The 223205-nt window shown below is 58.7% G+C and carries 225 protein-coding genes, 4 tRNA genes and 1 other RNA gene; 107 read left to right on the top strand and 123 right to left on the bottom strand.

The features are described from left to right. Positions 1-53 precede the first annotated feature (53 nt). The 5 genes from ACP15U_RS03385 to ACP15U_RS03405 form a co-directional block, all read right to left on the bottom strand. Positions 54-986, bottom strand: coding sequence for an IS5 family transposase (locus ACP15U_RS03385; RefSeq protein ID WP_425043710.1), 933 nt, complete (start codon positions 984-986; stop codon positions 54-56). A gap of 278 nt (positions 987-1264) precedes the next feature. Next, a complete protein-coding gene (locus ACP15U_RS03390; protein WP_425043736.1) occupies positions 1265-2224 on the bottom strand; it encodes a DUF2927 domain-containing protein in 960 nt (319 codons plus the stop codon). Between the two features lie 5 nt (positions 2225-2229). After that, positions 2230-3420, bottom strand: coding sequence for a toxic anion resistance protein (locus ACP15U_RS03395; protein ID WP_425043737.1), 1191 nt, complete (start codon positions 3418-3420; stop codon positions 2230-2232). 30 nt (positions 3421-3450) lie between these two features. Beyond that, positions 3451-4371 carry a 5-bromo-4-chloroindolyl phosphate hydrolysis family protein gene (locus tag ACP15U_RS03400; RefSeq protein ID WP_425043738.1) on the bottom strand — a complete coding sequence of 307 codons (921 nt, stop codon included), beginning with the start codon at positions 4369-4371 and terminating at the stop codon, positions 3451-3453. A 174-nt stretch (positions 4372-4545) separates the two neighbouring features. After that, a complete protein-coding gene (locus tag ACP15U_RS03405; protein WP_425043739.1) occupies positions 4546-5481 on the bottom strand; it encodes a pseudouridine synthase in 936 nt (311 codons plus the stop codon). Between the two features lie 62 nt (positions 5482-5543). Between ACP15U_RS03405 and ACP15U_RS03410 the strand changes: the two genes are divergently transcribed. Together ACP15U_RS03410 and ACP15U_RS03415 are read left to right on the top strand one after the other, a co-directional pair. Further along, the gene (locus ACP15U_RS03410; protein ID WP_425043740.1) at positions 5544-5993 is read left to right on the top strand and encodes a nucleoside deaminase; all 450 of its coding nucleotides are present in this window, start codon (positions 5544-5546) and stop codon (positions 5991-5993) included. A gap of 140 nt (positions 5994-6133) precedes the next feature. Next, the gene (locus tag ACP15U_RS03415; RefSeq protein ID WP_425043741.1) at positions 6134-6274 is read left to right on the top strand and encodes a hypothetical protein; all 141 of its coding nucleotides are present in this window, start codon (positions 6134-6136) and stop codon (positions 6272-6274) included. A gap of 160 nt (positions 6275-6434) precedes the next feature. Here ACP15U_RS03415 and ACP15U_RS03420 read toward each other — a convergent pair whose 3' ends face one another. The 3 genes from ACP15U_RS03420 to ACP15U_RS03430 are packed head-to-tail and all read right to left on the bottom strand — an operon-like array spanning position 6435 to position 8857. Then, positions 6435-7196 (bottom strand): nuclear transport factor 2 family protein, encoded by a 762-nt coding sequence (locus tag ACP15U_RS03420; protein ID WP_425043742.1) that lies wholly within the window; start codon positions 7194-7196, stop codon positions 6435-6437. Beyond that, the gene (locus ACP15U_RS03425; RefSeq protein WP_425043743.1) at positions 7193-8161 is read right to left on the bottom strand and encodes an adenylate/guanylate cyclase domain-containing protein; all 969 of its coding nucleotides are present in this window, start codon (positions 8159-8161) and stop codon (positions 7193-7195) included. The genes ACP15U_RS03420 and ACP15U_RS03425 overlap by 4 nt, the downstream gene beginning before the upstream one ends. Before the next feature lie 3 nt (positions 8162-8164). Further along, positions 8165-8857 carry a metal-dependent hydrolase gene (locus tag ACP15U_RS03430; protein ID WP_425043744.1) on the bottom strand — a complete coding sequence of 231 codons (693 nt, stop codon included), beginning with the start codon at positions 8855-8857 and terminating at the stop codon, positions 8165-8167. 57 nt (positions 8858-8914) lie between these two features. On the opposite strand from ACP15U_RS03430, the gene ACP15U_RS03435 reads away from it, so the two are divergent. Continuing rightward, on the top strand, positions 8915-9583 hold the full coding sequence (locus tag ACP15U_RS03435; RefSeq protein WP_425043745.1) for a ceramidase domain-containing protein: 669 nt from the start codon (positions 8915-8917) through the stop codon (positions 9581-9583). 22 nt (positions 9584-9605) lie between these two features. Here ACP15U_RS03435 and ACP15U_RS03440 read toward each other — a convergent pair whose 3' ends face one another. Next, on the bottom strand, positions 9606-10013 hold the full coding sequence (locus ACP15U_RS03440) for a VOC family protein (protein ID WP_425043746.1): 408 nt from the start codon (positions 10011-10013) through the stop codon (positions 9606-9608). Between the two features lie 37 nt (positions 10014-10050). After that, positions 10051-10497: a phosphate-starvation-inducible PsiE family protein gene (locus ACP15U_RS03445; protein WP_425043747.1), complete on the bottom strand. Its 447-nt coding sequence runs from the start codon at positions 10495-10497 to the stop codon at positions 10051-10053. 191 nt (positions 10498-10688) lie between these two features. Here ACP15U_RS03445 and gatC point away from each other — a divergent pair, with 191 nt between their 5' ends. The 5 genes from gatC to rnpB all read left to right on the top strand — a co-directional run bounded on the left by gatC (position 10689) and on the right by rnpB (position 14421). Then, on the top strand, positions 10689-10976 hold the full coding sequence (gene gatC / locus ACP15U_RS03450; protein WP_425043748.1) for an Asp-tRNA(Asn)/Glu-tRNA(Gln) amidotransferase subunit GatC: 288 nt from the start codon (positions 10689-10691) through the stop codon (positions 10974-10976). Then, on the top strand, positions 10976-12463 hold the full coding sequence (gene gatA, locus ACP15U_RS03455) for an Asp-tRNA(Asn)/Glu-tRNA(Gln) amidotransferase subunit GatA (RefSeq protein WP_425043749.1): 1488 nt from the start codon (positions 10976-10978) through the stop codon (positions 12461-12463). Before gatC ends, gatA begins: the two co-directional genes overlap by 1 nt. 42 nt (positions 12464-12505) lie before the next feature. Beyond that, complete coding sequence (locus ACP15U_RS03460; protein WP_425043750.1) at positions 12506-13321, top strand: hypothetical protein; 816 nt, start codon at positions 12506-12508, stop codon at positions 13319-13321. Between the two features lie 59 nt (positions 13322-13380). Then, positions 13381-13989 (top strand): N-acetylmuramoyl-L-alanine amidase, encoded by a 609-nt coding sequence (locus ACP15U_RS03465; RefSeq protein WP_425043751.1) that lies wholly within the window; start codon positions 13381-13383, stop codon positions 13987-13989. A gap of 12 nt (positions 13990-14001) precedes the next feature. Beyond that, positions 14002-14421: RNase P RNA component class A (rnpB, locus tag ACP15U_RS03470), an RNA gene on the top strand. 14 nt (positions 14422-14435) lie between these two features. On the opposite strand, the gene ACP15U_RS03475 is transcribed toward rnpB, so the two are convergent. Both ACP15U_RS03475 and ACP15U_RS03480 read right to left on the bottom strand, forming a co-directional pair. Next, a complete protein-coding gene (locus ACP15U_RS03475) occupies positions 14436-14807 on the bottom strand; it encodes a hypothetical protein (RefSeq protein ID WP_425043752.1) in 372 nt (123 codons plus the stop codon). 176 nt (positions 14808-14983) lie between these two features. Beyond that, positions 14984-15316, bottom strand: coding sequence for a GYD domain-containing protein (locus ACP15U_RS03480; RefSeq protein WP_425043753.1), 333 nt, complete (start codon positions 15314-15316; stop codon positions 14984-14986). Positions 15317-15761: 445 nt separating this feature from the next. Here ACP15U_RS03480 and rpmG point away from each other — a divergent pair, with 445 nt between their 5' ends. Both rpmG and ACP15U_RS03490 read left to right on the top strand, forming a co-directional pair. Next, a complete protein-coding gene (gene rpmG / locus ACP15U_RS03485) occupies positions 15762-15929 on the top strand; it encodes a 50S ribosomal protein L33 (protein ID WP_039682682.1) in 168 nt (55 codons plus the stop codon). A gap of 292 nt (positions 15930-16221) precedes the next feature. Then, positions 16222-16725, top strand: a complete 504-nt coding sequence (locus ACP15U_RS03490) for a hypothetical protein (RefSeq protein ID WP_425043754.1) — start codon at positions 16222-16224, stop codon at positions 16723-16725. Positions 16726-16812: 87 nt separating this feature from the next. Here the strand turns inward: ACP15U_RS03490 and ACP15U_RS03495 are convergent, their stop codons facing one another. After that, entirely contained in the window at positions 16813-17535 is a 723-nt protein-coding gene (locus tag ACP15U_RS03495) for a sirohydrochlorin chelatase (RefSeq protein ID WP_425043755.1), read from the bottom strand. 145 nt (positions 17536-17680) lie between these two features. On the opposite strand from ACP15U_RS03495, the gene ACP15U_RS03500 reads away from it, so the two are divergent. Continuing rightward, positions 17681-18523 (top strand): peptidyl-prolyl cis-trans isomerase, encoded by an 843-nt coding sequence (locus ACP15U_RS03500; protein WP_425043756.1) that lies wholly within the window; start codon positions 17681-17683, stop codon positions 18521-18523. Then, a complete protein-coding gene (locus tag ACP15U_RS03505; protein WP_425043757.1) occupies positions 18520-19539 on the top strand; it encodes a HupE/UreJ family protein in 1020 nt (339 codons plus the stop codon). The genes ACP15U_RS03500 and ACP15U_RS03505 overlap by 4 nt, the downstream gene beginning before the upstream one ends. Positions 19540-19590: 51 nt before the next feature. On the opposite strand, the gene ACP15U_RS03510 is transcribed toward ACP15U_RS03505, so the two are convergent. The 19 genes from ACP15U_RS03510 to pyrC all read right to left on the bottom strand — a co-directional run bounded on the left by ACP15U_RS03510 (position 19591) and on the right by pyrC (position 36333). Beyond that, the gene (locus ACP15U_RS03510) at positions 19591-20790 is read right to left on the bottom strand and encodes a peptidoglycan DD-metalloendopeptidase family protein (RefSeq protein WP_425043758.1); all 1200 of its coding nucleotides are present in this window, start codon (positions 20788-20790) and stop codon (positions 19591-19593) included. Between the two features lie 91 nt (positions 20791-20881). Beyond that, the gene (locus ACP15U_RS03515) at positions 20882-21529 is read right to left on the bottom strand and encodes a protein-L-isoaspartate(D-aspartate) O-methyltransferase (protein WP_425043759.1); all 648 of its coding nucleotides are present in this window, start codon (positions 21527-21529) and stop codon (positions 20882-20884) included. Continuing rightward, the gene (surE, locus tag ACP15U_RS03520) at positions 21526-22308 is read right to left on the bottom strand and encodes a 5'/3'-nucleotidase SurE (protein ID WP_425043760.1); all 783 of its coding nucleotides are present in this window, start codon (positions 22306-22308) and stop codon (positions 21526-21528) included. Before surE ends, ACP15U_RS03515 begins: the two co-directional genes overlap by 4 nt. Before the next feature lie 158 nt (positions 22309-22466). Further along, positions 22467-23135 (bottom strand): SDR family NAD(P)-dependent oxidoreductase, encoded by a 669-nt coding sequence (locus ACP15U_RS03525; protein ID WP_425043761.1) that lies wholly within the window; start codon positions 23133-23135, stop codon positions 22467-22469. Between the two features lie 43 nt (positions 23136-23178). Then, complete coding sequence (locus tag ACP15U_RS03530) at positions 23179-23451, bottom strand: hypothetical protein (protein WP_425043762.1); 273 nt, start codon at positions 23449-23451, stop codon at positions 23179-23181. A gap of 194 nt (positions 23452-23645) precedes the next feature. Further along, complete coding sequence (locus ACP15U_RS03535; RefSeq protein ID WP_425043763.1) at positions 23646-24206, bottom strand: DUF2199 domain-containing protein; 561 nt, start codon at positions 24204-24206, stop codon at positions 23646-23648. 104 nt (positions 24207-24310) lie between these two features. Further along, positions 24311-25768 carry an amidophosphoribosyltransferase gene (gene purF, locus ACP15U_RS03540; protein ID WP_425043764.1) on the bottom strand — a complete coding sequence of 486 codons (1458 nt, stop codon included), beginning with the start codon at positions 25766-25768 and terminating at the stop codon, positions 24311-24313. 149 nt (positions 25769-25917) lie between these two features. Continuing rightward, on the bottom strand, positions 25918-26472 hold the full coding sequence (locus ACP15U_RS03545) for a CvpA family protein (RefSeq protein WP_425043765.1): 555 nt from the start codon (positions 26470-26472) through the stop codon (positions 25918-25920). 75 nt (positions 26473-26547) lie between these two features. Beyond that, complete coding sequence (gene radA / locus ACP15U_RS03550) at positions 26548-27912, bottom strand: DNA repair protein RadA (RefSeq protein ID WP_425043766.1); 1365 nt, start codon at positions 27910-27912, stop codon at positions 26548-26550. A 77-nt stretch (positions 27913-27989) separates the two neighbouring features. Beyond that, positions 27990-28439 (bottom strand): paraquat-inducible protein A, encoded by a 450-nt coding sequence (locus ACP15U_RS03555; protein ID WP_425043767.1) that lies wholly within the window; start codon positions 28437-28439, stop codon positions 27990-27992. Positions 28440-28545: 106 nt separating this feature from the next. Continuing rightward, positions 28546-28854, bottom strand: a complete 309-nt coding sequence (locus tag ACP15U_RS03560; RefSeq protein WP_425043768.1) for a hypothetical protein — start codon at positions 28852-28854, stop codon at positions 28546-28548. Next, entirely contained in the window at positions 28851-29669 is an 819-nt protein-coding gene (locus ACP15U_RS03565) for a VOC family protein (protein WP_425043769.1), read from the bottom strand. The genes ACP15U_RS03560 and ACP15U_RS03565 overlap by 4 nt, the downstream gene beginning before the upstream one ends. A gap of 97 nt (positions 29670-29766) precedes the next feature. Beyond that, positions 29767-30513, bottom strand: coding sequence for an ABC transporter ATP-binding protein (locus ACP15U_RS03570; protein ID WP_425043770.1), 747 nt, complete (start codon positions 30511-30513; stop codon positions 29767-29769). Continuing rightward, positions 30510-31292: an MlaE family ABC transporter permease gene (locus tag ACP15U_RS03575; protein ID WP_425043771.1), complete on the bottom strand. Its 783-nt coding sequence runs from the start codon at positions 31290-31292 to the stop codon at positions 30510-30512. Before ACP15U_RS03575 ends, ACP15U_RS03570 begins: the two co-directional genes overlap by 4 nt. After that, positions 31289-32323 (bottom strand): alanine racemase, encoded by a 1035-nt coding sequence (alr, locus tag ACP15U_RS03580; protein WP_425043772.1) that lies wholly within the window; start codon positions 32321-32323, stop codon positions 31289-31291. Before alr ends, ACP15U_RS03575 begins: the two co-directional genes overlap by 4 nt. A 58-nt stretch (positions 32324-32381) precedes the next feature. Continuing rightward, complete coding sequence (locus tag ACP15U_RS03585) at positions 32382-32813, bottom strand: YybH family protein (protein WP_425043773.1); 432 nt, start codon at positions 32811-32813, stop codon at positions 32382-32384. Positions 32814-32836: 23 nt separating this feature from the next. Next, on the bottom strand, positions 32837-34324 hold the full coding sequence (locus ACP15U_RS03590) for a replicative DNA helicase (protein WP_425043774.1): 1488 nt from the start codon (positions 34322-34324) through the stop codon (positions 32837-32839). Positions 34325-34542: 218 nt separating this feature from the next. Beyond that, positions 34543-35223 (bottom strand): orotate phosphoribosyltransferase, encoded by a 681-nt coding sequence (locus ACP15U_RS03595; protein ID WP_425043775.1) that lies wholly within the window; start codon positions 35221-35223, stop codon positions 34543-34545. Positions 35224-35292: 69 nt separating this feature from the next. Continuing rightward, positions 35293-36333, bottom strand: coding sequence for a dihydroorotase (gene pyrC, locus ACP15U_RS03600; protein WP_425043776.1), 1041 nt, complete (start codon positions 36331-36333; stop codon positions 35293-35295). A gap of 113 nt (positions 36334-36446) precedes the next feature. On the opposite strand from pyrC, the gene ACP15U_RS03605 reads away from it, so the two are divergent. Beyond that, positions 36447-36908, top strand: coding sequence for an SRPBCC family protein (locus ACP15U_RS03605; RefSeq protein ID WP_425043777.1), 462 nt, complete (start codon positions 36447-36449; stop codon positions 36906-36908). Positions 36909-36922: 14 nt separating this feature from the next. On the opposite strand, the gene ACP15U_RS03610 is transcribed toward ACP15U_RS03605, so the two are convergent. The 5 genes from ACP15U_RS03610 to ACP15U_RS03630 all read right to left on the bottom strand — a co-directional run bounded on the left by ACP15U_RS03610 (position 36923) and on the right by ACP15U_RS03630 (position 43130). After that, the gene (locus tag ACP15U_RS03610; RefSeq protein ID WP_425043778.1) at positions 36923-37882 is read right to left on the bottom strand and encodes a phosphoadenosine phosphosulfate reductase; all 960 of its coding nucleotides are present in this window, start codon (positions 37880-37882) and stop codon (positions 36923-36925) included. A 114-nt stretch (positions 37883-37996) separates the two neighbouring features. After that, entirely contained in the window at positions 37997-39061 is a 1065-nt protein-coding gene (locus ACP15U_RS03615) for a glycosyltransferase family 2 protein (RefSeq protein ID WP_425043779.1), read from the bottom strand. Between the two features lie 24 nt (positions 39062-39085). Then, positions 39086-41467: a glycosyltransferase family 2 protein gene (locus tag ACP15U_RS03620; RefSeq protein WP_425043780.1), complete on the bottom strand. Its 2382-nt coding sequence runs from the start codon at positions 41465-41467 to the stop codon at positions 39086-39088. Positions 41468-41469: 2 nt separating this feature from the next. Further along, complete coding sequence (locus ACP15U_RS03625; RefSeq protein ID WP_425043781.1) at positions 41470-42102, bottom strand: hypothetical protein; 633 nt, start codon at positions 42100-42102, stop codon at positions 41470-41472. Next, positions 42099-43130, bottom strand: coding sequence for a glycosyltransferase family 2 protein (locus ACP15U_RS03630; protein ID WP_425043782.1), 1032 nt, complete (start codon positions 43128-43130; stop codon positions 42099-42101). Before ACP15U_RS03630 ends, ACP15U_RS03625 begins: the two co-directional genes overlap by 4 nt. Positions 43131-43401: 271 nt before the next feature. Between ACP15U_RS03630 and ACP15U_RS03635 the strand changes: the two genes are divergently transcribed. The 3 genes from ACP15U_RS03635 (at position 43402) to ACP15U_RS03645 (ending at position 46338) form a co-directional block, all read left to right on the top strand. Further along, the gene (locus ACP15U_RS03635) at positions 43402-44310 is read left to right on the top strand and encodes an AAA family ATPase (protein WP_425043783.1); all 909 of its coding nucleotides are present in this window, start codon (positions 43402-43404) and stop codon (positions 44308-44310) included. Between the two features lie 59 nt (positions 44311-44369). Further along, a complete protein-coding gene (locus ACP15U_RS03640) occupies positions 44370-45626 on the top strand; it encodes a vWA domain-containing protein (protein ID WP_425043784.1) in 1257 nt (418 codons plus the stop codon). Positions 45627-45810: 184 nt separating this feature from the next. Further along, positions 45811-46338, top strand: coding sequence for a GNAT family N-acetyltransferase (locus ACP15U_RS03645; RefSeq protein WP_425043785.1), 528 nt, complete (start codon positions 45811-45813; stop codon positions 46336-46338). A 119-nt stretch (positions 46339-46457) separates the two neighbouring features. On the opposite strand, the gene ACP15U_RS03650 is transcribed toward ACP15U_RS03645, so the two are convergent. After that, positions 46458-46961 carry a hypothetical protein gene (locus ACP15U_RS03650; protein ID WP_425043786.1) on the bottom strand — a complete coding sequence of 168 codons (504 nt, stop codon included), beginning with the start codon at positions 46959-46961 and terminating at the stop codon, positions 46458-46460. 194 nt (positions 46962-47155) lie between these two features. Between ACP15U_RS03650 and ACP15U_RS03655 the strand changes: the two genes are divergently transcribed. The 5 genes from ACP15U_RS03655 to ACP15U_RS03675 all read left to right on the top strand — a co-directional run bounded on the left by ACP15U_RS03655 (position 47156) and on the right by ACP15U_RS03675 (position 50905). Continuing rightward, entirely contained in the window at positions 47156-47707 is a 552-nt protein-coding gene (locus tag ACP15U_RS03655; protein ID WP_425043787.1) for a YeeE/YedE thiosulfate transporter family protein, read from the top strand. A gap of 3 nt (positions 47708-47710) precedes the next feature. After that, positions 47711-48301 carry a YeeE/YedE thiosulfate transporter family protein gene (locus ACP15U_RS03660; RefSeq protein WP_425043788.1) on the top strand — a complete coding sequence of 197 codons (591 nt, stop codon included), beginning with the start codon at positions 47711-47713 and terminating at the stop codon, positions 48299-48301. A 201-nt stretch (positions 48302-48502) separates the two neighbouring features. Then, entirely contained in the window at positions 48503-49471 is a 969-nt protein-coding gene (locus tag ACP15U_RS03665) for an XdhC family protein (protein WP_425043789.1), read from the top strand. After that, positions 49468-50460: a molybdopterin-binding protein gene (locus tag ACP15U_RS03670; RefSeq protein ID WP_425043790.1), complete on the top strand. Its 993-nt coding sequence runs from the start codon at positions 49468-49470 to the stop codon at positions 50458-50460. Before ACP15U_RS03665 ends, ACP15U_RS03670 begins: the two co-directional genes overlap by 4 nt. Before the next feature lie 106 nt (positions 50461-50566). Then, positions 50567-50905, top strand: coding sequence for a phasin family protein (locus ACP15U_RS03675; protein WP_425043791.1), 339 nt, complete (start codon positions 50567-50569; stop codon positions 50903-50905). An 85-nt stretch (positions 50906-50990) separates the two neighbouring features. On the opposite strand, the gene infC is transcribed toward ACP15U_RS03675, so the two are convergent. Continuing rightward, on the bottom strand, positions 50991-51539 hold the full coding sequence (gene infC, locus ACP15U_RS03680) for a translation initiation factor IF-3 (protein WP_425044269.1): 549 nt from the start codon (positions 51537-51539) through the stop codon (positions 50991-50993). 274 nt (positions 51540-51813) lie between these two features. On the opposite strand from infC, the gene ACP15U_RS03685 reads away from it, so the two are divergent. Beyond that, the gene (locus ACP15U_RS03685; RefSeq protein WP_425043792.1) at positions 51814-52419 is read left to right on the top strand and encodes a hypothetical protein; all 606 of its coding nucleotides are present in this window, start codon (positions 51814-51816) and stop codon (positions 52417-52419) included. A 72-nt stretch (positions 52420-52491) separates the two neighbouring features. Here the strand turns inward: ACP15U_RS03685 and ACP15U_RS03690 are convergent, their stop codons facing one another. The 6 genes from ACP15U_RS03690 to cobA all read right to left on the bottom strand — a co-directional run bounded on the left by ACP15U_RS03690 (position 52492) and on the right by cobA (position 57367). After that, positions 52492-53325, bottom strand: coding sequence for a ferredoxin--NADP reductase (locus ACP15U_RS03690; RefSeq protein ID WP_425043793.1), 834 nt, complete (start codon positions 53323-53325; stop codon positions 52492-52494). A gap of 102 nt (positions 53326-53427) precedes the next feature. Beyond that, positions 53428-53835, bottom strand: a complete 408-nt coding sequence (locus ACP15U_RS03695) for a DUF934 domain-containing protein (protein WP_425043794.1) — start codon at positions 53833-53835, stop codon at positions 53428-53430. Next, complete coding sequence (locus tag ACP15U_RS03700) at positions 53832-54593, bottom strand: phosphoadenylyl-sulfate reductase (protein WP_425043795.1); 762 nt, start codon at positions 54591-54593, stop codon at positions 53832-53834. The genes ACP15U_RS03695 and ACP15U_RS03700 overlap by 4 nt, the downstream gene beginning before the upstream one ends. Continuing rightward, positions 54583-56247 carry a nitrite/sulfite reductase gene (locus ACP15U_RS03705; RefSeq protein WP_425043796.1) on the bottom strand — a complete coding sequence of 555 codons (1665 nt, stop codon included), beginning with the start codon at positions 56245-56247 and terminating at the stop codon, positions 54583-54585. Before ACP15U_RS03705 ends, ACP15U_RS03700 begins: the two co-directional genes overlap by 11 nt. 26 nt (positions 56248-56273) lie before the next feature. Further along, a complete protein-coding gene (locus ACP15U_RS03710) occupies positions 56274-56582 on the bottom strand; it encodes a DUF2849 domain-containing protein (protein WP_425043797.1) in 309 nt (102 codons plus the stop codon). Then, positions 56582-57367 carry a uroporphyrinogen-III C-methyltransferase gene (cobA, locus tag ACP15U_RS03715; protein ID WP_425043798.1) on the bottom strand — a complete coding sequence of 262 codons (786 nt, stop codon included), beginning with the start codon at positions 57365-57367 and terminating at the stop codon, positions 56582-56584. Before cobA ends, ACP15U_RS03710 begins: the two co-directional genes overlap by 1 nt. A 147-nt stretch (positions 57368-57514) precedes the next feature. Here cobA and ACP15U_RS03720 point away from each other — a divergent pair, with 147 nt between their 5' ends. The 6 genes from ACP15U_RS03720 (at position 57515) to ACP15U_RS03745 (ending at position 64681) form a co-directional block, all read left to right on the top strand. Further along, positions 57515-57991 (top strand): Lrp/AsnC family transcriptional regulator, encoded by a 477-nt coding sequence (locus tag ACP15U_RS03720; protein WP_425043799.1) that lies wholly within the window; start codon positions 57515-57517, stop codon positions 57989-57991. A gap of 164 nt (positions 57992-58155) precedes the next feature. Further along, positions 58156-59889: a sensor histidine kinase gene (locus ACP15U_RS03725; protein WP_425043800.1), complete on the top strand. Its 1734-nt coding sequence runs from the start codon at positions 58156-58158 to the stop codon at positions 59887-59889. Further along, entirely contained in the window at positions 59886-61118 is a 1233-nt protein-coding gene (locus ACP15U_RS03730) for a sigma-54-dependent transcriptional regulator (RefSeq protein WP_425043801.1), read from the top strand. Before ACP15U_RS03725 ends, ACP15U_RS03730 begins: the two co-directional genes overlap by 4 nt. A 392-nt stretch (positions 61119-61510) precedes the next feature. Next, positions 61511-62512 carry a DctP family TRAP transporter solute-binding subunit gene (locus ACP15U_RS03735; protein ID WP_425043802.1) on the top strand — a complete coding sequence of 334 codons (1002 nt, stop codon included), beginning with the start codon at positions 61511-61513 and terminating at the stop codon, positions 62510-62512. Positions 62513-62627: 115 nt separating this feature from the next. Further along, positions 62628-63305, top strand: a complete 678-nt coding sequence (locus tag ACP15U_RS03740) for a TRAP transporter small permease (protein ID WP_425043803.1) — start codon at positions 62628-62630, stop codon at positions 63303-63305. After that, positions 63305-64681, top strand: coding sequence for a TRAP transporter large permease (locus ACP15U_RS03745; protein WP_425043804.1), 1377 nt, complete (start codon positions 63305-63307; stop codon positions 64679-64681). The genes ACP15U_RS03740 and ACP15U_RS03745 overlap by 1 nt, the downstream gene beginning before the upstream one ends. 135 nt (positions 64682-64816) lie before the next feature. Here the strand turns inward: ACP15U_RS03745 and ACP15U_RS03750 are convergent, their stop codons facing one another. Continuing rightward, positions 64817-65743 (bottom strand): LysR substrate-binding domain-containing protein, encoded by a 927-nt coding sequence (locus ACP15U_RS03750; protein ID WP_425043805.1) that lies wholly within the window; start codon positions 65741-65743, stop codon positions 64817-64819. A gap of 94 nt (positions 65744-65837) precedes the next feature. Between ACP15U_RS03750 and ACP15U_RS03755 the strand changes: the two genes are divergently transcribed. Together ACP15U_RS03755 and ACP15U_RS03760 are read left to right on the top strand one after the other, a co-directional pair. Further along, the gene (locus ACP15U_RS03755; protein WP_425043806.1) at positions 65838-67358 is read left to right on the top strand and encodes a trimethylamine methyltransferase family protein; all 1521 of its coding nucleotides are present in this window, start codon (positions 65838-65840) and stop codon (positions 67356-67358) included. A gap of 110 nt (positions 67359-67468) precedes the next feature. Then, on the top strand, positions 67469-69919 hold the full coding sequence (locus ACP15U_RS03760; protein WP_425043807.1) for a GcvT family protein: 2451 nt from the start codon (positions 67469-67471) through the stop codon (positions 69917-69919). A gap of 39 nt (positions 69920-69958) precedes the next feature. Here the strand turns inward: ACP15U_RS03760 and tpiA are convergent, their stop codons facing one another. The 5 genes from tpiA to ACP15U_RS03785 all read right to left on the bottom strand — a co-directional run bounded on the left by tpiA (position 69959) and on the right by ACP15U_RS03785 (position 72995). Further along, the gene (gene tpiA / locus ACP15U_RS03765; RefSeq protein ID WP_425043808.1) at positions 69959-70708 is read right to left on the bottom strand and encodes a triose-phosphate isomerase; all 750 of its coding nucleotides are present in this window, start codon (positions 70706-70708) and stop codon (positions 69959-69961) included. Positions 70709-70885: 177 nt separating this feature from the next. Further along, complete coding sequence (locus tag ACP15U_RS03770) at positions 70886-71263, bottom strand: HesB/IscA family protein (protein WP_425043809.1); 378 nt, start codon at positions 71261-71263, stop codon at positions 70886-70888. A gap of 91 nt (positions 71264-71354) precedes the next feature. Then, positions 71355-71717 (bottom strand): SUF system Fe-S cluster assembly protein, encoded by a 363-nt coding sequence (locus ACP15U_RS03775; protein ID WP_425043810.1) that lies wholly within the window; start codon positions 71715-71717, stop codon positions 71355-71357. A gap of 83 nt (positions 71718-71800) precedes the next feature. Further along, entirely contained in the window at positions 71801-72106 is a 306-nt protein-coding gene (locus ACP15U_RS03780; protein ID WP_425043811.1) for an NfeD family protein, read from the bottom strand. Position 72107: 1 nt separating this feature from the next. Continuing rightward, entirely contained in the window at positions 72108-72995 is an 888-nt protein-coding gene (locus tag ACP15U_RS03785; protein ID WP_425043812.1) for an SPFH domain-containing protein, read from the bottom strand. Positions 72996-73183: 188 nt separating this feature from the next. On the opposite strand from ACP15U_RS03785, the gene tgt reads away from it, so the two are divergent. The 10 genes from tgt (at position 73184) to ACP15U_RS03835 (ending at position 82693) form a co-directional block, all read left to right on the top strand. Continuing rightward, on the top strand, positions 73184-74314 hold the full coding sequence (gene tgt, locus ACP15U_RS03790) for a tRNA guanosine(34) transglycosylase Tgt (RefSeq protein ID WP_425043813.1): 1131 nt from the start codon (positions 73184-73186) through the stop codon (positions 74312-74314). Positions 74315-74618: 304 nt separating this feature from the next. Further along, on the top strand, positions 74619-77030 hold the full coding sequence (lon, locus tag ACP15U_RS03795; protein WP_425043814.1) for an endopeptidase La: 2412 nt from the start codon (positions 74619-74621) through the stop codon (positions 77028-77030). A gap of 207 nt (positions 77031-77237) precedes the next feature. Further along, the gene (locus ACP15U_RS03800) at positions 77238-77681 is read left to right on the top strand and encodes an HU family DNA-binding protein (RefSeq protein ID WP_425043815.1); all 444 of its coding nucleotides are present in this window, start codon (positions 77238-77240) and stop codon (positions 77679-77681) included. Positions 77682-77700: 19 nt separating this feature from the next. Continuing rightward, a tRNA-Val gene (locus tag ACP15U_RS03805) sits at positions 77701-77775 on the top strand. Between the two features lie 130 nt (positions 77776-77905). Beyond that, complete coding sequence (locus ACP15U_RS03810; protein WP_425043816.1) at positions 77906-78952, top strand: integrase; 1047 nt, start codon at positions 77906-77908, stop codon at positions 78950-78952. A 200-nt stretch (positions 78953-79152) separates the two neighbouring features. Further along, positions 79153-79362: a helix-turn-helix transcriptional regulator gene (locus ACP15U_RS03815; protein WP_425043817.1), complete on the top strand. Its 210-nt coding sequence runs from the start codon at positions 79153-79155 to the stop codon at positions 79360-79362. Beyond that, a complete protein-coding gene (locus tag ACP15U_RS03820) occupies positions 79359-79895 on the top strand; it encodes a hypothetical protein (protein ID WP_425043818.1) in 537 nt (178 codons plus the stop codon). The genes ACP15U_RS03815 and ACP15U_RS03820 overlap by 4 nt, the downstream gene beginning before the upstream one ends. 233 nt (positions 79896-80128) lie before the next feature. Beyond that, positions 80129-81136, top strand: a complete 1008-nt coding sequence (locus ACP15U_RS03825; RefSeq protein ID WP_425043819.1) for a hypothetical protein — start codon at positions 80129-80131, stop codon at positions 81134-81136. Continuing rightward, a complete protein-coding gene (locus ACP15U_RS03830) occupies positions 81133-81600 on the top strand; it encodes a hypothetical protein (RefSeq protein ID WP_425043820.1) in 468 nt (155 codons plus the stop codon). The genes ACP15U_RS03825 and ACP15U_RS03830 overlap by 4 nt, the downstream gene beginning before the upstream one ends. A gap of 289 nt (positions 81601-81889) precedes the next feature. After that, complete coding sequence (locus ACP15U_RS03835) at positions 81890-82693, top strand: hypothetical protein (RefSeq protein ID WP_425043821.1); 804 nt, start codon at positions 81890-81892, stop codon at positions 82691-82693. Between the two features lie 174 nt (positions 82694-82867). On the opposite strand, the gene ACP15U_RS03840 is transcribed toward ACP15U_RS03835, so the two are convergent. From ACP15U_RS03840 to ACP15U_RS03865, 6 genes are all read right to left on the bottom strand, one after another. Continuing rightward, entirely contained in the window at positions 82868-83965 is a 1098-nt protein-coding gene (locus ACP15U_RS03840) for a hypothetical protein (RefSeq protein WP_425043822.1), read from the bottom strand. 677 nt (positions 83966-84642) lie between these two features. Next, on the bottom strand, positions 84643-85776 hold the full coding sequence (locus tag ACP15U_RS03845) for a response regulator (protein WP_425043823.1): 1134 nt from the start codon (positions 85774-85776) through the stop codon (positions 84643-84645). Between the two features lie 277 nt (positions 85777-86053). Continuing rightward, positions 86054-86803: an acyl-homoserine-lactone synthase gene (locus ACP15U_RS03850; RefSeq protein ID WP_425043824.1), complete on the bottom strand. Its 750-nt coding sequence runs from the start codon at positions 86801-86803 to the stop codon at positions 86054-86056. A 277-nt stretch (positions 86804-87080) separates the two neighbouring features. Then, positions 87081-88463, bottom strand: a complete 1383-nt coding sequence (locus tag ACP15U_RS03855) for a sensor histidine kinase (protein ID WP_425043825.1) — start codon at positions 88461-88463, stop codon at positions 87081-87083. 112 nt (positions 88464-88575) lie between these two features. Next, positions 88576-89286 carry a hypothetical protein gene (locus ACP15U_RS03860; RefSeq protein WP_425043826.1) on the bottom strand — a complete coding sequence of 237 codons (711 nt, stop codon included), beginning with the start codon at positions 89284-89286 and terminating at the stop codon, positions 88576-88578. Between the two features lie 153 nt (positions 89287-89439). Then, complete coding sequence (locus ACP15U_RS03865; RefSeq protein WP_425043827.1) at positions 89440-90156, bottom strand: outer membrane beta-barrel protein; 717 nt, start codon at positions 90154-90156, stop codon at positions 89440-89442. Positions 90157-90632: 476 nt separating this feature from the next. Between ACP15U_RS03865 and ACP15U_RS03870 the strand changes: the two genes are divergently transcribed. After that, positions 90633-91664, top strand: coding sequence for an NAD-dependent epimerase/dehydratase family protein (locus tag ACP15U_RS03870; RefSeq protein WP_425043828.1), 1032 nt, complete (start codon positions 90633-90635; stop codon positions 91662-91664). A gap of 88 nt (positions 91665-91752) precedes the next feature. Here the strand turns inward: ACP15U_RS03870 and ACP15U_RS03875 are convergent, their stop codons facing one another. The 9 genes from ACP15U_RS03875 to ACP15U_RS03915 all read right to left on the bottom strand — a co-directional run bounded on the left by ACP15U_RS03875 (position 91753) and on the right by ACP15U_RS03915 (position 101684). Then, positions 91753-92898: an iron-containing alcohol dehydrogenase gene (locus ACP15U_RS03875; protein WP_425044270.1), complete on the bottom strand. Its 1146-nt coding sequence runs from the start codon at positions 92896-92898 to the stop codon at positions 91753-91755. Positions 92899-92913: 15 nt separating this feature from the next. Then, positions 92914-94290 carry an aldehyde dehydrogenase family protein gene (locus ACP15U_RS03880; RefSeq protein ID WP_425043829.1) on the bottom strand — a complete coding sequence of 459 codons (1377 nt, stop codon included), beginning with the start codon at positions 94288-94290 and terminating at the stop codon, positions 92914-92916. A gap of 13 nt (positions 94291-94303) precedes the next feature. Continuing rightward, on the bottom strand, positions 94304-94699 hold the full coding sequence (locus tag ACP15U_RS03885) for a YybH family protein (RefSeq protein ID WP_425043830.1): 396 nt from the start codon (positions 94697-94699) through the stop codon (positions 94304-94306). A gap of 3 nt (positions 94700-94702) precedes the next feature. Continuing rightward, a complete protein-coding gene (locus ACP15U_RS03890; protein WP_425043831.1) occupies positions 94703-96067 on the bottom strand; it encodes a glutamine synthetase family protein in 1365 nt (454 codons plus the stop codon). A gap of 32 nt (positions 96068-96099) precedes the next feature. Then, positions 96100-97821 (bottom strand): Na/Pi cotransporter family protein, encoded by a 1722-nt coding sequence (locus ACP15U_RS03895; protein WP_425043832.1) that lies wholly within the window; start codon positions 97819-97821, stop codon positions 96100-96102. A 133-nt stretch (positions 97822-97954) separates the two neighbouring features. After that, on the bottom strand, positions 97955-98986 hold the full coding sequence (locus ACP15U_RS03900; RefSeq protein WP_425043833.1) for a TRAP transporter substrate-binding protein: 1032 nt from the start codon (positions 98984-98986) through the stop codon (positions 97955-97957). 70 nt (positions 98987-99056) lie between these two features. Then, complete coding sequence (locus ACP15U_RS03905) at positions 99057-100382, bottom strand: TRAP transporter large permease (RefSeq protein WP_425043834.1); 1326 nt, start codon at positions 100380-100382, stop codon at positions 99057-99059. Continuing rightward, a complete protein-coding gene (locus ACP15U_RS03910; RefSeq protein ID WP_425043835.1) occupies positions 100382-100900 on the bottom strand; it encodes a TRAP transporter small permease subunit in 519 nt (172 codons plus the stop codon). The genes ACP15U_RS03905 and ACP15U_RS03910 overlap by 1 nt, the downstream gene beginning before the upstream one ends. 16 nt (positions 100901-100916) lie before the next feature. After that, positions 100917-101684 (bottom strand): N-formylglutamate amidohydrolase, encoded by a 768-nt coding sequence (locus ACP15U_RS03915; RefSeq protein ID WP_425043836.1) that lies wholly within the window; start codon positions 101682-101684, stop codon positions 100917-100919. A gap of 134 nt (positions 101685-101818) precedes the next feature. Here ACP15U_RS03915 and ACP15U_RS03920 point away from each other — a divergent pair, with 134 nt between their 5' ends. From ACP15U_RS03920 to ACP15U_RS03945, 6 genes are all read left to right on the top strand, one after another. Next, entirely contained in the window at positions 101819-102691 is an 873-nt protein-coding gene (locus ACP15U_RS03920) for a MurR/RpiR family transcriptional regulator (protein ID WP_425043837.1), read from the top strand. Positions 102692-102906: 215 nt separating this feature from the next. Then, positions 102907-103404, top strand: coding sequence for a hypothetical protein (locus tag ACP15U_RS03925; protein ID WP_425043838.1), 498 nt, complete (start codon positions 102907-102909; stop codon positions 103402-103404). Between the two features lie 168 nt (positions 103405-103572). Beyond that, complete coding sequence (locus tag ACP15U_RS03930; protein ID WP_425043839.1) at positions 103573-104511, top strand: pirin family protein; 939 nt, start codon at positions 103573-103575, stop codon at positions 104509-104511. Positions 104512-105114: 603 nt separating this feature from the next. After that, positions 105115-105191, top strand: a tRNA-Asp gene (locus ACP15U_RS03935). Between the two features lie 87 nt (positions 105192-105278). Continuing rightward, positions 105279-105355, top strand: a tRNA-Asp gene (locus tag ACP15U_RS03940). Positions 105356-105507: 152 nt separating this feature from the next. Further along, positions 105508-106380 (top strand): glycosyltransferase family 2 protein, encoded by an 873-nt coding sequence (locus tag ACP15U_RS03945; RefSeq protein ID WP_425043840.1) that lies wholly within the window; start codon positions 105508-105510, stop codon positions 106378-106380. A 56-nt stretch (positions 106381-106436) separates the two neighbouring features. Here the strand turns inward: ACP15U_RS03945 and ACP15U_RS03950 are convergent, their stop codons facing one another. After that, the gene (locus tag ACP15U_RS03950; RefSeq protein WP_425043841.1) at positions 106437-107831 is read right to left on the bottom strand and encodes a M20/M25/M40 family metallo-hydrolase; all 1395 of its coding nucleotides are present in this window, start codon (positions 107829-107831) and stop codon (positions 106437-106439) included. A 250-nt stretch (positions 107832-108081) separates the two neighbouring features. On the opposite strand from ACP15U_RS03950, the gene hemA reads away from it, so the two are divergent. From hemA to ispG, 3 genes are all read left to right on the top strand, one after another. Next, positions 108082-109305: a 5-aminolevulinate synthase gene (hemA, locus tag ACP15U_RS03955; RefSeq protein ID WP_425043842.1), complete on the top strand. Its 1224-nt coding sequence runs from the start codon at positions 108082-108084 to the stop codon at positions 109303-109305. 124 nt (positions 109306-109429) lie between these two features. After that, a complete protein-coding gene (locus tag ACP15U_RS03960) occupies positions 109430-110641 on the top strand; it encodes a helix-turn-helix domain-containing protein (protein ID WP_425043843.1) in 1212 nt (403 codons plus the stop codon). Positions 110642-110759: 118 nt separating this feature from the next. Further along, positions 110760-111896 (top strand): flavodoxin-dependent (E)-4-hydroxy-3-methylbut-2-enyl-diphosphate synthase, encoded by a 1137-nt coding sequence (ispG, locus tag ACP15U_RS03965; protein ID WP_425043844.1) that lies wholly within the window; start codon positions 110760-110762, stop codon positions 111894-111896. 28 nt (positions 111897-111924) lie between these two features. Here ispG and ACP15U_RS03970 read toward each other — a convergent pair whose 3' ends face one another. Continuing rightward, positions 111925-112677 (bottom strand): DsbA family protein, encoded by a 753-nt coding sequence (locus ACP15U_RS03970; protein WP_425043845.1) that lies wholly within the window; start codon positions 112675-112677, stop codon positions 111925-111927. Then, on the bottom strand, positions 112674-114050 hold the full coding sequence (locus tag ACP15U_RS03975; RefSeq protein ID WP_425043846.1) for a M48 family metalloprotease: 1377 nt from the start codon (positions 114048-114050) through the stop codon (positions 112674-112676). The genes ACP15U_RS03970 and ACP15U_RS03975 overlap by 4 nt, the downstream gene beginning before the upstream one ends. Between ACP15U_RS03975 and ACP15U_RS03980 the strand changes: the two genes are divergently transcribed. The 3 genes from ACP15U_RS03980 (at position 114049) to ACP15U_RS03990 (ending at position 119205) form a co-directional block, all read left to right on the top strand. Then, entirely contained in the window at positions 114049-115194 is a 1146-nt protein-coding gene (locus ACP15U_RS03980; RefSeq protein WP_425043847.1) for a pyridoxal phosphate-dependent aminotransferase, read from the top strand. The two genes, ACP15U_RS03975 and ACP15U_RS03980, sit on opposite strands and share 2 nt — an antisense overlap. Positions 115195-115306: 112 nt before the next feature. Next, positions 115307-116527: an N-acetylmuramoyl-L-alanine amidase gene (locus ACP15U_RS03985; protein WP_425044271.1), complete on the top strand. Its 1221-nt coding sequence runs from the start codon at positions 115307-115309 to the stop codon at positions 116525-116527. Between the two features lie 185 nt (positions 116528-116712). After that, positions 116713-119205: a penicillin-binding protein 1A gene (locus ACP15U_RS03990; RefSeq protein WP_425043848.1), complete on the top strand. Its 2493-nt coding sequence runs from the start codon at positions 116713-116715 to the stop codon at positions 119203-119205. Here ACP15U_RS03990 and ACP15U_RS03995 read toward each other — a convergent pair. Then, complete coding sequence (locus ACP15U_RS03995) at positions 119199-120029, bottom strand: aminoglycoside phosphotransferase family protein (RefSeq protein WP_425043849.1); 831 nt, start codon at positions 120027-120029, stop codon at positions 119199-119201. The genes ACP15U_RS03990 and ACP15U_RS03995 overlap by 7 nt on opposite strands. 77 nt (positions 120030-120106) lie before the next feature. On the opposite strand from ACP15U_RS03995, the gene prfB reads away from it, so the two are divergent. Beyond that, on the top strand, positions 120107-121231 hold the full coding sequence (gene prfB / locus ACP15U_RS04000; RefSeq protein WP_425043850.1) for a peptide chain release factor 2: 1125 nt from the start codon (positions 120107-120109) through the stop codon (positions 121229-121231). 28 nt (positions 121232-121259) lie between these two features. On the opposite strand, the gene ACP15U_RS04005 is transcribed toward prfB, so the two are convergent. Further along, a complete protein-coding gene (locus tag ACP15U_RS04005; RefSeq protein WP_425043851.1) occupies positions 121260-123371 on the bottom strand; it encodes a calcium-binding protein in 2112 nt (703 codons plus the stop codon). A gap of 353 nt (positions 123372-123724) precedes the next feature. On the opposite strand from ACP15U_RS04005, the gene ACP15U_RS04010 reads away from it, so the two are divergent. After that, a complete protein-coding gene (locus tag ACP15U_RS04010; RefSeq protein ID WP_425043852.1) occupies positions 123725-125119 on the top strand; it encodes an amidase in 1395 nt (464 codons plus the stop codon). Positions 125120-125152: 33 nt separating this feature from the next. Beyond that, positions 125153-125929: a DUF2189 domain-containing protein gene (locus ACP15U_RS04015; protein ID WP_425043853.1), complete on the top strand. Its 777-nt coding sequence runs from the start codon at positions 125153-125155 to the stop codon at positions 125927-125929. Positions 125930-125949: 20 nt separating this feature from the next. Here the strand turns inward: ACP15U_RS04015 and ACP15U_RS04020 are convergent, their stop codons facing one another. The 5 genes from ACP15U_RS04020 to ACP15U_RS04040 all read right to left on the bottom strand — a co-directional run bounded on the left by ACP15U_RS04020 (position 125950) and on the right by ACP15U_RS04040 (position 132108). After that, complete coding sequence (locus tag ACP15U_RS04020) at positions 125950-126747, bottom strand: helix-turn-helix domain-containing protein (protein WP_425043854.1); 798 nt, start codon at positions 126745-126747, stop codon at positions 125950-125952. A gap of 344 nt (positions 126748-127091) precedes the next feature. Next, positions 127092-127652, bottom strand: coding sequence for an acetolactate synthase small subunit (ilvN, locus tag ACP15U_RS04025; RefSeq protein WP_425043855.1), 561 nt, complete (start codon positions 127650-127652; stop codon positions 127092-127094). 68 nt (positions 127653-127720) lie between these two features. Then, positions 127721-129472, bottom strand: a complete 1752-nt coding sequence (locus ACP15U_RS04030; protein ID WP_425043856.1) for an acetolactate synthase 3 large subunit — start codon at positions 129470-129472, stop codon at positions 127721-127723. A 549-nt stretch (positions 129473-130021) separates the two neighbouring features. Continuing rightward, a complete protein-coding gene (locus ACP15U_RS04035) occupies positions 130022-130678 on the bottom strand; it encodes a response regulator transcription factor (RefSeq protein WP_425043857.1) in 657 nt (218 codons plus the stop codon). Further along, positions 130675-132108 (bottom strand): cache domain-containing protein, encoded by a 1434-nt coding sequence (locus ACP15U_RS04040; protein WP_425043858.1) that lies wholly within the window; start codon positions 132106-132108, stop codon positions 130675-130677. Before ACP15U_RS04040 ends, ACP15U_RS04035 begins: the two co-directional genes overlap by 4 nt. A 252-nt stretch (positions 132109-132360) precedes the next feature. On the opposite strand from ACP15U_RS04040, the gene ACP15U_RS04045 reads away from it, so the two are divergent. The 3 genes from ACP15U_RS04045 (at position 132361) to ACP15U_RS04055 (ending at position 136858) form a co-directional block, all read left to right on the top strand. Beyond that, positions 132361-133446, top strand: a complete 1086-nt coding sequence (locus ACP15U_RS04045; RefSeq protein ID WP_425043859.1) for a TRAP transporter substrate-binding protein — start codon at positions 132361-132363, stop codon at positions 133444-133446. A gap of 105 nt (positions 133447-133551) precedes the next feature. After that, entirely contained in the window at positions 133552-134487 is a 936-nt protein-coding gene (locus ACP15U_RS04050) for a TRAP transporter small permease subunit (RefSeq protein ID WP_425043860.1), read from the top strand. A 16-nt stretch (positions 134488-134503) separates the two neighbouring features. Continuing rightward, complete coding sequence (locus tag ACP15U_RS04055) at positions 134504-136858, top strand: TRAP transporter large permease (protein WP_425043861.1); 2355 nt, start codon at positions 134504-134506, stop codon at positions 136856-136858. A 177-nt stretch (positions 136859-137035) separates the two neighbouring features. Here the strand turns inward: ACP15U_RS04055 and ACP15U_RS04060 are convergent, their stop codons facing one another. The 4 genes from ACP15U_RS04060 to ACP15U_RS04075 form a co-directional block, all read right to left on the bottom strand. Further along, on the bottom strand, positions 137036-137857 hold the full coding sequence (locus ACP15U_RS04060; RefSeq protein ID WP_425043862.1) for an arginyltransferase: 822 nt from the start codon (positions 137855-137857) through the stop codon (positions 137036-137038). 77 nt (positions 137858-137934) lie between these two features. Then, on the bottom strand, positions 137935-138366 hold the full coding sequence (locus ACP15U_RS04065) for an RDD family protein (RefSeq protein ID WP_425043863.1): 432 nt from the start codon (positions 138364-138366) through the stop codon (positions 137935-137937). Between the two features lie 76 nt (positions 138367-138442). Then, on the bottom strand, positions 138443-138868 hold the full coding sequence (locus ACP15U_RS04070; protein ID WP_425043864.1) for a DUF2852 domain-containing protein: 426 nt from the start codon (positions 138866-138868) through the stop codon (positions 138443-138445). 420 nt (positions 138869-139288) lie between these two features. Then, positions 139289-139756, bottom strand: coding sequence for a YbaK/EbsC family protein (locus ACP15U_RS04075; protein WP_425043865.1), 468 nt, complete (start codon positions 139754-139756; stop codon positions 139289-139291). Positions 139757-139814: 58 nt separating this feature from the next. Between ACP15U_RS04075 and ACP15U_RS04080 the strand changes: the two genes are divergently transcribed. The 6 genes from ACP15U_RS04080 (at position 139815) to ACP15U_RS04105 (ending at position 146208) form a co-directional block, all read left to right on the top strand. Further along, positions 139815-140195 carry a DUF4440 domain-containing protein gene (locus ACP15U_RS04080; protein ID WP_425043866.1) on the top strand — a complete coding sequence of 127 codons (381 nt, stop codon included), beginning with the start codon at positions 139815-139817 and terminating at the stop codon, positions 140193-140195. Between the two features lie 68 nt (positions 140196-140263). After that, positions 140264-143071, top strand: coding sequence for a glutamine-synthetase adenylyltransferase (locus ACP15U_RS04085; protein ID WP_425043867.1), 2808 nt, complete (start codon positions 140264-140266; stop codon positions 143069-143071). Then, the gene (locus tag ACP15U_RS04090) at positions 143046-143321 is read left to right on the top strand and encodes a hypothetical protein (protein WP_425043868.1); all 276 of its coding nucleotides are present in this window, start codon (positions 143046-143048) and stop codon (positions 143319-143321) included. Before ACP15U_RS04085 ends, ACP15U_RS04090 begins: the two co-directional genes overlap by 26 nt. 133 nt (positions 143322-143454) lie before the next feature. Further along, positions 143455-144231 carry a DUF6778 family protein gene (locus ACP15U_RS04095; RefSeq protein ID WP_425043869.1) on the top strand — a complete coding sequence of 259 codons (777 nt, stop codon included), beginning with the start codon at positions 143455-143457 and terminating at the stop codon, positions 144229-144231. A gap of 203 nt (positions 144232-144434) precedes the next feature. Continuing rightward, positions 144435-145658 carry an RSP_2647 family RNA methyltransferase gene (locus ACP15U_RS04100; RefSeq protein WP_425043870.1) on the top strand — a complete coding sequence of 408 codons (1224 nt, stop codon included), beginning with the start codon at positions 144435-144437 and terminating at the stop codon, positions 145656-145658. A 7-nt stretch (positions 145659-145665) separates the two neighbouring features. After that, positions 145666-146208 (top strand): RSP_2648 family PIN domain-containing protein, encoded by a 543-nt coding sequence (locus ACP15U_RS04105; RefSeq protein ID WP_425043871.1) that lies wholly within the window; start codon positions 145666-145668, stop codon positions 146206-146208. An 81-nt stretch (positions 146209-146289) separates the two neighbouring features. Here the strand turns inward: ACP15U_RS04105 and ACP15U_RS04110 are convergent, their stop codons facing one another. Then, positions 146290-146976 (bottom strand): M48 family metallopeptidase, encoded by a 687-nt coding sequence (locus tag ACP15U_RS04110; RefSeq protein WP_425043872.1) that lies wholly within the window; start codon positions 146974-146976, stop codon positions 146290-146292. A 185-nt stretch (positions 146977-147161) separates the two neighbouring features. On the opposite strand from ACP15U_RS04110, the gene ACP15U_RS04115 reads away from it, so the two are divergent. Beyond that, positions 147162-147344 (top strand): hypothetical protein, encoded by a 183-nt coding sequence (locus tag ACP15U_RS04115; RefSeq protein WP_425043873.1) that lies wholly within the window; start codon positions 147162-147164, stop codon positions 147342-147344. Between the two features lie 64 nt (positions 147345-147408). Here the strand turns inward: ACP15U_RS04115 and ACP15U_RS04120 are convergent, their stop codons facing one another. From ACP15U_RS04120 to ACP15U_RS04135, 4 genes are all read right to left on the bottom strand, one after another. Beyond that, complete coding sequence (locus ACP15U_RS04120; protein WP_425043874.1) at positions 147409-148593, bottom strand: vWA domain-containing protein; 1185 nt, start codon at positions 148591-148593, stop codon at positions 147409-147411. Between the two features lie 4 nt (positions 148594-148597). Further along, positions 148598-148765 (bottom strand): apolipoprotein acyltransferase, encoded by a 168-nt coding sequence (locus ACP15U_RS04125; protein ID WP_425043875.1) that lies wholly within the window; start codon positions 148763-148765, stop codon positions 148598-148600. Positions 148766-148768: 3 nt separating this feature from the next. Next, entirely contained in the window at positions 148769-150145 is a 1377-nt protein-coding gene (locus tag ACP15U_RS04130; protein ID WP_425043876.1) for a DUF2927 domain-containing protein, read from the bottom strand. Between the two features lie 322 nt (positions 150146-150467). Then, on the bottom strand, positions 150468-151313 hold the full coding sequence (locus ACP15U_RS04135; protein WP_425043877.1) for an AAA family ATPase: 846 nt from the start codon (positions 151311-151313) through the stop codon (positions 150468-150470). Positions 151314-151748: 435 nt separating this feature from the next. On the opposite strand from ACP15U_RS04135, the gene dksA reads away from it, so the two are divergent. Further along, entirely contained in the window at positions 151749-152171 is a 423-nt protein-coding gene (gene dksA / locus ACP15U_RS04140; RefSeq protein WP_425044272.1) for an RNA polymerase-binding protein DksA, read from the top strand. Positions 152172-152243: 72 nt separating this feature from the next. Continuing rightward, positions 152244-153419 carry an FAD-dependent monooxygenase gene (locus ACP15U_RS04145; RefSeq protein WP_425043878.1) on the top strand — a complete coding sequence of 392 codons (1176 nt, stop codon included), beginning with the start codon at positions 152244-152246 and terminating at the stop codon, positions 153417-153419. Positions 153420-153423: 4 nt separating this feature from the next. On the opposite strand, the gene xth is transcribed toward ACP15U_RS04145, so the two are convergent. Then, positions 153424-154203 (bottom strand): exodeoxyribonuclease III, encoded by a 780-nt coding sequence (xth, locus tag ACP15U_RS04150; protein ID WP_425043879.1) that lies wholly within the window; start codon positions 154201-154203, stop codon positions 153424-153426. Between the two features lie 115 nt (positions 154204-154318). After that, the gene (locus ACP15U_RS04155; RefSeq protein WP_425043880.1) at positions 154319-154642 is read right to left on the bottom strand and encodes a HesB/IscA family protein; all 324 of its coding nucleotides are present in this window, start codon (positions 154640-154642) and stop codon (positions 154319-154321) included. Positions 154643-154722: 80 nt separating this feature from the next. Between ACP15U_RS04155 and ACP15U_RS04160 the strand changes: the two genes are divergently transcribed. From ACP15U_RS04160 to ACP15U_RS04190, 7 genes are all read left to right on the top strand, one after another. Beyond that, positions 154723-155877 carry a deoxyguanosinetriphosphate triphosphohydrolase gene (locus ACP15U_RS04160; RefSeq protein ID WP_425043881.1) on the top strand — a complete coding sequence of 385 codons (1155 nt, stop codon included), beginning with the start codon at positions 154723-154725 and terminating at the stop codon, positions 155875-155877. Between the two features lie 83 nt (positions 155878-155960). Beyond that, positions 155961-157706: an arginine--tRNA ligase gene (gene argS, locus ACP15U_RS04165; protein WP_425043882.1), complete on the top strand. Its 1746-nt coding sequence runs from the start codon at positions 155961-155963 to the stop codon at positions 157704-157706. 126 nt (positions 157707-157832) lie between these two features. After that, on the top strand, positions 157833-158945 hold the full coding sequence (locus tag ACP15U_RS04170) for an SPOR domain-containing protein (RefSeq protein ID WP_425043883.1): 1113 nt from the start codon (positions 157833-157835) through the stop codon (positions 158943-158945). 7 nt (positions 158946-158952) lie between these two features. Next, entirely contained in the window at positions 158953-159963 is a 1011-nt protein-coding gene (gene nagZ / locus ACP15U_RS04175; protein ID WP_425043884.1) for a beta-N-acetylhexosaminidase, read from the top strand. After that, positions 159950-160744, top strand: a complete 795-nt coding sequence (locus ACP15U_RS04180; protein ID WP_425043885.1) for a segregation and condensation protein A — start codon at positions 159950-159952, stop codon at positions 160742-160744. The genes nagZ and ACP15U_RS04180 overlap by 14 nt, the downstream gene beginning before the upstream one ends. Position 160745: 1 nt before the next feature. Then, complete coding sequence (scpB, locus tag ACP15U_RS04185; protein WP_425043886.1) at positions 160746-161408, top strand: SMC-Scp complex subunit ScpB; 663 nt, start codon at positions 160746-160748, stop codon at positions 161406-161408. A gap of 119 nt (positions 161409-161527) precedes the next feature. Beyond that, entirely contained in the window at positions 161528-161758 is a 231-nt protein-coding gene (locus ACP15U_RS04190) for a hypothetical protein (protein ID WP_425043887.1), read from the top strand. Between the two features lie 12 nt (positions 161759-161770). On the opposite strand, the gene ACP15U_RS04195 is transcribed toward ACP15U_RS04190, so the two are convergent. From ACP15U_RS04195 to ACP15U_RS04230, 8 genes are all read right to left on the bottom strand, one after another. Further along, positions 161771-162850 (bottom strand): 2'-deoxycytidine 5'-triphosphate deaminase, encoded by a 1080-nt coding sequence (locus ACP15U_RS04195; protein ID WP_425043888.1) that lies wholly within the window; start codon positions 162848-162850, stop codon positions 161771-161773. A gap of 57 nt (positions 162851-162907) precedes the next feature. Further along, a tRNA-Pro gene (locus ACP15U_RS04200) sits at positions 162908-162984 on the bottom strand. Between the two features lie 58 nt (positions 162985-163042). After that, complete coding sequence (locus ACP15U_RS04205; RefSeq protein WP_425043889.1) at positions 163043-163861, bottom strand: MerR family transcriptional regulator; 819 nt, start codon at positions 163859-163861, stop codon at positions 163043-163045. 15 nt (positions 163862-163876) lie between these two features. Further along, positions 163877-164179, bottom strand: a complete 303-nt coding sequence (gene ihfA / locus ACP15U_RS04210; RefSeq protein WP_425043890.1) for an integration host factor subunit alpha — start codon at positions 164177-164179, stop codon at positions 163877-163879. Between the two features lie 122 nt (positions 164180-164301). After that, on the bottom strand, positions 164302-165273 hold the full coding sequence (locus ACP15U_RS04215; protein WP_425043891.1) for a beta-ketoacyl-ACP synthase III: 972 nt from the start codon (positions 165271-165273) through the stop codon (positions 164302-164304). Positions 165274-165276: 3 nt separating this feature from the next. Next, complete coding sequence (gene plsX, locus ACP15U_RS04220) at positions 165277-166395, bottom strand: phosphate acyltransferase PlsX (RefSeq protein WP_425043892.1); 1119 nt, start codon at positions 166393-166395, stop codon at positions 165277-165279. A gap of 22 nt (positions 166396-166417) precedes the next feature. Further along, positions 166418-166624, bottom strand: a complete 207-nt coding sequence (gene rpmF / locus ACP15U_RS04225) for a 50S ribosomal protein L32 (RefSeq protein ID WP_425043893.1) — start codon at positions 166622-166624, stop codon at positions 166418-166420. Positions 166625-166851: 227 nt separating this feature from the next. Beyond that, complete coding sequence (locus tag ACP15U_RS04230) at positions 166852-167400, bottom strand: YceD family protein (RefSeq protein WP_425043894.1); 549 nt, start codon at positions 167398-167400, stop codon at positions 166852-166854. An 86-nt stretch (positions 167401-167486) separates the two neighbouring features. Here ACP15U_RS04230 and ACP15U_RS04235 point away from each other — a divergent pair, with 86 nt between their 5' ends. The 3 genes from ACP15U_RS04235 (at position 167487) to ACP15U_RS04245 (ending at position 170702) form a co-directional block, all read left to right on the top strand. After that, positions 167487-167969, top strand: coding sequence for an outer membrane protein assembly factor BamE (locus tag ACP15U_RS04235; RefSeq protein ID WP_425043895.1), 483 nt, complete (start codon positions 167487-167489; stop codon positions 167967-167969). 118 nt (positions 167970-168087) lie between these two features. After that, a complete protein-coding gene (locus ACP15U_RS04240) occupies positions 168088-168825 on the top strand; it encodes a GNAT family N-acetyltransferase (protein WP_425043896.1) in 738 nt (245 codons plus the stop codon). A gap of 68 nt (positions 168826-168893) precedes the next feature. Continuing rightward, the gene (locus tag ACP15U_RS04245; RefSeq protein WP_425043897.1) at positions 168894-170702 is read left to right on the top strand and encodes an ABC-F family ATP-binding cassette domain-containing protein; all 1809 of its coding nucleotides are present in this window, start codon (positions 168894-168896) and stop codon (positions 170700-170702) included. Between the two features lie 19 nt (positions 170703-170721). Here the strand turns inward: ACP15U_RS04245 and ACP15U_RS04250 are convergent, their stop codons facing one another. Then, positions 170722-171477, bottom strand: a complete 756-nt coding sequence (locus ACP15U_RS04250; RefSeq protein WP_425043898.1) for a 3-hydroxyacyl-CoA dehydrogenase — start codon at positions 171475-171477, stop codon at positions 170722-170724. Between the two features lie 201 nt (positions 171478-171678). After that, entirely contained in the window at positions 171679-172932 is a 1254-nt protein-coding gene (gene tyrS, locus ACP15U_RS04255; RefSeq protein ID WP_425043899.1) for a tyrosine--tRNA ligase, read from the bottom strand. Between the two features lie 158 nt (positions 172933-173090). On the opposite strand from tyrS, the gene ACP15U_RS04260 reads away from it, so the two are divergent. Then, positions 173091-174203 (top strand): anhydro-N-acetylmuramic acid kinase, encoded by a 1113-nt coding sequence (locus ACP15U_RS04260; protein WP_425043900.1) that lies wholly within the window; start codon positions 173091-173093, stop codon positions 174201-174203. A gap of 74 nt (positions 174204-174277) precedes the next feature. On the opposite strand, the gene ACP15U_RS04265 is transcribed toward ACP15U_RS04260, so the two are convergent. Continuing rightward, positions 174278-174694 (bottom strand): cupin domain-containing protein, encoded by a 417-nt coding sequence (locus tag ACP15U_RS04265; protein ID WP_425044273.1) that lies wholly within the window; start codon positions 174692-174694, stop codon positions 174278-174280. A 116-nt stretch (positions 174695-174810) separates the two neighbouring features. On the opposite strand from ACP15U_RS04265, the gene ACP15U_RS04270 reads away from it, so the two are divergent. Together ACP15U_RS04270 and ACP15U_RS04275 are read left to right on the top strand one after the other, a co-directional pair. Further along, positions 174811-176277, top strand: coding sequence for a protein adenylyltransferase SelO (locus ACP15U_RS04270; protein WP_425043901.1), 1467 nt, complete (start codon positions 174811-174813; stop codon positions 176275-176277). A gap of 179 nt (positions 176278-176456) precedes the next feature. Further along, positions 176457-177170: an endonuclease/exonuclease/phosphatase family protein gene (locus ACP15U_RS04275; RefSeq protein ID WP_425043902.1), complete on the top strand. Its 714-nt coding sequence runs from the start codon at positions 176457-176459 to the stop codon at positions 177168-177170. Between the two features lie 38 nt (positions 177171-177208). Here the strand turns inward: ACP15U_RS04275 and ACP15U_RS04280 are convergent, their stop codons facing one another. Then, complete coding sequence (locus ACP15U_RS04280) at positions 177209-178981, bottom strand: Hint domain-containing protein (RefSeq protein WP_425043903.1); 1773 nt, start codon at positions 178979-178981, stop codon at positions 177209-177211. Positions 178982-179159: 178 nt separating this feature from the next. Between ACP15U_RS04280 and ACP15U_RS04285 the strand changes: the two genes are divergently transcribed. Next, complete coding sequence (locus tag ACP15U_RS04285; protein ID WP_425043904.1) at positions 179160-179579, top strand: Fur family transcriptional regulator; 420 nt, start codon at positions 179160-179162, stop codon at positions 179577-179579. On the opposite strand, the gene ACP15U_RS04290 is transcribed toward ACP15U_RS04285, so the two are convergent. Next, positions 179569-179979 (bottom strand): hypothetical protein, encoded by a 411-nt coding sequence (locus ACP15U_RS04290; protein ID WP_425043905.1) that lies wholly within the window; start codon positions 179977-179979, stop codon positions 179569-179571. The two genes, ACP15U_RS04285 and ACP15U_RS04290, sit on opposite strands and share 11 nt — an antisense overlap. Before the next feature lie 140 nt (positions 179980-180119). On the opposite strand from ACP15U_RS04290, the gene ACP15U_RS04295 reads away from it, so the two are divergent. From ACP15U_RS04295 to ACP15U_RS04305, 3 genes are all read left to right on the top strand, one after another. After that, a complete protein-coding gene (locus tag ACP15U_RS04295) occupies positions 180120-180989 on the top strand; it encodes a DMT family transporter (RefSeq protein WP_425044274.1) in 870 nt (289 codons plus the stop codon). Between the two features lie 67 nt (positions 180990-181056). Beyond that, positions 181057-182334, top strand: a complete 1278-nt coding sequence (gene eno, locus ACP15U_RS04300) for a phosphopyruvate hydratase (RefSeq protein WP_425043906.1) — start codon at positions 181057-181059, stop codon at positions 182332-182334. 42 nt (positions 182335-182376) lie between these two features. Continuing rightward, a complete protein-coding gene (locus ACP15U_RS04305; protein WP_425043907.1) occupies positions 182377-182883 on the top strand; it encodes a GNAT family N-acetyltransferase in 507 nt (168 codons plus the stop codon). 12 nt (positions 182884-182895) lie between these two features. Here the strand turns inward: ACP15U_RS04305 and ACP15U_RS04310 are convergent, their stop codons facing one another. After that, positions 182896-183183, bottom strand: a complete 288-nt coding sequence (locus ACP15U_RS04310; protein WP_425043908.1) for a DUF1330 domain-containing protein — start codon at positions 183181-183183, stop codon at positions 182896-182898. 89 nt (positions 183184-183272) lie between these two features. On the opposite strand from ACP15U_RS04310, the gene ACP15U_RS04315 reads away from it, so the two are divergent. Then, positions 183273-183950 (top strand): haloacid dehalogenase type II, encoded by a 678-nt coding sequence (locus ACP15U_RS04315; protein WP_425043909.1) that lies wholly within the window; start codon positions 183273-183275, stop codon positions 183948-183950. 47 nt (positions 183951-183997) lie between these two features. Here ACP15U_RS04315 and ACP15U_RS04320 read toward each other — a convergent pair whose 3' ends face one another. Beyond that, positions 183998-184450: a GNAT family N-acetyltransferase gene (locus ACP15U_RS04320; RefSeq protein WP_425043910.1), complete on the bottom strand. Its 453-nt coding sequence runs from the start codon at positions 184448-184450 to the stop codon at positions 183998-184000. Then, the gene (locus ACP15U_RS04325) at positions 184447-185388 is read right to left on the bottom strand and encodes a nucleoside hydrolase (protein ID WP_425043911.1); all 942 of its coding nucleotides are present in this window, start codon (positions 185386-185388) and stop codon (positions 184447-184449) included. The genes ACP15U_RS04320 and ACP15U_RS04325 overlap by 4 nt, the downstream gene beginning before the upstream one ends. Before the next feature lie 96 nt (positions 185389-185484). On the opposite strand from ACP15U_RS04325, the gene ACP15U_RS04330 reads away from it, so the two are divergent. Next, complete coding sequence (locus ACP15U_RS04330) at positions 185485-186363, top strand: hypothetical protein (protein ID WP_425043912.1); 879 nt, start codon at positions 185485-185487, stop codon at positions 186361-186363. A 12-nt stretch (positions 186364-186375) separates the two neighbouring features. Here the strand turns inward: ACP15U_RS04330 and mazG are convergent, their stop codons facing one another. Then, positions 186376-187197, bottom strand: coding sequence for a nucleoside triphosphate pyrophosphohydrolase (mazG, locus tag ACP15U_RS04335; RefSeq protein ID WP_425043913.1), 822 nt, complete (start codon positions 187195-187197; stop codon positions 186376-186378). 66 nt (positions 187198-187263) lie between these two features. On the opposite strand from mazG, the gene ACP15U_RS04340 reads away from it, so the two are divergent. From ACP15U_RS04340 to ACP15U_RS04355, 4 genes are all read left to right on the top strand, one after another. Then, complete coding sequence (locus ACP15U_RS04340; RefSeq protein WP_425043914.1) at positions 187264-188427, top strand: M20 aminoacylase family protein; 1164 nt, start codon at positions 187264-187266, stop codon at positions 188425-188427. A gap of 56 nt (positions 188428-188483) precedes the next feature. After that, entirely contained in the window at positions 188484-189455 is a 972-nt protein-coding gene (speB, locus tag ACP15U_RS04345) for an agmatinase (protein WP_425043915.1), read from the top strand. Next, positions 189452-190399, top strand: a complete 948-nt coding sequence (speB, locus tag ACP15U_RS04350; RefSeq protein WP_425043916.1) for an agmatinase — start codon at positions 189452-189454, stop codon at positions 190397-190399. Before speB (ACP15U_RS04345) ends, speB (ACP15U_RS04350) begins: the two co-directional genes overlap by 4 nt. A 68-nt stretch (positions 190400-190467) precedes the next feature. Then, positions 190468-190887 (top strand): DUF1499 domain-containing protein, encoded by a 420-nt coding sequence (locus ACP15U_RS04355; protein WP_425043917.1) that lies wholly within the window; start codon positions 190468-190470, stop codon positions 190885-190887. Here ACP15U_RS04355 and ACP15U_RS04360 read toward each other — a convergent pair. Continuing rightward, positions 190810-191118, bottom strand: a complete 309-nt coding sequence (locus ACP15U_RS04360) for a hypothetical protein (protein ID WP_425043918.1) — start codon at positions 191116-191118, stop codon at positions 190810-190812. The genes ACP15U_RS04355 and ACP15U_RS04360 overlap by 78 nt on opposite strands. A 62-nt stretch (positions 191119-191180) precedes the next feature. On the opposite strand from ACP15U_RS04360, the gene prfA reads away from it, so the two are divergent. The 3 genes from prfA (at position 191181) to ACP15U_RS04375 (ending at position 193952) form a co-directional block, all read left to right on the top strand. Beyond that, positions 191181-192251 carry a peptide chain release factor 1 gene (prfA, locus tag ACP15U_RS04365; protein ID WP_425044275.1) on the top strand — a complete coding sequence of 357 codons (1071 nt, stop codon included), beginning with the start codon at positions 191181-191183 and terminating at the stop codon, positions 192249-192251. Continuing rightward, positions 192248-193105, top strand: a complete 858-nt coding sequence (gene prmC / locus ACP15U_RS04370; RefSeq protein WP_425043919.1) for a peptide chain release factor N(5)-glutamine methyltransferase — start codon at positions 192248-192250, stop codon at positions 193103-193105. The genes prfA and prmC overlap by 4 nt, the downstream gene beginning before the upstream one ends. A 241-nt stretch (positions 193106-193346) precedes the next feature. After that, entirely contained in the window at positions 193347-193952 is a 606-nt protein-coding gene (locus ACP15U_RS04375) for a DUF4167 domain-containing protein (RefSeq protein ID WP_425044276.1), read from the top strand. Between the two features lie 193 nt (positions 193953-194145). Here the strand turns inward: ACP15U_RS04375 and rsmA are convergent, their stop codons facing one another. Genes rsmA through lptF form a run of 6 tightly spaced genes read right to left on the bottom strand, consistent with a single transcriptional unit; the run spans position 194146 to position 201622 of the window. After that, a complete protein-coding gene (gene rsmA, locus ACP15U_RS04380) occupies positions 194146-194988 on the bottom strand; it encodes a 16S rRNA (adenine(1518)-N(6)/adenine(1519)-N(6))-dimethyltransferase RsmA (RefSeq protein WP_425043920.1) in 843 nt (280 codons plus the stop codon). After that, positions 194985-195962 carry a 4-hydroxythreonine-4-phosphate dehydrogenase PdxA gene (pdxA, locus tag ACP15U_RS04385; RefSeq protein ID WP_425043921.1) on the bottom strand — a complete coding sequence of 326 codons (978 nt, stop codon included), beginning with the start codon at positions 195960-195962 and terminating at the stop codon, positions 194985-194987. The genes rsmA and pdxA overlap by 4 nt, the downstream gene beginning before the upstream one ends. Beyond that, the gene (locus tag ACP15U_RS04390) at positions 195959-197182 is read right to left on the bottom strand and encodes a peptidylprolyl isomerase (protein ID WP_425043922.1); all 1224 of its coding nucleotides are present in this window, start codon (positions 197180-197182) and stop codon (positions 195959-195961) included. Before ACP15U_RS04390 ends, pdxA begins: the two co-directional genes overlap by 4 nt. A gap of 5 nt (positions 197183-197187) precedes the next feature. Further along, positions 197188-199380, bottom strand: coding sequence for an LPS-assembly protein LptD (locus ACP15U_RS04395; protein ID WP_425043923.1), 2193 nt, complete (start codon positions 199378-199380; stop codon positions 197188-197190). Further along, positions 199380-200483 (bottom strand): LPS export ABC transporter permease LptG, encoded by a 1104-nt coding sequence (gene lptG, locus ACP15U_RS04400; RefSeq protein WP_425043924.1) that lies wholly within the window; start codon positions 200481-200483, stop codon positions 199380-199382. The genes ACP15U_RS04395 and lptG overlap by 1 nt, the downstream gene beginning before the upstream one ends. Further along, positions 200480-201622 (bottom strand): LPS export ABC transporter permease LptF, encoded by a 1143-nt coding sequence (gene lptF / locus ACP15U_RS04405; RefSeq protein ID WP_425043925.1) that lies wholly within the window; start codon positions 201620-201622, stop codon positions 200480-200482. The genes lptG and lptF overlap by 4 nt, the downstream gene beginning before the upstream one ends. A gap of 134 nt (positions 201623-201756) precedes the next feature. Here lptF and ACP15U_RS04410 point away from each other — a divergent pair, with 134 nt between their 5' ends. After that, positions 201757-203238 carry a leucyl aminopeptidase gene (locus tag ACP15U_RS04410; protein ID WP_425043926.1) on the top strand — a complete coding sequence of 494 codons (1482 nt, stop codon included), beginning with the start codon at positions 201757-201759 and terminating at the stop codon, positions 203236-203238. Positions 203239-203252: 14 nt separating this feature from the next. Then, positions 203253-203717 carry a DNA polymerase III subunit chi gene (locus ACP15U_RS04415; protein ID WP_425043927.1) on the top strand — a complete coding sequence of 155 codons (465 nt, stop codon included), beginning with the start codon at positions 203253-203255 and terminating at the stop codon, positions 203715-203717. 11 nt (positions 203718-203728) lie between these two features. Here ACP15U_RS04415 and ACP15U_RS04420 read toward each other — a convergent pair whose 3' ends face one another. The 4 genes from ACP15U_RS04420 to ACP15U_RS04435 are packed head-to-tail and all read right to left on the bottom strand — an operon-like array spanning position 203729 to position 207232. Beyond that, positions 203729-204310 carry a retropepsin-like aspartic protease family protein gene (locus ACP15U_RS04420; protein ID WP_425043928.1) on the bottom strand — a complete coding sequence of 194 codons (582 nt, stop codon included), beginning with the start codon at positions 204308-204310 and terminating at the stop codon, positions 203729-203731. 54 nt (positions 204311-204364) lie between these two features. Next, positions 204365-204988 (bottom strand): MarC family protein, encoded by a 624-nt coding sequence (locus tag ACP15U_RS04425; protein ID WP_425043929.1) that lies wholly within the window; start codon positions 204986-204988, stop codon positions 204365-204367. Next, entirely contained in the window at positions 204981-205376 is a 396-nt protein-coding gene (locus ACP15U_RS04430; protein WP_425043930.1) for an ACT domain-containing protein, read from the bottom strand. The genes ACP15U_RS04425 and ACP15U_RS04430 overlap by 8 nt, the downstream gene beginning before the upstream one ends. Further along, positions 205373-207232 (bottom strand): ABC-F family ATP-binding cassette domain-containing protein, encoded by a 1860-nt coding sequence (locus ACP15U_RS04435; protein ID WP_425044277.1) that lies wholly within the window; start codon positions 207230-207232, stop codon positions 205373-205375. The genes ACP15U_RS04430 and ACP15U_RS04435 overlap by 4 nt, the downstream gene beginning before the upstream one ends. 121 nt (positions 207233-207353) lie before the next feature. Here ACP15U_RS04435 and ACP15U_RS04440 point away from each other — a divergent pair, with 121 nt between their 5' ends. The 5 genes from ACP15U_RS04440 to ACP15U_RS04460 are packed head-to-tail and all read left to right on the top strand — an operon-like array spanning position 207354 to position 210641. Beyond that, positions 207354-207950 carry a VOC family protein gene (locus tag ACP15U_RS04440; protein WP_425043931.1) on the top strand — a complete coding sequence of 199 codons (597 nt, stop codon included), beginning with the start codon at positions 207354-207356 and terminating at the stop codon, positions 207948-207950. Then, positions 207947-208465, top strand: a complete 519-nt coding sequence (locus ACP15U_RS04445) for an N-acetyltransferase family protein (RefSeq protein WP_425043932.1) — start codon at positions 207947-207949, stop codon at positions 208463-208465. Before ACP15U_RS04440 ends, ACP15U_RS04445 begins: the two co-directional genes overlap by 4 nt. A 9-nt stretch (positions 208466-208474) precedes the next feature. Further along, positions 208475-209155, top strand: a complete 681-nt coding sequence (locus ACP15U_RS04450; RefSeq protein WP_425043933.1) for a TerB family tellurite resistance protein — start codon at positions 208475-208477, stop codon at positions 209153-209155. Position 209156: 1 nt separating this feature from the next. Further along, a complete protein-coding gene (locus ACP15U_RS04455; protein WP_425043934.1) occupies positions 209157-210170 on the top strand; it encodes an endonuclease/exonuclease/phosphatase family protein in 1014 nt (337 codons plus the stop codon). Positions 210171-210209: 39 nt separating this feature from the next. After that, positions 210210-210641, top strand: a complete 432-nt coding sequence (locus ACP15U_RS04460) for a hypothetical protein (RefSeq protein ID WP_425043935.1) — start codon at positions 210210-210212, stop codon at positions 210639-210641. 27 nt (positions 210642-210668) lie between these two features. Here ACP15U_RS04460 and ACP15U_RS04465 read toward each other — a convergent pair whose 3' ends face one another. The 4 genes from ACP15U_RS04465 to ACP15U_RS04480 all read right to left on the bottom strand — a co-directional run bounded on the left by ACP15U_RS04465 (position 210669) and on the right by ACP15U_RS04480 (position 215161). Then, complete coding sequence (locus ACP15U_RS04465; RefSeq protein WP_425043936.1) at positions 210669-212261, bottom strand: Ppx/GppA family phosphatase; 1593 nt, start codon at positions 212259-212261, stop codon at positions 210669-210671. Positions 212262-212312: 51 nt separating this feature from the next. Then, entirely contained in the window at positions 212313-213011 is a 699-nt protein-coding gene (locus ACP15U_RS04470; protein ID WP_425043937.1) for an HdaA/DnaA family protein, read from the bottom strand. A 1-nt stretch (position 213012) separates the two neighbouring features. Beyond that, positions 213013-214095: an AI-2E family transporter gene (locus ACP15U_RS04475; RefSeq protein WP_425043938.1), complete on the bottom strand. Its 1083-nt coding sequence runs from the start codon at positions 214093-214095 to the stop codon at positions 213013-213015. A 91-nt stretch (positions 214096-214186) separates the two neighbouring features. Continuing rightward, positions 214187-215161: an isopenicillin N synthase family dioxygenase gene (locus ACP15U_RS04480; RefSeq protein ID WP_425043939.1), complete on the bottom strand. Its 975-nt coding sequence runs from the start codon at positions 215159-215161 to the stop codon at positions 214187-214189. Between the two features lie 233 nt (positions 215162-215394). Between ACP15U_RS04480 and proS the strand changes: the two genes are divergently transcribed. Further along, complete coding sequence (proS, locus tag ACP15U_RS04485; RefSeq protein WP_425043940.1) at positions 215395-216789, top strand: proline--tRNA ligase; 1395 nt, start codon at positions 215395-215397, stop codon at positions 216787-216789. A gap of 55 nt (positions 216790-216844) precedes the next feature. Here the strand turns inward: proS and ACP15U_RS04490 are convergent, their stop codons facing one another. After that, positions 216845-217189, bottom strand: a complete 345-nt coding sequence (locus ACP15U_RS04490) for a hypothetical protein (RefSeq protein WP_425043941.1) — start codon at positions 217187-217189, stop codon at positions 216845-216847. Positions 217190-217899: 710 nt separating this feature from the next. Between ACP15U_RS04490 and ACP15U_RS04495 the strand changes: the two genes are divergently transcribed. Together ACP15U_RS04495 and ACP15U_RS04500 are read left to right on the top strand one after the other, a co-directional pair. Next, complete coding sequence (locus tag ACP15U_RS04495) at positions 217900-219231, top strand: lipoprotein-releasing ABC transporter permease subunit (protein ID WP_425043942.1); 1332 nt, start codon at positions 217900-217902, stop codon at positions 219229-219231. After that, positions 219224-219910, top strand: coding sequence for an ABC transporter ATP-binding protein (locus ACP15U_RS04500; RefSeq protein WP_425043943.1), 687 nt, complete (start codon positions 219224-219226; stop codon positions 219908-219910). The genes ACP15U_RS04495 and ACP15U_RS04500 overlap by 8 nt, the downstream gene beginning before the upstream one ends. Here the strand turns inward: ACP15U_RS04500 and ACP15U_RS04505 are convergent. Next, positions 219894-220331, bottom strand: coding sequence for a DMT family transporter (locus ACP15U_RS04505; protein WP_425043944.1), 438 nt, complete (start codon positions 220329-220331; stop codon positions 219894-219896). The genes ACP15U_RS04500 and ACP15U_RS04505 overlap by 17 nt on opposite strands. 113 nt (positions 220332-220444) lie before the next feature. On the opposite strand from ACP15U_RS04505, the gene ACP15U_RS04510 reads away from it, so the two are divergent. Genes ACP15U_RS04510 through ACP15U_RS04520 form a run of 3 tightly spaced genes read left to right on the top strand, consistent with a single transcriptional unit; the run spans position 220445 to position 221706 of the window. Next, the gene (locus tag ACP15U_RS04510; RefSeq protein WP_425043945.1) at positions 220445-220849 is read left to right on the top strand and encodes a c-type cytochrome; all 405 of its coding nucleotides are present in this window, start codon (positions 220445-220447) and stop codon (positions 220847-220849) included. Between the two features lie 52 nt (positions 220850-220901). Further along, positions 220902-221306, top strand: coding sequence for a c-type cytochrome (locus ACP15U_RS04515; protein WP_425043946.1), 405 nt, complete (start codon positions 220902-220904; stop codon positions 221304-221306). Between the two features lie 4 nt (positions 221307-221310). Then, on the top strand, positions 221311-221706 hold the full coding sequence (locus ACP15U_RS04520; RefSeq protein ID WP_425043947.1) for a c-type cytochrome: 396 nt from the start codon (positions 221311-221313) through the stop codon (positions 221704-221706). Positions 221707-221760: 54 nt separating this feature from the next. Here ACP15U_RS04520 and ACP15U_RS04525 read toward each other — a convergent pair whose 3' ends face one another. Both ACP15U_RS04525 and ACP15U_RS04530 read right to left on the bottom strand, forming a co-directional pair. Next, positions 221761-222441 (bottom strand): hypothetical protein, encoded by a 681-nt coding sequence (locus ACP15U_RS04525; RefSeq protein WP_425043948.1) that lies wholly within the window; start codon positions 222439-222441, stop codon positions 221761-221763. Positions 222442-222523: 82 nt separating this feature from the next. Beyond that, positions 222524-223186, bottom strand: coding sequence for a DNA-3-methyladenine glycosylase I (locus ACP15U_RS04530; protein ID WP_425043949.1), 663 nt, complete (start codon positions 223184-223186; stop codon positions 222524-222526). Between the last annotated feature and the right edge of the window lie 19 nt (positions 223187-223205).

Here is a 223205-nt window from a genome sequence, read left to right on the forward strand (position 1 = left end):
GCTTTGTTGCACAAATCCTGTGAGGATGGGACTTCCCCTTTCCCCGGACGGATTTAGCCTACGGCTTCTGTGACGGGAATGCCAAGAGCGGTATAGCGGTTGAGGACTGCGACACGGATTTGGATCTCTGCGACCTGCCGATCAAAGTCTCTCGCCATGAGACTTTGCCCCATCAGCTTCACACAGTGCATCTTGGTCTCGACACGGCTTCTTCGGTGGTATCCGCTCCATTGTCGCCAAATGGCGCGGCCCAAGTATCGTGAGGCGTTAACCGCTTCGTTCCGGGCGATGGCTCCGGCGCTGCTGGGTTTCCACGGCTTGGCGTTCTTACGCGGCGGAATGACAGCGTGGGCATTCCGGGCGGCAATCGCGTCATGGCATTTGCGCGTATCATAGGCCCCGTCGCCGGTTACTGATCCGATGTCCTGGTCGTTGGGGATCTGGTTCAGCAACTCAGGCAACATGGGCGCGTCACCGATGTTGCTGCTGGTAACCTCGACCGCTCGAACCTCCAACGTTTCCTCGTCGATCCCTATGTGTATCTTGCGCCAAATGCGTCGTTTGGGACCGCCATGCTTGCGTGCGTTCCATTCGCCTTCACCTTCAGCTTTGATGCCTGTGCTATCAACCAGAAGGTTCAGCGGGCCGGTACTGCCACGATACGACAGGTCCACGTTCAGCGTCCTCTGGCGGCGGCACAGCGTGCTGAAATCGGGAACTGCCCAGTCCAGCCCGACCAACTGCAACAAGCTTTCCACAAAGCCTGTCGTCTGTCGGAGCGGAAGGCCAAACAGCACCTTGATCGTCAGGCAGGTTTGGATCGCAGCATCACTAAAGCTGTGTCGCCGACCGCGCTTGCCGCTCGGTGGCGGAACCCAGACCATATCAGGGTCAAACCAAATCGACAGCGACCCGCGCCGTCTCAACGCCTCATTGTAAGATGACCAATTCCTGGTCTTGTATTTCGTGGGGGCCCAACTGCTCATGACGCACAGCTATCACGCTGGATTCACACAGTGAATCCCTCAACCGATTTGTGCAACAAAGCCGTTTTGAGGATCAAAATATGGATCGCGAAACGAAACGGGGATGGATGCCTCGAAACGAGGATGGGAGCCTGCTACATCCAGACTATCCTGAATACTCGCCGATATTTGTTCTGAAGAATCCCGAATCCTGAGAATTTAGATGCGCGAACTGAGCTGCCGAACGGTGAACGCGCGACATAAGGCCGTTTAGGTCTGCGGTAACTTATTGAGGTAACTCATAGCGACTGCCCCATCAGTTCCCGGGCAATGATCCGGGTTATCGGCTTGGCTTCTTCGGCGCTCATTCCGGTCTTGAGGCGCGGATCGTAAAGCATCGCCAGCAGTTTTTCGTCATGGCTGGTCAACAGCGCGAATTCGTCGTCGTCGTTGAAGATGGACGGGCGCGCATAGGGGCTGTCATTGGGCAAACCGAGCCCTTGCGCAATCTCTTCATGCACACAGGACAACCGAACCAGATCCGGATGTTCCGCACGGATCAGCGCCACCGCCCTCGTGTATGTTTGTGGATTCCGCGGAGAGGAAACAGCGATCACAAGGCAATAGATCGATCTGGGCAAGTCTGCGAACACGTTCAGTTCCGCCGGGCTGATCGAGGGGATCAGGGTCTTGACCCGATCCAGCAGGTAAGTCCTGTCATCCTCTCCGGCGACCAGAACATGGAAATTCGGGTTGCTGCGTCCGGTTGAGATGCTGTGTCCAGTCAGCCCGCTGAGCCGGGAGACATAGGCATCGACCGCCGCCTTGTCCGATGTTCGCTGCTCAGGAGAAACCGACGCCCCGAATTCAACGCCGACCCGAACCGGGCTGCTCCAGCGGCTGAGGGCGCCGCTCTGGCGTTGTCCGCTGGGAGACGCGCTGAGCGCATTTCGGCTATATTCGTCGAAGAAAGCGATATTCTCGAAATTGCGCACCAGATCGTCGGCATCGTAAGGCGTGTCCGGACCGCCGCCGTCGGTTCGCAGCAAGCCACGGGTCAACAGGTCGTTCTGAACGGCGAGATAATACCGCTCCAGATCCCGGCTGGCGGCGGATCGTTCCTTTTGCACATCCGGACCCAGACCGGCGGGCCGGGCTTGCGGCGTCGGAGAACTGCTGAGCGTGGTGCCTTCGCAGCCCGACAAAACCGCAGCCGCCAAAAGGAGCGGCAGTGTGGATTTCCAACCCGGCAGGCGCACCCGGCTCAGTCCGGAACCGAAGTACTTGCGGTGTCGCCGAGACCATCCTTGCGCGCTTTGGCTGAGGCCAACGTGTCGCGCAGGTCCGCTTCCATTTTCTTGAGGTCTTCTTCGGCAGCCGCGCGCTTGGCCTTGCCTTCGTCAGCGATTTTCAAGCTGTCCTGAATGGTGCCGATCAGCTCGGCATTTGCCTGTTTCACGGCCTCGATATCGAAGACCCCGCGCTCCATTTCTTCGCGGATCATCTTGTTGGACTGGCGGAGATTCGTGGCATTGGCCGTCAGCAGTTCGTTGGTCAGATCATTGGCGTCACGCACAGCCGCTGCAGCTTCTGCGCTGCGCTGGATGGTGACGGACTGTGCCAGCTGGGTTTCCCAGAGCGGAACCGTATTGACCAGAGTCGAATTGATCTTGGTCACCAGAGACTTGTCATTTTCCTGCACCAGCCTGATGGATGGCAGTGACTGCATGGTGACCTGACGGGTGAGCTTCAGATCATGCACACGACGTTCGAGGTCATCACGCGCGGCGCGCAGATCACGCAACTCCTGCGCCTTCATCACCTGTTCGCCTTCGGGCGCGGCCTGAACTTCGGCCTCCTTTTCAGGGATATTGTGGCTGTCCAGTTCGGTCAGCTTTTCCTCGCCAGCGGCGATGTAGAGCGCGAGTTCGTCGTAGAAATTCAAAGTTTTGCCATAGAGAAGATCCAGCGACTTGATGTCTTTTAGCAGCTTGTGTTCATGCCCCAGAAGATCGTCTGTGATCCTGTCAATCTGGCCTTGCACCTCTTCGTAGCGAGCAGTGAACTGGGCAAAGGGGGCGGCCTTGCCCAACAGTTTCTCCCACCAGCTGCGTTCGCGCCGAACGTCCAGTTCGCTGACCGTGAAGCCCCGTATCGTCGTGACGATATTGCGAAGGGAATCTCCCGCGGGTCCGACGTCCTTGTTGCGGACATCCGAGAGCATGGCCTGACTGATTTCCTGCAACTCGGCCTGCGCACCGGATCCAAAGGCCACGATCGAGTTGGTGTCGCTCATGTCGATCTCGCCCATGCGTTTGCGGATCTCGGAACTGATCTCGGCGTCGGCCTCCTCCAGCGGGATGACGTCCGCTACGGGTTCGGGCAGGATTACCGCGTTCAGCTCTTCGACTTGTGCAAGGGTTTCCTGGGCTTGCTGGCGGGTCGTATCAGTCATGAATGTGGTTCCTTCTGAAATGAGGGTCGGTCAGTCCAACCGAACACCTTCGCGCTGCAGGCGATCTCGCAGCACGTCGATCTCGATGGACAGGTCGCTGCGGTCGTCTAGCAGCATCTTACGGGTCCGCGCCGCAAAATTCTGCTCGAGATCGTCAAGCAGCGCGGAATAGTCGGCCAGAGCCTGAGGATCGCGGCTACGGCTGTAGATTTCGGCGAATTTAACCGTCGCGTCGCGCGCACCCTGCAGATAGACGGTCAGATACTTGCGGGCGCTAGTCAGGTCACGGGGGTCGTCCTCGACGGTGCGAAACAGGTCGCGGGCCGTGGCCTCGAATTGTTCGACACGGGCTTCGATCCGCCGGTCACCAGCGCGCTTGATCGCGGTGGTCATATCCGACAGATAAGTTTCGCCTTCGTTCACCGCCCGTGCAACGCGGGTGTGTTGGAAACTGTCAGTTCCGTCCATGCCTTTGTCTTTCATCGGGTCGACCCCGAAGGCAACAAGGTGCAGCGTGGTGGCGACCATGCCATACAGGGCAGGGGCAAGCACCCCCGGGTTCAGTCCATCAGCCATGTCGCCGCGATAGACAGCCAGTGCCACGCCCAGTCCCGACAGTGCGGCGGCAAAGCTTTTGCGTGGTATGGCCGGGCGTTTGGAAACTCGACGAACGTTGTAGGCGGCTTCGGCCCTCAACCCCTCGCGCAGGAGCCATGCTGCGAGAAGCAGGATACCCGCCGCGGCAAGTCCCGTTGCCATGCCGATCGCGCCATCATTGAGTGACATGAACACCAGCGGGATAGGCGGAACAAAAAGTGCGTTTGAACGCGCTCCGGCTGGATCCACGTGTCGGCCCTTGAATGCATTTCCCCGCTGGGCGGTATCGGCCTCTTGGTCCTGCGCGTTATCGGACTCGCCGGGACTGTATTTTCCACCGTAACGCTGGGCCATGACTACAGCCCTCCAAGCCAACCGGTGCAAGCTCCGAAGAGCACCACCAGCAGGGCCGCGTAGGCCAGTTTCTGCAATCCGGTCTGAGACATGACGCCCCCCGTTTGACCCATCTATCAGAAAATTTAGGCGATAGAACGCGGGGTTGCTAGGGGGAAGAGCCCTGCAAACAGGTCAGTTTCCCGGTTTTCCACGCGGTTTCGGGCCTCGCGCCGGCTTCTGTCCGGTTCCGCCCTTGGTTGTCGGTTTCCGGTTGCGCGCGTGTTCGCGAGACGGGGATGTCTTTTTGCGGGGATCGGAACCCGGTTTGGAGCCGGCCTTTCCACGATTCCTTTGGGGAGTTGGACGATGTTCAGGCTCGGCGCCTGTCATGTCGTCGCGCGTTAAACCCAACTGGTCCCGGACAAGCTTTGCCCGCAGCTCCTCGATCTCTCCGGACTTTAGCTGACCCAACTGAAAAGGTCCGTAGGACACGCGGATCAATCGGTTCACGGCAAAACCGATATCTTCCATGGCGCGGCGGATCTCACGATTCTTTCCTTCGCGAAGGCCGACGGTCAGCCAAGCGTTCGCGCCTTGCTGCCGGTCCAGCGTGACTGTCATCGGCTGAAAGGCTTCCGCACCGATCACCAGACCTTTGCGCAGGGGGTCAAACGCACTGTCGTCGGGCCGCCCATTGATGCGGACCCGGTAGCGGCGCAGCCAGCCGGTTGATGGCAATTCCAGCTTGCGCTTGATCCCGCCGTCATTGGTCAGGATCAGAAGACCTTCGGAGTTGAGATCCAGTCGGCCAACGCTCATGACCCGCGGCATGTCTTCGGGCAGGGCGTCAAAGATCGTTTTGCGACCCTGTTCGTCCTTGTGTGTCGTCACCAGCCCCGGAGGTTTGTGATACAGCCACATGCGCGGTGGTTCCGGTGGATCCACAAGTTTGCCGTCGACGGCGATCCGGTCCTGTTCTGTGACATTCAGGGCCGGGCTGTCGATCGCCCGTCCGTTCACGGTGACGCGACCCGCTTCGATCATGCGTTCTGCCTCGCGGCGCGAGGCGATCCCGGCGCGGGCCAGAACCTTGGCGATCCGGTCGCCGGGAGGGGTAGGTTTGCTCATGCATCGCCTTTACCGCATCGCCCACGGTTGCGAAAGGCGCAGTTGTGGGGCAGTCAGGGACGATGGTGTTTCGATCTCATATGGATGCTGCGCTCGCCGAAGCGCGCGAGGCTGCAAGCCGGGGCGAAGTGCCGGTTGGCGCAGTGATCGTATCCCCAAGCGGTGAAGTGGTCGCGTCGGCGGGCAACAGAACCCGAGAACTCAAAGACCCAACCGCACATGCCGAGATCCTCGCGTTGCGGTCTGCCTGTGCCGCCGCAGCTTCGGAACGCTTGCCTGATCACGATCTCTACGTAACGCTGGAGCCCTGCGCCATGTGTGCCACTGCTCTGGCTGCGGCACGCATCCGGCGGATCTACTATGGGGCAGCTGACCCCAAATCCGGAGGGGTGGCGCACGGGGCGCGGATCTTTACACATCCGCAAGCTCATCATGTTCCGGAGGTATACGATGGCATCGCGGCTCAAGAAGCTTCTAAGCTGCTAAGGGACTTTTTCGCTGAGCGCAGGTGATACCGATGGTTGCTGTCCAGCCGGCTGAATAACAAGCCCGCGCGGCGCTTTCGCACGCGGTTCCCCTCCGAGCACAGGCTCATCGTGCTCTGGCCCGGTTGGGCCTTTTGACGGCACGTAGCGAATTTACGAGGACAGTCGTGCAGCATGACACCGATCACCTGGGCCGTCTGTGCGGCGCCGCTGCGTATCTGGATCACGGCCCGAGGCACATAGAAACTCCCCCGATCATACCCTGTGGCCATGCCATGTCGGATGGATTGGCCACGATCAAGGGGTGAATTTCCCAATCGGACATCGCGGCCCGGTTCGGGCGATGCGATCGTCAAATTCGATCTGGTTAAAGGCTCTTGCAGACTTGGATTGACCTGTTTTCAATCCTTTGCGGCCAGCTGGTGAATCAGATGTTCACCTTCGAACCCGCGCAATTTCAGGGCAGTTTTATTGACAAATCGAATCCCCGGCGCGTTGCCAACCAATCGCTGGGCCGTCGGATTGGGCATTGTCCGCGTCGATTGCCAGCGCGGCCTGCAGCGCGCTGATGGGCGAGGCGAAGCTCGACATCGTGCCGTCGCCGAGCGATTTAACGAATTGTCCGCCGGCCCTTTCGATGATTGTCCGCAGCGCCAAAAAATGCCGGGCGATTTCAGACGACCACAGGCGATCTCCCATCACCGAAGCGATACGCGATGAGTTCACAATGTCGGTGAACATGACCGAGGCGAAGCCCTCTCGTTGATCGAGCGCGAAACCCTGTTTTGCCGCGGTGACAAGATCGGCGATTGCGTTCTGATCAGTTCCCGTCATTTCCATGTTCGGGATCGGGACCGAGCCGTGCCGATGGACAATCTTCCAAGCTCCGTCTTCAAGCGTGAAGATAAGCGTAGTTCGGACGTTGAACAGCCGGTCGGGCTGATTGGCAAAGATCAGGGCATGGTTGAAGCAGGCCCAGCCAGTTCCGTTGTTTTCATAGGCTTCGGCAAAGGTTTCTTCGTGTCGGAGAATGGGTGGGATGACGCCAAAAAACTCTCCCACGCCCTCGCGCACGGCGCGGCCGGTCCAAAGCTCGTCGTCGGCGGTGCCAACGAATTGCATGTGGTCACTCTTGGTCATCAGATTGCGAAGCTCTTTGTCCCTCCGGTTCGGGATGGCGTCGATCCAGCGGCGCCCCACGGCCAGCAGCTCTGCTGACGGACGGATCAATCCCGCCACTCCAGCCGATAAATCAGGTGTTCTCCATCCAGTCCCTTGAGAGGCACCATCGCCGGATCCACGAAGATTAAATCCTTTTGGCTGCCGACCATGACCCGGGTGGCTTCGGACACGCGTATGTCATCCGGCGCGGCGGCAGCTGCGACACGTGCGGCCTTGTTGACAACGGTGCCGAGAAAATCATCGTCGGTTTGCACAACATCACCTGTGTGGATACCGACCCTCAGCCGCAATCGTGGCTCATTCGGGTTTCGGTCATTGTCGCGCTGAATGGCAATCGCTGCCTGCAAGGCTGCCCCGGCGGACGGGAATGCCGACAAGGTGCCATCGCCTAGGGATTTCACCAGATTGCCGCCCGCTGCATCGATCAGTTCGCCAAGACGTGTCACGTGCGGGGTGACGATCTTGCTCCATGTGGCGTCACCCAGCGTCTCGGCCAAGGCGGAACTGTCTGCAATGTCGGTAAACATGACCGATGCGATACCGGTTTGGCCAAGATCGATCTGTTCGCCCGCCGTATCCAGCAGCGCCTGTAGCGCGGTGTGTTCAATGCCCAACATCTCGATGTTTTTCGTGGCCCAAGAGTTGTGGGCATGCAGGATTTTCCAGATGCCTTGCTCAAGCCCAAAGATCAGGGTTATCCGGGCCAGATTGTTCGAGTCGTTTTCCGAGAACCGTATTCTGCCAACCCAAAGTGCCCATCCGGTTTCACCACAGTCAAAGGCGTCGAGACGTTCTTCGTCCAGTGTCCCGAGCGGGATTTCGTCGATATGCGCGGCGAAAGAGCCACGCAGCAATTCACCCTCCCAGATCTCGTCCGGCGCCGAGCCGCAGAACAGCAGCGGGTCTGATGCGGATAACAGGTTACGCATCGTTTCCCCACCCTTGGACACAAGAGCGTTCATCCAGCGTCGTGTGATTGCCGCCAGTTCCGGTGATGGCTGGAAGCTGGGCATCTTCTAGACTTTGATCGCCGACATCAACTTTGGCTCGATCACGTCAACACCTGGCAAGCCGTCAATGAGGTCCTGAGCGGATTGTTCGAGGATCGGGAAGGTACCGTAGTGGCAGGGGATCACAGTCTTGAAGTTGAAATACCTTTTTGAGGCATAAGCCGCGCCCTTCATGTCCATCGTAAAATGGCCACCTGCCGACAGGATCCCGACATCCGGTTTGTAGTAGTCTCCCATCCAGTCCATGTCGGCCATTATATCCGTATCGCCGGACACATAGAGGGTCTTGCCGTCGGCGGAGATCATAAAGCCGACTTCGCTGCCGCCGGTTCGCAAACCGTCCTTTGTCGTGAAGGTGGAACTGTGCGAGGCCGGCACCATGGATACTTTGACCCCGTTCAGATCAACCGTGCCGCCCTTGTTGAAGCCCACTGTTTCGATCCCTTCGGTCTCACCCCAGAACCCCATAAGATCATACTGGCCGACAACCGGAACACCCAGTTTTTTGGCAAGCGGAAGCACGTCAACGACATGGTCGAAATGGGTGTGGGTCAGCAGGATATGTGTCGCCCCGGCGATGGCGGCATCGTGTTGATCTTCGGGCAGAACCGGATTTCCGGTCAACCACGGGTCGATCAGCAGCACCTGACCCAAGGTTTCAATTCGGAAGCTGCCGTGGCCGAGCCAGATGATGTCCATAAAAAATCTCCCTTTCAAACTATTGGACGCAGCCTAACACCGGCTATGTAAAAATCCATGGAGTGGATGCGGGAAATCGACGGATATTGTGAAAGGCTGGATGCCTCCTATTGGGCTGAACCGCTCAATGCGGTGACCAATGCGGCCTTTCTGATCGCCGCATTTGTGATGTGGTGGCTGGTGCGACGCCAATGGCAGGCCCAAGTGCGGGGGGCAGGGCGGGCCATGCTGCTGGTCCTGATCCTTGCCATGATCGGGATCGGCAGTTTCCTGTTTCACACCCACGCGACGGTGTGGGCGGCGCTCGCGGATACAGCGCCGATCCTGCTGTTCATCCTTGTCTACATTTTTGCGATCAACCGTGATGTGTGGGGGCTCGGGTTTTGGCCCGCGTTGGGTTTGACCGCCATGTTCTTTCCTTACGCCGCCGTGACCGTTCCGCTGTTCAAGATGGTTCCGGGGTTGGGGGACTCAGCCGGATACGCACCGGTGCCGCTGCTGATTCTGGTCTATGCGTTTTTGTTGCGCCATCGCACCCCGCAAACCGCACGAGGGATGGCTGCGGGTGCGGTCATTCTGATCGTGTCGATCACCTTTCGGTCGCTGGATGAGCCAATGTGCGCGATCTGGCCCATCGGCACCCATTTCATGTGGCACATCGTGAACGCAGTGATGCTCGGCTGGATGATCGAGGTGTATCGTCGGTTTCTGAAAAAGGCGATATGAGGGGGTTCAGCCGCTTGCCCCACTATTCATCTACCTGATGCACTTCGATGACATTCCCATCCGGATCGTAGAAGGATATCTGGTGCCAGCCCGCGACGGCCTGGTTTCCCCAATCGGCATAGGGAATGCCGCGCTCTTCGAGATGCCTTTTGAACCCGGAAAGATCATCGGTCCGATAGGCGATATGCCCACGTGAAACCGGGTTGACCATCTGGCCGGAGTTAAAGCCTGCCAGAACATCCTTTTGCGCAAGATGCATCTGGATCGATCCGTCTGTCACAAAGGATACGTCCCCTGCATAACCCTGCTTCTTCTCGAGCACCGGCAGCCCGTCCTTTTCGCCGTCGAGGCCGAGCACATCGCGATAGAAGCTGTCCATGCGCTCCACGTTTTCCGTAGCTAGGTTAATGTGATGCAGTTTCAGCTTCATGTCACAACTCCAAACCGGGGTCATTCTTTGCGAGCGATCAGCCAACAGGCGATGCCAAAGGCGAGACCCAGCGCCGCGTCGCCGAGGAATAAGTGGCCTCAAGGCTCTTGTCATCCAGTGTGATCACCTTTCGCGCCACCGCCCTAAGCGCAGTTGCCACCACCAGTTTCACGTGGATGACATTGGCGGTCAGATAGAGCGTCACGTCGGTGAAAATCTCGATTGCGATCAAAACGACAAGCGCGGCGCTGAACACCGCCAGCAGATCGCTGACCTCCAGAACCATGACCGGGGGGGTGATCAGCCTCACGTAAAACGTATAGGCGGTATCCACGATTGAAAACAGGATCACCACAACCATGAGCGCCGACATGAAGCGCACGCCCTGCCAGATCAGGCGATTGCTTGCTCGGACGACCTTGTCCTCGTGGTCGGGATCAAGCTCCACATGGGCGGCTAGGTCATTTGGCTGGTGCTCGGTCATCCAATTCCCTTGCGCGTCAAAATCTGATGGAAAAACCCATTGTTACAAAATTGCATAGCCTGTTGCCAATCCGGTTGTCGGTCTTGCTGCCGGTGCCACCGAAGGCACCTGACAGTCAACTAATCCCGCCACACCCTTGCCCCCCGCAGCGGGCAGCGGTAAACGCCTTTCTGACGTATATGAGGGTTGCCATGTCGATTGACCAAAGCACAGCCGCAAAGGTGGCCAAACTGGCCCGGATCAAGGTCGAGGATGAGGCGCTGCCGGCGCTGGCCTCGGAGTTCAACACGATCCTTGGCTTTATCGAACAGCTCAACGAAGTGGATGTCGAAGGGGTGGAGCCAATGGTTTCGGTCACACCGATGCGGCTGAAGCGCAGAGAAGATGTTGTCACTGATGGCGACCAGCAGGAAAAAGTACTGTCCAATGCTCCTGATGCCCGCGAGGGCTTCTTTGCGGTTCCGAAGGTGGTGGAATAATGACCGAACTGAACAAACTTGGCCTTGCCGAGGCCCGTGACGCGCTGCGCAAGGGCGATGTCACCAGTGTCGAGCTTACCGAAGCCTGCCTGAGCGCGATTGATGCTGCCGGAGCGCTGAACGCCTTTGTTCACAAAACACCCGAGATTGCATTGGAGCGCGCGAAAGCTGCCGACGGGCGGATCGCTGACGGGGACGCTCCGTCCATGTGCGGCCTTCCAATCGGGATCAAGGATCTGTTCTGCACCAAGGGCGTTGCTTCGCAGGCCGCGTCGGGCATCCTTGAAGGGTTCAAACCGGAATACGAATCTACCGTCAGCCAGCAGTTGCAGGATTCAGGTGCGGTTATGTTGGGCAAGCTCAATATGGACGAGTTTGCCATGGGGTCGTCGAACGAGACTTCGGTCTATGGAAACGCCGTCAGCCCTTGGCGGCGCGGCAATGATGACACCGAATTGACACCGGGCGGTTCATCAGGCGGTTCGGCCTCGGCCGTTGCTGCTGATCTGTGCCTTGCTGCGACCGGTACTGATACCGGCGGATCGATCCGTCAGCCTGCCGCTTTCACCGGTATAACCGGGATCAAGCCAACCTACGGCCGTTGCTCGCGCTGGGGTATTGTGGCCTTTGCCTCGTCGCTGGATCAGGCCGGGCCCATGACAAAGAATGTCCGCGACGCGGCAATCATGCTTGAGGCGATGTGCGGCCACGACCCGAAGGATAGCACCAGCGCCGAACTGGCCGTGCCGAATTTCGAAGCAATGCTGACCGGGGATATCAAGGGTAAGAAAATCGGTATCCCAAAGGAATACCGCATGGAAGGGATGCCCGGTGAGATCGAGAAGCTCTGGTCCGACGGGGCCGAGATGCTCAGGGCCGCCGGTGCCGAGATCGTCGACATTTCCCTGCCGCACACGAAATACGCCCTGCCGGCCTATTACGTGATTGCCCCGGCCGAAGCCTCTTCGAACCTCGCGCGTTATGATGGTGTCCGTTATGGCCACCGCGCGCAGCTCGCACAGGGCGACGGCATCACCGAGATGTATGAAAAGACCCGGGCCGAAGGATTTGGTCACGAGGTCCAGCGTCGTGTCATGGTGGGGACCTACGTTCTGTCCGCAGGTTTCTATGATGCCTACTACAATCGGGCCCGCAAGGTGCGGAACCTGATCAAGAAGGACTTTGAGGATGTATTCGCGCAGGGTGTCGACGCGATCCTGACGCCGGCCACCCCATCAGCCGCGTTCGGCCTTGGTGAGATGACGGATGCGGATCCGGTTCAGATGTATCTCAACGACGTGTTCACCGTGACGGTCAATCTGGCCGGGCTGCCGGGGATTAGCGTGCCTGCGGGGCTTGACGCACAGGGTCTTCCGCTTGGATTGCAGTTGATTGGTCGTCCGTGGGAGGAAGGCGATCTGCTGAACACCGCTTATGCGCTGGAACAAGCTGCAGGATTTGTGGCCAAACCGGCAAAATGGTGGTAATCCTTCTGCCCAAGTAAGAGCAAGAACGGCAGGACAGCAGCTATGCGCCCCATCTTATTGATCCCCGGTCTGGGGATTTTGAGTGGTTTTCTGGCCGCATGTGAACCGGCAATCCCGGATTCAGCGGCCGGAGTCGGTTTCAACACCCCGGAGTATCGGGCCGAGAGGGAACGGGCGCTGACCGGTGAAACCGTCAACGGCGATCCCCTGATCCCTGCTGCAGTTGTGTCTGCGGAAGCCCTCCCGCCGGCTGATCCAGCCACCGTTGGCGCCCCGACACAGACAGCACAGTCGACATCTCAACCGTTGCAGGCGGCCGGGGCGGTCTATGTGCCCGAGGCCGGTGACACCGCAGCGGATATTGCCAACGAAACGGCCGCCGCGCTGGCCGCCGCCAGCCAGAACTCAGGTGTGGCCCCGGTGCAGGCCAATCCGTCCAATCCCGCGCCGGCTCTGGTTTCTAACCCGGGTATCTCGGACGAGAATGATTTTGCCGCCGTATCGGCGCGCCAATCCATCGAGAGCGACGCCGAGCGGATTTCGCGCAACCGGGCGCAATACGAAGTTGTTGCGCCGACAACCGTTCCCGATCGCCCCGGGGATGCCGGCCCGAATGTGGTGAACTATGCGCTCAGCACCAAGCACCCAAAAGGCACGCAGTTGTACAAGCGGGTAGGGTTCAACCTGCAGGCCAAGGCACAGCGAAAATGCGCGACCTACGCCTCTGCGGATCAAGCTCAGGTCGCGTTCTTGCAAAAGGGCGGACCGGAAAAAGACCGCGTCGGCCTTGATCCCGATGGCGACGGATACGCCTGTGGCTGGGATCCGTCTCCATTTCGAAATGCGGTAGGCAACTGACCCCGATCCACCATCCCTCGCCAAATTGCGGGCCGCGCCGAAACGGGCTGCGGCCCAAGTTGGTTGTCTTGCACTACACAGCGATGCAGAGCGCTGGTGCCGCACGCGATCGGCTGTGCGATCCAACGGCCGAAGTCTCTGCGCATTACCTGATCGGGTGTGACGGAACGGTCTGGCGCCTTGTCAACGAGGACATGCGCGCCTGGCATGCGGGGGCAGGCAGTTGGCAGGGAAAGACCGACATCAACTCCCGCTCAATCGGAATTGAGCTCGACAACCGAGGCGACCATCCGTTCTCCGAACCGCTGATGGCTGCGCTCGAAACGCTTCTGGGGGGGATCTTGCACCGCTGGAATATCGGCCCCGAGGGCGTGATCGGTCATTCCGATATGGCGCCGGATCGCAAGCAGGACCCCGGGCGCCGGTTTGACTGGCAACGGCTTGCACGCGAGGGCTTGTCGGTTTGGCCTGAACCCGGAATTGAGGGCGATTTCTGGTTAGATGCCCGCCGCTTGGGTTACCCGGACGCTGAACAATCCATACTTCTTGACGCATTCCGGCAGCGGTTTCGCCCCGAGGCACATGGTGCGCTTGATGCGACGGACCGTCAAATGATGCACAGCCTTGCGGAACGCTTTGGCGTTGACCCGGGCGCTGCCAGCGCATAACTGCAACCCTGCGCGGAGGGCCGGATGGCCGCGGCAGCAATGTCGAGGAAAGTCCGGACTCCATGAAGCAACGGTGCCGGGTAACACCCGGGCGGGGCAACTCGACGGAAAGCGCCACAGAAATCAAACTACCTTGCAGGTTTCAAAGGTCCGCCTTTGGCAACGGCAGGGAAAAGGTGAAACGGTGGGGTAAGAGCCCACCGCACCCCGGGCAACCGGGGTGGCACGGCAAGCCCCACCGGGAGCAATGCCAAATAGGACCCCCGCGCGGGCCGGTCCCGGAAACGGGAGACCGCCGCTAGGCTTGCTTCAGCCGAGAGGGGTCGGGTTGGCAGCATGAACCGCTCAGCAATGTGCGGTCGAGATGAATGGTCGTCGAACGGCGGGGGAACCCGCCGGGAACAGAATCCGGCTTACAGGCCCTCCGCGCTCTTCTCGGTCTGTCCTTAATTGGCGACGTAGGTAAAGGTCTTTCCATTGCCGCGATCCCGCGTGACCTTGTGCTGGTTGCCGCTCACCGTCCACAACTGGCAGTCGGTATTCTTGCTGTGTGTTGTCAGAGTTCGGCACCAGTACCCGTCGCGCCATGCCCAGTTTCCCTTGAGCGTCTTGCCACCAAATTTGCCCTTCAAAGTCCCGTTTTTCTTAACGGTCACATAGTTCTCGTCCAAAGTGAGTTTCTTGCCCACCACAAGACTGTTGAACTCGCTTTCGGATGTTATTCGAGCAAAGTCGCCGGCGACGGCCTGCGAAGCCGCGAAGGTCAGAATGCCGGCGCAGGTCATGAGTAAACAAGTCGGTTTGATGGTTGGTGCCATTGATAATTTCCTTTTCCAAAAATTGCGCGTTTCAGAGCCGCAGCGCTCTGGCGTGGATCTGCAACTGAGGTTGCATCACCCCATCTGAAAATCTGTAAGGATGCCACGGCAAAACACATACCAGAGCCGGAACGCGAATGGTTTCCGGCTCCGATAGACGTGTCATTGCGGTTTGTTCACGAACCGGGTGGAGAGTATGCACCCGTCAGGCTTCCGGCCTTTTGAGCGATTGCCGCGAATTCATCACCGGTCCAGGCCCGCACGGTTTCAATTTTTGCAATCGATCCCGAGGCGGCCACAGCCATCCCAACAGCTACTGTGTCTGATCCATCTGGCGCTTCGCTGACGAGCACGATGTCATTTGATCCGGTGGTCATGTAAAGCGCGACGACGCGACCGCCGACCTTGTCCAGCAATGCCTGAATTGCTCCGGCCCTGTTCTCGGGTTTCGCCATGAGGCCCTGTACGCCGGATTGTGAATAGGATGCGTAGGTAATGAAAAGTGGCATGATCGTTCTCCTGAACAAAACAAGTTCGACAAATGCGCGCCTTAGGACGCACCATGGTGCCGCGTTCGATGTGTTCATTTGCGTCAGGAAGAACGAACTCAGCCGCCGGTCATGCCGCTTTCACAGCGTTTACAACCGGGTGCGCAATTCATGTTCCGATTTTCCCTCCCAACGTCAGCAGAAACGCGGACTGCGCCCGCGGGATCTTGCCCATCGCCATCAAATCACCGGTATGTTCCGGCTTGGGTATTGGGTAATGGCGGCAGCCTATCACGAATCGGTGAGCAGACCAATCACACAGGTTTTTCGCCCGACAGAGTGGAATTGGGCAATTTGCCCGGTGTCTTGCGGAATGTGGTTGACTCGGGGCCATAGCCGGGTAAAAGCGCACGCTCATAGGAATTCAACCGAAAGGCCCCTGCCTTTTCGGACGCAGGAGATAACCATGGCGAAGCCGACGACCATCAAGATCCGTCTGAACTCGACCGCGGGCACGGGCCACTTCTACGTGACCAAGAAAAACGCTCGCACCATGACCGAAAAAATGGTCGTGCGTAAGTACGACCCGGTTGCACGCAAGCATGTCGAATACAAAGAAGGCAAGATCAAGTAAGCCTTCCAGACGATATTCTATTAAAAAGCCGCGCCCTCGAGCGCGGCTTTTTCTTTTTCGGGTTTGCAGTCTGGGACTGTATCGGCTCGCGCTCTGGTTTGCCGCAATTTGGCCGTGATCCTGTGATATGTTCGGTTTCGGACGGGCATCGGGACGTTGCCCAATCCCCTCAGTTTTTTCTGCTGTCCGAGCGCCGGGCAGAGGAGGCTTGTCAGATGTCCCCGGCTGCCGCTACGCTCACGCCGACCGCTTCAAGTCTTCGCCACGAAACCCAAATGCCCGGTAGATTGCCATGAGAAACCTAGTTCTACTTCCCGTCCTTGCTGCCGCGACCCTTGTTTCCGCCTGTGACGGATGGCGATATCGCGAAGGGGTGGGGTTCACCGGTATCGACGGCGAGCCAAAGACCTTTGAGCAGGCCAATGTTCAACTGGTTTCCCGTGGGGCCAGTGTTTCGGCAGAACTGGCCGGTGTTGCACCCATTGCTCTGCAGGCCAAAGGAAGCAGTCAGGAAGATCTTGCCAAGGTGGCGCTGGCAAACGGTGGCAGGAGGCCGCCGCAGGCCGTCGAGGTTGGAATGGGTGACCGGATGATGATGCTGAGCAACGTGTCAGTGAACGGGACACTTTTTGCGGTTCTTCGCGCGCCGGAAGGTGAACGGGTTCGCCTGAGTGAAAATGCCGGCACGGCCTTCGTTTCCGCTGTGCCGCGTCTTACTGGTTGCTTGCCCAAGGGAAATGCCTATTCGCAAGGCCGTCGGCCAAGCGCACTGGCCGTTGCGGTGGATTGCCGCTGACCGGTATCCGGTGAGACACAGCAATTTAGGTATGGCGCCGCCGCTTAGCCGGCGGCGTTGGTGTATCCGGGACCCGGAAACGCCGACCTAGCGAACCAATGATCCATCAGCTTTTTCGCCGATCCCGGCCGCTTCCAGCGAACGGGCTATCAGCATCGGCGCGCCCGGCAATTCACCAAGCACCGGGAGAAGACAACCTTTGAACTGTGCGGCAGTCAGCTCTTGCGGCACGTCTTCCTGCGCGTGACCACCAGATCTGGCAAAAAACGGAAGACACAGTGATTTCACTCCGACCCCAGTTGCGGCGGATTTGATCGAAGGCGGCTCTTCGACGAATCCCGGGTGCACGGGACATTTTAGTCGCGCAGACAGGGCGGTCGCATAATCCGCCGCAATTCGGGCTGGTTCCCGGCTGCGCCCGGATCCATGCGCGGCCAGAACGACTTCGACATCCGGCAAGTCCCAACCCTGTTCCGATGCGGCACGGCGCAAAGCAACTTCACCCAAATCAATCAGCCTGGGATCCAGGCCGAACGGGTCAAGAACCTGTGCCGGTCGCTGGCTCATCCGCTTCGGCAGAACCGAAGTGACAAACCAGCCTTTGGCCATGAACATTGGGTAGACAAGGATATTCTCGGGAAGTGAAGCTAGCGCGGCCTCCAACGATCCCGGCGCGGCCAATGTTGCCGATTGCACTGTCCACCCGGACAACAGATCGCGCACTGCCGCCGCCAATTTCGCCAACCTTTGTTCGGCTGGGTCCGGTTCGGAGGGTTGTCCGTGGGCAACAATAAGGGCAGAACGGGTCATAGTCGGTTTCCAACAGGTAACGTTGCCCCAAAGATGAAGCAGGGTAAGAAAAAGTCCAAGATCGTCGCGATATAGCGCTTCAGGCTGTTGTTTTCCAACACGGAATTCCTAAGACTTAGCATGTCATTTCATTTAGGGCGGGCCTATGCGCAGGTTTCTCAAAGAACCGGTTTTTCACTTTGCAATCATGGGGCTTGCCCTGTTTGCCTACTTCAAGCTGGCGGATGAAGAAGCACAGAAACCAGGTGATACTGAAATACAGATCACCGAAGAGGATGCCGAGCGGCTGATCCGGCAGTATGGCGACACCTGGGGGCGGTTTCCCCGTCCCGAGGAGTTGTCGGCGCTGATTGACAGCATGGTGCGCGAAGAGATTCTGGTCCGCGAGGCATTGTCTCTCGGGCTGGATCGTGGCGATGCTACGATCCGAAACCGCTTGCAGCAGAAGATGCAGTTCCTGACCGAATCCGCGGCCCACGCCCTGGAACCTGATGATCTGACTCTTCAAGAGCATCTTGAGGAGAATGCCGACCGGTTCCGTAAACCGCCCAGCGTCGCGTTTATACAAGTGTATTTGGGGGAGAAGCCCACAATCCAGCAAGTGACCGAAATACGTTCGGCTCTTGATGCCGGCGAGGATCCCGCGACGCTTGGGCAACCCACGATGTTGCCCGTGCAGGTGCCTCCGGCGCGGCAGGCACAGGTGGATGGAAGTTTCGGAAATGGCGTTTTCGCTGCAATCGTCGCTCAGCCGGTGGGCGAGTGGTCAGAGCCGTTGCAATCCGGTTTTGGTTGGCACCTTGTGAAATTGACCGATCTGGACGAAGGGTCCCTCCCTCTGCTTGAAGAGTTACGCGACAAGGTTTTGTTCGATTGGCGGCGGGTTCAGGCGGACACTCTTGCCGAGTTGCAGTACCAAGCTCTCAGTAAATCCTATCAGGTATCTGTGCCCGACGATCAGGCCTTGCAGCAGCTGGTAGCGCAATGAAGGCGCTGTTCCGCAGCCTGATCTTGTTGCTGAGCCTGATGGCTGGGCAGGCAGCCGCACATGCGCTGGATCCCGGTTATCTTCAGATCCAGTCGTTGGACGCGGCGAATGGCGGTGAGACCTATCAGATCTTCTGGCGTAAACCTGACGTAAAGGGCAAGCCGATGCCGATTGAGGCCCGGTTGCCGGAAAACTGCGCTCCGGCGATGGCCCCGGTGGATCCAAGGTTTGACGGACGTGCATGGGTGCAGGGGTGGGTTGCCAGCTGCCCCGGTGGCTTTGGCGGCCGGGATCTCGTGATCGAGGGGCTTGAGAGCACGCGGACGGATGTTCTGATCCGACTCGATAGCGGCGAAGCCTCGGTGACCACACGGGTTACGGCTGCACGCCCCTCAATGGTGGCTCCGGCAGTGATGTCCGGTCGGCAGGTATTCACCAGCTATCTCGGTCTGGGGTTTGAACACATCCTCGAAGGGCTGGATCACCTGTTGTTCGTTTTTGCATTGCTGGTGCTGATCCGCGACCCATGGCGGTTGGCCGGGGCGATTACCGCGTTCACGGTTGCCCATTCCATTACACTGGCGCTTGCGACGCTAGGGGTTTTGCAGGTGCCGTCGCCTCCGGTCGAGGCCATCATTGCGCTGTCGATCGTTCTGCTCGCTGTCGAGATCCTGCGCCGCCGCAAGGGGGCCGAACAGCTAACCGAGCAATATCCTTGGATCATTTCCTTCAGTTTCGGCTTGCTGCACGGGCTTGGATTTGCAGGGGCTCTATCCGAGATTGGCCTTCCTGAGGGCGATATCCCATTGGCCCTTCTGGCCTTCAATCTTGGGGTCGAGGCGGGTCAACTCACTTTTGTGGCCGTAGTGCTTCTGGCCTTTGCGGTCCTGAGGGCTGTTCTGCCGCGATTTGCCAATGCGCTGCACGCGCCCGAAGCTGTTGGCAGCCTCGTCATGGGATACGCTATTGGCGGGATATCGGTCTATTGGCTGGCTGAGCGGGTGGCCGGGTTCTGAAAACGGTACGACCCGGGGCCACGTTTTGCACAGCTTGTCAGATCTAAGGTCTCACTGCAGATACGGCATCGGGTCTACACTGTCGAAGCCGTCCCGAACTTCGAAATGAACATAGGCATTATCGCCCGACCGCAGCTCGGCAAGCTTTTGGCCGCGCTTGACCCGATCGCCTTTCTTGACTGCGATATTGTCGACATTTGCATAGACCGTCAGCAAGTTGTTCTGGTGGCGGACCACGATTATCGGAACCTTGTCCGCGTCCTCGGTAATGGCCGCGACAGTCCCGGAGTCAGCAGCAGCCACGGCGCTGCCTGCGGCAGCCGCAATGTCGATTCCTTCGTTCCGACCCTTGGAGTAGGTGCGGATGATCTTGCCCTGAACGGGCAGCGCCATCCGGGCCGCGCTGGCTTGGGTGGGCTCATCGATCTTGACCGTTTCCGGTTCCTTGGCCTTGGCGACCGGTTCCACTTTCTCGTCAGGCAACGGCGTAGTCGCGCTTGGCGGGGTGGGGGTTGGCGATCCGGATCCGGGCTGGGTAACCGCAGCTGCGGTGCCCGCGGCTGCCAGAGGCGCTCCTGCGCTGCCCGAGGGGGCGGCCTGATCCTTTACCGGGATCAAAAGATACTGGCCTTCTCTGATTGCGAAATCAGATCCAAGCCCGTTCCACTCTGCCAGTGCCTTGACGGGAACCTGATACAGCCGCGAGATCGTATAGGCCGTTTCGCCGCGCGCAACCTTGTGGCGGACCGGTTCGGGGCCGACGGGCGGTTTCGGTTTGGGGGCGCTCTGTTGCGCCGGTTGCAGCGTTGTCGTTTCAACCGGGGTTGTGTCAGGTGCGCTGTCAATGGCGCTGGAGGCAAGGCTCTCGATATCCACTCCTCCCGGGCTGGTTCCGGAGTCGGGCACACGGCGGGGCAGAGCAAGGACTTCGCCCTCGCGCAACTGCACGTCCGGCTGAAGCCCGTTGAAGCGGGCGACTTCGCCGGCCGGCAGTCCAGCCCGTGTTGCCACATCGGTCACGGTATCTCCGCGCCGGGCCACTGCCACCTGATAGTTCGGATATGATATCACCCCGCGACTATCCGGCTTCGGGCGGGATGCGGTCGAGGCGGATTGGGCAGCCGGAGCGGTGCTGAACCCGCCGACATTGCCGCGAAGGTCGAAATCCAGCGGTTCGGTGCAGCCCGCGACCAGCAGGGCCGTTGCGCCGGCCGCACATACATGGCGGGAAAATCCGAAGGGAAAAGTCATCTCGGTGTCCTCAAAAGCGGTCCCCCTTTTGCGGCGGGGGTTTGCGTCTACTCGTCCTGTTGCTCGGTTCTGTGCTCATCTTGCCCAGACTTCAGCCTTCTTTGCCCAGTCCCTCGAGCAGGGGGACAAAACGAACGGGCCGGAGTTCGTCATATTCATAACCGGTCTCCGTCCTGCGTACGCGGATCAGTGTCTGAACCGTGTCCGACTGGCCGACCGGCACCACCATGATACCGCCAATTCGCAATTGCGCCAAGAGCGGCCCGGGTGGGTCTTCGGCGGCGGCGGTCACGATGATACGATCGAACGGCGCCTGCTCGGGCAGCCCATGTGATCCGTCTGCGGTGATGGCAGTGATATTCGGCAGGTGCAGGCTTTCGAAAATCTCGCGTGCCTCGCGCACTAGACGGGCATGGCGGTCGACCGTGTATACCCTGCGGGCCAGCTTGCTGAGGATCGCAGCCTGATAGCCCGAACCGGTCCCGACTTCGAGTACCTTGTCGCGCGGGTTGACCTGCAGCGCCTGCGTCATGATCCCGACGACAGAAGGCTGACTGATCGTCTGACCGCAGGCGATCGGCAGCGGCATGTCCTCATAGGCGCGCTGCGCAAAGATCCCTCGGGTGAACGGGCCGCGATCTATGCTTTCGATCACGCTGAGCACTCGCGCGTCGGTCACGCCCTTGGAGCGCAGAGCAAACAGGAACTGCATTTTGGTTTCGGGATCGAGGCCGCTCATTCGATTGCCTTCAGGGCCTCCAGCGTCGCGTGACAGGTCAGATCAGCGCGCATTGGCGTGACCGAGATGTAGCCCTCCAGATTGACGGCGGCGTCCGAGCCCGGTTCCGTATCGACATGCTGATTGCCGCCCTTGATCCACATGAAACGCTTTCCTGAAGGGGAAAAGTGCGGTTCAGCCGAAAAACAGCTCCCGCGTCGGAAACCTTGTGGTGCAACCCGGGCACCCCGAACGTCATGCGGCAGAACGGGCGGAAAATTCACATTGTAGAACAGGCGGTAGTCTGCATCATCCCGGGGTGTTGCCGACAGGATTTTCCGGATCAGGTCCGGACCGTGCAGCACTGCGGTGTCGAACGGAGCGTCAGCCTTGTAATTGGCCGGTCCGAAATACTGCGACAACGCGATCGAAGGGATGCCCTGAAGCGCACCTTCCATGGCTCCGCCGAGCGTGCCCGAATACAAGGCGTTCTCGGCCGAGTTGTTGCCCCGGTTCACACCGGACAAGATCAGGTCGGGCGGTGCGTCCTTGAGAACTTCGTGTAGCCCAACCAGAACACAATCGGCCGGTGATCCCTCGGCGGCAAATCGGCGATGACCCAGTTCCGAGAACAGCATCGGGTGCGTGTAGCTGATGCAATGGCCAACACCGGATTGTTCGAAAGCTGGGGCGACGGTCCAGACCTCGCCCTGCGTTCCGGCAAGGTCTGATGCAATCCGGTGCAACGCTTCCAGCCCCGGCGCGTTGATGCCGTCGTCATTGGTGATCAGAATTCGCATGATCCGCCCTATTGCTCGACCCGTTTCCACCACCCGTGTTTCCACGCGGCCGCCCATCTTGGTTCTGCATAGGATGCAAGGTCTGCCGGGGCAAGAGTATCTGCGTTTTGTAGACCTGTCTTTGGTGGGAAGGTCACAGTTTAAAAGCGACGCCGGACTCAGTCTGCGAGGATTTCGGGCAGCAGGCGGGCGGCTTCCTCTCCGGGGCGCATCAGCTTTTCCCGATCTTCGCCGGGGAAGAACCGGGCGCGCATGGCGGTCGCGATCGGTCGGGGCGACAAGATCCTAACTTTCGGACCAGTGCGTTCGGTTTCGGCCTGCCACGACCGTGCCAGCGCGATCTGGCCCGACTTTGTCGCGCCGTAGGATGAAAAGAACTTTTCCCCGCCTCGGGCATCGTCGAAGAACACAGCGGTTCCGGTTTCACCCAGCAACGGGGAAACATAAGGGATCAGCACCGACGTCGCGTTGAGGTTAATCGAAACTGATTTCCCCCAATCCTTCGGGTCGATGAAATTGGCGGGGGTCAGAGGCGCGCTGTGGACCGCAGTATGAATCCACAAGTCTAGTTTACCCCAACGGTCATGGATTCCGCGGCACAGCGTGGCCATCGCCTCGGGAACGGCAATATCCATCGGCGCCAACGTGGTGCTGCCGCCCTTTGATTTGATACGGTCGTCCAACTCTTCCAGCGCGCCCGTGGTGCGGGCAACGGCGACGATATGGTGAGTGGGGGCAAGAGCCTCGGCCAACGCCGCGCCCAATCCTCGCGATGCGCCAGTGATCAGCGCAACCCGCGCGTCATTATCGGATGTGTTCTCGGTCATGCGCGCGGTTTGGCGGCTTGCGCGGGCCGGGTCAAGAGGCCATTCAGTCGCCGGGGATCTGGATCCGCTTCGTGCTCCCGGTCCGATGCACCATTACGCCATCCTTGTCGATCGCCACGATCCGGCCCGATTCGAGCCGGGATCCGTTCTGCACGGTCTTGATACGACCACCGGGAAGGCGCACCATCGCTTTCATCTTGCCTGCCGGTCCGAACACCCCGAGAAGGCTCATCGCGTTCGTGTCCAGAGCACCGGCCTGTGTGGCCGACGCTGCTACGCGCGCCGGGACTTTGCCGGCGCCAATCAGTTTTGCCATGTCTTCCTTGTGGGCGACGCGAGCATCGCCCGTTCCGTTGATGAGTGGTTGAGCAGGCCCATACAGAGATTCAGCGCGAGAGAATAGAGATGCTGCGTCGCAGCAGCAGAAAACCGCGCGGGGCAGGGCAAGCGCTGGGCAGAGGGTTGCCTGTGCCGCAACGTCAACCTGCAGCGGTTCCCGGACGGACCGTGTCAGGCATCGAAAATGAGTGATCCCACGTCGTGACCAAAGGCGTGTAGCCATTCGAACACGGAATCAATCGGCATTTCATCCTGTTGCAGATCTGTAAGCGGGTGATCGGCTTCGGTGATCTGGAATTCCGGCCGTTCGGCACCGGGCGCAAGGTGGGCCAAGCACGCCACGGGTCCTTCGTCATTGACCGGCAACGGATTCGCCAGCCACCCCTCCATGGCTTCAAGCGCCTCCTCTCCGCCCATAAGAGAGGCCGTAACGTGATGTTCGAACGCATCGGGTGACAACTGAACCCAGATGCCCAGAACCAACTCGGCCCCGGCGCTCCTGATCGGCAGCACCAACTGCCCTCGGATAAACCGGGATTCGTCCAGACGGCAGAAATCCTGTGTGAGAACATCGCCAAACTCGCCCAGCAGTGCGCTGTTGTCGAGCACGGGCAGGTCAAGCGGGCAAATGCCGGGGCGGTCAAAGTCGAGATTCAGAAGCTCTCGGAAACTCGCCCCGCAGCAGCGGCAGGTCCGCACACCCGTCAGCAGTCGTGAAATATGGGCGTCCAAAGACGGATCCTTTCCTGCGCCACCCCAAAAAGGAATTCGGGCGCGATGAGTAGCTAGGAGCATGCCTGCATTCGGCAAGCATGTCGCTGTTTGGAATTTTCAGATTACTCCGCCGCGGGTTTGACCTTGAAACCTTGCTCGATCATGTCCGAAGGCTCGACCGGATACTGCCCCGAGAAGCAGGCATCGCAGTATTGCGGGCAGGCCGCATCCCGGCCTTGAGCTTCGCCCACGGCACGGTAGAGGCCATCGAGCGAAATGAACTTGAGGCTGTCAACGGCCAGATGCCGCACCATTTCTTCTTCCGACATGGTCGCCGCCAGCAGCTTTTCCCGCTCGGGCGTGTCGACGCCATAAAAACAGGGCCAGGCGGTCGGCGGTGATGCAATCCGGAAATGCACCTCCTTGGCGCCGGCATCCAAGATCATCTCTTTGATCTTGCGGCTGGTGGTGCCGCGCACAACGGAATCGTCGACAAGGATAACTCTTTTGCCCTCGATCAGCGCGCGATTGACGTTGAGCTTGAGGCGCACGCCCATATTTCGAATTTGTTCGGTGGGCTCGATGAAGGTGCGGCCCATGTACTGATTGCGGATAATCCCCATCGCATAGGGAATACCGCTTTCCAGCGAGTAGCCGATGGCAGCTGGTGTTCCGCTGTCTGGAACCGGGCAGACGATGTCGGCGTCGACCGGGGCTTCCTTGGCCAGTTCGCGACCGATGCTTTCGCGTGTCTCATAGACAGAACGCCCCCCGAGAATGGAATCGGGGCGAGAAAAATAGACATGCTCGAAGATGCAGAACTTAGATGGCTGAGGCCGGAACGGGCGCTGGCTTTCGATGCCGGCAGCAGTAATGACAACCATTTCTCCGGGATCGATTTCGCGGATGAATTCCGCGCCGATGATGTCGAGGGCGCAAGTTTCCGATGATAGGCACCAGCCTTCTCCGATCTTTCCGAGAACCAGCGGCCGCACACCCATAGGATCGCGCACTCCGATCAGCTTGGTGCGGGTCATCGCGACGACCGAGAACGCACCCTCGACCCGTCGCAGCGCATCCTCCATCCGTTCGGGGATATTGCGTTGCAGGGACCGGGCCATCAGGTGAATGATGCATTCGCTGTCTGAGGAAGACTGAAAGATCGACCCGCGTTCGATCAGTTCTTTGCGAAGGGAAACAGCATTGGTGATGTTGCCGTTATGGGCAATCGCCGCGCCGCCCATCGAAAACTCGCCAAAAAATGGCTGCACGTCGCGGATCGCAGTCTGTCCTTTGCTGCCGGCGGTCGAATACCGGACATGGCCGATCGCAATCGGACCCGGTAAGGTCTGCATGATATTTTGTGACGTGAAATTGTCGCGGACATACCCAAAACGACGCGCATTGTTGAAGCCTTGTTCAGGGTCGTGGCTGACAATGCCTCCGGCTTCCTGCCCCCTGTGTTGCAGGGCATGCAGGCCGAGGGCGACAAAGTTGGCGGCGTCTTTCACGCCGACGACGCCGAAAACGCCGCATTCCTCGCGTAGCTTGTCGTCATCAAAGGGATGGGCGGGGGGCATCTGCGGGCTTTGCAAGGCAGGCAGCTCCGAATCCTAGATCGCTGGTCGCTCTCCACATAATGACTCAGCTGGCCGGAGTCACCAAAGGATCACGAAGTTTCTGCCCCTAGTGCAGTTTCGACGCAGGCTGAACTGCAATTGCCAGCCTCTTACTGGCTACAGGCGCCAACCAGACCTTCGTATTGCTGAGTAATCCAGCCAAGTGCCTGTTCGGGATTCTGTTCTTCGATCTTGCCAGTCATGCGCTCGAACACAGCGGCCGAGCGGCTTTCGTCCACCAGCGTGAAGTTCTGGCCGGTCATCACCGAGTCATAGACAAAGAAGGCAATTGCAACCAACAGGATGCCGCGCGCAACGCCAAAGAGGAAACCCAGCCCCTGATCTAATCCACCAAGAGCAGATCGCTGAACCAGAGATGAGAACAACGGCGTGAAAAAACTGACAACGATCAGGGCCACCGCGAATACGGCTGCAAAAGCGGTAATCACGCTCAACTCACAGCTATCGCGCAAGAATTCGCCGATTACGGGAACCTCGCGGATCAATGGCTCGACCTGAGGGGCGAAAATGAAGGCCAGAACCGCGGCAGCGACCCAGCCTGCGATGGCCATTGCTTCGCGCACGAGACCGCGGGAATAGGCCAGCAGTGCCGAGACTACGATCACAAGGGCGACAACCCCGTCGATGATGGTGAAACCTTCCATGGCTCTCGCCGTCTCCTGTCCTGCGCTCTACATGCCGTCGCGTATGCGGCTTGGCTTTACGATCCGATCAAACCTTTACCCGGCCCCGAATACCTCCCCGACAAATCCTGTCAGGTCGGTGGCGCGAATGAGGTTCAGACCGCCCCCCGAACCGGTTTTTCCGCCAGCCGGGGCAATGGCCGAGGTGAAACCAAGTTTTTGCGCTTCTTTCAACCTGTTTTCGGTCTGCGGTGCCGGGCGAAGGGCCCCAGAGAGAGATATTTCGCCGAAAACCACCGTATCCGAGGGCAGGGAGGCGTCTTCTCGGGCACTCAGGAGGGCGGCGGCAACTGCCAGATCTGCGGCGGGCTCGGAAACCCGCATACCCCCGGCCACGTTGAGATAAACGTCAAGTCCGGCGAAAGGAATTCCGCACCGCGCCTCCAGTACCGCGAGGATCATGGCGAGCCTGCCGCCGTCCCAACCGACAACAGTTCGGCGAGGTTGCGAATGTGGCGATGGAGCAACAAGAGCCTGCAGTTCGACAAGCACCGGTCGCGTGCCCTCAATTCCAGCAAACACCGCCGAGCCCGGGCTGGGTTCGCCGCGTTCGGACAGGAACAGGGCGGACGGGTTGGAGACTTCGGCCAGACCCGCGCCGGTCATTTCAAACACGCCGATTTCATCGGCCGGGCCAAAGCGATTCTTGACCGCACGCAGGATCCGGAACTGGTGACCGCGTTCGCCTTCAAAATAGAGAACGGTATCGACCATATGCTCTACCACCCTCGGACCGGCGATCTGGCCGTCCTTGGTGACGTGGCCGACCATGATGATCGACACGCCGTGGCGTTTGGCGAATGACGTTAGTTCATGTGCGGCGGCGCGGACCTGACTGACCGAGCCCGGCGCGCTCTCGACATTGTCTGCCCACATGGTCTGGATCGAATCGATTATCGCAAGTTGCGGGCGCTCAGCCTCCAACGTGGTCAGGATATCGCGCAGATTCGTTTCGGCAGCCAACTGGACAGGTGCCTTGTCCAGCCCGAGGCGCCGTGCCCGCATCCGAACCTGTGCCGAAGCTTCTTCGCCCGAGACGTAAAGAGTTTTCAGACCAGAGGTGGCGAATTTAGCGGCGGCCTGCAGCAGGAGCGTGGATTTGCCAATTCCGGGGTCGCCGCCAACAAGGATTGCCGACGCCGGAACAAGCCCGCCACCAAGAACCCGGTCAAGTTCATCCAACCCGCTCAGCGTGCGTGGCGGTGGGGTCTCTTCGGTCGAAAGGTCGGTCAGTTCAATCGCTTTCCCACGTTTTCCGCCCAGAGATTTCGAGGCAGGACCGGCGGAAAGCGGGCGATCCTCGGCGATGGTGTTCCACGCGCCACATCCTTCGCAACGCCCGGACCATTTCGAGAACGAGGAACCGCAGGAAGAGCAGGAAAAGGACTTTGTCTTGGCCATGATGGTGTTGTGCCTCAGCCGGGCAAGCGGCTCAACCGGTGATTTCAGGTGCTGCTCAAGTGTCTGGTTTGGGTGGATCAATCAACAGCGGGTTCGCGGTTTTGCCTTTCGGTCAGGACACCCAAAGCGATAGAGCCAAGGATGCAGGCCGTAAAGAGATAGAGCCCCCATGCCGTTTCGATTGTTGCGTAGGAAATGCCCTTGGCCAGCGTGATGTAGAGGGCGATGAGAAAGACATCGGCCATAGCCAGTTTGCCCAGAACATGCAGAGCGGGCAAGGCACGTGGATCAAGCAGGTTCCATTGAACAAGCGCCAACCCTATCGTCTTGAGATAGGGCGCAAAGATCGCAAAGGCCGTGACGATCAGAGCAAGGATCACGTCGCTGTCCCAAAGCGACTGCAGGCCGGTTATTACGCTGATTTCGCTGAGGCCGAAGATCGGCAGCAGACCGGCCCGCATAAGTGGTGCAAACCAGGCGATGGGATAAAGGATCAGTAGCGAAAGCGTGGCAATGCGGAGGGGCATACAGATCCGGTAGTGTTGTTAAGTGGTTCCTACCAACTAGTCATCCGGCCGTCTGATTGAAAGGCCGGATGCGGCATTTGTCTCGACGGATCTTTCGTGGCTGGCGTCAGAAAAGATCTGCGCCGCCAAAGTCCCCGCCGCCAATATCACCGCCGAAACCGCCGCCAATGTCAGGTTCCGGGAAGCTCGGCAGGGGCACTGCGATTGGCGGTTCCGGTGCAATCGGCAGTTCGACCTCCGGAAAATCAGGATCCGGCGGAATGACGATCGGCGGTCGGTCATAATAGCGCCAGTAGGGGCTGTAGCCGATACCGGCATGAACGCGTGCCGAGCCCGTGCTTTTCATGCAACCCGATAAGCTTGTGGCCACAAGAGCAAGTGCTGCGGTCAAAAGGAAAGTGCGCGATCTGGTCATTGAGCCAATCCCTTCCGCGTTACGATGCCAATGGCCGCCCCCGTCGGATCCAGAAGGATTGCGGCCTCGCCCTCCCGTGTCAGCAGACCACCACCCAGCGATCTGGCGCTGGCAATCGTGGCCTCGAGATCGGCTACCAGAACATATGGCAGCCAGTTCGGCTCAACCTGTGAACGGGGAACACGAACAAGACCTGCGCGGGTCCTGCCGGCCTTGGTAAAGATGGTGAACTTACCGGATTTCCGGGTCTCGAACCCTACGAGTTCGCGATAGAAATGCCTGGCCCGCGAGGTGTTGTCTGTCAGCAAATCGACCCAAACCCAGCTGTTTAGCGTCAGCCCGTCGCTTCGCGGAACCCCGGCAGACCCGTCGTAAAGCGTTAGTGTTGCGCCCGAATTGTCGGAAATTGCAGCAAAAACCCCACGCCCCTCGGTGTCCAGGCGCTGGGATAGTTTCCCGCCAAGTGACTCTGTGGTGTGTATCGCTGCCAAAGTGTCAGACACGCTCAGAACCGGCTCCCATTTGGATTCAGCCCGTTGCTCGCCACCGATCACGCTCACCAGTCCGCCGATGAAGGCGCCATTCGAGGATATGAGCTCGGTATCCTCCCCGAGCGGTTTGGAGAATCTCCAGCCAAACAAATCTGAATAGAAGCCCCGCGCCACATCCGGCGTTTCGGTAACAAGATCGAACCAGGCGAAACTGCCCGGATCGTTGGTTTGACGCATAGTCGGTGTGCATGCGGTCAGCAAAAGGCAGAGGCCGGTCAGCACCAGCCATCGCGAAGTTTGGAAACTTCCAATCCGGTTCGGCATTTATTCCCCCGAAATCAAGCAGCATGATCCCGATGACCATAGGCGCAAGCGGTGTCATGCGGCAACCGCTGCGATCTGAAACTGTTGCGACGCCCGACTATCGGACCGCTTCGATCGGCCCTTCGGCGCGTCCGTGAATGAACTGGTCGAGGTAGGGATCTCCGCTGGCGTCCATCTCCGCCACGGGGCCGGTCCACTGAATTAGACCGTCATGCAGCATCGCCACGTTGTCGGCGATGGCGCGGACGCTGGACATGTCGTGGGTGATGGTCATGGCCGTCGCCCCCATTTCGACCACGATTTCGCGGATCAGATCGTTGATCACGCCAGACATGATCGGATCGAGACCGGTGGTGGGTTCGTCGAAGAAGATGATTTCAGGCTCGGCAGCAATCGCGCGCGCCAGCCCCACGCGTTTCTGCATGCCCCCGGACAGCTCAGAGGGGAACAGATCAGCGACATTGGAGCGCAGGCCAACACGCCGGAGTTTCTCTATGGCAATGTCGCGCGCCTCCTCCGCCGGGCGTTTGAGTGAGCCGCGCAACAGGCGAAAGGCAACATTCTGCCAGACCGGCAGCGAGTCAAAGAGCGCTCCACCTTGAAACAGCATCCCGAAACGGGCAAGAAACGCATCCCGATCGCCGCTGTCTGCATCTTTGCCATCCACTAGGATCCGCCCGGAATCGGGTTTGATCAGGCCAAGGATGCACTTGAGCGCCACCGATTTCCCGGTGCCCGAGCCGCCAATGATAACCATCGAAGTTGCCTTGGGAATCTCCAGATCCATGCCGCGCAGGACATGGTTGTCGCCAAAAGCCTTTTGAACATTCTCCATCTTGATCATAGCGAGAAGAAAACCCCTGTGAGCATGAAGTTCGCCGCCAGAATCAAGACCGCTGCGGCTTCGACCGAAGATTTCGTGGCCCGGCCCACGCCCTGCGCGCCTCGGCCAGAGTTCATCCCATAAAAACAGCCCATAATTGCAGCAAGGCCACCGAACACCATGCCCTTGACCAGTGACGAGATCACGTCGAGCGGCTCAAGGAAATCGACTGTGTTCTGAAGATACGCGGCAGCGTTGAACCCAAGGCTCTGCGTAGCAACCACATAACCGCCTGCGATGCCGATGATGTCGCCAACACCGACCAGCAACGGGACGGTTATCAGGGCGGCCAGCACACGCGGAGCCACAAGGTATTTCATCGGGTGCGTTGACAGCGTGACAAGGGCGTCGATCTGTTCGGTCACCTTCATCGTGGCGATTTCGGCGGCGATGCTCGACGTGACACGGGCCGCGATCATCAGCCCGACCAGAACCGGGCCAAGTTCCCGCACCATGCCGATTGCCACGATCTGCGGCACGACCGCCTCGGCGTTGAAACGCGCTCCGCCAGCATAGATCTGCAACGCCAGCGCACCTCCGGTGAAAATCGCCGTCAGGCCAACAACCGGCAACGACAGCCAGCCAACCGTCAGCAAGGAATTGACGATTTCACGCGGATAGAAAGGTGGTCGAAAAATGTGCGACAATGCATTGATCGCAAACAAGGTTTCTCGGCCGGCCATCGCCAGTGCATCAAGAACCATGCGCCCGATCCGGGCCAGGAGGTCCAGGGGGTTCATTCCGTGTAGTGCCTCCGATAACGACCGCCAATCGAGGTCAGGATCTCATAGCCGATTGTTCCTGCCGCATCAGCAAGGTCGTCGACGGTTTGCTGCGATCCAAGAATGGAAAGCGTTTCAGGCTCATGGTCAAGATCGGTCACATCGATGCCGATCAAATCCATGGATACCCGCCCCACGATGGTGCAGGCGTGCGCACCAGAATATACGCGTGCCTTGCCGCTCATGGTGCGATGCAGACCGTCGGCGTAACCCGCCGCGACAGTAGCGATGCGCGAAGGCCGGGCGGCTGTCCATGTGTTGGAATATCCCACTGTCTCACCCGGCGTGAGGTTCCGGATCTGAATCACGGGAAGATCAATGGATACCACCGGTTCGGCATCCGCGAAGGGCAGGCCACCGTAGAGGCCAACGCCGGGCCGGGTCAGGTCAAAGTGGTATTCTGGTCCAAGCAGAATCCCACCCGTTGCCGCCAGCGAACGTGGCACGTCAAGCCCGTCGGTCATCTGATGAAAGGCTTTGAGCTGACTGGTGTTCATTGCGTGCGGCGGATCATCGGCACAAGCGAGATGGGACATGATCAAACGAGGCTTCTGCCGCATGGCGATATCGCGCAGCGCCGCCCATTCCTCGGGTTCGATCCCAAGCCGGTTCATTCCTGTGTCGAGCTGAAGGCCGAATGCGTGACCGGGCAGGGCCTCGACATGTCGCAGCATCTGATCGACGGAATTGAGCATTGGTGTCAGGTCATGGGCGCGGATCAGGTCTGCGTCGTCTGCCAAATGTCCGGAAAACACTGAAATATCTGGCCCCGGGCCGATGGCTTCCCGAACGGCGGCGCCTTCTTCGGCAACCGCGACAAAAAACTTGCGGGCGCCCGCTTGGGCAAGAGTGCGGGCAACGACACCGGCGCCCAATCCGTAGCCGTCGGCCTTGACCACAGCCGCGGTCTCGCAGCCGGTCCTGGCGTCCAGCGCTTTCCAGTTGCGGGAGATTGCCCCAAGGTCGATACTCAGAAGTGCTGTGCTCATGGGCTGTTCATGCCACGGGCAGATCGGGCGTCAAGGGGTAATAGGGCGCGGCAGCCGGTCAGGTGGTCGGTTGCGGCATGGAATGCCACCAGATACGCACGTCCTGTGCCAGTCCATCCCGGTCAAACTGGGCGCTCAGCATACCGTCCAGTTCCATGCGGGGCAGCGGATCTCCCGGTTTTCGATCCGGCAATCCGGTTCCTGTGGATCTCGCCCAAATCCTGAACAGCTCTTCGCTGGCCACCTGATAGGTGACGTTCCAGTGCGCGACGCCACCCGATGCCGTTTCCGCAAGTATTTCGTATTGCAGGAAAATGTCGTCCTGCAATTTGATCCTGTCCCAATATGCGGCAAGGGATTCGGGGCCGGTCTGGGCTTGAAAGGGCGTGTTGTGATAGACACCGTCAGGACGAAAGAGGGCAGCAAACCCTTTCGAATCCTGCGATTCCCAAACCCGCTTGTATGCGGCCATGAAGTCCCGGATGCTCATGTCCTTGCCCTTTCAGATCCGGTTCAGAAATCGCCGTTCTCGTCCTGCTGCCACGGTTTTGCAAGGTTGCCGAAACGGGTAAAGCGGCCTTCGAAGGACAGCTCCACAGTGCCGATCGGTCCGTGGCGCTGTTTGCCGATGACCACCTCGGCCTTGCCATGCAAGCGATCCATGCGCTCCTGCCAGGCGGCCATTTCGTCCAGACGATCATCAGACGGTTTTTCGCGTTCTACATAGTATTCTTCGCGGAACACGAACATGACCACGTCGGCGTCCTGCTCGATGGACCCGGATTCCCGCAAATCCGACAATTGCGGGCGTTTGTCATCCCGGCTTTCCACGGTACGCGACAGCTGTGACAAGGCGATCACCGGGATGTTCAGTTCCTTGGCGATGGCTTTCATGCCCATAGAGATCTCACCGATCTCCTGCACCCGGTTCTCGGCCGTGCCCCGGCAAAGTTGCAGATAGTCGATGATGAGCAGGTCGAGCCCGTGCGTCCGTTTCAGCCGCCGCGCCCGCGCCGCCAGCTGCGCGATGGGCAGGGCCGGCGTGTCGTCGATGTAGAGCGGGCAGGCTTCGAGTGATTTTGCCGCGTCTACGAAGCGGCGAAACTCCGCTTCGGTCATGTCGCCGCGCCGGATCTGTTCGGATGGCACTTCGGATGCTTCTGACAGAATCCGGGCGGCGAGCTGCTCGGCACTCATCTCCAATGAATAAAAGCCTACGACACCGCCTTCGACCGTGCCCTCGGACCCGTCGGGTTTGATCCCGCGCTTGTAGGCCTTGGCGACATTGAAGGCGATGTTGGTGGCAAGTGACGTCTTTCCCATCGAGGGGCGCCCGGCGAGAATGATCAGGTCCGACGGGTGCAGCCCCCCGAGTTTCTTGTCGATGTCGATCAGCCCGGTCGAAACACCGGCCAGCCCGCCATCCCGCTGATAGGCTGCGTTGGCAGTATTGACGGCCTCGGTCACGGCCTTGAGGAACGAAACAAATCCGCTTTCGGTCTGGCCCTGTTCCGACAGCTTGTAGAGTTGCTGTTCTGCCTCGACGATCTGTTCCTTGGGCTCCGACGAAACCTCGACCTTGCCGGCCTTGTCGGAAATGTCACGGCCAAGCCGGATCAGTTGTCGGCGGATCGCCAGATCATAGATCATCTGGGCGTAGTCGCGTACTGCAAAAGCGCTGATCGAAGATCCGGCGAGCTTCACCAGATAGGCAGCCCCGCCAAGCTCCTTGAGCCCGTCGTCATCTTCCATGAACGCCTTGAGCGTTACCGGAGAGGCCAGCGCATTCTTGGCGATGCGTGCGGCAGCAATCTCGTAGATCCGGGCGTGAACCGGGTCATAGAAATGCTGCGGCCCGATGATGCTGGCCACCCGATCATAGATATCGTTGTTGGTCAGGATCGCGCCCAGCAACTGCTGTTCGGCTTCGACCGAATTCGGCATGGTATCGGGGGACTGTATGTCCGCCGGTGCCTGTTCGAGTTTGGTGATCTCGTTCATTGTCTGTCCCTGCCGCCTCGGGGGATGTCATACGCTGTCTTGGGGCGTCCCGGCTATCGGGAAATAGCTGGAGATAAGTCGGGGATAACCCAAGGCCAGTTTGCATGTTCGCGGGTGTGGGCGCAACATCTGGTGGCCGGGCAGTAGCCCGGCACCAGATGAAACGGTGTCTCGCGCGATTCGGGCGGAAGTTATCCCCAAACTCTGCACAGGCTGGGCTAAGTCTTTTTGTGCGCTTCCTGCCATCCGCGGGGATCTTCAAGGAAGGCTTCAACCTCGCGCAGCGTATCTGAATCGAACGCACCGGATGCTCTCGCCTCGGCCAGAACGTCCCACCATGTGCAGAGGTGATGGAGGTGAACCCCGTGATCTCCCAGCGTCTTTTCTGTTTCGGGGAAGATGCCATAGTAGAAAATCACCGCGGTGTGCCCACACGAGGCACCTGTGTCGCGAATGGCGTCAACGAAGGACAGTTTCGAGCCGCCATCGGTGGTCAGATCTTCGACCAGCAAAACCCGCTCGCCTTCGGACATAGCGCCCTCGATCCGGGCGTTGCGGCCATAGCCTTTGGGTTTCTTGCGCACATAGGTCATCGGCAGACCCATTCGCTCAGCCACAAGTGCCGCGAAAGGAATTCCGGCCGTTTCCCCGCCGGCGATGTTGTCGAAGGCCTCGAAACCGGCGTCGCGCATCACCGTGACGGTCAGAAAGTCCATCAGAGTCGCCCGAATGCGCGGGTAGGATATCAGTTTGCGACAGTCGATATATGTCGGGCTGGGCAGGCCTGATGCGAGGGTAAAGGGTTCGGACGCGTTGAAATGGACTGCCTTGATTTCCAGCAGCATTCGAGCGGTCAGGCGAGCGATCTCTTCTCTTGGGGGGTAGGAGGTTGGGATCATTTTTGAGACCTCGGGTCTGGGCCGGGAGTGCGGGAGCCTCCGGCGGGAGTACTTGTCAAAAAGATGAAGTCATGTGACGGTCCAAAAGACCGGGAAGCCTGGATCGAACACGGTGACGGGGCCATCATTGCTGTCGATTTTTTGTGGAAAGACAGTGGGTTCTGCGGTTTTTGTCAGGGTGATCGTGTCTTTGTTCACCGGAAGGCCATAAAAACGGGGACCATTGCGGGAGGCAAAATCTTCGAGCCTGTCAAGCGCGCCGTCTTCCTCGAAGACATGAGCCAGAAGCGCCATCGTGTTAGTTGCCGTGAAGCAACCGGCACATCCGCAGGCGGTTTCCTTGTTTGCGTCGGTATGCGGAGCACTGTCTGTGCCGAGGATGAACCGCGCGTCCCCGGATGTTGCGGCTGCGCGCAGGGCAAGCCGGTGGGTTTCGCGTTTTGCGACCGGCAGGCAATAGTAATGCGGTTTGATGCCACCGACCAATATATGGTTGCGGTTGATGATCAGGTGATGCGTGGTGATCGTGGCGCCGAGATCGCTGTCCTGAGATTTCACGTAGTCTACGCCATCGGCGGTTGTGATGTGTTCCATGACGACCCGCAGGCCCGGCGTTGCGCGTCGGATCGGGTCGAGAACGCGTTCGATGAACACTGCTTCACGGTCGAAGATGTCGATATCTGCATCCGTAACTTCGCCATGGACGCAGAGCGGTAGTCCGATCTCGGCCATTTTTTCGAGCACGCCGCGAACTTTGTCGAAATCGCGTACACCGCTTGCCGAGTTGGTGGTGGCTCCTGCGGGATAGAGCTTGACCGCTTTCACAAGGCCGCTGGCAGCGGCTGCGGCAAGGTCTTGCGGATCCGTGTTTTCGGTGAGGTAGAGCGTCATCAGCGGCTCGAACGACATGCCATCGGGCAGTGCCGAGAGAATCCGATCGCGGTAGGCGGCTGCGTGGTCACCGGTAACGACTGGCGGCACGAGATTAGGCATGATGATGGCACGAGCAAAATGGCGTGCGGTTTCTGGCAGAACGGCCTGCAGCATGGCGCCGTCGCGCAGGTGCAAATGCCAATCGTCGGGGCGGCGTATCGTGATGCTCTGGGTCATGGCGCCTCCGCTAGCACAGCCGGGCGGGCGCGAAAAGACCCTGTCGGGCGAGGCAATTTGCGCGCTTCAAACGATCTTCGTCCCGGGGCAGGTTGAAGGCACCGGAGAAAATCGTGACCAGAACCCTGATATTGGAACATACGTACCCCGCTGATCCGGATCGATTGTTCGATCTGGTCACGGATCTGGATACGCTTGATGCGGTGACCCGTCCTTGGTTGTTGTTCGAGCACCTGCCTTCGGGGCAGGTTCACACCGGACAGGTGTTTGACGTCGGTATTTCGCTTTTCGGGATTCTGCCCGAGCGCCCGTATCGCATGGAAGTCACCCTCTGCGATACCGAGGCGCGCTGCATGGTTTCGGAGGAGAACGGGTTTTCTGTCCGTAAGCTTGTGCACCGGCTCGAGGTGCAGCCTGACCCCGCAGGGGCATTGCTGACAGACCGTATCGAGATTGATGCAGGTTGGTTCACCCACGCCGTCGCGGGCTGGATCCGGCTCACCCATGTCTGGCGTCACAGGATCAGACTCAAATTGCTCCGCCAACAGCGGCCGCGCGAAAACTCACCGAGCTAAGTTCTGCCGCTTCTTCAGGCGGAACTGGGTGGAAAGGTGAAGAGCCCCTGTTCGGCGTCCTTTTTCAGCGCGTCGAGGCGACGGCGGAATTTCGGCCCTTTCATTCGCGAAACGACATTGCGGCAAAGAACTGCGGTCAGATACGGGCGGTCTTCGGCGTCAAGAACTGCCATCAGGGCGCGCAGATAAGCAGAGTTCTTGCGACGCGCGCGGTAGAGCTGTGCAAAGCTGGTCCGGTTGAGCTCGCCATTGCCGGCCAGCAGTAACAGCCTGTAGAGCATGCCCATGTTAATCATTTGGGTCTGAAGGGCGCTGCCCATGTTGCGCATGCGCAGTCGTTCGACATTGCTGCGTTCGAACAGGGCAGAATGCATCGCGTCCAGATCCTGATGGGGATCATACAGAACGAACGCCTGCTGTGCTGCGTCGATCATATCGGGGGCATAACCGAAACGGTCAGTGAAACTTGTGCGACGCATTTCGATGAACCGGTCGTCCCATTCGGCCATCCGCGGGTCAAGTGTGGCCTGCGGCTGGACGGCGATCACGGTGGCACCAGGCGCCGCGACCGAAAAGGCGGCTGCCGCGTATCCGCAGGGGCCGGCTCCGTAAAAGATGACTTGATCGAAGTCTTCAAAGAACCCGTCATCAATCAACTGGTCAAAGAATCCGTAGATGCGCTGATCGCGGAACCACGTATCCCCGTCCGAAATCAGGCAAAGGTGCGACCAGCCCTGTGATTTCACCAGATCAAAACCCAGCGGCTGTTCGGTTTCCGAAAGTGCCTGAATACCCTGAATGGTTTCAAACGTGACGAGAAGCGTGCTCTTGAGGTCGATGAAAGTTGCAAAGTGTTTTTCGCCCAGATCCTGCGACATGCCGTTTTCGTCGGCCAGCGCCATAAGACGCGTCTTCCATTCCGGCTTTTCCAGCCCGGCAAGGGAAACGTCGATGGAATTCACTACGTCCTGCATCGCTCTGATCCTCAAGGTCCGGCCATCTGGCGGGCCGGTCATTGGCTTGAGAACTACAGACAGAATGCGGCCAAAATCGGAAAAAACCGGGCCGGTTTCGCGGAGAAGCGGCGGCTACTTCTTGCCCGCTTGCGCCCGCCCGACATTGGCAAAGCCGGTCAGGGTCTGGGCCGAGGCATGGCTGATGGTGCGCGATGGCGGGGTCATCATCAGGCGGGCGAAGAGCGCGCGGAACGGCTCCTGCGTCATCAGTTTCTGGAACCGAGACTGCCGCCAGCTGACGGCCTTGCGGTGCAGCCGGCCAAGCTCCGGATCATCGTGCAAAGCCTTGCGGAGCGGCGCGCGTGCGGGCTCCAGCCGGGTTATGGTCGTGTCGGTTTCCTGGTTGAAATTGCGCTCGACCCAGTAATCGACATCGAGCATGTGATCGGAATGCACCGCCCGTCCGCGATCGGCCTTGAGCACATAGCTTTCCATCGCGCCAAGCGGGTAGTGGTTCAGTTGCGCATGCAGGAAATTCGACCGGCCATAGTTGGAGAAGAGCCGCTTGGTCTTGAAGTGTTCGTTCAGCTCCCGGCCATTGCAGTCGAACCAGCGGAATTTGTCCAGGATCTCCTCGTCCGGGGAGCGGGGGCGGTGAACCCCGAGTTTCCTGTAGGTTCCGTCATTGCGGTAGAGCGTCTTGAACATCGCGGCCCGCCAAGGCCAGTAGATCACTTCGGGCGCGCAGCGGGTGAAGGTCTCGGTGATCAGGCCGTCGGAATAGCGCACGGTGTCGGCATTGCCGAAGAGCCGCCAGGTCAGGGTGATGGCATCCGCTTCGGGCAGGGCGGCAAGCAGGTCGGGCAGGGTGCCGCCGCCCGCGTGGATGTTCACGAACTCGTCGACATCCAGCGCAAGGATCCAGTCGGCCTTGCGCACCTGCTTGGTCTTGTCCGCCGCCTTCAGAGCCGTGAACTGGATGCCGCCCTTGTCGTAGGGGCCGTCATTGCGGATATGGGTCAGGTGGCCCAATTCCTGCAACCGGTCCAGCATAGTGTCGGTGCCGTCCTGACAGTCGTTGGAGAAGACCAGGAAATCGGTAAAGCCAACCGCCTGATGATGCGCCAGCCATTCCAGCAGGAACGCAGCCTCGTTGCGGACCGTGAGGACGGCAAGAAATCTGGGTGAGGTCGCCATTCAACTCCCGCGCGGCCGAAGCCGTCAGCTCTCCATGTCCAGCGCCAGCGCATAGGCCACGCGTTCGGTTTCGGTCAGCTTCACCCGGAGCGCCTGATTGTAGAGATCCTCGAACTCCGGCATTTTGTGCAGTTCTTCGGCCTTGGCCCGGTGCCAGTCGAGCCCCTTTTCGTGCCAGCCGCGCAGCACGTCGTCTTGCATCAGTCGATCATATTCCGCCCGGAGCCGGGGAATGTTGCGCTTGATGGTGATATCGCGAAAATCGGACCAGTCCATGCGGATCCAGTAATTCAGCCCGATCGACCGGTCGACATGTAGTGCCCGGCCACGCTGGCGCTTGATCAAGAAGCTTTCGGCACTGCGCAGAGCGTAATGGTTGAGTTGAAGTAGGTCATACCCAATTGACTTTTTCGAACTTCTCCAGCCGTTCTCTGCCACCTCTTTGGTCATATTCTTGCCGGATCCATTCACCCAGTGGATTTTCGACTTAAACTCTGAGACCAACTTGTTCGGTCTGTGGCAACTGATCTTTTCATAGGCCCCGATGTTCTTGAACATGGTCTTAAAACCCCAGACCGTGTGGGGTTTGGGGCAGAATTTTGGTGCGCAGGTGTCGAACTGGTCGATCACGAATTCGTCGGAAAGCCGGGTCACGCCATTGTGGCCGAACAGCCGCCAAGTCATCGCAACATTGGTGGCGTCGGGAACCCGATCAAAGAAATCCTGCAAGGTACCATTGCCGCAGCGAATATTCATGAACTCGTCCACGTCGATATGGATGATCCATTCGGCATTGCGGATAACCGGCTCCTTGAGGCTTTGGTTTAGCGCATATTGCTGTGGTGAGTTACCTTTCCACATGTCATTATTGCGATGTTGCAAAACGCCGAGTTCCTGCAGTCGATCCAGTATCTCGCTGGTCCCGTCGGTGCAGTCATTTGTGTAGATCAGAAAATTGTCGACGCCGATGGCGCGATGATAGGCGACCCATTCAATAATGTAGGGCGCTTCGTTCTTCATGCAGCCGACGATTACATTGCCGCTGTTTCCGTCAGGCAGATCGCGCAATGGGATTTCCGGGTGCGCGGCTGCGAGTTCTTCTTCGTTGACGCTGCCCAACCGATTGTGAGGCGCGAAGGAGGAGGTTTTCAGCTTCTCGAAATTCTGCACAGCAAGGGGCGGCATCAATGCGCGGGCGGTTTCGGTCAAACCATCCTCCGGAGAGGCGGCGGCCTTGGGTTTTGAGGGGGCCGCTGGCGTTGAACCGTTGATACGGGCAAGGTCTGCCGCCTTGGCCTTGCGCTGCTCCCTTGTGGCCTTTTCGATCCGAAACATAAAGGTCAGCAAATACTGCGACGCCCGGAAACCCATTTCGGTATCGGCTTCCGTCCAACCCATGCCCTTGTCCGGGCGGTCGAACTGGCTATGATCCAGACCGGCGTGAGAACCTGCCAGCTCCGCGTTGGCCGCTGCAAACCGGTCCGAGATCACCGAGGCCGATCCCGGCGGAATCGGCAAACCGCCAATTTCGATTTCGTTGATAAAGCTACGCCACAATTGCCGTGGAAGGATTTTATTGCGGCTTTCTAGAACCTTCAGGATCAGGTCGTTCAGTTGCCGCCCACGCGCCAGCCAAGCGGCGGACGGAGCGGCGGGAACGGCGCTCGTCGGCGCTTTGCCCAAAGTTGACCGGATCTCAAAAGCGTCGCGCACCTCTTCCGTCGCTTCCGGGCTGGAAAAGCGGTCTGGGTCGTAGCCTCGCAGATGCACAGATCCGGTTCCGAAGACGTCCTCCCAGAATCCAACGAGAGCCGAATAGTCGAGCCAGAAGGGGGGGGCCTGGTTTTCCAGAAACTGACCGGCCTGAGGGTCGATTGCCGGAGCGGCCTTAAGGCAGGCCTGCCACCAGTCATCGGCGCCGCATAGATCCAGATCGCGCGACAGCGGCGCAGCCCGCCCTTCCAGAACCTGTTGCGCATAGTGATTAACCAGCAATCGGGCGGGTTCGTCCACATGGGCCACCACGCGGATATCGTTTGAGAGCGGCGCAAGAAGATCACGCAGGCGCTGCAGTTCGGATTGGCGGCAAAGCGAAGCACCGAGCTGTGATGCCGAGAGGATCAGGTGATCGGGCTTGTGCTGCGCCACATCCCGGGAAAGATCCTGGGTTAGCGCATCCCTCAACACCTTTTGTTTCTCTCCCGTGATGTATCCACGATTGAACCGTAACGGGTCGATATGGTCGGGATCCGTCACCGCCATGAACAGGCGGGTGTGGTTCTTGGCGCCGGGGCTGCGGGGAAAGAGGACACCCTTGCCCAACATCTGTTCCCGTTTGGTTGCCATGACCTGCTGCAGCCGGGATGCGCCGACATGTTCCAGTCCGATATGCAAGTGGATACGCATTCTCAGGCCCTTTCCCGGTCCATGTCGGGATTAGCATTCAACTGGCCCCACCACGGCAGGTCGCGTCCCAGATGGGCGCCGATCTTCTCGGGCGCCGTCGGGTCGGCGATGTCGAAGAGCAAGAAGTCAGGATCGTCCCGGAACCAATGGGACAAGGTCGCATAGTGACCTTCGATCCATTGCACCCGTTCCCGGGTGGTTTCTCCATATCCGGATGGCAGGCCGGGAATTGCACTCGCAGGCAGGCGTTCGATCCCCATCGTGTTCCAGCCCAGCATGGATTGAGACAGCGTGAACGGATCGCGCCATGAGGCAAGGAATTTCACACCGGGATGATGCGTGCGGATGGCCGAAATCAGCGCAAAATCACATTGCGGCCAAAGCGACCGTTCGGAATTGAGCATCGACATTTCTGAAATCGCACCGATCCCGGGAATTTCTGCCAGGGGATCACCAGTAGCAAAGTAGCCACGATAGAGAACATCGGCCACGAACTGCTTTTTCAACACCGGGTCGTCGACCTGACGCCCTCTCAAGCGGTGGTCTGCAACAGACAGGCCGGACAGGCGCAGCGCCTTGGCAAGCGTGGTGGTTCCGGTCTTGGGAAGTCCCAGATTGACGGCCTGAAGGCTCATGCGATCACCCCCAGACTTTTCAGCATATCTTCTTCCTGAGGTGGCAGCTTAGAGGCCGTTCGGAGCTGCTTCTGCATCGCCTGATACTCTGGCTGTTCCAGCAATTCGTCCCGCCGCTTTTCATGCGCGACAACACTGGCCGCGTGCAGCTTTCCGATTTCTTCGTCCGATTTCAATTCGGACAAGGCCTCGTTCAAAGCGGGCAAATAGCGCTGTATCGACAGATCCTGCCAAGCAGGGTCGTTGCGTTCGCGCCAATACGTATCGTCAAAGGCGCGGTTTTCGCGGTTTACATCGCCCCGGTCATTCTTGACGAGGTAACTATCAAGCGATCTCAGCGCATAGTGGTTCAGCGTGGCAAATGCGCGGGCGCCTTTGGCGGGAAATTTGCGGATTCTTCGCGGGTTTGCTGCAACATGGAACTTGTGCGGCACCGGGCGGCCCGCCCCATCTGTCCATGCCGGCCGCTTTCGCGGAGCAAGATTGCCTTTGAAAAAGGGTCTGTGCGCGCCGTAGTACTGCAGAGGAAAGTCGTTTCTAACCAGCGACTTGACCTCGATTGCGGCATCGCCGCACCATAGGTCGGGATTGTGGCTGCGCGTAAATTGTTCAATGACCGGGCGGTCCACAAAGCGGTCCACGTCATCATTGGCAAAAAATTGGAAGTTGACGGAAATTGCCTGCGGATCACCACAAGCATCAATCAGTGCCGGAATTGTATGATTTCCAGCATGAATGTTCAGGAACTCGTCCACATCGGCGACCCAAATCCAGTCTGCCTCCAGGACCAAATCCTGTTTTCGCGCGTCCTTGAGTGCCTCCATCTGATAGTTGCGCCCCTTCGCGGGGTTCGGCAGATGGTGCACATGACCGCGTGCCTCCAGTGCATCCAGCAGATGATCGGTTCCGTCAGTGCAATCATTGGAATAAAAAAGAAAATCGGTCACACCGATCAGTCGATTGAAAGCAATCCATTCCAGCAGGAACGGTCCTTCGTTCTTGACGCAGGTAACGGCCGTTATCCGCATGCTACCTGTCCCAGCACCTGCCGAAGAGTTTCCACATCCGTGGATCCGCGTGAACTGCCACTCATCACTCTGGTTCCGCCTCTGCCGCCCATTGCCTGTCAGGCGACCTGTATTTCTTTCTCAATTGATTGCATTTATGGCCGAATCCGTCAACACAGACAGCATCTTGCCTCAGGTCAACGGGACCAAAGGCCGATGCGACAAATCCCTTAGCTCTCTTGACGCTGGGCGCATGGCGTGACCTGTTTGGCGCGGGATCGGGAGACAACACATGCAGCAGCCGCAATCAATCGATGAAGTGCAGCAAACGCTGGGCGAACAGGGCTATATCTGCGGCCGGCCGTTGGCGACGGTGGTGTTTTTGTCCCTCAAACTGGGCAGACCGGTCTTTCTCGAGGGCGAGGCCGGGGTTGGCAAGACAGAAATCGCCAAAGCCATTGCCGCCGCTCTTGGCCGCCGCCTTATCCGTTTGCAGTGTTACGAGGGGCTGGATGCCGGATCTGCTGTTTACGAGTGGAATTTTCCAGCACAGATGGTTGCGATCCGTACGGCCGAAGCATCGGGAGGAGCGGATCGCGACAGCTTGCAACAAGAGTTGTTCGGGCCGGATTATCTTGTAGAGCGCCCGCTGTTGCAGGCCATGCGTCCTGATGAAAACGGGGCTCCGGTCTTGCTCATTGACGAACTGGACCGCACTGACGAACCGTTCGAGGCGTTTCTGCTTGAGGCTCTTTCGGACTTTCAGGTCACGATCCCGGAACTGGGCACCATCAAGGCTCCTGAACCACCGATTGTTATTCTGACCTCCAATCGAACCCGAGAGGTTCACGACGCATTGAAGCGCCGCTGTCTCTATCATTGGGTCGATTATCCTGATTTCGACCGCGAAGTCGAGATCCTGAGGTCGCGCGCGCCGGAAGTGGCCGAAGACCTCAGCCGTCAGGTGGTTGCCTTTGTTCAGGCCCTTCGCGGCGAAGACCTGTTCAAAAAACCCGGAGTGGCGGAAACGATCGACTGGGCGAAATGCCTGCTTGCTCTCGATGTGATCGATCTCAGCCCCGAAGTGATCGCGGACACGCTTGGTGCAATCCTGAAATACCAGGATGATATCCAGAAGCTTCAGGGCTCCGAGGCCAAAAAGATCCTTGATCAGGCCAAGGCCGCGCTCGAGCCCGCATGATGTTTCGCGTTTTCTGCAACCACTGCAAAGGGTGGGGGGCAAGCCCCCACGGTGGCTGAATGCCGGCACATACCCCACTGGACATACCCGACGACCCGAAGCTGGCGCAGAATATCATTCACTTCGCACGCGCCTTGCGCAGCGCCGGGCTGCCGGTTGGGCCGGGCCGGGTCATTGATGCGATCCGCGCGGTCGAGGCGGCAGGCTTTACCGAACGCCGCGATTTCTACTGGACGCTGCACGCCTGCTTTGTGAACCGACCCGAGCATCGCATTGTCTTTGCGCAGATCTTCCGCCTGTACTGGCGCGACCCGCGCTTTCTTGAGCACATGATGTCGATGCTTTTGCCGGCAATCCGCGGGGTTCAGGAAGAGCAAAAAGCGAACGCCGCGGAAAAACGCGCCGCCGAGGCGCTTTTGCAGGGGGTTGAACAAGGCCTGCCCGATCCGGTGCCAGAGGAAACCGGGTCCGAAATCGAGATTGACGCCTCGCTGACCATGTCGGCCGAGGAGAGGTTACGCACTCTGGATTTTGAGCAGATGAGCACCGAAGAGGTTGCGCGGGCAAAACGGATGCTGGCGCGGCTGGAACTCCCGGTCAAACCGCTCAAATCCCGCAGGACCCGCATTGATCTGCAAGGTCACCGCGTTGCGTGGCGCCGCACGATGCGCAACTCGATGCGGCAAGGGGGGGAGATCTACGACATAGCCCTAAAGAAACGGCAGCAGCGGTGGCCGAACCTGGTCGTTCTTTGCGATATTTCCGGATCAATGAGCCAATACAGTCGGGTAATCCTGCATTTTTTGCACGCCGTTTCTAATGCAAAGGGTGCAGATTGGGCCAAGGTTCACGCTTTTACTTTTGGAACCCGCCTGACCAACATCACCCGCCATCTGCGGCATCGGGATGTCGACGCCGCTCTGGCGGCTGCCGGGGCGGAAGCGCAGGATTGGGAGGGCGGGACGCGGATCGGATCCTGTCTGCACACCTTCAACCGCGACTGGTCGCGCAGGGTAATGGGGCAGGGGGCTGTGGTGCTTTTGATCACTGACGGCCTGGACCGCGATGACCCTGTCGCTTTGGAAAAGGAAATCGAACGCCTTCACCTTTCAGCCCGTCGCCTGATCTGGCTCAATCCGCTCCTGCGCTGGGACGGGTTTGCCCCAAAGGCGCAGGGCATTCGGACAATGCTGCCGCATGTCGACAGTTTCCGGGCGGGGCATTCGATCGCTTCGCTGGAGGATCTGGCCGACGTCATATCAAGGCCCGAAGATGTCGGCGAGAAAGCGCGCTTGCTGCAATTGATTGCCGAGTAGATTGGATACCGGGCGCGGAACAACGGGTACGTTTGTTGTGTTCTTTGGTTCGGTTCAGGCTTGAGACACGAGTTGCCGCGAGAAACTGTCGATTAACGCTCGGAAAGGATCAATCGCCCCCCCCGCGCGTGATTGCGAAACTCACCGGGAAAGGCGATGATGCCTGCACTTTTTGAGGTGTTTCATGGACAAAGTGGAAATCGAACTCTGCGACTGCCTGCCGCCAAAGGACGAGCTCAATCATATTCTGTCGCAATATTATGAGCTTATCGTCCAAAGAATGCGGGCTATGGGTCTTGGTATTGATCCGGCCGCACCACAAAGCGCACTTGCAGAATTCTGGGCCAATTCGGATGACTACTTGCCGCCAAAGGGATGCCTTGTGGTCGCTCGGAACAGTTCGGGAGAGATTGTCGGGTGCGGAATGCTGAAATGCCTCGATCAGGACACGGGTGAATTGAAACGCGTCTTTGTGACCGAAAGCGCAAGAGGAACTGGCACTGGGCGCGCCTTGATCGAAGCCCGTGAAAACGCCGCGCGAAACATGGGTCTGAAACGGCTGGTGGCAGATACGCTGACGCCCAATGTGGAAATGCGAGACCTGTATCCCAAGCTGGGCTTTGTTGAGCTCGACACACCGATCGAAACGACAACTTACAAGGATCAGCCGATGTTACGCCCTCATTTGCATTACTTTGCGAAGGATCTCTGAGGGCCAAGGCGGTGACAAACCGACGTCGCGGAGGCGGATCGTTGCGACAGCGCGGGAGGCCTGCCCGTCACGGTCGACGAAACGCGGCGCAGGCACGTACCCGCGCCGCCTGCCTTACGTCACTGCATTTGCTTTGCGTTGCATTCCCGCGCCATTTCCAGCGCCTTGTAGGTGCCGGCCAGATCCACCGAGAAACCATAGGTGGTTTCCGGGAATACCGTCATCACATGCTGCTTGGCGATATCCTCTACAAATCGCGGATCGTCGGTGAGAATGTAGCCACCCGAATAACCCTTGGTGATGTTGCCACGCATGCCGGTTGCCTCGCCAACATAGAGGTTTTCGCCAATCATCACTGCGACCGCTTCCTTCTGGCCTTTCTTGATGTCGGTTTCTCCTTTGGCAAACACGCCAAGATAGGCGACTGAACGATCTTCGGTCAGGCCCATCTGCACTACATTATCGAGATCATCCTTGGTTTCGATCAAGCAGGTCCTTTTTTCAACGTCGACAAAGACGTTCCAGCCTTCAGCCTCACCATATTTCTGGAATGTATCGGCATATGCGCCGGTGGCGGCTGCGGCACAGACTGCGCCTGCTGCAAGAAGGGTGTTAATTTTCAATGTTTTGCTCCGTGTCTCAATATGGTTCTGCGGGGTGGCATGTGCCGGTGTCACTTGCCGGTACGTTAGGTGCCAGCCGAGAGCGCGACAAGACCATTTGACCCGGCCAGGCGGTGAATTTGATCTAAATCATGCAGAAAGCGGAATGTGTAATATATTCTGCAGTCGGAATGTAAACTGCGAAAGGAAATCCCATGCCTTTGAATTGGAAACTGGGCGGGTTGCTTCTGGGGCTGGTGTTCTTTGCCGCCGTGCTGTTGGTCAAGCCCATTGGTGTTTCAACACAGTTCGTGATCCTCAATGGTATCATTGCCGACGTGGCAAACCCCGAACTGGTGACGCAAACGGATGATGGCTATACCTCGACCAACGCATATCTCGCAAAATCCGGTGGGAAATACGCAAAATCCGTAGCCAACCCCCTCAATTATTCCTTTGTCTTCGTCATCGCGATGATGATCGGGGGCTTTTTGTCCGCCATGGCTCGCGGCGGGATCCCGGCCAGTGAACGCGCGATCCCCGCGCTCTGGCGTGCCAACTTTGGCGATGCCGCGTGGAAGCGCTATGTCGCCGCTTTTGCAGGTGGGTTCGTCGTGCTCTACGGTGCCCGACTGGCCGGAGGCTGCACGTCCGGTCACATGATGTCGGGCATGATGCAGACCGCCCTGAGCGGTTACATCTTTGCGGCCGGCGCCTTTGCAGCCGCGATTCCCGTCTCTCTTATGCTCTTCAAACAGGAGGCCTGAACCATGACCTCGATCATTCTTGCCTTGGTGATCGGAGCCGCCTTCGGAGCGGTTCTGGATCGGGTCGGCGCTTCGAGCCCGAATTTCATCGGGTCGATGCTCAACCTGACCAACCTGAATCTTGCAAAATCAATCCTGTTGGCGATCGGCGTCGGGTCTGTCCTGATGTTCGGTGGCCAGATGCTGGGGTTCGTTGATGTCGGGCATATGTCGGTGAAAACCGCCTATGTCGGTGTGTTTCTCGGCGGGTTGCTGCTTGGGGCCGGGTGGGCACTGTCGGGTTATTGCCCGGGCACAGGTGTTGTTGCGGCCGCATCGGGGCGCAAGGACGCGCTGTTCTTTATCGCCGGCGGGCTGTTTGGGGCTGCCGCATATATGGTCACTTACCCTGCTTGGAAATCCTCGGGTCTTCTTGACAAGATTGCCGGCGGGAAGGTGACGCTGGGGGCGGTGCCGGGGGCCAAGTATGACGGGCTGACAGCCTTGCCTGGGGATGTTCTTGGGATTGTTCTGGGGCTTGCCTTCATCGCTGTAGCCTTTGCCTTGCCCGAGCGTCTGATGGGGCAGCCGGTTGCGCCACAACCAGCGGAATGATCCGCCTGTAATGCGAGAATACGGGAGAGCCCATCTCCCGTTGCGTGACCAGCTTGCTATCATCCGGTCACGCTCTGCGGCCCGGTGACTTGTGTTCCCACCGGGCCGCTTTCAACTACGACTTTCCTCCATGTTTTCAGCGTGGTGATTTGGGCAGACATTGCCCTGCGACTGATCCATACTGTGCCGCAGGAGGACGAGATGGACCGATTTGACACAAGTCCCGAAACTGCTCTGCACTGGCATCAGCAAGGAACAGGTGCCGCGTTGGCAACTGTGGTTGAAACATGGGGCAGCGCCCCGCGCAGGGTAGGCGCGCAACTGGTCATCGGGGGCGACGGGCGGATCGAGGGATCGGTTTCGGGGGGGTGTGTCGAAGGCGCCGTGATTGTCGAAGCGTTAGAGGCGATCGACGCGGGTGAGGCACGGCTGTTGGAGTTTGGTGTCAGCGACGAAGATGCCTTCGCGGTCGGTCTGGCCTGTGGCGGAACGATCCGCGTGCTGGTCGAACCTGTGGGCAAAGTGCTGTCCGAGGCGATGCTGAGCGAATTGGTTGCGGCCCGGTCTGCGCGCGAGGCGCTGGCTTATGTGGTCAATCTTGAAACCGGACACCGCGAATTGCGACGCGGCCAGCACCCAGAGCGGATGCGGATGGACCGGTCGGGTTTCGAGGAAGATGGCCAGACCTTCGTGGCGATCCACAACCCGCCGCTGCGGTTGATCCTTATTGGTGCGGTTCACATTGCACAGGCTTTGGTTCCCATGGCGCGTATCGCCGGCTACGACCCGGTGATTGTCGACCCGCGCGAGGCCTTTGCGTCCGATACCCGGTTTCCCGGTGAAACGATTGTCACCGAATGGCCCGATGAGGCTGTGGCCCGGCTGGGGCTCGATCCGCGCACAGCGGTGGTCTTGCTCACACATGATCCCAAGCTGGATGACCCGGCGCTGAAGGCTGCGCTTGAGGCGGACGTGTTCTATATCGGGGCGCTGGGTTCGAAGCGGACCCATGCCAAACGGGTAGAGCGTATGCAGGATGCTGGGTTCACACCGGAGCAGATTTATACCATTCACGGGCCTATCGGGCTCGATATCGGGGCCGCCGGGCCTGCCGAAATTGCTGTATCTATCCTTGCGGAAATGACGGCTGTTTTGCGGGGCAAGGCATGAAATTTGGGCCGGTCCCGGTGGCCGAGGCCGAAGGCGCGATACTGGCACACTCTATCCGGGCCGGATCGCGAAAGCTGCGCAAGGGCCTGACCCTGTCCGCACAGGATCTTGCGGATTTGCGCGATGCAGCGGTTTCCGAGGTGATCGTTGCCCGGTTGGAACCGGATGACCTGCATGAAAACACGGCAGCGGCTGAACTCGCCGCCGCCCTTGTCCCGGACCCTGCCGGAGTAAATCTGCGCCTGACCGAACCCTTCACGGGCCGCGTCAACCTCCTGGCCCGCGGGCCTGGTGTTGTTGTTCTGGATGTTGCGGGGTTGGAGCAGTTCAACCAGGTCCATCCGATGATCACAGTGGCCACGGTGCCTCAGCACCAGCAGTTGGCCAAGGATGGAATGGTCGCGACGATCAAGGTGATATCATACGCAGTTCCGGAAGGTGCCGTGGCCGAGGCCGCCGGGGCCGGTTCAAACGCGGTGCAGCTCGCGGCGCCTGTTTATCGGACAGTGGGGCTCGTGATTTCTGAAATTCCGGGTGGTCCATCCAACGACAAGGGGGTTGCTGCAATCCGTGGCAGGGTCAAAACGCTAGGAATGGATCTGGCCGAGATCGCGACCGTGCCTCATCGGACAGATGATCTGGCCGAGGCTATCAAAGAGATCGATTCTGACATGATCCTGATCCTGACAGGGTCGGCGACATCCGATCCTGACGATGTTGCGCCCGCAGCCGTGCGGGCGGCGGGCGGAGTGGTTGAGCGGTTCGGTATGCCGGTCGACCCCGGAAATCTGCTTTTCCTCGGCAATCTGGGGGACCGCCCGGTTATCGGTCTGCCGGGATGCGCCCGATCGCCCGCGCTGAACGGTGCTGACTGGATTCTGAGTCGGATCGCCTGCGGTATCCCAACCACCGGTTCGGACATCGCTGCGATGGGCGTCGGTGGTCTGCTCAAGGAAATACCGACGCGACCCCAACCGAGATCCGGATAGGGTCTTTTGCAACCGTGACGGAAATTCAGGTCGCCGGTTGATGGGTATCAATGCACAGTTCTCGCGCGCGTGGGATACTGCCGACAGGCAGCGAAGGAGGAATGATATGCCCAAACCCGACAAGACCGCCGATGCGGCCCAAGCTATCAGCGAAGCCATGGCCCAATTTCAGAAACTCGGTATGAGTTCGATGAACCGGATGGGTGCCGAGTGGATGGAGCAAATGAGCGACATGGGCAGCGAAGTTCTCAGCTTTGTTGCCGACCGGGTTCGCAAGGACGTCGAGCTTCAGCACAAAATCATGCATTGCACCGACCCGGCAGAGTTGCACAGAATTCAAGCCGAGTTCTGGCAGGAGGCGATCGAGCAATACTCCGCCGAAACCGGTAAGCTTGTGGAAATGGGCACCAAACCGTTCAGCGCCAAAAGCGACAGCCAGGGCTGAATTATCGAGGTTCCGAAGGCGCCACAGAACCACAAAGGCCGCCCGGTGATCGGACGGCCTGAACTGATGTGCACGCAGGAGCGGATTACTTCTGCGGCAATGGGCCGATCATCATGATCATCTGACGGCCTTCCATTTTCGGCATGTTCTCGATCTTACCGATCTCCTTGACGTCCTCTGCGACGCGCTCCAGGAGTTCACGCCCAAGATTCTGGTGCGCCATCTCGCGGCCGCGGAACCGAAGGGTCACTTTGACCTTGTCGCCGTTCTCGAGGAACTTGAAAACGTTACGCATCTTGACGTCATAGTCGTGGGTGTCGGTGTTGGGTCGGAATTTGACCTCTTTCACCTCGATGATCTTCTGCTTCTTGCGCGCTTCGCTTTCGCGCTTCTGCTGTTCATATTTGAACTTGCCGAAGTCCATGATCTTGCAGACCGGAGGATTGGCATTGGGCGAGATCTCGACCAGATCCAGACCGACATCACTAGCCATCTGCATGGCCTTGGCGGGGTGAACAACCCCCACGTTTTCGCCTTCGGCGCCGATCAGCCGGATTTCGGAAGCACGGATCTTTTCGTTGACGCGCGGGCCGGTGTCGCGTTGCGGCGGCGCGTTGTGAGGTCTGCGGGCTATGACGTTTATCCTTCTGTCATTGCGGAAAAAGTGCCCGGAAAGTATCGCTCCCGAGCGGCTGTTTCAAGCTGTTTGGGCGGTATGCCGGGGCTGAGTGTGGTTTTCAAGACCGCGATTGCACAGGCCAACGAAAAACGGGCGGGCGGATTATGGCTTGCGGGCGTGTCGCGCGGGTTTTTCCCCCTTGCCACTGCCCCTCTGCAGAGCCATTTGAAGCGCAGGACAAACTGTTGGTTTGATCCGGCAGACAGGACAAAAACAGGGGAAAAGTGCAATGAAATCAGTATTGATCGTATTGGTCCTGATCGCAGCAGCAGCCGGTGGCTACTATCTCTACAGCAATCAGGGTGGTGAACTCGCTCCCGAAATGAGCGAAGCCGAGAAGGCGATGGATGCCGCGAAAGAAAAGGCTGACGATGCTGTCGCGGCGGTGAAGGAAGCTGCCGAAGCCGCTGGCGAAGCGGCAGATGCAGCGGCAAAGGATCTGGCAGATTCGGCATCTGAGGCGGCACAGGACGCGATGGACTCGGCCAAGGAGACCGCCGAGGAGGCAGCCGCAGCCGCGAGCGAAGCGGCCCAATCAGCGGCCGAAACCGCATCACAAGCCGCGTCCGATGCGGCTGAAAGCGCGGCCAACGTTGCAAGTGAAGCCGCCGGGGCGGCTTCTTCGATGACCAGTGACCTGATGGCCAAGGCATCGGAATTCCTGACAGAGGACGGCTTCGACTATGACAAGGTCATGGAGTTGATCGATACGTCGTCGCTGGAAGACAGTGTCAAGGAAACGCTGAAATCGGCAGTCACAACAGCCAAGGACAGCCCCGAACTTCTGGCGCAGGCGCTGGAACAGGTAAAAACGGCGCTTGGATTGAAAAGCTGAATTTCACATCAGCTATGAATCGCAAAAGGGCGCCTGTTCAAGGCGCCCTTTTTCATTCGGGGTAATCGGTATTTAGCCTACGAAAGCTTTTTCAATCACGAACTCCTTGGGTTCGGAATTGGCGCCCTCGCGCAGCCCGAACTCTTCGAGGATATCCTTGATGTCATGGTTGAAGGCAAGGCTGCCACAGACCATTGCACGATCTGTTTCCGGCTTGATCCCACCTTCGATGTTCAGGTCGGCAAACACTGTGCCATCCTTGAGCAGGTCGGTAATCCGGCCCATCTTAGGGCTCTGCTCGCGGGTGGTGGTCGGGTAGTAGCGGATCTTGTCGGCAAAGCCTTCGCCCATCAGTTCCGCCAGCAATTCGTCGTTTCGAACGTCTTCGATTAGCTGACGGCCATATTCCAGCTCGGCAACGTCGCGGCAGGTATGGGTGATGATGACCTCGTCGTAATCCTCGTAGGTCTGCGGTTCGCGCAGCAGCGAGGCAAAGGGGGCAAAGCCGGTTCCAGTGGCAAAGAACCAGATCCGCTTTCCCGGCAGAAGGGCGTCATGCACCAGCGTCCCCACCGGTTTCGGCCGCAGAATAATCTGATCGCCGGGCTGTATGTGCTGCAATTTCGAGGTCAGCGGACCGTCCTGCACTTTGATCGAATAAAATTCGAGCTCTTCGTCCCAGCTGGGCGACGCAATCGAGTAAGCACGCAGGAGCGGTTTGCCGTTATCTCCCAGCAGCCCAATCATCACAAACTCACCCGAGCGGAACCGCAGGCTTTGCGGACGGGTCACCCGGAATGAAAAAAGTCTGTCGGTCCAGTGCTTTACGTCCAGAACGGTCTGGGCATCGGGCAGAACGGGGGCCTTGACGGCTGTGGCTTCGGTCACGGATTTCATCTCTGTCATCGTTTCACTGCCGGTGAATTAAACCGACATCTCCGTTTAATCATTGATCCATGTCAGGAAAAGGGGCGGATCGCCCCTTTGTTGCGACGTTCCCACAATGGGTTAACCGCGCAGCCTTGCCTGATAGTTGTTGTCTTTCCAGTCGGCGCGGGACAGCCACTGATCTTCTGGCTGGCGAGCGGCCAGCGCATCATCAATCTCGACTTCGTCGAAACCTGCGCGGCGAGCCATTGCATATTGGTCGGCTATCACGTGGCCTTTGGCGCGCAATCGACCCGTAAAACCCTTCAGGCGCAAAACTCGGGCAATGGTGAAGCCGCGACCATCGGCAAAGGACGGGAAATCCACCCGAACCATGCGCGCGTTGCCCAGCCGGTCGAACAGCTCATCGGGATTGGTGTCCGAGGTCACATCCAGCGCCACCACGTCATTCGCCGCCTCATCGGCAGCGATAAACCCATCGGTCCAGTCTTCGGGCTGAAAACCCGTGTCAGTCACGATCACAGTCATGTCTTTGCTCCTATACGCACCATTTTGCCATCGACGAAATGGATGCCGCATTCTTCCTTGTTCTGGTCGCGCCAGCGTCCGGCGCGGGGATCTTCACCCTCTTTGACCGGCGAGGTGCAGGGCGCACATCCGATCGACGGGTAACCTTTGGCCACCAACGGATGTCGGGGCAGGCGGTTTTCTTCCATGTAGGCACGCACATCCTCGGGCGCCCAGTGGGCAAGAGGGTTGACCTTGATCCGGCCGGTGCCGTCTTCGACTTCGAAAAAGTCCATTGCCGCGCGGGTGCCGGACTGGAACCGTTTGCGGCCAGTAATCCAGCCGTCATAACCCGCCAGCGCCCGTTGCAACGGGATCGTTTTGCGCAAGGTACAGCAAGCATCAGTATCGCCTAGCCGCAAAGCACCATATGGATCCTCGCGTTCGATATCTTCCTGATTCGCGCGGATCACCGAGACATTCCGCAACCCGAGCCGTTCTGCAACTTCGGCCTGATAGACCAGGGTTTCAGCAAACAGCAACTGGGTGTCCACGAACAAAACAGGCGTGTCCCGATCGCTCACCGCAGCCATGTGCAGCAGCACCACCGATTCCGCGCCAAAGCTGGAGACCAGAGCGATCTCTCCGGCCTCCTGCAAGGCACCGTGCATCACATCATGCGCACTGTGATGGCGAAACCGGGCGTTCAGAGCGTTAACCTTTTCGGTCAGTTCGCTCCGATCCCTGCCCAGTTCCGTCTGGATTTCATCAAGCGGCATTGGCACGCGTCTCGGAGTAGAGGGCCGCCTTGAACGGCGCCATGCCGACACGGCGATAGGTTTCGAGGAAGGTTTCCTCGGAACTGTCGCGCAGATCGAGATAGGCATATACCAACCGCTCGATCGCAGGAACGATCTGGTCATAGGCAAAGCCCGGACCGGTGCGTTCACCGATGGTCGCGTTCTCGGTGCCATCACCGCCCAGCGTGATTTGGTAGTTTTCCACGCCTGCCCGGTCGAGGCCGAGAATACCGATGTGGCCAACATGGTGATGCCCGCAGGCATTGATGCAGCCCGAGATCTTGATCTTCAGCTCACCAATGTCGTTCTCCAGCTTCAGCTCTTCGAACCGGGTTGCGATCTGCTGCGCGACCGGGATTGAACGGGCCGTTGCCAGAGCGCAGTAATCCATGCCGGGGCAGGCGATGATATCCGAGATCAGCCCGATATTGGCGGTGGCCAGATCATGTTCCTTAAGCTTCGCGTGAATTGCTGGCAGGTCCGATTTGTGGACATGCGGCAGGATCACGTTCTGCTCGTGGCTGATGCGCAGTTCGTCATAGCCAAACTGCTCGGCCAGATCCGCCATGACCCGCATCTGCTCGGCGGTCGCATCACCGGGAGTGGCGCCGTGTTTCTTGATCGAGATGGTCACAATCGCATGATCCGCCTTTTTGTGCGGCACGATGTTCGTGTCGACCCAGCTGCGGAACACGGGATCATTGGAGTACGCGCCTTCAAAGGCGGCAACAGATCCTTGGCGGAATGCAGGGGCCGCGAAGTGCGATTTAATCTCTTCCAACAGCTCCATGTCGGCGCCCTTGAACTTTGGGCGAACCCGCTCGAACCGATCTTCGACGCGGGCGCGGATATCGTCGATACCGTGCTCGTGCACAGTGATCTTGATACGTGCCTTGTACTTGTTGTCGCGCCGCCCGATCTGGTTCCAGACCGATACAGTTGCTTCAAGATAGGCCAGCAGGTCGTCGAAGGCGACAAAGGGGCTGAGTTCCTTGCCGATCATCGGGGTGCGGCCCAAGCCGCCGCCCACGATCACACGGGCACCCAGAGCGCCATCACGCTCAACCAGTTGAAGACCGATGTCGTGCGCCTTGATCACGGCACGGTCGTTTTCTGAGCCGGTGATGGCAATCTTGAATTTGCGCGGCATGAACTGGAACTCGGGGTGATCCGTCGACCACTGGCGCAGCAGTTCCGCATAGGGGCGCGGATCGGCGATTTCGTCCGCGGCGGCTCCGGCGAAATGGTCGGCGGTCACGTTGCGGATAGTATTGCCGCTGGTTTGGATCGCGTGCAGGCCAACTTCGGCCAAAGCGTCCAGCATATCCGGCACATCGCGCAGCTTCGGCCAATTGTACTGAATATTCTGGCGGGTCGTGAAGTGGCCGTAACCACGGTCCCATTTCTCGGCCAGCAGAGCGAGCTGGCGCATCTGCGCGCTCGACAGGGTGCCATAGGGGATCGCAACCCGCAGCATGTAGGCATGCAGCTGCAGATACAGGCCATTCATCAGGCGCAGAGGCTTGAACTCATCCTCGGTCAACGACCCGTCGATGCGACGCTCGACCTGGGCACGGAACTGTGCGTTCCGGGTCGCGAGAAAGGCATGATCGAATTCGGAATAGCGATACATATTGGCTGTCCTTTCCTGCAAGCCGCTCAGGATGCGGCTGCGGTTTCCTGTTTTCCGTGGAAGTAGTTCGAGGGGCCGGTGCGCCGGAATTCTTCACGGAAATGAGTGGGTTCGGGGCCGTTCTTGCCAGCGGTCGCATCTGCAAGATAGGCGCCGACGATCACGTCTGCCTGTTTTTCGGCTTCGAGCAATCGCAGCTGGCCATGGGCTTCATCGGTGATCAGTTCTGCGTCTGCGAGGTCGCGGCTCCAGCGGTCGTCCTTGGTGAGGTAGACGACGTCGCCTTCGAGCAGGTCATTCGCGGTTACGACTTTCGGGGTAAATGCACGGGCCATCAGGCAAGCTCCTGTTGCAAATCGGTGGCAGCCCGCACCGCATCGCGGGGTGCAAGGCCGAAAAGGGTAAGAACGGGGCCGGTCAATCCTGCGTCAGCAAGAATGGCGGGCAGGTTATCGAGGGTTGCTGCCAGCACGCGTTGATCGGGGCGGGAGGCGTTTTCGACCAAGGTCACCGGCGTGGAGCGGTCAGCCCCGTGCATGATCAACCGGCCTTGCACGAAACGTGCGGATTTTTTGCCCATGTAGATCGCGGCCACTTCGCCGGGACGGGCAAGGGCGGCCCAGTCGTGATCGGCAAACCCCTTCATGTCATGGCCGGTTACCAGCCTAACCGAGGAATTCCGCCCGCGACGTGTCAGGCTTTGACCGATACCTGCCACCGCAGCTGAGGCAGACGTGATGCCTGGAACAATGCGCCATGAAATTCCAGCGGCCTCTACGGCTTCGATTTCCTCATCGAGACGGCCAAAGACGGTCGGGTCGCCTGACTTCAGCCGGACCACCCGCTTGCCTTCGGCGGCAAGCCGAACCAGCAATGCGTCGATATCTTCTTGTTTCCACGATGGCCCGAACCCCGCCTTTCCCACGTCGAGCAATTCGGCAGATGCTGACGCGAGCACCAGAATTTCGTCCGAGATCAACCGGTCGTGCAGAACCACGTCCGCAGCGTCGAACGCACGCAAAGCCTTCAACGTCAGCAACTCCGGGTCACCCGGTCCGGCGCCGACGAAATCGACGTGACCGGACCGGGAGCCGGGGGGGTGAGGAGTAGAAACGGACATTCTGGCGCACTCTGGTTCAAACATTGACTTGAGGTGGAATATAGGAAATGTTCCCGGCATCGCGCTATATATCGGCGCAAATAAGGAATAATGTTCCGGTTTCGACGCGAAATGGAACGTCGGTCTTGAATTAGAGGAAAAACGCGAATGACGGTGCGCATAGATGCCACGGATCGAAAAATCCTTGCGGAGCTACAGCGGGACGCAAGCCAGTCATTGGACGAAATTGCAACCCAAGTCGGTTCTTCCAAGACCCCGGTTTGGAATCGAATCCGCAAATTGAAAGCCGCGGGCGTGATTGGTCAGCAGACCGTGGTGCTGGATGCTGACGCCTTGGGTTTTGAGGCGTGCTTTTTCGTGTTGATCCGAACATCGGAGCACGAAGCGGAATGGCAGAAGAAATTTCTCAAGGCGCTTCAGGATCGACCCGAAGTGCAAGAGGCGCATCGCCTCGCTGGCGATATCGACTACATTTTGAAAGTGCGGGTCAGAAATGCGCGTGCTTATGATGCCTTCTATCAAGCGCTGATATCTGAAGTTAAGGTCCACAACGTGACGGCCCTGCTATCGATGGAAGAGATCAAGTCCACGACCGCGTTGCCTCTGGATCAGGTTGACGCCTGAGGCCGTACTGTCGCCGCAACCGTGTTTCCTTTGCCAAGCGGCATGGAAGTTTCGCGAACGCCCGGAGTAGGGGGCGCTTGGTCAACCGGCTCGGTTTCCCTGCTGCTCTTGCCACTGCGTGCCAGCGATGCCAGACCTGTTGCGGAGGTTACGGGATAGGCGTCATGCGGCGGTGGTGGATCATATCTGGATTTTTGGCGGCTGTGGCCGGCCTTTCCGCAGCGGTCTGGTTATCGGGCTACCGTCAGGCCCTCGGACAGCTTGCATTGCAGGCCGATGCGGATCTGGAGCTGGCCAGTGACCGATTGAGTTCGCAATTGCAGGTTTATCAGGAACTTGCGGTTTTAATCTCGGATCATCCTGCTCTTCGAAACCTTGGCTCGCCCGGTCGGCGGCCTGAGGCGCGGCGACTGCTTCGCGAGGTGGCAGACAAGACTGCTGCGCTTGATGTGATTTACGCCGGTGCGAACGGGATTGTGCTGGCCGCCGCGCAGGCGGTCGAAGGGCGGAACGTCTCGTCCAGCCCCGCCTTTCAACGGGCCATGCACGGAGCCTTGGGCAGCGAGCATGGGGTTCTGCCAGGCACAGGGGGGCGCGCATATACATATGCGGCGCCGGCATTCGATGCGGAAGGCAAGGTGCGCGGCGCGGTCATCGTGGTGGCCGATGTCGAGGATGTCGAACAGACATGGCGGGGCAGCACGCCAGCGGTCTTTTTCACCGATCAAGGTGGCGAGGTCTTTATCTCGAACCGGTCGGAACTGCTGTTTTGGACACGGCCTGAGCAGTCGCCGGGGCTGGTTCCTGTCGAGGGACCGGAATTGCCGTTTGCTGCACGGACAGTCGGCGGGCACGAAATCTGGACGATGGGATGGGGGCCATATCTTCCGATCCGCGGTCTGCACATGACCCGCGACCTTCCTGTCATCGGGATGCGGGCCGAAGTGTTGCGTGACGTGGCCCCTGCACGAAGGCTTGCCGCATTGCAGGCCGCTGCAGTGGCCGCGATCTGCTTGGCCTTCGGAGCAATGCTCTTCCTAGCGACCGAACGGCGACGCGCGCTTGCAGAGGCAAATCAGGTTCTCGAAAGTCAGGTGACCAAGCGAACCCGGGCGTTGTCGACCACCAACGTACGATTGCGGCAGGAAATCACTGAGCGCGAAGAGGCTGAAGCCGCTCTCAAGCAGGCACAGGCCGAGCTGGTGCAGGCCGGTAAACTAAGCGCATTGGGCCAGATGTCAGCGGGCATCAGCCACGAGCTGAACCAACCGCTGATGGCAATCGGGCAATTTGCCGAAAACGGTGAAGCTTTTTTGAAACGCGGGCGCGTTGACAAGGCAGGTGAAAACCTCGGAAGGATATCCGAGATGGCCGCCCGGATGGCGCGGATCATCCGAAATCTTCGCGCCTTTGCCCGCAACGAAAGCGAGCCAATGGGAAAGGTGGACGTGGCGCAGGTGATCGACGCAGCAGTAGAGCTCACCGAGGCTCGGTTGCGGGCTGAGGGCGTGGAGCTTGATTGGAACCGGCCCGGGCATCCGGTCTATGCGTGGGGAGGGGAAGTGCGCCTCAGTCAGGTTTTCGTCAACCTTATCAACAATGCCGCCGACGCAATGGATGGACAGGCTGAAAAGCGAATTGGTATATCCTTGACGGCGGGTCCGCGGCTTCAAGTGGCTGTGCGGGATATCGGGCCCGGCATCGCCGATCCGGAAAAAATCTTTGAACCATTTTATTCCACAAAGGCCGTAGGAAGCGCTGATGGCATGGGTCTTGGGCTGTCGATCTCCTATGGGCTGGTGCAGAGCTTTGGCGGCAATATTCGCGGAGCAAACGCGGCTCCGGGGGCCGTTTTCACGGTCGAATTGGAGCCATTCAGAGAGGACGAAGCCGCATGACCCGCAAGGTTCTTCTGGTTGATGACGATGCCGCGGTTCGCGAGGCGCTGGGCCAGACGCTGGAACTTGCCGATCTCGAAGCGATTTCTGCGGGATCCTTCGTGGCCGCAAAGGATCACATCGGGCCAGCGTTCGAGGGCGTCATCCTGTCCGATATCCGGATGCCCGGTCGGGATGGGTTTCACCTGCTGTCCTACGCCCGCGAAATGGATCCGGAACTGCCGGTGGTCCTGCTGACCGGAGAGGGTGACATACCAATGGCAGTCGAGGCCATGGAGCAAGGTGCATTCGGCTTTTTGGAAAAACCCTGCGCGGCGGCCGATCTGCTCGAGGTTCTGGAACGTGCGCTCGCAGAACGGGTCCGCGTAATGGAGAACAGGGCACTCAAGCGGCAGGTCGAAAGCGGGGACCCGGCGGCGCGGATGATCTTTGGCGTGTCTACACTGGCCGAAGCCCTGCGAGAACGGGTGCGCAGCGCGGCCCCGACCGGTGCCGAGGTTCTGGTGACCGGCCCCACCGGCAGTGGAATTTCCAAGGTGGCTGACGTGATCCACCTCATGTCACCTTCGGCGCAGGGGCCTTTTGTCAAGCGGCCGTCCTCAGGACTGAGCGCGGGTCTGTTCGCAGAACTGTGTTCGGAAGCAGCCGGCGGATCGTTGTTTCTGGACGAGGTTTCAGCAATGCCGGAACCTACGCAATATGCAGTGTTGGAGCGGATGGAGCAGGGGCTCGAAACTCGGATTCTTGCGGGAACGACTGCTGATCTGGCTGACTTGTCTGCACGGGGAAAATTCAATGCGGATCTGTACTATCGTCTGGATGTGATGCGGGTACGGATACCGGCTTTGTCCGAGCGTCGCGATGATATCCCGGTGATCTTTCGGCATTATGTGGCACAGGCGGCAGAACAGGCAGGCATAGCGCCACCCGAAATCGCTCCGGATCATCTGGCGTCGCTGATGGGGCAAGACTGGCCCGGAAACACCCGGTCATTGATGTCCGAGGCCATGCGCTTTGTGCTTGGGATGACCGAAGAGGTGGGAGATGCCGAAGGCCTCGGGCTGGCCGAACAAATGGCACAGGTCGAACGGTCGTTGTTGATTGCCGCGCTTGGGAGGTGTGAAGGCCGGGCCTCGGAAGCTGCGAAGGCTTTGAAGCTGCCGCGAAAAACCTTCTACGACAAGTTGGCAAAATACGGCATCAAGCCTGAAACATTTCGCGGATCGTGAGACTATTCTGCGCCACCGGCCCCAGGTTTATCCCGCCGAAACCCGGCTTTGGCGCCTGAAACAGCTCTGCAATCTGGGCAGGAAAAGTCGTCGGGCTGAGGAACCTGCACGATTCGTTTCCCTTTTCGGAACTGTGCGGTTTTTCGGACAAGTTGAATTGCAGCCGTGTGAAATCTCGCACAGCTGGTTCTCAATGATGCTGAGAGTCACCTCGGAAATCAGATCTATGCTGCTGATTAGTAAAAATAAATTCTACTATCAGTGACGAGTTTCGACCGGCTGTTGAGCGGTGAGATTCGATTCGCTTCACTCCCCTCAGCGCGCCGGATGCCCAAGATGAAACGGTTTCCGGCCCCGCTGGTTTCAAGGATGACCCGGGAGGAGAAGAGACCATGAAATTCCTGACCACCGCAGCCACAGCACTGGCACTTTCCGTCACCGCAACAGCAGGTTTCGCGGCCTGTGACGATGGCGAGATTGTTGTGAAATTCGCGCATGTGACCAACACCGACAAGCACCCCAAAGGGATCGCCGCATCGCTTCTGGAAAGCCGTGTGAACGAAGAAATGAACGGCAAGATGTGCATGGAGGTCTATCCCAACTCCACGCTCTATAACGACAACAAAGTGCTTGAGGCGATGTTGCAGGGCGATGTCCAACTGGCTGCACCTTCGCTGTCGAAGTTTGAGAAATTCACCAAACAGTTCCGTCTGTTCGACCTGCCTTTCATGTTCAAGAACATCGAAGCTGTGGACGCGTTTCAGGCCTCGGCCGAAGGGCAGGCCATGCTGGACAGCATGCAGCGTCGCGGTCTCCAGGGGCTGGCCTTCTGGCATAACGGCATGAAGCAAATGTCGGCCAACAAGCCGTTGGTTGATCCGACCGACGCAAATGGGCTGAAATTCCGTGTTCAGAGCTCGGACGTGCTTGTTGCCCAGATGGAAGCCATTGGTGGTTCGCCGCAAAAGATGGCCTTTTCCGAGGTTTACGGCGCACTTCAGCAGGGCGTTGTGGACGGGCAGGAGAACACCTGGTCGAACATCTACGGCAAGAAGTTCTTTGAGGTTCAGGACGGCGTGACCGAAACCAACCACGGCATCATCGACTACCTTGTTGTGACAAGTGTTGACTGGCTCGACAGCCTGCCTGAGGACGTGCGTGACCAGTTCACCACCATCCTTTCCGAGGTCACCGAGGCCCGCAATAAAGAGTCGTTTGCGGTGAACGAGGCTGCCAAGCAGTCGATCCTCGATGCCGGTGGCGAGATCCGGTCCCTGACACCTGAACAGCGCCAGGCTTGGGTCGATACGATGAAGCCGGTTTGGGACAAGTTTGCCGGCGATGTCGGTCAGGAAAAGATCGACGCCGCACAGGCAATCAACGCAGGGCTCTGAGCCCGGCCAACAGCGGCCGCGTCTGAGGACTGGGGAGTGTCAGGCGCGGCAGCCCGGCGGGTCGGCAAACGGCCCGCCAGCTTCCAATCAACCAAAAATGGATGGGGACAGTGTCATGTCTGGATCGAGTTCCGGCCCGCCCGGAGTAGTCGACCAGATCGAGGAGACCGTGATCGCGTTGCTCCTGGGTCTGATGACTGTGGTGACTTTTGCCAATGTGATCGCGCGTTTCGTTTTCAACTCGAACATTCTCTGGGCGCTTGAGCTGACCGTGTTCATGTTCGCTTGGCTTGTGCTGCTGGGCTCGTCCTATGCGGTCAAGAAACATGCACATCTCGGGGTCGATGCGATCCTGAACATGCTGGCTCCGGCGCCGCGCAGGATTCTGGCCCTGTTTGCCGTTGGCTGTTGTGTGGCTTTCTCGCTCCTGATGCTGAAAGGCGCATACGACTACTGGGCGGTTTTTGCCGATCTGCCACCCACTTCGGGGCGTTGGTTCCCCACGGGTTTTGATATGAAGGCCAGGTCACAGAGCTTCTATGAAGTGCAGGACGTCCCCATGGTGGCGTGGTTGCGCTGGCTCGAGGACGCGATCAATTATGGTGAAGCATACGAGAAACTGCCCAAGGTGGTGCCGTACATCGTTCTGCCCGTTTCGATGCTGCTTTTGGTGATCCGGTTTGTCCAGGTTGCGCTGCAGATCCTGCGCGGCGAGGCCGATCGCCTTGTTGCCAGCCACGAAGTCGAAGACGAACTGGAAGACATGCGCCAAAACCAGGGAGGGCAGAACTGATGGAAGTTGTTCTTCTCTTTGGTATGGTCATCGGCCTGCTGCTGATCGGTGTGCCGATCGCGGTATCGCTGGGGCTGAGCTCCACCATTTTCCTGCTGATCTACTCCGACAGTTCGCTCGCATCGGTCGCAGGCACCCTGTTCGAAGCATTCGAAGGGCATTTCACTCTGCTGGCGATCCCCTTCTTCATTCTGGCATCAAGCTTTATGACCACCGGCGGTGTGGCGCGGCGGATCATCCGCTTTTCCATCGCTTGCGTTGGGCATCTGCCGGGCGGCTTGGCCATTGCCGGCGTGTTTGCGTGTATGCTGTTTGCGGCCCTTTCGGGGTCATCGCCCGCCACCGTCGTCGCAATCGGTTCGATTGTGATCGCGGGCATGCGACAGGTCGGTTATTCCAAGGACTTTGCCGCCGGTGTGATCTGTAACGCGGGGACCTTGGGTATCCTGATCCCGCCGTCGATCGTGATGGTGGTCTATGCCGCTGCCGTCGAGGTTTCGGTCGGCCGAATGTTCCTTGCCGGTGTAATCCCCGGGCTTCTCGCCGGTCTGATGCTGATGGTGACAATTTACGTGATCGCCAAGGTCCGCAACTTGCCGAAAGGTGAATGGCTGGGTTGGGGCGAGATCTTTACGTCTGCCCGCGAAGCAGGGTGGGGTCTGTTCCTGATCGTGATCATTTTGGGCGGGATCTATGGGGGGATCTTCACCCCGACCGAAGCCGCGGCCGTTGCCGCCGTCTACGCCTTTTTCATTGCCAGCTTTGTCTACAAGGATATGGGGCCGCTCAGCACCGAGGGTGACCAATCCAATCTGTCTTTGCTGAACAAGCCCAAAGCTCTGATAACGGCATTTTTTCACCCTGATACCAAGCACACCCTGTTCGAGGCCGGCAAGCTGACTGTGACGCTTCTCTTCGTGATCGCGAACGCGCTGATCCTCAAGCACGTGCTGACAGACGAACAGGTGCCGCAGCATATCGCCAGCGCCATGCTGTCGGCAGGGTTCGGCCCGGTGATGTTCCTTGTCGTGGTGAACGTGATTCTGCTGATCGGCGGTCAGTTCATGGAGCCCTCGGGTCTTCTGGTGATCGTCGCGCCGCTGGTGTTTCCGATTGCGATTGAGCTGGGCATCGACCCGATCCATCTGGGCATCATAATGGTGGTGAACATGGAAATCGGAATGATTACCCCGCCTGTCGGCCTGAACCTTTTTGTGACCTCGGGCGTTGCGGGTATGCCGATGATGCGGGTGGTGCGGGCGGCGCTGCCGTTCCTTGCGGTGCTCTTCGTCTTCCTCATCATGGTCACATACATCCCCTGGCTTTCGACATACCTGCCCAATACCTTCATGGGGCCGGAGATCGTGACCAAGTAGGATTATCCTGCCAGAACAAGTGGACCGGCGCCTGCAAATGGCGCCGGTTTGCGTTTTGAAGCCGAAGCAAATTGACTGATGCCTTGGTCATCGGCTTTGGCGCTGGTCCAAGTAATGGCGCTAACTGAACAGCTTTCAGCGGACAGCCGGATCACCGTCGAGTGCCGCCACCGAGATGATCCAATCCCGCGTGCGCTGGGCCTGAGGGATAAGGGGCGTGTTGCGCGACCAGACGAGATAGAACCCCGCGCCGGTTTCCCAGCTCCATTCCTGTCTCGCGACAAGCAAACCCTGCGCAATCAACCCCTGCGTGACATGTTTCCAGCCAAAAGCGAAACCTTCTCCGGCCATCGTCGCCTGCAACACGAGTGCATAGTCATTTAGCCGCAAACCTGCGGTCGGGGGGCGGTCCTTGATACCGTAGTGGCGGAAAAACTGCCCCCATGTCGGTCTTTCCCGCACCGGTTCCTCGAGATGGATCAGCCTCTGCGACAGCAGATCCTGTGGCTGCTGCATTTCCCGCGCAGCCGACATGACCGGGGGGGCGGCGATGGGATAGATCACTTCGGGAGCGATCAGGTGGGCATGAACACCGGGCCAGGTTCCATTGCCTCTTCTTATGGCTAGGCTGATCCCTTCGGCGTCAATGTCAGGCTCTCTGTCAGATGTTTGGAGACGCAGATCGATATCAGGATGCTGATCATGTAACTGTGACAGACAGGGCACCATCCAGTAGTAGGCAAAAGCAGTCGATACGGACAGGGTTACGTGATCGTTCCGGCCCCGTTGGTGCACCGCCCTTGCGGATGTAAGAATGCGCTCCAATGCCGTTGAAATATCAGAGTAAAGCCGCTCTCCGGCGGGTGTCAGGGCGACTCTTCGATGGCTGCGCTCGAACAAGGCCACCCCCAATGATGTTTCCATCTGCTTGATCGCCGCGCTGACGGCAGGTTGCTGCACATTCAACTCTCTGGCTGCCTGTGTGAATGACCGATGCCGGGCGGCGGCCTCAAAAACAATAAGGTGTCGTGGCGAGGACAGGAGTTTCCAGAGCTCTTGCATAACTGACAGTTATCCAAGCCATTGATTTTTTCAAGCGTCACAAAACCGGTTCCGCGACCTAACTTGCTTTTGGAAACGCCTTGGAGAGCCCGGCATGGCCCGTCGCGCCCGCGCCTCGCGCAACAGACAACTCCTACCTCCCGGTGCCCCCGCATCGCCCTTTGTCCGGCGTATGCTGCCGTTTTTCGATATGCTCGACGAAGACCAGATTGAACGATTGGAGTCTCAGGTCGACTGGATACTCGAGGATGTTGGGATAGCATTTCGTGACGACCCCGAGGCGCTGCGTATCTGGAAAGATGCAGGTGCCCGGATCGATACCGATATCGTGCGGGCCGATGCAGAATGGATCCGGTCGTTATGCGCCAAGGCTCCGCAAGAGTTTACCCAGATTGCCCGAAACCCTGAACGTTCGGTGAAGATTGGCGGATCAAATCAAGTGTTTGCTCCGATTTATGGCGCGCCTTTTGTGCGAGATCTGGAAGGCGGGCACAGATACGGCGACATGGACAGCTTTCGAAAGCTGGTTCAACTCGCCTACATGCATCCGAACCTGCATCATACGGGGCTGGTGATCTGCGAACCCTGCGATGTCCCTGTCAGCAAACGCCATCTGGACATGGTCTTTGCGCATATGACCCTCAGCGACAAACCGCATCTCGGCGCCATCACCGAGATGAGCCGCGCACAGGACAGTATCGACATGGCCGAGATCGTGCATGGGCGCGATGTCATGGAAAACAACTGCGTTATCATGGGTAACGTGAACACCAATTCGCCACTTCTGGTGGACAAGGTGGTGACCGAAGCCATCCGGGCATATTGCGGCCGCGGGCAGGGGATCGTCGTGGTACCGTTTATCCTGTCAGGGGCTATGGGGCCGGTGTCGACCGCGGCTTCGGTCGCGCAGGCCATGGCCGAGGCCATGATGTGCTGCGCCTTTGCCCAACTTGTGAGGCCGGGCGCCTCATTTGTTCTCGGCAATTTCCTGAGTTCGATGTCGCTGAAATCCGGAGCACCCACCTTTGGAATGCCGGAGCCGGTACTGTCGAACTATGTGATCGGGCAACTTGCCCGCCGTGTCGGTTTGCCCCTGCGCTGCGGAGGGTCGTTGACGGCCTCGAAACTGGAAGACGCCCAAGCCGCCTATGAAAGCGCCGATTCGATGCACTCAACGATGATGGCAGGCGCCAATTTCGTGCTTCACGCCGCTGGTTGGCTGGAAGGGGGATTATGTACCGGCTTCGAAAAGCTGATCATGGATGCGGATCGGCTGGGATCGTATCAAAAGCTGCTGGGACAAGGGCTTGATACCGGTGATGAGGCCTTTGCCCGCGACGCCTATGGCGAGGTGGCACCCGGCGGGCATTTCCTTGGTTCAGCGCATACGATGCGCAACTACAAAACGGCCTTTTATGAGCCAAAGCTGAGCGACAGCGAGAATATCGAAAGCTGGGAAGAGGGCGGGGCCAAGGACATGAGGCACCGCGCCTATACCTGCTGGAACCAGATGCTCGACCACTACGAAAAGCCGGCGATTGACCCTGCCAAGGAAGAAGAACTGATCGCGTTCGTTGAGCGCCGCAAAAGGGAGCTTCCTGATGCGTGGTATTGAGACTGGCGGCGTCGCCAATCATCCCGAGCCGGTTCAGCAAGGACAGTTCATCCCACAATGGTGCCAGTTTGTAGCTGTCACACCACGAAGCAACTGACCCGAGACAAATCATGCCCGAGATTCAATCCCCAGACGCCTCCAACACCAAGAAACTCCCTTCTCATGCCAAGGTTGTCGTAATCGGAGGCGGGGTTGTTGGCTGCTCGATCCTGTTCCATCTGGCCAAGTTTGGCTGGAAAGATGTTGTTCTGCTGGAGCGGGACGAATTGACCAGCGGCTCCAGCTGGCATGCGGCCGGGCAGATTCATACGATCAGTTCTGACCCCAACATCAGTCGCCTGCAAAGCTATACAATCGACCTCTACAAAGAGATCGAAGAGACATCGGGGCATTCCGTCGGGCTGCATATCACAGGGGGTTTCTATCTGGCGTCGAACAAGACGTGGTATGACTACCTGAAACGCGAGCGGTCCAAGGCCCGCTATATGGGGCTGCATCAGGAGTTCATCTCTCCAAAAGAGGTAGCGCAACGGCATCCCCTGATCGATCCGAAACACTATCACGCAGCTCTCTGGGACGATCAGGACGGTGATCTCGATCCATCCGGAGCGACCTATGCCTTTGCCAAATCCGCAAAGGTGCACGGTGCGCAGTATTTTACGCATACGCCGGTCACAGCTACATCTCAGCGTCCGGATGGCAGTTGGGATGTGACCACACCCAAAGGGGTGATCAAGGCGGAACATATTGTCAATTGTGGAGGTCTGTGGGCGCGAGAGGTTGGCCACATGCAAGGAGTGAACCTGCCTGTGCAGCCGATGGAACACCATTACCTGATCACCGAAACGATCCCTGAGATCGCGGCGCGATCCCAACGTTTGCCGGCGGGGATAGACTATGAGGCGAATATCTATTTCCGGCAGGAACGGCAGGGCATGTTGCTGGGAACCTACGAACCCAAGGGCACGCCTTGGAAGGTCGAAGGGACACCCTGGAATTTTGGCCATGAGCTGTTGCAACCCGATCTCGACCGGATCGCGGATCGGTTGGAGATGTCCTTTGAACGCATTCCTGCGATTGGCAACGCCGGTATCAAGGACATGATCAACGGGCCGTTCACTTTTGGGCCGGACGGCAACCCCATGATCGGCCCGGTTCCGGGGATGAAGAATTATTGGGTTGCGGTGGGTGTCATGGCCGGGTTCTGTCAGGGTGGCGGAGTCGGGCTGACCATGGCCGAATGGATGATCGACGGTGAACCTTCGATCGATGTCTGGGCGATGGATGTGGCGCGTTTCGGCGAGTTTGCCACGCCTGAATGGGGCACGGTGAAGTCGACGGAAAACTACGAGCGCCGGTTCGTGATGACTTTCCCGAACGAGACTCTGCCCAAGGGCCGGATGCAGAAATCTACCGCTCTGTATGACCGCCTCGTGCAGAGCGGTGCGCGGATGGGGCAGGGGTTCGGTCTGGAAAACGCCCTGTGGTTCGCGGATTCTCCCGACGATGCCCATGAAGAGCCGACATTCGAACGAAACCGGAGCCACGACTATGTTGCGCGCGAGGTCGAAGCCGTACGCAATGCAGTGGGTGGGATCGAGATCGCCAATTTCTCCAAGCATGAATTTCGAGGCCCCGGCGCGCGCAGCTATCTGGACCGAACCCTTGCGGGGTATGTGCCCAAGCCGGGACGGTTGACGCTGACGCCGATGCTCACGCCCAAGGGAAAGATGTACGGTGATCTCACCGTTGCCTGTCTGACCGAAGATCACTTCTTTCTGTTCGGATCAGGGGCCATGCAGGAGGCCCATCGCCGTTGGTTCGAGAAGGATCTGCCAGCGGATGTCAGCTATGCCAATGTATCCGACGACTGGCACGGCATAGCGCTGTCGGGTCCAAACTCGCGCACCCTGTTGCAGCGGATCACGCGCGACGATGTCCGTGCGGAAGCGTTCCGTTTCCGCGACACGCGACGGACCTTTGTGGCCGGTGTGCCGGTTATCCTGAACAGGATCTCCTTCAGCGGAGAGCTTGGCTACGAGATCTACTGCAAGCCTCAGTATCTGTTGCGGCTCGCTGAGGAAATCGAGGCGGCAGGCGCCGACCTGGGATATCGTTGGTATGGTGCGCGAGCGTTGATGTCGATGCGGCTGGAAAAGAGCTGGGGGGTCTGGACGCTGGACTTCCGGCCCGACTTCGACGCGATGGAAAGCGGCATGGATGCTTTCATCAACTGGAACAAGGACTTTGTCGGCAAAGACGCAACGATCAAGGCCCGCCTGAATGGTCCGGCGCGCAAACTGGTTGCCATGACGATTGACGTCGAGGGCATAGATGTCAGCAATGACGAGGCGATCCTCAAGGATGGTGCTGCAGTTGGCTATGTTTCTTCAGGAGGTTATGCCCATCATGTCCAACGGTCGATGGCCATGGGATATGTCACGACAGAACATGCCGCACCGGGCACCAGCCTTCAGGTCGAGATCCTCGGCAGCCTTTACGATGCGGAAGTGCTTGGCGGGGCCATCTATGATTCAAATGGCGCCAACATGAGAAGCTGATTGGGATTGCTTCAGGAACGTTGCGGTCCGTCTAAAAGCTCAGGCCGCTTCGAGGGCGGAAATGATCGGTGAGAAGTCAGCAGCTTTCAGGCTGGCTCCGCCAACCAGTGCACCGTCGACATTGGGAACGGCAAAGATCTCTGATGCGTTGTCCGGCTTAACGGAGCCGCCATACAAGAGGCGAACAGAGCGTCCGACACCAGCGCCGAACCTCCGCTCCAGTCGGGCTCGGATGAAATCATGCACCTCGCCGATCTGTGCAAGTGTCGGCACCTTGCCCGTGCCGATCGCCCAGATCGGTTCATAGGCAATCACGAGGTTTTCGCCGGTCACCAGATCGGGAACAGACCCGGACAACTGCCCGCCGATGATATCGAGCGTGTTGGCCGCCTCGCGCTGGGCAAGGCTCTCTCCGAGGCAGATGATCGCAATCAGTCCGTTTTCAATTGCCGCGCGAGCCTTGGCGCGCACGTCCTCGTTGCGCTCATCGTGGCCTACACGTCGCTCTGAGTGGCCCACGATCACCGCTGTCGCCCCGGCATCTTTCAACATGGCGGCGCTCACATCCCCGGTATGGGCTCCTGCCGATTGTGCGTGACAGTCCTGACCGCCGATGGCCACAGAGCTTCCCGATATCGCCTGTGCGGCCCGGTGGATCAGTGGGGCAGGCGGGCAGATCAGGATATCGACACTGGGTGCGGGATGATGCCCGGCCAGTTCAGAAAGCTCGGCAAGCGCCTCGCTGCTGCCGTTCATCTTCCAATTGCCCGCCGCCAGTTTCCGCCGCATCACTTGCCCCTCTGTGTGATTTCTTTCTTATCTCCAGCACCGGATAGCATTGCGGATGCGGAGGGGCAATTGCCCAGCCGGAGTCGGATTGGTCAGGGCGACGCGCGCCGGCAACGAGCCGGCGTTGTCATAACTCGCCAAAAACGGATGTGCGCTGGTCAGGTTGCCGCCGCCAAGCTACCCGGCAGCGGGGGATGGTTTGTCGAAATCGGCGTCGAACTTGATCGACTCGCCGCAGCCACAGGCATCAACGACATTGGGGTTCTTGAATTTGAAACCGGCTTCAAGCAGTGAGACTTCATAGTCGATCTCGGTGCCGAACAGGAACATTTGTGCCATCGGCGCAATCAGGATCCGGGCGCCGTCCTGTTCCACGACTTCGTCGTTGGGCTCGGCCGCCTCGACATATTCCATCGTGTATTCCATGCCCGCACAGCCGCCTTTTTTCACGCCGATGCGCAGGCCGGAATGCCCGCCCTTTTGCATCAGCTTTGCAATCTGCGCAGCAGCCTTCGGGGTCATGGTCACGGCTTGTTTGCCGGGAATGCCAAACATTGTCGCGTCTCCTTATGACCCCAATCTAGGTCTGGTTTGGGCGAGGCTCAAGGTTTCACGGAGTTGAAGATTTCACCGCGAAAGCCATTCGTTACATGAAGCCGAGTTCCAGCCGCGCCTCATCCGACATCATTTCCATGCCCCAGGGCGGTTCCCAAGTCAGTTCGACATCGACCTGTTTGACACCGGCAAGAGGCTCGATGGCCTCGGCAATCCATCCCGGCATGTCACCGGCGACCGGGCAGCCCGGTGCAGTCAGAGTCATGATGACCTTCACTTCGTTGGCATCGCTGATGTCGACGGTATAGATCAGGCCGAGGTCATAGATATTAACCGGAATTTCGGGGTCAAAAACCGTACGGCAGGCGTCAACCACCGGCTCATAAAGCGGGTGATTTACAGTGGAGGGCGCAATCAATGGCGCGCCTTCGAGCGGTTCCGTCGAATGGGTCATCCGTGCCTCGGCTGAGTTAACCTGAGTGTTTTATATAGGATAGCTGGCCGGGCGCGTCCAGTGCACGGATGAGCCCGATTGTCTCAGTCATTGATGTCGTTGTGAAACCGTTTCACCTGACCCTTTGGCAGCGAGAAAACTCTCCTCAAAACCAGCCATGAAATCAGGGACAAAGCGGCAAAGACCAGCAGCAAGACAGGCAGCCCAAGCATATGCAGTTCTCCCAGAAAGGTCAGACCTTGGGAGGAGCCTAGAATCAAGGCGGCCATTGCTGCTGCGCCGATAGCAAACCCCAGAAAAACGAAGCCTGGAACTACAACTTCGAGAATTGCCAGAACGAGGGCCACGCATAGCCAGACCCACCAGATAGCCCAGAGCGGTTCTGTCATCTTAGCTTCCCTTCAACATCTTGAACGCGTCACCAAAGGCCTCGAGCGCGTTGGCAGGAAGGACAATCGTTTGCTTGCCGTCGCCGTTTCCGAGGGCGTTCAAAGCTTCGACCTGTTTGAGCGCGACCTGATATTGGGCGGCTTCGATGCCGTTATCCTGTATTGCCGTAGCGACAACACCGGTGGCATAGGCTTCTGCCTCGGCCTGAATGCGGCGGGCCTTGGCCGTTTGTTCGGCTGCGTAGAGCTCGGCATCGGCCTGCAACTCGACTGCGCGCTTCTTGCCTTCGGCTTCGGTGACCTGTGCACGGCGGGCACGCTCCGCGTTGAGCTGCTGAAGCATCGCATCGCGGGTGGCTTGGTCCAAATTCACATCAAGGATTTCTGCGCGAGTCACCTCGATGCCCCAGTCGTCCACGGCTGTTTCAACACTTTCCTGAATGCGCGAGATGAGTTGAGCCCGGTTCGATTGCACGTCGTCAAGATCCATCTTGCCGATTTCGGCCCGAACAATTCCGGCAACGGTGGTGGCGATGGCACCGTCAACGTCGCGGATCCGGTAAACGGTCTTTTCCGGCTCCAGAATTCGGTAAAAGACCGAAGTGTCGATCTGCACCAGCACGTTGTCTTTCGTGATTGCGTCTTGGGTCGCATTCGGAAGCTGCCGCTCGAGAATGGATATCTTGTGGCGGGCAACATCAAGAAAGGGAACGATAAAATTGATGCCCGGGCCGAGCACAGAATGCAGGCGGCCGAACCGTTCCACCACGAATTTTTCGGATTGCGGGACGATTTTGATGCCTTTGAGAACTACGAGGATGAGAAAGACCGCGCCCAGAAGGTACAGCAGGTTCTGTGAAATCAGCCCGAGGATCTGGTCTTCGGTCATGCGCTACTCCTCAAGAATTGGTGTGCAATGGTATACATTTGGTGTTTGCTTCGGTTGTTTGCAAGACAGGTAATTGGGGGGCGAGCATGGATGCAAGTGTGATCTGGGCACGGCATCCCATGAGACCGGCTTGCAATGCTTGAGCCGATGGGGCAAAGCCTGCCCGGTTGAGCGATCCGGGGAAAAACATGACCAAGCGATTTACTTATGAGCTGAAGGCAACCGATGGAAAAGCCCGGACCGGCGTGATCTCTACACCGCGCGGCGACATTCGCACACCGGCTTTCATGCCGGTTGGGACTGCTGCAACGGTCAAAGCAATGCTGCCGGAAAGCGTGCGGGCAACCGGCGCTGACATTCTGCTGGGCAACACCTATCACTTGATGCTGCGACCTACTGCCGAACGTATCGACCGATTGGGCGGGCTCCACAAATTCATGAACTGGCAACGTCCCATCCTGACCGATTCAGGCGGGTTTCAGGTCATGTCTCTTGCCGGTTTGCGCAAGCTGACCGAGAAGGGGGTGACGTTCAAATCCCATATTGACGGCTCGAAACACGAACTCACGCCAGAACGTTCGATGGAGATTCAGCGGCTTCTGGGTTCGGACATCGTCATGTGTTTCGACGAATGCCCAGCATTGCCCGCTGACCGGGACCGCATCGCGGAAAGTATGCGACTTTCAATGCGTTGGGCCGCCCGATCCCGCGGCGCGTTCGGAGATCGCCCGGGCCATGCTCTGTTCGGAATCCAGCAGGGGGGGCTGGAGCGCGACTTCCGGGAGGAATCCGCAGAGGCTCTGAAAGAAATCGGGTTCGATGGCTATGCAGTGGGCGGACTTGCTGTCGGCGAAGGGCAGGAGGCGATGTTCGACTGTCTCGACTTCGCACCAGACATGCTGCCGGTGGACAAGCCGCGCTATCTGATGGGTGTGGGCAAACCGGATGATATCGTAGGGGCAGTCGCACGCGGTATCGATATGATGGACTGTGTCTTGCCGTCGCGCTCGGGCCGAACGGGTCAGGTGTTTACGCGCAACGGCGTGGTGAATATCAAGAACGCCCGGCATGCAGATGATCCGCGTCCGCTGGATGAGAACTGTACCTGTCCTGCCTGCTCAAACTATTCCCGCGCTTATCTGCACCACGTTTTCCGCGCTAACGAGATGATTTCGGGCATGCTCCTGACCTGGCACAACCTGCACTATTTCCAGGAAATCATGCAGGGTATGCGGGACGCGATCGCGGCCGGAACCTTCGAAGCCTGGCAGGGAGCGTTCCACGCGCAGAGGGCGCAGGGCGATATTGAGCCGCTCTGACAGACCGATTCCGGGTGTTCTGCGCAGAATGACGCCTAACTATTTTCACACGCACAATGTGCAGGATCCGGTTTCGAGAATGAAGTTTCAACGATAACTACCACCGCTGGCAGAACAATCGTCTGAATGCCGGTTTTCTCGGCTTGCGGCCCGGCGCGCCTGCAGCCATTGTCGCAATCAACAAAACTCTAATGCGGTTGAAATGCAGGGCCTCTTGCCCCACGTTATGAACCCATAACCGGAGATAGCCGGGGGTTGCCTGAAACAGGGACCAGAGCTGTCTTGCCAATGATAAGGAATGAGCATGCAAGAGCCTCTCAACGCTTCCTACCCAGTCCTGCCGCTGCGCGACATCGTGGTTTTTCCCCACATGATCGTGCCGCTGTTTGTCGGACGCGAGAAATCCGTCCGCGCACTGGAAGAGGTGATGCAGGATGACAAGCAGATCCTGCTGTCGAGCCAGATCGACCCGGCCGAGGACGATCCTGAGGTCGAAGGTATCTACAAGGCCGGTGTTCTGGCCAACGTGTTGCAGTTGCTGAAGCTGCCCGACGGCACGGTCAAAGTGTTGGTCGAAGGTCAGGCACGGGTGCGGATCACCGAGTTTCTTGAGAATGACAACTTCTTCGAGGCGCGGGCAGAGTATCTGACCGAGATGCCCGGCGATGTGACCACAACCGAAGCGCTGTTGCGTACGGTTGCCGACGAATTCGAGCGTTACGCCAAAGTGCGCAAGAATATCCCCGAAGAAGCGCTGGCTGCTGTTGGTGAAACGGCCGAACCCGCAAAGCTTGCGGATCTGGTTGCCGGCCATCTTGGCATCGAGGTCGACCAGAAACAGGATCTTTTGGAAACGTTGTCCATCAGCGAACGGCTGGAGAAGGTTTATGGCCTGATGCAGGGCGAAATGTCTGTTCTGCAGGTCGAGAAGAAGATCAAGACGCGGGTTAAGTCCCAGATGGAGAAGACCCAGCGGGAATACTACCTGAATGAGCAGATGAAGGCCATTCAGCGCGAGCTGGGTGATGGTGAAGATGGCTCGAACGAGGTGGCCGAGCTTGAGGCGAAGATTGCTGAGACCAAACTCAGCAAAGAGGCTCGCGAAAAGGCAGACGCCGAGCTGAAAAAGCTCAAGAACATGTCGCCTATGTCCGCCGAAGCGACAGTCGTGCGTAACTATCTCGACTGGATCCTGTCGATTCCGTGGGGCACCAAGTCTCGCGTGAAAAAGGATCTGGGCAAGGCGCAGGAGATCCTCGACGCCGACCACTATGGCCTCGAGAAGGTCAAGGAGCGCATCGTTGAGTATCTTGCGGTGCAGCAGCGTTCAAAAAAGCTGAAAGGCCCGATCCTGTGTCTGGTCGGCCCTCCGGGTGTTGGTAAAACCTCGCTGGGCAAGTCGGTTGCACGGGCCACCGGCCGGGAATTTATCCGCATTTCGCTGGGCGGCGTGCGCGATGAATCCGAGATCCGCGGCCATCGCCGGACTTATATTGGTTCGATGCCCGGCAAGATCATTCAGGCTCTGAAAAAGGCCAAGACCACGAACCCGCTCATTCTGCTCGACGAGATCGACAAGATGGGGCAGGATTTTCGCGGTGACCCTGCTTCGGCCATGTTGGAGGTGCTGGATCCGGAACAGAACAACACCTTCATCGACCACTATCTTGAGGTAGAATACGATCTGTCCAACGTAATGTTCCTGACCACGTCGAACAGCTACAACATGCCCGGGCCATTGCTGGACCGGATGGAGATCATTCCGCTGGCTGGCTACACCGAGGACGAAAAGCGGGAAATCGCCAAGCAGCACTTGATCACCAAGCAGGTGAAGAACCACGGCCTGAAGGCCAAGGAGTTCGAACTCACCGACGAGGCTCTGACCGAGATTATCCGTACTTACACGCGCGAGGCCGGTGTGCGGAACCTTGAACGTGAGATTGCCAAGGTAGCGCGCAAATCGCTGACCAAGATCATCAAGAAAGAGGCGGACAACATCACTGTCACACCTGACAACATTGATGATTTCCTCGGCGTTGCGAAATACCGGTATGGTCTGGCCGAAAAAGAAGATCAGGTCGGTGTTGTGACTGGTTTGGCCTACACGTCGGTCGGCGGCGAGCTTCTGAGCATCGAAGCGCTGCGTCTGCCGGGCAAAGGCCGGATGAAAACCACCGGCAAGCTGGGTGACGTGATGAAGGAGTCCATCGAAGCGGCTTCGTCTTATGTGCGTTCGGTCAGTCCGCAACTGGGCATCAAGCCGCCCAAGTTCGACAAGTGGGACATCCACGTGCACGTCCCCGAAGGCGCGACACCCAAGGATGGCCCGTCTGCCGGTCTGGCAATGGTGACCTCGATCGTCTCGGTGCTGACCGGCATCCCGGTGCGCAAGGATATCGCCATGACCGGTGAAGTAACCCTGCGCGGCAACGCTCTGGCCATCGGCGGGCTCAAGGAGAAATTGCTGGCGGCGCTGCGAGGCGGCATCAAAACTGTGCTGATCCCTCAGGAGAACGAAAAGGATCTCCCCGAGATCCCGGACAACGTTAAGGTAGGACTCAAGATCATTCCCGTCAGCCACGTTTCCGAAGTTCTGGAACACGCGCTGGTCGGAAAACCCGAACCCGTGGAGTGGGATGAGGCGGCTGAAGAAGAAGCTGCTGCGGCCGCTGCTGGTATCGCAAAAGGCGACAGCGCGTCAGCTACTGCACACTGACAGGGCCATTCATGTGGATGAGTTGGGGCAGGGCCTTTCGGTCCTACCCTTTTCTTTTGTGCGTAACGATATGTGGGCGCCTTCGCTACCCGTCACCGCAAATCTGGTATGGGCGGTGGAAATCTCGGACGTATCAGGCTATGCTTGAAAAAAAGCCGATCCGTACAGGGTCGGAAGAACAAAAACAGGCAGCCGAGAGAGGGCAACATGGCGACGAGCAGAGCCAAGACCACAAGTACAGCAACCAAAACCACACGCAGCACGCGGAGCAGCAGCCGTAGCAAAACGACGGTCGCAAAGAAGCCGCCGGTTTCAGCTGCGCCCAAGGCTGCAACACCACTGCCCAAGGTGGTGACACTGGCAGAACCGGTTCTGACTGCGCCCGAAATGCGCAAGAAGGAGCTGATCGAGATGGTCGTCGAACGCTCGGGCGTTAAGAAGCGCGATGCGAAGCCAACCGTTGAGGCGCTGCTGGCCATTCTGGGAGAGGCGCTTGCAAACGGACGTGAACTGAACCTTCCCCCCATGGGCAAGCTGAAGGTTCGGCGTAACGAGCAGAAATCCGGTGGGCGCGTCCTGACATGTCGTGTCCGGCAGAATGAAAAACCCGCTGAGCCCGCGAAAGAGCCTCTTGCGGAAGCAACGGAGTAACTATAGAACGCGGCCTCACGGGTGATTAGCTCAGTGGTAGAGCGCTTCGTTCACATCGAAGATGTCAGGAGTTCAAATCTCTTATCACCCACCATTATTCTGCATGTAACATCAAGCGCTTGCGCGCAACTCGTGGTCAACGTGTGGCCGCACGCATTGATGTCCGCTGCGCCTCCGCTGCACACAACTCGCTGAGATGTCCATCAACTGATGGAGATACGGCAATGGCAACAGTGGTGAAGCGGCCAAGTGGCAAGTGGCAAGCGACCGTTAGACGTGATGGACGGTCACGTAGCCAGACATTTACATTGAGAAAAGACGCCGTGAAATGGGCGCGTGCTGCAGAACTGCAGGCGGAACGCGGCGATGTGGTCGATGAGCGGCAATTGCGCATTTACACATTTGGCAGTGTACTATGCCGATACAAGGATGAAGTTGCTAAGGGCAAACTGGCTGGCGGCAACGAGGCGCTAATGATTGCCAGTATTTTGCGTGACAGGAAGCTGGCAGAGACACGGCTAAATCGGCTGACTGCGAGCAAGGTGGCCTTTTGGCGTGACCAGTGTTTGCAGAATATGCAACCCGCTACCGTTTGCCGGTATCTCGGCATCATGCAGCACGCATTGGACATTGCGGTGACCGACTGGCAGATGCCGCTGGCACACAATGTGATCAAAGATGTACGCAGGCCACGCGTTAATAATCGTAGAGAACGCCGATTGCGCGGCAATGAGCAGGCCGTATTGATTGAGGCATGTGAACAGTACAGTAATCCGCAGATGGCTCCACTCGTTCGGCTGGCATTGGCAACAGCTATGCGACGCGGTGAGTTGTTGGCTATGCATTGGCGTGATGTGGATTTGCTCCGATGCGTGGTGCATTTGCCGACCAGCAAGAACGGACATGCCAGAACGGTGCCGCTAAGTGTGGAAGCCATTGATGTTTTGAAACAGTTACAAAGTGAAGTCGACACAGGCATAGAGGCGGCAAGGGATGAGGGGAAATTAGGTGGCTGCGCAGCGGCCGCGAACATATTCAGCATGAAACCGAACGCGGTGCTGCTGGCATGGCGGCGCATCTGCAAACGTGCCGGCATTGATGATCTGAATTTTCATGATTTGCGCCATGAATGTATCTCTCGCCTGTTCGAGCGTGGCCTAAGTTTGCCGCAAGTGGCAATGGTCAGCGGTCACAGGGATGTGCGCATGCTAATGCGCTATACGCACCTTCAGGTAGATGACATTGTGGCCAAGTTGCATGAGGTTTTGTGAAGCAGGTTGCTTGAGAATTAGTGTGGTGCGCTGCTGCACGTGAAGCAACATGTAGTATTTTACGGCCCTGTAATGTCCCACATGCACTATATATAGCGCGCCCTGCTTGACTTAATAATGCCTAACTGGTACTGTGAGAGTACTGATGACACCCACCTGGCGATGTCACGAGCACCTGCAACTTTTGGAGTTCGTAACACGTGTTGTCAGATAGCCCACATTTTCTATCCACCCGCCAAGCCGCTGATCGCATCGGCATCAGCCCACGCACTCTCACCCGCATGCTCAGACGTGGTAACAGTACGCCGCCAGTGATCCGCATCAACGCCCGCACATTCCGTTGGCGCTCCGATGATGTTGATCAATGGGTGCGGCAACAAACTCTGGCATCAAATGGGGTAAGCCCATGACTGATGAGGAGTGGTGGCAATCCGCTCGCAATCGCGCGTTGGAAATTGTTGAAACGGAGGGCATCTATTGCGGTGAAGTTGGGTGCGTTGTGCTGAACCGTGCTCATCGTGGCGGTCGGCCTGTGTTTGGCATCCATGGTGCAAGTATTCTGATCAGCGAGGCTGTCGCGCTGCCCAATGTCGGCCAAGTCACGCGTCATCTTTGCGGTAATGAAGCCTGTGTGAACCCGAACCATTTGAAAGCTGGAACACATGCAGAGAACGCCGGCGATGCGGTGCGGCACGGAAGGTTGGTCAGAGGTATCAGGCACCCCAAGGCCATCAAGATAAACAAGGAAGATGAAGACGCCATCCGAGCCGATACGAGAACGCAGCGGGAGATCGCCGCCCAGTATGGAATTGCTCAGTCCACCGTTGGGCAGATCAAGCGCGGCGAGGGGCGATGGACAAACAGCGGTAGTGGTGGCTGGAACGGGAAAGACGACACGCCACTTAGGCCGAGAGTTGGAGGACTGGAAGATGGCGGTTGGTAGATGATTGGACAGGCATACAAATCGAAGCCACCGCATAAGTATCTGACTGTCGAGGCCGTCAAGCGGGATGCCTGGGCTACTTTGGCGGTTCTGCTGGCCAAGGCGGCGTGATGGGGGATAGAGCAAACGCAAATCGAGGGACTGAGCCAGAAGAAGCGCCGTTCGGGTCGACCGACGAAAGGGTGGCTACTTCACGTAGATCTATTTCTCCTACGTCAAGTGACCACCCCTTGATGCTGATGGGAGAACCCGGCTGGCTGGACGATCTGGCAAGGCTGAAATCTCGCATTGGCGTGCTGACTTTCGAACCATCCATCAGCTTCGACAGCAAGGACAACCCGCGCATCACCGAGGATCACGGCGCACCGCGCTTCCACCCTGTGATGATGTCCGAGTTCGCAGTCAACGTGATGCTGATGCAGGCCACCGACGCACCATCAGCCGTGTTGCTTGCGATGATGAAGCTGTTGTCGTTCGCTGGCCGACGAGATCGCGTGCACGGTGTCACAGTCGAAGGTAGGCAGAAGGTGGTCGATCCGGCGCACGTTCGCACGGATCTGGACCACGGACGCAGCCACGTGACCCTTGTGCCGACGCGTTGCATCGCACCGCCTGACTTCACACTCGACAGGCTGGTGGATGCGATGAACCCCGACAGACCGATGATGGAACACTTGATGCGACACGGTGCGTTGAACGGCTGGCCTGATGATGCGCAACGGCTGTTCGACTTGATCTGCGACCGCCCAGAGTGGACACTTGAGCAGGCGGCGACTGGCTTGGCGCAGTTGAAGCAGCTTGGCCTAGTCGTGATGCCCGAAGCTGACGTGCCAGTGGTTCACCCCGCACACTTCGCACAGATGCCAGCCGGGATGGTCAGCAGTGCCGCACAGACGATGGACACGCACAGGGACAAGAAAGACCTATTGAACGATGACGGCACCATCGACGGCACGAAGATCGCCAACGCACCAGAACCCGGCACAACGCAAGGCAGCAAACGGAAAAAGGCACGCAGATTGTCGAAGAACCAACGGCTGCAACGGCGTGTCGAGGACCGCAACGAGCAGATCGCAGAGATGGAGATTTCTCACTCTCTCGAGTTGGCGGCGAAGGACGAACGCATCGCAGAGTTGGAAGCTGAATTGTCTATACATGCTGGCATCTCAGCTGCAACGTTCGACGTTCCAGATGGCGTGAGCATCGACGGCAGCAAGCAGGGCAAGAGATCAAGACGATGACAAAGCGCAAACACACTGTCAGTGCGAAGGAGCGTGCAGCGTTCAACCGGCTGGAAAAGATGAAGCAGGCAGCACTGGCGGGCGCGACGCTGCCACTCAGCAACAACGCCGCCGCGCGTGCATTGTCCACAGTCTCACCCGAGGCACGGCGTCTGTTGCTTGGGATGATCGCGGTGAACGCGGATAAGGGCGGCGGCAGTTGCAACTTCGAGGACGCAATGCGTGCGCTAGGTGGCAAAACGCTGACGTGGCAGGTTCTGGACGAACTGCACACCGTTGGCTTGATGCGCTTCAACAACAAGGGAAACCACGAGATGCATCCGTTGTTTGGTAGCATCGCACATCGCTTGTTTGAGTTTGGTCACGACGCAGATGGCGGAGGCAAGGGCGTTGACGTAGGCACCAACACTGCGTTGTATGAAAAACGGGGTCACTTGGTCCTAGTGAGCAGTTCAATCGGCTAAGCTTGGCAACAAGCCCTGCAACCCATCCTGCCGAAGGCGACCGATGGGACGTGTACACCGTCTCAATAGGATGAACGACAAGCTCTCCATCTTCGAGCGAAAGAGTGTCGCAGCAGTCACAGCTGAAGCGTGTGCCCACTGAGCTAACGCTAGAAGGCCATGCACACACATCGGTAAGTGCGATGAGAGGCTATTTTGGCGATTGAAAGCGTAGTCCATTGTAAAACGCGGATGTGGCAAACAAAATACGCCAATGAAACGGTGTACGAACAATAACAGGCAATAAGCAATGGCTGACCGCAACAGCAATAATGACGCGAGCAAACTAGATGTAGATCCAATTCAGCGAGCAAAGGGATACACTGATCAATTAGTCAATCTGGTAATCGCTGCAGCGGCAGCAAATGAGAACACTCGCCACGTAGTTTACTCTCGGCATTTGGCCGAACAGATACCACGCTCCTATGCCGCTAACGCATTCCGGGAACTACAGGATTCTTTGCTTTACTATTCAGTTGTGCGAGCATGTGCACTGTTTGACCGTGCAGGGAATGACAAGGTTAGCTTACATACCGTCATCAATGCGTTCCCAAACAAGCGAGCGGTCAAGAAGGTCGCGCGCGAACGGAAGTTCAGCCACATCAATCAGGGTGAACCGCGCAGCTGGACTCCGGAAGAAGACCCAGAGCTACAGGAATTGCTGCGGCAGCATTGGCGGCAAGAATTCGAACGGCGTGGCAATCGCGCTGAGCAAGTGACCTACAAGCAACTACGTGTGGCCAAGAAGATCATTGATCGCGCAGAGCGCCTTTTTATCGCTAACCACCTGCGACCTTTCCGAGACAACTTCATCGCGCACAATATCTCCGAGGAAGCTCGTGCCGGGGGAAAAGTCAGTTTCGTGCTGGGTATGGAGGACAAAGCCGTTCAATATGCCAAGTGCGCAGTAGACCTGCTGCACCAAGCATTGAATGGCACGGGGTTCGATTGGGACGGCTTGGAAAAAATGCAAAAAAGGAACGCAGAAGAGCTGTGGAATAACCTGTCGTTCAAACTTCCCGACCGGGGCGCTGTCAGATCACATCGAAACTAATTCAGTTGAACAAACACTACCCTTGCGGCGCAATGTAGGCGCGAATGACTGTCAAGCAGCGGGTCTCGCACTTCCTCGTCCTGCATTAGGATGTCTTTCTTCTTCGCGGCACGCCAAAAGGTCATTTTCGCACTAAAAGTTGTTTAGCGGATGGGCACAACGTGTGCATTCGTGTCACACTTTGCTGAAAGCATCCCTGCACTCTTCAACCGCACGTTTCGCTTTCCAAGTGTCACCGTATCCGGTGGGCAAGTCAGTTCGCTGAATGACGGTCTTACCATTCATCAGCCAAATTATTCCATTTTGATTTATTTTGTTGATGATTGCTTTGGCATTGTGGGTACTGAAAACCCCCGACGCACTCTTGCGATATGTATTTGTTTCATCTGCTTGGTAGTGGGTGCCATCAACGGTTACAAACATGGTGCCGCCTTGGAATGATCCCGCATCAAGAGCGTTTAGGACAACGCGCGCTCCGCCACTCATGTAAAAGGATACATCAACGACAGTAGCGTTGTTTCTTTGTAAGCGAAGTTCGCATGTAGTTTCGCCGCTATTGTATCGCCGCCAAGCCGTGTGCCATTGACCGAATTGGTTGTTGTTGATTTCTTCGTACTTAAAGCGATCCGGTCGATCGATAGAGAAGGACATGTTTCTGGCGTACCGTGCTCCGACGGAACCCAGTACGAACAGTGCAACGACCGCAATTGTGCCAACTATGCCAAGTATCGACCAGATCAGGTTTCTTTCCTCGCTCTTGGGACCTCGGTCACGCTTATGGGCAGTGCGACCATGCTCTAGCTCGCTCGAAAGGGCGCCGCCGCCTATGCCAGGAACATTTTTGTATATGTCTGGGACATACTTGTTGGCAGGCTCCTTTGCAGCCTCTTCTGTGACAGCGGTTTTCATTCTTGGCGTAGTTTTTGCCAAGTCCTCAACCGTCGTTTCGACTAAGCTGCCGTATCGGTTTCGGTCTTGTCGCATTCGAAGAGAAACACCGAGTTTCGCCAAACCGAAAGAAGCAAAACCTACGACCGCAACCCCAATGACTGTCCCAATTAAAACATCATCTGCTGGTGCCATCCCTTGCCCAGTAATTTTGGACAGAGATGACATGGCCAGCTGATTGACAATACTCGACGCCAACTTCAAACCCGCGAACACCCATCCAATCCATTTCGGATTGACCTTGGGAAATGCGAAGCCAATCAGAAAAGGGATAGCAAGGTATACACCTAATACTAAACCAAAAAACATCATTTCAATTTCCACTTGTATTTGCCCCCTGGCTGAGAGATTCACAAAATTTTTGACTTATGGAATGACATGAGCCGCTATCAAGCGTGCTCAGCGCGCTAATGTATTTGGACAAAAATGTAATGCCGCCGTTCACAAAGTAATTGCGATTGCATGCCATTAATTTGTGAAGTTACGCCACATTGAGGATCACTGCCTTGCAAATGACGTGTTGGAGTGCACGACTGACCTCACCTCCTCAGCAGCGCACTTCAAACACCCCGGTTTGGAAAGTTGGCGGGGGATATGTGAAACTTGCGTGGGGTACGTGCACTCGGGCACTCTGCTGCAGCGCTGCGCCTCCGCTGCAGTTGTACTGCCATTTAGCATGTTTTGGTCACACAACCGGAGTGTTGTTGCGAGCGCAGCGCTACGCTGAATTGTTGCGTTCCTCACCTGCGCGTGCGACACTCAAGGCACTGACAACACATGACATCAGAAGTGTATGGGTGCACGTGATGACAGTGGGCTACGGTGCGACGCTGAGCACGCAGAATGGGATGGAGCGCTTCGTTCACATCGAAGATGTCAGGAGTTCAAATCTCTTATCACCCACCATTTCCTCTTTGAATGATTGGTTGATCAGAACGAAAAACCGCCCGTCAGAGCGCTGACAGGCGGTTGCAGAATATATCTGCAAAAGGACGGGGAAATCACTTTTGGTGAAGATAGGTTTCTTCGCCAAACAGCTCTCGCAAAACCCGTTCGTAGACCCGGCGGCGGGAGTGGGGGGAGCCTCCGACAACGGCACGCCGTCCGGTCTCGCATTCCAACTCCAGTTCGGCCTGCAATTCCGCCTCGCGCACACCGACGCTGTCCACGGCTTTGTTCAGCGCGCTCAACGCCCCTGAGCGGGACAGGGACCGCAATGGCACCTTTTGACCGACCAGAACGTGGACCCAGGCGTTGGAGCGTCGTGATCCAAGCAAGGTGCCGACGATGTGGTTGAGGGTTTCCTCATTCGGGTAGTCGGTCGGGCTGAGGCGCCCGTGGGTCACGGAAAGGAAAACCCCGTTGCCGCGATAGGTCAGGATGCTTCCGATATCCCTTGTGGTCTTGGCGATGCCGGTTGCCACGTCCTGAAGCACTCTGCGGAAATCTCCGCAGTTGGTCATATCATAGAAGAATTCGGCATCTTGCAGTTTGAACGCGATCGCGTTCGAGCTGAACAGACGCCCATGCGACAGTTGCATGATGTAGTTATCGAACTCGACATAACGCAGGAACCGGTCGACGCCTTCGATGGTGATCGGATCGTCGATGTTGAATTGCTGGTTGTGCTCCAACTCTTCTTTCAACTGTATCGCTTCGTCAGCGCTCCTGCGGGTTTTCTGCCGTTCCTGCACCAAACGGGTGGCCGTTGTCATCCTGCTGCGCAGTTCCAGCAGCTCGAAAGGCTTGGTGACATAATCGCTTGCGCCGGCCAGAAAGGCCTCGTCGACATATTTACGATCGGCCATCGCCGTCAGCATGATAACAGGGGTATCAGCATAGTCGGGGTGCTTTCGCACTTCCTCGAGCAGCTGGATTCCGTCGACGTCCGGCATCTGAATGTCGAACAACAAGCAATCAAAGGGCTTTTTCTGCCGCTTGATTGTCTTCAGGGCGCTGGCAGCGGAATTGGCGATGGAGACGTCATAGTTCTCCAAGGCAACCAGGGCGGTCTTCAGCAGCTCAAGAATGCTGGGCTCGTCATCAACGACCAGCACACTGAGCTTGGTATGCTTCTGCGCGCGTTGCTCCAGTTTTCTCTGAAACCTGTCATTTCCGTTCAATTCAGCATTCATGGTTCAAAACCAAATAATTTTCCCATCTCCCTAATTCCTAGTTTACAACTCGGACGAGAACGGGGCTGAACTCAGGCGGAATTGGGGCTGTAGCCCCCGGATTGTGGTGTTTTGATGGCTTGAATGGGGGATTTCGGCGTCAATCCCCTGCCGGAGGCGGGATCATCCACGAATTGGAAACGAAAAGGGTTAAAACACTTTTGAGTTGATTCGAATTCCAATTGCTGCAGGTTCATGCGCTGCGAATCCTGTATCGTCAAGACCGCGTATCGGTCTTTCAGTTCACAAACCTGGTGGTGTTAAACAAAACAGATTGGCTGACTGTCCCATCGATCGAGAACTTTGCACCAATCGGAGTTGCACCGACATCCAGCCGCCGGGCCCAGCGGGACCAGATCGCCGGAACGATCCCCAGAATATGCGTCGCACCGCCGCTTTGTGCCGCGCGGCGCATCTGTTCGAACAAGGTGTTCTGAACCTGCAACCTGCGCGAAGCGGGAACCTTGTCGGTGATGAAAAACCGCGAAGCTTCCCAGATATGTTCCTCGACCGGCGCGCGGAAAAACAGAACGTCGGTGGGGATGTCCACCAGAATACCACTCTGGGCATCTCTCAGCATGTAGCTGTACATGCCTACCTGGGCGGTTGTCGGCAGCAGCCGCACACCTCCGAGGATTTCTCCGAATTCATGCAGGATGACCCATCGACAGAAAGGGGTGTCGTATTGATCGAACTCCATTCCTTCCGATTCCGGCACATGCCAGTTCAGGCGGTCAACAAAGATCGCGCGCCGGGCTTCCAGGTACTTCACCAGCAGATCGCCATGCTCATGCATGTTGCGAAAGGACATGACCGTGGTCTTGAGCTGGCCTGTCTGGCTGACCGGTTCGCGCTTTGCAGGCGCCGAAACCTTGCGCGCAGGCACCGGAGGGGGGCGATGCCCCACCTTGTCAACAGTCACCGGCTCCAACTCTGGGAAAGCCAGAGAAGCCGGCGCCGTCTGAAAGCGCCCCCGGATTTCGTTCATGGTCTGCCTTGAATTAGCCCCAATCTGCCTCGTTTATGACACGATTTCAGGTTGTGGCGAGACAGCGTAGACGCTTTATGCGGGATTCCGCGCAATTTCAGAAAAGCGACGCAATTTTGCAACGGATCTGGCCCGGATGTGTGGATCCGGTGACGTAGTCGCCTGTGGGTAACTCAATTTTAACCTTTAGTTGTCGCTGCGTTACCCTAAAGTATCGACTTTTTTCGGAAACAGCCCAAAGGGGTATAACGAGAACGTGATGGGTCCTTTAAGATGTTCACATCGTTGATTCGCGATGTTCGAATGCGGTGAACTCGACAAAGAACTTGGTTCCCTGACCCAGTTCGCTCTCGTAGTCGATGGTGCCGTTCAGGTGTTCCACGATTTCCTTGGAAATGGACATGCCCAGACCTGTTCCGCCCACCTGTCGGCGGTCTGAGGAATCAAGCTGCGTGAACCGATCGAACACCTTGTCGCGCGCACCTTCCGGTATGCCGACGCCATGGTCACGGATGGTGATCCTGACCTTGTCCCCAGCGCGTTGACAACCGACCTCAACAATCCCGCCTTCGTTGGAAAACTTGATGCCGTTTGAGATAATGTTGGACATGACCTGCATCAGGCGCGCTTCGTCGCCCTCGATAAAGAGAGGATCCTCGTCCTCGATGCAATTCGTGACCGACACACCGTGAGTCTCGGCATAACCGCCGGAACAGGAAACAGCCTCGTCGATCAGGGTCTGCACATTCAACACTTCGATGCGATATGTCATTTCGCCGGACTCGATTTTCTGCAGGTCCAGAACGTCGTCGATCAGTTCTGACAAACGGGAGCTGTTCCTGCCAGCGAGCTGCACCAGGCTTTGCATCTGCTCGGGAATTTCACCCATGGCCCCGGAGTTGAGAAGGTCCAGAGAGCCCTTGATCGATGTCAGCGGCGTGCGGAGTTCGTGGGAAACCGTCGATACGAATTGGGATTTGGCTAAGTAGGCGGCCTTGGTGCGTTCATGTTCGTTTCGAAGGGTTTCAAGTTGAAGCAGGTTCTTGCGATAGAGATTCAGAAACACGATCGAACAGTCGATCAGAAAATACATGACGAAGACTACGGTAAAGAAATGCAGCCACAGGTCCGATGACAGGGGCGGGTTTTCGGCCCAAATGTCTTCCAGCACGATGATCATGAACGAGACGCCATACATCACCAGCCGCAACACGAGGGCCATGACGATCTGGTGATTGTTCATGGCCGCAAACAGAGCAGCGGCGAACAGGAAAAACAGCGGGGTAAAATGGCCGCCTGCCTCCTGCTGAAGTGCGACGGTCACCGCATACATGCAAATTGCTGTCGCACTGACAAGCGTATTGACGAGGATACAGGTGAAGTAGAACAGGATCGCCCGGTGTTCGTCGTCGCGAAGTTCCGCCACACGTCGGGCCAGAAGCAGGTCCCAGAATTCGCAAAGCATGATGCAGCCGTAGAACAGCGAAGCCTTGAACGGGTCAAAGTAGAACGCGGTCAGAAGGGTGGCGGCCAGAAAGATCAGCTGGCGCTGCCACAACAGGCTCACGCTCATCAGCGTGTAGTCTTTCAGGTTCTGCAGCAGCCGGGCATTATTGACGAATGCAGTTTGACCCGGCTGTGACACCTCGGATAACGCCATGACCTGACCTGTTTCATTGCGGAACGGTTGCTAAGTGGCATGCCATTGGGGTGCCATTGGGTCCGCAATCTGGTCATTCTGGGGCAGGGTGGCTGGCTGCCCCTCAGCAACGCTACATGCCCGGGAGGATGTCTATTATTGCGCGGCGGCCGAATGTCGTTCCTGGGCGCTCTCCCAGATCAAAGCTCAGTCCGAGCCCAAAAAACGCGTCATTGGCCTTGTTGTTGGATATCCGAGCATTGCCGGTGCCAAGCTCTCCGTAGAGGTTCACCCCGCTGCCAAGCGCAAAATCGGCTCCAATTGCAAGCCGTGTCAGATCTGAACCGGTCTTGTTGTCGAGGTAATCCACCTTGGCGTTGAGGCTCAGGCGGTTGTTTACATCGCTGCTGAGTTTGCCGCCGAGACCGGTCGCATAGGCCCCCTGTACGCGTCCACGGGACAGGTAGCCCTCCAGCGTTATGCCAGTGAAATCGTAAACACCTTCGATACCGAAGAAATTTCGGTCGATGGTGTTTTCGTCCTCGGTGCCCCAGAAGGCGCCGACCGCTCCGCCATAGTCGAAATGATAGATACCGTGCAGCGTGCCAGCGCGACCACTGGTGCCGCTTTGCCCGAACTTGTAGGTGCCTACATCAAGCTGGGCGGAAAACTCGGGGCCAATGCCAAGCTCGAAAGATCCGCGCAAAGCCTGCCGCGTTCCCTTTGAACTGCTGGTGAACTGATAGTGGGAAACATCCACATTGGCGCCGCTCAATTCGTTGGAACTGCCAGCCTGAGGCATGAAACCAATGGCGAACACCGCCGCTACCGCACGGAAGTTCATTTCTACTGCTCCTTTGGGTTTGGCGCATTGCTGCACCGGCGCTTTGCGCGCTCTGGTGTTCCGACGTCTAGCGGACGCGGTGAATCAGGTAAAGAGTGTGAATCCAAAGGGGTTTCCCCGGCGCAGATGCGCCGGAGAGGATAGGGTTCCGGATCAGAGGCCGGGGATCTTGTCCAACAAGCCGCGGCGGCCAAAGGTGGTGCCACGCGCTGCGCCGAGATCATAGCGGAAGCCCAGAGCAATAAACGGCTCGTTTCCACTTACGCCGAATGCGCTGGCGCGGGCGCTGCCGATTTCGCCATAAAGTTTGGCGCCTTCTCCAAAGTTGTAGTCGGCACCGACACTCGCCCGCGAGAAATTGACGCCGGCCGGGGCGTCCACATAGTCGATCTGGGCGTTCAGGTTAAACTGATCCGACACCGCGCCTTCAACTTTGGCGCCGAGAAGTGTGCTGTTGGATCCAGCCTGCCCATCGTCCCGTGCGACATATGCCTCAAGACCGGCCTGCGGACCGATCTCGAAACCACCTTCGATGCCATAAAACGTGGCGTCCGCTGAGTTGAGGCTGTCACGACCGAGAAACAGACCAACTGACGCCGAGTTGCTGACATGAAATACGCCATGTAGGGTCGCCGTGGTTCCTGTTTCGCTGATCTGGCCGAAATTGTAGGCTGCAAGATCAAGTTGCAGGCCGAATACCCGGGAAAAGCCAAGCTCTCCGGAACCGGCCAGTTTCCAGCTCGATACGCTGGTGTCGTCGGTGAAGGCCGAGTATCCGATGTCTACATAGCCACCGGTAATCTCGGCGGCCTGAGCACTGGTTACGGCCAGACCAGCGGCGCATGCCGCGGCAAGCGTTACACGTTTCAAATTGCTGCTCCTTTTGCCTGTTGCGCGTCATTTTGTGGCGCGCTGGTGCTGATGCACTCTAGCGTCATGGATAGGCGTGAAATCCGATTGGGAAAAGGGTGGTTGCTCGGGATGCGCACGATGTCGCTTGTGTGTTGCATGCGATACACAACTCAGGTTTGTGGTGGGGCGGTGCCTGCCGGCACGTCTCTTCTTTCAACACGCACCTGATTTGGTCCGGGCATCTCACAGTTGATGGTGGTCGGCATGCGAAACACTGTGCAGCCTTTGGAGGCAATCCGGTTTCTTGCGGAGATTTGTTTCCCATACCGGCGGAAAATTGTTGAAATGCCGTCACGATCTGCCGGTAAGCAAAATAGGTTGCGCATTCGAAAACGAAATCTTGATATGGTATTTTACTTGCCCCATACCGCTTTGGGTGAATGGTAGGGCAAGTGCTCATTTTGTGTCTTAAAGCAGTTTAGAAGTGTTTTCATATGAACAGCAGTGATCGAACCAAATTGCCCCGCAACGAAGCCAAGCAGGTTGTTACCGGCGGGTTTGGGATGCTGGGGTCGAACCTCGTCAGTAAGATGGCCGGGGACGGGTATCAGGTTGTCGTCATCGACAATGATTTCAGAGGCATGAAAAAACATGCTTTGGCATTGTGGGACGAACACGGCGTGACGGACCGTATCCGTCTGATCGAGGCCGATATTCGCGAAGTGGCGATGACCCCGGATCAGCATCCGGATCTCGACGGGGCGGGATGCTTGATCCACCTGGCGGATGTGGTGGCAGGTATCGGCTACGTTTTTGGTAACCAATACAAGATCCTGCACGAGAACATCGAAATCGATAGGGCTGCGTTCGAACTAGCTTCGGCTTTACAGGTCTCAAAGCTGATCTATGCTTCGACGGCCTGCGCCTTTAACCAGACCAAGCAGCGGTCGCTGGACTCGCGTATTTCGATCAAGTCGGATCTCTATCCGGCCTATCCCGAAAGCACCTATGGCTGGGCCAAGACGGTTGGGGACATTTCGCTGGAAAACCTCGCTCCGGATCTGGGTATCGCCAAGACGACCATCTTTTTTCACAACCTTATCGGCACGCCATGTGATTTCTGGTCTGAGAAGTCGCAGTTTCTGCCGGCGATTTCAAAGCGCGCAGTTGATGTATTGCAAGAGGAGAGCCCCTCGCTCACCGTTTGGGGGTCGGGAAAGCAGGGCCGGGCCTTGGTGCCGGTTCCATTGGCCGTTGCCGCAATCGAACACGCTGTCAGGAATCCGTCCCGTTATTACCACGTGGGGCCGGAATTCTGCACCTCTGTTCTGGAGGTTGCCCAGTTGGTGACGCGCAACCTTGGCCGGGACTACTTGATCGAATTCGATACGACAAAGCCCGAAGGCGATATCGGACGCTCAGTTGATCCGGACGAAGAATGCAAGGTGCCGGGGATGGAAATCTCGCAACAGGATGTAGAAGCGGCCATCGGAGAAACCGTGAAATGGATCTCCGACCGGAGCTGATCGATTTTCTGGCGCACGCGCCCCAATCGGAATTATCCAAGCAAAGGTGACGGTGTTGCGGCGGGCGATCTGTGCCCGCCCCGTTTTCCTACAGCAACTTCTCGAACAGGGCGCGTGTGTTTTCGGTAGTCATCTCCACCGGATTTCCCCCCGTCGAAGGGTCGTTCAGAGCATCGCGGACCAGTATGTCTAGGTCAGGATCTGTTACGCCAAGTTCGGAAAGAGTTCTGGGAATGCCAAGCGCTGCATTCAGTTCGTCCACGTAAGCAGCAAACCCGTCGAATCCACCCTGAATGCCAAGATAGTCGGCGGCCTGAGACAAAACCTTTTCTGCTTTTGGTCGGTTGAACTGCAAAACGGCGGGCATGCACACGGCGTTTGTGGTTCCGTGGTGGGTATGATGATGGGCTCCAATCGGATGAGACAGGGCGTGAATTGCACCGAGCCCCTTCTGAAACGCTGTCGCCCCCATTGCTGCCGCGCTCATCATGTGCGCCCGGGCCTCGAGATCTGCACCATCGGCATAGGCGCGCGGCAGGTTGTCCTTGACCAGACGCATTCCCTCCAGAGCCATCCCTTGGCTCATCGGGTGATAGTGCGGCGAGCAGAATGCTTCGACACAATGGGCGAACGCATCAAGACCGGTGCCTGCAGTGATGAATTTCGGCATGCCCACGGTCAGTTCCGGATCGCAAATGACCTGAACAGGCAGCATCTTTGGGTGAAAGATGATTTTTTTCTCGTGGGTTTCCGAATTCGTAATGACACCCGCGCGTCCGACTTCGGAACCGGTTCCAGCGGTGGTGGGCACTGCGACGATCGGATGAATGCCTTCGGGGTCGGCACGGGTCCACCAATCGCCGATATCCTCGAAATCCCACAGCGGGCGTGACTGGCCAGCCATGAAAGCAAGCGTCTTGCCAAGATCCAGGCCCGAGCCGCCGCCAAAGGCCACAACGCCGTCATAGCCGCCTTCGCGATACTGCTTCAGCCCGGCATCGACATTCTGGTCGGTTGGGTTTGGGTCCACATCCGAGAACATTGCCCGGCCAAGACCTCCTTGCTCAAGAAGATCGAGCGTTCGGCGGGTGATGTCCATATCTGCAAGCCCCTTGTCGGTGACCAGCAGCGGCCGCGTGATGCCTGCGGCTGTGCAGGCTTCGGCGATTTCAGAGATCCGGCCGGCACCAAAACGGATGGCGGTAGGATACGACCAGTTTCCGGTCAGGTTCAGTGCAGTCATCGGGACTTATGCCTTCTTCAGATGATAGGATTTGGGTCGGGTGAGCGCGTGGAAACCCAGCACGGAAAGTCCGGCGCCTCGCCCGGTATCCTTGCAGCCGGTCCAGCACAGCGCGGGATCCAGATAGTCGCATCGGTTCATGAAAACCGTGCCGGTTTCGAGCCGGCGTCCGATTTCGTTTGCCGCGTCCGTGTCCTGTGTCCAGATTGAAGCGGTCAGGCCGAACTGGCAGTCATTCATCAACGCGATCGCCTCTTCGTCGTCCCGGACCGGCATGATGCCGACAACCGGACCAAAACTCTCCTCCCGCATGACATCCATATCATGGGTCACGTTGGTCAGGATCTGGGGGGTCAGGTAAGCCTCGCCGTCATCCTGCGCACACCGTTCAATATGGGCCGTCGCGCCCTTGGCCACAGCATCCTCGATGTGATCGCGCACGGTTCGCGCAAACCGAACGTGGGCCATTGGCCCCAGCGTGGTTTCCGGGTCGAGGGGATTACCCAGCTTGTATCCCCTGACCAAAGCAACGGCTTTCTCCACGAATTCGTTAAACAGGCTGCCGTGCACATAGATCCGTTCGATGCCGCAGCAGCATTGGCCTGAATTGAACATTGCCCCGTCGATCAGCGTTTCAACGGCTGCATCCAGTTCGGCATCTTCGCGCACATATCCCGGGTCCTTTCCGCCAAGCTCGGTGGAAACAGGAATGAAGGTGCCGGCCGCAGCACGCTCAAGGGCCTGTCCGCCTCTGACCGAACCGGTGAAATTCACGAAATCCACATGGCGTCCTGAGATCAGAGCAGATGTGGTGTCGTGGTCCAGAACGATGTTCTGAAATACCTCGACCGGAACACCAACGGTATGAAAGGCTTCGGCCATTCGCTCGCCGACCTGAAGCGTCTGAGCGGCATGTTTGAGAAGAACGGTGTTGCCCGCGATCAGGGCAGGGGCCACGGTGTTGATCGCTGTCATATAGGGGTAATTCCACGGCGCGACCGCCAACACCAGCCCATGTGGTTCACGCTCGATTTTTCGAAGGAAAGCATCGCTGTCTTCGATCACGATGGGTGCCAGCGCAGTTTCGGCTATTCCGGCCATGTAGGTGGCTCGTTCTTCCAACCCTCCGAATTCGCCGCCGTAGCGAACCGGCCGCCCCATCTGGTGGGCAAGCTCGATTGCCATCCTCTCTGTTGTCTTGCCGATCTCAGCAACCCCTGCCTGCACCAGAGCGATACGCTCCTCTAGCGGCCGCGCTGCCCAGTGTTTTTGCGCCGCCCGACCATTTTTTGCCGCCGCGATTGCGGCATCTGGCGGTGCAACCGGGCGTTCAAGGTAAATCGATCCATCGATCGGAGAGATGCATTTGACCGTCTGTATCATGGCATTTTCCATATCAGCCGCCTTGTTCTTCGAAATCCGGGTTGAGACTGCTGTGCAGGATCTCCCAACCGTCTGCTGTCCGGACCAGTACGCTCAGGTTTGTGCCGGCTTCCTGTCTCGGTGGTATACCGTTTCCGGCGGGGAGATCGGCCGAGTAGCGCAGCAGCGCGTATCCAAGACGCCCTTCTGCAGCAGCCGAGAGCACGTCCATCGTCTTGTTTTCTTCTCCCTCCAGAAACCACTCCACATGCGCGTCCCGGATCGCGTTCCGGCCGCGCACCGGGGGGCCGAACGGGGAATCGATCCGGCCGTCTGGGTGATACACCGCGGCGCACCCATCGGCATCACCGGCGGCATAGCTGGAGAGATACCGTTCTAGCAGCGATTGCAGTTCCGTTTGAAAGGACATGGATCAAGCCTTTTCAAAACCGCGGGCAATTTCCCAGTCGGTGACCACCCGATCAAACTCTTCCTGCTCCCATTCGGCACAGCGGGTGTAGTGATCGACGACCCAGTCACCCATTGCATCGCGCAGCATGGCAGACCCTCTTAGCGTCTCTACGGCATCCCGGAGCGTCCTTGGGATCTCTCCCGCGTCGGCATTTTCATAAAGATCCCCTGCGGTTGGAGGTGTCAGTTGAAGTTTGTCTTCGACCCCTTTCATGCCCGCGGCGATCAGTGCGGCCTGGGCCAGATAGGGGTTGATGTCCGAACCGCCGATCCGGCATTCCATCCGCACCGCCTTGGTGCCTTCGCCGCAAAGACGGAACCCGGCAGTGCGGTTATCCACCGACCAGACGGTTTTGGTGGGCGCAAAGGTGCCTTTCATGAACCGTTTGTAGCTGTTGACGTAGGGCGCAAGGAAGAACGTGTAATCCGGCGCATACTTGATCATACCGGCGCAGAACTGGCGACCAAGTTCGCTGAGCCCATGCGCCGCGTCTCCGTCAAAGAATGCCGCCTCCTCGCCGCGCCAGAGCGACAGGTGCACATGGCTGGCCGAGCCGACCCGATCGTGATGCCATTTCGGCAGAAAGGATGCCGCGTGGCCTTGCTGATGCGCGATCTCTTTGGTGGCATGTTTGGCGATGGTGTGGTGATCGGCACAGGCCAGTGCGTCGGAGTATCGAATGTTGAGCTCTTCCTGCCCGGCTTCGGCCTCGCCCTTGGTGTTCTCGACCGGGATCCCGGCGGCAAAGAGGTGATTGCGCAGGGGGCGCATCACGTGCTCTTCCTTCGTGGTCTGCAGGATATGGTAATCCTCGTTGTAACCACTGATCGGGGTCAGATCGCGAAACCCACCTGTGCGGATCTGGTCAAAGCTCTGTTCAAAGAGGAAGAACTCCAGTTCGGTCGCCATCATCGGGGTCAGACCCAGCGCCTCGGCGCGGGCGATCTGCGCCTTCAGAACCTCGCGCGGGGAATGCGGCACCGGCGCGTGGGTGTGGTGATCGAGGATGTCGCAGAGCACCATCACCGTGCCTTCGAGCCACGGCATCGGGCGCAGCGTGCTCAGGTCGGGTTTCATCACGTAATCGCCATAGCCCGCTTCCCACGAGGTCGCCCGATAGCCATCCGGTGTCGCCATCTCCAGATCGGTGGCCAGCAGGTAGTTGCAGCAATGGGTTTCCTCATGCGCGCTGTCGAGGAAGTTCTGCGCGTGGAACCGTTTGCCCATGAGGCGGCCCTGCATGTCCACCAGGCACACCAGAACCGTGTCGATTTCGCCGCTAGAGACCTTGCTGCGCAGTTCTTCCAGCGGGGGATTGTCACTCATTGCCATACTTCTGTCTTCCTGTACGCGCAGGTTCAGTCATCGACCTGCTCTTTCTTGATTTCCGTGACCAGCCGTGTCTCGAGGATCTGGCCTTTGCTGTAGAGGATCGGGTAGGCGACCGAGGCAATATGGCCGTGCAGGTCGCGAAAGGCTCGCAGAGTTTCCAGATGCAGATCGCTTGACTGAAAGCTTTCAGCAGTCCCGCGTTCCAGCCGTTTCAGATGTGCCTTGCGGCTGGCGCGCTCCATGCGCTTCACTTCGGCCTTGTCCAAAACCAGCCGACGGGCGCATTCCAGATCGTCGACGAGAACGATATGGCGGGCCAGCGAAAAGCTCTCCGAGACCGCTTTGTGCAGGTCCGTCAGCTCTTTCCAGCCAGCCGCCGAGAAACGTGCAATTTCTGTGTGTTTTACCTGTGCGCAGCGTGTAATTCGTTTTGACAGGATATCGCCTGCGGCTTCGACCCGGATCGCATATTCGACCAATGCGCGCGCCGTCTTGATTTCGGCCTTGCGCATGTTCTGGCGCGGCATCCGGGCGACAAAACGGCGAATTTCGGCAAGCTGTGCGTTGACCCTTTCGTCCTCTTGCCAGATTGCGGCAATCGCGTCGGTGTCATCGGTTTCATACAATTCCAGAATGGGCCGCATCATGCGTTCGACCCGAGTGACCATCTGCAACAGCTCCTGCCTGACCGACGACATGGCCACGGCCGCGCGGGGGTCGTGTGACGTTTCCAGCGGGCTGTATGGCGCGAACATCTGTGAAATGTCACGGCGGCTTTCCTCTTTCTCGGGCAGCAGCAGTTCCATCGGCTTTTCCAACGCGTTCACGAAGCCGATCGACGTCAGGGCCAGCAAAAGGTTGAAGCCGATATGTGCAAGCACAAGAGACTGCCCCGGTTCGGCAATCATCAGGATCTCGGACAGATCAAGCATGTTGACGGCCAGCAGCAAAAGGAATGCGGCACTGCCTCGGAGCAGAAAATTTGCCAGTGGAATACGGCGCGGGGCCGGGGCCATGTCACGGGTCAGCCAGATCGGGATCAGCGCGCCCCCAAGATTGGCGCCGAAGACCAGTGACAAGCCAGCAGCAAAGGGCAGAGCCTCGACCTGAACCAGAGCGACACACATCAAGATGGCGGCGACACTGGAGTGCATCACGAAAGCCAGCGCGGCTCCGGCCAGAAAGGCTGCCACATAATCGTTGCTAAGATAGCCGGCAACTGCAGGCAAAAATTCGCTCTGCCTGATGGGATCCACTGCGCTCCGCAGGAGTTGCAGTGATATCAGGATGAAGGCGATGCCCAGAATAATCCGCCCGGTCAGCCGCATCTGACTGCTGTCGGATTTCAGGTACAGCCAGCCTCCTCCCGCCAGCAGGAAAGGCTGCAACCAGCGCAGGTCGTAGGACAGGATCTGCACCACAATCGCCGATCCCAGATCGGCGCCGAGCACCCCGGCAAGTGCCAATCCAAAACTGACCATACCCGCAGCGGCAAAACCGGTGAGAAGCAGGGCCACGGCCGCCGAACTTTGGATGACCGCAGCCAGAACCATCCCGGACAGCCCGGCGAGAAACGGATTGGAATGTCCGGTCAGGACTCGTTCGAACATGGCACCGAAACGCCGCTCGATCCCGGTTCGGACAAACCGCACGGCAAAGAGCAGCAGCATGGTCGCCGCAAAGATCTCGATTATGAACCCAGCAATCGCCAATGGATCACCTTTGTAACGGCGCAGGCAAAGCTGCATCCGTCCCCGCCCGCATGGTGTTGGGTTTCAGGATAAGGGGAAGGTTGCGGGTTTGTATCAAAGGAGCGACCATTTTGATCCTGATTGTCACCCGGCGCGCGCACTGTCGCGCCGGGTGGTGTTGTCTTGCGGATTAACCGTACCGGTATGGGCGGCCGGCCTTCTGCATGTCCGCATTGTACTTCTTGAAGATCTCGACGACCTTGGCCTTGGTTTCGGATTCTGCGGCCACTTCATCCCAGAACGTCACGGCTGCGGCTTCGACCTGCGCCCACTCTTCGTCAGGTATCGAAGTCAGCTCCATCTTGGTGCCGTTGACACGCAGTGCAGCTTCGCCGCCCCAGTACCACCACTGGCGATAATAGTGGGACTGGTCGCAGCATACCCGGAACAGGGTTTGCAGGTCTTCGGGCAGTTCGTTCCAACGGTCCATGTTAGCAAAGAACGATCCGGCCCATGCCCCGGAAATGTTGTTGGTCAGGAAGTAGTTGGTCACATCGGCCCAGCCGACGGTGTAGTCTTCGGTGATGCCTGACCACGCGACTCCGTCCAGCTCGCCTGTCTGCACCGCGACTTCGATGTCTTCCCACGGCAAGGTCACCGGAACCACACCGAACTGGGCCAGGAAACGCCCTGCGGTCGGGAAGGTGAAGACGCGCTTACCCTTAAGGTCGGCAAGGCTGTTGATGGGGTCCTTGGTGGCAAAGTGGCAGGGATCCCATGCACCGGCGCTGATGTGTTTGACACCAACCTTGGAGTATTCCGCATCCCAGATCTCGTTCAGCCCGTATTGGTTGAACAGCACCGGCACATCGAGCGAGTAGCGCGAGGCAAATGGGAAGTAACCGCCGAACACTGTGACTTCGGTGGGCGAGGCCATTGAATCATCATCCGACTGCACCGCATCGATCGTGCCGCGCTGCATTGCTCGGAACAGCTCGCCGGTCGGAACCAACTGATCTGCATAGAACAGTTCGATTTGCATCCGGTCGCCTGCAATCTTGTTGAACATTTCGACCGCTGGGTCGATCACATGCGCGGCAAGGGCAGGGCCGGCATAGGTTTGCATCCGCCATTTGATGGTGGACTGTGCCAGTGCCGGCGTCGCCAGCGCGGCCGCCGGTGCGACGGCGGCGCCTTTCAGAAATGAACGTCTGTTTGTCATTTTGTATCCTCCTGTTGGTCTCTTTCGGTTTGGTCTGGTGCCCCGGTGACTCCGGGGTCATTTTGGGTGGTCACTTGTTGTAAACGAGTTCGGGCAGCCACAGCGCGATCTGTGGGAAAACCATGATGATCGTCAGCGCCAGCGTCATCACCAGAACGAAGGGCAGGATCGAGCCGTAGATATCGCGCAGGCTGATCTCGGGCGGCGCCATGGCCCGCATCAGGAACAGGTTGTAGCCGAACGGTGGTGTCATATAGGCGATCTGCGTGGTGATCGTGTAAAGCACGCCATACCAGATCAGGTCGAATCCGAGCGCCTTGACCAGCGGGACATAGAGCGGCGCAACGATGACCAGCATTGCCGTATCATCAAGGAAGGTGCCCATCAGGATAAAGCTCAGCTGCATCAGGATGAGGATCATCCACGGATCGAGGCCCAGCCGGTCGGTGAACAGGTTCTCGATAGCCCGAACAGCGCCGAGCCCGTCGAAAACCGCGCCAAAGGCTAGAGCGGCAAGAATGATCCACATGAACATGCAGGAGATACCGAGGGTCGAGCGCACTGAGGTTTCAAAAACCTCCCGCGTCATCCGGCCCTTCAGAACGGCCGCGACAAAGGCTGTCAATGCCCCGATGGCAGAGCTTTCCACCAGAGAGGTCCAACCATTCACGAAAGGGACCATCATGGCGGCAAAAATCGCGAACGGCAGCAGCCCGGCACGCAGCAGCGCCAGTTTTTCCGGCAGCGGCACGTTCCGTTCTTCAGGGGGAAGGGCTCGGCCAAGGTCAGGGTTAATCCGGCAGCGGATCGCGATGTAGAGAATGAACATCGTGGCCATCATCAGACCCGGGACCACGCCTGCCAGCCAAAGCTGCCCGACTGGTTGCCGGGCGATCATGGCATAGAGCACCAACACGACCGAGGGCGGCACTAGAATACCCAGAGAGGACCCGGCCTGGATCACCCCGGTTACCATTCTCTTGTCATAGCCCCGCTTCAGCAGTTCAGGCAGGGCAATGGTCGCTCCGATGGCCATGCCGGCAACACTCAGCCCGTTCATGGCAGAGATCAGAACCATCAGTCCGATCGTGCCGATGGCCAGGCCACCGTTCAGCCCGCCCATCCAAACATGGAACATCTTGTAGAGGTCATCGGCGATCTTTGATTCCGACAGCACGTAGCCCATGAAGATGAACATCGGTAGGGTCAGCAGCGGATACCATTTCATGAGCTTCATTGCTGCGGCAAAGCCGAGGTCATAGCCTCCCCGGTCGCCCCAGAGCAGCAGCGCGGCGACAACGGCAACGAAACCGATAGCGCCGAACACGCGCTGGCCGGTGAGCAGCATCAGCATCATTGTCGAAAACATCAGAATGGCGATCAATTCATAGGACATCAGACCACCTCCCTCGGGATGTCTTCGCCCCGTATGCGAAGGATGTCCTTGGCCAGCTCCGACAAGGCCTGCAGCAACATCAGAACCAGCCCGGTCAGCATGATCAACTTGATCGGCCAGAGGTAGGGGCGCCATGCGGTCGGGCTGCGTTCCCCGTATTGCAGGGAGTAGCTGAGCGAATCCCAGCCGCCATAAACCAGAACGCAGAGGTAGAAGATCAGGAACAGCACCGTCAGGGCGTCTGTCCATGCCTTCCGACGACTGGACCACTCACCATAAAGCAAATCCATCCGCACATTCGATCCCATCTGGATCGAGTAAGGGCCGCCGAGCATGTAGTAGGCGACCATCGCGAACTGCGCCATTTCCAGCGTCCAGAGTGAGGGCAGAAAGAAGGTCTTGGACACAGACGACCACAACAGAATGGCCATCATGGCAAAGATGCCATACATCACCACCCGACCGATCCAGCGGTTTATCCCGTCAATGAACGAGATATATTTCCGCAATAAATTCATACCTGTATCCCTGTCGTCATGTCTGAACCTCTTGTGGGACCAGTTCACTTATTGTCGCTTGCAGCATGGGTGCGAGCAGCCCCGTCATCCGGGTGATGCCGCCGGGGCTGTCTAGCAGGTCATTGCGGATCTCAATCATCACGTTGGGCAATCCCCTTTTCAGGCCATGCTCCCGCAATGTGTGGGTCACGCCATCGGCGGCGGAATAGGGTTGATTGAGCGCGGTTTTCAGGCCGGAGCCCGAGGCGGCCTTGAGCAGAATGCGCGCCGCACGGTCATCCGCGTCGTGCAGAATGCCAAGCTCCACGTCCCGGCGCCGTCCGTGATAGACAGGCGTAAAACTGTGGATCGTTATCAGTACCGGCGGCGTGGGGCGGGCATCCAATGTAGCGGACAGAAGCCTTTGAAACGGGTTGTAAATTTCCTGCACCCGGCGGTTTCTCTCTTCGGTCGTCAGCTCAGAGTTGCCGGGAACTTCGAAGGCTTCGCTTCGGCTGGGAATTGCACCCTTTGCATCCGGTGGCCGGTTGCAGTCGTAAACCAGCCGGCTGACCCGCGACAGGACAAGCGGAGCATCCAGTGCGCCCATCAGCTCGATCGCAAGGTCTCGGGCTCCAATGTCCCACGCGGCATGGGACAGGGCGGCGGTTGCCGTCAATCCAAGCTCATCAAGGGCAGCAGGTATAAAGCGGCTTGCGTGCTCGCAAACCAGCAGCGCGGGTGCTTTCCCGTTCGTATTCAATGCCCGCGCAGCAGGAGACTCGATCGGATCGAGGAGCGGCATGGAGGAAGCAGACTCGGGGTTCGCAGGCATGTGAAGCATTGGTTACACTTGCCTGCCGCCTGTCAAGAAAATTTCTGTAGACATGATTACAGAAGTCAATAATCTGTAGAGAAAGCTAAATCCGAGGCGCCGACGTGACCCCGACTTCCAAGCTTGTCAAACAGCTGATCCAGGATGAAATGGAGGAACTGACCCGTTCCGAAAGGCAGCTGGCCTCGGTGCTGATGCAAGATTACCCGATGGGCGGGCTACAATCGATTACCAAGCTGGCCGCTGCGGCCGGGGTTTCGACGCCCACAGTCATCCGCATGGCGCGCAAGCTTGGCTTTGACGGTTTTCCCGATCTTCAGGATGCGCTGCGCGAGGAAGTGGCGGCCCAAATCAAAAAGCCGATTTCAAAACGTGACGCTTGGGTTGTGGACGAAAGCGCTGAACACCCGTTGATGCGGTTTGCGCAGGTCGTATGGACAAATATGCGCCACACGCTGGAGCGTATCGATATCGACATGTTCGACGCGGTGGCGCAGGTTCTGGCCGACACCAGCCGCCCTTTATATGTCGTGGGTGGGCGGATCACCCGGTCGAACGCCGACTACCTGTATAATCACATGCAGATCATTCGGCCCAATGTGACGATGCTTGGCAATTCGGCCAATGTCTGGCCGCAATATCTGCTCGACATGGGGCAGGGGGCCGTGCTGGTGATCTTTGATATCCGCCGCTACGAGGCCCATCTGGAAAAGCTTGCCCAGATTGCAAGTGATCGCGGTGTCACTGTCATCCTGTTCACGGACCAATGGGGCTCTCCAATCGCAAGGTGTTCCGATTATACATTCAACGGCTTGGTCGAAGCTCCGTCGAGCTGGGATTCGACCATCGCATTACAGCTGATTGCAGAGGCTCTCATCGCCGAAGTGCAGGAAACCCGTTGGGAGCAAAGCAAGGAACGCATCGAGGAGTTGGAGGCGATGTTTTCTTCAACGCGTCTGTTCCGAAATCAGGGCTGAAACCGGACTGAATGGCTTGTGTCGAGCCCGTCAACACTCCGTCAAAAAGGGCGATTTGGGGCAAATATCGACTCTCGAGCCCATGATGCCAGCCGAAAGCTGCCTAAGCGGCGGAAATCGGGAGAAAAATTCAATAGCAGAGTCGACCTGCCCAAAGTCTTGCGCTATGTTCGCTCTGTCGCCCGGAAACGACATAGCTTACAGGATGAAAATCTATGATTGACTTCAAAACGATCGCTGCCAGCGCGCTCATTGCAACCGTGGCTGCTGCTGGTGCCAGCGCGCAGACTTTCACGGAATACGGCTCCGCCGGTGGCTGGAATGTATTTACCAAAACTGATGATAAGACCTGCGTTATCGAAACCCGCCGCGAAGGCCTGATCGTTCAGATGGGCATTCTGGCCAACCAGGATCTTGGCTACATCGGTGCCTTTACTCAGGAAACCGCCGAGGGTCTGGAGCAAGGGAATGAGTTCATCATCGATATCGATGGCGATCTGTTCACCGCCAAAGAATCCGTGATGGAAGGCAATTCGCAGGGATATTCCGGCGCGTTCATCAAGGCGAACAACCCGGCGTTCATCTCTGACATCGCCAACAAGCAGACCATGAAGGTCATTGATGCAGACCGCGTGTTCACGCTTGACCTGTCCGGCACCAAGGCCGCGATGGACATGGGCCGTGAGTGCATCATGAAAGCCAACTCCAACTAAGTTTGGCAACTTCTACAATTTGGGCCTGATCCTGCCGTTGCAGGGTCAGGCCCTTTTCATTGGAACATCCGCATGTGCATTGCCGCACGTCCAATGTCTGAATTGTGGGAATGGGATTTTTCGCGGGTTCTCATATCTTGGGTGCATCAGCAGATCTGGAGGAACACGATGAGCTGGAGCCCCATTCTCGACCCGGACATACCGATCGGTGACGCCGTCGATTCAATCGAGACTGTGATCGTTCCACGGGCCCGAGATCTCGGCGGTTTCGAAGTGCGGCGGGCCCTGCCGGCGCCAAGGCGTCAGATGGTTGGCCCGTTCATTTTCTTCGATCAGTTCGGCCCGGTGGAATTGCTGACCGGGCAGGGGATTGATGTTCGACCTCACCCCCATATCGGGCTGGCGACAGTGACGTATTTGTATTCTGGCCGTCTGCATCACCGCGACTCGCTCGGTACAGATCAGTGGATCGAACCGGGCGAAGTGAACTGGATGGTTGCCGGCCATGGGATCACCCATTCCGAGCGCACGGACGATGCGACTAGAACGGACCCATTGTCCATGTTCGGGATACAGACTTGGGTGGCCTTGCCGGACGAGCAAGAGGACCGCCCGGCGGCTTTTGAACATGCTGCACGAAAAGATCTGCCTTTTCTCGACGCCGAGGGGAAACAGGTTCGGTTGATCCTCGGAACGGCCTATGGCGAAGCTGCGCCGGTCTCTACAAGCTCCGAGATGTTTTATCTCGACGTACGACTAGACCCGGGCAGTTCCATACCATTACCTGACAACCACGAGGACCGCGGTGCCTATGTACTGGACGGATCGGTCGAGGTTGCGAGGCAGGTCTTCGAACCGGGTCGGATGATGGTGTTTCGGCCGGGGGATCGGATCAGTCTGAAAGCAGGTGATACCGGCGCCCGGCTGATGCTGTTGGGGGGCGAGACAATGGGCGGCCCGCGCCATATCTGGTGGAACTTTGTTGCGTCGTCAAAAGAGAAGATCGAGGCCGCGAAAGAAGCGTGGAGGGCAGGGGATTGGACCCACGGCCGGTTCCGGTTGCCGCCCGGAGATGATCGTGAATTCATTCCGCTGCCTGATCCTTAATCGTCTGAAATAATTTGGTTTTACTTCTGAATGTTACGTGCTCTTCTTCAGCTCAAACCGATCTCTGGAACCAAGGCAGGCGTGTTTCGCCCAGACTCCTGAACCAAAAGAATGTTGCCCTAAACCTGTTGGCTCGGTGACTTTGGCCCGCGTTTGCAGATCCGAATGCAAGACATCCCGCTGAAGCCGTTCCGGCCAAAACATGCCCGCGATCTGCGAGGATTGTTTTGCGGGATCGGTCCCTCTCGTTTGATCTTGGGCCGCGCCGTTTCCTGGCTTGTGAAGGCACCGTGAGAGTAGCAAGGACTACCGCGGCGGCACCCTTGGGCAGCTCTCAATCGGCGGGCTACGAGCGGGTCTGATCTGGTGCATCCGGGATGACTTTGACCTTATCGCAGCGCCTGAGTTTTTTCCGATGAATTCGGCTGTGCCGCAAATACCAACACCTGTGTTCGATCTGCAGGTGACAGGTCAGGTCGACCCTTGGAACACGACTTCGAAAAAACCCGATGCGGAAGTGGAAAAATCTGAAAAGCCTGCTTGACGGGGCCGGGGAGGGGTCATAATACAGCCGAACGTTCAGCATCGCTGATCGGGCAGTGAGCGGTTGTAGCTCAGTTGGTTAGAGTACCGGCCTGTCACGCCGGGGGTCGCGGGTTCGAGTCCCGTCAACCGCGCCACCGCTGCCATCCCCTCGGTTCCGGGGCGCCTTTCGGGGTAGGAGCCAACGCCGAAAGGCAAAAAAAGACCCTGTCGAAAGACAATGCGCGGTTGTAGCTCAGTTGGTTAGAGTACCGGCCTGTCACGCCGGGGGTCGCGGGTTCGAGTCCCGTCAACCGCGCCACTTTTCCCCCAAAACGCCATAAGTTTCCCTTTTGTGAAGCCCTGGACCAGATGCTGGTTTTCTCTGGTCAGGCAAATTGCGTTCTTTGGGGATTCTCAGGAATCTCCGGCTGCGCTATGAAAGGGCAAGAGCAAGAAGGCGAGGCGCAGGACATGCAGACAGTTGCAGCACTGACCATGGTGCGGGATGACGCGTTTTTTCTGAAAGCGTGGCTGCGCCACTACGGAGAGATGTTCGGGCGCGAGAACTGCTATGTGGTCAATCATGGCTACGGTCAGGAAGTGGCGGATCTGGCAGCCGGCTGCAACGTCATCGGAATACCGGGCGATCCTCACAAGAACTTTGACATGAAGCGTTGGCGAATGCTGAACAATTTCGTCATGGGATTGCGCTGCTACTACAACCACGTGATCGTCGGGGACGTTGATGAACTGGTGGTGCTGGACCCCCAGGCCGGGATGAGTCTGCCGGACTGGCTGGACGCTCAGCCGGCGAAACGGGTGCTGACACCGTTGGGTCTTGAAGTCATACACCGGATCGACGTGGAACAGGAGCCGATCACAGACCGAATTCTAGGCCCGCGCCGCCACGTGCGGCCAGCCCCACATTACTCCAAACCGTGTGTCATCTCGACCGGCACCAAGATCGCGCGCGGAGGCCATTTCACCCAATACGAAAAGCTCCATACACCGGATGACCTGTATCTTCTGCATCTCAAGTTCTGTGATTTTCCCGCCTATTCCGAGGCCATGGACCGACGAAACGAAGTAACGGCGGCCACTGGCGTCACGGTAAAAGAGGCCTCGATCGGGCGGCATTGGTTTGCCGAAGCGCGGGGCGAGGACAGAGCCGTATTCGAAGCCTTTGCAGATCTGGAGATGCAGGATGGCTTCGACATGCGTCTGCTGCGCCGGAAAATGCAGAGGACATTCAAGCCGCGTGGTGAGACCGGGTTTTATCAGTTTGACCGCCCGGAATACCGAACCCAGTACCTGTTGCCAGATCGGTTCTCCGGGCTTCTGTAGACGCGCAGATTGTTATGGCCGTCCAGTCTCTCACGCGCCAGACCTAAGGCCTGATTTCAGCCCTTGGTCAATGCATCCAGAATCCGGGCCCAGCTGCGGATACCTTTGTGGAAACTCTCGACGTCATATTTCTCGTTCGGCGAGTGGATTGCATCATCTTCATTGGCGAAGCCGACAAGCATGGATTCCATGCCCAGGATAGATTTGAAGAACCCGGCAATCGGGATCGAACCGCCCATTCCTGTAAATACCGCTTCGCGTCCCCATTCATTAGACAATGCTGTGCGTGCCGAGGAAAACTCGGGGCGGGTAATATCCATGACCGAGGCAGGCGATCCTTCGGAATCATTGTCCCATTCAATGCTAAGATCCGGCCCGAGGCGGGCTTCGACATGTGCCCGGATCCTGTCACGCAACGCATCCGGGTCCATGTGACCCACCAGCCGGCACGTGATCTTGCAATGTGCCTTGGACGGGATCACAGTCTTTGAACCGGCACCATTGTAGCCGCCCCACAGACCGTTGATTTCCAGCGTTGGTCGGGCCCATTGTTGTTCAAGCGTGGAATAGGCCTGTTCGCCATGAGCCTGAGTGTATCCGGCGTTGGACAGGTAATCCTGCTCGTCAAACCCGCAGCCCTGCCACTGACGCAACTGATCCGCGGGGACTTCCGCGACACCTTCGTAGAACCCTTCGACAGCCACCCGACCGGTTTCGGCATCATAGAAACTGTCGATGATCCGGGCCATCTCGCGCAGCGGGTTCAGGCCCGGACCGCCATAGTGACCGGAATGCAGGTCGATACGCGGGCCAGTCAGTGTGAATTCGTCCTTGAGCATGCCGCGCAGCTGAGACGCGATGGAGGGAACGCCCCGGGATACCATCGACGTGTCACAGATCAGCGCGATATCAGCCTTCAGCTCGGTAACGTGATCTTTCATGAAAGGAACCAAAGAGGGCGAGCCTGATTCTTCTTCGCCTTCGAAGAAATAAGTGATGCGGCACGGCAGTGACCCGTTCACCGCCTTCCACGCACGACAGGCTTCCACAAAGGTCATGAGCTGCCCTTTGTCATCAGATGAGCCGCGTCCGCGGATCACTTTGCCATTGGGCGTGTCTTCCAGCCGAGGCTCGAACGGAGGTGTGTTCCACAACTCCAGTGGGTCCACGGGCTGAACGTCATAGTGGCCATAAAACAGCAAATGGGGTACACTGTCTCCCAAGTCCTGCCCTATATGCCCGACGACCATCGGGTGGCCGGGGGTCGGGCGTTTTTCTGCCTCAACGCCAATGGCTTGCAGGTCGCGTACCAACCAGTCGGCGGCCTGGTCGCACGACTCTTTAAAGGCTGGGTCCGTCGAAATCGACTGGATTCGCAAGAGCTCCATAAGTCGGTCCATTGCGACGGGAAGATCAGCATCGATACGGGTGAGGACTGAGGCGAGGGACATGGTGTTCTCCCGGTTGGATCTGGTGGTTTTGGCGCTGAATGTGGGGCACTGACCGGGGACTGTCCAGAGCGCGTTGATCTGGATCAAGGCTGCGACATGAAGCGCAACGGTAATGAGTTGATCGGGAGAGGGGAGAACTGTATCCATTCCTGAACGTGAATACGGCCTTGGCGTGCCTGCTTGGCGACGCATTGCACCGGTTGCCTAAGGCAGCGGGCGCCTGAAGAGGCAGAACTCAAGGAGAAGTCCTTTGGACTACGCCGCAAAGCTAGACGACGCAATTGCACGCCTTCACGACGAAGGCCGGTATCGCACATTTATCGACATCGAGCGTCGCAGCGGACATTTCCCCCACGCTATCTGGACCAAACCGGACGGTTCGGAGCAACCGATCAGCGTGTGGTGCGGAAACGATTACCTCGGGATGGGGCAAAACCCAGTGGTGCTGGAGGCGATCCATGAGGCAACGGATTCCGCTGGTGCCGGTTCCGGCGGGACACGAAATATTTCGGGCACCACCGTGTATCACAAGCGACTTGAGGCCGAGCTGGCGGATTTGCATGGCAAAGAAAGCGCCCTGCTGTTCACTTCGGCCTATATTGCCAACGACGCGACGCTTTCGACCCTGCCCAAGCTGTTTCCCGGCCTGATTATCTATTCGGATGAATTGAATCATGCCTCGATGATCGAAGGTGTGCGCCGCAACGGCGGAGCGAAGCGGATATTCCGGCACAACGATCTGGCACATCTGCGTGAACTTCTCGAGGCGGATGACCCTGCAGCCCCGAAACTCATCGCATTTGAATCGATCTATTCGATGGACGGGGATTTCGGCCCCATCGAGGCAATCTGCGATCTTGCCGACGAATTTGGTGCGCTGACCTATGTGGACGAAGTCCATGCGGTCGGCATGTACGGCCCGCGCGGCGGCGGTGTTGCTGAACGCGACCGGCTGATGCACCGGCTGGATATCATTAACGGCACGCTGGCCAAGGCGTATGGGGTCATGGGGGGCTATATTGCGGCATCCCACAAGATGTGTGACGCGATCCGCTCCTATGCTCCGGGCTTCATTTTCACGACGTCCCTGCCGCCGGCGGTAGCAGCCGGGGCCGCTGCCTCGGTCGCATGGCTCAAGCGGCACCCCGAGCTTCGGGAAAAGCACCAGGAACAGGCCCGGGTCCTCAAGTTGCGCCTCAAGGGTATGGGGCTGCCGATTATTGATCACGGATCGCATATCGTCCCGGTGATTGTGGGTGACCCTGTCCACACCAAGAAGCTGTCGGACATGTTGTTGGAAAATTACGGAATTTACGTGCAGCCGATCAACTTTCCGACTGTTCCGCGCGGCACCGAGCGCCTGAGGTTTACACCATCGCCCGTGCATGGGCCGGAGGAGATGAACAAGCTGATTCGGGCCCTGGACGAACTTTGGTCACATTGTGCGCTGAATCGTGCCGAACTTGCAGGATAAGCTGCGACCTGTGTGCAAACCACTTGTCCTGTGTTACGCTTGAAGTAACAACAAGCGTGTTCGAATCGTAGGGGCGATTTCAGACGCTGGCGTATCGCGCGGCAGGCAAAATGGGGCGGCAGGAATGATAGGGCGCAGATCTCAGCGCAAACCGGAAGAAGTGGAAGTTGTCGAGGGGCCAAAGAGCTTCGACGACTTTGAGCTTCGTCTTGGTGACACGATGCGCGGAGAGCGGGCCACGATGGGCAAATCTCTGCTCGATGTGCAGCGCGAACTGCGGATCAAGGCGAGCTACATCGCCGCAATCGAAAACTCCGACCCAACTGCTTTTGACACGCCCGGTTTCATTGCCGGCTACGTACGGTCCTATGCCCGGTATCTGGGCATGGATCCGGATGAAACATTCGACACCTTCTGCCAGGAAAGTGGGTTCACGGTTGCCCATGGCATGTCCGCCGAAGCTTCGGGCAAGAAACATGACGGGATGGCCCCACTGGCGTCGGACAACCGCGGCGCCGAGGCTTTTGCAATTCCCGGCAGCGGATTTCACCACGACGGCGGCAGTCTGTTCCAGCATATCGAAGCTCGCGCTATCGGATCGACACTTGTGCTGCTGGCGTTGATCGGCGGCATTGGATACGGCGGGTGGTCAGTTCTCAAAGAGGTGCAGCAAGTGCAGTTCGCCCCGGTAGAGCAGGCACCGGTTGTTCTGTCAGATCTTGATCCACTGAGCGGGGCAGCGACGGCTGAGGCCGAAGACGGTGCGACACCCGGGCTGCCCAGTGCCGAGGCGCTGGATCGTCTCTATCGCCCGCAGGCGTTGGATGTTCCGGTTCTGGTATCTCGGGATGCTCCGATTTCCACGCTGGATCCGCGCAATGTCGGCACGTTCCCGGCGCCAGAATTGCCCGAGGTGCAGATTGCATCGGCGCAGATGGCCCTTCCAGAAGCCGTGCCTCAGGTTCTTGAAGAGGCCCCCCAACAGCTCAAGGTGCTGGCCGTGCGCACCGCCTGGATGCGGATCAAGGCCCCGGACGGAACCGTGATCTTTGAGGAAACCCTGCCGGCAGGCAGCACCTATGAGGTGCCAAGCTTTGAAGAGCCGCCGATCCTGAGGGCCGGTGCCAGCGGTGCGGTCTATTTCGAAATCGGTGACAAGCATTATGGGCCGGTTGGCGATCCCGGAACCGTAACCGACAATGTCACGCTTGCCATTGATGCGGTAACCGAATCCTATTCGATTGCCGATCTGACAAGCGACGATGATTTGCGTCGGTATGCCGAGGCGCAGACACAACCCGTTGAGCAAGACCTCACGCCTGCGCCCGAGCAGTAAGTTCACCTTCTGCCCAACAACCCCTGCTAGCAGAGATCCCGACCCGTGCGGGATTGCGACTGCGGCGATACCGGACTATCTAACGCGCAGGATCTCTCAACATCAGCGGAGTCGGCTCATGTCGCTCAACCATGTGCGCCCGTGGCGCAACATCTATCGCCGTAAGTCTCGCCAGATCATGGTTGGAAATGTGCCAATCGGTGGTGACGCCCCGATCGCTGTTCAAACCATGACCAACACGCTGACCACTGACGCCGCCGCGACGATCGCTCAGGTCCAGGCCGCAGCCGAAGCAGGCGCCGATATCGTTCGGGTCTCTGTTCCCGACGAGGCCTCGTCCAAAGCCTTGAAAGAGATCGTGGCGGAAAGCCCGGTTCCGATCATTGCCGACATTCACTTCCACTACAAACGCGGGATCGAGGCTGCCGAAGCCGGCGCGGCTTGTCTGCGCATCAACCCGGGCAACATCGGTGATGAGACGCGGGTGAAAGAGGTCATTCAGGCGGCCCGGGATCACAATTGTTCCATCCGTATCGGTGTCAACGCTGGAAGCCTCGAACGGCATCTGCTTGAAAAATATGGTGAACCCTGTCCCGAGGCGATGGTGGAAAGCGGGTTGGAACATATCCGCATCCTACAGGACAACGACTTTCACGATTTCAAGATATCGGTCAAAGCCTCGGACGTGTTTCTGTCAGCTGCGGCATATCAGGGTATCGCCGAAGCGACTGATGCGCCTATTCATCTGGGCATCACCGAGGCCGGCGGGCTGGTCTCGGGCACCATCAAATCGGCAATCGGTCTTGGTAATCTGCTCTGGATGGGGATTGGCGACACGATCCGTGTCAGCCTGTCGGCAGATCCTGTCGAAGAGGTAAAGGTTGGATACGAGATCCTGAAATCGCTGGGCCTGCGCCATCGCGGGGTCAACATCATCTCGTGCCCATCCTGCGCGCGGCAAGGGTTTGACGTAATCAAGACGGTCGAAGAACTGGAGCTGCGGCTGGCCCATATCCACACACCCATGAGCCTATCGATCATCGGTTGTGTCGTGAACGGGCCGGGTGAGGCATTGATGACTGATGTGGGTTTCACCGGCGGCGGGGCCGGGTCGGGCATGGTTTACCTAGCGGGTAAGCAGAGCCACAAGTTGAGCAACGAGGCAATGATCGACCATATCGTCGAACAAGTGGAAAAGAAGGCGGCAGAGATTGAGGCCGCTACCGACGCTGAAGGTTCCGAAGCGGCGGAGTGACCCCCCGCCGCTTGTTTCGCCTTGGGCATCAACCTTTGTCGCGTTTGTCGTCGACCATGATCAGCATCTGTTCGGCCGGCAGGTAGCCGCGCAGCAATTCGTCATCCAGCACGAATGTCGGTGTGCCGGATATGTTCATCCGCTGCGCCAGCTGCGCTGTGCGGGTCAGATCCTCGGTCACTTCTGCGGATGGCATTGTTTCGAAGATCTTATCGGTTTCGAGCCCCAAGCCTTCGCTGATCCGGCGCAAACTTACTTCGTTCACCTCGCCTGAATATTCCAGCAGAGCGTCATGCACCTGCTTGTAGGCGTCATTGCCAGCCACTTTCAGCGTAGCAACCGCGAACCGCGCCGACAGGACAGAGGCCTCGCCCAGAATCGGGTATTCCTTGATGATGAGGCGGATATTGCCGTCTTCTTTCAGAACCTTGGCCACCTCCGGCACCGCTTTGCGGCAATAGCCGCAGCGATAATCCATAAACTCGACCAGAGTGATGTCGCCGTCGGGGTTGCCGCCGACCCATGAGTATCCATCGTTGAACAACTCGTCAGCATTATGCGCGACCAGCGCATAGTCTGCCTGTGCTTCGGCCTCGGCGCGTTGCTGTTCGAGTATATCGATCGCTTCGATGATCACCTCGGGATTCTCGAGCAGGTAAGACCGGATCTCGGCTCGGAACGCCGAGCGCTCGTCTTCGTTCATGTTGCTCAGGTCCAGAGCCTGTGCCGGTGCGGCAAGCAGAGCCATGGCGGTGAGGGCCGGGGCAGCAAATCGGATCATTTCTTTTTCCTTTTGTTCAGTCTTTCAGCGGCGATAAGCACGTCCTGTGCCCGTTGCCACGCGGCAGAGCCGCGGGGCAGTTGTGCCACCGCTCTTTTTGCGTGCAGTTCAGCGTCAGGAAGCCGTCCCTGCAAAGCATAACGTTCCGCGGTTACCATCGAGGCCATACCGTTTTCTCCCAGATTGGCATAGGCCACAGCCAGATCCCGCATCATGCGCCCGTCACGGAAATCCCGCTGCCGAGCTTTTTCCAGATATTCCAGTGCCTCCCGCGAGCGGCCCGTTGCCAACAGTGCGCGGCCGTAACCCGCAAGGATCAGGGGTTCGCGCGGGGCTAGGTCGACCGCCTTGCGATAGGAGGCCAGCGCCGGGTCCCATTCCCTGTTCTCCATCATGATCTGGCCACGCAATTCGTAGTAATATGGGTCATCAGGTCGGATCTCCAATGCGCCATCTATGGCAGCGCGGGCGCGGGGCAGGTTTCGTTGGCGATGATACGCCACGGCCTCGCGCATCAGACGGATATCCGACGCAGCCTCGCTTGGGGCTCGTCGCATGGTCCATTTCGGAGCGCGGAGAAACGCCGAAAGTTTGCCCCGAACCCGGGCGAACCAGTAATCAGCGTGTGGATTTGGCAATGCGCTGCCGCCGTAGGTCGCAAGAAAGGTCTCGGCTGCGCGAATCCGGTCCCGCGTCAACGGATGAGATTGCATATAGGGATCCTGCTGTCCGACGGTGAGCAACTCCTGTCCGCGAAAGGCATGGTGCAGATCGACCATGCCCTGCAGGTTAATCCCGGCATTGCGCAGAAACCCCGCAGCGGACCGGTCCGCCGAGGATTCCTCCGCACGCGTGTGCTTTAGAAAAGACCGAAAAGCCGAGCTTTGAGTGCCGGCTGCAATACCAACGGCCGCCTCGGAGGCCCCTGCGACGGCTGCGATCAACGCCAGTGCCGCACCCAGATTGGCGACCCCCCGGGCGTGCTGCATGTTACCCATCCGACGGGCGAGGTGCCCATTGGTGATATGCGCCGCTTCGTGGGCGATGACCGCCTGCAGCATGTCGGCCCGGTTGACCTTCATGATCAGGCCGTAGTGCAAAAATATCGTCTGGCTGTCGATCACGAAAGCGTTGAAGCTGTCATCGTTGACGACCAGAACGCGCACCCGTTTCGGGCTGAGGCCGGCGGCGACCAGAACCGGGCCTGCAATCTGTTGCAGCCCGTGTTCGATATCCGGGTCGCGTAGAAGTGTTATCGCTGCCGAGGGCAGGGCGCTGCAAAGATAGAGAAGCACCGCCAGCATGACAGCCGGGATTGACCTCGACCCGGATAAGCGATCAATAACCATGCGCGCACCATGGGAGTATGTCATGAGAAACTCAACCCGATCCGAGGTCGATCCTTTCATTGTGATGGATGTCATGGAGGCGGCCCGAAAAGCCGAAGAAAGCGGCCGTCACATCATTCACATGGAAGTCGGCCAACCAAGCACTGGCGCGCCGAAAGGGGCGGTTGAGGAACTGGCCAAATCCCTGACTTCGGACGCGCTTGGTTATACGGTGGCATTGGGTTTGCCGCCCCTTCGGCAGAGGATCGCCCGGCTATATGGCGAATGGTATGGGGTAGATCTGAACCCTGAACGCGTTTTGATCACTCCGGGATCTTCCGGCGCGTTCCTGCTGGCCTTCACCGCGCTTTTTGACAGCGGCGACAGGGTGGGGATCGGCGCGCCGGGGTATCCTTCCTACCGGCAGATCCTGTATGCGCTGGGCATGATGCCTGTCGATATCTCCAGCGCCCCGGAAAACCGCTACCAGCCGGTTCCGACAGATTTGCAGGGGCTGGATCTGGCCGGGTTGATGGTGGCCTCGCCGGCCAATCCGACGGGAACGATGCTGGATCGTTCGGCCATGGGCGCGTTGATCGAGGCCTGTCACGCGCAGGAAACAGCCTTCATCAGCGACGAGATCTACCACGGGATCGAATACGAGGCCAAGGCGGTAACGGCGCTGGAACTGACCGACGAATGCTACGTGATCAACTCGTTCTCGAAATACTTCTCGATGACCGGCTGGCGGGTCGGGTGGATGGTGGTTCCTGACGATCATGTGCGAACCGTCGAACGAATTGCCCAGAACATGTTTATATGCGCGCCTCATGCCAGTCAGGTTGCTGCTCTGGCTGCGATGGAGTGTGGCGACGAGTTACAAGAAAATCTTGATGTCTACAAAGCCAACCGCGCCCTGATGATGGAGGGTCTGCCCACGGCGGGCTTCGCGAAAATCGCGCCGCCAGACGGAGCGTTCTATGTTTATGCCGACGTGTCGGATCTGACGGATGACAGCAGGGCATTTGCCGCCGAGATTCTGGACAACGCGGGTGTCGCGGTCACGCCGGGATTGGATTTCGATCCAGAGCGGGGGCACCACACCCTGCGCTTTTCATATGCGCGGTCGACTGCCGATATCGAGGAAGGGTTGGCGCGTCTTGCGGATTTCATGGCGAGGCGCGGCTAGGCGCGGCGACTCGGCTAAGTTATGCTGCGTCCGAAATGGCCCGCCGCAAGAGCGGGCAGCGAGGAACATAGGTAAAGAAATGAGCAGGAACCGGGCACGTTTTGCAGCAAGCATGCTGTTGGTTGTCGCCTCATTCATTCTTGGGGTGCCGGCCACGAGTTCGACGGCGCTGGCACAGGGGTTCAGCGGGCTTGCCCGTGTGGATGCCGAAAACAGCCGGGTAACGGAGCAGACTGACGGGATCGAAGTTGAACTGAATTTGAGTCAGGGGGTTCCGTATCGACTGTTCACGCTGGACGGGCCTCCGCGGCTGGTCCTCGACTTTCAGGAAGTTGATTGGACAGGTTTGACCATGGACCAGATGTCCGTGCCCGATGCGGTGTTGCGTGCGCAGTTCGGAGCATATCTGCCGGGCTGGTCTCGGCTGGTGCTGGATCTGAATGGTCCGCTGGCTGTGTCCAAGGCTGGCTTGGACGTCGATCAGGATACCGGCGGGGCGCATCTTGTCGTGCGGTTGGAGCGGGTCCCGGCAGAAGATTTCGCCAAGTTGTCCGGGGCTCCGCGTGATCCGCGTTGGGATCTACCGGAGCCTGCCGATCTGCCAAAGTCGGATCAAAAGGGGCCGGACGCGCCGTTGCGGATCGTGCTCGACCCCGGACACGGTGGCATCGACCCCGGAGCAGAAGTCGGCGACATCATCGAAAAGCACATGATGCTGACATTTGCCCGGGAACTGAGCGATATCCTTTTTCGGACAGGCGGGTTCGAAGTTGTCCTCACTCGGGAGGCTGACCATTTCGTTTCGCTGGAACGTCGGGTTGCGCTGGCTCACCGTGCAGGGGCAGACGTTTTCATCTCGCTTCATGCGGATTCGCTGGCCGAAGGGCTGGCGCATGGGGCCACCGTGCATGTGCTGGCAGAGGAGGCTTCGGACGTTGCCTCGGCCAAGCTGGCCGAGCGCCATGACCGTGGAGACCTCCTGTCTGGCGTGGACCTGAGCCGAACTGACGATCAGGTCACGGATGTCCTTCTGGATCTGGCGCGGCAGGAAACCCAACCACGCACCGGCGCGTTGGCGCAGTCGCTTGTGGATGGGATGGCGCAGACAGGTGGGCCGATGAATCGCAGGCCATTGCGGGCGGCGGCGTTTTCTGTCCTGAAGGCAGCCGATATACCTTCGGTCCTGATCGAAATCGGATTTTTGTCGAGCCCGCGCGACCTTGAGAACCTTCAGAATGCAGATTGGCGCAAGAAAATGGCAGAAGGGATTCGAAACGGGCTTGTCGAATGGCGCAAGGCCGATCTGGAGCGACGCGCGCTGGTGAGGCAATGACCGCTGTGTTGTGAAGGGTTTTGTCGTTCCGTCATTTTGTGATGCTGTTTACAGCTGGTAAGCGCGACGTTAGATGAGAGCAAGTTCGCGGCCGGACGCTGAATTTTGCCGGGGTGTTTTGACCCGGACGATGGCGCACCCTATATAGAACGCATCGCGATACCAACCTAGCAACGGGCAGCACTGTGATCCGCTTCATCCTCTCCTTCTTCGGGGCGATTTTCAGCCTTGTGACACTAGGTGTTTTCATGGTCGCTCTGACCATCGGGGGCGTGTTCTGGATGTATGGCCGCGATTTGCCCAGCCATGAATCACTGGCCCAGTACAAGCCGCCTACGATCAGCCGCATCTATTCCGGCGAAGGTCAGTTGATTGACGAATTTGCCAAGGAACGACGCCTGTTCGCGCCATCCGAAGATATTCCCGATCTGGTGAAACAGGCCTTCATCTCGGCGGAAGATAAGAATTTCTACACCCATCAGGGCTATGACATTCGCGGTATTGCTGCCGCGGGCTTTGAGGCGGTCAAGTCCAAGGGTCAGAATGTGCGCGGCGCGTCTACCATCACCCAGCAGGTGATGAAGAACTTCCTGTTGTCGGGGGACCGGCGGGCCGAGCGTAAGATCAAAGAGATCATTCTGGCCGTCCGCCTTGAGCAGACACTCGACAAAGAACAGATCCTCGAACTCTACATGAACGAGATCTTCCTTGGTCAGAACTCCTATGGGGTGGCCGCAGCGGCGCAGACCTATTTCAACAAAACACTGGCCGAACTGGAGCCGCACGAGGCGGCTTTTCTGGCCTCTCTGCCAAAGGCACCTTCGGACTATCACCCGGTTCGGCGCAAGGAACGGTTGTTGGCACGGCGGAACTTCGTGCTCGAGGAGATGTACGAAAACGGCTACATCGACCTGGCGACGTACGAAACCGAAGTCGCCATGCCACTGCGCTCGGTTCAAAATGGCGATTTCGATAGTTTCCGCACCGCCTTGCCGCCGCGCGACTATTTCACCGACGAGATTCGCCGCCAGCTGAGCGAGGATTTCGGCGAAGGTGAGTTCTTTACCGGCGGGTTTACAGTGCGCGCCTCGATCGATGAGGAAATGCAGGTCGAGGCGGCCCGATCGCTGCGAGAAGCCCTTGAGAAATACGACCGGTCGCGCGGCTTGTGGCGCGGAACCGGGGAAACCGTCCCGGCTGAAACCCTCGGCGATGAAACCGCATGGCGCACGGCGCTATCTGATCTGAGCGTTCCGCGAGACGTGACGCTGGGGGGCAAATGGTATCCGGCAGTGGTTCTGGAAGTTGGTGAGCAGCAGCTCCGTGTCGGCGTCGAAGGCAATGAAGATTCCGGTCTGGTGCAACGGTCCGATATCAAATGGATGAAGGGCTCGTTCCGAGACAACTTCACACCCGGCGATGTGGTTCTTGTGCGCGCGACCGAGGCAGCAGGTGAGTGGTCTTTGCGGCAGGTGCCGGAAGTGCAAGGCGGCTTTGTCGCCATGGACGTGAATTCCGGTCGTGTTCTGGCAATGCAGGGCGGATTCTCATATCAGGATTCGGTATTCAACCGCGCAACGCAGGCTCAGCGACAGCCGGGATCGTCTTTCAAACCTTTCGTATACGCGGCCGCGCTGGACAGTGGATACAGCCCGGCCACCATTGTTGTTGATGCGCCGATCGAAGTGAACACCCCGCAGGGGCTCTGGCGTCCCAAGAACGCCTCCAACAAGTTTTATGGACCGACCCCGCTGCGCACCGGGATCGAGCGATCGCGGAACCTTATGACCATTCGATTGGCGCAGGAAGTCTCGATGCCAGTCGTGGCAGGCTATGCTGAGCGGTTCGGTGTTTACGACCACATGGGGCCGTATCTCGCCAACGCGCTGGGCTCTGAGGAAACCACCCTTTACAAGATGGTCTCGGCCTATGCGATGTTCGCCAATGGCGGGGAACGGGTTGAGCCGACGCTGGTCGACCGGATTCAGGACCGCTATGGCGCGACCATCTATCGTCACGACGAACGGGACTGCGTGGACTGCAACTCGGCGTCGATTCCCCCTGACGCTGCGCCGGAAATCGTTACCAATCGCGAACAGGTGATGGACGCGATCACCGCCTATCAGTTGGCTTCCATGATGAAAGGCGTTGTGGATCGCGGCACCGCCAGCCGAACTGTGAATCTGCCTGTGCCGACTGCCGGGAAAACTGGCACTACCAACGAGGCCAAAGATGTCTGGTTCATCGGCTTCACTTCGAACATCGTTGCCGGGTGCTACATCGGTTATGACCGACCGCGCCCGTTGGGCCGGGGGGCCTCGGGCGGCGGTATGTGCGGGCCGGTTTTCCAATCCTTCATGGAGAAGGCCACCGCCAAATACGGTGGTGGTCCGTTCGAAGTCCCACCGGGTGGCCACTTTATCAAGATCGATCGCTTTACCGGCGCGCGACTGCCCGATGAAGCCAGCGGGGAATATGTCGTTGCCGAATACTTCCGTGACGGGGCCGAACCGATTTTTGGCCTGACTTATGATGGCGGTTTTGCCGTCGGGTCCGATCTACCGCTCTTCGAAGAGGTGCAGCAATCGGGTCAGCAGGTGACCACGTCCACGGGAGAGACAACCACTGTCGGCCCCAAGGCGACCTTTGGGACGGTCAGCTCCGGCGGGCTCTACTGAGCCGCTTCGTCCAGCAGCAGCGAAAGAAGGTCTGATTCGGTGTCCCGACCCAATTGGCCACTGGCACGCACGGCGATGGAGTGCGCGCATTTGACGGCGCCCCATTGCGCCAGTCTTTGCCGGGAAACCTGAAGCGCATGTGCAAATCGGCTGGTGCAGGCCCGGACGCGGCCTAAATTTCTAACGGTTTGGGCTGCCCCTTTCGGGCTGCGTAGCGCGTTCGCCAATTCGAATGCGACATCCCCACAATATCCTTTGGCATCAATAATTTGCAGTCCATTGTTAGTGCAGATTATGTTGTCGTGATGGAGATCCCCATGCAGCGGGACCGGTTCGGGTTGCGTCGCCAAAAGTTGTTTCGCCAGCGTTTGCGCTTGGCTGAGATTGCGCCACAGGTCGGGCGGGCAATCGGTGCCTGGAGTACACGTGAAGAGGATGTCCAGCGCCCTGTCCAAAGGCATCAATTCGCGCACGGTCAGAACGGGCTGCGCATGCAAACGGGCTGCGGATCGGGCCAGCAGCTGCATCGCCTCGACATCCCGGCCGGCCCGGCTGAGATCGCCAAGGGAAGGGCCTTCCAGAAAGGCCATCAACACCGCATCCGGGGTCACGGCCATCACTTTGACGGCGCCACGGTCTGAATGTGCGCGCAGATATGCGGCTCCGGCCGCTTCATTGCCCTTACCGCTTGAGCCATAGAGCTTCAGAACCGCCGTCTGCCCATTCCTGGTCCGCACCGTCCAAAGGCGGGCAATACCGGTTCGGGTCAGGGCCACCGGGTCGGTGACTCCAAGCCGTGTCAGGATATGATCGGGTGGCAGCATTAACCGGTGCCTCGTCTTGTGATGCGCTTCTCGTCTTGGTATCAGGCAGGTCTGACTGATCAAGCCGGGACGGACCCATGCGCGCCGAAACACAGAACATCGTGACCGAGATCGAAAAATCGCTGGAGCTGCTGGCTCAGCGTATGGATCGGGAAACCGCGCCTCATCGGCTGGAGGAATTCAATGCCCGGGTCGAGGACCCGAACTTGTGGGACGACCCGGAGGCGGCACAAAAACTGATGCGTGACAGGCAGTTGCTGGTTGATGCCATGGCTACGTATGACGCGATCAGCACGGATCTCAACGACAATGTCGAACTGATCGAACTCGGCGAAATGGAGGAGGACGAAGAAGTTGTCCGGGATGCCGAAGACTCGCTGAAGGTCCTAAAGGACAAAGCCGCCAAGAAAGAGCTTGAGGCGCTTCTGGATGGCGAAGCCGACGGCAACGACACTTTCCTCGAAATCAATGCTGGCGCCGGGGGAACTGAAAGCTGTGACTGGGCGTCGATGCTGGCGCGGATGTATGTGCGTTGGGCCGAAAAGAAGGGCTATAAGGTTGAGCTGCAGTCGGAATCCGCCGGTGACGAAGCCGGTATCAAGTCCGCAGCCTACAAAATCTCCGGCCATAACGCCTATGGGTGGCTGAAATCGGAAAGCGGGGTGCACAGATTGGTGCGGATCTCGCCGTATGACTCGGCGGCCAAGCGGCATACCTCATTCTCGTCAGTCTGGGTCTATCCGGTGGTTGATGACAACATCGAGATCGAAGTGAACCCGGCCGAAATCCGTATCGACACGTACCGGTCGTCCGGGGCAGGTGGCCAGCACGTCAATACCACGGATTCGGCGGTGCGGATCACGCACATGCCTACCGGCATCGTCGTGACCAGTTCGGAAAAGTCGCAGCATCAAAACCGCGACATTGCCATGAAAGCACTGAAGTCGCGCCTGTATCAGATGGAACTGGACAAGCGGAATGCCGAGATCAACGCGGCACATGAGGCCAAGGGCGATGCCGGCTGGGGCAACCAGATCCGCTCTTACGTTCTGCAGCCCTATCAAATGGTTAAGGATTTGCGCACCAACCACGAGACGTCTGACACCAAGGGCGTGCTGGATGGTGATCTCGATGGCTTCATGGCGGCGACGCTCGCATTAAACGTTGCCGGAAAGAGCCGCTCGGAGGCGCAAGGGGACTAACGCCCAGCAAGATCTGCAATTCGAATAATCAAATTAGATCATTAAGTTGCTGCGCGCCTAACCAATAATTCAGGTCTCCACCGTCGAGTGCCAAATTCTGCCGTTCATCCAGATACATGTCGGCGATTTCCTGTTGCGTCGTATTGAACAATGTTGTGCCGATCTGAGTGTCATCCAGCGGAATTTCTCCGGTCAAAGGGTGGGCAGTGGGCCTGTCGATGACAATGTGTTCGATTGGGTCAACGGAAATCTCGAAACTCTCGACCGATCTGTCCCGGAACGTGATGAGCGGACCGCCTGAGAGCGTCGGTGATGTCAAAAAATCCATCAGCCCATCCGGATTGTAGTAGGGATCATCAGGATCGAGATAGTCAAAGCTATTCAGTGCATTAAGGACCTTTACCTTGCTTCCGTCATTTGATGTCAAAAGCAAATCGCGATCCGATATGTCCGCGCTCAACTTGCCACGATGCTCTGTGTGGAACACCAGAACGTCGCTGTTGGTCAGGCTGAAATCGACCACCAGGTTTTCCCCAAAGTGAGTGACGTCGACACCGTCCTGCACATGGCCGAATACAAAATCATCGCCGCCGGATCCGCCCCGCAACACGTTTTGCCCGGCGTCCGCGAACAGGAGGTCACTTCCGGAGCCGCCATCCAGATAGTCATCGCCTTTGCCGCCGACCAATACGTCTCGGCCACCTCCGCCAAACAGGCCGCCAAACTGCTGATAGTTATCGGAAAAATGATCGGGCGGCCATGCCGGATCGCCTATGCCGGCCAGCGTTCCCCGTGCCCAGGTGCCGGCAATCATGTCGAAACCGACAAGGCCGTCATTTCCGTTCCCACCAATCAAAATATCCCTGCCGTAACCGCCGCGAAGCTCGTCCACCCCGATGTTCCCTTTCAGCGTATCATGGCCGTCACCTCCGAGGATCAGATCGGACCCAATGCCGCCGCTGATCAGGTCCGTGCCAGAGCCGCCGTCAAGGATGTCAGATCCGATGCCACCAAGGATCACATCGGAGCCTGCGTCCCCCTTTATCCAATCCATGCCGCGTCCGCCGCGGATTTGATCGTTGTCTGCACCGCCGGAAATCGTGTCATTGCCGATCCCACCGTGGATCTGATCTTGCCCGGCGTCGCCGTTCAATCGGTCGTGTCCAAAAGAGCCAAAGATCTGATCGCTGCCCATTCCTCCAAACACGAGATCGTCGCCACGACCGGCGCCGATGCGATCGGCACCGTTTCCATCGTGATCCGAATTGTCCCCCCAGATCGTGTCGGCACCCTTTCCACCAAGGAGAACATCGTCATTGTCATTGCCGGCAAGCCAATCATCGCCTGCATTCCCGATCAGAGTGTCTTCGCGGCCGCCACCCAAAATCCGGTCCTGACCGTCCCCACCGTGTAGCCGATCGGCCCCACGTTCGCCGAAAATGAAGTCGTCCCCAATGCCACCAAAGATGAGGTCTGCGTCATTGCCGCCTCGGACCATGTCGTTGCCGGAGTTGCCGCGGATCGTATCGGCCCCTGTTCCGCCGTGGAGCGTGTCGTCTCCGGAGTTTCCGAAAATCAGGTCAAAATCGTCTCCGCCGGTGATGAAATCGGCTCCGGCACCGCCAGACAGGGTATCTTGGCCCTCTCGACCGATGAGCACGTCATTATCCGTCTGCCCGAAAAGGAAGTCGTGCCCCTCGCCGCCGTCCAACGTGTCTCTGCCGCTGCCCCCAAATACAAAATCATCAGCATACAACCCGCTCAGGTAGTCGTGGCCGTCGTTACCGAACAAAAAGTCAGAGCCATCTTCACCGTAAAGGAGGTCTGAACCGGCCCCGCCTGCCAGAATATCGTTCCCGCCACCCGCGAACAGACTGTCATTCCCATCGCCGCCAATCAGCGCATCCTGCCCGTCGCCGCCATCGAGCCCGTCATCGCCGCCGCGACCGCGCAGAAGGTCGTTGCCGCCACCGCCGAGCATGGCATCCTGGTCTTCGGTTCCATAAAGGTGATCGTTGCCCTCAAGAGCCTTTGCACGATTGGTGCCGGTTCCGGGAAGGAAGATATTATCATTGGCGGGCGTGCCGATGGTAATCGGGCCCGGGACAACGGCATAGACTATCTGGATTCCGATCCCCATGGAGAACTCGCCAGCAACCTGCGGATCCGTCGCCCCCGTCGAACCCTAATCAACCGGCCACATCACGTGACAGGCCTGTGGATAAATCTAGCAGACGTGCCGTGATTCCGCCGTAAATGGCCGAATTTTGGTCAAAATTCCTAAAATTCAGCGCATAACTGGAAACAACTTCCATACATATGGATGTGTTGTTTCCTCCGGGGAAATTGAAAGAGAGCCGCCAGCGAGCGGAGTTTGTTCCGCCGCAGAAAAACTGTGACGAGCTTAGCTAAAAGATACATTCATTGCCCGGCTTTATGTGAGAGCAATCGGCGGCTAGGTTGACGTAAAGCTACACTGGGAAGGGCACTACATTGATACGGTCATCCGCACACGAATTGACAAAGTCCCTGTCCCAGAGGCAAGTCTCCGCAGTTGACCTCATGCAGCAGACCTTGGAACAGATCGCTGAGGTGAACCCGGGCGTCAACGCCATTGTAGCACTGCGGGATGTTGCCGACCTGATGGCCGAAGCTCAAGCTGCGGACCAAGGGCCTGTGCGCGGTCCGCTTCATGGATTACCCATTGCGGTCAAGGATTTGGTCAATGTGGCCGGGATCCCATCAACACAAGGTTCGCCGGCCCTTAAGGACGCAGTGCCGACATCTGATGACCTGATTGCCGCACGAATGCGGGCGGCAGGAGCGATCTTGATCGGCAAGACCAACGTGCCTGAGCATGGCTTGGGATCCCATACGTTCAATCCGGTCTATGGGGCCACCAGCAACCCATATGACCGCAACCTGACATGCGGCGGATCTTCCGGCGGTGCCGCAGTTGCTCTGGCGACGGGCATGGTGGCGCTGGCCGACGGCTCGGATATGATGGGCAGCCTGCGCAACCCGGCCGGCTGGAACAACGTCTACGGGTTCCGGCCCAGTTGGGGGCTTGTGCCATCCGAGCCGCAGGGAGAAATGTTCCTGCACCAATTGTCGACACTCGGCCCGATGGCGCGCAGCCCACAGGATATTTCCTTGTTCCTCGATGTGATATCCGGGCCGGATCACCGGTCACCGTTTGGACAGGCAACCGCTCCGACATTTCCAATAAAAGATCGTTCTATCAGAGGTTTGAAGATCGGCTGGTTGGGTGATTGGCAGCGCTGTTTCCCGATGGAGGGTGGAATTCTGGAGCTTTCACAGGAGGCTCTGTCCGTGTTCGAAAGCCTCGGGGCAAGTGTGGAGCATATCGCTGCCCCGTTCGAAGCGGATCTGATCTGGGACAGTTGGATTACGCTGCGATCATGGAGTATCGCCGGAAGCCTCGCCCCGATGATGGAACGGGGAGAGCCGCTCAAAGACAGTGCGATATGGGAAATCGAGCGGGGCCTGTCGATGAGTGCGATGGAGGTGCACCGTGCCAGCGAGATCCGGTCAGACTGGTTCCGTCGGGCGGCGCAGCTTTTCGAAACCTACGACGCATTGGTTCTGCCAACTGCGCAGGTTTGGCCGTTTGACGTCAATCTTCCCTGGCCGACCGAGATCGCGGGGCAGGGGATGGATACCTATCATCGCTGGATGCAGGTCGTCACTCCGGTGAGTTTGATCGGACTGCCGTGCCTGGCTGTTCCGGCAGGGTTTGGGGCGATAAACGGGTTGCCGGGGGGCGTGCAGATATTTGGCCCTCGCGGCAGCGATGCGGCCATTCTGGCCCTTGGAAAAGCGTATCATGCCGCGACAGAATGGCCGCAAAAGAGGCCGCCAGTTTAGAACGACTGCCGAAACGGGAGGAACAAGAGACTTATGGAAAAGGAATTTGGGGTGCCGGAGCTGAAGCCCGCCACCTTTGCAATGCTGAGAGAGGCGCTTGGTCGCGGGTGCCGCGATTTTCGCAAAGCACCGCTGTTCGGAATGCTTTTTGCGGGGTTTTACGTGTTGGGCGGCTGGGCGATGGCGTGGCTGACCGCAGAGACAGGAACAACCTTCTGGCTCGTATTGGCCGCAATCGGCTTTCCCCTCATCGGTCCGTTTGCTGCGGTCGGGCTCTACGAAGTATCTCACCGTTTGGAGCTTGGAGAACCTCTTGATTACAAATCCATTTTCGGCGTCGTTCTAATGCAGAGCCGGAGGCAGTTGCCGTCTATCTGTGCGATCATCATTGTGGTGTTTCTGTTTTGGTTCTTTATCGGGCACATGATCTTTGCCTTGTTCCTTGGCCTGTCGACAATGACCAACATTTCAACCTCGTTTGAGGTATTCCTGACGCTAAATGGAATCCTCATGTTGTTGGTTGGCAGCATCGCGGGGGCGCTGTTTGCGCTGCTTCTTTACATGATCACGGTGCTGTCTCTGCCGCTGCTACTGGACCGCGAGGTGGATTTTGTCACGGCAATGATCACTTCATTTCAGTACGTTATGAACAACCCGATCCCTATGCTTGGCTGGGCCTTTATGGTCGCTGTGTTGACTTTTCTGGCGCTGCTGCCGTTTTTTCTCGGTCTTTTTGTCGTCCTGCCGTTGCTTGGGCATGCGACGTGGCACCTTTACAGGCTTGCCTCGGGTACTGGCACCGCCGGGTAGGGCAGAACCTGCGGGCCGGATCACCGGAAAGGCTGATCCGGCTGCAACAGCTTGCGGTGATAAGCGGGAAGTTCCTCTTCGGTGCAGAACCCGGACCGACGGGCAGCGGGCAAGACTTTGGACGGATCGCGTCCAAGATGCTCATAGACCAACCGGGCGGCCCGGTTGCCACTGTTATACTCCGGCAGCGAGCGCGTGACATAGCCCGCCCAGAAATTGTTCTCGAAGGATTCTGCACGAGACAGGTAGTTGAACGAGCAAGTCATTGAATTTCTGCGCGAAACAACAAAGGCGATCCCATTTTCCTGGCGCGTGACATATCCGCGGAATTCCCGCGTATTTGCGTCCAGCGGCATGTTGAGCTGGCTCAACGCTTCCCGCGCCTCGTAACCGCGTAAATATGTAAAGTTATCTTCCCGAAAAATGTAGATGAGGCCCATCAGGAAACGGCTTTCATCGACAAAGCTGCGGCGGGAGAACTGGTAGAAGCCCGAGGGGAAACTCGCCTCAGAAACTTCGGTCAGTCCGGTCCCAAGAAACTCAGCGAGGAATGGGCCGTTGAGGACCTGCCCGTCCAGATTCAAGGAAGATACCGGTTCCAGAATTATGCGGGCGTCGACTTTGAAGAAGCTGCAGATCCGGTCAAGCACATCAGGGCGCGGAAAGCTCTCTCCGGACAGGTAACGGTTGAACTGTGTGCGGTTGATGCCCAACTGTCGCGACAGATCAGAAATCGAAGGGTAGGGTTTCGACAGGATGCGCAGGTTTTCACCAAACATGCTGCGCAATTCATCGGGTGATCTTGCCGCTCTGGCCATGTTCATTTCCCGGTTTTCGGATCCGCTTGGCCATGAACCCAAGCGGATGGACGTGAGTGGTGGCTGCCGAAATGACGCCGGAAACTAAGTGTGATACCAGAGAGCATCAAGTATGACGCTATGGAGTGACTGTACGCTAAGGCGCTACGCAAAAAATGCAAGCCATCTGTGCAAGTTTTGAGATCGGATGACGGGTATTGAACTAGTCGCTCCTGTGGTTGGCAGATTTGCCGTCCCATAGATGCTGGAGGTAGTGACCGGCGCAGAAAAAGACCCGGCCCAAATTCGGGCCGGGCGATCTTCAGGTTTGCGAACTGTGAGTCGTCGGTTGGGTAGCGCGCTGGTCAGTCGCCGCGAAGCAGGGCCGCAACGCCTGTCCGGGCTATTTCGGCAAGGCCAAGCGGACGCATGAGGTCGGCAAAGGCATCAATCTTGTCTGGGGCCCCGGTTATCTCGAAAATGAAAGAATTCAGGGTGGAGTCGACAACATTGGCGCGAAAAATGTCGGCTAAACGCAAGGCTTCAACGCGCTTGTCACCGCTGGAAACCACCTTGAGCATGGCCAGTTCCCGCTCGACCGAGGATCCTTCGACCGTCAGATCGTGGACATCGTGGACGGTAACGATACGGCCAAGCTGAGCCTTGATCTGTTCGATGACCTGTGGGGTTCCGGTTGTCACAATAGTGATACGTGACAGGTGCCCGGTATGGTCCACTTCGGCCACCGTAAGGCTTTCGATGTTGTAACCACGGCCCGAGAACAGGCCGATGACCCGGGCCAGCACGCCCGGTTCATTTTCAACCAGGACTGCCAGTGTGTGACGCTCTTGGACGTCAGAGAATGTCGGGCGCAGGTTGTAGGCCGAGTGACGGGTCGAGCCTTTCTTGATGCTTAGGGCGGACATTTTTTCCCTTTCTTTCATCTCATGAGGCCAGGGCGTCGGTTCCGCCCCGGAAGATCAGTTTGAACCGGTTAAACCAGAACCGCGCCGCCGGACTGGATGACGCCCTGCGTCTCGGCTTCACCAAGCAGCATCTCGTTGTGCGCCTTGCCTGATGGGATCATCGGGAAGCAGTTTTCGTGCTTTTCGACCAGACAATCGAAGATGACCGGGCCGTCATACTCGATCATCTCCATGATCGCGTCATCCAGATCAGCGGGATCGGATACAAGAATTCCCTTGGCGCCAAAGGCTTCGGCCAGCTTGACGAAATCGGGCAGGGCCTCGGACCAGCTGTGGGAATATCGTTCGCCATGCAGCAACTCCTGCCACTGGCGCACCATACCAAGCCGTTCATTGTTGAGGATGAACTGCTTTACGGGCAGACGATACTGCGCCGCTGTTCCCATTTCCTGCATGTTCATCAACCACGACGCTTCGCCGGCAACATTGATTACCAATGCGTCCGGATGTGCCATCTGAACGCCGATCGAAGCCGGGAAGCCATAGCCCATCGTGCCCAACCCACCCGAAGTCATCCATCGGTTCGGATCTTCAAAGTTAAGATACTGCGCGGCCCACATCTGGTGCTGCCCCACTTCGGTACAGACATACCTGTCGTGGCCCTTGGTCAGTTCCTCAAGACGCTGCAACGCATATTGCGGCTTGATGGTCTTCTCGCTGTTGGTGAAGGCGAGGCAATTGACGTTGCGCCATTCATCGATTTTGGCGTGCCATGCCTGAACATTGGCTGCATCGGTTTTGCGCCCACGGGATTTCCAGACTTTCAGAATATCTTCCAGAACATGGGCGACATCGCCGACAATCGGGATATCGGTCTTGATCACCTTGTTGATCGAAGAGGGGTCAATATCGATATGCGCCTTGATCGAGTTCGGGCTGAACGCGTCGACCCGGCCGGTGATCCGGTCATCAAAACGGGCGCCGACGTTGATCATAAGATCGCAGTCGTGCATCGCCATGTTGGCCTCAAAAAGGCCGTGCATCCCCAGCATTCCGAGCCAATTCTTTCCAGAGGCCGGATAGGCACCCAGCCCCATCAGGGTTGAGGTGATGGGAAACCCGGTTGCCTCGACCAGTTCCCGCAGCAGCTGGCTGGCGGCGTCGCCAGAATTGATCACACCGCCGCCAGTGTAAAACACTGGTTTCTTAGCGGTTTCCATCGCAGCGACCAGTTCCGTGATCTCTTCCATGTCGCCCTTGACCATCGGCTGATAATGCGAAGTCGAGGGCTTTGGCGGGGCATAGTCGCCGGTCGCGAACTGCACGTCTTTTGGAATGTCGACCAGAACCGGGCCAGGGCGGCCGGCCGTTGCCACATGGAAGGCTTCGTGGATCGTGTCCGCCAACTTGTCGGTGTCCTTCACCAACCAGTTATGCTTGGTGCAGGGCCGGGTTATGCCAACGGTATCGGCCTCTTGAAACGCATCCGAGCCGATCATGAAGGTCGGAACCTGACCGGTCAGAACGATGATCGGAATGGAATCCATCAGGGCATCAGTCAGACCAGTCACGGCGTTAGTGGCGCCGGGGCCCGAGGTCACCAGTGCCACGCCCGGCTTACCGGTTGAACGGGCATATCCCTCGGCGGCATGGACGGCGCCCTGTTCGTGACGCACCAGAACATGGCGGATATCGTTTTGCAGAAAGATCTCATCATAAATCGGTAGCACAGCGCCACCTGGATAGCCAAATACCGTGTCCACACCCTGATCCTTGAGGGCCTGAACCACCATCTTTGCGCCAGTCATTTCACGTGTCATCTGCTTAGCTCCATTGGCGACATCGTCTTCTGCGTCTCTTCTATTCATCAGCATAAAAAAAGCCCCCGAAACTTCGGAGGCGCATGGGGTCGAAAATGGTTTACCGTTACCGGCCCATGCGCGTGGTTCCTACGATTACGACTAGAGTGGTCATTACCACCGGCTCCTTTAGTGCTTCCGCGCGACATTATGTGGGGCAGAACAGGGCGTCAACAGGCAATCGGGAGAAATTTCTGACCCTGAGGCGCCAAAATGGGTCATTTTCTTGCGTCAAGCATGGGGTGCGACGAAATATCCGCGAATCCGAATGCGGTCTCGAGCCTGATGGGCGGAGTGTATGCTGTCGAAACGTTGCTGCCTGCTTCCTCGACGTGGAGAAAGGTCCAATTTGGGGGTATTGCGGCCAAATCCGTGTTCGATCTCGGTGGGAATGCGTTTGCGATTGTGGTGTATCCAAAGGGCAGTTCGCCAGTTGACGGGCATCCTGTGGACGACGGCAGAACACCACGACTGACATCGGCATCAGTCAAGGATACGATCGCGGCGGGCTCAGAGCCCCACACCGGTTCCCTGCAGAACGCCGTGTTCCATCGCATAACGGGTCAGGCCCGCAGTCGATGAAATACCCAGCTTTCGCTTGATGTTCTTGCGGTGGGTTTCGACAGTTCTAACTGATATATCAAGAGCTTGAGCAACTTCCTTATTGCTCTTTCCCTGGGCCAGCTGCAATAGGATCGTCTGCTCGCGCCCGGTCAATGCCTCACGCATTTCGCCGTCCTTGGGCTTGAGCGATCCCTTGGCGCCGGTGCAAAGGTAACGTGCGCCTTTCATTACGGTATCTATTGCTGTCTTGATCTCGTCGGTGGGCACGTCCTTGAGCACGTAACCCATCGCCCCGTGACCCAGAGCGGTCGAGATGTATTCGGGACTGTCATGCATGGAGAGGATCAGGATTCTGGTATCAGGCGCGCGTTCCAGCAGGATCTCGGTGGCGCTGAGCCCGCCCAGCCCGGGCATGTTCAGATCCATCAGGATCACGTCGGGTTTCAACTCTCCGGCCCGATCGACTGCGTCCTGGCCGTTGCCCAGAGTGCCGACAACCTCGACGTCGTCATAGCTTTCAAGGATCGACTGGATGCCCTCGGCCACCATTGGATGATCATCCACGATCAGAACACGGATCTGTCTGTCGGTTTGCTCAGTCATGTCGCGGCCTCCCGTTTCGGTACCGCCTCCTCCTCGGGCGGCAACAGATGGCTGAGTGGTATCCGTGCTTCGATCACGGTTCCGCTTTGTGCGCTGCGTGATGACAGAATCCGCAGGTCTCCGTCAAGCTGCTCGATACGTTCCTGCATGTTGCGAAGGCCAAGGCCGGACCCTCCGGCCCCGTGAGAGCGGGGCAGGCCACGCCCATTGTCGGAAATCCGCATGGTGGCTCCGCGCTTGTGCCCGCGCAGATCGATTGTAACCCGTGTTGCTTCGGAATGTCGTTCGATATTCGTCAGCGCCTCCTGCGCGATCCGATACAGCGCGATCTTGGCATCTTGGTCGAGCCGGTTGCGAAACACCACGGTGGCAAATTCAGTTTCGATACCGGTGCGTTCCCTGAAATCATCGGTCAAAGCCTTGAGAGCGGGCCCCAGACCCAGATCATCAAGCACGCCCGGTCTCAGGTCGCGGCTGATCCGGCGCACTTCGGTGATTGCGGAGGCGAGGTTCTCGATCCCTTTGTCGAGCGGTGCTTCGGCCCCCGAATTGTCGCCGCGGGACAGCCGCCGGCGAGCATTGTCGAGTGCAAATCGTACACCGACGAGAATCTGGCTGATCCCGTCATGCAATTCACGCGCAACGCGGCCGCGTTCTTCTTCCTGGGCGTCGAATACGCGCTGGGTCAGTTCCTTTAGTTTCACATCGGCAAGGCGTCTTTCGCGGATATTGATGAGCATTCCCGAGATGAACACCACCAGAAGCGCAGCCAGTGTAATGGCCCCGATATAGATGAAAGTGCGTCGCACGCGTGCTTCGACCTCGGCCCGTGCCGCGGCGACAGACCCCAGCACGTCATCGATAAAGACACCTGTTCCAACCGCCCAACGCCAGCTGGGGAACGAGGTGACGTAGGTGATCATGCGAGCCTCTTCTCCGGTTAATGGCTTGGGCCAGAGATGTTCGACATAGCCCGCGCCCGATCGCGCGGTCCTCAGAAACTCGGCCACCACCGGTGTTCCTTCACTGTCTTCATAGGCAAGCCACTGACCATTGATCATTTCGGTTTGACGCGGGCTGACAAGGTTGGTGCCCTCGTAATCATAGACAAAGAAGAACCCTTCCTCGCCGTAGATCATGGCTGACAGGATCTGCATTACCTGCTGTTTTGCCTCTTCGTCGTCGGGGGCGGCCGACCCATAGACAAAGTAGAAGCCGTTGCGCGCTTGGGTAACATAGTTGCGCAACTCGGCTTTCTTTGCTTCGATCAGCTGGTTTTCCAACTGCGCGATCTCGCGTTCGGCCAGAGTTCGCGATTGGTGCGCCACCAGAACCGCGATCGCCGCAACGGCCGCCATCAAAGGCAGCGTTGCCAGAAGCGACAGCTTCTGCGCGTAGTTGGGCCGAAATATCGAGCGGAACCAGTGCATCCCCGAATCGATAGGCAAGAATCGCAAAAAAGGCAAAGTTCTGATGCATTTTTTAGCAGGGGAGTGGCGTCACCCAAATGCGGGATGGCCCAGATTGGAAACGCCTGATTACTCCAATTTCTGCCCGAAATGACGATTTCTACGCAGTAGTAGGTATTCCCTTATGTAACCGCATCGCTAGGCTTGCCGTCACCGAAACGATCCGCCCGGAGCACTTGCCCGGGCATCTAAACCACGTGGGAGGAATATAATATGGATCGTCGCTCATTTCTGAAGGCCTCGACCGCAGGCGGTGCAGCCGCTGCCGCAACCGCTCTGGCGGCACCGGCTTATGCGCAGGGCAAACGGACCCTGACCATGGTCACATCGTGGCCGCGCGGCTTTGCAGTTCTGGATGATGCTGCCAGCTATCTGGAGCAGATGGTCGGCGCGATGTCCGATGGCCAGCTCACCATCGAAAAGAAAGCTCCGGGCGAACTCGTGGGCGCTCTGGAAGTCTTTGACGCCGTGTCGTCGGGCCAGGCGGACATGTATCACTCGGCTGATTACTACTATATCGGTCAGCATCCGGGTTATGCCTATTTCACCGCTGTGCCCTTTGGCGGCACCGCTCAGGAACTAACCAACTGGTACTATCACGGCGGCGGCGAAGAGCTGCACGACGAGCTGGGCACCATCTTCAACCTCAAGGGCCTTCTGGCTGGTAACTCCGGCTCGCAATCTGGTGGCTGGTTCCGCAACGAGATCAACTCGGCTGCAGACTTCAACGGCCTCAAGTTCCGTATGCCCGGTTTGGGCGGCAAGGTTCTCGGCAAGCTCGGCGCCTCGGTTCAGAACATTCCGGGCGGCGAACTGTATCAGGCGCTGTCCTCGGGTGCGCTGGACGGTCTGGAGTGGGTTGGCCCGATGGCCGACGAACGCGCCGGTTTCCAGGAAGTGGCCAAGGTCTATTACACTGCGGGCTTCCACGAGCCGGGCTCGGGCCTTGCCGCATCTGTGAACCTGGATGTCTGGAACGACCTGACACCGCAGCATCAGGCAATCCTGCGCAATGCTTCGATGGCCGTGACCCACTACCAGCTGGCCGAAACTCTGGCCAACAACGGTGCCGCACTGTCGCGTCTGCAGGCTCAGGGTGTCAAAACCTTGCAGTTTACCGACGACGTCTGGGATGCGTTCGGCAAAGCTTCGGCCGAGGTCATGGACGAGAACATGGGCGACGAACTGTTCGCCAAAATCCGCAAGTCCTTCGAAGAGTCGCTCGCGACTTCGGCAGGCTGGATCAACAAGTCGGACGGCTACTACGTTCAGCAGCGTATCCGCGTTCTGGGCGGCTAAGCCAGCGAAACCGAAACAGGGGAGGTCCGGCCATCGCCGGGCTTCCCATTCGGCGTTTCGACGTCGAGGGAGTGAGACCCTGAACGGGGCCAGATGGGGGACACCATGCAGGAAGAGAGCTCTGCCAGTTTCGGCTCGGCACTTGGTACGCTTTGGAATGGCGTGCTTTGGGTGCTGCAACACATAGCCGAAGCTTTTTACAATATCGGATACGCCTTGACGCATCCGTCGCTCTGGCTGGATTGGTCGGACAAAGAGGCAGTAATGCGCTTTGTCTATTATGGCGGATCGGTCGAGTTTTTCTTTGCCGTCACAACCATCGTTCTGGTCTTTACCGTCGTCGGGATGCTGCACCGGCCGTTCATGTGGGGATGTGTGCGCGTTCTGGAAGGTTTCGCCAATACGGTCGGGCGTTTCTTTGCCTGGGCGGGGCTTCTGATGGTGCTGCAACAAATCATCATCGTGTTCATGCAGCGGATCTTTACACGGCCCGATATCGTGATCGGATTTGGTATCCCGCTCCAGTTCGACATCAGCTGGTATGCTGAAGAGCTCAAACTTTACAACGCTTTGGTGGTATCGCTCTGTGCGACATACACATTCGTCCAAGGCGGGCATGTCCGCGTTGACCTGATCTATTCGGCAGTTAGTTTCCGCACCAAGAAGGTGATCGACATGTTCGGGTCCATCTTCTTCATGATCCCGATGGCAACGCTGACATGGATGTATGGCTGGTACTTCATGTGGCGCCACCTGATCGTCCCGAAGCCGTCGGCCAGCGACACTCTGGACCGATTGGTTCTCAAGGCCCGCGCGATGCGCTGGAACGTGGAGACGATCGGGTTCAGCCCCAACGGGTTCACCGCCTACTTCCTGTTCAAGATCCTGCTCGTGGCGTTTGCCGGCATGGTCTTCCTGCAGGCGATTGCCTTCTTCTACCGCTCTTGGCTGGAATTCCGCGAAGGCGTCGAAAGTGAAAACAAGTACCTCGACAAGGATACCCTTGGAGAGGGCGAAGAAGCCTACGAAGGCGCTCATTAAGCAAAGGACTTGAACAATGCTTTTCGGTCTTGATGGCGTCGAAATCGGCCTCATTATCGTGTTCTTCTGCCTGTTCGGAGCAATCCTGTCCGGTTTTCCGGTGGCATTCGCCATCGCCGGTGCCGGCATCATCTCCTTCGGCATCATCGCCGCGCTGGACAGTGCGGGACTTCTGATCCACCAGGCCATCGACAGTTCGACACAGCTGTATCGTGATCTGGTCAATTCCGGAGTGCATCCGGATACAATCTCGGTATTCCGATACCCCGATCTGCCCCGGATTGCCGAACCGGTCTTTGTGAAAGGCTGGGAAACCGCGCTGGATCGTAACGTTTCTTTCATCGTGAACCGGATGAACGAGCGGGTGCTGGCCGGTCAGTCGATCGAAACCCTGCTTGCGGTGCTGATGTTCGTTCTGATGGGGATCACTCTGGAACGGTCCAAGATCGCCAACGATCTCCTGACAACCATGGCGCGGGTCTTTGGCCCTCTGCCGGGCGGTCTTGCCGTGTCGATCGTGGTCGTGGGCGCGTTTCTTGCAGCCTCTACCGGTATCGTCGGCGCCACCGTGGTGACCATGGGGCTGCTGGCGCTGCCGACCATGTTGCGCAACAACTATTCGCCGGAACTCGCAACCGGGGTGATTGCCGCCTCGGGAACGCTGGGGCAGATCATCCCGCCATCGATCGTAATCGTTCTGCTTGGAACGCTGGCCGGGGATCTCTATTCGGCTGCGCAGGAAAGCCGCGCCGTGGCGGCAGGTTGCACCGACGCGCTGACCTATCTGGGCGAGCCTGCGGTTGTTTCGGTCGGAACGCTGTTCCAGGCGGCGCTGCTTCCGGGCATTATGCTTGCGCTGCTATATGCGCTCTACGCCTTCGGCTACGCTCTGATGAACCCGGACAAGGCTCCGGCGGTCGAGATGGGCGCATCCAACCATGAACCGATTACCCGCAGCGAAGGTCTGACTTGGTTCATTGCTGTTCCCGCAGCCCTGATTGGCGGTGTCCTGCTGCTTGGCAGTGCCGGGATCATCGGCTCGCAGGACATCACCGTTTCTTCGTTCTCCGATATCGGAGAAGGGGCAAGTCTGCGCACCAACGTGTCCGAACAGTGTCAGGGATCGATGATCGAACTGCACGGTCAGGAAGCATGGGACGCTGCAGTCGCCGAACAGGAAGCGATTGATGCTTCCGGGGGCGTAACCGAAAGCCAGCGCCTGACCGAGGAACAGATTGCCGAAGCCCGGCAGGCCCGAGTCGATGCTGCTGCACCCATCGGGACCGGTGTTGCCGTTCTTGCGCTGCTGCTGGGTCTGACGCTGGTTTTGGGTCGGGGCATTGCACCTTCGAAGGACGCAAAACCGCTGATCGTGGGCGCCATCGGTTTGCTGTTGGTGCTGCTGGTTGACGTGATCCTTGTGGCTCCGACAACCTCTTCGGGCGCGACGTTCGTTCTGATGGCGATCCCGTTCGCGCTGACCATATATGGCTGTCGCGAAGCCGCAATCCGGGCCACCAAAAACGAACTCATCCGGGTTGTGTTCCCACCGCTTGTTCTGATCATCGCTGTGTTGGGTTCGATCCTTGGCGGAATTACCAACCCGACCCCGGCAGCGGCGCTGGGCGCGGGTGGGGCGATCATGCTGGCGGCCTATCGAAAGCTGCAGGATGAAGGCCGCTCCGGCATGGTGATCATCTGGTCAACCTTTGCGATCCTGATCAGTATTCTGGTTGGGGTGAACTTTGACCTTCGTATCAACCAGGATCAGGTCAGCGTCGAAAGCTGGATTGCATTCATCTTTGCCTATTGCGCCTATCTCTATGCGCTGTTCGGGCTGCTGTTCGGATGTTGGGTGCTGTATGCAGGCGGAGTGTTGACACCGGTCGTGAGGGAAACCGCCAAGGTAACCTCGATGGTGTTCACCATCCTGATCGGCTCGCAGTTGCTGAATCTTGTGGTGATCTCCTTTGGTGGCGAACATTACATTCAGCAGTTCCTCAAGAGCTTTGACAACGAATTCACGGTGTTTCTCATCGTGATGTTGGTGTTGTTTATCCTTGGTTTCGTTCTGGATTTCCTCGAGATCATCTACATCGTGATCCCAATCGTGGGGCCGGTCATCTATGGCGGTTCGTTCGATCCGAAATGGGTGACGATCATGGTGGCGGTGAACCTGCAAACGTCGTTCCTGACACCTCCTTTCGGGTTTGCGCTGTTCTATCTGCGCGGGGTGGCTCCCAAGGAAGTCACGACGGCGCATATCTATCGCGGGATCCTGCCGTTCGTGATCATTCAGGTGGTCGGGTTGGCGATCCTGTGGTTGTTCCCGGGCATCGTGACGATCATACCCGATCTGATCCCGAACTGATCAGCGCCGGTCAATCTGCAAATAAAGAGAGCCCTCGGGCTCTCTTTTTCGTTTGACCAAGCGGCGCTGTCTCGGTGAGGCACTTATGCACACATCTCGAACCCGGCGGAGCCTTCAAGAGCGAAGGGTCGCGGGAGGCATTTGTCGAAACAGGGTGTGGATCTACGAAGCAGGCAGTCAGAGCCCCTTGGCTCTGCGGTCCGGCAGCTGAATATTGGCGACCTGTTCGGCAATCGGATCGGTCGAAAGTGGGTGGCTGGCCGTTGCATAGGTGTCGGGATCCAGCATCGGTTTCCATTCACCGTTCTGGTAGACCTCAAGCCCGGAAAACCGGGCCTTGTAGCCCATCTTGGGGCTGCCGGGAACCCAGTAGCCCAGATAGACGTAAGGCAGACCTGCCTCGCGCGCGATGTCGATATGATCGAGGATCATGTAGGTGCCAAGCGAGTTCTGGGGGCATTCGGGCGTATAGAACGAATAGACCATCGACACGCCGTCCTCGAGCACATCGGTCAGGCCTACCGCAATCAACTGGTTGGTCTCGGCGTCCGTGTATTCGATGACCCGGCTGCGGATCGGGGTTTCCTCGATCATGGCCGCGAACTCAAACACGTCCATATCAGCCATTCCACCGTCAGCATGGCGGGAATCGAGATACTCTCGGAAGAGTTCGTATTGTTCTTCGGTGGCCCAGGGCGATGTTGCCCGGCGGTTCACCCTTTCATTGCGTCGGATCGTGCGCCGCTGCCCCTTGTTGGGTTCGAATTTCGACACGTCGATCCGGGCGGACATGCAGGCGGAACAATCCGCGCAGCTGGGCCGGTAAAGGACATTCTGCGACCGGCGAAACCCTTGCTGTGACAGGCTGTTGTTGAGCGTATCCGCGCCGTCCCCTTGGAGGGCCGTGAACAGCTTGCGTTCCATTCGCCCATCCAGATAGGGGCACGGCTGTGGAGCTGTGACATAGAACTGCGGTGCTATCGGCAGTGTGTGACGCATAATGGGCTCTTGAAGGCTCGCGGTTTCCTCGGGCGATGATAGCAACCGGAAGCAACCACGCAAGAGTTGATCGCTGTTCAGGCCCGGCGGTTTAGAGCCACTGTGCCCAGGATCGCATCTGTCAAACCCTGCCCCCGGGCCGAGGTCAGCATCATGACGATCGACACCAGCTGGATCAGCGGCAATGCCATGCTGACCGTGTAGCCGGCAGTATGAGCGAGAGCGAGCCCGCCATCCAGCCGCGCTCCATATGCATCCCGCAGTTCGATCCCGGCAAATTGCATTCCCCATGTGGCAGAACCGGACGCGATAGTGGCGGTTCGGTAGACAAAGCCGATAACCAGATAGAGGGCACCCCAGACAAATGCGCCGACAAAGGCGGTCATCAGCACGGCAAGGAAGCTCAGCATGAGGATGACGAAGGTGTCAAAGATCCATGCAACAAGACGACGCGTAGCGACGGATGAATAGAATTGCGGTTGGATGTCGGGGTCGGGCAGGGCGGTCATGGTAGGTCTCAATCAGTATGGAATGGCAATGCCCCGGCAATCAGGCCGGGGCACGGCGGAGAGTTCTCTGCAAAGATCAGGCGTCGTCTTCGACCTTGTGATCGTTCCGGGCGGAACGGGCGCGTTCATCCATGAACTGATCGAATTCGGCCTTATCCTTGGCTTCCCGGAGCCGTTCGAGGAAGGTTTCGAAATCGCGCTGTTCCTGTTCCAGACGACGCAGGGTGTCGGCTTTGTAGCTGTCAAAAGCACTGTTTCCGGTATTGCCCATGGGCATCATCGAGGGCGACCAGCCCGAACGGCGGCAGGATTTTCCAAACATACGTTTGCTCCAGATCATGTAAAACAGAAAGGCGAGGCCAACGGGCCAGAAAAAGACAAAGCCCAGAACCATAGCGGCAATCCAGGCGCCTTTGCCTTTGCTGTCGAGCCAAGCCTCGGCACGGCTGAACCAGCCCATCTGTGGGGCTTGGGTGGGGACGGGGTCAGACAAGGTTGTCATGGTCGGTCTCTTTCTCTCCTGGTTTCAGTGTTGAGAGGCAATGTAAATGCCCTTCACATGATGTGATATTGGAGCGCGTGAATGGTGTTGCAAGGGGTGATGTAAAAAAGATTTACATTCTGCAAGTGCGAAAAACCGGGGAAATCCGCCGATACGACCAAAGTAAAACAATCTATGGTTGCGGGGCAAAGATTGGTTCTACATACTGATTTTAACTCACCCATCCCGGATGTGAGGGAGAACCCGCCATGGCAGAACGGCCTGATAGGGAATTTGAAAGAGGCAGAGACAGCGAGTCGGATTTGTGCCGCGCAAAGTCCGGCTGGTGGATTCTGCCCTTCGCTGCGGCCGGTTCCGTCGGTTGGGCCGTGATTCTCCAGAACCTGTTTTTTTGATTGATATCGGTTCGGGTTCAGTAGCCTAGCTTGTGAATTTGGCCGATGCGGCGCCTGTAATCCGAACAAGATCGTCGGGCGCGATGGAAAACACATGACGCGGTGTGCCAGCGGCGGCCCAGACCCTGTCGAAATCTGACAGGCGCGGGTCAAGAAAACTGCGGATCGGGGTTAGTTGGCCGATTGGGGATACCCCTCCGATGGCGAATCCGGTGTGGGAACGGATCAGTGCGGCATCGGCTTTCCCAAGCGCCTCGCCGGTACATTCCGCTGCAAGATCAGCATCCACACGGTTTCCGCCCGCAGTGAGAAAAAGGATGGCCTTGCCGCTATCCTCCCCGCAAAACACGATTGACTTGACGATCTGGTCCACGTGGCAGCCCACTGCCGCCGCCGCGTCTTCGGCAGTGCGCGAACCTTCGGTCTCGCGGATGTCTGGCGGCACGCCAGCGGCCTCCAGAGCGGCGCGCACTCGTTTTAGGCTTTTGCTCATTGCGAAATTCCTCGCATCTCCGGTTGACCTTGCATGCGTTCCGGGAAAGTTTTGACCTATGGAACGCAAAATCAAGCCCCTGCCGGATCTGTCGTTTTTTCGGGAATTGGAAACCCGTGTCTGGCAAGCGCTGGTGGCTGGCGACCCACAGGCCGACGGATCCATGCTGACCAGTGATTTTCTGGGCGTTTACCCAAGTGGGTTTTCCGACCGCGCCGGACATATGGCGGCACTGGAAAATGGGCCGGCGATGCAAAGCTATGCGCTGGATCGGGAACGGTTGGTTCCGTTGAGCAACGACCACGTCATTCTGTGCTATCGGGCAAGATACGTTCCCGCAGGCGAAGAAGCTGAGAAGATTATGTATATCTCCTCGCTTTGGGTGCGTGCCGAGGGCGGTTGGCTCAACAGTTTCTCGCAGGATACCCCTGCGGCATAAGTTCCGTTCGATGCCATCACGGCGCCGGAAGAATTGACCGCAACGGCAGACCACCGCATGTTCCGGCCATGTCCGATATCTTGCAGATTACCCGACTTCCCCGCCCATTTGACCCTGAACTTGGCGCCGCGGCACGCGCGGTCTTACCCGAACTCCAAGGCGATCTGGCTGCGTTGGTGGAAGGTGCGGCAGGATCCAGTCCCTACCTGAAAGGGTTGATCGATCGCGAGTCCGAGTGGATTTCGCAGGCCTTGCTGGCCCCCGACGTGGCACTGGCGTCGGTGTTTGAAGAAGCCGCCGCGCTGCCGCCCGATCAACTGAAACCCGGCCTCAGGCGCGGCAAGCGGAGGATGGCTCTGCTCACGGCACTGGCGGACTTGTCCGGTGCCTGGCCTTTGGAACGGGTGACAGCGGTTCTTACGGATTTTGGGGGTCTGGCCGCAGACGTGGCGGCCAAGGCCGAAATCGCCAACCTTATCCGGCGCAAGAAATTGCCGGGGATGAACGCCGATGATGTGGCCGATGCAGCGGGGATGGTGATTCTCGCTATGGGCAAGATGGGAGCGCACGAACTGAACTACAGTTCAGACATTGATCTGATCGTGTTGTTTGACGAGACCCGCTTTGATCCCGATGACTTCTTCGAAGCCCGGCAGGGGATGGTGCGTGCGACGCGCAACTTCTGTTCCACTCTGAGCGAGAAGACCTCGGACGGATATGTCTTCCGGACCGATCTCCGGCTGCGCCCCGACCCGGCCGTTACACCGGTCTGTCTCGCGATGGAGGCGGCAGAACGTTATTATGAAAGCCTCGGTCGGACATGGGAACGCGCAGCTTATATCAAGGCACGCGCCTGCGCTGGCGATCTTGTTGCCGGGCAGCGCTTTCTGGATACGTTGCGCCCGTTCGTGTGGCGGCGGCATCTGGATTTTGCAGCCATTCAGGATGCTCATGACATGCGATTGCGGATCCGTGAGAACAAGGGAACTGGGGGCAAGCTGGAAATTCCGGGACATGACATGAAGCTCGGCCGGGGCGGGATCCGCGAGATCGAGTTCTTTACCCAGACCCGGCAGTTGATCGCGGGCGGCCGCGATCACGACTTGCGTATGCGGGGGACCGTCGAAGGACTGGCCGGGCTGGCAGGCAAAGACTGGATTCCCGACGAGGTGGCGGAGCGCCTGACCGATCACTACCGCGCTCATCGCGAGGTCGAACATCGGATCCAGATGGTGCATGACGCGCAGACGCACCGGGTGCCGCAGTCCGAAGATGGATTCGCGCGGATTGCCTGCCTTATGGGAATGACCGTTTCGGATCTGACCGAGGATCTGGAGCGCCGGTTGACCGAAGTGCATGAACTGACCGAAGGCTTCTTTGCCCCCGACGCTGCGCCTCCGCCCAAGGCAGCTCTGCCGGCCGTAGAATTCGATGCCTCGATCCTCGCGCGGTGGACCACGTATCCGGCTTTGCGGTCGACGCGTGGAGCCCAGATTTTCGAGCGCCTCAAGCCGGAAATCCTGTCTCGTCTGGCCAAAACTGCAAAGCCCGAAGAAGCCTTGGTCGCGTTGGACGGGTTTCTTGCCGGGCTTCCCGCAGGCGTGCAGCTGTTTTCATTGTTCGAAGCCAACCCGCACCTGATCGACCTACTTGTCGATATTGTGGGTACGTCACATGCGCTCGCGTCCCACTTGTCGCGCAATGCCTCAGTTTTCGACGCTGTGATTGGCGGGGACTTCTTCGCGGACTGGCCGGGGCAGGACGCGTTGCAGTTCGATCTTCGACGGGTTCTGGAGGCCGAAGCCGACTATGAGGGTCAGCTCGACACTGCAAGACGCTGGAACAAGGAATGGAATTTCCGTATCGGCGTTCATCATCTGCGCGGCCTGATCGATGCAGGAACCGCCGGAAAACAATATGCCGAACTTGCCAACGCCGTGATCGACGCCGTGACCCCCATTGTCTACGAGCAGTTCTCCCAAAAACACGGACCGGCGCCCGGCCGCGGGGCAGCGGTCGTTGGAATGGGCTCTCTTGGCGCGGGACGGTTGAATGCACGGTCCGATCTGGACCTTATCGTGATTTACGATCCGCTCGATGCGGACATGTCTGATGGGCCGCGCCCGCTGGCGACACGGCCTTATTATGCACGGCTGACACAGGCTCTGATTACCGCGCTGACCGCACCGATGTCACAGGGCCGTCTGTATGAGGTGGACATGCGCCTGCGCCCGTCAGGAACTCAGGGACCTGTGGCGACAAGCTGGGCCAGCTTCACCCATTATCAGCAAAACGAGGCCTGGGTCTGGGAACATCTGGCGCTGACGCGGGCGCGTGTCGTGGCAGGCGACCTTTCGCTTGGCGAAGACATAGAAAGCTTCCGCCAAACCCTGTTGGCCGAGCCGCGTGACAAAGGGCAGGTCCTCAAGGAAGTGGCGGAAATGCGGGCCCGTCTGCTCGCCGCGAAATCGCCTGCGGGCGTATGGGATGCCAAGACCGGTCCGGGGCGCATGATGGAAATCGAACTGATCAGTCAGGCCGGAGCGCTCACCTCGGGTAGCGCGGCAAGGGATGTTCCGGCGGGCCTTGACGGGGCCGTCGCAAGCGCGTGGCTGGATGTCGCGGATGCAGATGTTCTTCGGCAGGGGTACCGTTTAATGTGGTCGGTGCAGACTGCTGCGCGATTGTTGTCAGACGCCGTCGTCGAAGCCGAGCAACTGGGAGAAGGGGGCGCGGCCTTCCTTTGCCGCAGCGCGGGCTATGACAGTCTTGGCGCATTGCAGGAAGCACTTGAAGAGGTTTATGCGCAAGCAGATCAGATCATTTCCGCTGCATTGGAGCGAGAGGCCGATGGCACAGAGCAATCATCCGAATGACCCCAAGGGTCTGATCCGCGAAGCCTACCGGATCGACGGAATCTCGCAGGCGGAGTGCCGCAGCATTTTTCTGGATTGGGCGCTGAGCCTGCCGGGCGGGACCGACAATGTCGCTGCCGTTTCCTCGATATTGCAGGAATACGAAAAAGACGCGCCGGATCATCCCATGACGCTGATCCTGACAGATGGATTGACCAGCATTTCTGCCCCACGGCGGCGCGGGGGATGGCGTTCACGCCCGCGCAACTGATCCGTTCCAATACGGAAACAATCTCGAAAAGGCACGCAATTTGTCTAAAAGTTGCCCCATTTGACGGCGACAAAGATCTCCTGAGCAGTCATCTAAAATGGTCCAGAATCGGGCCGGTTCTAGGAGAGAGACTATGAAAACCCTGCGAATGATCCTGCTGACGGGACTTGGCCTGAGCGTTTCGGCCTGTGCGGCGGTCGACGTCCCAACCCGGAATGCCCCTTATGAAAATCTGCCGGACAACTCAGTGGCCGTAACCGCTCCGGCGGGCTACGAACTGACCAAGCCGGCACCAACCGTGACCCGCGCTGCTGTGTCCGGTCAGCTTGCAATCCCCGGATCGGAACCGGGCAAACCGGCTCAGTCCGGAAAACGGTTGCAACTGACACCGGGCGAGGCCCCGGTTACTGTCAAGAACGTGAGCGTCACCGTTCCGCGTTCTCTGAAAGTGTCGGAACGCAACAGCTATATCCCTCGCGGCGATATCGTTTGGCGCGAAGACCCGATCGGGGATCGTCACGCCCAAGTGCAGAAAATCGTTTTGGATGCGATGAAGCGCGGCGTTGCGCCGATGCATGGACCGGTTCCGGTCAACCTTGAAATTCAGGTGGTCAAGTTCCACGCTCTGACCGAAAAGGCGCGCTATACCACGGGCGGCGTTCATGCCCTGACTTTCGACCTTGTTTTGAAAGATCCCAAATCCGGACAGTTGGTTGTTCCGGCACGCCGGGTTCGCGCAGATCTTGATGCCTTTGGCGGTCAGCAGGCGCTGGAAGCTGAGGCGCGCGGTCTGACCCAGAAGGTGCGTATCACAAACCACCTTGCCGAGGTTATCCGCCAGGAACTCACCAGTCCGGAAGGGTATGAAAACGCCAGCCTCGGTATCATCCAGATGATGAACCAGATGTAATTCAGTCTCTCCGAGGCAGCTCTGCCTCGGGTAGTCCCGGAAAAGGGTGCTCGGTCGGGCACCCTTTTTTCATGATTACAAGACTGCGGCGTATCGCAACCTCTTCAACTGTGCCGGATCAGCAGATAAAGACGGTCGGAACCGATCCGTCCGTATGCCGAGCAATGTATCCGGTTGGATCCTCTGCGAAAGCCGAACCAAAGATGAGCAACGAGACCCCTCAGTCAGACCAGTCTGCCACGTATCCAGTCGTGCGCATGAAGCCAAAGAGCAATGCTCGGGCTATCCGTCACGGATTTCCGTGGGCTTATGTCAATGAAATCGTGACCGATCGCCGGACCAGGAAACTGGCACCCGGAACCCTTGCGATACTCGAAGATGAGGCGCGGGTACCGTTGGGTCTGGTAGCTGTCAATCCGACATCCAAGATCATGTGCCGGATGCTGGACCGCGATACGCAGGCCCAGTTGGATCATGGCTGGTTCGCCAGACGAATTGGCCGAGCTCTGGAACTTCGGGAACAGCTGTTCAAAGACCCGTTCTATCGTCTGGTTCACGCCGAAGCGGACGGGTTGCCGGGTATCGTGATCGATCGGTTTGGCGAGGTTTGTGTTGTTCAGCCCAATGCTGCATGGGCGGAGGCCTATCTTGATGTTCTTTCTACCGCTCTCGCAGAGGTCACCGGGGTCAAGACCATCATCAAGAATGCTTCGGGCCGAACTCGTGGACTTGAGGGGCTGGATGACGTGAACGCGGTACTGTCGGGTGAAACACCGGCAGCGCCCGTGCCAGTCACCATGAACGGCGCAACTTACATGGCCGATTTGACAGGTGGTCAAAAGACCGGCCTGTTCTATGACCAGCGTCCCAACCATGCCTTTTCCGCCGGTCTGGTCAAACCCGGTGCCCGCGTGCTCGACGTCTTTTCACATGTGGGCGGGTTTGCTCTGGCGATGCTGGCTGGCGGAGCCGGGCAGGCGCTTTCGGTCGATGCTTCCGCGGCGGCGCTCGAACTGGCGCGGCAAGGGGCCGAGGCTTCGGGCCACGGTGAAAAACTCGAGACGCGACAAGGCGATGCATTTGATGTTTTGACGGCACTGGGCGGCGAGGGGGCGCAATATGATGTGGTTATTTGCGACCCTCCGGCATTTGCGCCATCGAAACAGGCGCTGGACGCCGGTTTGAGGGCTTATGAACGTATTGCTCGACTGGCCGCACCATTGGTGGCGCCGGGCGGGTATCTTGGTCTTTGCTCCTGCTCCCATGCGGCTGATTTGTCCCGGTTCAGAGCTGCCTCGGCACGTGGCATTGGTCGAGCAGGACGGAGCGCGCAACTGCTGCACACCGGGTTTGCCGGCCCGGATCATCCGCAGCTGCCCCAACTTGCGGAAAGCGGATACCTCAAATCCGTATTCTTCCGCCTGTGATGCTAAGATGAAGGCCGTTCTGGATACTTGCGTGATCTATCCGACGGTGATGCGCGCGGTGCTTTTGGGTGCTGCTCGAATCGGCCATTTCACACCGATCTGGTCCGAACGCATTCTTGAGGAGTGGGCACGCGCGGCCAAAAAACTCGGCCCCGATGGCGAAGTTCAGGCCCGTGCCGAAATTGCGTTGGTGCGTGCCGACTGGCCAGAAGCCGAATGGCCCCCCGCGCCAGGAACCGAATCCCGGCTCTGGTTGCCGGATCCGGCAGACACGCATGTGCTGGCCACTGCTATTGCCAGTTCCGCAGACCTGATCATTACCCTCAATACCCGCGATTTCCCCCGCAGCACGCTGGCCGAGGAGGGGGTGGATCGCATAGACCCGGACGGTTTCCTGCACCGGTTCTGGCAACAGGATCCCGACGGCATGGGCCAAGTTGCAAATGCCGTACTGGAGGAGGCGAACAGGTTATCGGGTGATCAATGGACAATGCGGCCCTTGCTCAAGAAAGCACGCTTGCCTAGACTGGCGAAAGCGCTGACTTCCTGACCAAAGCGATACTGTAGTAACGGGATTTTTGCAGAAACAATCGGCAAATTCGCTGTTTGATTTGCAACTTTTGGTGCTCAATCAAACCTTCGACCAGCGGCGCTCCAGATTTTCGATTGCCTTGATGCGGTCTTCGGTCCCCGGATGCGACATAAGCCATGCCGGAGCGACGCCGGCCCGCGCTTCGGTCAATGCATTAAGCTTGCGAAACAGGGACTTCTGCGGTTCCACACCAATACCGGCCTTGACCAGCAAAGCAGCGGCGTATTCGTCGGCTTCGTACTCATCTGCTCGGGACAGGCGCGCGGCCAACAGCGCGGTCAGCGAATTGGCAATCCAGACACCGATAAGTGGAATGAAACGCCCGAGCAAAATCACCAGCGCTGTACGCAGCGCGTTCTGGCCGGAAAAATCGATCATTCGCTTTCGTGCATGGCCGAGGGCCACATGGCCCAGTTCATGCGCGATAACCGAGGTCATTTCCTCTCCGCTGACCTCGCCATTGCGGTACTTCCTGTAGAACCCACGGGTAATGAAGATCCGTCCATCAGGTGCCGCAAGGCCGTTGACCGGGTCAATCTCGTAGATGTGCACCGGAATGCGCCGTAGTTCGAGCGCAGCAGCCAGCCTGTCGGTTAGGGCCTTCAGAGTCGGATCGGCCAGTTCAGTCGATCGGGCGTCCAACTCCCGATGTGTTCGCCAGACCGAGATTCGGTACATGGCCAGCCCGTAAAGAAGGGCCAGCAAGAGCGGGGTGAACTTCAACATGCAACTGATATGGGCGGGCTGGCGTCAGAAGGCAAGCCGCCGAAGGTCCGAGATGCATTGGCCCTTTCCCGCCCATGACCTAAGCAAAGCAGGCCCCGCATTGCCGGGTTCACGGGCACGGCGTAACCTGAGCTTGCCCGGGAATTTTGGGGTCTTGGTCTGGTCACTGGAAAAGGATGATTACGATGAAACTGAAACTTGCTGTCTTGAGTTCTTGCGCCCTTGCCCTTGCGGCCTGTTCCCAGCCCGAACCCGCACCGGTTTATATCCAGCCGAGCTATGACAAGGTAGGAAATGCCAGCTGCCCGGCCGGTTACCAGCTTGCGACCACCGAAGCCGGTGCGACCGTCTGCTCGCCGACAAGCTGAGCCAAGCCGTAACCGGGGCGACACCTGCGTCGGCTGACGCGGGTTTCGCCGGATTGATACGAATTCAGCGTGTCAGGTCACGCATGCCCTGTTCCAGCCCGGACAGCGTCATTGGGACCATGCGATCCTCAAAGATCTCCCGGATCATCCCGATGGAATGAGTGTAGTCCCAGTATTTCTCGGGCACCGGATTGATCCAGAGGTTCGAGTTCCATTGTTCGCGCGCGCGCGCCAGCCAGACTTGCCCGGCCTCCTGGTTCCAATGTTCATTGGCACCGCCGGGATAGGCAATCTCGTAGGGTGACATCGAGGCGTCGCCCACAAAAATACACTTATAATCAGGACCATAAGTGCGGAGCACTTCATGTGTCGGGATCTGGGCGTTCCAGCGCCTGCGATTGTCCCTCCAGACACCTTCATAAAGACAGTTGTGGAAGTAATAGTATTCAAGGTGCTTAAACTCGGCGCGGGCGGCCGAAAACAGTTCTTCTACCACCTTGATATGCGGGTCCATCGAACCGCCGACATCCAGAAACAGGACGACCTTGACCGCGTTGTGACGCTCGGGGCGCTCCTTGACATCGAGATAGCCATGCTCGGCGGTTGCCCGGATGGTTCCATCCAAGTCCAGCTCCATCGCGGCACCTTCCCGCGCCCAGCGGCGCAGGCGTTTGAGTGCGACCTTGATGTTGCGGGTCCCCAGTTCAACGGTGTCGTCGAGGTTCTTGAACTCGCGCTTGTCCCAGACCTTGACTGCGCGCTGGTGGCGGCTTTCCTTCTGGCCGATGCGCACGCCTTCGGGGTTGTATCCATAGGCGCCGAAAGGGGAGGTGCCTGCAGTTCCGATCCACTTGTTACCGCCCTGATGCCGGCCCTGCTGTTCATTCAACCGCTCGCGCAGCGTTTCCATCAGTTTGTCGAAACCGCCCAAGGCCTCAATCTCGGCCTTTTCTTCGGCGCTGAGGTGTTTTTCAGCCATTTTCTCCAGCCAGTCGCCGGGAATATCGATGGCTTCCATGACCTGGCCAAAGCTGATTTCTTCCAGACCCTCGAAACTTGCGGCAAAGGCACGGTCGAACTTGTCGATGTTGCGTTCGTCCTTCACCATCGAGACGCGGGCAAGGTAATAGAACGCCTCGACGTCATATGTCGCCAGACCCTGCTTCATGCCTTCGAGAAAGGTCAGGTACTCCCGCAGGGAAACGGGAATGCCACTTTTCCTCAGATTCTCGAAGAAGGGCAGAAACATCGGGTCAGATCGCCATACGGTGCACCAGAGTCGTAGCTAACAGCCCAACGATGGCAAAAGCAATTGCATACCCGGCGGCATATTGCGCTATGTCTGCCGGTTTGCCGTTACGTTTCCGCGCGGTCACTGCCCCGATGACGGCCCCGAGAAGAGCCAAAAAGAATACGATCATGTATTATCCGCCGAACCTTTGCACAGGGCTCAGGGTCGCGATGTTCTGCATCTTGGCCCGTACCGCCCAATCAGAGCCGGATCCGTAACGTGCCCAACCGACGCTGTCCAGCCTCACCGATGCGGCGCGGTCATGTTGCCCCGCCAGATCATATCCTTCGGCTTCAAGCAGCATCAGAGTCGACAGCAACTCGGCGTTTTCGGCCCGGGCCGCGGTTTCGATCTGCCCGCGAACCTGACGCAAAGCCGTTGCCCCGTCGCCCTGAGTCAGCGCATAGGCGGCAGTCTGCGCAGTGATGTAGGCCTTGTGGACCTCGGTTCCGGGGGTTTGGGCCAGGTAATGCAGCGCGGTACCGAAATACTGCTGGGACAGACGCAGATCCCGCGATTGTGTCATCAAGCCCAACAAATACAGGCTGAAGGCGCGCCGATGATCGGTCCAGCCCATGCGCTCGGCGGTCTGGGCTGCGCGGGTGGCCGCAGCAATGCGCTCTTCGGGTTTTACACGCGGGCCATAGGCTGTCTGAACGTCTTCGATCCAGCTGCGTGGCGTCTTTACAACCGGTGTCGATGCAATGGCGTTGCCGCGCGGATTGAGACGGCTCAGTAGTTCGGGCAGCACGGCGGCAACTTCGCCGCGTGACATGCCGCTGCGCAGTTCGGGTGAGTAGGTGGCTCGCAGAACCAGCATGTCGAACCCGGTCAGCACGCGGTGCACGTTGTCGTCGTTGAACACAGAATCCGGCAGGCGATACAGGTCGTTCAGCGGTCCGATTGCCTGGGCCAGTTCTTCGTGCAGGCAGTCGCGGACCTCCTGCGGGCTGGAGTCGTTGGGCAGGAAGATCGCAAGACGTTCGCGGGTTTGCAGGTTCGACCAGTTGGTCTTGCTCTTGCGGCGGTCGCGGCGATACTCGTCAAAGCTCGAGACATTGGGAACGACGAAACAGGCGGCGTGCGGCAGGGCCTTGCGGATTTCTGCACGGCTGACCGGTTGAATCGTGACGCTCGCGTTTTCATGAGTGACCTGCTGGATGTCGATGCCCGCTTCGCGGCGCAGACGCGCCAGCAGGCGACCGAGATCGGAATTCAGGCTTGGCGGAATGGCGCTGCCGGTGACGCGCACCGTGATCGGAGTTTCGAACCGCGTAAGAATGGGCAGCTCGCGCCCGCTTTCCAGTTCGAAATGAAGCGACAGGAAATCTGCTGCAATGTTTCCGTTCGACCGCGCCGGAGCATAAGGACGTGCAGTCGTGAATCCCTTCATCGGCGGCAGGGTGCTTTCTGCAATCTGTGCGCGTGTTGGGGTGTCTTCGAGCGGAGCGGAGGCGCAGCCGGACAGGGCCAGGGCCAGACCGAAGAAAATGGCAGCGGATCGGATCATGAGCAGGGACCTCGATGAGAAATGGAGTTCGCTATCGAAAAAATGTCAGGAAAATCAGTATGAAAAAGCGGGCCGGTGCGCAGAGCACATGCCTTTTGCAGCTGCGCAAACCGGCCCATCACTGGAAAAAACACGGGGCAAATGAGTAAAAAATGTGTCACTGACATGACCCGACGGTGTCAGAGGGGGTATAGCCCGACAAGGCAAAACTTAATTTTGCCACCATTTCTATGGGTTTCCGGCCCATTTGGGGTTTCCGGTCGGCGGACAGTCGCGCCGACCAGAAGCTATCGTTTCCGGAAAAGCCCGATTCTGCCCAGAGTTAGCGCTGTCCGCGCGCCATGAAGGCGAGTCGCTCGAACAGATGGACGTCTTGTTCGTTCTTCAGCAGGGCCCCGTGCAGTTTCGGCAAGGCATTGGTTCCGCCAGCCTTCAGGTCTTCGGGTGTGAGGTCTTCAGCCAGCAACAGTTTGAGCCAATCCAGAACCTCGGAGGTCGAGGGCTTCTTTTTGAGCCCCTGCATATCGCGGATTTCATAGAACTGGGTCAGGGCCGTGGTCAGCAGGGCCTCTTTGATGCCCGGGTGATGGACCTGGACAATCTTTCGCATCGTGGTTTCATCGGGGAACCGGATATAGTGAAAGAAGCACCGGCGCAGGAATGCGTCGGGCAATTCCTTTTCATTGTTCGAGGTAATGATAACGATGGGGCGCGTTTTCGCCCGAATTGTTTCACCGGTCTCGTAAACATGAAACTCCATCTTATCGAGTTCCTGCAGAAGGTCGTTTGGGAACTCGATGTCGGCTTTGTCGATTTCGTCGATCAGCAGAACGATCTTTTCGCCGGATTCAAATGCCTGCCAGAGCTTTCCCTTCTTGATGTAGTTGCGCACGTCGTGAACGCGCTCTTCGCCCAGTTGGCTGTCGCGCAGTCGGCTGACCGCATCATATTCGTACAACCCCTGCTGGGCGCGGGTGGTCGATTTGATGTTCCATTCCAACATCTCGAGCCCCAGCGCGCCGGCCACCTGCTTGGCCAACTCGGTCTTGCCGGTTCCGGGCTCACCCTTGACCAGCAACGGGCGTTCCAGCGTCACGGCGGCATTGACTGCAATCTTGAGGTCGTCCGTTGCCACGTATTCGGCTGTGCCTTCGAATCGTGCGGTCATTCGTTTGCTCCCTTTCAATCGGACCCATCCGGTCCTGGCTCACACTGGCTCAGGTCTGCACCCGGCGACTGCCAGAGGACCTAGCATTTCGGGTAATTGGGTCTAAGCAATTTGACAAGACGGCCGCAGCGTCCCTGCAGCCGAGAGATTCACTTGGACAGAGGGTGATGTTTCGGCGAAATCCCGTTTCCTGTCCGTCACCAATCCGAGGGCCATTCCGAAACTGTCGGCAAATATTGCATCAAACTTCCCTATTTTTAGGCGTTTACAGCCAATTCCTTTGTCAGATGCGCAGTTGCGGCAAATAGTGAAAGAGAGGAGATTTGTGTAGTGACAATCCCAGATACCTCGGATAAACGCAGCGGCAGAAGGGGGAGCCAAATGTCTGGTACAGGTTCTATGACAGACGTTGTTGGCCATACCGAGGGAGCCAATATGAAGCAGGAACTGTTTCTGCCGGAAGACTACCGTCCGGCCGAAGATGAACCGTTCATGAACGACAAGCAGCTAGAGTATTTCCGCCGCAAGCTGCTGGCCTGGAAACAGGATCTTCTGGCGGATAGCCGTGACACGATCGAAGGTTTGCAGGACGGAACGCGTAACATCCCTGATGTCGCCGACCGTGCCAGCGAAGAAACCGACCGGGCGCTGGAATTGCGCACCCGGGATCGCCAGCGCAAGCTGGTGGCCAAGATCGATTCGGCGCTGCGTCGGATCGACGAGGGCGAGTACGGCTATTGCGAAGTGACTGGTGAACCGATTTCGCTCAAGCGTCTTGACGCCCGCCCGATCGCCACCATGAGCCTCGAAGCGCAGGAACGCCATGAACGCCGCGAGAAAGTGCATCGCGACGATTGATCTCACACGGGATCTGCAAGTTTTGAACGCCGGGGCCTGTTGCTCCGGCGTTTTTTTTGTTCAAAGACCTGCATGGATCTGAATTCTCGCAAAATCGTGGTCGTTGGCGCCGGGATCGGTGGTCTGGCTGTCGCCCTGGCGCTCAAGGCCCACGGGGCAGATGTAATGGTTTTGGAGCAGTCCGAGGCCATCACCGAGGTTGGCGCAGGCTTGCAGATCAGTCCAAACGGCGTGAATGTTCTTAGGGCGCTTGGACTGGAACCTGCGCTTCGCGATCAGGCTGTGCGGGGAAAAGCAGTTCAGTTACGGGATTACAGGGCAGGGGGCGAAGTTCTGACCCTCGATCTCGATCGTTATGCCAGCGACAGCTCTTACTATTTTGTGCACCGCGCCGATCTTATCTCGATGCTTGCGGAGGCCGTTCGGCACGCTAGCATTCCGGTTCGGTTGCTGCAAAAGGTCGAGCGGGTTCAGGCAGGCCCTGCACCGGTCCTTCACATGGCCAATGGTGCGCGGATCAACGCGGATCTTGTTGTCGGGGCAGACGGCCTGCACTCCAAGGCACGAGTCGCCCTGAATGGCGAAGACACGCCCTTTTTTACTGGTCAGGTAGCCTGGCGCGCAGTGGTTCCGAATGATCTTTGTTTTGGGGCGCAGGCGCAGGTCTTCATGGGCCCCGGTCGTCATATGGTCTGCTATCCGCTGCGGCGCGGAGAGCTGGTCAATATTGTTGCCGTGCAGGAGCGCGAAGCATGGGCTGATGAGGGATGGAACCAGCAAGATGACCCGGCCCATCTGCGTGCGGCATTTGGCGACTTCGGCGGGCCAGTGCCTGCGTTGCTGAACCGGATCGAAAACGTGCGGCTCTGGGGCCTTTTCCGGCACCCGGTAGCGCCAAACTGGCACTCGGGTTGCGTGGCCATATTGGGTGATGCAGCTCACCCGACCCTGCCATTCCTTGCCCAAGGGGCCAACATGGCGCTCGAGGATGCGTGGGTTCTGGCTGACAGTCTGGCCAAGTCAGAAACGCCGGGCGAAGCGCTTACCGGTTACCAGCGACGCCGTCGTGACCGCGCTGTTCGGGTAATTGCGGCAGCCAATAACAACGCGTGGAAATACCACCTCTCTTCGGCGTCGGTTCGCGCCGTTGCCCATATGACGCTCAGGATGGGTGGTCGGTTGGCGCCTCGACGCATGGTCCGGCAGTTCGACTGGCTATATGGCCACGATGTGACCAAGCCGGGCTGAGGGATCAGAGATCCAGTTCGACCCAGATCGGAACGTGATCTGACGGTTTCTCGCGGCCTCGGATCTCGGCATCGATCCTGCATTCGGTCAACACGTCGGCCGCCTGTGGTGTCAATAGGAAGTGGTCGATGCGAATCCCGTCGTTCCGGTCCCATGCGCCTTTCTGATAATCCCAGAACGAATAGTGTCCCGGCCCTTGGGTCCGGGCGCGGAATGCCTCGGTGAAGCCGAGGTTCAGGATTTGCCGGAACGCGGCGCGGCTTTCGGGCCGAAACAGAGCGTCATCGCGCCATGCGTCGGGGCGACTGGCGTCCTCGGCCTGAGGTATGATGTTGTAATCGCCTGCCATCAGAGCGGGTTCTTCGGCGGAAATCAGTTCGGCCGCCCGGATCCGCAACCGCTCCATCCACGCAAGTTTGTAGTCGTATTTCGGTCCCGGCGCCGGATTTCCATTGGGCAAATACAACCCGCAGATCCGCAGAGCCCTTTTCCCAACTACGGTTGCCTCGATCCAACGGGCCTGCTCGTCATCATCATCCCCGGGAAGCCCTCGGGTTACGTCCTCGAGCGGAAACTTGGACAGGATCGCCACACCATTGAAGCTCTTTTGTCCATGCGTTTCGACGTTGTAGCCGCGATCTTCGAAAATCTCGCGTGGAAACGCCTCATCAACGGACTTGATTTCCTGCAAGACCACAACATCGGGCTGCGCCTCATCAAGCCATGCCGGCAATGCCTCGGCCCGGGCCTTGATGCCATTGATGTTGAAACTGGCGATTTTCATGGGGCCTCTCCGACAAGTCTTGGTGATCTATCGCCCGAATGCGGTCTCGCGGCAAGCTCCGGAGCAGGCCGGTCACTGGCGAATTGAGGTCTGGACCGGGATCTCCGGCAGCACATTACATGGAAAAGGACGTGCCGCATCCGCAGGACGATGACGCATTGGGGTTCTCGATCACAAAACGGGCGCCAATGAGTTCCTCGCTGAAATCGATCGTTGCATTCTCCAGAAATGGCAGCGAGACGCTGTCGACAACCACCTTTTCACCAAGCCCTTCGAGCACGAGATCATCGGATTTGGGCTGATCGAGCGCGATTTCATACTGAAACCCCGAGCAGCCACCACCTTCGACCGCGACGCGCAGGGCTTGCCCCTGATCGGCCGCGCCGATCTCGGCAAGTCGCTCAAAGGCGCGTTCGGTGACCTTTGGGGGCAGGTTCATGCAGGACTCCGGTGGTTTCATTAGGTGCTGCACTGCAATATAGAAGGGCCAAGGACAGGCGACAAGGTTAGGACCGCGAAATGCGAGCGCCCTATGCATCGGACCCCGCACGCGCCCGCGGACGGCTGGTGCGTGAAGAAGAGAGCAGTTTCCGCTCCTGTTTTCAACGGGATCGGGACAGGATCATACACGCCAGCGCCTTCAGGCGGCTGAAGCATAAAACGCAAGTGTTTGTCGAGCATGAAGGCGACAACTATCGCACGCGTCTGACCCACTCGATCGAGGTCGCGCAAGTGGCCCGGACCATTGCAGGGGCGTTACAGTTGAATCCCGAGTTGACCGAGGCGGTGGCACTTGCCCACGACCTTGGCCACACGCCGTTTGGACATACCGGTGAAGATGCGCTTCATGCGTTGATGGCGCCTTTTGGCGGCTTTGATCACAATGCACAGGCGATCCGCATCGTTACATGTCTTGAACGGCACTATGCCGAGTTCGATGGCCTGAACCTGACCTGGGAAACCCTCGAAGCGATTGCCAAACACAATGGCCCGGTGCTGGGGGGTCTTCCGTGGGCGTTGGCCGAATGCAATGCCCAGATGGATCTGGAGCTTCATACGCATGCCAGCGCCGAAGCGCAGGTCGCGGCACTGGCCGATGATGTGGCCTATAACAATCACGACCTGCACGATGGCTTGCGGGCTGGCCTGTTTTCCGACGACGAGATTGCTCAACTGCCCATCCTTGATGCCTGTTATGCCGAGGTTGATGCAGCCTATCCGGATCTGGATCCGGACCGGCGGCGGCACGAGGCCCTGCGGCGCGTTTTCGGCGTGATGGTCAGCGACGTCATCGACACGTCACGCGCCTTGCTGTCAGACGCCCAGGCTACATCGGTGGAAGAGATCCGGGCACTTGGATCCCCTGTGGTCCAGTTTTCGCCGGAACTTTCCGCGAAACTGAAGGAAATCCGCGCGTTTTTGTTTACCCGCATGTATCGGGCTCCGTCCGTCATGCGGGTACGCGAAGAAGTGGCGCAAGTTGTGACCGAGTTGTTTCCGATTTATCTGGAGGATCCGGTGCAGATGCCGGCCGGATGGCAACCCGATATCGGGTTGATCACGGATGAGACCACGCTTGCTCGCCTTGTTTCGGACTACATCGCAGGCATGACCGATCGGTTTGCGTTACAAGAGCATGCCCGACTGACAGGGGCCGACCCCAACCGGATCTGACAGTTGCCCCGCCTTGGTGAAAACGGTTCCATTGACCCCGCCGCCTTGCGTGATAAACCGCCCGCAAGAAGAAGGACGCCGAAATGAACCTGTTTTCCGAGATCCGCAGCCTCGTGACCGAGGCCCTGTCGCAAATGCAAGCTGAAGGGCTGCTGCCCGAGGGGTTGAGCTTTGCCAACGTGGCCGTGGAGCCACCGCGCGATGCAGCCCATGGCGACATGGCGACCAATGCGGCGATGGTGCTGGCCAAGCCGGCTCGGATGAAACCGCGCGACATCGCGGACGCCCTTGCTCTGCGGCTGGCTGCGGATGACAGGATCACCAGCGCCGAAGTGGCGGGGCCGGGCTTTCTCAATCTGAGGCTTGCGCCGGTGGTCTGGCAAGGCATTGTCGGGACCATTCTCGCCGATGGAACCAGCTACGGTCGGTCCGATATGGGGCAGGGGCGGAAGGTGAATGTCGAATATGTCTCGGCCAACCCCACCGGACCGCTGCATGTCGGCCACACCCGCGGCGCGGTCTTCGGCGACGCCCTGGCGTCCCTTCTGGACTATGCCGGCCATGACGTGACCCGCGAATACTACATCAATGACGGCGGGGCGCAGGTCGATGTTCTGGCTCGTTCGGTCTATCTGCGCTATCTCGAAGCGCATGGCGAAGCCGTGGAATTCCCCGACGGAACCTATCCAGGTGAGTATCTGGTAGAGGTCGGCCAGAAGCTGAAAGAGCTGAAAGGCGATGCCTTCATCGGACAACCCGAGGCAGTCTGGCTGCAAGAGATCCGCAATTTCGCCACGGACGCGATGATGGACCTGATCCGCGAGGATCTGGCCCAGCTGGGCGTCAAAATGGATGTGTTCTTTTCCGAAAAGTCTCTCTATGGCACAGGCCGGATTGAGGCCGCCCTGGAGAGCCTGGACAGCAAAGGGCTGATCTACGAGGGCGTTCTGGAGCCACCAAAGGGCAAAAAGCCCGAAGATTGGGAGCCGCGTGAACAGACCCTGTTCAAATCCACCGAACATGGGGACGATGTCGACCGTCCTGTGAAGAAATCAGATGGGTCATGGACCTATTTCGCCCCTGACATCGCCTATCATTTTGATAAAGTTTCCAGAAGGTTCGACGAGCTTATTGATGTTTTTGGGGCGGATCACGGCGGTTATGTCAAGCGGATGAAGGCTGCCGTTTCGGCGCTCAGCGACGGCAAGGTGCCGCTCGATATCAAGCTCACGCAGTTGGTGAAACTGTGGAAGAACGGCGAGCCGTTCAAGATGTCAAAGCGGGCCGGCAACTTTGTCACTTTGCGGGATGTGGTCGATCAGGTCGGCCCCGATGTGACCCGCTTTGTCATGCTGACCCGGAAGAACGATGCGCCGCTGGATTTCGACTTTGACAAGGTGCTCGAGCAAAGCCGCGAGAACCCCGTTTTTTATGTGCAATACGCCCATGCGCGTGTTCAGAGTGTTCTGCGCCGCGCTGTCGAGGCCGGGATCGAAGCCGATCTTGCCACGCTTGCCGCGGCGGATCTTGGCCTGATCAATCACGAGGCCGAACTGGCGGTCGCCAAAAAACTCGCGGAATGGCCCCGGCTGGTTGAGATCGCGGCCCGTACGAATGAACCACATCGAATTGCCTTCTACCTCTATGAATTAGCAGGAGATTTTCACGCCCTGTGGAACCGTGGCAACGAATTGCCCGAATTGAGATTCCTGCAAGAGGGCGATCCCGCCACAAGCCATGCAAAAATGGCTCTGGCTGTTGCCGTTTCCGTTGTTATTTCTGCCGGCCTTGGTATTCTTGGGGTGAAGCCGGCAAACGAGATGCGGTAATTCGGTCAGCGGGACCAATCAGAAGCCCCGCCCGAAAGACACAAGGCACCACCGCCGGCCTGAGGCAGAAGCAAGGCAAACCCGGACATGGCGTGCGCGTCTTGATCCGAGGGCAGTGAGGCGGAAATGGCGAGTTTCGATTATCCGGGCCAAGTGAGCCCGCAGCAGGTACAATACGGGTACCAAAGCCCCCAGGGCGCATATCATCAAGGATACGATCAGGCGGAAACGGCGGAGTATTCCGACGAAGGCGACATGCCGTATGGGCCGCGGGAAATCTCTGGCTTTGGAAAGGCAGCGAACGTGGCGGGTGCGGTCGCATCTCTGGCCCTGCTTGTTGGGCTCGGTGTCTGGGGGTATCAGCTCCTGATGCGTGATGTGTCCGGGGTTCCCGTCGTGCGCGCGGTCGAAGGGCCGATGCGGGTTCAACCAGAGAAGCCGGGTGGGCAACCCGCTGACCATCAGGGGTTGGCGGTAAATTCGGTGGCCGCAAATGGCACTGCAGCTGCCCCTGCGGACACACTGAAGCTTGCTCCAAAGCCGGTTTCTCTGACCGAAGAAGACACGGTCGGCCCCTCGGTGACTGATCAGGCGGTCCAGGCCGTGCTGGCAGAAACCGAAAAGCCAAAGCTTGAACCCGCCGTCAGCGCCGAGGCGGTCGAAGCCTATCAGGAAGGATCTGTCGTGGAACTGGTCGAGGCACTGACAGATGGTGTCGCGCCGATGGAGGCCGCGGCCGCAAACACGGAACAATCTGCGGAAATCGTTCAGCCCGCGCCCGTTCAACCCGGTTTGGCCGAAAAAAATCAAGAGCTTGCGGTTGATCCCGAACTGGCTTTGGCACCCGGAGTCAAACGCTCCCTGCGGCCAATTGAGCGCCCGGCACGAGCAGTGCCGGCCACGGTGAACAACGAAGACGTTGAAGCCGCCCTGCGTAGCGCGGTTGACGCTTCAGCCAGTCTTGATCTGGACCCCGACAGCTTGCCTGCCGGTACGCGTCTTGCACAGCTCGGCGCCTATGACACGCCGGAGATTGCCCAACAGGAATGGGATCGTCTGATTGTTCGCTTCGATGACTACATGGACGGTAAGCAGCGCGTAATCCAACAGGCTTCGAGCGGCGGGCGCACGTTTTACCGGTTGCGGGCTGCCGGGTTCGACGACCTGAGCGATGCGCGCCGGTTCTGCTCCGCCTTGGTAGCGGAACGGGCCGACTGTATTCCCGTAACGACGCGGTGATCCGGGTATGAACTGGGGGGCAACGATACTGGACGCCGAAGGCCAACGGCTGAGCGCCAACGAAAAGGCATTCTTTGGCGACGTTCAGCCGTTTGGCTTTATACTGTTTGCCCGAAACCTTGAAACGCCCGATCAGATCCGCGCCCTATGTGACGATTTTCGCGAGGCCGTGGGGCGGGATTGCCCGATCACGATTGATCAGGAAGGGGGGCGGGTGCAGCGTCTGCGGCCGCCGCTGGCACGCAATTGGCTTGCGCCGCTTGATCACGCCGAACGGGCAGGTAAAGGCGCAGCCCGAGCAATGTACCTGCGGTATCGCCTCATAGCGCATGAATTGCGCGGGCTCGGCATCGACAGCAATTGCGCGCCGATGGTCGATGTCGCCATGCCCGAAACGCACGAATTTCTGCGCAACCGCTGCTACGGGAGCGACCCTGAAACCGTAGCCGAGCTGGGCAGAGCAGTCGCGCAGGGTCATCTTGACGGGGGTGTTCTGCCGGTCGTCAAGCATATCCCCGGCCACGGTCGGGCAACGCTCGACAGTCACTATGACCTTCCGAACGTTGCCGAAGAATTCGAGGCTTTGGATGATACGGACTTTGCGCCGTTCCGGGATCTCAATGACTTGCCACTGGGGATGACGGCGCATCTGGTTTATGACGCGCTTGACCCAACGCCGGCAACGCTCTCTCCGAGGATGATCGAACTGATCCGCGATCAGATCGGCTTTGACGGGTTGATCATGACCGACGACATTTCCATGAAGGCGCTGTCCGGCGCTTTGGGAGACCTGTCGAAGCAGGCCATCGAAGCGGGTTGCGACGTGGTTTTGCATTGCAACGGAACTCTGGACGAACGTATCGAGGTCGCGATGGCGGCCGGACTGATGAACGATGCGGCGCAGGCCCGTGCTGATCGCGCGATCGCGGCACGTCGGGAACCCGCTCCGCTTGACATTGAGGCCGCCGAGGCCGAACTATCTGCCCTCATGGACGGGCAGGTGTATGTCGACGGATAACCTTTTTACCGAAGATCAGATGTCGGTGGCGGATCGGCTTGCGGCCGAGGCCTTGATTGTCGACGTGGACGGGTTCGAAGGCCCGCTGGATGTGCTGCTGACCCTGTCGCGCACGCAAAAGGTGGATCTGCGCAAGATCTCGGTGCTGGAACTGGCACGGCAATACCTGAGCTTTGTGGAGCGTGCCAAGGAATTGCGGATCGAACTGGCTGCCGACTATCTGGTGATGGCGGCATGGCTGGCATTCCTGAAATCGCGCCTTCTGCTGCCGCCTGACCCCGATGAAGACGGGCCATCTGGCGAAGAACTTGCTGCGCATCTGGCGTTTCAACTGGAACGGCTGCAGGCGATGCGCGACATGGCGGCCAAGCTGATGGCGCGGGATCAGCTGGGACGGGATTTTTTTGCCCGCGGGCAGGGCGAAGAGATCGCCCGGATCAAGACTGTCACCTATTCCGCCACCTTGCTGGACCTTATGCAGGGATACGCCCGGATCCGCACACGGGATGAATTCCGCCCGTTCGTGATGGATCGGGACTCGGTCTATACGATGGAAGAGGCGCTGGATCGGATGCGGGGCCTGATCGGCTTTGCCGGGACATGGACAGATATGGTCAGCTATCTACCGGAAGGCTGGGGGGCGGATCCCGTGAGGCGGCGATCGGCAACCGCGGCGACCTTTGCCGCCTCTTTGCAACTGGCCAAGGAAGGGCAACTGGAAATCAAACAGAGCGATATGTTCGAGCCGATCCAATTGCGCAAGAAAGACAAACCAACATGAGATGCATCCCGTGAGTGACGACATTCAGGAACCCACCGAAAGCCTGTTCGAAGCGCCGCCGATGGCAGAACAGGAACGTATGGTCGAAGCGGTACTGTTTGCCAGCGCCGAGCCGGTGACGGTGCGCGATCTCGAAGTGCGGATGCCGCATGGATGCGATGCCGCCGAGGCGCTGGCCCGTCTGCGCAAACGGTACGAGGGGCGCGGCGTGGGGGTTGTGCGCGTCGGCGATGCTTGGGCAATCCGAACCGCTCCGGACCTTGGGTTTCTAATGCAGAAGGAAACCGTAGAAACCCGGAAGCTGTCGAGGGCTGCCATCGAAACGCTCGCAATTATCTCTTATCATCAGCCTGTTACCCGGGCTGAGATCGAGGAAATTCGCGGCGTGTCGGTCTCGCGCGGGACGCTGGATCTGTTGATGGAACTGGACTGGATTCGTCTGGGACGTCGCAAGATGACGCCGGGCCGTCCGGTTACCTTTGTTGTAACGCCACATTTTCTGGATCATTTTGGTTTGGAAAGCGCCCGGGACCTTCCTGGGCTCAAAGAATTGCGGGCGGCTGGCCTGCTCGAAAACCGGCCTCCGCCCGGCAGCACGGACCTGTCGGACGAGGATGATGACGAAGAAGGCGGAGCCGGTCAGCCGGAACTGTTCGAGGAGTAAGCCGAACCAGGCCGCCGCAACACCGCAGTCTTGCGGCCGCCGGTGCCAAGGGGGTGCCAAAATTCTGTCGCAATGCTAGGTTATACTGCAGTTCGGGCAGCAATGAAGGGGAATACCCCATGAACAGCAACCAGATCATGAACATGGTGACGCGGATCTTTTTGCGGCGGTTCATCAATTTCGGAATGAAAACCGGTATGGAATTTGTCGCGGGGCAAGGTGGCATCAAAGGCCAGCCGCAAGGCGGCGGCCAAAAGAAAAAGCTGACGCCGGAACAGCGCGAAGCGAAGCAGAAAGTGCGTCAGGCGCGCCAAGCTCGAAGGCTGGCAAGGCAAGCAGGAAAATTCTGATTTTCCGGGTGTTTACGCTGGCGTCTTGAAGTGTTTGGACAACTTCAGCCCTTGCCCCTGATAGTTCGAGGCGATGCCCGCACCGTATAGCTGTGTGGGTGCCTCGTTCATATGTTCATAAACCAGTCGCCCGACGACCTGCCCATGTTCCAGGACAAACGGGGCTTCATGGCAGCGCACTTCCAGTACGCCGCGTGATCCTTCGCCACCGGCGGCTGCGTGTCCGAAACCGGGATCAAAAAAACCGGCATAGTGCACACGGAACTCTCCGACCATGGCAAGGTATGGCGCCATCTCGGCCGCATATTGCGGCGGGATATGCACCGCCTCGCGGCTGACGAGAATATAGAACGCACCGGGATCGAGGATGATATGGCCGTGGTCGGAATGCACTTCTTCCCAATATTTTCGGGGATCATAGGCACCGATCTGATCGAGATCGATCACACCCGTATGCGGCTTTGCGCGGTAGCCTACCAATGTTGTTCCGGGTAGGCGCAGATCGACGGAAAAACCAAGGCCGTCCTGAATGACGGCAGGGCCATCCACCAACCGGGTGCGGGCGTGCAAGTCGGTTAGCTCTGCATCGCTGAGCACCGATTGACCGCGGCGAAAACGAATCTGGTTCAGCCGCATTCCCGGTCGAACCAGAACCGAGAATGAACGGGGGCAAATCTCGGCGTAGAGCGGCCCGGAATATCCCGGCTGGATCCGGTCGAACTCGGTCCCGCCATCTGTGATCGTCCTTGTCAGCAGGTCGAGCCGGCCAGTGGAGCTCTTGGCATTGGCAGCAGCGCTCAGGTCTGCGGGAAGGTCGAGCCGTTCCATCAGTGGCACCAAATAGACGCAACCCTTTTCCAACACCGCACCGTTGCCCAGCTCGATCCGGTGCATTTCAAATTCCGTCAGGCGGTCCGCGACGCTACGGCCCTCTCCGGCAAGGAATGAGGCGCGCACCCGATACGCGACCTGACCCAAGCGCAGGTCAAGGCTTGCGGGTTGAACCTGTCCTTCGGGGATCGGTTGATCCGCCGAGATCGCACCATTTGCGATCAGGGATTCGATCTGTTGGTTGGGAAGAACGCCTGTCATGCCAAACCCTTTTCTTTCAAGGGGCTGGGGCAGGGTGCATGCATCGTCGCGGTGATTTGGTCGGGCTAGCAGGACTCGAACCTGCGACCTTCCGTCCCCCAGACGGACGCGCTACCAGGCTGCGCCATAGCCCGACGATGCAGTGTTCATACCGGTTTTTCGGGCAGGGGCAAGGGGGTATCATCAAGAATTTCAGCCCATTCCAGAATGGGGATGACGCGCAAGCCAGTTGCGCAATTCCGCAGCAATTGGAACAATCTCGCGGGCCTGTTCCGGGGTCAGGGCACGTATCGCGGCAAGCTTGACTGCGAGGCCAGGTGCATATGGTATCTGGTCGTCAGCTGGCACCTCGGCGACATCAATTTTGGTGGGACGCAGTAGGGTGGAGGCCGCCGGAAGGTCGATCTCTTCATTCGCGGCGGCCGCGTCCTGTGAATCTTCTATCTGCGGTGCGCTGTCGGAAACGGGTTCCCGATGCGAAAATTCAGGATGAACACCCGGCGATGTGTCCGACAGGGGATATTCGGGATGTTCGGCCTGAATGGCTTCGACCGGAGTTTCGTCAACCGACGCGGACTGAACCGGTGTTTCTGCGGGTGCTTCACCCGTAGTTTCCACGGATTGCACCGGCTCCAATTCCATGTCGATCTGGTCTGGAACATCGGATTCGGGTCGGTCTTGCTTGAACTGGATTACCTTGCCCTGAATGTCCTGCGACAGCTCGACGGCGGCTTCTTCCAGCGACTGAGAAAGTGAGGAGATATGCGCAACGCCTTGTTCGCGCATCATTTTCTGAACGCCTTTAATGGTCACGCCATCATCGTGCAGCAATTTCTTGATGCCACCCAACAGCAACATGTCTGCGGGTCGGTAATAGCGGCGTCCGCCAGCGCGCTTAACGGGTTTGACCTGAGTAAACTTGCTTTCCCAGAAGCGCAGCACATGGGCCTGCACCCCCAGCCAATCCGCCACTTCGCTTATCGTGCGAAACGCGTCAGGGGATTTTGCCATCTGTGCCTGTCCCGTTTACTTGCGATTGCCTGCGGCAACGCGGTCTTTCATCAGGTGCGACGGGCGAAAGGTCAGAACCCGGCGTGGCTGAATCGGAACCTCTTCGCCGGTTTTCGGATTTCGGCCGATTCGGGCCGATTTTTCTCGGACGCTGAACGTGCCGAAGGACGAGATTTTGACCTGTTCGCCCCGAACAAGAGCATCAGACATATGCTCCAGCATGCTTTCAACCAGTTGTGCGCTTTCGTTTCGTGATAGCCCGACCTCGCGAAACACTGCTTCGCTGAGATCCATCCGCGTCAAGGTTTTATCGCCCATACCATTCCCCATGTGATAGTAGGAGAATAGGTCGCGCGGAAAATCCCTGTCAATATCAATGAATTGCAAGCGGCTCTTTTGGCCGGTTCACGCCCGCCTGAAACCTGCGGTAAAAGAGCGCGTTACCAACGCAGTACGACCGAACCCCAGGCCAGACCGCCGCCAATCGCTTCGGTGACAACCAGATCGCCTTGTTTCAATTGTCCGCGTGCCTTGCCGACAGAGAGGGCGAGCGGGATGGACGCGGCTGACGTATTGCCGTGATCCTGGACGGTGACAACAACGCGATCCATTGGCAGACCCATCTTCTTGGCGGTGCCCTGAATGATTCGAATATTGGCCTGATGCGGCACGATCCAGTCGACGTCGTCGCTGTGCAGCCCAACCTTGCCCAGTGCAGTCTCGGCTGTCTTGGCAAGTTTTTCGACTGCGTGGCGGAACACCTGGTTGCCTTGCATCCTCAGATGTCCGGTGGATTGTGTCGAAACACCGCCATCGACATAGAGAAGATCCCGGTGCCGGCCATCCGAATTCAGATCGGTGGCCAGAATTCCGCGATCGTCCGAGCTGCCGGTTCCCTCTTGTTCCTCCAGAACCAATGCGCCAGCACCGTCACCAAACAGAACGCATGTTGACCGGTCGGTCCAGTCCATGATCCGCGAAAAGGTCTCGGCGCCGATCACCAGCACCCGTTTCGCCTGGCCCGAGAGAATCAGGGCGTTGGCATTGGCAAGCGCGTAAACAAATCCGGCGCAGACAGCCTGAACATCAAAGGCAAAGCCGCGGGTCATGCCAAGAGACGCCTGCACCATGGTTGCAGCCGACGGAAATGTCAGATCGGCAGTCGAGGTGGCAAGAACAATCGCATCGATATCCCCGGCTTCCATGCCAGCGTCTGCAAGCGCAGCACGGGCGGCGTGAGTCGCCAGATCCGAGGTGGTTTCATCATCGGCCGCGAAATGACGGCGCTCGATCCCCGAGCGGGAGCGGATCCATTCATCCGTCGTGTCGAGAGTGGCCTCGAACTCGGCATTTGGTACGACACGGGATGGAAGATAATGTCCAACTCCAACGACTACTGCTCGCCCTGTCATGGCTTATGACTGCCCTTCGCTATCTTTTTGTGGCTCCCCTGAGGGGGCAGCGCCATCTTGGTTATGCCCGGCCGTGGATGCAACCCGCGCGGCCAGTTTTTCCGAAAAGCCTGACTTGGCCAGAGTGAAGGCAAGTTTGACCGCGGCGGATACCCCGATCGCATCGGCGGCACCATGAGATTTCACAACCGTACCGTTCAGCCCAAGAAACACACCGCCATTGACCCGGCGCGGATCGATTCGCTGTTGCAGGCGTTTCAGCGACGTGATCGCGAGAACAGACGCCAATCGGGAGAGGGGGGAATACTTGAAGGCTTCGCGCAAAAGTGAGCCGATCAGCCTTGCGGTGCCTTCGCCGGTCTTGATCGCCACATTTCCGGTGAAACCGTCAGTCACGATGACATCGGCAAGATCGCCGGGCATGTCGCTGCCTTCGACAAATCCCACGAATTCGTAGTTGGCCTTGTCAGCGAAATCCGAAATGAGGACGTGCGCCTCTTTCAATTCGGTCCTGCCCTTGTGCTCTTCGGTTCCGACATTCAGCAGGCCAACGCGAGGGCGGGGCAGGTTCAGGCCATTTCGCGCATATGATGCCCCCATCAGGGCGTATTGCAGCAGGTCGCCAGCATCTGCGCGCACGTCGGCGCCGACATCCAGCATCACATTGAAACCATTGGCGCTGCGAGAGGGCCACAGAACGGCAATTGCCGGGCGATTCACACCGGGCAGCTTGCGCAACCGCAACATGCTCAGCGCCATCAGAGCGCCGGTGTTGCCGCAGGAGACTGCTCCGGCCGCGTCACCATTGCGTACCGAGTCCAGCGCCGACCACATGGACGTGCCCTTGCCATTGCGCATCACGTGGCTGGGCTTGTCCTCCATCGTGACGACATCATTCACGTCGCAATAAGAAACACGCCCGTCCAGCACACGCCGGCGGGCGACAAGTTTCTTTAGCATGTCCTCGGGACCGTGCAGGATGAACCCGATTTCCGGGTTCTTCTTGGCCGACTTGGCGATGCCTGCAACAACGGCCGCAGGCCCGGTGTCGCCACCCATCGCATCCACCGATATGACGATTCGTCCGGGCTGCGTCTGGTGTGGGTCGGGCTGGACCGTCATACCGAAGCCTGTCTGGCGTGGCTTATGCCGCGTCTTCGTCCAGATCGACCTCGTCGGCCATGGCGACAACTTCGCGGTCAGCGTAGTGGCCACAGGACGGGCACACGTGGTGCGGACGCTTCAGTTCACCACAGTTCGGGCATTCGTTCGGGTTGGCAGCAACCAGCGCATCGTGCGCGCGGCGGTTGTTGCGGCGCGATTTGGAAACTTTGTTCTGTTGGACAGCCATTGTCTCAACCTTTGTATATGGGGCCCGGGAACCGTTCCGCGGGCGAGTTTCGTTCTTTTATCTCAAGCGGCGTGACGAGCGTTTAGGCCGCGGCCCTTGCGATGTCCAACCCTAAATCTGATGAGCGCGCGAAAATACTTGGTTTCTCGGGTTTGACAAGTGGTTTTTCACCCCTGCCTCGCCCGGCCCGTCCTCGAAAATATCCGAGGTGATTCCGTTGCAGCGCGTCAGTCGTCCTTTTTGAGAGCGTTACGCAATTCTGCAAGTTTTGCAAAGGGTTTGGCGTCTTCATCACGCATCGGCTGCTCGCCCGGCCTGGTGTAGACGGCTTCGCCGAGTTCCGCACCGTCCTTGCGCGGGTAGAGCGGCAAGGCCAGCGATAATGCTTCTATCATGACCTGACCCGGATCGATTTGCGTGCCCAGAGCTTCGACCGAGTCGTCCTCATGCATTTCGACCTCTTCATCTTCGGGGGTGGTCCAGTCCGCTACGAACCGCCGGCTGACAGCGGTGTCGATGCGTGTTGTTACAGGTTCCAGCGTTACCACGCAGGCTTGGGTGACCGTCGCACCCAGACGAGCCTCCAGAACCCAGTCACGCTTGCCGCTGGCCTGAATGTTTCCCGCCAGCCGCAGCTTGCGAAGACCGAGCAGGCCGAGCTCGTCCGCGATCCGGGCCATCTCCTCGGCATCGGGCTTCAGGTCAAAGGGAGTCGAGGTGTTCTGGGCGAGATCTGCCACCCTGAGGGCGGTTGGGGAAAGCTCGGATGAGGTCATGAGAAAGACTTTCGTTTCTTGAACCACGGGCGCAGTTTGGGTAAGCGGTGATAAAAGGCGACAGAGGCCAAAGCAAGAGGGCAGGAATGTTCGGCACCGGACCATTTCAGAATATCACGTTCCGCGCCGCCCGTATCGGGGTGGCAGCTCTTGTCCTGTCGGCCGGGCTTGCGGCCTGCGCTTCGGTCTATCGCAGCCATGGCTATACTCCCAGCGAAGCAGAACTGGCGGAAATCAAGGTTGGCGTGGATACTCGCGATTCGGTGATCGAAACCGTCGGGGCGCCATCTTCTTCCGGGGTTCTGGAAAATGGTGGGTTCTACTACATCTCCACCCGAATGCGGCACTATGGTGCTCGGGCGCCCGAAGTTGTGTCCCGGCAGTTGGTCGCGATCAGCTTTGATCAGTCCGGTGTGGTTCGGAATATCGAGCGCTACGGTCTTGAGGACGGCCAGATCATTCCTTTGAGCCGTCGCGTGACCAGTTCCAGCGTTGAGGACAAAACCTTCCTCCGGCAGCTTGTAGGTAACCTCGGCACATTCAATCCGGCCACGGCACTCGGGCAATAACTCAAGCAAAAATAATGGCTTGTCTCGCGCGATCTTGCGTCATTCCGCTGTGACCCCCTATGTGGTAGTGGGAAGAAGTGGACAGCACCGTCTGTCCGGATGACGAAAGGACGCGACGATGACCGGTGCGCCATTGCTGAGCAAAGGCAGATACCGTGCTCGGCTGGCCGAAGGTGCTGGCGACCTGGCCCGGGCCCGGGCGTTGCGGACGCTGGCCTTTGAAACTCCCGAACACGACGGTGACCGTTTTGACGGCATTTGTTCCCATGTTCTGGTCGAAGATCCGCGCACCGGCACGCTGGTCTGTTGCTTTCGTATGCTGACACTGGAAGGCGGTGCGGATGTCGCGCGCAGTTATTCGGCGCAGTTCTACGGCTTGTCCGCGCTGGAAAGCTACGCGGGCAGAATGGTCGAGATGGGACGGTTTTGCATTCACCCCGAATGGCGCGACCCGGATATCCTGCGTGTCGCATGGGGGGCAATGACGGCATATGTGGACCGGGAGGGAATCGAGATGCTGTTTGGCTGTTCGTCGTTTGCCGGAACCGAAACCGAGCGTTACCTTGACGCGTTTGCAGTTCTCAAAAGCCGCCATCTTGCACCGAAACGCTGGTTGCCAAGGGTAAAGGCGCCGGATGTGTTCCGATTTGCCTCCAAGTTGCGTCGCAAACCCGACATGAAGCAGGCGATGTTGCGGATGCCGCCCTTGTTGCGGACTTATCTGATGATGGGCGGCTGGGTGAGCGACCACGCTGTTGTGGACCGGAAGATGAACACGTTGCACGTGTTCACTGGGCTGGAGATCGGCGACATACCCCCGGCGCGCAAGAAGCTGCTCAGGTCGGTTGTCGGGTAGCGCGCGCAATCTGGAAATGATCGGGCCGGGGCGTTGACGGCGGGTATCCGGCGGTTTAGCTGGCGTGCATGGCGAAGCTTCCTTTACTGCAAATGGCTGGTATCTCCCTGACTTTCGGGGGCGATCCCGTGTTTTCGGATCTCGATCTGGTGGTTCATCCCGGAGATCGTGTGGCGCTGGTCGGACGCAACGGGTCCGGTAAATCGACTCTGATGAAGGTGATGGCCGGTTTTGTTGAGCCGGATTCGGGTGAGATCGTCGTGCCGCCCGGAAAGTCGGTTGGCTATATGGAGCAGGATCCCGATATGGCAGGATTTGCCACGCTGGGCGACTATGCTTCGAGCGGGTTGGAGCCGGGCGAACTCTACAAGGTGGAACGCGCGGGCGAGGGCCTCAAATTCGATCCGTCCCGACCTGTCGAGACCGCCTCGGGTGGCGAACGGCGACGGGCAGCACTGGCCAAGCTGATGGCCGAAGCCCCGGATCTGATGTTGCTGGACGAACCGACAAACCATCTGGACATCGAGGCGATCGGTTGGCTGGAAAGCGAATTGGGCGCGACCCGTGCGGCCTATGTCCTGATCTCGCATGACCGGGCCTTTCTGCGCGCATTGACCCGCGCCACATTGTGGATCGACCGGGGTGCTGTGCGTCGGCAGGAAAAGGGTTTCCAAGCCTTCGAGGCCTGGCGCGATCAGGTCTGGGACGAAGAGGACACCGCGCGGCACAAGCTGAACCGCCTGATCAAGTCCGAAGCCAGATGGGCGGTTGAGGGCATCAGCGCAAGACGCAAGCGCAACCAGGGCCGGGTGCGGGCCTTGCAAGCTCTGCGCGCCGAGCGGGCAGCACAGATCACGCGGCAGGGGGCTGCCGCCATGTCGCTCGAGGCCAGTACTAAATCGGGCCGAAAGGTGATCGAGGCGCAGGGATTGAGCAAAAGCTTCGACGGCAGGCAGATCGTGCGAAATTTCGATCTGCTGGTGCAGCGTGGCGACCGGGTGGCTTTTGTCGGCCCCAATGGGGTGGGCAAAACCACGCTGTTGAAAATTCTGTTGGGCGAGATCGAACCGGATGAGGGCACCGTTCGGTTGGGTACCAATCTTGAGGTTGCGGTGTTCGATCAGGCCCGGGCCCAACTGGATCCCGATGTCAGCCTGTGGGACAGCCTGACCGGCGACCCGTTGATGCGAGTCTCGGGAAAGGCCGATCAGGTCATGGTGCGCGGGCAGCCCAAGCACGTTGTCGGCTATCTTAAAGAGTTTCTGTTCGATGAACGACAGGCGCGGGCACCGGTCCGGTCTTTGTCCGGGGGTGAAAAGGCGAGGCTGTTGCTGGCCCGGCTGATGGCGCGCAGCTCGAACATGCTGGTGCTGGACGAACCGACCAACGATCTGGATGTCGAAACACTGGATCTGTTGCAGGAACTTCTGGACAACTATGACGGCACGGTTCTGCTGGTCAGTCATGACCGGGATTTTCTCGACCGTGTGGCCACGACCACCATCGCGATGGAGGGTAACGGGCGCGCCACGGCCTATGCAGGTGGATGGTCCGATTACATCGCGCAGCGCGGCAGTATTTCGCAGATTAATGAAGCAAAAACAAAATCTTCAAAGGAAAAGATAAAGCGAGAAGTCAGCCCGAAGCAGGGGCTGACCTATACGGAAAAACACAGGTTGGAAAAACTGCCCGCCGAGATCTCCCGCTTGGAGGCCGAGATCGCAAAGCTCGAGGAATTGATGGCCGATCCGGAGCTCTACACACGCGAACCGGTCAAGTTTCAGAAAGCGACGGACGCCCTTGTCGAGCGGCAGGAAAAACTGGCCGCCGCCGAGGAGGAATGGTTGCTGCTCGAAGAAAAGGCCGAGGCGGGTTGAACCCCGGCCAATTTGGCAGTCACCGCATGCGCAGGGCCCCGTCGAGGCGGATCACTTCACCGTTGAGATAACCCATTTCGACAATGAATCCGGCCAGACGACCATACTCTGTGGGATCCCCGAGGCGGGCAGGGTTGGGAACATCGGTCGCCAGTTGCTGCTGAACCTCTTCGGGCAGGCCCGCCAGCATGGGCGTCATGAAAATGCCCGGTGCGATTGTCATGACCCGGATACCGGTCGACGCCAGATCACGGGCCATTGGCAGCGTCATGCCGACCACACCGCCCTTGGAAGCCGCATAGGCGGCCTGACCTTTCTGGCCGTCAAAGGCAGCGATCGAGGCGGTGTTGACGATTACGCCGCGCGCGCCGTCCGGCTCGGGTTCGTTCTTGGCCATCTCGACTGATGCCAGTCGCGATACGTTGAACGTGCCCAAAAGATTGATGTCGATGGTGCGCTGGAACGCGTCGAGAGGGTGGGGGCCATCCTTGCCCACAGTCTTGATACCATAGGCAATACCCGCGCAATTTACTGCCGCAGTGATCTTGCCCATTTTCTTGGTTCCAAGCGCGATTGCTGCGGCGACCGACTCCTCGTCGGTTACGTCGGTTTGGGCAAAGTGCCCGCCGATTTCGGCGGCGACCTTCGCGCCGCGTTCTGCATCGCGGTCCAGAATGGTGACCTGCGCCCCGTTTGCGGCAAAGTGACGGGCGGTTGCCTCACCCAGGCCCGAAGCCCCCCCGGTGATCACAGCTGCGGTGGTTGCAAGTTGCATTGCGGGTTCCTCTCCCATGATATGAACATGCGTTCAAATAATGGAAAACCGGGCCACCTGTCTAGCTGTGTCGTTCCGTCAAAACGGCGCGATACTGGGATTTCGGTCGAGGCAGGACCCGAACTTGGATGCCGGGTCCGGATGCTCGGAAGGCCATTTCCCGCGCTCATGCCTGAATGCGGGGCGCTTGGAATGAGGAGTCTAGCCCAGTTGAACCAGTGCGTGGCGCTTCTTTCCGGCGCTCAGCTTGATCGGGGAGGCCAGCGCGCCGGCGTCAATCATCAAGCTGGCGTCGGTCAGCGGTGCATCGTCTAGCTTTGCACCGTTTTCGGCGATCAGGCGCTTTGCCTCCTTGCCGGATTTTGCAAGGCCGGATTTGACGATCAGCTGAACCACCGAGATCCCGTCGCCCAGTTCGACAGCGCTAAGGGTCAAGGTGGGCAGGTCGTCACCAACGCCGCCCTTTTCGAATACTTCTCGGGCGGTGGCCTCAGCGGCGGAAGCAGCCTCGGCCCCGTGCAAGAGCCCGGTGACCTCATTGGCCAGCACGATCTTGGCTTCGTTGATCTCGGAGCCTGCCAATGCGCCCAACCGCTCGCACTCTTCGACCGGCAGCTCGGTATAGAGCTTGAGGAACCGGCCGACATCGGCATCTGTGGTGTTGCGCCAGAACTGCCAGAACTCGTAGGGAGAGCGCATGTCGGCGTTCAGCCATACCGCGCCATCCTGCGATTTGCCCATTTTCTTGCCGTCGCTGGTGGTCAGCAGCGGTGAGGTCAGGCCGAACACTTCGCCTTCGATCACCCGTCGGGTCAGATCGATTCCGTTGACGATATTGCCCCACTGGTCCGATCCACCCATCTGCAGGATGCAGCCATAACGGCGGTTGAGCTCGAGAAAGTCATAAGCCTGCAAAATCATGTAGTTGAATTCGAGGAAAGACAGGCTCTGTTCGCGGTCCAGACGGGATTTTACCGACTCAAAGCTGAGCATCCGGTTGACGCTGAAATGCCGCCCGATATCGCGCAGGAAGTCGAGGTAGTTCAATCCATCCAGCCATTCGGCATTGTTCAGCATCAGTGCGGCGTTTTCCGCACCACTGTCGTAGTCGATATAGGCCGAGAACACTTTGCGAATACCGGCGATGTTGTCGTCGATCTGGTCCGGCGTCAGCAGCGGGCGCTCGTCTGCCCGAAAAGAGGGATCGCCCACCTTGGTGGTTCCGCCGCCCATCAAAGTGATCGGTTTGTGCCCTGTCTTTTGCAGCCAGCGCAGCATCATGATTTGGATCAGGCTGCCCACATGCAGAGACTTGGCCGTGGCGTCAAAGCCGATATACCCGGGCTGAACCCCTTTGATCAGCGCCTCGTCGAGCCCCTGATAATCGGTGCAGTCGGCCAGAAAGCCGCGTTCCATCATTACCGCGATGAAATCCGATTTGGGATGGTAGGTCATGTCTTGCCTCGGGTTTGAATTGCAATGCACCCTGCTCATGCGGCATGCAGGAAAAATGGTGCGCTGCACGGTATAATGTGCAATCGGGACAGTGGAAACCGGTTTTCGCCGCAAAAGACGGCAGCATAACCGGATGGCAGGTCAAAAAGGAAAAGGCCATGAGCAAGGCCATTGCAAGAACAGGATCGGTGCGGGCGCTGGGGGCAATGTCGGGCACGTCGCTGGACGGTGTAGACGCGGCAATCGTGGAAACCGACGGGATGACGATTACCGGTTTCGGGGAAACCGGATACCGGGCCTATAACGCAGAAGAACGGGAAGTTCTGCGAACAGGGTTGGGATTCTGGTCCGGCCCTGAAGTGGACGCTGCAAGTGAACTTGTGACAGACGCGCACAAGCTGGCCTTGTCCGGGTTCCCGGATGTGGACCTGATCGGGTTTCATGGCCAGACCCTTGCCCATGATCCCCGGGGGCGCGGAACCCTTCAGGTCGGGGATGGCGCAGCGCTGGCCGAGGCGCTGGATGTTCCGGTGGTCTGGGATTTTCGTTCGGATGATGTGGCCATGGGTGGGGAAGGAGCGCCTCTGGCGCCGTTTTTTCACTTTGCCTGTGCAAAATGGATCGTCGCGACCGCCCCGCTGTGTTTTCTCAATCTTGGCGGTGTCGGCAACTTGACCTATGTGGATCCGACGCGCGACCGCCCTGAGGATCCCGGGGCGCTGCTTGCTTTTGATACCGGGCCAGCCAATGCACCGGTAAATGACCTTGTTCAGGCACGGCTGGGGTTGCACATGGACCGCGACGGCGCAGTCGCCAAGGACGGGAAGGTCGAGAATGGCGCGCTGGAGCTGTTTCTGGCAGAGCCGTATTTTGCACGAATTCCCCCCAAGTCTCTGGACCGAAACGATTTTGCAGAGATGATCGGGCTGGTGCAGGAGCTGGGGGATGCCGATGCGGTTGCGACGCTCACCGGCATGTGTGCCGCCGCTGTGGCGCTTGGTATGGAGCACTGTCCAAAGCCGCCCGACCGTGTTCTCGTCACCGGGGGCGGGCGCCACAACCCTGTTTTGATGCAGATGCTGCAGGTCTCGCTGGACTGCCCGGTTGAGCCTGTAGAAAGCGTCGGTCTAGACGGAGATATGCTCGAGGCACAGGCATTTGCCTATCTCGCAGTTCGGGTGGCGCGGGGGCTACCGACATCATGCCCGGGAACAACCGGGGTTCGTGCGCTTGTTGGCGGCGGCATCGTCAGCGTGCCTGAGCGGTCCTGATCCCTGCCTTAACGTTCCAATTGAACAGTGGCGGCGTCATTGCTGTGGTCTCCGCAACGAGTTCGCAAAGCGCGTCACCGCGGGATGTCGAAACCCGGTGGTGCAAGCTCGAACCCTTCAAACTGGAAACCGGGCGATACGGTGCAACTGACCAGCGTGTAGTCGCCGGTGCTGCGTGCAGCCTGCCAATGTCCCTCGGGAACGATCAGCTGTGGCGCGCCATCCCGCAGGTCAGGGCAAAGCAGGCGGTCCACGGCCGGCCCTTCATCTGTTGGGCTTGTCGAGAGCACCAACGGATCCCCCGCGTGCCACAGCCAGATTTCGGTTGCGTCGACCTTGTGCCAATGGCTGCTCTCACCGCGCTGCAACAGGAAATAGATGCACGTCCCGCTGGGCCGGCCTTCATTCCGGGCAACCCAGGTCTGGCGATACCATCCGCCCTCTGGATGCCGTTCGAGACCCAGTCGCGCAATGATGTCAGCGGCGCTCATGCCAGGACGCGGGCGGCTGTCGGATGTCATCTGTCGCCTTCCTTGGAAACTGCTTGAAACTATCGCTTGCAATGCTCTGCTATGGCAATCTTGTGTTCTAAGGATATGTTTGACCCATGACCGGTCCAATATCTCCATCCAGCTTAAATCCCAAAAGTTCCAACAACGCCTTGTCGTTTCCGTTCGACAACAGTTATGCGCGCCTGCCGACGGCATTCTACGCGCAGCAGGCACCAGTTCCCGTCGCGGCCCCACGGCTTGTCGCGTTCAACGAAACTCTGGCCCGGTTGATCGGCATCACCCCGGGCGAGGTCGAGGACATGGCGCGTGTCTTTGCGGGTAACGATCTGCCACAGGGGGCCGAGCCGATTGCCCAGCTATACTCCGGCCATCAGTTCGGGCATTACAATCCGCAACTGGGGGATGGTCGCGCGGTCTTGCTGGGTGAAACTGTCGGAACGGACGGGAAACGCCGCGACATTCAGCTCAAGGGATCCGGGCCAACGCCTTTTTCCCGGCAGGGTGACGGGAGGGCATGGCTGGGGCCGGTTTTGCGGGAATATGTGGTGTCCGAAGCAATGCACGCGCTGGGCATTCCCACAACGCGGGCGCTTGCAGCCGTGGAAACAGGCGAGGATGTGTTGCGTGAGGTGGCCTTGCCCGGCGCGGTTCTGACACGTGTTGCCCAAAGCCATCTGCGCGTCGGGACGTTTCAGGTTTTTGCGGCTCGCGGTGACGTCCAAAACCTAAAAACCCTGACACAATATGCTATCGCGCGACACTACCCGCAGGCGAACGGTCCAATGGGGCTGTTGCGTGCGGTCCGCGATGCGCAGGCGGCCCTGATACCTGCGTGGATGAGCGTAGGCTTCATTCACGGCGTGATGAATACCGACAATTGCGCCATATCCGGTGAAACCATTGATTACGGACCATGCGCCTTCATGGACAGCTACCACCCCAACATGGTGTTCAGTTCGATCGACCGAGGTGGGCGGTATGCGTATTCCAATCAGCCCGATATAGTGGTCTGGAACATTGCTCAGCTGGCGACGGCCCTGATCCAGCAATTCGCCGACAAAGATGAGGCCGTCGAAGAGGCAACCGAGATCGTCCATGCCATGCCGGCGCTGCTGCAGGAGAACTGGCTGCGGAACTTCCGTGCCAAAATCGGCCTGATCCGGGAGGAAGAGGGGGATCTCGAACTGATTTCCGACCTTCTGACTCGGATGGCGGAAAATCAGGCCGATTTTACGAATACGTTTAGAGCTTTGGCCGGCGAAAGGGCGCGGGACCAGTTCACGGATCCTGCTGCTTTTGATGGCTGGGCGAAAAACTGGCGTTTGCGGCAGGAGCGCGAAAATGATCCGAAGCGGGTGATGAAAGGCGCCAATCCCGCGTTTATTCCGCGCAACCACCGTGTCGAACAGATGATTCAGGCGGCAATGGCCGGAGATTACTCCCCGTTCCATCGGCTCAACGCGGTTCTGGCCCGGCCGTTTGATGCGCAACCCGAAGCTGCCGATCTATGTCATCCGCCGTCCAGCTCGGAAATCGTACATGCGACGTTTTGCGGAACCTGACGATAAGTTGCGCGCAGGTATGAAACGGACATTTCGCCGACCTCTGGTCGCACGCGGCGCCATTCGCCGCAGTTGTGAAGAAAAACAGATGTCATACACACAGGTTTTGTAGGCTGCGCTTGCGGAACCCGATGCGGTCCCGCAATAACAACAGGCAAATTGGTCGATCCCCGAGGTCCATGAAACACATTAGCCGTAACTCTGACCTGCTGCGCGTCGCCAGCTACAATATCCAGAAATGCGTGGGGCTAGACCTTCGTCGACGTCCTGAACGCATTCTAAAGGTCATAGACCGGATTGGGGCGCAGGTTCAGGTCTTGCAGGAAGCGGACAAGAGATTGCCCCCACGCCCGGCCGCATTGCCGCATTTTGCTCTCGAGGAAGCTGGTTGGAACATCGCGGATCTCGGAGGGGCAGGCAGCCTGGGCTGGCATGGCAACGCGGTGATCTGGCGCGGCGAGGGTATTTCACTGAGAGAAACCGGGCATATCAAGCTGCCGGGTCTGGAACCACGCGGGGCCGTTCGTGTAGATTTTGAAACGCCCATCGGCCCGTTACGGGTTATGGGTATGCATCTGGGCTTGATCTCGCATTTTCGGCAGCAGCAGGTTCTGCATCTGGTGCGCGAAATGGAGGATCTCCCAGCCCTGCCTACGGTCTGGGCCGGGGACTTCAACGAATGGTCGACTATTCCTGTGCTGGACCGCTGGGCGCCCTCCATGCGGTTTCTACCGGCCCGCCCGAGTTTCCCGGCTGCGCAACCTATGGGGTCACTGGACCGCATCGCTTTGGGCAAAGGGCTTGATGCCGCAGGGCACGGCGTCTTTTCGGAGCGGCCCGCGCATATCGCATCGGATCATTTGCCTGTCTGGGCCGATCTCAAGGCTGCCTGATCCCGAAGAAGACGGCTGCGAAAACAGTGGTGTGCAGCCTATCGAGCCAGCAGGTGACCCTCGTGCGATTTCAGAGCCTTACGCACTGTTTTTGAAAGGTTCTCCGTAGCGCCGAACAGCTCCGGAAACAACTGGTTCAGCTCCCGTTTTGCCGGATCCCGGGAATCCCAACCCGACACACAGGCGGGGTCAAGGCTCTCGGTTTCAGCGCCTTCGGCATAGATGACTTCGTGCCGGTCAAACAGCAGGTGATGATAGCTGACACGCTCCAGCCCCGAAGCCGGGCGGACCGAGATATCGTCGACCAGATGCTTGGCGGCAACCAGCACCTCATTCTCGCCGAACAGAAGTTCAGCTTTCCAACCGCTTACAAGCATCTTGTGTTGTGGCGAAATCATCAGGTCACGCCGTGTACCATAGGCACCCGCGCGAATTCTGATCGGGCGAAGCGTATCACGCGCCGGCACTTGCCTGCCGCCAGTCCAGCGGATCGCTTGCGGACCGTTGTCCCGGGTCAGCACCAGATCACCTGCCTGCAGGGTTTCCACCGGTCGAGGGCCGTCAACCGTTTCGATCAGGGTTCCGGCTACAAAGCACGGCACCGGTGGCACCTCGGACAATCCGGTGTAGAAATTCGCATTTACCGTTCCGACGGCATCGCCATTTTCGTCCACGAGCCCCTGTTCCCGGACAATCGACGTAACCTGACCGTCCACAAAAGTGGCGTTGAGCGCAAAGACCATTTTGCCTTCCGGCAGCCCGCTGAACGGGCTCGCATCACGCGGCGGACCAATCAGGCTTTCGACTTCGTCATTGGTCGTAAAAAAGGAATCCCCCTGTTCCACGGCCTGACCCGAGTCACTTTCCGTGGCGCCGGATTCCTTGACCTTTGAGCCGTCCTTGACATCGAATTCATAGGTCACGCCGCCCCGTGTGACCGCGACACGGGTAAAGATGACCTCGTCGAAATCAAACTCGCCATCGGACCGTATCGAGCTGTTCAGGATGTCGATCTCGACAATGTCAGTGGGCAGAAACGGCTGTTCTTCGACCGATATTTCAGTTGTCACGTCATTGTCCGGAGATGAGACATCGTCGAAAAAGGCGACATGATCGCCGTTGAAATACAGCGTCGTGACATCGTCGGAATCGTAAAGGCGCACTGGTGTCAGGTCAAAGCCGAGGTCGGGATTCGGGTTGTTGTTGGCGCCGTTGAACCCGGGTCCTGCGAGGGTCCAGTTCGAAGTGTCGGAAATGGCGGCGATCGCCCCCTCGCCACTGATCGGGTCGGGCAGAGTATCAAACCCGTCGAAAACCATGAAATCGTGGTCACCGTCGATGATGATCGCACCATTCTGCTCTGTCAGACCGGTTCCGTTCAGATTTGGTGTGGCCCGGTTTCCGCCATCGGCTTCGTTTCCGATTACAGCAATGAAATTTTCCGGTGTTACGTCATCACCCACCCGGGTGCCTTGAAAGGCCCACATCATTTCATTGCCCTGGGCTAGCATCCCACCGCCCTGAATATAGTCGATGCTGCCGGAGGCCGACCCGCCGAGATCACCGGTCTCGGTGACAACGGCGCCGCCGCCGGGGGTCATTTCCAGTGTCAGAACCGTTCCGGCGGCAATCCCGCTGGCCGGAACTGTCCATTCGATCAGCTGCTCACCAGCCAGGAAATTGGATCCGTTCCACTCACTGTCAGTGAAATAGATGACTGCCTCCGGGGCGATCGCCTCGGTGGTGACAAAAGCAACATCTTCGTTGTCGGCATCCCAGCCGACAAACATAAGGGCACCCGGGGCCAGCATGACGGTCCGTCCTTTCGCGCGAGGGTTTGGTTGCAAGCTTAAACTACCCTGCGATCATTGCAGGATCTTGTCCTCAGATTGTTCTTTTAGTGACGCATTCCAAGAATGAAGACAAATCCGGTGGTCAAGGTCGGGCGGGAATTGTAAACCGGAAACCCGAATGGTTTGGGGGATGAACATGTCGGACACAATCATCGCCAGATGCGAAGCCAAGGGGCTGCGCATGACAGGACAGCGCCGGGTCATCGCCCGTGTGTTGCAAGAGAGCGATGACCACCCCGATGTCGAGGAGCTGTACGCGCGGGCCAGTGCGATGGATGACGGCATCTCGATTGCGACGGTCTATCGCACGGTTAAGCTGTTCGAAGAGGCCGGAATTCTCGAGCGCTTGGAATTTGGTGACGGTCGGGCCCGATATGAGGATGCCGAACGGGATCACCATGACCATCTGATCGACATGAATTCGGGTGAAGTCATTGAGTTCGTTGACCCTGAGATCGAGGCTCTTCAAGAGAAGATCGCCGCAAAGCTCGGTTATGAACTGCGTGGTCACAAGCTCGAGCTGTACGGCGTTCCAAAGCGCAAACCTAGTCGTTGACGGCCCTCTCGTCGCAATAGTTCTGAGCCTGAGCAATCGACAGTTGGTTGCCGACGATTTCGACCGAGTTCGACATCGACTCCACAGCTCCTCCGGGCGGTGGGTCGAGCGAGAACTGGACCGACGGGCGCGTGCTGCCACCGGAACTGGGGCCGCGGCCGCGCCATACAAAGATTCGCGTGCTGGCCGGTTTGCCGAGGATCGCACCCGCATACTGTCCGGCTCCGCACCAGTAATCCGCAGCAGACGGGCCTTTCAACGAAATCACTTCGATAATCCCATTGGGAAGCTGGGTTGTATCATGGCGGGAACCGTATGTTGCCAATGCCGACAGTGGGGCCGATGAGAGGGCCAATGTCAGGCCCATGGTTCTCAAGACCTGCGTGGGTGCGAGTTTCATCTGATGTCCTCCTGTTGTCTTCTGATACGGCTCAGTTCCGCGATCGGATCACCCGGATTGTCCGAAGAGTAGGGCTCTTGAACATGCAGCCAATTGCAGTCATGGATTGCGTGCACCTTCCCGAACAGGATGGATACCCGATGGAAAACCTGCGTGGCGCGCTGCTGATGACGCTGGCAATGCTCGGCTTTGCCATTGAGGACATGTTCATCAAGCTGATGGCCGATGCTCTGCCGCCTTGGCAGATCATCGCTGTTCTTGGCGCAGGGGGGGCCACAGTGTTTGCGTGCCTTATTGTTGCCAAGCGGCAACGGCTGTTTTCCCGCGCGTTTCTGAGTGGCCCGGTCTTGCTTCGAAATCTTGGTGAACTGGTGGGCACGCTGGGCTTTGTGACCGCGATTGCCTTGACCCCGATTTCGCAAGCGTCGGCGATCCTGCAGGCAACGCCGCTTGCCGTGACGCTGGGGGCCGCGCTGTTTCTCAAGGAATCTGTCGGCTGGCGGCGCTGGAGTGCAATTCTGGTCGGTTTCGCGGGGGTGCTTCTGGTCATCCGCCCCGGGGGCGAGGCCTTTGATCCACTTTCGCTGTTTGCGGTTGTGGGTGTTGTCGGATTGGCGGTTCGTGATCTGAGTACTCGAACGATACCCCGCGAAACGTCGTCCTTCCAGCTGAGTTTCCTGGCTTTCCTGACGCTCGTACCGGCCTCGCTGACCATGTCACTGTTTTCCAAAACACCCGCCGTGATGCCGACGCCTGAGCTATGGTTCATGATCGCCGGCGCTGTCGGAATGGGGGTGGCCGCCTATTATGCAATCGTTGCGGCGATGCGGGTTGGTGAAGTTTCCTTTGTCACGCCCTTTCGGTATTCGCGACTGGTGTTTGCGCTGGTTGTCGGAATGGTCGTGTTTTCGGAACGGCCTGACGCCCTGATGTTGACCGGGGCAGGGATCATCGTTGCGTCGGGCCTCTACACTGTCTGGCGCGAGCGAAAACTTTCTCCTGCGGCCTAAGCACCCCTTTTCCCTAGGGGGTTTGCCGGGTATGACGCGGGCAAACAATCCGCATCGGGAAGCAGACATGAGCACTATTATCGACATCCACGCGCGTGAAATCCTCGACAGCCGGGGAAATCCTACGGTTGAGGTGGACGTAATCCTCGAAGACGGCACAATGGGCCGGGCCGCAGTGCCGTCCGGTGCGTCGACCGGTGCCTATGAGGCGGTGGAAAAACGCGATGGTGACAAGTCTCGCTATCTCGGGAAGGGCGTGCTTGAGGCGGTCGCTGCGGTAAACGGCGAGATTGCCGAGGAACTGGTCGGTTTCGATGCGACCGAACAGATTTCGGTTGACGAAGCGATGATCGAACTCGATGGCACAGACAACAAAGGCCGGCTTGGCGCCAACGCCATTCTCGGTGTCTCGATGGCCGTGGCCAAAGCTGCGGCTGATTTCACCACCCAGCCGCTGTATCGCTATGTGGGCGGGACCTCGGCACGCGTGTTGCCGGTGCCGATGATGAACATCATCAATGGCGGTGAACATGCCGACAACCCGATCGACATTCAGGAATTCATGATCATGCCGGTCAGCGCCGAGAATATCCGCGATGCCGTTCGCATGGGCTCGGAGGTGTTTCACACGCTCAAAAAGGAATTGTCGGCCGCCGGGCTATCGACCGGTATCGGAGATGAGGGCGGTTTTGCCCCCAACATCGCGTCGACCCGCGAAGCACTGGATTTCGTTCTGAAGTCGATCGAGAAAGCCGGCTACAAGCCCGGTGAAGAGATCTATCTGGCGCTGGACTGTGCGGCCACCGAATACTTCAAGGACGGCAAGTATGTCCTTTCCGGAGAAGGAAAAACGCTGACTTCGGCTGAGAATGTCGATTACCTGGCGGCATTGGTGAACGACTACCCGATCATCTCGATCGAAGACGGGATGGGTGAGGATGACTGGGACGGCTGGAAGGCGCTGACCGACGCCATCGGCGACAAGGTTCAGCTCGTGGGCGACGACCTTTTCGTGACCAACCCGGCGCGTCTGGCCGACGGCATTGCGCGGGGCTGCGCCAACTCGATGCTCGTCAAAGTGAACCAGATCGGATCGCTGACCGAAACGCTCAAGGCCGTGGATATGGCGCATCGCGCCCGCTATACCAATGTTATGTCGCACCGCTCGGGCGAAACCGAGGATGCCACCATTGCCGATCTCGCCGTGGCCACCAACTGCGGTCAGATCAAGACCGGATCGCTGGCGCGGTCGGACCGGCTGGCAAAATACAACCAGCTTATCCGCATCGAGGAATCGCTGGGCGAAACGGCCGAATACGCAGGTCGATCTATCCTTCGCGCCTGAAGACTGCTGTGCTAGCCTCTTCCAACCGGACGAGGAGGCACAATGCTCGATATCATCGAACCATCGACGCCGGATCAGCTCAATGCTGTCCGGCGTTTGTGTTGGGATTACAGGGATTTTCTGCTCTCGGTGGAACCGAGCGACAAGGAGGTCACCGCCACGTTTTATCCGCGAGATAAGTATGCAGAGCTGATGGAGCGCCTTGAGCAGGAACATGCGCGACCCAACGGGGCCATTCGTCTGGCCCGGAAAGACGGAAACCCGGTCGGATGCGGTATGTTTCGCACGCTGGAACCCGGCACTGCCGAGATCAAGCGGGTTTTTGTCAACGAGGCTGCGCGCGGAACCGGCGCAGGCTTTGCCATCATGACCAACCTGATCAATCAGTGCCGCGCGGATGGGTTCAATCGGATCCTCCTGGACACAGGATCCGAACTGGTCGCTGCGCAAAGGCTTTATCAGTCGATGGGCTTCACGCTGCGAGGGCCATATTACGATGTTCCGGACATCGCAAAGGACGTGCTTGTTTTCTACGAAATGCAGCTTTGACGAAACCGGTGGTCAAAGCCCTTCAACCAGCATCAGATCGGTTTGCGCAGCCTGCTCACGTACGGTCTTGGCTGCGGTGTATTCAGGGGACTCGTAAAATTCTCGGGCTCTGTCCATGCTGTCGAACTCAATCAGGATGTTCAGCCCTCGCAGGTCTCCTTCGCGATGATCCGGTGCCGGGTTCCGGGCCAGAACACGTCCGCCATACTGCTGGATCGCGGGGCCGGACATTGCCTTGAACTCTTCGAATTTCTCTTTGTCGTGAACCCGAATATGGGCGACCAGATAGGCTTTAGGCATTTCTTTGCTCCCTGTCAGACCGGATGGATTGGCAAGACCCGGTCAGTTTCGCATCATCCCCCGTAATTCTGAACGGAGTCGGCAACACAATGATACAGGCAATGATCTTTGACGTCTTTGGCACATGTGTCGACTGGCGAAACTCGGTGGCCCGTGCGGTTGCAGAGATGCTGCCCGATGTGGATGCACTGGCCTTTGCGGATGCCTGGAGGGGTGAATACGATCCTTCAATGGCCAGAATTCGTGACGGGCAACGCGGGTATGTTCCGCTCGATGACCTGCATCTGGAGAACCTGCACGCCGTGGCCGACAGATTTGGGGTCAATGTGCCGGATACCCGGCTTTTGAACACCGCATGGGAGAAACTGGATCCGTGGCCGGATGTGGTTGCGGGGCTTGGCCAGCTGAAGTCGCAGCGAATCATCGCGCCGTGCTCCAATGGTTCGATTGGTCTGATGACCCGTCTGGCCCGGTATGGTGGCTTGCCTTGGGACTGTATCTTGGGCGCTGATCTGGCGCGGGACTACAAACCCCGGCCAGCGGTGTATCTTGCCGCCTGTTCCGCGCTTCGCCTGCCTCCGCGACAGGTGATGATGGTTGCCGCCCACAACAGTGACTTGCACGCGGCGCGGGCGGTCGGGCTGGCAACCGGGTTTGTTCCCAGACCGACCGAACACGGCTCGGGTCAGACCCAAGACCTGCAACCAGACGGAAATTGGGACATCATAGCGGCCGATTTCGAGGATCTGGCTCGGCAGCTGAAGTAGGCACAAGTCGTCCGCCTCGGATGAGCAATGCCCAAGTCAGTCTGCGGTCAGGTCAATCTCTTGCTCATCAGCAAATACTTTGCCCGCAAACAAAAGCCCGCGCGTTCGTAAAGCCGCTGCGCGGTTTCGTTCTCGCGGTTGACCTCAAGATGGATGGCGCAGACACCGGCTTCGGCCAGTGCCTTGGGCAGATCGTGCAGCACTTCTGAGGCGATACCGCGGCCTCTGACCGCGGGGCGAATATAGATCTCATCCAGAAACGCATCCATGCCGCCGAATTCTACCGACCATCCAAATGTGATGATGGCGTATCCCAGAGGGGCACGGGCAGGGCCGATCAGGTATATGCAACCATGCGGAATCCCTTCCAACAGCGGCAGGAGGGCAGAGCGGCGCTGATCTTGGTCCTGAACGATTCCTTCTTCGGAATGGAAGGCGGCGACCAGCGACAGGACACGATCGAGATCTTCCGGCCGGGCAAGGCGCAATGCGGCGCTCATAGCCGCGACAGCCGCTCGGTCAGCAGGGCAAAGAACCCGTCCGCATCCAGATCGCCTATGAAGATCGCATTTGCAGGCCGATCCGTAACGCCCCACCAGTCGGCAACCGTCATGCCACGGGTCAGTTCGGAAGTCGTCTCGATTTCCACGTTAATGTGACGCCCCGAGAACAGTTCGGGTTCGAGCAGATATGCCGTCACACAGGGGTCATGCAGCGGAGCGCCGAGTGAGCCGTATTTTTCCTTGTCGAACCGTTCGAAGAAATCCGTCATTTCCGCAACAGCGGTCCCGACCGGCGTTCCGAGTGCGCGGAAGGCATCGTTGCGGTCGCGGGTGACCAGAGCTTTGTGGGTCACGTCGAGCGGGTGTACAATGATCGGCGCGCCGGATTTGAACACGATGTCGGCAGCTTCGGGGTCGACATAGATGTTGAACTCTGCCGTCGGGGTGATGTTGCCCACTTCAAAGTAAGCCCCGCCCATCAGGACGATCTCCTGAACCCGTTCGGCAACATCAGGCGCGCGCTCAAAGGCGGTTGCAATGTTTGTCAGTGGACCCAGCGGACAAAGAGTGACCGTTCCCGGTTCTTCCCGACGCAAGGTTTCGATGATGAAATCGACTGCGTGACCGTCGGCCAATGTCATCGTCGGCTCGGGCAGAACCGGTCCATCGAGCCCGGTTTTTCCGTGCACGTGTTCCGCAGTCACCAATTTGCGCGTCAAAGGAGCGTCACAGCCCGCGTAGACCGGAACATCCGTGCGCCCCGCCAATTCGCATACGATGCGGGCATTGCGTGCAGTCAACGACAGCGGAACATTGCCCGCAACAGCGGTAATACCGAGCACATCCAGGTCGTCCGGACTGGCCAAGGCCGTCAGGATCGCCACAGCGTCATCCTGCCCTGGGTCGGTATCGATGATGATCTTGCGCGCGCTCATGTGTTTCTCCGCTGATTGAGCGGTGAACCTACTGACCACAGCGCAGTTGTCCAGAAGGCGATTGCGCCGCGGCAGCTTCTGGCCCATTTTTGCGCCATGACAAAGCCCGTATTCATCCATGCCGGCGCCCATCGGACCGGCACAAGTTCCTTTCAGCAATGCCTTTTTACCAACATGAAAGTGTTGGGAGATCTCGGTTTTGATCTGGCTTACCCCGGTCGCGACGGCGTTCCCAAGGGCCGCTTGCGCCTGCGTTTGCCGCGCCCTCGCCACGGGCGCAAACGGATACCGCAATTCGCTGACTGGCTACGGCCGCATCTGGAGCAGTTCAGCCCAGATCCAGACCGGGCCCTGATTCTCTCCGAGGAGAACATTCCCGGCCCGATGCGGCATTTCTCGGACGGAAAGTTCTTCCCGGCATCGGGAAAACGGCTCGAGACACTTGCAGAGGCGCTGCCCGGTCCGCCACGGCATCTGATCTATGTCGTGCGGTCTTACGATCAGCTCTACGTATCCGGCTATCGCAAACGGGCTGAGGATAATCCGGTGCCGCCCTTTGCCGAACTGGTGCCTTTCTACATGCAAATTGATCGCGGCTGGCCGGAGCTGATTTCCGATGTCGTCGAATTTCTTCGCCCGCAGCAGGTGACGGTGATCCCCTACGAGCGGCGTGGCAGCAATGTGGATCTGCTGCGCGTTCTGGTGCCGGAACTTGCCGAAGCTCCGCTTGCGGAACCCGAAACGACGCTGAACCTGTCAGCGACCGACGCTGCGCTTGAGGCCTTGCAGGCACGCTATCGCGCAGGCGAGGAACTGACGCGAAAGCAGTGGCAGGGGGTCATCGCTGAACATGCCCATGACCGCGCGCCGCGTGGTGTGGCAGCGTTTCCCGAGGCGGACCGAAACCGGCTCAACGATCGCTATCTTGTTGACCTCGCCCGATTGTCGGAAATGCCGGATATCCGGTTCATCTGATCAGATTGGCCGTCAACCGGATGCCCGTTCATCCAGTTTCACCCGATCCCAGAGCGCATCCATCTCTTCGAGGTCGCTTTCCTGCGGGGTCTTACCGCGATCCGCCAAATGCGCCTCGATCCCGGCAAACCGGCGAGTGAACTTGGCGTTGGTCCGTCGCAGCGCGGCCTCGGGTTCAATGCCGAGATGGCGCCCAAGATTGACGATGACAAATAGAAGATCACCGAATTCGTCTTCGAGTGCATCCATGTCCTTCAGATCGCGGGCTTCTTCCAGCTCGGCGGCCTCTTCGGTGATCTTGGCCAGCACATGAGAGGCATCGGGCCAGTCGAACCCGACCCGCGCGGCGCGGTTCTGCAACTTGTAGGCGCGCAGCAAAGCGGGCAGGTTGGCCGCAACGCCATCCAGCGTGCCCTGCTGTTTCTTTCCGGCCCGCTCTGCGGCCTTGATCGCCTCCCAGTCGCGTGTCTGCTGTTCCGCAGACTTGTCTCGGGTTTCATCGCCAAAAACATGCGGATGCCGGGTGACCATCTTGTCGGACATGGTGCGGACGACGTCCTGAAACGAGAAATGCCCGGCCTCCTGCGCCATCTGGGCGTGAAACACGGACTGGAACAGCAGATCGCCAAGCTCGCCTTTGAGCTCATCCCACGCTTCGCGCTCGATCGCATCGGCCACCTCATAGGCCTCTTCGATGGTGTAGGGCGCGATGGTAGCGAAATCCTGCTCTATGTCCCAGGGGCAGCCCGATTGCGGATCCCGTAACCGCCGCATGATCTCGAGCAGTCTTTCTATCCCTGCGTCAGAGTCGTGGATCAACGCATCGTCAGCCATTGCAGCGGTCCTCATTCCGGTGTCAGATGCATCCATTCCGCAGCTTGGTCAAGGAGTCCACCCTCAATGCCCGTCGTCAACCGAATTGCCGAATTCGCCAGTGACATGGCCCAGTGGCGCCAGCACCTGCATACAATCCCCGAGCTCGGACTCGACTGCCACGAAACATCCGCATTTGTCACCGAACGGTTGCGTGAATTCGGGGTGGACGAGATTCACAATGGGTTTGCCCGCACCGGACTGGTTGCAATCATCAAAGGGCAGGGCGACGGGCCCACGATCGGGTTGCGTGCAGATATGGACGGCCTGCCAATCGAAGAGGAGACGGGGCTGGCCTACGCCTCGAAGACGCCGGGCAAGATGCATGCTTGCGGCCATGACGGGCACACAACAATGCTGCTGGGTGCAGCCCGCTATCTGGCTGAAACACGCAAATTCTCGGGGCGCGTGGCCTTGATCTTTCAACCCGCCGAAGAGCAGGGAGCCGGGGCAGAGGTCATGGTGGACGAGGGCATCATGGACACGTTCGATATTTCACAGGTCTATGCGCTCCACAACGCGCCGGGATTTGAGCCAGGCGGTTTCTTTACCACGCCCGGGCCCCTGATGGCGGCGGTCGATACGTTCCACGTGGATATTCAGGGGGTAGGTGGCCACGGGGCCATGCCCCATGAGACCCGAGACCCGGTAATGGCGGCCTGCGGCGTTGCACAGGCGTTTCAAACGATCGTCAGCCGCAACAACTATGCACTCGATGATCTTGTCGTTTCGGTGACCCAGATTCATACCGGCACGGTCGACAACGTGATCCCGGATACGGCTTACATCAACGGCACGGTGCGAACCTTCGATCCCAAGGTTCAGGACATGGTAGAACAGCGCATGGGCGAGATTGTGGCCGGGCAGGCTGCGAGCTACGGTGTCGAGGCCACCCTGCGTTATGAGCGCGGATACCCGGCAACCGTGAACGACCCGGAAAAGACCGGTTTTGCCACCGAAGTAGCCCGCGACATCGCCGGAGACGCGCGGGTGGTTGCAGAAGCCGGGCGCGAGATGGGGGCCGAGGATTTTTCCTACATGCTGCAGGCGCGTCCCGGTGCCTATCTGTTCGTCGGTCAAGGCAACAGCGCGGGGCTGCACCACCCCAAATACAACTTCAATGACGAGATTGCCCCGGTAGGTGCATCGTTTTTTGCGCGCATCGTCGAGACTGCGCAACCGTTGGCATGAAAATGGCGCCGGCGTGCGCTCAATAAACAGATTGATCAGGCAGGGAGCACGGACACATGGGCCTTGAAGACGCAAAAAGCAAAGTGGACGAGGCGTTCACCCGCAACGACCTCAAAGGGCTTTCCTTCGAGAATACATTCGGCGGAGCAATGTCGTTTCTGCGTCGGCGTTACACCAAGGATCTGGACGGGGTAGATATCGCCGTCACCGGTGTGCCCTTTGATCAGGCGGTCACCAATCGCCCGGGCACCCGACTGGGTCCCCGCGCGATCCGTGAGGCAAGCGCGTTGCAATCGCCGGATGCACCCTATGGATGGCCGTTCGATGCGCTCAGTGAACTGGCGATCGTAGACTATGGCGACATGGCATTCGACTATGCCAACATCCCCGAGTTTCCGGATACTTTGACCCGCCACATCCGCTCCATTCTGGCTGCCGGTACGGCTTCGGTTACCCTTGGCGGCGACCACTATATCAGTTTCCCCATTCTGAAAGCCTATGCCGAGAAATATGGCCCGATCTCGCTGGTGCAGTTTGATGCTCATACCGACACATGGGCAGACGACGATATGAATCGGGTCGATCATGGCACCATGTTTTACAAGGCGGTAAAGTCGGGGATTGTCGATCCGGCCCGCTCGGTGCAGGTCGGAATTCGGACCACGAACGAGGATACGCTGGGCGTCAACATCATCGACGCCCGCGAGGTGCATGAGGCCGGACCCGTGGCAACGGCGCAAAAGATCCGCGAGATCGTCGGCAGCCATCCGGTTTATCTCAGCTTTGATATCGACGGGCTGGATCCGGCCTATGCGCCGGGCACCGGCACTCCCGTATGGGGTGGTCTGACCAGTGCGCAGGCGTCGATTATCTTGCGCGATCTGGCAGGTATCAACATAAAGGGGGGTGACGTGGTCGAAGTTTCGCCGCCATTCGACACCACCGGAGCCACTGCAATCGCCGGGGCGCATGTGGCCGTGCAGATCATCTGCCTGCTGGGCTGGACCCTGCTGAAAGACGCCGAATGAGCGGGTTCAACCAGCCGATCAGCGGCAATGATCTGGCCCGGTTTTCCGGGCCGAACACCTTCATGCGGCTGCCGCAGGCCAACGTGCTTGACGGGCTGGACGTCGCGGTTCTGGGCATTCCGCAGGACATCGGAACATCGTGGCGGTCGGGCACCCGTTTCGGTCCCAAGCAGATCCGCGCCGAAAGCGCGATGATCCGGCCCTATAACATGGCAACCGGAGCGGCCCCGTTCGACAGCCTGCAGATTGCGGATATCGGCGATCTGGCGATCAACACGTTTTCGCTGGCCGACAGCCTCGGGATCATCCGCAACAGTTATGACGGCATCCTTGCCGCAGGAGTGATCCCGGTGGCGATGGGCGGGGATCACTCCATCACTTTGCCCATCCTCAGGGCGATTGCCGTGCGGCACGGACCGGTTGCGTTGGTGCATGTGGATGCCCATGCCGACGTGAATGACCAGATGTTCGGAGAACGCGAAACCCACGGCACGGTTTTTCGCCGGGCTTGGGAAGAGGGGCTGATCCAGCCGGACAAGACATATCAGATCGGGATTCGGGGATCCGGCTACGGCGCAGACGACTTCACTCAGGCACAGGGTTGGGGGTTCCAGCATTTCCCTGCGCACGAGCTCTGGCACCGTAGTCTCGCCTCGATGGGTGCGGAAATTCGTCGCGATATTGGTGATAGGCCGGTCTACATCTCCTATGATATTGATAGTCTTGATCCGGCCTATGCTCCGGGTACCGGCACGCCAGAAATCGGTGGTTTAACAACGGCTCAGGCGTTGGAGTTGATCCATGCCCTCAGTGGCGCAAATGTTGTCGGCTGTGATCTGGTCGAGGTTTCGCCTCCCTACGATCCGTCGGGAAACACGGCCCTGACCGCTGCGAACCTGCTCTTTGAGATGATCTGCATCCTGCCGGGCGTAAAACAACGATAACCGGCCCGCTGGCGCAAAGACCGGCAGGGTCGCCAGGGAAGCGGATTTCGGGAAAGATGAGAAGGCTGATGGTGTTTCTTTGGATTCTTCTGGCGGTCGTGGTTGTCGTGTTGGGGTACATTCGGCTGGCGCCGAGCGATCCGGTCGAATGGCACGTTGCCCCCAAGGGCGATGAAAGCCGGGACTATGGGCGCGGTGTTCTGTGGGTGATCGAAACCGGTCCGGACGGGCTGGAAAAACTGGACGAAATCGCGCAATCAACTCCCCGAACCACAGTTCTTGCGGGTTCAGTATCTGAAGGATTGATAACCTATGTGACGCGAACGCCGACCATGGGGTTTCCGGACTACGCTTCTGCACAGCAGGATGGGAATACGCTGAAGATCTACTCGCGCAGCCGTTTCGGCCGATCAGATTTTGGTGTTAATCGGGCCAAGGTCGAAGGCTGGGTTGATGCTTTGCAGGCGGGGGGGCAGTCGGGAGGATAGACATCCTTCTTGAACCTCGCGCCACATAGGGACGTTCAGCGACATCTGGCATTGCGCCATGAACATGCGACCGTCAACCTGCAGGCAGATGGTTTCTCCCAATTCGACCCGCGAGCCGCGGCTATCGGTGCAGTAACAGTCCTGAACCTTGCCGCCGGGACCAACGACATCGGCCGCGACCGGTGAGGCGGGCGTCAACACTGCCAGAATGAATGCAAATGCCTGTTTCATACGTCTAGAATAGCATAGCCTCGCCCCTTGACCAATTACGCATGATACCGCACACCGCCCAAATGGTCCCAGAAGAACGTCTAGAACAGATCAGCCAGCGTTTTCAGTATCTGGAAGCGGCCATGGCCGATGGTGCCAGCGGTGGAGATATCGCCGCTCTGGCAAAGGAGTATTCCGACCTCAAGCCGGTCGTCGAACAAATCGCCGCCTGGCGGCAGTTGCGCACAGATCTGGCCGAGGCCGAGGAAATGCTCTCCGATCCCGATATGAAGGAATTGGCCGAAGAAGAATTGTCGGGTCTCAAGGCGGCGCTGCCAGAGGCCGAACAGGCTCTGCAACTGGCGCTGTTGCCGAAAGACGAGGCCGACGCCCGGCCCGCCATTCTGGAAATCCGACCCGGAACGGGTGGCGACGAAGCGGCCCTTTTTGCCGGTGACCTTCTGCGCATGTACCAGCGGTTCGCCGAAACGCAGGGATGGAAGCTGGAGATCATAGAAGAGCAGGCGACCGAGCTTGGCGGCATCAAGGAGGTCGTTGCCCATATCAAGGGCGAGAATGTCTTTGCCCGGTTGAAATTCGAATCCGGCGTTCATCGGGTGCAGCGGGTTCCGACAACCGAAAGCGGGGGACGTATTCATACCTCGGCGGCCACCGTCGCAGTTCTGCCCGAGGCCGAGGACGTGGATATTCAGGTCGATCCGGGGGATATCCGGATCGATACGATGCGCAGCTCCGGCGCGGGCGGACAGCATGTCAACACGACCGATTCGGCTGTCCGGATTACGCACATTCCAAGCGGTATCGTTGTGACCAGTTCGGAAAAATCGCAGCACCGAAACCGCGAGATCGCCATGCAAGTTCTCAAGACACGGCTTTTCGATCTGGAGCGCCAGCGGGTGGACAGCGAACGATCGGCCGACCGCGCCAGTCAGATCGGATCTGGCGACCGGTCCGAGCGGATTCGCACCTACAATTTTCCTCAAGGCCGCATGACGGATCACCGGATCAACCTGACGGTCTACAAGCTGGACCAGATCATGCAGGGCGACCTGATCGAGGTGATCGATGCCCTGACCGCCGACGATCAGGCGCGCCGCCTTGCCGAGATGGGGCAGGAGGGCAAGGGAGTATGAGCGTTCCTGCAAATGAGACTCAGACGGCCGCTCAGGCTATGGCTGCGGCCGCGGCGCGGCTGCGGGCGGCCGGGGTTCCCGACCCTGCGCGCGATGCGCGGTTGCTGCTAGCCCATGCCGCCAAGGTCGAGGCCGCGCGCGTGACCCTGATCGCGCCTGAGGCGCTCGACCCTGAGATCGCCGAGCGATATGAGAACCTCATTGCATTGCGGGTGATCCGTGTGCCGGTGTCGCATCTGATTGGCGAACGCGAGTTTTATGGTCGCCGGTTCAAGGTCAGCGCCGATGTACTGGATCCACGGCCCGAGACGGAAACCCTGATTGAGGCGGCGTTGTCGGAACCGTTTGACCGCGTTCTGGATCTTGGGATTGGGTCGGGATGTATTCTGGTGACATTGCTTGCCGAGAACTCGACCGCCTCAGGCATGGGCATCGATATCAGTGAGGCGGCTTGCTTGCAGGCCAGTGCAAACGCGGTTCTGCACAGGGTGGCTGACCGTGCCGAGATCCGGCAGTCGGATTGGTTTTCTGGTGTCGAGGGCGTGTTCGATCTGATCGTCTGCAACCCGCCCTATATCGCGCGCGAAGAAATGGATGGGCTTGCAGAAGAGGTTCGCAACCACGAGCCGGTTCTGGCCCTCACCGATGGGGCCGATGGGCTGGAATGCTATCGGTCGATCGCGCCGCGTGCCCCGGAGTTTCTTGCTGCGGGAGGGCGGATTCTGGTCGAAATCGGCCCGACGCAGGGGCAGGCAGTGTCCGATCTGTTTGCGGAGTCAGGGCTCTCGAACGTCCGGGTAATCCGTGATCTCGACGGGCGAGACCGCGTCGTTTGCGCACAGTTGGTTGCCTGAACACCCCAGAACGGGGTTATTGTTGCCAGTTTTTGCCTAATCCCGGTAAAAAACGCGTGGACAATGCGCGGAGCCCCTTGCCACCCGGCTCTGGACGTGTTTACTCATAACTGTCGCAGCGCAGGAGACACCTATGCTCTCGCGCGACACCAAGCCCCAAAAGTCGATTTCCCGGCGCGTCACAACGCATGGATCGTCAAACGGGTTAATCGGCAGTGAGAATAAGGCTGACCAAGGCAAAATGAGATCTTCGAAATCACGTTCGCGGTCTAAATCGAACCGCAACCGCCCCTCTGGTGGCAATGTCGTCAACCGCGTGTTCGACAGCTCCGGCCCCGAGGGCAAGGTGCGCGGTACGCCGCAACAGATCATCGACAAATACAACCAGCTCGCCCGCGATGCGCAGTTGGGCAATGACCGGGTGGCTGCGGAGAACTTCCAGCAGCATGCCGAGCATTACCTGCGCCTTCTGAGCGAAGCGCAGCGGGAGATCGAGGCCCGCCGCGAAGAGCAGGAACGGCAGAACCGCGAACGCCAGGCCGAGCGGGATCGGGAGCGCGCAGAACGCGCCGAGCGTCAGGAGCGTGAAGCCGCCACGCGGGTTGAAGACCCTGCCGAGGCGCCCCAGCCGGATGTGCTGGATCTGGGTGCAGTTCCGGCTGAAGACGACAACGGCCTTGTCGAAACACCTGAAAGCAAGCCCAAAAAGCAGACCCGTCGACCGCGCGGCCGCAAGCCTGCCAAAGCCGATGATGCAAAGTCCGATGAAGGCAAAGCTTCAAAGAAAGCGGACGAAAAAGACGCAGTCGAAGCCGGAAACGGCGATACGCCGGAAGCGGCTGAGTAAGCCCGCGGCGGAAAAGCCTGAAACCGACAATGTCGAAGGGTGCCCGAATAACGGCACCCTTTGTGCTTTCCGGGTTAAATCGATGAGGCCGGGTCGCTTCCTGCGCGACGAGACGGAAGCTGCAAAAATGGTTGGAGAATCGGTTCCGAAATCTCGAAGCCGTGCCAGCCAGTTCGACTTGCCAGTTTGCCGTTCAGTTCTTTGCAAGCGATCGGGCCAGCGCGCAGAAAGCCTCTAGTGGAACCCGTTCCGCTCGTTCGGTTGGCGCAACGCCGGCCGCTTTCAGGTGTTCCTCGATATCAGGGGCGATACCTTTGAGCGCGGCGCGGAGCATTTTGCGGCGTTGGTTGAACGCTGCGGCAACGACGCGCGAGAGGATGGCCGCATCGGCAGGAAAGCGGGGCTCTGGCAGAGCAGTCAGGTGGACCACCGCTGATGATACCTTCGGCGGTGGCGTGAAAGCCCCGGGAGGCAGAGACAGCGCTATCCGCGCGTCAGCACGCCATTGGGCCAGAATAGCCAGACGCCCATAGGCCTTGGATCCCGGTTGCGCGACGATCCGCTCGGCCACTTCGCGCTGGAACATCAGGGTCAGGCTTTCCCAGAACGGCGGCCACTCATCAGGCGTGAGCCATCTGACCAGAAGCTCCGTGCCGACATTGTAGGGCAAGTTGGCCGCGACCCGGATTGGCGGTGCCAGATGGGCAAGCGGGTCGATTTCCAGCGCATCCCCGTTTATGACCTCGAGACGGCCGGGATAGGCTTCGGCAATTTCAGCAAGGGCGGGCAGGCATCGTGTATCCTTTTCGATCGCCAGCACTTTGCGTGCGCCTTCACTGAGAAGGCCGCGGGTCAACCCGCCGGGGCCAGGGCCGATCTCCAGCACATCGCACCCGGCCAGATCTCCGGCTTGACGGGCGATCTTGGCGGTCAGGTTCAGATCCAGCAGGAAGTTCTGGCCGAGCGACTTGCGGGCCGACAGCTGGTGTTTGGCAATCACGTCGCGCAGTGGCGGGAGGGTGTCGATGGCGCTCATGTCGCGGTATGCCTTCCCCGCGCCATGGAATGCGCGAGCTTCAATGCCTCGATCAGGCTGGACGGGTTTGCCTTTCCCTGTCCGGCGATATCGAACGCGGTGCCGTGGTCGGGGGAGGTGCGAATGAACGGCAGCCCCAGCGTGACGTTCACGCCCCGGTCGAAATCGAGTGTCTTGATCGGGATCAGGGCCTGATCGTGATACATCGCAATTGCCGCATCATACCCTTTTCGGGCCGCGGCATGGAACATCGTATCAGCAGAGAGCGGACCAGTGAGCGTATAGCGGTCATTCTGTATCTCAGCCAGCAGCGGACCGATCCAATCGAGTTCCTCCCGGCCCATGACGCCGCCTTCTCCGGCATGGGGGTTAAGCCCCGCGACGGCGATACGGGGGTGCGGGATGCCAAAATCACGGGCAAGAGCAGCGGCGGTGATCTCGATCGTATCGCGCAAACTGTCCGGTGTCAGAGCATTGGGCACTTCGGACAGGGCGATGTGAATCGTTGCCGGCACAACACGCAATTGAGGCCCGGCTAGCATCATCACGACCCGGTCGCATCCGGCCAGCGCAGCGAGAAACTCGGTGTGGCCAGGATAGGAAAAACCGGCTCCGTCGATCAGTGCCTTCTTGTGAATGGGGGCTGTGCAGACAGCGCCTGCATCCCCGGACTGCACCAACTCAACCGCACGCCTGATTACATCAATCACGCCTTGCGCGTTGCGAGGGTCAGGTTTCCCCGGTGTGCGGGAGGCCGCGAACCGATGCACAAGGACGGGCAGGGCGGACGCACTGACCATTGCTGTTTCTGCGGGGTCGGAAATCTCTACAGTCGGCGTGTCAGCAGGCAGATGTGCCGGATCGCCGATCCAGAAAAACGGGCACTCGGTCTTCAGCTCAGCCCAGGCCGCAACAGCCAGTTCCGGTCCGATCCCTGCCGGTTCACCGCAGGTCAGGGCAATCGGGGCGGTCATTCTTCTACTATAATCGCATCGGCCCGCAACTGCTCAAGATAGCTGTCAGCGAAGGTCGAAAGACGTTGCTGTGTCAGAGCGTTGGCTACATCCTCGCGCGACGCGCCGTCACCCAGATCGGCTGTCCGGTCGCAGAGCATCACCAGCATCCGGGTCTGGCCGCCATTCGCACTCATGTTTACTGAGATCTCATTGGGGTCGAGGCGCGCCAGCTCAAGGGCGACATCTCGCGGGATTTCACCCGGTTTCTTGTTTTCACGCGCAAGGATTTCGGGCGGCAACCCTTTGGCAGCTCCGTAGAGATCATCGCAGGTATCCGTGCGGTTCTTGATTTCCGTGGCCTTGGCAAGTGCCTGCTCAGGGGAATTTGCGGAAACCTGCAAGACCGCATACTCGATCGAGGCATATCGCGGCGACCCGCCGCCGGTTTCCTGAATGGAGCGCATCTGGAACAACGCGACGGCCTGCGGCAAGGGAATTGGGGCAGTGATCTCTCCGGGAGAAAGGCCCAGAATGACCGGTTGCAGGGCCGGAGGAAGCTGGCTGAGAGGCAGCCAGCTCATGCGCCCGCCTTCCTGACTGCTCGCGGCTGCTGAATACTGCCGGGCGGCGGATTCGAACGCGTCAAAACCCTTCAGTTCCGAGATCTGCTGAGCCAGCTCGTCAACCTGTTCGAAGTTCTGCGGAGACAGGGGCAGGATGATTTCGGACAGGAGGACCCGCAAACCTCCACCACCGCCGGCCTGACCCATGGCCCGGCTGATTTCGGCGTCAGTGGGGCGGGCACGGGACAGGAAATTTGCCCCCACATAGTCCCGCCATGCCAGCTGAATCTTGATGAAATCGCGCAATGTTTCATAGGACACTCCGCCTTGTTCCAAGGCCTGAATGAACTCTTCCGACGAGAGCTCAGCGCGGGCGGCGAATTCGTCGATGCCGGCTTGTACGTCTTCCGGAGCAACCGAAATGCCGACCTGATTGATCGCCTGTTGCCTGAGCCTGTCGTCGATCAGGGTCTCGCGCGCCATTTTCACCGGATCGCCGGGAATGCGCAGAAGCTCCATGAACAGTTGCCGTTGTTGCAATTCGAACAGAGTGATCGCGTCTTCGTTCACCCGGATCACCGGTGCGAACAGGTTTTGTGCCGCAGTTTGAACGGGCGCCAAGGCCAAGCTGGCAGCCACAATGAAAGACGACAAGGAAAAACGCCGCTGGTTCATTTTACTCAGGATTGTCCGCATGATCGCCTGTAATTCTTCTCTCTGCTTTCCACGGCAAAGCCGCTGAGTGCGATGCTAAAGCCGAAATCTGTCGTCGGCTCAAGACTTGTCGACGAGGTATAGCGCCGGTTTATGGAAATATCGACCGTGACACATTCGTTGCGGTAGATCACCCCCAACCCTGCTCGAGTCGCGCGTGCCTCCTGAATGTCATAGCGCACATTTGCGCTGGCGTGCCAGTTCGGGTTGAATTCGTAGGCTCCGTCGAACCACAGTTCGGACACTTCGGTGTTGCGTCCCTCGGCCGGATCACGGCCCTGCCAGATATAGGTCGAGGAAAGCCGCGACGTTTCATTCTGCCAGTCACCACGAAGTTCGGCCTTAGAAAAATTGAACTTGTTGTTGAGCAGTCCCCGGGCAGTAAGCGCCAGTTCGTCGGTCAGGCGAAACTGTCCGGCCAGCAATACATCCGACGAGGTGCCGGAAAGGCCTGAGGATTTGGTGAAGTTCGGGTCGGCATTTTGCCGGAACACCTGTCCGATGGTGGCCAGAGCGGACCAACCGTTTGCATTGTAATGCGCCCAGTTGAGACCCACCACCGCAGTTGCCCCGTCCTCTCGCCGGTCGGGGGCGGGAAACCGCGATAGTGATAGCAGGTTGCCCTGGTCGAATTCGACGAAATTGCTTTCGTCATTGGGATTGTCCTGTCCGGAAACACGCGTGTAGCCCAGCTGAACAATTGGCTCGAGGAAATGCGTTCCGCCTTCGGTGCCCATGGTCATCGGGTAGCGGAATGTCATTGCTGCGCGTGGCGTGTGCCGACTGCTTTTGGTCGGATAGTTGCTGTCATCCGATACGTCAAAGACATCGCCGGAAAACCCCAGTTCCACGTCGGTTCTGAGCCCTGCATCGAATGTCCAGTGTCGCCGCCAGGCCACGTCGACCGTCGCCCGTGCAACATCACGACCGATGACGTCAGCCGAGCTTGTTCGTTCGTGGGAATGGGTATCGAGCCCCAATCTGAACTCGCCGCCGATCGCATTCGGGAAAAGACGGTGCTCATAGTTGATGTCGCCGATCGACGAGGGAATCAGGTCGTCATCTTCGCTGTCTCGTAGTGACTTGTAGTGGATCAAACCAACGCGGAAGGCGCTGTCTCGTTTGATTCTGTTGACCGACAATTCACTGCGCAGCCGGTCCTGATCGGGCAACCCGTAGTCGACAAGATAGGCGTTGTCAGAGGTGGTCTTGATATCGAAATCAAGATTGAAGTCATTTGCCAGATTGAACCGACCCCAGCCGAACAGATAGCCCCGATTTTCGCCAGGCAGCAGATCGTCGCGCGTATGCGCGCCGTTGAATTCTATGCGGCCGCGGCGGAATGCCTGCCGATAGCGGAAATCCAGCGTGCGCGTCTTTGAGGACACGTATGGCGAAAGGGTCAGATCCTTGTCATCGCCAAGGCGGAAAAAATACGGAACCTTGATACCGGTTCCCAACCGCGACGTCGTTCTGACTGAGGGGATCAGGAACCCGGTGGCCCGTTCCAAGGTCGGGTCGGGCAGGCGGATACCGGGGAAATAGAACACCGGAACATCGAGAACCCGGAATTGTGCTCCTTCAAAATACAGCTGCCGTTCCAGCTGGTCATGCGTGACCTTCTGAGCGCGAATCTGCCAGATCGGTGGGCGGCCATCTTCGCACACATGGCAAGAGGTAACCGAGGTTTTGTAAAGTTGCGTATAGCGTCCGCCAACGCGCGTCATTTGCAGCGCGGCCAATTGCAGCTGCTGGTCGAAAACCATGCGGGCTCCGGTCAACAGCCCGTTCTGCAACCCCTCATCCATTTCTGCCGCATTCGCCAGCACGATGATCTCGCCACCCTGGTCGATCCGGATCGGTCCCTCGATGGTCAACTTGCCAGTCTCACGGTCAAAGGTGATCTTGCGGGCAGTCATTCTTGTGTCGCCCTGATAGGCTTCGACGTTGCCCTCGGCGATCAGCCGGCGCTCAGGTGTGATGAAAACCTGATCGGCCACGAGAATCGCCGGCGGTTGTTCTTCGGCCTCAGGGTCGGCCTGTGTTGGGGCGGGTTGCGGCTGCGTGTCCCGAGGTGTCGTTGTCGACTGGGCTACAGCAGATGCGGAAAAGGAGAGGATTGCCAGAATAGACAGTATCGGCAGCGTGAGAGACCGCATCAGCCGTCCTCCGCGTGCAGAAGCAGGCCGAGTGTCAGCATGATCGCGGCAACCGGCGGCGCCCATGCCGCGAGCGAAATCGGGATCTGGCCGTTCTCTCCGAGAATCTGGGCAAAGTTGCGCACAAAATACAGGGTAAACCCCAGAAGAACGGCGGCCAGAACCGCAAAGCCCGTGCCGCCGAACCGGGCATGGCGCATTGTGAAGGCCGCTCCGACCAGAACCATGGCAACTAAGAACAATGGACGGGCAAGCGCGGCCTGATAGGCGACTTCGTATTGCTTGGTCGAAAACCCGGCCTGCCGTAGATCGGTGATCGTCTTGGGCAGATCGTAGATCGAGATCCCCTTGGTTGCGCCAAGGCTGTCGCGAATCCGCTCTTCGGTCAGCGTTGTCGGGATACGCAGTTCGACATGGGTCGCAGAGGTGACTTCGGGGTTCAGGCCGGCGGTCAGCGGCCAGACCTTTGCCCGCCTCAACACCCAGTCGTTGCCTTCCAGCGAAGCGCTGTCCGCGATGATCCTGCGAATTGGCCCGCCCTTGGGCGCATAGGTCAAAATGGTCACGTCAAACAGGGTCGGGCTTTCCTCGCCACCTCCATAACCGGTTGCGTGAATGACCGATTGCCCGCTTGGGCTGCCTTGCCTGAGCCACAGGCCCTCACCCGATATCGACAGAACCGACGGTCCTCCGTTTCGATAGGTATCTGCCAACGCCTGATAGCGGTTTGACGTTGCCGCAACGATCGGGTTGAGCGTGCTGACCGCCAGTCCGCCAATCATCAGCGCCACGACAACCGGCGCAACCAGCGCCCGCAAACCCGATCTGCCGATAGCCCGGGTCACCACCAGCTCGCTTGACCGGGCCAGACCGATGAACAGCACGATGGTCGACAGGATCATCAGCAGCGGCAGGATCTCGTCCATAGCGGCCGGGGCGTTCAGCAGGGTCAGCTGGAACAGCTTGCCAAAACCGACGTCGTATCCTTCGAAACGCCGCAATTGTTCGATCATGTCAATCAGCATGATCAGGGTCATGAAGACCGCACCGATCAGCAGGAAGCTCTGGATGAATCGTCGGGCGAAATACCGGTCGAGGATCATGACGTCGCCTCGCGATTTCTGCCGAATACAGATCGCAGAACGATCCGCAACGGGCGTGATGCCGTGGACATGAACAGGCTTGCAATCATCAAACCTAGGATGGTGGGCAGATAAACGAGGGGCCAGAGCTTGTGGTTTTCCAGAACGGGTTCAGTAACGACCCCGCGCAGAGTTTCCAGAATGACGAGAATGATGAACGCAACAAAAGCTTGCCGCCAGACGCCAAAGCGCGAGAAACCACCCAGAAGCAGCGTTGAATAGCCGATCAGCGTTACCGCGATGCAGACCAAAGCGCGGGCAAAGCGCAGGTGAAACTCTTCAGCCAGCTGGCCAAGGCTGTAGCCGTCCTGTTTCGAGACAGCTTCGGGGTCCCGCAGCATTTCCAGCGAAGGGATTTCGCGTATCGACCGCCGCGTGCGCTCAGACTTTTTTATCAGGTTGCTGATGTCATAGGAGAAATCGGCGAACAATGTGGTCGACAAGGTGCGGTTGTTGTTGTCCAGCCTCTGTGCAAGCCCGTCGACAATGATCAGATTAGTCTGATCTTCGTTGCGGACAAGAAATGCACGCTCTCCGGTATATGTCACGCTTTGTTCCGGGTCGCGCCGGTCCGACAGGAAAATGTCGCGGAGGGTGCCATCCGGTTCGATTTGCCGGATATAGAAGGTCACACCGTCTGCCGGGTGCAGGAAATCGCCTTCGCTCAACAGCCGGGCTGTGACGTTGCGGGCCACCTCCGCTTCACGTTCTGCCAGACGGGTGATCGAGGCCGGCAGCAGGAAATGGGTCAGCACGCTCATCATCGCCGCCGCCACAAGGCCAAAGGCCAGCGCAGGTCTGGCCAAGCGCCACGGAGAGGAACCCGTGGCCTGCATGACGGTCAGTTCGCTGTCCGAGTTCAGCCGGTTCGTGACATAGACCGAGGCCGCAAAAGCCGCCAGCGGCAGCACCATGCGAATGAGATTCGGCAGCGCCAGCGCGGTGAATTCAAGAAACACCAGAGCCGACTGGCCGTCGCCGATCAGCCGGTCGAACAGCACAACCGCCCGGTTGACCCAGAACACGGCAACCAGAATCAGGGCAAAAAATCCGAAAAACAGGAGAAATTGCGACAGCACGTATCTGTCGTATCGTGACACTGCGATCCCCCCGGAACCTGCCGTTTCTTTTGGCGCGACCTTAATGCAATTGGGGGCCGGGGAAAACTGCTATCTGGCCAAAGTGGGGGCGGCACGTTACCTCTTGGCGCAACAGATCTTTCGAGGAGCGTCCCATGAGCAGCCCGACCCCCATCCGTTTCATTTCAACCGAGCTTGAGGACATGGCCAGCGCCACTGGCCGCGTCGCGGTGATCGTCACGCCCGAGGGCAAGATGGATCCTGCAGCGCGCCGGGCCAACCGCCTTACGAAAGGAGCGTTGAAACGGCTTTTGGACAGCCCGCGGTTCGCAAAGGCAAAGACCGGTCAGGTGATTTCGCTTGGCTGGCCGGCTGGTATGGTGGCCGAAGCTCTGGATGTTCTTGTTCTGCCGCGGCGCACAAGCGACATCGAGGCGCGCAAGGCCGGTGCCACACTGGCAAAACTTCGCGGTGACAAGGCTTTGCTGGTGATGTCCGGCAACATGACCCGCGCCGCCGATCTCGCGATGGGAATTGCCCTTCGGTCCTATGATTTCGATGCACACAAGACTGTGAAAGAGGATGCTGCGAAAGAAACCGGCGAGGTTTTGATCGCACATTCCCGCCCCGAGGAGATGGAGACCGGGCTGGTGCCGCGCCGGGCCGTGGCCGAGGGCGTCCACATGACCCGTGATCTTGTGAATGAGCCGGCCAACGTGCTGACCACCACGAATTTCGCCGACCGTCTCAAGGAGATGGAGGCGCTGGGCCTTGACGTGGAGGTGCTGGACGAGGCGGCGCTGGAGAAACTCGGCATGCGCACATTGCTGAGCGTGGGGCAGGGCTCGGACAGCCCCTCCAAAGTTGTCGTGATGCAATGGAAGGGCGGTGACAAGGATGCCGCGCCGCTGGCTCTGGTCGGCAAGGGCGTAGTGTTTGATACAGGTGGGATCTCGTTGAAACCAGCCGGTGGCATGGAGGATATGACCATGGATATGGGCGGTGCCGCCGTGGTTGCCGGCACCATGCGTGCTCTGGCCCTGCGCAAGGCCAAGGCCAATGTTGTCGGTCTGGTCGGACTGGTCGAAAACATGCCCTCGGGCCGCGCGACCCGTCCCGGCGATGTGGTGAAGTCGATGAAGGGAGACACAGTCGAAATCATCAACACTGACGCTGAGGGCCGCCTCGTTCTGTGCGATGTCATGTGGTATGCTCAGGACCGGTTCGCGCCAGCCGGAATGGTGGATCTGGCGACCCTGACCGGGGCGATCATTATCGGGCTAGGTCACGAAAACGCGGGCGTTTTCTCGAACGAAGACAGCTTCTGCAACGCCTTCCTCAAGGCGGCCGGGGCCGAGGGCGAAGGCGCGTGGCGCATGCCTTTGGGCAAGGCCTATGACGACATGCTGAAATCCCGCATCGCTGATATGAAGAACGTGGGTGGTCGCCCGGCGGGCTCGGTCACGGCCGCACAATTCCTTCAGCGTTTCGTCAAGGACGGCACACCGTGGATCCACCTTGATATTGCCGGTGTGGCTTCGGTTAAGTCCGAGACCGATTATGCGCCCAAAGGCGCGACGGGCTGGGGTGTCATGGCGCTCGACCGTCTGGTCCGTGACCGTTTCGAAGCCGAGTAGATCCTGAATCGCCGATGGGAGCCGCTTATTTCTATCATCTGACACGTGCCCCGATGGAGCAAACCTTGCCGATGCTGATCGGCAAGGCTCTGGGTGCGGGATGGCGCGTATCGGTGCGCGGAACCGACGCCGGGCGGCTCGGCTGGCTCGACGAAAAGCTCTGGTCTGGACCCGAGGACGGTTTTCTGCCGCACGGGATGGCGGGCGGTCCGCATGACGCGGACCAGCCGGTTTTGCTGACCACCGGGCAGGAGGTGCCAAACGGTGCCACCTGCGTTATGAGCATTGATGGCGCGGAGATTACTGCCGACGAAGTTCAGGCGATGCAACGCGTGTGCATCCTGTTCGACGGTCATGACGAACAGGCAGTGCAACATGCCCGCAGTCAATGGAAAACCCTGAGCGATTCAGGCTGTGCAGCCCAATACTGGTCAGAAGAAGGAGGGCGCTGGGAGAAGAAAGCGGAAACCGGTGCCTGACACTGACGCACTCAACGGGTCAATGTCAGCTTGCCTGATGAGATCTCGATTTTTTCCCAGAGCTGCAGGTATGACATCCCGAGCAGGGACTGGTCCATGTCGCCCTGATTGACCCAGGCGCGCACGCCTGAGTCCGTGTAAGGGCCGACGGAAACGTTCTCAAGCCGGACAGGGGCTGTTCGAACCTCTCCGTTCGCGGTCATTGCGCGTCCGAAATAGGTAAGCTGATCGGTGTCGATCCCGATGCGTGCCGCGTCTTCTCGTGACAAAACGACCTGGCTGGCGCCGGTATCGACGAGAAATTCCAGCGGTTTTCCATTAACCTCGAGACGCATGTAGAAATGTCCGTCCTGCCCGCGGGGCAATTCGATCCGGTTGCCTTCTGAAACCATGCGCTGGGCCGGGCTGATCGTGTGCCGGATATCCTCCCAAACACCGATCGCGGCAATGACGCCGACAAAAATCAAGACCCAAGCCAATGCCATCTGAACGGTCCGCCCAAGCGACTGTCGGTGGCCCGTCACAAACCAGAACAGAACGGCACAAAGAAGGATTACCAGATAAGCGGCATTTCCGATCTGCCAGTCTTCCATATGCGAGGCTCCGGTTGTTTGGTTGCGGACTTGCCTGATTACATGGTGGCCGGACTACATCCCGGCAATACCGAAATCGTGCAGACCGGACAGAATGAATTGCACAGCAAGGGCCGCCAGAAGCATACCAAGAAGGCGTGTGACCACATTGATCCCGGTCTTGCCCAACAGACGCGCCAGCAATTCGGATGCGAGATACAGGGCCAAAACCACGGCGATCACTGCCAGCATCACCAAAATCACGGTGGCCAGACCTTCGATGCCCGGATGCTGACCGGCAAGGAGAATAACGGTGGCAATCGAGCCCGGTCCGGCAATCAGTGGAATGCCCAGTGGAAACACCGACGGATCTACATGCTCTTCCTCCTCGGCGCTCGACTCACGGCGCTTGGTCCGGCGCTCGAAGAGCATGTCCATTGCGGTCAGAAACAACAATACGCCGCCGGCAACGCGGAAGGCGGGCATGGAGATGCCGACAAACCCAAGCAATGCCTCGCCGAAGGCGGCGAACATGGCGAGGACCCCTGCGGCGGTGGCGCAGGCGCGGATTGCCACTTTACGCCGGGTTGCCGGATCCATGTCCTGAGTGAGGGCGACAAACAGTGGTGCCTGCCCTGGCGGGTCAATGACCACGAACATTGTCGTGAATGCGGTGACGAGAAAGGCCAGATCAGTCATCGCCATGTGCCCTTTGCAAGATCCGCAACGCCTCCAGCGCCCTTTCGGCAAGATCTGCCGGCACAAAGACATGATCATGGTGGAACGCGGCGACGACGTTGGCCGGGATATCCACCTCAGCCAAGGCGTTTGACACCGCGGCTGTCAGCCCGACGCCATCCAACGCTGAATGAATCTTTAGGGTGATGCACCGCATTGGCTGCGACCCGGCAGGCGCAACCTCCAGAGGCAGGATCAGGGACACCCCTTCGGTCTCATCAAAACTGCCAATTGCTTCGGCGGGAATGACGCTGCCCGATGGCAGATGGGCAAAGGCAAAAACGCCGGGCCGCAGATCCGGATTCATGCCGGAAATCATGTCGTCCCTGTTGCCGACAGGTGTGCTCATACCATTTGCTCCGCGGCTTCCAGCTTTTCCTGCGCTTCCATCCACAGGGTTTCCGCGCGGTCCAGCCCATCCATTAGTTCGGCATGTTTTCTCTGCCAGCCCGGCAGCTCGTGTTTGCGGTCGGAATACAGCGTCGGGTCGGCGAGTTTTTCGTCCAGTTTTATCTTCATATCCTGAAGTTTTTCAAGGCGTTGTTCGCACTTCCTGACTTCCGAGCGCAATGCAATAATTTTGTCTCGAGAGGGCTTGGCAGGCCGTGGCGTCTCCGGTTTGGCTTCGGCTCTCCGGGCTGGTTTTTCGCGCGTCAGCAGGAAGCTGCGATAGGCCTCCAGATCACCTTCATAGGCCTTCACAGTGGCATCCGACACCAGCCAGAGCCGGTCTGCAACGAGGCTCAGAAGATGCATGTCATGGCTGACAAGGATTACCGCGCCAGAATAGGCCGTCAGAGCTTCAACCAGCGCCTCGCGACTTTCGATATCAAGGTGGTTCGTCGGTTCGTCGAGAATGAGAAGGTGCGGTGCCTCAAGTGTGGCGATGAGCAGTGAAAGGCGCGCTTTCTGCCCTCCGGACAACCGGCCTACTTCGGTTTCGGCCTGCGCGGCACCGAGCCCGAACCCGGCAAGTCGCGCCCGCCATTGCGCCGGCGCCTCGTCGGGGCGCAGGCGGCGCAGGTGATCGAGCGGAGTTTCGTCGACGTAAAGCTCATCGACCTGATGTTGCGCAAAATATCCGATCCGCAGTTTCGAAGACCGCGTCATCTTCCCCGCCATCAGCGGCAGCCGGTCGCTCAACAGTTTTGACAGAGTCGACTTGCCTTGACCGTTCTTTCCCAACAGGGCAATGCGGTCGTCCTGATCGATGCGCAGGTTCAGCCGTTTCAGAACTTCAGTTTCACCATAACCGGTCACGCCGCCCTCGATCTGGATGATCGGCGGCGACATCTCCTCGGGCTCCGGGAAGGTGAAGGCGCGCAAGGCGGCCTCCTGCGGCGAGGAGATCGGCTGCATCCTTGCCAGCGCCTTGATCCGCGATTGCGCCTGCTTTGCCTTGTCGGCCTTGTACCGAAACCGGTCCACATAGGATTGCAGATGGGCGCGGCGCGCTGCCTGCTTCTTAGCCATTGCTTCAGCTTGGGCCAGACGTTCCTGACGTTGGCGGGCAAACTGGTCGTAGGGGCCTTGATAGAGGGTAAGTTTGCGGTCTTCCAAGTGCAGGATAGACCCGACCGCGCGGTTCAGAAGCCCGCGGTCATGGCTGACGATCACGACGGTATGCGGGTATCTGGCCAGATAACTTTCCAGCCAAAGTGCACCTTCGAGGTCGAGGTAGTTGGTCGGTTCGTCGAGCAACAGCAGGTCGGGTTGAGAGAACAGAACCGCCGCTAGAGCAACCCGCATACGCCAACCGCCAGAGAAATCCCGGCACGGTTGCAATTGCTCATCGTCATCGAACCCGAGCCCTTTTAGAATCGAGGACGCACGCGCCTCGGCCGACCATGCATCGATATCGGCCAGCCGGGTCTGGATTTCCGCAATGCGGGTCGGATCGCTGGCAGTCTCGGCTTCGGCCATTAGCGCGTTGCGTTCAGTGTCGGCGGCCAGAACTGTGTCGAGCAGCGACGTGTCGGATGCTGGTGCTTCCTGCGCGACTCCGCCTATGCGGGCCTGTCGCGGCAAAGAGATCTCACCGGTTTCCAATGCGATCTCGCCGCGGATCAGGCGAAACAGTGTTGTCTTTCCGGTGCCGTTTCGCCCCACCAGCCCAACCTTGTGGCCGGTGGGAATCGTCGCGCTGGCAGTGTCAAAAAGCGGGCGCCCTTCCACGGCATAGGTAATATTTTCGATCCTCAGCATGGTCAGCGGTGTGGCGCAGGCCGGTGTTGCTGTCAATCGGTGAAGGGAATCGGGATCCTGCGCCTTTTTTGTTGTTCCCTCGCGTCGTGTCTGTAGTTTGGCAGCAGCGAGGGAGCGCGTGATGGAACTCGATCATCTGGCAGTTGCAGGACGGACACTGGATGAGGCCACAACCCATGTCGAAGAGGCGTTGGGCGTCTCAATGGTGCCGGGCGGAAAGCACGCGCATTTCGGTACGCACAACCGATTGCTCGGATTGCAGGGGGGGCTCTATCTTGAGGCTATCGCAATCGATCCTTCGGCACCACCGCCCGAGGACGCCCGCTGGTTCGATCTTGACCGGTTGCAAGGTGGGCCGCACCTGCGCAATTGGATCTGCCGGGTTCAGGACTTTTCGGCCGTTCCCGAGGCTGCCGGAACACCTGTTTCCCTCAGACGAGGCGATCTGCGGTGGCAAATGGCCGTGCCGGAAACCGGTATTCTGCCGTTCGACAATCTGTATCCGGCGCTGATCCGCTGGCAGGGCAGGTTGCACCCGGCGGAATTGCTGCCCGACTCGGGTTGTTCCCTGCGCCGCCTGCTGGTGTCACATCCCGAAGCCGAGGCGCTGCGCGCTGCAGTAGCCCGGCTGACCGACGGGCGCGTGGTTCTGACCCGCGGTCCGGCGGGATTGCGGGCGGAAATCGATACCCCACACGGGTTGAGGGTGCTGGAATGATCCGACCGGCCCAGGCAGGGGATGCCAAGGCAATTGCTGACTTCTGGAACCCTCAGATCCGCGAGACGATGATCACGTTCAGCAGTGTTGAGAAAACTCCGGAAGAAATCGCATTGATGATCGACCACAGGCCCATCTTTCTTGTCGCCGAACTGGAAGGGCAGGTTGTCGGCTTTGCGACTTATCGCCAGTTTCGCGGAGGAATTGGATATGCCCGCACGATGGAACATACGGTGATCCTTGCGCCGTCTGCACGTCAGCGCGGGCTGGGCCGTGCCTTGATGCGCGAAATCGAAGCCCATGCCAAAGCCGCCGGAGCCCATACGATGATTGCCGGCGTCAGCAGTGGCAACCAAGATGCGCGCGCGTTTCATGCCGCTCTGGGGTATGACTACGTGGTTATCTTGCCCGAAGTCGGTCAAAAATTCGAAAAATGGTGGGATCTTGTGCTGATGCAGAAATTTCTCTCGCCCCGCGTGTCGGAAGGCGCTGACATCGGCAATAGCTCTGGCTAGGGTGGCGGCATGTCTCTCTGGACCCGGATAGCTGACGCAATCGAAGCCCTGCGGCAGGGCGAAAGCCTCGGCGAGGTTTTCGAACGCTTGCGGACCCCTCCGCAGCGCAGCGTGGCCTTTGCCATCGCGGTCATCGCCCTTGGCGCCAAGATGGCCAAGGCTGATGGTCTGGTGACCCGTGACGAGGTCACGGCCTTTCGTGAGGTTTTCCAGATCGCCCGCGAGGACGAGGAAGGAGCGGCGCGCGTGTTCAACATGGCCCGCACCGATGTCGCCGGATACGAAGACTATGCCCGGCGTATCCAGCGCATGTTTGCCAATGATCCCTCTACCTTGTGTGATCTGATGGAAGGCTTGTTCCATATCGCGATGGCCGATGGATTCTATCATCCGGGCGAGAACGAGTTTCTCGAGGTCGTGGCCGGGATATTTGGCCAGACCGATCAGCAGTTTCAGGCGCTGAGAGCCCGTTTCGTTCCTGATGCTCCGAATGATCCCTATACCGTTCTGGGTGTCGATCCCAGCATGTCGCGGGAAGAGATCCGCAAAATCTGGCGGCAGCTGGTGCGCGATACCCACCCCGATGCAATGATCGCCCGTGGCGTACCGGAAGAGGCCATTCGCCTTGCGGAAAAGCGAATGGTTGACATCAATCGCGCATGGGATGAAATCAACGGGGCCGGCGCCTGAAATGCGGTTGGCCACGTATAACGTGGAGTGGTTTGCCAACCTGTTCGACAAACGCGACCGGCTACTGGTCGATGATGAATGGTCCGGGCGGCAGGACGTCACCCGCGCCCAACAGATCGAGGCCATTGCCAAGGTTCTGACGGCGCTGGACGCTGATGCGGTTCTTGTTGTCGAGGCTCCAAACACCGGTCGCACTCAGGATACCGTGCGGGCGCTGGAAAGCTTTGCAAAAATGTTCCAGCTCCGCACGCGCAGCGTGGCGATGGGGTTTGCAAACGACACGCATCAGGAACTGGCGCTTTTCTATGACCCGGATCAGATAGAGGTGCGACATGACCCGATAGGAGCTGAAACCGGCCGAAAGGGGAACAGCGATGCCCCCCGGTTCGACGGTGTTTTTCGGATTGATCTTGACATTGATGCGACCGAAGATCTGGTGCGATTTTCCAAGCCTCCAATTGAGCTTGCGGCGCAAACCTCATCTGGAATGGCGCTGCGCCTGATTGGCGCGCATCTCAAATCCAAGGCGCCACACGGCGCCAGAACCCGGGATGAGATCCTCAGTGCATCGATCGCCAACCGGCGCAAGCAGCTGGCACAGGCGGTCTGGCTCAGGATGCGTGTCGAGGATCATATTGCGGCAGGTGAGCATGTGATCCTGATGGGCGATCTCAATGACGGTCCGGGACTCGACGAATTCGAACATCTCTTTGGCCGGTCATCGGTCGAAGTGCTGCTTGAGGCGGGGTTATTCGATCCGCATGCTGACCGGGCACGGCGTCCAAGGCCCGGCGCGGTGCCGTCGACCGCCCGGTTTCAGCTTCCGGGCGAGGCGCGGTATCTCAATGCATTGCTTGACTACATCATGATCTCCGACAGCCTGCGCGCCCGTCGCCCCGTCTGGCGGATCTGGCATCCTTTCGAGGATGTCGAATGTTATCGAATGCCGGAACTGCGCGAGGCGCTGCTTACCGCTTCGGACCATTTTCCGGTAACCCTCGATATCGAAATCTGACACTTAACCAGCGACGAAACAGCACCTATATCACTTGCCATGAAACAGATTTTCGTCGCCGTGACCGCCTTGACCATTGCGTTTCCTGCCTTTGCCGAGGCGCCAAAGCAGGGATCGGAACAGGATCAACCATCTGAGGGCAAGTCCCTTATGGAAGAGGGGATGGAGCTGTTCTGGGAAGGATTGCGCAAAGAAATGTCGCCGGCCATGGAAGACCTGCAGGATCTCGCCCGGCAGTTTGGCCCAACGATGCAGGATTTCATGTCCGAGATGGGCCCGGCATTGGGGAAGTTGGCAGAAGAGGTCAAGGATTGGAGCGCCTATCATCCGCCTGAATTCTTGCCCAATGGCGATATCATCATTCGCAAGAAAACCGAGCTGGAACCACCAGAAGAGGCCCCCGACGCAGCGCCGGACTCTGAGGACCAGCCCGACGACGCGCCGACCACCGATATGGGCACCGATATCTGAGTCGGATATGGACCGCTCAGGTCAGGCTCACGTCTTGCCCGGCCGGTTTTTCTTGAAACGAACTTCAAACTCTGCTTCCAGCGAATCCGCCAACGCGCCGAGCCGGGCCTGTGCCACTTCGCCGTAGAGTGGTTCGGCCTCAGGCGGCAGCGTAAGTTTCAATCGCCGCTTCTTGGGTTGCCAGTGGAGCTCACCCAGAGGTCCATCTGTCCGCATCCACAGCATGGCGCCAAACCGCATCGCTTTTCCGAGGATTTCGGCCGCCTTGGCATCTTTCTCGTCCAGCAGGTTGTAGAGCGGCTGGAATCGGTCACCAACGCGCTTGTTGCGATAGCGATGCTGTAGTGCAACGCCCAGAAACACCCGCTCCGAATGCTTCAGACCACCAAGATTGGCCCGGGTTGCATTGTCAAAGCAGATTTCGGCCCGATAGTCAGGATGGGCGCGCCAACTGACGTCGTGGAGCAGGCAGGCCGCGCGCACCAGCCGCGTCTTTGAGGGTGGTGCGGATTTGAAGAGCGGCATGAGAAAATCGTAAAGCTGAGTGCCGAAACCGGGCAGCCGGGCGTCCTTTGCCTCGGCAAAGTGACAGGCTTCGATCAGGGGGTCGCGGTCCCGCAAACGCTGCGGCATCTGGTCATACAGAAGCCCTTCGCGGATACCATAGCTGGAAACAGCGATGTCCTTTGGTTTGAACACCCGGATCAAACGCATCAGCACGTCGATGGCAAAGGGCACCAGCGCGGCACGGGCCGAAGAAACCCCGGCTTGTCCGCGCAGCTCTTCCAGATCGTTCTGTTCGATGTAGCGGGCCGTCTTCTGGATGTCCGCAATCGACATGCGGTATTCGTGCAGCACCCGAAGCGGGTAGTCGCGCCGAACCATGTCAATCCGGGCGATGGCCCGCCAACTGCCTCCAACAAGGAACAAACGGTCACGCTGCGGCCCAAGTTGCCCGCGTAATTCCTCCATCACCGATTTGATCTGCGCCTTGCGTCCCCGCCGTCCGCCGGGGATGTCCCGCAGCTTGAGCGGGCCGAGGTCCGAGGTGATGCGCTTGCCGACCTGTCCCTGTCCGATCTCGGCCAATTCCATTGAGGAGCCACCGATATCGCAGATCAGCCCGTAAGCGCCGGGCCAACCCAACAACACACCTTGTGCCGACAGCCGGGCTTCCTCCCGCCCGTCGATGACCTGAATCACAAGCCCGGTTTCGCGCAACACCTCGGCGCAGAACTCCGGACCGTCTTCGGCATCGCGAACAGCTGCGGTTGCGACCACGCGCAGGGGAGGCAGGTCCAGGCCCCGGGCAATATGTTGAAAGCGGTTCAGGGCCGATATTGCACGGGTGCGCCCTTGGGGATTGAGGCGTCCGGTTTCCGACAAGCCCGCGCCTAGCGCACACATGATTTTCTCGTTGTAGAAATAGGCTGGCGATCGTGCCGCACCGTCGAACACAACCATCCGGACCGAGTTCGATCCGACATCGACCACGCCAACATGGCTCAGGGCTCGTGCGCCGGGATCATCGAATAACGGTCTGCCGAATGATCCCCAGTCGGGGGTGCGGTCAAGTGCCGGAGCGGGCTCGGAAATTCCGTTGGCCATATCGGGGGTCATGTCGGTCCCTATGTGATCTGCCCGGCAGGATGCAAGACGGTTGGGCAGGGGTCAATCGTCGTCAGCGGTCTGAATGCTCTGTTGCCCTGCGCCCAAAACGCGCGCCGCAAAGGTTCGGGTAATCGGCCTGCTTTCAGCCAGCGCAATCCGGTCAAGATCTTCGACGATGCCGGCGGCGTGATCGAAGGCGCGGTCCATGTGGCGGACGAGGTACGAGATCACCTCGGGTTTCGGGTTTAACTGGCGGTCGGCAAACAGTTTGGCCAGTACGGCGGCCAGCAACGCATCGTCCGGTGGATTCAGCGCAACATGATGTGTGCCCTGCAAACGGCTTTGCAGGTCGGGCAAGGGAAGGGCCCAATGCGTAGGATCCCCGCGGCCAGTCAGAAGCAGCGTATGACCTTCGGCAAGAACGAGATTGTGCAGGTGGAACAGCGCGGATTGGGCCTCTGGCGTGCCCGCAATGTCCGGGACATCCTCGACGGCGACATGCCCCTTGGCGAGATCCGGGACCATATCGCCAGTCAATGCCGCGGCAGAAACTATCCTGGCGCCGCGCTGGCTGGCCCAAACATGGGTCAGGTGCGTCTTTCCCGATCCGGTAGGACCGCTCAACACCAGTTTGTTGCCGGGCCACGCCGTGGCCGCGTCGACAGTCGCCACGGCCAGCGCGTTGGCAGGAGAGACGAAGAAATCCTCTCGCCCCAATGCTGTTTTGGCGGGCAAGTCAAAGCTTAGCTGCTCGGCCATTTTACTCGGCGTCTCCGCTTGCTTCCACCTGACCGGAGCTACCCTTGTAGAGCGGACTTCCGAGATAGTAATTGACGGCAAATCTGGCCAGAACGCCCAATGCGGCGGCCACGGGGACAGCAATCAGCATTCCGACGAACCCAAACAGGGCTCCGAACACCGACAGGGCCAGCAGCAGCCAGACTGGATGCAGGCCGACCGAATTGCCCACCAGCTTCGGTGTCAGGAAATTGCCTTCGGTAATCTGGCCGATTACGAAAATACCGGCGACAAGGCCGATCTGGGCCCAGTCTCCCCAGAACTGGAACAGGGCAAGCCCGATCGCCAGCGCCCCTCCGATCATCGCGCCCAGATAGGGGATGAAGGTCACGAGCCCGGCGATGAACCCGACGATGAGCCCGAATTGCAGCCCGACGGCCATCAGGGCAACGGCGTAATATGTGCCAAGGATCAGGCAGACGGTGCCCATGCCGCGCACGAAGGACGCCAGAACGCTGTCGATTTCTTTGGCCATTTGGCGAAGGACCGGAGCGGGGTCGCGGGGCAACAACTCGTCGATCCGTTCGATCATGCGATCCCAGTCCAGCAACAGGTAAACCGCGACAACCGGAACGATCACCATCAGAACCACCACGTTGATTGCCGACCCCAGCGAGGCGACAACAGATTGCAACACCTCGGCGGATTTCTCCTTGAAGGTATCTGAAAACGAAAGCAGCACCTGATGGGTGCTCGATTCCCTGTCCAGCAGTGACGGAAACCGGGTTTCAAGGAATGTACGGAGATCCCGGAACAATTGCGGCAGGATCTCGATCAGGTCGACCAGCTGGGACACGAGCGCAGGCACCACCGCCACAACAATGACGACAAACAACACGACCGACGTGACCGTGATCAGCGCAGTGGCCGCTACCCGTGACAGCCCCAACCTTTCCAGTCGGTCGGCGACCGGGTCGATGAAATAGGCAATAGCCCCTCCGATCACGAAGGGCAGCAGCACATCTCCCAGAAGCCAGAGCACCAGGATGAAAATTGCGGCAGCTAGCCCCCAGTATCTGAGCTGGGTCTGGACGGGGAGGGCCATGTACGGGCTCCGGATGTTGTCGTTTGTGCCCTACACATCGCCCATGAGACATTCCGGCGCAAGGCTCCTTGTCGGGTGTCGGGGGGCGTTCCTAAGGGTGCAGGGTTCCAAGCTCCGGCGTGTCCGCATTTGCGCTTTCATCCGGCCAGTTCGTGCGCCAGATTTCGACGGACCAATGGTCGCTGCGCACGGCCGGCCGGTCAAAGCCGGGTTTTGGCTTGACCACAGGTTCGATCACGACGTCGTACCGGGGAACTGCAAAATAGGGAAACGAGTATCTTTCCCGCCCGGACAAGTTGACGACCCGGTGCGGGGTCGACACCAACTGTCCGCCGGTCCACAGTTCCAGCATGTCGCCGATATTGACTACGAATCCGTCTGTCGGGCAGTCGGGGGTGATCCAGTTTCCATCGCGGGTCTGAATCTCCAGACCGCCAACAGGATCAGGAGCGATGATTGTCAGGGCGTCGGTATCCTTGTGCGGGTGGATCCCGAAACCAGCCTCATCCGGCGCCTGTGGCGGGTAATGCAGCAGGGTCATGTTGGTCAGCGGGTTGACAAAAGCGTCCCGAAACAGCCCGTCAGCCAGACCGAGGCCCTCCTCCAGAGCGCCCAAAAGCAGATCGGCAATTTTGTCCATCTGTTTCCAGTAGGTCAGCAGAACCAGCTTTGCATGGGGCACGTCACGCGGCCAGATGTTCGGCCCGTGCAGGAAACACTCATCAAAAACGGCCGCATCCGGGCTGATCTCGTGATGGAGCTTGTATCCTTCGTATCGGTCTGCGGTGCCGGTTCCGTCATTGGGCGCGAAAAACCCCAAGGGGACGTATCCACGGTAGTTATTCCGGGTAATCGCCTGATCCCACTTTGCTTTTTCGCTGACCGAAAAAATGTCGCGAACCGTTTGCCTGACCTCGTCAACCAGATCGGGAAAAACCTCGGTGCCAGTAATCGACAGGAAACCCACCTCGGAGAAAGCATCCATGATCTCCGCGATGACAAACGGGCGCAGAGGGTCGGACGGATGGCGCAAAGGTGAGATGTCTACTGTGGGTATTTCCTGCATGGGCAGAACCTCATTGAATGACCCGCGCAGGGACCAAGCCGGTTTTCCATACTGCGCTGGCGATGTTTCGTCAGGTTTCTTCCTGTCAGCGGAGAGGTCAATCGGAAAACGAAACCCTCGGTCCGGAAATGATCGCCCCAACACCGTGGATAGGCTGCAATGGCCGATTGCCTGTCGCGCAGGGATGGCTTAGACCGCTGCAAACCGCTCATTTGCAGACGAAGAGAGAGCCGATGCGCCTGACCCGTTACTTCCTGCCTGTTCTGAAGGAAAACCCCTCTGAAGCCCAGATTGTCAGCCATCGGCTGATGCTGCGTGCCGGTATGATCAAGCAGGCTAGCGCCGGGATCTATTCCTGGTTGCCACTTGGCCTCAAGGTGCTGCGCCGGATCGAACAGATCGTTCACGAAGAACAGGCGCGCGCCGGCCACCTTGCGATGCTGATGCCGACCATCCAATCGGCGGATCTATGGCGCGAAAGCGGCCGCTACGATGCCTATGGTGCCGAGATGCTGCGCATCACCGACCGTCACGAACGCGATATGCTGTTCACACCCACCGCCGAAGAGCTGATCACCGATATCTTCCGTTCCCATGTCAGCAGCTACAAGGACTTGCCGCTGACCATGTACCAGATCCAGTGGAAATTCCGCGACGAGATCCGCCCGCGTTTCGGCGTAATGCGTGGGCGCGAGTTCTACATGAAGGATGGCTACAACTTCGACCTCACCAAAGAGGACGCGCTGCACGCTTATAACCGCCATCTGGTGAGCTACTTGCGCACCTATGAACGGATGGGTCTTCAGGCGATCCCGATGCGCGCCGATTCCGGCCCGATCGGTGGTGACGACACCCATGAGTTTCTGGTTCTGGCTGACACGGGCGAATCCGAAGTTTTCTATGACAGCGCAGTAACCGACATCCGCCTTGGCGAACGCGAGATCGACTATGACAGTGTCGACCAGTGCCGCGCTGTAATGGAGGAGTTCACTTCGCTTTATGCGCGCACCGACGAAACCCATGACGCGGCCAGATTCGATGAGATTCCCGAAGAGCGCCGCCGCGTGGCGCGCGGGATCGAGGTCGGGCAGATCTTCTATTTCGGCACCAAGTATTCCGAGCCGCTGGGCGCAACGGTTCAGGGACCGGACGGGAAATCGACCCCGGTGCATATGGGCAGCCACGGCATTGGCGTTTCCCGGCTTGTGGGCGCTATCATCGAGGCCAGCCATGACGACAATGGCATCATCTGGCCCGAAGGGGTGACGCCGTTCCATTGCGGGATCGTGAATTTGAAACAGGGTGATGCACAGGCCGACGAGGCATGTGAAAAACTCTATGCTTCGCTGTCGGCATTGGGGCTCGAACCGCTCTATGACGATCGCAACGAACGGGCAGGGGGCAAGTTCGCGACGATGGACCTGATCGGGTTGCCGTGGCGGATCACGGTTGGACCGCGCGGGCTCAAAAACGGGGTAGTGGAATTGACCTGCCGCCGCACCGGCGAAAGCGAAGAGCTGAGCCCGGAAACGGCCGTTGCAAAGGTGGCCGAGATCTACGCGACGCACCACCCGCATCTGCAGAAGGATGAGCCAATGGCCGGCCGGTCCTTCCACACATGGCTCTGATAACCGGCAGATTCTGAACTCGACGACCCGCCCGACCTATCCGGGCGGGCGTGATTCAAACTTGACCGCGTGCGGTTCCTTCCGGCGGATGACGCAGTATTTCGCCATCCGCCCGGTCCCCCGGCAATGGTAATACGGTCAGTCTCCCCATCCGTGCGACAAGCTCTCGCATGCTGATTCCAAGAAACCGAAGGCCACAAACACGGGCGCCGTTTTCGCGGTCGGTCAGGCAAAGGCGACCGCCGCGAATGCTCAGGCGGTATCCTTTGTCTCGCATCACATCGATAAGCGCGGCCCATGTTTTTGACGTTTCGAAATGCGGCAGGATCGAAGCCCTGAGAAGCGCGGCGGTTTCACAATCGAGTTCTGTAGCGGCCGTTCGCCGGCTTTCGGTTGCCACTAATGGCTCCCCGACTGTGTGAGGGTCGTTTTGGTTGTGCCTTGTCCCGTCCATCTGCGCCTCGCTTTCCACTGGTCACCAGTGTTTCTCAGTGCAAAATCGCTGTAGGAAAAAGCGTGCAGAAGATTCATCAAAAAATCAAAAACTAGGCAGAAATCTGTTCATAAAGTGTCAGATTCAGTTGCATTTTGGACTCAATAGGGTTGGATTCCCGGCATTGTTTCCAGATCGGATGAGGCGACATGCGGGGAACAATTGAATGGACATCAATACCGACAGGAAATCTGGACCGGTTCTTGCCGGTCGATCCATGCCGAAACGGCCGCCACCACAGTGCGAAACAACTGCTGAGACGTTCTCGTGTTTTTGGGGGGTAGTCCGGAGCGGCGTAAGTCGCCGCTCCGGACCGGAAAAGTGCTTGGTGCTAAAAATTCTTGTTGAGCCCGAATACTCGCTCTGTGCAAAATTAGGCTAACCCCACTTTCCTCGAACCCGATGCCAATTCGCGTTTTCATGGCAAAACCGCCGAAAATTGTGCTGCGATCGTGGCCAATGCTTTGCAAAACGGGGCAACTGTTTTGAAAGCGGCTGATTCCGCGCTCCGAATCCCATGCCGACAATTGATTTTGCAATCGCGACAGATCGGAAATCGGGTTGACCACAGGGCGCGAAACGAACAGGGTCCGGCGAAATCAGAGATGAGAGGCTCAATGGCCCGATCCCCGACACCCCCCGGAGCCAAGGACAAGGCCCGGACTTTATCCCCGAAACCCTTTGCGCCGTTCGAATGGATGATCGCCTGGCGCTATCTTCGCGCGCGCCGGGCCGAGGGGGGCGTCAGCGTAATGACCTGGATTTCACTGATCGGGATTACGCTGGCTGTTTTTGCCCTGATCGCAACGCTGGCTGTACGATCGGGATTTCGTTCGGAATTCGTTGGCACCATTCTTGGCGCCAACGCCCATGTGACGATCTATAGCGGCGGCGAGGTCATACCGGAAACCGGGCGCATTGACCGGACTATCAGCGACTATGAGGGCATGGCTGCAAGGATTGCCGATGTTCCCGGGGTCGTCCGGGCAGCGCCCATAGTGCGGGGGCAGGTCATGGCCTCGCAGCGTGACCGCAACGCCGGGGTCGAGGTGTTTGGAATTGCCCATGCCGATCTGATGACCCTGCCGGGTGTGGCCGAAAGCGAAGACGCCTATGGGGATTTGTCCCGGTTTCCGGAGGGCATCGCGCTGGGGTCCGGTGTTGCCCGGGAACTTGGCGCAGCAGTCGGTGACCGTATCAAGCTGATTTCGCCGAACGGCGTAAAAACAGCCTTTGGGACCAGTCCGCGGATCAACGCCTACGAGGTCGTCTATGTTTTTAACACGGGGCGATATGACATCGACCGGACACGCGCATATCTGCCCTTGTCCGAGGCGCAGTCTTTTTTCAACCGCGAGGGCAGGGCGGACGAGATCGAAGTGATGGTCGCCGAACCTGAGGCGGTAGACGGCTTGGTCTTCAACGTCACAAAGGCGGCCGGTGAGCTTGCCCGCGCGTGGACTTGGCGGGATGCCAGTGGTGGGTTCCTGCGCGCGCTCGAAGTCGAGGACAATGTGATGTTCATCATCCTCTCGATCCTGGTTCTCATCGCCACCATGAATATCGTTTCGGGTCTGATTATGTTGGTCAAGAACAAGGGACGTGACATCGGCATTCTGCGTACGATTGGTCTGAGCGAGGGTTCGATCCTGCGGGTCTTTTTCATATGCGGCGCGGTCACGGGCGTCGTCGGAACTGCCATCGGTGTCGCGCTGGGGTGTCTCTTTGCAATCTACATCGACCCGATCTTTTCCTTTGTAAACTACGCGATGGGCGGCGGTGTCTGGGATCCCGCGATCCGGGGCATCTATGCACTTCCGGCGGAACTGCACCTTTCAGACGTGATGAAGGCGGTGGGCTTGTCCCTAGGTCTGTCGTTTCTTGTCACCTATTTCCCGGCTCGACGTGCGGCCCGGATGAACCCGGTCGAGGCGCTGCGTTATGAGTGAAGCGATCCTCAAACTCTCTGATCTGAGCAAGACATATCTGCCCGGCACACCTGGCGAAGTTCAGGTTCTGCGCGGGGCTGACCTGATAGTCACACCTGGCGAAACCGTTGCGCTTGTGGCGCCATCCGGGGCCGGAAAGTCCACGCTGCTGCATATTGCCGGTCTGCTGGATACACCTGACAAGGGACGGGTCGAAATCGCCGGGCAGGATATGACCGGGCGCTCGGATCGCGTGCGCACACGGACCCGGCGGCAGGATGTCGGTTTCATTTACCAGTTTCATCACCTGCTGCCCGAGTTCACGGCGCTAGAAAACATTGTCCTTCCACAGCTCGTAAACGGTGTAGGCGAGAGTGCTGCCGTCGATAGGGCGCAAGACCTGCTGTCCCGTGTCGGGGTAGGGGATCGTGCAAGCCACAGACCGGCCGCGCTGTCGGGAGGAGAGCAACAACGCGTCGCCTTTTGCCGGGCGCTGGCCAATGCGCCGCGTCTGCTTCTGGCGGATGAGCCAACCGGCAACCTTGACCCGGCTACATCCGATCAGGTGTTCGACGCCTTGATGGAGCTGGTGTCAGGCACTGGACTGTCGGCGCTGATAGCTACGCATAATATGGACCTTGCCGCCAGGATGGATCGGGTTCTGCGACTGGAAAACGGACAGCTTATGCCAGCTGAGTGACCGCGACGCCAAGCGCCATGATCCCGATCCCTGCCGCGCGCATTGCTGTCAACGGGCTGACCTGTGCACCGAACAACCCGTAGTGGTCAATTGCTGCGGCGCTGATCAACTGTCCGATCAGCACGAAGAAAACCGCGTTTCCAACTCCGAAATGCGGGGCCACATGGGTGATCGACAACACGTAGAATGCAACCAGCAGACCGGCAAGAAACAGGTGCTTGGGCGCTCCGCCCAGTTTCGACAGGGCCTGTGGCCCGGTAACCAGAAACAGCAGCAGCACCGACGCGCCGAACGCCACGGCAAACAGCACGACCCCCGCGGCTGTGGGCGATCCGATCAACTTGCCCAGTGCGGCATTCAGGGCCGCCAGTATCGGGATGCCGACCCCCGCGGCCAGCATGATCAGAGCATAATGCGTCATGGTGTGTCGACCTTCCCGTCCTGTGCGCTTGATCTGGATCATTGCGCCGAAGCCGGGTGCAGGCAAGCCTGCCGAGGACAGGCAAACCAAGAAAATTCAATGCGGACCGCATGATGAAGGCATACATGATCCTGCTTCCGGCTTGCGCGACTCTGGCGCTTGCAGCCTGCGCCTATCCGCTCGGCACCCCATCTGGCGCCTCGCTCTACCGGCAGAACTGCGTTAGCTGTCACGGCCCGGATGGCGCAGGAGATGGTGAGCTGGCAGCAACATTGCCACGCCCGCCAGCCGATTTGCGCAGGCTCGCGGCGGAAAATGGCGGTGTTTACCCGGCCGAACAGGTCATGGCTGAAATCTACGGCTACCGCGGCAAAGACTTGCAGGGCCTGATGCCAGAGTTTGCGCCACTTTTTGATGGTCCGGAGGTCACATGGACAGCCCCCGACGGGCGCAGGATTGCCACACCAGCCGCGTTGTTGGCGCTTTCGGATCATGTCAGATCGTTGCAGGTCAACTGACGCTTGCAGTGATCGCCTGGACAGAACAGACTGCTCAAACAGGAGACTACCAATGAAATCCCAACTTCCCCTTGCTGCCACCTTGATGCTGGCTATGACATCCCCGGCGGTTGCGCAGGATCCCGAAGTCGGGGCCGACCTGTATCGCACCCATTGCGCCACCTGCCATGGTGTTGACGGAGCAGGCGACGGGCCAATGGCGGGTGTGCTGGTGGTTCCGCCTGCGGACCTGACACTATTGTCTGCGGGCAATGACGGCGTTTTTCCGACCGAGCGTGTGGTCAAACGTATCGATGGGCGTGATCCGCTGGTCAGCCATGGCAGCCCGATGCCGGTCTATGGGTTCTTCTTTGAAGGCAACGACAAGGCCACGAAAACTCCGACAGGTCAGCCGGTCCTGACGTCAGCACCGATTGTCGACCTGTTGGAATACCTGCAAACCCTACAAGGCGGTTAAGTATATGCGTCCGATTTTCCTGTTTGCCTCTCTCGTCGCGATGGCTGGCTGTGCCGCAGATCCGGAAATGCCGACCCCGTCCGAAGGCGAACAGATCTATGCCGAGAATTGCACGGCATGTCATGGGTATCGCGGCGAAGGCGCGGCATTGATCGGCGGCCAGACTGCGCCTGACCTGACCCGGATTTCCGCTCGCAATGGCGGCGAGTTTCCGAGGGCGCAGGTTCTGTCCCAGATAGATGGCTATGGCCGGGGCAAGGTTTCCGATACAGTCATGCCAGAATTCGGAACCCTGCTCGAAGGCGAAACCGTTCCGGTCGAAGTGGATGGCACCATGACACCGACGCCGCGGCCTCTGGCGGCGCTTCTGAGCTATCTGGAAAGTATTCAGCAGCCCTGATCTGAGCGCGTCACAAGCCAAGTCTGCAGGGCCACCTCCGACACGGCAACCGGATTAATCGCAAATTCCCTTCAACGCGGCATCCTTCCACGGCAGATAAACATCGCTGCGGCGGGATTGCGGCAGGTCGGTAATCGGCATGACTTCGGCAAGCATTGCATGCAGCCTTTTCGTCCTTGCCGCGCCCGGTGCAAGGGCGCGGCAGCAGACATATTCTTCGACGATCGAGCCTTGCTGCTCATAGCCGTAACTCAGGAAATCGGCGGAATTGTCCAGATCGAACAGATAGGGATCCTCGTCACCGCCGTGCTCGGCCGCAGCCCGAAGCGGGTGGTATCCGGTTTTGCTCCGGTTCTGCCATTGCCAGACATGGGTCAGTTCATGGGCCAGCAACATGCCCTCGACCAGATAAAGCTGGTCAGGAAAAGAGGGCATGTAATTGTCGACGTACCAGTCCTTTGAAAAATAGACCTTGTTGAACAACGCCACCGCGGCGGGTTTGGCGGTGACGATCTCTTCTTTCTGAGGCGGCAGGATGCGTTCCCGGCAGGTCACGCGCGGACGGGCCTCGCGGCGAAACGTGACCGACCCGACCGGGGCGCCGCGAACCAGCCGCACCCGTTCGAGATCCAGCCCCGCGCCGAGGATTTCCTCGGCAAAGCCCAATTCTGAATCGGTAAGCGGACGTCCGCAACCGGCCACAAGCAGAACAAGGCAGAGGAACCGCAGGATCATGGGCAAAGCTTACCAGCCCGATGCGGGCGGTGACAGGGGATTGGCGCAAAACAGTTCGTGGCGCCAAAGCCGTCTGACCGTATCAAACGCTCATCGCCAGCACACGGCTGATCTCGGTCAGCGAGCGGCCGGATTGCCCGGCCCAGTCGTTGAAGGCGGCCTGCACCGCCCGCATCGCCGTTTTTGATCCGGCGGGTTTGTCTATCACCCCTTCGGCAATCAGACGCGCCGTTACATCCCGAGACAGGATGAAACTGTCGCGACCGGCAAAGCGCATCGCATATTGGCCAGTTGTGCCACCAAGCCGGGAGCCGCGGGATTTCAACAGATCAAGCAGGCCGATATAATCTTCAGACGGCCAGCCGCCCAGCACCTTGCCGGCGCCGCCCTGTTCGCGCAGTTCGATCAGAAAGGCTGCGTTGTCCCGGACCGTCGCGATCTTGGCGCCATTGCGCACGATGCGCGTGTCCCGCAACAGGGCATCGAACTTGTCGTCATCCATAAAGGCGCAGGGGCCGGGATCGAACCCATCAAACGCGTCTTCAAACCCCTCCCATTTGGTGTCGATCACTTTCCAGCTGAACCCGGCTTGAAAAATGCATTTTGTCAGGATCGACAACCACCGGTCTTCGGGCAAAGCCGCAAGTTCATCAGAAGAGGCAGGGCGGGACAGCTTGGCCTCCAGTGCATCAGGCCCACCGTGGCGGTCGGCAGCGATGGCAAAGATCTCCTGAAAACTGCGCATCGGGTTTCTCCTGCTGGTT

The sequence above is a fragment of the Primorskyibacter sp. S87 genome (genome assembly GCF_049801055.1).
In the GTDB taxonomy this organism is placed as follows: Bacteria; Pseudomonadota; Alphaproteobacteria; order Rhodobacterales; family Rhodobacteraceae; genus JBNAGF01.

What these genes read in the sequence shown, in the direction of transcription:
- ACP15U_RS03925 (WP_425043838.1), top strand. Translation starts at nt 102,907, where the DNA reads ATGATTGACTTCAAAACGATCGCTGCCAGCGCGCTCATTGCAACCGTG.
- ACP15U_RS03695 (WP_425043794.1), bottom strand. Translation starts at nt 53,835, where the DNA reads ATGACTGTGATCGTGACTGACACGGGTTTTCAGCCCGAAGACTGGACC.
- ACP15U_RS03830 (WP_425043820.1), top strand. Translation starts at nt 81,133, where the DNA reads ATGACAAAGCGCAAACACACTGTCAGTGCGAAGGAGCGTGCAGCGTTC.
- ACP15U_RS04095 (WP_425043869.1), top strand. Translation starts at nt 143,455, where the DNA reads ATGAAAACCCTGCGAATGATCCTGCTGACGGGACTTGGCCTGAGCGTT.
- ACP15U_RS03825 (WP_425043819.1), top strand. Translation starts at nt 80,129, where the DNA reads ATGCTGATGGGAGAACCCGGCTGGCTGGACGATCTGGCAAGGCTGAAA.
- prfB (WP_425043850.1), top strand. Translation starts at nt 120,107, where the DNA reads ATGCGCGCCGAAACACAGAACATCGTGACCGAGATCGAAAAATCGCTG.
- ACP15U_RS04090 (WP_425043868.1), top strand. Translation starts at nt 143,046, where the DNA reads ATGGCACAGAGCAATCATCCGAATGACCCCAAGGGTCTGATCCGCGAA.
- ACP15U_RS04015 (WP_425043853.1), top strand. Translation starts at nt 125,153, where the DNA reads ATGGAAAAGGAATTTGGGGTGCCGGAGCTGAAGCCCGCCACCTTTGCA.
- ACP15U_RS03570 (WP_425043770.1), bottom strand. Translation starts at nt 30,513, where the DNA reads ATGATCAAGATGGAGAATGTTCAAAAGGCTTTTGGCGACAACCATGTC.
- ACP15U_RS04250 (WP_425043898.1), bottom strand. Translation starts at nt 171,477, where the DNA reads ATGCAACTTGCAACCACCGCAGCTGTGATCACCGGGGGGGCTTCGGGC.
- ACP15U_RS03960 (WP_425043843.1), top strand. Translation starts at nt 109,430, where the DNA reads ATGATAGGGCGCAGATCTCAGCGCAAACCGGAAGAAGTGGAAGTTGTC.
- ACP15U_RS04515 (WP_425043946.1), top strand. Translation starts at nt 220,902, where the DNA reads ATGAAATCCCAACTTCCCCTTGCTGCCACCTTGATGCTGGCTATGACA.
- ACP15U_RS04180 (WP_425043885.1), top strand. Translation starts at nt 159,950, where the DNA reads ATGTCGACGGATAACCTTTTTACCGAAGATCAGATGTCGGTGGCGGAT.
- ACP15U_RS04395 (WP_425043923.1), bottom strand. Translation starts at nt 199,380, where the DNA reads ATGCGGTCTCTCACGCTGCCGATACTGTCTATTCTGGCAATCCTCTCC.
- ACP15U_RS04355 (WP_425043917.1), top strand. Translation starts at nt 190,468, where the DNA reads ATGGTGTTTCTTTGGATTCTTCTGGCGGTCGTGGTTGTCGTGTTGGGG.
- ACP15U_RS03975 (WP_425043846.1), bottom strand. Translation starts at nt 114,050, where the DNA reads ATGACATACTCCCATGGTGCGCGCATGGTTATTGATCGCTTATCCGGG.
- ACP15U_RS03425 (WP_425043743.1), bottom strand. Translation starts at nt 8,161, where the DNA reads ATGCCCAGCTTCCAGCCATCACCGGAACTGGCGGCAATCACACGACGC.
- ACP15U_RS04295 (WP_425044274.1), top strand. Translation starts at nt 180,120, where the DNA reads ATGGAAAACCTGCGTGGCGCGCTGCTGATGACGCTGGCAATGCTCGGC.
- ACP15U_RS04060 (WP_425043862.1), bottom strand. Translation starts at nt 137,857, where the DNA reads ATGCGTCACACACTGCCGATAGCACCGCAGTTCTATGTCACAGCTCCA.
- ACP15U_RS04415 (WP_425043927.1), top strand. Translation starts at nt 203,253, where the DNA reads ATGGGAGCCGCTTATTTCTATCATCTGACACGTGCCCCGATGGAGCAA.
- eno (WP_425043906.1), top strand. Translation starts at nt 181,057, where the DNA reads ATGAGCACTATTATCGACATCCACGCGCGTGAAATCCTCGACAGCCGG.
- ACP15U_RS03880 (WP_425043829.1), bottom strand. Translation starts at nt 94,290, where the DNA reads ATGATACAGACGGTCAAATGCATCTCTCCGATCGATGGATCGATTTAC.
- ACP15U_RS03885 (WP_425043830.1), bottom strand. Translation starts at nt 94,699, where the DNA reads ATGTCCTTTCAAACGGAACTGCAATCGCTGCTAGAACGGTATCTCTCC.
- ACP15U_RS03685 (WP_425043792.1), top strand. Translation starts at nt 51,814, where the DNA reads ATGAAATCAGTATTGATCGTATTGGTCCTGATCGCAGCAGCAGCCGGT.
- ACP15U_RS03895 (WP_425043832.1), bottom strand. Translation starts at nt 97,821, where the DNA reads ATGCAGCTTTGCCTGCGCCGTTACAAAGGTGATCCATTGGCGATTGCT.
- radA (WP_425043766.1), bottom strand. Translation starts at nt 27,912, where the DNA reads ATGGCCAAGACAAAGTCCTTTTCCTGCTCTTCCTGCGGTTCCTCGTTC.
- ACP15U_RS04160 (WP_425043881.1), top strand. Translation starts at nt 154,723, where the DNA reads ATGCGAGCGCCCTATGCATCGGACCCCGCACGCGCCCGCGGACGGCTG.
- ACP15U_RS04525 (WP_425043948.1), bottom strand. Translation starts at nt 222,441, where the DNA reads ATGATCCTGCGGTTCCTCTGCCTTGTTCTGCTTGTGGCCGGTTGCGGA.
- ACP15U_RS04470 (WP_425043937.1), bottom strand. Translation starts at nt 213,011, where the DNA reads ATGGCCGAGCAGCTAAGCTTTGACTTGCCCGCCAAAACAGCATTGGGG.
- ACP15U_RS03400 (WP_425043738.1), bottom strand. Translation starts at nt 4,371, where the DNA reads ATGGCCCAGCGTTACGGTGGAAAATACAGTCCCGGCGAGTCCGATAAC.
- ACP15U_RS04070 (WP_425043864.1), bottom strand. Translation starts at nt 138,868, where the DNA reads ATGACAACCTTGTCTGACCCCGTCCCCACCCAAGCCCCACAGATGGGC.
- ACP15U_RS04120 (WP_425043874.1), bottom strand. Translation starts at nt 148,593, where the DNA reads ATGTTTCTGCCCTTCTTCGAGAATCTGAGGAAAAGTGGCATTCCCGTT.
- ACP15U_RS04110 (WP_425043872.1), bottom strand. Translation starts at nt 146,976, where the DNA reads ATGTTGAAGTTCACCCCGCTCTTGCTGGCCCTTCTTTACGGGCTGGCC.
- ACP15U_RS03775 (WP_425043810.1), bottom strand. Translation starts at nt 71,717, where the DNA reads ATGACCCATTCGACGGAACCGCTCGAAGGCGCGCCATTGATTGCGCCC.
- ACP15U_RS04130 (WP_425043876.1), bottom strand. Translation starts at nt 150,145, where the DNA reads ATGATCCGATCCGCTGCCATTTTCTTCGGTCTGGCCCTGGCCCTGTCC.
- ACP15U_RS03945 (WP_425043840.1), top strand. Translation starts at nt 105,508, where the DNA reads ATGCAGACAGTTGCAGCACTGACCATGGTGCGGGATGACGCGTTTTTT.
- ACP15U_RS03500 (WP_425043756.1), top strand. Translation starts at nt 17,681, where the DNA reads ATGCGCAGGTTTCTCAAAGAACCGGTTTTTCACTTTGCAATCATGGGG.
- argS (WP_425043882.1), top strand. Translation starts at nt 155,961, where the DNA reads ATGAACCTGTTTTCCGAGATCCGCAGCCTCGTGACCGAGGCCCTGTCG.
- proS (WP_425043940.1), top strand. Translation starts at nt 215,395, where the DNA reads ATGCGCCTGACCCGTTACTTCCTGCCTGTTCTGAAGGAAAACCCCTCT.
- ACP15U_RS04430 (WP_425043930.1), bottom strand. Translation starts at nt 205,376, where the DNA reads ATGAGCACACCTGTCGGCAACAGGGACGACATGATTTCCGGCATGAAT.
- ACP15U_RS03495 (WP_425043755.1), bottom strand. Translation starts at nt 17,535, where the DNA reads ATGACCCGTTCTGCCCTTATTGTTGCCCACGGACAACCCTCCGAACCG.
- ACP15U_RS03555 (WP_425043767.1), bottom strand. Translation starts at nt 28,439, where the DNA reads ATGCCCCTCCGCATTGCCACGCTTTCGCTACTGATCCTTTATCCCATC.
- ACP15U_RS03515 (WP_425043759.1), bottom strand. Translation starts at nt 21,529, where the DNA reads ATGAGCGGCCTCGATCCCGAAACCAAAATGCAGTTCCTGTTTGCTCTG.
- purF (WP_425043764.1), bottom strand. Translation starts at nt 25,768, where the DNA reads ATGCCCCCCGCCCATCCCTTTGATGACGACAAGCTACGCGAGGAATGC.
- ACP15U_RS03635 (WP_425043783.1), top strand. Translation starts at nt 43,402, where the DNA reads ATGCAGCAGCCGCAATCAATCGATGAAGTGCAGCAAACGCTGGGCGAA.
- ACP15U_RS03590 (WP_425043774.1), bottom strand. Translation starts at nt 34,324, where the DNA reads ATGAACGAGATCACCAAACTCGAACAGGCACCGGCGGACATACAGTCC.
- ACP15U_RS03900 (WP_425043833.1), bottom strand. Translation starts at nt 98,986, where the DNA reads ATGACAAACAGACGTTCATTTCTGAAAGGCGCCGCCGTCGCACCGGCG.
- ACP15U_RS03835 (WP_425043821.1), top strand. Translation starts at nt 81,890, where the DNA reads ATGGCTGACCGCAACAGCAATAATGACGCGAGCAAACTAGATGTAGAT.
- ACP15U_RS03665 (WP_425043789.1), top strand. Translation starts at nt 48,503, where the DNA reads ATGGACCGATTTGACACAAGTCCCGAAACTGCTCTGCACTGGCATCAG.
- ACP15U_RS03930 (WP_425043839.1), top strand. Translation starts at nt 103,573, where the DNA reads ATGAGCTGGAGCCCCATTCTCGACCCGGACATACCGATCGGTGACGCC.
- ACP15U_RS03525 (WP_425043761.1), bottom strand. Translation starts at nt 23,135, where the DNA reads ATGACCGAGAACACATCCGATAATGACGCGCGGGTTGCGCTGATCACT.
- ACP15U_RS03995 (WP_425043849.1), bottom strand. Translation starts at nt 120,029, where the DNA reads ATGCTGCCACCCGATCATATCCTGACACGGCTTGGAGTCACCGACCCG.
- ACP15U_RS04420 (WP_425043928.1), bottom strand. Translation starts at nt 204,310, where the DNA reads ATGGAAGACTGGCAGATCGGAAATGCCGCTTATCTGGTAATCCTTCTT.
- ACP15U_RS04450 (WP_425043933.1), top strand. Translation starts at nt 208,475, where the DNA reads ATGTCTCTCTGGACCCGGATAGCTGACGCAATCGAAGCCCTGCGGCAG.
- ACP15U_RS03985 (WP_425044271.1), top strand. Translation starts at nt 115,307, where the DNA reads ATGCTGTTGGTTGTCGCCTCATTCATTCTTGGGGTGCCGGCCACGAGT.
- ACP15U_RS04045 (WP_425043859.1), top strand. Translation starts at nt 132,361, where the DNA reads ATGGATCGTCGCTCATTTCTGAAGGCCTCGACCGCAGGCGGTGCAGCC.
- ACP15U_RS04375 (WP_425044276.1), top strand. Translation starts at nt 193,347, where the DNA reads ATGAGATCTTCGAAATCACGTTCGCGGTCTAAATCGAACCGCAACCGC.
- ACP15U_RS04040 (WP_425043858.1), bottom strand. Translation starts at nt 132,108, where the DNA reads ATGCACTGGTTCCGCTCGATATTTCGGCCCAACTACGCGCAGAAGCTG.
- ACP15U_RS04075 (WP_425043865.1), bottom strand. Translation starts at nt 139,756, where the DNA reads ATGAGCAAAAGCCTAAAACGAGTGCGCGCCGCTCTGGAGGCCGCTGGC.
- prfA (WP_425044275.1), top strand. Translation starts at nt 191,181, where the DNA reads ATGGTCCCAGAAGAACGTCTAGAACAGATCAGCCAGCGTTTTCAGTAT.
- ACP15U_RS04135 (WP_425043877.1), bottom strand. Translation starts at nt 151,313, where the DNA reads ATGACCGCACGATTCGAAGGCACAGCCGAATACGTGGCAACGGACGAC.
- nagZ (WP_425043884.1), top strand. Translation starts at nt 158,953, where the DNA reads ATGAACTGGGGGGCAACGATACTGGACGCCGAAGGCCAACGGCTGAGC.
- ACP15U_RS04230 (WP_425043894.1), bottom strand. Translation starts at nt 167,400, where the DNA reads ATGACCTCATCCGAGCTTTCCCCAACCGCCCTCAGGGTGGCAGATCTC.
- ACP15U_RS04455 (WP_425043934.1), top strand. Translation starts at nt 209,157, where the DNA reads ATGCGGTTGGCCACGTATAACGTGGAGTGGTTTGCCAACCTGTTCGAC.
- ACP15U_RS04035 (WP_425043857.1), bottom strand. Translation starts at nt 130,678, where the DNA reads ATGACTGAGCAAACCGACAGACAGATCCGTGTTCTGATCGTGGATGAT.
- ACP15U_RS03740 (WP_425043803.1), top strand. Translation starts at nt 62,628, where the DNA reads ATGTCTGGATCGAGTTCCGGCCCGCCCGGAGTAGTCGACCAGATCGAG.
- ACP15U_RS03750 (WP_425043805.1), bottom strand. Translation starts at nt 65,743, where the DNA reads ATGCAAGAGCTCTGGAAACTCCTGTCCTCGCCACGACACCTTATTGTT.
- rpmF (WP_425043893.1), bottom strand. Translation starts at nt 166,624, where the DNA reads ATGGCTGTCCAACAGAACAAAGTTTCCAAATCGCGCCGCAACAACCGC.
- lptG (WP_425043924.1), bottom strand. Translation starts at nt 200,483, where the DNA reads ATGATCCTCGACCGGTATTTCGCCCGACGATTCATCCAGAGCTTCCTG.
- ACP15U_RS04195 (WP_425043888.1), bottom strand. Translation starts at nt 162,850, where the DNA reads ATGACAGGCGTTCTTCCCAACCAACAGATCGAATCCCTGATCGCAAAT.
- ACP15U_RS04315 (WP_425043909.1), top strand. Translation starts at nt 183,273, where the DNA reads ATGATACAGGCAATGATCTTTGACGTCTTTGGCACATGTGTCGACTGG.
- ACP15U_RS04390 (WP_425043922.1), bottom strand. Translation starts at nt 197,182, where the DNA reads ATGAACCAGCGGCGTTTTTCCTTGTCGTCTTTCATTGTGGCTGCCAGC.
- rsmA (WP_425043920.1), bottom strand. Translation starts at nt 194,988, where the DNA reads ATGAGCGCCATCGACACCCTCCCGCCACTGCGCGACGTGATTGCCAAA.
- rpmG (WP_039682682.1), top strand. Translation starts at nt 15,762, where the DNA reads ATGGCGAAGCCGACGACCATCAAGATCCGTCTGAACTCGACCGCGGGC.
- ilvN (WP_425043855.1), bottom strand. Translation starts at nt 127,652, where the DNA reads ATGTCCGCCCTAAGCATCAAGAAAGGCTCGACCCGTCACTCGGCCTAC.
- ACP15U_RS03850 (WP_425043824.1), bottom strand. Translation starts at nt 86,803, where the DNA reads ATGAACGAAATCCGGGGGCGCTTTCAGACGGCGCCGGCTTCTCTGGCT.
- ACP15U_RS04330 (WP_425043912.1), top strand. Translation starts at nt 185,485, where the DNA reads ATGACAAAGCCCGTATTCATCCATGCCGGCGCCCATCGGACCGGCACA.
- ACP15U_RS04205 (WP_425043889.1), bottom strand. Translation starts at nt 163,861, where the DNA reads ATGGCAAAATCCCCTGACGCGTTTCGCACGATAAGCGAAGTGGCGGAT.
- ACP15U_RS04435 (WP_425044277.1), bottom strand. Translation starts at nt 207,232, where the DNA reads ATGCTGAGGATCGAAAATATTACCTATGCCGTGGAAGGGCGCCCGCTT.
- ACP15U_RS04500 (WP_425043943.1), top strand. Translation starts at nt 219,224, where the DNA reads ATGAGTGAAGCGATCCTCAAACTCTCTGATCTGAGCAAGACATATCTG.
- ACP15U_RS03585 (WP_425043773.1), bottom strand. Translation starts at nt 32,813, where the DNA reads ATGAGCATCCGGGACTTCATGGCCGCATACAAGCGGGTTTGGGAATCG.
- ACP15U_RS04510 (WP_425043945.1), top strand. Translation starts at nt 220,445, where the DNA reads ATGAAGGCATACATGATCCTGCTTCCGGCTTGCGCGACTCTGGCGCTT.
- gatC (WP_425043748.1), top strand. Translation starts at nt 10,689, where the DNA reads ATGTCGATTGACCAAAGCACAGCCGCAAAGGTGGCCAAACTGGCCCGG.
- ACP15U_RS03950 (WP_425043841.1), bottom strand. Translation starts at nt 107,831, where the DNA reads ATGTCCCTCGCCTCAGTCCTCACCCGTATCGATGCTGATCTTCCCGTC.
- ACP15U_RS03655 (WP_425043787.1), top strand. Translation starts at nt 47,156, where the DNA reads ATGCCTTTGAATTGGAAACTGGGCGGGTTGCTTCTGGGGCTGGTGTTC.
- pyrC (WP_425043776.1), bottom strand. Translation starts at nt 36,333, where the DNA reads ATGACCCAGAGCATCACGATACGCCGCCCCGACGATTGGCATTTGCAC.
- ACP15U_RS03700 (WP_425043795.1), bottom strand. Translation starts at nt 54,593, where the DNA reads ATGCCGCTTGATGAAATCCAGACGGAACTGGGCAGGGATCGGAGCGAA.
- ACP15U_RS03530 (WP_425043762.1), bottom strand. Translation starts at nt 23,451, where the DNA reads ATGGCAAAACTGATTGGCGCCGGCAAAGTCCCGGCGCGCGTAGCAGCG.
- cobA (WP_425043798.1), bottom strand. Translation starts at nt 57,367, where the DNA reads ATGTCCGTTTCTACTCCTCACCCCCCCGGCTCCCGGTCCGGTCACGTC.
- ACP15U_RS03395 (WP_425043737.1), bottom strand. Translation starts at nt 3,420, where the DNA reads ATGACTGATACGACCCGCCAGCAAGCCCAGGAAACCCTTGCACAAGTC.
- ACP15U_RS03630 (WP_425043782.1), bottom strand. Translation starts at nt 43,130, where the DNA reads ATGCGGATAACGGCCGTTACCTGCGTCAAGAACGAAGGACCGTTCCTG.
- ACP15U_RS03385 (WP_425043710.1), bottom strand. Translation starts at nt 986, where the DNA reads ATGAGCAGTTGGGCCCCCACGAAATACAAGACCAGGAATTGGTCATCT.
- ACP15U_RS03705 (WP_425043796.1), bottom strand. Translation starts at nt 56,247, where the DNA reads ATGTATCGCTATTCCGAATTCGATCATGCCTTTCTCGCGACCCGGAAC.
- ACP15U_RS03595 (WP_425043775.1), bottom strand. Translation starts at nt 35,223, where the DNA reads ATGATCCCAACCTCCTACCCCCCAAGAGAAGAGATCGCTCGCCTGACC.
- ACP15U_RS04105 (WP_425043871.1), top strand. Translation starts at nt 145,666, where the DNA reads ATGAAGGCCGTTCTGGATACTTGCGTGATCTATCCGACGGTGATGCGC.
- ACP15U_RS04425 (WP_425043929.1), bottom strand. Translation starts at nt 204,988, where the DNA reads ATGACTGATCTGGCCTTTCTCGTCACCGCATTCACGACAATGTTCGTG.
- ACP15U_RS04310 (WP_425043908.1), bottom strand. Translation starts at nt 183,183, where the DNA reads ATGCCTAAAGCCTATCTGGTCGCCCATATTCGGGTTCACGACAAAGAG.
- ACP15U_RS04320 (WP_425043910.1), bottom strand. Translation starts at nt 184,450, where the DNA reads ATGAGCGCCGCATTGCGCCTTGCCCGGCCGGAAGATCTCGATCGTGTC.
- ACP15U_RS03720 (WP_425043799.1), top strand. Translation starts at nt 57,515, where the DNA reads ATGACGGTGCGCATAGATGCCACGGATCGAAAAATCCTTGCGGAGCTA.
- ACP15U_RS04085 (WP_425043867.1), top strand. Translation starts at nt 140,264, where the DNA reads ATGTCCGATATCTTGCAGATTACCCGACTTCCCCGCCCATTTGACCCT.
- ACP15U_RS03615 (WP_425043779.1), bottom strand. Translation starts at nt 39,061, where the DNA reads ATGGCGACCTCACCCAGATTTCTTGCCGTCCTCACGGTCCGCAACGAG.
- ACP15U_RS03545 (WP_425043765.1), bottom strand. Translation starts at nt 26,472, where the DNA reads ATGGAAGGTTTCACCATCATCGACGGGGTTGTCGCCCTTGTGATCGTA.
- ACP15U_RS03845 (WP_425043823.1), bottom strand. Translation starts at nt 85,776, where the DNA reads ATGAATGCTGAATTGAACGGAAATGACAGGTTTCAGAGAAAACTGGAG.
- alr (WP_425043772.1), bottom strand. Translation starts at nt 32,323, where the DNA reads ATGAGCACAGCACTTCTGAGTATCGACCTTGGGGCAATCTCCCGCAAC.
- ACP15U_RS03810 (WP_425043816.1), top strand. Translation starts at nt 77,906, where the DNA reads ATGGCAACAGTGGTGAAGCGGCCAAGTGGCAAGTGGCAAGCGACCGTT.
- ACP15U_RS03440 (WP_425043746.1), bottom strand. Translation starts at nt 10,013, where the DNA reads ATGAAGCTGAAACTGCATCACATTAACCTAGCTACGGAAAACGTGGAG.
- ACP15U_RS04155 (WP_425043880.1), bottom strand. Translation starts at nt 154,642, where the DNA reads ATGAACCTGCCCCCAAAGGTCACCGAACGCGCCTTTGAGCGACTTGCC.
- tpiA (WP_425043808.1), bottom strand. Translation starts at nt 70,708, where the DNA reads ATGCGGCGGAAACTGGCGGCGGGCAATTGGAAGATGAACGGCAGCAGC.
- ACP15U_RS04460 (WP_425043935.1), top strand. Translation starts at nt 210,210, where the DNA reads ATGAAACAGATTTTCGTCGCCGTGACCGCCTTGACCATTGCGTTTCCT.
- tgt (WP_425043813.1), top strand. Translation starts at nt 73,184, where the DNA reads ATGACCAAGCGATTTACTTATGAGCTGAAGGCAACCGATGGAAAAGCC.
- ACP15U_RS04235 (WP_425043895.1), top strand. Translation starts at nt 167,487, where the DNA reads ATGTTCGGCACCGGACCATTTCAGAATATCACGTTCCGCGCCGCCCGT.
- ACP15U_RS04190 (WP_425043887.1), top strand. Translation starts at nt 161,528, where the DNA reads ATGAACAGCAACCAGATCATGAACATGGTGACGCGGATCTTTTTGCGG.
- ACP15U_RS03410 (WP_425043740.1), top strand. Translation starts at nt 5,544, where the DNA reads ATGGTGTTTCGATCTCATATGGATGCTGCGCTCGCCGAAGCGCGCGAG.
- ACP15U_RS04325 (WP_425043911.1), bottom strand. Translation starts at nt 185,388, where the DNA reads ATGAGCGCGCGCAAGATCATCATCGATACCGACCCAGGGCAGGATGAC.
- ACP15U_RS04245 (WP_425043897.1), top strand. Translation starts at nt 168,894, where the DNA reads ATGGCGAAGCTTCCTTTACTGCAAATGGCTGGTATCTCCCTGACTTTC.
- ACP15U_RS03445 (WP_425043747.1), bottom strand. Translation starts at nt 10,497, where the DNA reads ATGACCGAGCACCAGCCAAATGACCTAGCCGCCCATGTGGAGCTTGAT.
- ACP15U_RS04520 (WP_425043947.1), top strand. Translation starts at nt 221,311, where the DNA reads ATGCGTCCGATTTTCCTGTTTGCCTCTCTCGTCGCGATGGCTGGCTGT.
- ACP15U_RS03910 (WP_425043835.1), bottom strand. Translation starts at nt 100,900, where the DNA reads ATGAATTTATTGCGGAAATATATCTCGTTCATTGACGGGATAAACCGC.
- ihfA (WP_425043890.1), bottom strand. Translation starts at nt 164,179, where the DNA reads ATGGGCGATAAAACCTTGACGCGGATGGATCTCAGCGAAGCAGTGTTT.
- ACP15U_RS03645 (WP_425043785.1), top strand. Translation starts at nt 45,811, where the DNA reads ATGGACAAAGTGGAAATCGAACTCTGCGACTGCCTGCCGCCAAAGGAC.
- ACP15U_RS03560 (WP_425043768.1), bottom strand. Translation starts at nt 28,854, where the DNA reads ATGACCAGATCGCGCACTTTCCTTTTGACCGCAGCACTTGCTCTTGTG.
- ACP15U_RS03860 (WP_425043826.1), bottom strand. Translation starts at nt 89,286, where the DNA reads ATGAACTTCCGTGCGGTAGCGGCGGTGTTCGCCATTGGTTTCATGCCT.
- ACP15U_RS04080 (WP_425043866.1), top strand. Translation starts at nt 139,815, where the DNA reads ATGGAACGCAAAATCAAGCCCCTGCCGGATCTGTCGTTTTTTCGGGAA.
- ACP15U_RS03800 (WP_425043815.1), top strand. Translation starts at nt 77,238, where the DNA reads ATGGCGACGAGCAGAGCCAAGACCACAAGTACAGCAACCAAAACCACA.
- ACP15U_RS03745 (WP_425043804.1), top strand. Translation starts at nt 63,305, where the DNA reads ATGGAAGTTGTTCTTCTCTTTGGTATGGTCATCGGCCTGCTGCTGATC.
- ACP15U_RS04280 (WP_425043903.1), bottom strand. Translation starts at nt 178,981, where the DNA reads ATGCTGGCCCCGGGTGCCCTTATGTTTGTCGGCTGGGATGCCGACAAC.
- ACP15U_RS03760 (WP_425043807.1), top strand. Translation starts at nt 67,469, where the DNA reads ATGCCCGAGATTCAATCCCCAGACGCCTCCAACACCAAGAAACTCCCT.
- ACP15U_RS04055 (WP_425043861.1), top strand. Translation starts at nt 134,504, where the DNA reads ATGCTTTTCGGTCTTGATGGCGTCGAAATCGGCCTCATTATCGTGTTC.
- ACP15U_RS03675 (WP_425043791.1), top strand. Translation starts at nt 50,567, where the DNA reads ATGCCCAAACCCGACAAGACCGCCGATGCGGCCCAAGCTATCAGCGAA.
- gatA (WP_425043749.1), top strand. Translation starts at nt 10,976, where the DNA reads ATGACCGAACTGAACAAACTTGGCCTTGCCGAGGCCCGTGACGCGCTG.
- ACP15U_RS03480 (WP_425043753.1), bottom strand. Translation starts at nt 15,316, where the DNA reads ATGCCACTTTTCATTACCTACGCATCCTATTCACAATCCGGCGTACAG.
- ACP15U_RS03915 (WP_425043836.1), bottom strand. Translation starts at nt 101,684, where the DNA reads ATGCCGCTCCTCGATCCGATCGAGTCTCCTGCTGCGCGGGCATTGAAT.
- surE (WP_425043760.1), bottom strand. Translation starts at nt 22,308, where the DNA reads ATGCGAATTCTGATCACCAATGACGACGGCATCAACGCGCCGGGGCTG.
- ACP15U_RS03770 (WP_425043809.1), bottom strand. Translation starts at nt 71,263, where the DNA reads ATGTTTGGCATTCCCGGCAAACAAGCCGTGACCATGACCCCGAAGGCT.
- ACP15U_RS04125 (WP_425043875.1), bottom strand. Translation starts at nt 148,765, where the DNA reads ATGATCGTATTCTTTTTGGCTCTTCTCGGGGCCGTCATCGGGGCAGTG.
- mazG (WP_425043913.1), bottom strand. Translation starts at nt 187,197, where the DNA reads ATGGCTGACGATGCGTTGATCCACGACTCTGACGCAGGGATAGAAAGA.
- ACP15U_RS04265 (WP_425044273.1), bottom strand. Translation starts at nt 174,694, where the DNA reads ATGAGCGCCGCTGACATCATTGCGCGACTGGGTCTCGAACGGCATCCA.
- tyrS (WP_425043899.1), bottom strand. Translation starts at nt 172,932, where the DNA reads ATGACCTACCATCCCAAATCGGATTTCATCGCGGTAATGATGGAACGC.
- prmC (WP_425043919.1), top strand. Translation starts at nt 192,248, where the DNA reads ATGAGCGTTCCTGCAAATGAGACTCAGACGGCCGCTCAGGCTATGGCT.
- ACP15U_RS04285 (WP_425043904.1), top strand. Translation starts at nt 179,160, where the DNA reads ATGTCGGACACAATCATCGCCAGATGCGAAGCCAAGGGGCTGCGCATG.
- ACP15U_RS04100 (WP_425043870.1), top strand. Translation starts at nt 144,435, where the DNA reads ATGAGCAACGAGACCCCTCAGTCAGACCAGTCTGCCACGTATCCAGTC.
- ACP15U_RS04465 (WP_425043936.1), bottom strand. Translation starts at nt 212,261, where the DNA reads ATGACCCCCGATATGGCCAACGGAATTTCCGAGCCCGCTCCGGCACTT.
- ACP15U_RS04170 (WP_425043883.1), top strand. Translation starts at nt 157,833, where the DNA reads ATGGCGAGTTTCGATTATCCGGGCCAAGTGAGCCCGCAGCAGGTACAA.
- ACP15U_RS03610 (WP_425043778.1), bottom strand. Translation starts at nt 37,882, where the DNA reads ATGCAGGACGTAGTGAATTCCATCGACGTTTCCCTTGCCGGGCTGGAA.
- ACP15U_RS03670 (WP_425043790.1), top strand. Translation starts at nt 49,468, where the DNA reads ATGAAATTTGGGCCGGTCCCGGTGGCCGAGGCCGAAGGCGCGATACTG.
- ACP15U_RS03510 (WP_425043758.1), bottom strand. Translation starts at nt 20,790, where the DNA reads ATGACTTTTCCCTTCGGATTTTCCCGCCATGTATGTGCGGCCGGCGCA.
- ACP15U_RS03980 (WP_425043847.1), top strand. Translation starts at nt 114,049, where the DNA reads ATGAGAAACTCAACCCGATCCGAGGTCGATCCTTTCATTGTGATGGAT.
- ACP15U_RS03475 (WP_425043752.1), bottom strand. Translation starts at nt 14,807, where the DNA reads ATGGCACCAACCATCAAACCGACTTGTTTACTCATGACCTGCGCCGGC.
- ACP15U_RS03855 (WP_425043825.1), bottom strand. Translation starts at nt 88,463, where the DNA reads ATGGCGTTATCCGAGGTGTCACAGCCGGGTCAAACTGCATTCGTCAAT.
- pdxA (WP_425043921.1), bottom strand. Translation starts at nt 195,962, where the DNA reads ATGACCGCCCCGATTGCCCTGACCTGCGGTGAACCGGCAGGGATCGGA.
- speB (WP_425043916.1), top strand. Translation starts at nt 189,452, where the DNA reads ATGAGCGGGTTCAACCAGCCGATCAGCGGCAATGATCTGGCCCGGTTT.
- ACP15U_RS03890 (WP_425043831.1), bottom strand. Translation starts at nt 96,067, where the DNA reads ATGAGTGACAATCCCCCGCTGGAAGAACTGCGCAGCAAGGTCTCTAGC.
- ACP15U_RS03905 (WP_425043834.1), bottom strand. Translation starts at nt 100,382, where the DNA reads ATGTCCTATGAATTGATCGCCATTCTGATGTTTTCGACAATGATGCTG.
- ACP15U_RS04260 (WP_425043900.1), top strand. Translation starts at nt 173,091, where the DNA reads ATGAGCAAGGCCATTGCAAGAACAGGATCGGTGCGGGCGCTGGGGGCA.
- ACP15U_RS03725 (WP_425043800.1), top strand. Translation starts at nt 58,156, where the DNA reads ATGCGGCGGTGGTGGATCATATCTGGATTTTTGGCGGCTGTGGCCGGC.
- ACP15U_RS03710 (WP_425043797.1), bottom strand. Translation starts at nt 56,582, where the DNA reads ATGGCCCGTGCATTTACCCCGAAAGTCGTAACCGCGAATGACCTGCTC.
- ACP15U_RS04495 (WP_425043942.1), top strand. Translation starts at nt 217,900, where the DNA reads ATGGCCCGATCCCCGACACCCCCCGGAGCCAAGGACAAGGCCCGGACT.
- ispG (WP_425043844.1), top strand. Translation starts at nt 110,760, where the DNA reads ATGTCGCTCAACCATGTGCGCCCGTGGCGCAACATCTATCGCCGTAAG.
- ACP15U_RS03460 (WP_425043750.1), top strand. Translation starts at nt 12,506, where the DNA reads ATGCGCCCCATCTTATTGATCCCCGGTCTGGGGATTTTGAGTGGTTTT.
- ACP15U_RS04290 (WP_425043905.1), bottom strand. Translation starts at nt 179,979, where the DNA reads ATGAAACTCGCACCCACGCAGGTCTTGAGAACCATGGGCCTGACATTG.
- ACP15U_RS04410 (WP_425043926.1), top strand. Translation starts at nt 201,757, where the DNA reads ATGAGCAGCCCGACCCCCATCCGTTTCATTTCAACCGAGCTTGAGGAC.
- ACP15U_RS03575 (WP_425043771.1), bottom strand. Translation starts at nt 31,292, where the DNA reads ATGAACCCCCTGGACCTCCTGGCCCGGATCGGGCGCATGGTTCTTGAT.
- ACP15U_RS04020 (WP_425043854.1), bottom strand. Translation starts at nt 126,747, where the DNA reads ATGGCCAGAGCGGCAAGATCACCCGATGAATTGCGCAGCATGTTTGGT.
- lon (WP_425043814.1), top strand. Translation starts at nt 74,619, where the DNA reads ATGCAAGAGCCTCTCAACGCTTCCTACCCAGTCCTGCCGCTGCGCGAC.
- ACP15U_RS03505 (WP_425043757.1), top strand. Translation starts at nt 18,520, where the DNA reads ATGAAGGCGCTGTTCCGCAGCCTGATCTTGTTGCTGAGCCTGATGGCT.
- ACP15U_RS03690 (WP_425043793.1), bottom strand. Translation starts at nt 53,325, where the DNA reads ATGACAGAGATGAAATCCGTGACCGAAGCCACAGCCGTCAAGGCCCCC.
- ACP15U_RS03970 (WP_425043845.1), bottom strand. Translation starts at nt 112,677, where the DNA reads ATGATCCGATTTGCTGCCCCGGCCCTCACCGCCATGGCTCTGCTTGCC.
- ACP15U_RS03820 (WP_425043818.1), top strand. Translation starts at nt 79,359, where the DNA reads ATGACTGATGAGGAGTGGTGGCAATCCGCTCGCAATCGCGCGTTGGAA.
- ACP15U_RS03660 (WP_425043788.1), top strand. Translation starts at nt 47,711, where the DNA reads ATGACCTCGATCATTCTTGCCTTGGTGATCGGAGCCGCCTTCGGAGCG.
- ACP15U_RS03430 (WP_425043744.1), bottom strand. Translation starts at nt 8,857, where the DNA reads ATGGACATCATCTGGCTCGGCCACGGCAGCTTCCGAATTGAAACCTTG.
- ACP15U_RS03780 (WP_425043811.1), bottom strand. Translation starts at nt 72,106, where the DNA reads ATGACAGAACCGCTCTGGGCTATCTGGTGGGTCTGGCTATGCGTGGCC.
- ACP15U_RS04215 (WP_425043891.1), bottom strand. Translation starts at nt 165,273, where the DNA reads ATGACAGGGCGAGCAGTAGTCGTTGGAGTTGGACATTATCTTCCATCC.
- scpB (WP_425043886.1), top strand. Translation starts at nt 160,746, where the DNA reads ATGCATCCCGTGAGTGACGACATTCAGGAACCCACCGAAAGCCTGTTC.
- ACP15U_RS04440 (WP_425043931.1), top strand. Translation starts at nt 207,354, where the DNA reads ATGGAACTCGATCATCTGGCAGTTGCAGGACGGACACTGGATGAGGCC.
- ACP15U_RS04340 (WP_425043914.1), top strand. Translation starts at nt 187,264, where the DNA reads ATGCCCGTCGTCAACCGAATTGCCGAATTCGCCAGTGACATGGCCCAG.
- ACP15U_RS04475 (WP_425043938.1), bottom strand. Translation starts at nt 214,095, where the DNA reads ATGGCCCTCCCCGTCCAGACCCAGCTCAGATACTGGGGGCTAGCTGCC.
- ACP15U_RS04445 (WP_425043932.1), top strand. Translation starts at nt 207,947, where the DNA reads ATGATCCGACCGGCCCAGGCAGGGGATGCCAAGGCAATTGCTGACTTC.
- speB (WP_425043915.1), top strand. Translation starts at nt 188,484, where the DNA reads ATGGGCCTTGAAGACGCAAAAAGCAAAGTGGACGAGGCGTTCACCCGC.
- ACP15U_RS03870 (WP_425043828.1), top strand. Translation starts at nt 90,633, where the DNA reads ATGAACAGCAGTGATCGAACCAAATTGCCCCGCAACGAAGCCAAGCAG.
- ACP15U_RS03640 (WP_425043784.1), top strand. Translation starts at nt 44,370, where the DNA reads ATGCCGGCACATACCCCACTGGACATACCCGACGACCCGAAGCTGGCG.
- ACP15U_RS03735 (WP_425043802.1), top strand. Translation starts at nt 61,511, where the DNA reads ATGAAATTCCTGACCACCGCAGCCACAGCACTGGCACTTTCCGTCACC.
- ACP15U_RS03405 (WP_425043739.1), bottom strand. Translation starts at nt 5,481, where the DNA reads ATGAGCAAACCTACCCCTCCCGGCGACCGGATCGCCAAGGTTCTGGCC.
- ACP15U_RS03730 (WP_425043801.1), top strand. Translation starts at nt 59,886, where the DNA reads ATGACCCGCAAGGTTCTTCTGGTTGATGACGATGCCGCGGTTCGCGAG.
- ACP15U_RS04145 (WP_425043878.1), top strand. Translation starts at nt 152,244, where the DNA reads ATGGATCTGAATTCTCGCAAAATCGTGGTCGTTGGCGCCGGGATCGGT.
- ACP15U_RS04005 (WP_425043851.1), bottom strand. Translation starts at nt 123,371, where the DNA reads ATGGGGATCGGAATCCAGATAGTCTATGCCGTTGTCCCGGGCCCGATT.
- ACP15U_RS03785 (WP_425043812.1), bottom strand. Translation starts at nt 72,995, where the DNA reads ATGACCGAAGACCAGATCCTCGGGCTGATTTCACAGAACCTGCTGTAC.
- ACP15U_RS03490 (WP_425043754.1), top strand. Translation starts at nt 16,222, where the DNA reads ATGAGAAACCTAGTTCTACTTCCCGTCCTTGCTGCCGCGACCCTTGTT.
- ACP15U_RS04240 (WP_425043896.1), top strand. Translation starts at nt 168,088, where the DNA reads ATGACCGGTGCGCCATTGCTGAGCAAAGGCAGATACCGTGCTCGGCTG.
- xth (WP_425043879.1), bottom strand. Translation starts at nt 154,203, where the DNA reads ATGAAAATCGCCAGTTTCAACATCAATGGCATCAAGGCCCGGGCCGAG.
- ACP15U_RS03620 (WP_425043780.1), bottom strand. Translation starts at nt 41,467, where the DNA reads ATGCGTATCCACTTGCATATCGGACTGGAACATGTCGGCGCATCCCGG.
- ACP15U_RS04065 (WP_425043863.1), bottom strand. Translation starts at nt 138,366, where the DNA reads ATGACCGCCCTGCCCGACCCCGACATCCAACCGCAATTCTATTCATCC.
- plsX (WP_425043892.1), bottom strand. Translation starts at nt 166,395, where the DNA reads ATGACGGTCCAGCCCGACCCACACCAGACGCAGCCCGGACGAATCGTC.
- ACP15U_RS03755 (WP_425043806.1), top strand. Translation starts at nt 65,838, where the DNA reads ATGGCCCGTCGCGCCCGCGCCTCGCGCAACAGACAACTCCTACCTCCC.
- ACP15U_RS04305 (WP_425043907.1), top strand. Translation starts at nt 182,377, where the DNA reads ATGCTCGATATCATCGAACCATCGACGCCGGATCAGCTCAATGCTGTC.
- ACP15U_RS04275 (WP_425043902.1), top strand. Translation starts at nt 176,457, where the DNA reads ATGAAACACATTAGCCGTAACTCTGACCTGCTGCGCGTCGCCAGCTAC.
- ACP15U_RS04270 (WP_425043901.1), top strand. Translation starts at nt 174,811, where the DNA reads ATGACCGGTCCAATATCTCCATCCAGCTTAAATCCCAAAAGTTCCAAC.
- ACP15U_RS04480 (WP_425043939.1), bottom strand. Translation starts at nt 215,161, where the DNA reads ATGCAGGAAATACCCACAGTAGACATCTCACCTTTGCGCCATCCGTCC.
- ACP15U_RS04360 (WP_425043918.1), bottom strand. Translation starts at nt 191,118, where the DNA reads ATGAAACAGGCATTTGCATTCATTCTGGCAGTGTTGACGCCCGCCTCA.
- dksA (WP_425044272.1), top strand. Translation starts at nt 151,749, where the DNA reads ATGAAGCAGGAACTGTTTCTGCCGGAAGACTACCGTCCGGCCGAAGAT.
- ACP15U_RS03435 (WP_425043745.1), top strand. Translation starts at nt 8,915, where the DNA reads ATGGAGTGGATGCGGGAAATCGACGGATATTGTGAAAGGCTGGATGCC.
- ACP15U_RS04050 (WP_425043860.1), top strand. Translation starts at nt 133,552, where the DNA reads ATGCAGGAAGAGAGCTCTGCCAGTTTCGGCTCGGCACTTGGTACGCTT.
- ACP15U_RS04530 (WP_425043949.1), bottom strand. Translation starts at nt 223,186, where the DNA reads ATGCGCAGTTTTCAGGAGATCTTTGCCATCGCTGCCGACCGCCACGGT.
- ACP15U_RS04115 (WP_425043873.1), top strand. Translation starts at nt 147,162, where the DNA reads ATGAAACTGAAACTTGCTGTCTTGAGTTCTTGCGCCCTTGCCCTTGCG.
- ACP15U_RS04030 (WP_425043856.1), bottom strand. Translation starts at nt 129,472, where the DNA reads ATGACACGTGAAATGACTGGCGCAAAGATGGTGGTTCAGGCCCTCAAG.
- ACP15U_RS04505 (WP_425043944.1), bottom strand. Translation starts at nt 220,331, where the DNA reads ATGACGCATTATGCTCTGATCATGCTGGCCGCGGGGGTCGGCATCCCG.
- ACP15U_RS03565 (WP_425043769.1), bottom strand. Translation starts at nt 29,669, where the DNA reads ATGCCGAACCGGATTGGAAGTTTCCAAACTTCGCGATGGCTGGTGCTG.
- ACP15U_RS03625 (WP_425043781.1), bottom strand. Translation starts at nt 42,102, where the DNA reads ATGAGCCTTCAGGCCGTCAATCTGGGACTTCCCAAGACCGGAACCACC.